The sequence below is a fragment of the Novosphingobium sp. genome, assembly GCF_031424035.1.
In the GTDB taxonomy this organism is placed as follows: Bacteria; Pseudomonadota; Alphaproteobacteria; order Sphingomonadales; family Sphingomonadaceae; genus Novosphingobium.
The window spans coordinates 1-203,668 of record NZ_JANPGP010000027.1 but is presented as its reverse complement, the minus strand read 5'-3'; the positions used below and the strand labels follow the sequence as shown (position 1 = coordinate 203,668).

196 protein-coding genes, 1 tRNA gene and 2 rRNA genes are annotated in these 203,668 nt (G+C 60.5%); 86 read left to right on the top strand and 113 right to left on the bottom strand.

The features are described 5' to 3' along the window. Positions 1–410: 410 nt before the first annotated feature. From RMO89_RS04280 to RMO89_RS04270, 3 genes are read right to left on the bottom strand one after another with little or no spacing between them, the layout of a single operon-like run. Positions 411–1,568 carry an acyl-CoA dehydrogenase family protein gene (locus tag RMO89_RS04280; RefSeq protein WP_264415401.1) on the bottom strand — a complete coding sequence of 386 codons (1,158 nt, stop codon included), beginning with the start codon at positions 1,566–1,568 and terminating at the stop codon, positions 411–413. Between the two features lie 15 nt (positions 1,569–1,583). After that, positions 1,584–3,731, bottom strand: coding sequence for a 3-hydroxyacyl-CoA dehydrogenase NAD-binding domain-containing protein (locus tag RMO89_RS04275; RefSeq protein ID WP_310531405.1), 2,148 nt, complete (start codon positions 3,729–3,731; stop codon positions 1,584–1,586). 4 nt (positions 3,732–3,735) lie between these two features. Then, on the bottom strand, positions 3,736–4,941 hold the full coding sequence (locus RMO89_RS04270) for an acetyl-CoA C-acetyltransferase (protein ID WP_310531403.1): 1,206 nt from the start codon (positions 4,939–4,941) through the stop codon (positions 3,736–3,738). 151 nt (positions 4,942–5,092) lie between these two features. On the opposite strand from RMO89_RS04270, the gene RMO89_RS04265 reads away from it, so the two are divergent. Next, positions 5,093–6,088: an NADP-dependent oxidoreductase gene (locus tag RMO89_RS04265; protein ID WP_310531401.1), complete on the top strand. Its 996-nt coding sequence runs from the start codon at positions 5,093–5,095 to the stop codon at positions 6,086–6,088. Between the two features lie 15 nt (positions 6,089–6,103). On the opposite strand, the gene RMO89_RS04260 is transcribed toward RMO89_RS04265, so the two are convergent. The 5 genes from RMO89_RS04260 to RMO89_RS04240 form a co-directional block, all read right to left on the bottom strand. Further along, positions 6,104–7,192: a CaiB/BaiF CoA-transferase family protein gene (locus RMO89_RS04260; RefSeq protein ID WP_310531399.1), complete on the bottom strand. Its 1,089-nt coding sequence runs from the start codon at positions 7,190–7,192 to the stop codon at positions 6,104–6,106. A gap of 152 nt (positions 7,193–7,344) precedes the next feature. Then, positions 7,345–9,900: a TonB-dependent receptor domain-containing protein gene (locus RMO89_RS04255; RefSeq protein WP_310531396.1), complete on the bottom strand. Its 2,556-nt coding sequence runs from the start codon at positions 9,898–9,900 to the stop codon at positions 7,345–7,347. A 224-nt stretch (positions 9,901–10,124) separates the two neighbouring features. After that, positions 10,125–12,221 (bottom strand): FAD-dependent oxidoreductase, encoded by a 2,097-nt coding sequence (locus RMO89_RS04250; RefSeq protein ID WP_310531395.1) that lies wholly within the window; start codon positions 12,219–12,221, stop codon positions 10,125–10,127. Continuing rightward, positions 12,118–12,402 (bottom strand): DUF1330 domain-containing protein, encoded by a 285-nt coding sequence (locus tag RMO89_RS04245; RefSeq protein WP_264415395.1) that lies wholly within the window; start codon positions 12,400–12,402, stop codon positions 12,118–12,120. The genes RMO89_RS04250 and RMO89_RS04245 overlap by 104 nt, the downstream gene beginning before the upstream one ends. A gap of 77 nt (positions 12,403–12,479) precedes the next feature. Further along, the gene (locus tag RMO89_RS04240) at positions 12,480–13,124 is read right to left on the bottom strand and encodes a TetR/AcrR family transcriptional regulator (protein ID WP_264415394.1); all 645 of its coding nucleotides are present in this window, start codon (positions 13,122–13,124) and stop codon (positions 12,480–12,482) included. 147 nt (positions 13,125–13,271) lie between these two features. Between RMO89_RS04240 and RMO89_RS04235 the strand changes: the two genes are divergently transcribed. Together RMO89_RS04235 and RMO89_RS04230 are read left to right on the top strand one after the other, a co-directional pair. Beyond that, positions 13,272–14,210, top strand: coding sequence for an alpha/beta hydrolase (locus tag RMO89_RS04235; protein ID WP_310531391.1), 939 nt, complete (start codon positions 13,272–13,274; stop codon positions 14,208–14,210). Then, on the top strand, positions 14,207–15,088 hold the full coding sequence (locus RMO89_RS04230) for a MaoC/PaaZ C-terminal domain-containing protein (protein ID WP_310531389.1): 882 nt from the start codon (positions 14,207–14,209) through the stop codon (positions 15,086–15,088). The genes RMO89_RS04235 and RMO89_RS04230 overlap by 4 nt, the downstream gene beginning before the upstream one ends. On the opposite strand, the gene RMO89_RS04225 is transcribed toward RMO89_RS04230, so the two are convergent. Together RMO89_RS04225 and RMO89_RS04220 are read right to left on the bottom strand one after the other, a co-directional pair. Further along, entirely contained in the window at positions 15,073–16,203 is a 1,131-nt protein-coding gene (locus tag RMO89_RS04225) for a phosphotransferase family protein (protein ID WP_310531388.1), read from the bottom strand. The two genes, RMO89_RS04230 and RMO89_RS04225, sit on opposite strands and share 16 nt — an antisense overlap. A gap of 2 nt (positions 16,204–16,205) precedes the next feature. Further along, the gene (locus RMO89_RS04220; RefSeq protein WP_310531386.1) at positions 16,206–17,339 is read right to left on the bottom strand and encodes a TIGR03857 family LLM class F420-dependent oxidoreductase; all 1,134 of its coding nucleotides are present in this window, start codon (positions 17,337–17,339) and stop codon (positions 16,206–16,208) included. 72 nt (positions 17,340–17,411) lie between these two features. Between RMO89_RS04220 and RMO89_RS04215 the strand changes: the two genes are divergently transcribed. Beyond that, positions 17,412–17,858 carry a nuclear transport factor 2 family protein gene (locus RMO89_RS04215; protein ID WP_310531384.1) on the top strand — a complete coding sequence of 149 codons (447 nt, stop codon included), beginning with the start codon at positions 17,412–17,414 and terminating at the stop codon, positions 17,856–17,858. 4 nt (positions 17,859–17,862) lie between these two features. Here RMO89_RS04215 and RMO89_RS04210 read toward each other — a convergent pair whose 3' ends face one another. Both RMO89_RS04210 and RMO89_RS04205 read right to left on the bottom strand, forming a co-directional pair. Further along, positions 17,863–19,077, bottom strand: a complete 1,215-nt coding sequence (locus RMO89_RS04210; RefSeq protein WP_264415388.1) for a cytochrome P450 — start codon at positions 19,075–19,077, stop codon at positions 17,863–17,865. A gap of 12 nt (positions 19,078–19,089) precedes the next feature. Then, positions 19,090–20,286, bottom strand: a complete 1,197-nt coding sequence (locus RMO89_RS04205) for a hypothetical protein (RefSeq protein ID WP_310531381.1) — start codon at positions 20,284–20,286, stop codon at positions 19,090–19,092. Between the two features lie 115 nt (positions 20,287–20,401). Here RMO89_RS04205 and RMO89_RS04200 point away from each other — a divergent pair, with 115 nt between their 5' ends. Next, complete coding sequence (locus tag RMO89_RS04200) at positions 20,402–21,277, top strand: alpha/beta fold hydrolase (RefSeq protein ID WP_310531379.1); 876 nt, start codon at positions 20,402–20,404, stop codon at positions 21,275–21,277. Here the strand turns inward: RMO89_RS04200 and RMO89_RS04195 are convergent. Together RMO89_RS04195 and RMO89_RS04190 are read right to left on the bottom strand one after the other, a co-directional pair. After that, on the bottom strand, positions 21,272–22,603 hold the full coding sequence (locus tag RMO89_RS04195) for an MFS transporter (protein WP_264415385.1): 1,332 nt from the start codon (positions 22,601–22,603) through the stop codon (positions 21,272–21,274). The genes RMO89_RS04200 and RMO89_RS04195 overlap by 6 nt on opposite strands. Before the next feature lie 20 nt (positions 22,604–22,623). After that, complete coding sequence (locus tag RMO89_RS04190; protein WP_264415384.1) at positions 22,624–23,385, bottom strand: hypothetical protein; 762 nt, start codon at positions 23,383–23,385, stop codon at positions 22,624–22,626. Between the two features lie 125 nt (positions 23,386–23,510). Here RMO89_RS04190 and RMO89_RS04185 point away from each other — a divergent pair, with 125 nt between their 5' ends. Beyond that, on the top strand, positions 23,511–24,326 hold the full coding sequence (locus tag RMO89_RS04185) for an SDR family oxidoreductase (RefSeq protein ID WP_310531376.1): 816 nt from the start codon (positions 23,511–23,513) through the stop codon (positions 24,324–24,326). On the opposite strand, the gene RMO89_RS04180 is transcribed toward RMO89_RS04185, so the two are convergent. The 12 genes from RMO89_RS04180 to RMO89_RS04125 are packed head-to-tail and all read right to left on the bottom strand — an operon-like array spanning position 24,323 to position 33,876. Continuing rightward, the gene (locus RMO89_RS04180) at positions 24,323–24,865 is read right to left on the bottom strand and encodes a VOC family protein (RefSeq protein WP_310531375.1); all 543 of its coding nucleotides are present in this window, start codon (positions 24,863–24,865) and stop codon (positions 24,323–24,325) included. The two genes, RMO89_RS04185 and RMO89_RS04180, sit on opposite strands and share 4 nt — an antisense overlap. Next, a complete protein-coding gene (locus RMO89_RS04175; RefSeq protein ID WP_310531374.1) occupies positions 24,855–26,108 on the bottom strand; it encodes a hypothetical protein in 1,254 nt (417 codons plus the stop codon). The genes RMO89_RS04180 and RMO89_RS04175 overlap by 11 nt, the downstream gene beginning before the upstream one ends. Next, positions 26,105–26,881 (bottom strand): SDR family oxidoreductase, encoded by a 777-nt coding sequence (locus tag RMO89_RS04170; protein ID WP_310531373.1) that lies wholly within the window; start codon positions 26,879–26,881, stop codon positions 26,105–26,107. The genes RMO89_RS04175 and RMO89_RS04170 overlap by 4 nt, the downstream gene beginning before the upstream one ends. Continuing rightward, complete coding sequence (locus RMO89_RS04165; RefSeq protein WP_310531371.1) at positions 26,878–28,047, bottom strand: sulfotransferase; 1,170 nt, start codon at positions 28,045–28,047, stop codon at positions 26,878–26,880. The genes RMO89_RS04170 and RMO89_RS04165 overlap by 4 nt, the downstream gene beginning before the upstream one ends. Before the next feature lie 13 nt (positions 28,048–28,060). Further along, positions 28,061–28,864 (bottom strand): SDR family oxidoreductase, encoded by an 804-nt coding sequence (locus tag RMO89_RS04160; RefSeq protein ID WP_310531370.1) that lies wholly within the window; start codon positions 28,862–28,864, stop codon positions 28,061–28,063. Between the two features lie 5 nt (positions 28,865–28,869). Continuing rightward, positions 28,870–29,709 carry an SDR family NAD(P)-dependent oxidoreductase gene (locus tag RMO89_RS04155; RefSeq protein ID WP_310531368.1) on the bottom strand — a complete coding sequence of 280 codons (840 nt, stop codon included), beginning with the start codon at positions 29,707–29,709 and terminating at the stop codon, positions 28,870–28,872. 2 nt (positions 29,710–29,711) lie between these two features. Continuing rightward, a complete protein-coding gene (locus RMO89_RS04150) occupies positions 29,712–30,098 on the bottom strand; it encodes a hypothetical protein (RefSeq protein WP_310531367.1) in 387 nt (128 codons plus the stop codon). 24 nt (positions 30,099–30,122) lie between these two features. Then, positions 30,123–30,992, bottom strand: coding sequence for an NAD(P)-binding domain-containing protein (locus RMO89_RS04145; RefSeq protein ID WP_310531366.1), 870 nt, complete (start codon positions 30,990–30,992; stop codon positions 30,123–30,125). Between the two features lie 26 nt (positions 30,993–31,018). Further along, complete coding sequence (locus RMO89_RS04140; RefSeq protein ID WP_310531365.1) at positions 31,019–31,771, bottom strand: tyrosine-protein phosphatase; 753 nt, start codon at positions 31,769–31,771, stop codon at positions 31,019–31,021. Between the two features lie 4 nt (positions 31,772–31,775). Beyond that, entirely contained in the window at positions 31,776–32,282 is a 507-nt protein-coding gene (locus tag RMO89_RS04135; RefSeq protein WP_264415373.1) for a VOC family protein, read from the bottom strand. Between the two features lie 2 nt (positions 32,283–32,284). Then, positions 32,285–33,058 (bottom strand): hypothetical protein, encoded by a 774-nt coding sequence (locus RMO89_RS04130; RefSeq protein WP_310531364.1) that lies wholly within the window; start codon positions 33,056–33,058, stop codon positions 32,285–32,287. Positions 33,059–33,090: 32 nt separating this feature from the next. Further along, entirely contained in the window at positions 33,091–33,876 is a 786-nt protein-coding gene (locus tag RMO89_RS04125) for an SDR family oxidoreductase (protein ID WP_310531363.1), read from the bottom strand. 140 nt (positions 33,877–34,016) lie between these two features. Between RMO89_RS04125 and RMO89_RS04120 the strand changes: the two genes are divergently transcribed. Genes RMO89_RS04120 through RMO89_RS04090 form a run of 7 tightly spaced genes read left to right on the top strand, consistent with a single transcriptional unit; the run spans position 34,017 to position 40,082 of the window. Continuing rightward, the gene (locus RMO89_RS04120) at positions 34,017–35,288 is read left to right on the top strand and encodes a sulfotransferase (protein ID WP_264415370.1); all 1,272 of its coding nucleotides are present in this window, start codon (positions 34,017–34,019) and stop codon (positions 35,286–35,288) included. Between the two features lie 19 nt (positions 35,289–35,307). Then, the gene (locus RMO89_RS04115; protein ID WP_264415369.1) at positions 35,308–35,625 is read left to right on the top strand and encodes a 2Fe-2S iron-sulfur cluster-binding protein; all 318 of its coding nucleotides are present in this window, start codon (positions 35,308–35,310) and stop codon (positions 35,623–35,625) included. A 2-nt stretch (positions 35,626–35,627) separates the two neighbouring features. Then, on the top strand, positions 35,628–36,005 hold the full coding sequence (locus RMO89_RS04110; RefSeq protein ID WP_264415368.1) for a limonene-1,2-epoxide hydrolase family protein: 378 nt from the start codon (positions 35,628–35,630) through the stop codon (positions 36,003–36,005). Beyond that, the gene (locus RMO89_RS04105; RefSeq protein WP_310531362.1) at positions 36,005–37,030 is read left to right on the top strand and encodes an LLM class flavin-dependent oxidoreductase; all 1,026 of its coding nucleotides are present in this window, start codon (positions 36,005–36,007) and stop codon (positions 37,028–37,030) included. Before RMO89_RS04110 ends, RMO89_RS04105 begins: the two co-directional genes overlap by 1 nt. Next, complete coding sequence (locus RMO89_RS04100; RefSeq protein WP_310531361.1) at positions 37,023–37,940, top strand: Rieske (2Fe-2S) protein; 918 nt, start codon at positions 37,023–37,025, stop codon at positions 37,938–37,940. Before RMO89_RS04105 ends, RMO89_RS04100 begins: the two co-directional genes overlap by 8 nt. 19 nt (positions 37,941–37,959) lie before the next feature. Continuing rightward, positions 37,960–39,024 carry an oxygenase gene (locus tag RMO89_RS04095; RefSeq protein WP_310531360.1) on the top strand — a complete coding sequence of 355 codons (1,065 nt, stop codon included), beginning with the start codon at positions 37,960–37,962 and terminating at the stop codon, positions 39,022–39,024. Beyond that, positions 39,021–40,082 (top strand): LLM class flavin-dependent oxidoreductase, encoded by a 1,062-nt coding sequence (locus tag RMO89_RS04090; protein ID WP_310531359.1) that lies wholly within the window; start codon positions 39,021–39,023, stop codon positions 40,080–40,082. The genes RMO89_RS04095 and RMO89_RS04090 overlap by 4 nt, the downstream gene beginning before the upstream one ends. A gap of 42 nt (positions 40,083–40,124) precedes the next feature. On the opposite strand, the gene RMO89_RS04085 is transcribed toward RMO89_RS04090, so the two are convergent. The 3 genes from RMO89_RS04085 to RMO89_RS04075 are packed head-to-tail and all read right to left on the bottom strand — an operon-like array spanning position 40,125 to position 42,643. Beyond that, complete coding sequence (locus RMO89_RS04085) at positions 40,125–41,771, bottom strand: FAD-dependent oxidoreductase (RefSeq protein ID WP_310531358.1); 1,647 nt, start codon at positions 41,769–41,771, stop codon at positions 40,125–40,127. Positions 41,772–41,775: 4 nt separating this feature from the next. After that, on the bottom strand, positions 41,776–42,204 hold the full coding sequence (locus RMO89_RS04080) for a limonene-1,2-epoxide hydrolase family protein (protein WP_310531357.1): 429 nt from the start codon (positions 42,202–42,204) through the stop codon (positions 41,776–41,778). 4 nt (positions 42,205–42,208) lie between these two features. Continuing rightward, a complete protein-coding gene (locus tag RMO89_RS04075) occupies positions 42,209–42,643 on the bottom strand; it encodes a nuclear transport factor 2 family protein (RefSeq protein WP_310531356.1) in 435 nt (144 codons plus the stop codon). 79 nt (positions 42,644–42,722) lie between these two features. Between RMO89_RS04075 and RMO89_RS04070 the strand changes: the two genes are divergently transcribed. From RMO89_RS04070 to RMO89_RS04060, 3 genes are all read left to right on the top strand, one after another. Next, positions 42,723–44,006, top strand: coding sequence for an MFS transporter (locus RMO89_RS04070; RefSeq protein WP_310531355.1), 1,284 nt, complete (start codon positions 42,723–42,725; stop codon positions 44,004–44,006). A 101-nt stretch (positions 44,007–44,107) separates the two neighbouring features. Further along, a complete protein-coding gene (locus RMO89_RS04065; protein WP_310531354.1) occupies positions 44,108–45,160 on the top strand; it encodes an oxidoreductase family protein in 1,053 nt (350 codons plus the stop codon). A gap of 2 nt (positions 45,161–45,162) precedes the next feature. Next, entirely contained in the window at positions 45,163–45,978 is an 816-nt protein-coding gene (locus tag RMO89_RS04060; RefSeq protein ID WP_264415357.1) for an SDR family NAD(P)-dependent oxidoreductase, read from the top strand. Between the two features lie 43 nt (positions 45,979–46,021). Here RMO89_RS04060 and RMO89_RS04055 read toward each other — a convergent pair whose 3' ends face one another. The 5 genes from RMO89_RS04055 to RMO89_RS04035 form a co-directional block, all read right to left on the bottom strand. Further along, positions 46,022–46,942 (bottom strand): TIGR03619 family F420-dependent LLM class oxidoreductase, encoded by a 921-nt coding sequence (locus tag RMO89_RS04055; RefSeq protein WP_310531353.1) that lies wholly within the window; start codon positions 46,940–46,942, stop codon positions 46,022–46,024. Then, the gene (gene cofC / locus RMO89_RS04050; RefSeq protein WP_310531352.1) at positions 46,939–47,589 is read right to left on the bottom strand and encodes a 2-phospho-L-lactate guanylyltransferase; all 651 of its coding nucleotides are present in this window, start codon (positions 47,587–47,589) and stop codon (positions 46,939–46,941) included. Before cofC ends, RMO89_RS04055 begins: the two co-directional genes overlap by 4 nt. A gap of 12 nt (positions 47,590–47,601) precedes the next feature. Continuing rightward, positions 47,602–49,920: a 5-amino-6-(D-ribitylamino)uracil--L-tyrosine 4-hydroxyphenyl transferase CofH gene (gene cofH, locus RMO89_RS04045; protein WP_310531351.1), complete on the bottom strand. Its 2,319-nt coding sequence runs from the start codon at positions 49,918–49,920 to the stop codon at positions 47,602–47,604. Positions 49,921–49,940: 20 nt separating this feature from the next. Further along, on the bottom strand, positions 49,941–50,870 hold the full coding sequence (locus RMO89_RS04040) for a 3-keto-5-aminohexanoate cleavage protein (RefSeq protein ID WP_310531350.1): 930 nt from the start codon (positions 50,868–50,870) through the stop codon (positions 49,941–49,943). A gap of 82 nt (positions 50,871–50,952) precedes the next feature. Further along, on the bottom strand, positions 50,953–53,607 hold the full coding sequence (locus RMO89_RS04035; protein ID WP_310531349.1) for a LuxR C-terminal-related transcriptional regulator: 2,655 nt from the start codon (positions 53,605–53,607) through the stop codon (positions 50,953–50,955). On the opposite strand from RMO89_RS04035, the gene RMO89_RS04030 reads away from it, so the two are divergent. The 18 genes from RMO89_RS04030 (at position 53,522) to RMO89_RS03945 (ending at position 68,588) form a co-directional block, all read left to right on the top strand. Further along, the gene (locus RMO89_RS04030; protein WP_310531348.1) at positions 53,522–54,991 is read left to right on the top strand and encodes an acyl-CoA dehydrogenase family protein; all 1,470 of its coding nucleotides are present in this window, start codon (positions 53,522–53,524) and stop codon (positions 54,989–54,991) included. The genes RMO89_RS04035 and RMO89_RS04030 overlap by 86 nt on opposite strands. A 19-nt stretch (positions 54,992–55,010) precedes the next feature. Next, a complete protein-coding gene (locus tag RMO89_RS04025) occupies positions 55,011–56,012 on the top strand; it encodes an alcohol dehydrogenase catalytic domain-containing protein (RefSeq protein WP_264415349.1) in 1,002 nt (333 codons plus the stop codon). Next, positions 56,009–56,788, top strand: a complete 780-nt coding sequence (locus RMO89_RS04020) for an SDR family oxidoreductase (RefSeq protein ID WP_264415348.1) — start codon at positions 56,009–56,011, stop codon at positions 56,786–56,788. The genes RMO89_RS04025 and RMO89_RS04020 overlap by 4 nt, the downstream gene beginning before the upstream one ends. A gap of 117 nt (positions 56,789–56,905) precedes the next feature. Beyond that, a complete protein-coding gene (locus RMO89_RS04015) occupies positions 56,906–58,564 on the top strand; it encodes a class I adenylate-forming enzyme family protein (protein ID WP_310531346.1) in 1,659 nt (552 codons plus the stop codon). A gap of 9 nt (positions 58,565–58,573) precedes the next feature. Further along, positions 58,574–59,347, top strand: a complete 774-nt coding sequence (locus RMO89_RS04010) for an SDR family oxidoreductase (protein WP_310531345.1) — start codon at positions 58,574–58,576, stop codon at positions 59,345–59,347. Further along, positions 59,319–60,209, top strand: coding sequence for a fumarylacetoacetate hydrolase family protein (locus tag RMO89_RS04005; RefSeq protein WP_310531344.1), 891 nt, complete (start codon positions 59,319–59,321; stop codon positions 60,207–60,209). The genes RMO89_RS04010 and RMO89_RS04005 overlap by 29 nt, the downstream gene beginning before the upstream one ends. A 49-nt stretch (positions 60,210–60,258) precedes the next feature. Further along, on the top strand, positions 60,259–61,194 hold the full coding sequence (locus RMO89_RS04000; protein ID WP_310531342.1) for a VOC family protein: 936 nt from the start codon (positions 60,259–60,261) through the stop codon (positions 61,192–61,194). 3 nt (positions 61,195–61,197) lie between these two features. Beyond that, positions 61,198–61,923 (top strand): alpha/beta hydrolase, encoded by a 726-nt coding sequence (locus RMO89_RS03995; protein ID WP_310531341.1) that lies wholly within the window; start codon positions 61,198–61,200, stop codon positions 61,921–61,923. After that, positions 61,923–62,687 carry an SDR family oxidoreductase gene (locus tag RMO89_RS03990; protein WP_310531340.1) on the top strand — a complete coding sequence of 255 codons (765 nt, stop codon included), beginning with the start codon at positions 61,923–61,925 and terminating at the stop codon, positions 62,685–62,687. The genes RMO89_RS03995 and RMO89_RS03990 overlap by 1 nt, the downstream gene beginning before the upstream one ends. Next, complete coding sequence (locus RMO89_RS03985; protein WP_264415341.1) at positions 62,684–63,235, top strand: NADPH-dependent FMN reductase; 552 nt, start codon at positions 62,684–62,686, stop codon at positions 63,233–63,235. The genes RMO89_RS03990 and RMO89_RS03985 overlap by 4 nt, the downstream gene beginning before the upstream one ends. Positions 63,236–63,316: 81 nt before the next feature. Beyond that, complete coding sequence (locus RMO89_RS03980; RefSeq protein WP_310531338.1) at positions 63,317–64,480, top strand: acyl-CoA dehydrogenase family protein; 1,164 nt, start codon at positions 63,317–63,319, stop codon at positions 64,478–64,480. A 13-nt stretch (positions 64,481–64,493) separates the two neighbouring features. Continuing rightward, a complete protein-coding gene (locus RMO89_RS03975) occupies positions 64,494–64,946 on the top strand; it encodes a hypothetical protein (RefSeq protein WP_310531336.1) in 453 nt (150 codons plus the stop codon). Then, positions 64,943–65,332: a MaoC family dehydratase gene (locus tag RMO89_RS03970; protein ID WP_310531335.1), complete on the top strand. Its 390-nt coding sequence runs from the start codon at positions 64,943–64,945 to the stop codon at positions 65,330–65,332. The genes RMO89_RS03975 and RMO89_RS03970 overlap by 4 nt, the downstream gene beginning before the upstream one ends. Before the next feature lie 46 nt (positions 65,333–65,378). Beyond that, positions 65,379–65,900 (top strand): VOC family protein, encoded by a 522-nt coding sequence (locus tag RMO89_RS03965; protein WP_310531334.1) that lies wholly within the window; start codon positions 65,379–65,381, stop codon positions 65,898–65,900. Position 65,901: 1 nt separating this feature from the next. Then, complete coding sequence (locus RMO89_RS03960; protein ID WP_310531333.1) at positions 65,902–66,780, top strand: alpha/beta hydrolase; 879 nt, start codon at positions 65,902–65,904, stop codon at positions 66,778–66,780. Then, positions 66,777–67,529, top strand: coding sequence for an SDR family oxidoreductase (locus RMO89_RS03955; protein ID WP_310531332.1), 753 nt, complete (start codon positions 66,777–66,779; stop codon positions 67,527–67,529). Before RMO89_RS03960 ends, RMO89_RS03955 begins: the two co-directional genes overlap by 4 nt. Next, the gene (locus RMO89_RS03950; RefSeq protein WP_264415335.1) at positions 67,526–67,951 is read left to right on the top strand and encodes a limonene-1,2-epoxide hydrolase family protein; all 426 of its coding nucleotides are present in this window, start codon (positions 67,526–67,528) and stop codon (positions 67,949–67,951) included. The genes RMO89_RS03955 and RMO89_RS03950 overlap by 4 nt, the downstream gene beginning before the upstream one ends. Positions 67,952–67,955: 4 nt before the next feature. Then, a complete protein-coding gene (locus RMO89_RS03945; protein WP_264415334.1) occupies positions 67,956–68,588 on the top strand; it encodes a glutathione S-transferase family protein in 633 nt (210 codons plus the stop codon). A 96-nt stretch (positions 68,589–68,684) separates the two neighbouring features. Here RMO89_RS03945 and RMO89_RS03940 read toward each other — a convergent pair whose 3' ends face one another. Further along, positions 68,685–69,215, bottom strand: coding sequence for an ester cyclase (locus RMO89_RS03940; protein ID WP_264415333.1), 531 nt, complete (start codon positions 69,213–69,215; stop codon positions 68,685–68,687). A 185-nt stretch (positions 69,216–69,400) separates the two neighbouring features. On the opposite strand from RMO89_RS03940, the gene RMO89_RS03935 reads away from it, so the two are divergent. The 4 genes from RMO89_RS03935 to RMO89_RS03920 are packed head-to-tail and all read left to right on the top strand — an operon-like array spanning position 69,401 to position 73,831. Further along, positions 69,401–69,856 carry a nuclear transport factor 2 family protein gene (locus tag RMO89_RS03935; RefSeq protein WP_264415332.1) on the top strand — a complete coding sequence of 152 codons (456 nt, stop codon included), beginning with the start codon at positions 69,401–69,403 and terminating at the stop codon, positions 69,854–69,856. Then, positions 69,853–72,216, top strand: coding sequence for a membrane-bound PQQ-dependent dehydrogenase, glucose/quinate/shikimate family (locus RMO89_RS03930; RefSeq protein ID WP_310531330.1), 2,364 nt, complete (start codon positions 69,853–69,855; stop codon positions 72,214–72,216). Before RMO89_RS03935 ends, RMO89_RS03930 begins: the two co-directional genes overlap by 4 nt. Continuing rightward, complete coding sequence (locus RMO89_RS03925) at positions 72,213–73,055, top strand: SDR family NAD(P)-dependent oxidoreductase (RefSeq protein WP_264415330.1); 843 nt, start codon at positions 72,213–72,215, stop codon at positions 73,053–73,055. Before RMO89_RS03930 ends, RMO89_RS03925 begins: the two co-directional genes overlap by 4 nt. Beyond that, positions 73,052–73,831 carry a hypothetical protein gene (locus tag RMO89_RS03920; protein WP_264415329.1) on the top strand — a complete coding sequence of 260 codons (780 nt, stop codon included), beginning with the start codon at positions 73,052–73,054 and terminating at the stop codon, positions 73,829–73,831. The genes RMO89_RS03925 and RMO89_RS03920 overlap by 4 nt, the downstream gene beginning before the upstream one ends. On the opposite strand, the gene RMO89_RS03915 is transcribed toward RMO89_RS03920, so the two are convergent. Further along, a complete protein-coding gene (locus tag RMO89_RS03915) occupies positions 73,828–75,051 on the bottom strand; it encodes a cytochrome P450 (RefSeq protein WP_310531326.1) in 1,224 nt (407 codons plus the stop codon). The genes RMO89_RS03920 and RMO89_RS03915 overlap by 4 nt on opposite strands. Positions 75,052–75,155: 104 nt before the next feature. Here RMO89_RS03915 and RMO89_RS03910 point away from each other — a divergent pair, with 104 nt between their 5' ends. Next, positions 75,156–75,545, top strand: a complete 390-nt coding sequence (locus RMO89_RS03910) for a helix-turn-helix domain-containing protein (RefSeq protein WP_264415327.1) — start codon at positions 75,156–75,158, stop codon at positions 75,543–75,545. An 11-nt stretch (positions 75,546–75,556) separates the two neighbouring features. On the opposite strand, the gene RMO89_RS03905 is transcribed toward RMO89_RS03910, so the two are convergent. Next, positions 75,557–76,720, bottom strand: coding sequence for a hypothetical protein (locus RMO89_RS03905; protein WP_310531325.1), 1,164 nt, complete (start codon positions 76,718–76,720; stop codon positions 75,557–75,559). Then, positions 76,717–77,850: a sulfotransferase gene (locus RMO89_RS03900; protein WP_310531324.1), complete on the bottom strand. Its 1,134-nt coding sequence runs from the start codon at positions 77,848–77,850 to the stop codon at positions 76,717–76,719. The genes RMO89_RS03905 and RMO89_RS03900 overlap by 4 nt, the downstream gene beginning before the upstream one ends. Positions 77,851–77,948: 98 nt before the next feature. Here RMO89_RS03900 and RMO89_RS03895 point away from each other — a divergent pair, with 98 nt between their 5' ends. From RMO89_RS03895 to RMO89_RS03885, 3 genes are read left to right on the top strand one after another with little or no spacing between them, the layout of a single operon-like run. Then, entirely contained in the window at positions 77,949–78,722 is a 774-nt protein-coding gene (locus RMO89_RS03895; protein ID WP_264415324.1) for an SDR family NAD(P)-dependent oxidoreductase, read from the top strand. Positions 78,723–78,731: 9 nt separating this feature from the next. Next, on the top strand, positions 78,732–80,333 hold the full coding sequence (locus RMO89_RS03890) for a GMC family oxidoreductase N-terminal domain-containing protein (RefSeq protein WP_310531322.1): 1,602 nt from the start codon (positions 78,732–78,734) through the stop codon (positions 80,331–80,333). Continuing rightward, positions 80,330–81,817, top strand: a complete 1,488-nt coding sequence (locus RMO89_RS03885) for an aldehyde dehydrogenase family protein (protein ID WP_310531321.1) — start codon at positions 80,330–80,332, stop codon at positions 81,815–81,817. Before RMO89_RS03890 ends, RMO89_RS03885 begins: the two co-directional genes overlap by 4 nt. Before the next feature lie 6 nt (positions 81,818–81,823). On the opposite strand, the gene RMO89_RS03880 is transcribed toward RMO89_RS03885, so the two are convergent. Beyond that, on the bottom strand, positions 81,824–82,834 hold the full coding sequence (locus RMO89_RS03880; protein WP_310531320.1) for an LLM class flavin-dependent oxidoreductase: 1,011 nt from the start codon (positions 82,832–82,834) through the stop codon (positions 81,824–81,826). Between the two features lie 145 nt (positions 82,835–82,979). Here RMO89_RS03880 and RMO89_RS03875 point away from each other — a divergent pair, with 145 nt between their 5' ends. Further along, positions 82,980–83,408 carry a nuclear transport factor 2 family protein gene (locus RMO89_RS03875; RefSeq protein ID WP_264415320.1) on the top strand — a complete coding sequence of 143 codons (429 nt, stop codon included), beginning with the start codon at positions 82,980–82,982 and terminating at the stop codon, positions 83,406–83,408. Beyond that, positions 83,401–84,144 (top strand): SDR family oxidoreductase, encoded by a 744-nt coding sequence (locus tag RMO89_RS03870; RefSeq protein ID WP_310531319.1) that lies wholly within the window; start codon positions 83,401–83,403, stop codon positions 84,142–84,144. Before RMO89_RS03875 ends, RMO89_RS03870 begins: the two co-directional genes overlap by 8 nt. Here RMO89_RS03870 and RMO89_RS03865 read toward each other — a convergent pair whose 3' ends face one another. After that, a complete protein-coding gene (locus RMO89_RS03865; RefSeq protein ID WP_310531318.1) occupies positions 84,145–85,290 on the bottom strand; it encodes a 12-oxophytodienoate reductase in 1,146 nt (381 codons plus the stop codon). Between the two features lie 198 nt (positions 85,291–85,488). On the opposite strand from RMO89_RS03865, the gene RMO89_RS03860 reads away from it, so the two are divergent. Then, positions 85,489–85,899 (top strand): globin, encoded by a 411-nt coding sequence (locus RMO89_RS03860; protein WP_310531317.1) that lies wholly within the window; start codon positions 85,489–85,491, stop codon positions 85,897–85,899. A 2-nt stretch (positions 85,900–85,901) separates the two neighbouring features. Here the strand turns inward: RMO89_RS03860 and RMO89_RS03855 are convergent, their stop codons facing one another. Further along, positions 85,902–86,114 (bottom strand): ferredoxin, encoded by a 213-nt coding sequence (locus RMO89_RS03855; protein WP_310531316.1) that lies wholly within the window; start codon positions 86,112–86,114, stop codon positions 85,902–85,904. A 111-nt stretch (positions 86,115–86,225) separates the two neighbouring features. Between RMO89_RS03855 and RMO89_RS03850 the strand changes: the two genes are divergently transcribed. The 6 genes from RMO89_RS03850 to RMO89_RS03825 are packed head-to-tail and all read left to right on the top strand — an operon-like array spanning position 86,226 to position 92,065. Beyond that, positions 86,226–87,614 carry an aromatic ring-hydroxylating dioxygenase subunit alpha gene (locus RMO89_RS03850; RefSeq protein WP_264415315.1) on the top strand — a complete coding sequence of 463 codons (1,389 nt, stop codon included), beginning with the start codon at positions 86,226–86,228 and terminating at the stop codon, positions 87,612–87,614. A gap of 19 nt (positions 87,615–87,633) precedes the next feature. Further along, positions 87,634–88,215, top strand: a complete 582-nt coding sequence (locus RMO89_RS03845; protein ID WP_310531315.1) for a 3-phenylpropionate/cinnamic acid dioxygenase subunit beta — start codon at positions 87,634–87,636, stop codon at positions 88,213–88,215. A gap of 5 nt (positions 88,216–88,220) precedes the next feature. Beyond that, positions 88,221–89,387, top strand: a complete 1,167-nt coding sequence (locus RMO89_RS03840) for an FAD-dependent oxidoreductase (protein ID WP_310531314.1) — start codon at positions 88,221–88,223, stop codon at positions 89,385–89,387. After that, positions 89,384–90,199 carry an SDR family oxidoreductase gene (locus RMO89_RS03835; RefSeq protein WP_264415312.1) on the top strand — a complete coding sequence of 272 codons (816 nt, stop codon included), beginning with the start codon at positions 89,384–89,386 and terminating at the stop codon, positions 90,197–90,199. Before RMO89_RS03840 ends, RMO89_RS03835 begins: the two co-directional genes overlap by 4 nt. Then, positions 90,196–90,816 (top strand): helix-turn-helix domain-containing protein, encoded by a 621-nt coding sequence (locus RMO89_RS03830; protein ID WP_310531312.1) that lies wholly within the window; start codon positions 90,196–90,198, stop codon positions 90,814–90,816. Before RMO89_RS03835 ends, RMO89_RS03830 begins: the two co-directional genes overlap by 4 nt. A gap of 19 nt (positions 90,817–90,835) precedes the next feature. Then, positions 90,836–92,065: an acyl-CoA dehydrogenase family protein gene (locus RMO89_RS03825; protein WP_264415310.1), complete on the top strand. Its 1,230-nt coding sequence runs from the start codon at positions 90,836–90,838 to the stop codon at positions 92,063–92,065. On the opposite strand, the gene RMO89_RS03820 is transcribed toward RMO89_RS03825, so the two are convergent. The 3 genes from RMO89_RS03820 to RMO89_RS03810 are packed head-to-tail and all read right to left on the bottom strand — an operon-like array spanning position 92,059 to position 94,669. Further along, positions 92,059–92,865, bottom strand: a complete 807-nt coding sequence (locus RMO89_RS03820) for a dienelactone hydrolase family protein (RefSeq protein ID WP_310531311.1) — start codon at positions 92,863–92,865, stop codon at positions 92,059–92,061. The two genes, RMO89_RS03825 and RMO89_RS03820, sit on opposite strands and share 7 nt — an antisense overlap. Positions 92,866–92,882: 17 nt before the next feature. Beyond that, positions 92,883–93,458, bottom strand: a complete 576-nt coding sequence (locus RMO89_RS03815; protein WP_264415308.1) for a malonic semialdehyde reductase — start codon at positions 93,456–93,458, stop codon at positions 92,883–92,885. Continuing rightward, positions 93,452–94,669, bottom strand: coding sequence for a cytochrome P450 (locus tag RMO89_RS03810; RefSeq protein WP_264415307.1), 1,218 nt, complete (start codon positions 94,667–94,669; stop codon positions 93,452–93,454). Before RMO89_RS03810 ends, RMO89_RS03815 begins: the two co-directional genes overlap by 7 nt. A 219-nt stretch (positions 94,670–94,888) precedes the next feature. Here RMO89_RS03810 and RMO89_RS03805 point away from each other — a divergent pair, with 219 nt between their 5' ends. The 15 genes from RMO89_RS03805 (at position 94,889) to RMO89_RS03735 (ending at position 112,351) form a co-directional block, all read left to right on the top strand. Beyond that, on the top strand, positions 94,889–96,124 hold the full coding sequence (locus tag RMO89_RS03805) for an acyl-CoA dehydrogenase family protein (protein WP_310531310.1): 1,236 nt from the start codon (positions 94,889–94,891) through the stop codon (positions 96,122–96,124). Between the two features lie 39 nt (positions 96,125–96,163). Further along, on the top strand, positions 96,164–97,543 hold the full coding sequence (locus RMO89_RS03800; RefSeq protein ID WP_310531308.1) for a Rieske 2Fe-2S domain-containing protein: 1,380 nt from the start codon (positions 96,164–96,166) through the stop codon (positions 97,541–97,543). A gap of 35 nt (positions 97,544–97,578) precedes the next feature. Continuing rightward, positions 97,579–98,145: a 3-phenylpropionate/cinnamic acid dioxygenase subunit beta gene (locus RMO89_RS03795; RefSeq protein WP_310531307.1), complete on the top strand. Its 567-nt coding sequence runs from the start codon at positions 97,579–97,581 to the stop codon at positions 98,143–98,145. Between the two features lie 29 nt (positions 98,146–98,174). Then, positions 98,175–99,395 carry a cytochrome P450 gene (locus RMO89_RS03790; protein ID WP_310531305.1) on the top strand — a complete coding sequence of 407 codons (1,221 nt, stop codon included), beginning with the start codon at positions 98,175–98,177 and terminating at the stop codon, positions 99,393–99,395. Between the two features lie 117 nt (positions 99,396–99,512). Beyond that, positions 99,513–100,799 carry a cytochrome P450 gene (locus RMO89_RS03785; protein WP_310531304.1) on the top strand — a complete coding sequence of 429 codons (1,287 nt, stop codon included), beginning with the start codon at positions 99,513–99,515 and terminating at the stop codon, positions 100,797–100,799. Positions 100,800–100,913: 114 nt separating this feature from the next. After that, entirely contained in the window at positions 100,914–102,332 is a 1,419-nt protein-coding gene (locus tag RMO89_RS03780; RefSeq protein ID WP_310531303.1) for a phosphotransferase, read from the top strand. A gap of 378 nt (positions 102,333–102,710) precedes the next feature. Continuing rightward, positions 102,711–102,920 carry a transcriptional regulator domain-containing protein gene (locus RMO89_RS03775; RefSeq protein ID WP_264415299.1) on the top strand — a complete coding sequence of 70 codons (210 nt, stop codon included), beginning with the start codon at positions 102,711–102,713 and terminating at the stop codon, positions 102,918–102,920. A gap of 79 nt (positions 102,921–102,999) precedes the next feature. Continuing rightward, positions 103,000–103,497 (top strand): DUF2285 domain-containing protein, encoded by a 498-nt coding sequence (locus RMO89_RS03770; RefSeq protein ID WP_310531302.1) that lies wholly within the window; start codon positions 103,000–103,002, stop codon positions 103,495–103,497. A gap of 299 nt (positions 103,498–103,796) precedes the next feature. Beyond that, positions 103,797–104,549: a LuxR family transcriptional regulator gene (locus RMO89_RS03765; protein ID WP_310531301.1), complete on the top strand. Its 753-nt coding sequence runs from the start codon at positions 103,797–103,799 to the stop codon at positions 104,547–104,549. A gap of 196 nt (positions 104,550–104,745) precedes the next feature. Then, positions 104,746–105,366, top strand: coding sequence for an acyl-homoserine-lactone synthase (locus RMO89_RS03760; protein WP_310531299.1), 621 nt, complete (start codon positions 104,746–104,748; stop codon positions 105,364–105,366). After that, positions 105,363–106,223: a phytanoyl-CoA dioxygenase family protein gene (locus tag RMO89_RS03755; RefSeq protein ID WP_310531298.1), complete on the top strand. Its 861-nt coding sequence runs from the start codon at positions 105,363–105,365 to the stop codon at positions 106,221–106,223. Before RMO89_RS03760 ends, RMO89_RS03755 begins: the two co-directional genes overlap by 4 nt. Beyond that, positions 106,220–106,828: a GntR family transcriptional regulator gene (locus RMO89_RS03750; protein WP_310531297.1), complete on the top strand. Its 609-nt coding sequence runs from the start codon at positions 106,220–106,222 to the stop codon at positions 106,826–106,828. Before RMO89_RS03755 ends, RMO89_RS03750 begins: the two co-directional genes overlap by 4 nt. Before the next feature lie 364 nt (positions 106,829–107,192). Next, complete coding sequence (locus RMO89_RS03745) at positions 107,193–107,675, top strand: sigma-70 family RNA polymerase sigma factor (protein ID WP_310531296.1); 483 nt, start codon at positions 107,193–107,195, stop codon at positions 107,673–107,675. A gap of 171 nt (positions 107,676–107,846) precedes the next feature. Continuing rightward, the gene (locus tag RMO89_RS03740; RefSeq protein ID WP_310531295.1) at positions 107,847–110,210 is read left to right on the top strand and encodes a TonB-dependent receptor; all 2,364 of its coding nucleotides are present in this window, start codon (positions 107,847–107,849) and stop codon (positions 110,208–110,210) included. Beyond that, positions 110,210–112,351, top strand: coding sequence for an Atxe2 family lasso peptide isopeptidase (locus tag RMO89_RS03735; RefSeq protein WP_310531294.1), 2,142 nt, complete (start codon positions 110,210–110,212; stop codon positions 112,349–112,351). Before RMO89_RS03740 ends, RMO89_RS03735 begins: the two co-directional genes overlap by 1 nt. Here the strand turns inward: RMO89_RS03735 and RMO89_RS03730 are convergent. The 6 genes from RMO89_RS03730 to RMO89_RS03710 all read right to left on the bottom strand — a co-directional run bounded on the left by RMO89_RS03730 (position 112,337) and on the right by RMO89_RS03710 (position 117,904). After that, on the bottom strand, positions 112,337–113,905 hold the full coding sequence (locus RMO89_RS03730; RefSeq protein WP_310531293.1) for an asparagine synthase C-terminal domain-containing protein: 1,569 nt from the start codon (positions 113,903–113,905) through the stop codon (positions 112,337–112,339). The genes RMO89_RS03735 and RMO89_RS03730 overlap by 15 nt on opposite strands. 182 nt (positions 113,906–114,087) lie before the next feature. Continuing rightward, complete coding sequence (locus RMO89_RS03725) at positions 114,088–114,693, bottom strand: lasso peptide biosynthesis B2 protein (RefSeq protein ID WP_310531292.1); 606 nt, start codon at positions 114,691–114,693, stop codon at positions 114,088–114,090. A 58-nt stretch (positions 114,694–114,751) separates the two neighbouring features. Further along, entirely contained in the window at positions 114,752–114,889 is a 138-nt protein-coding gene (locus RMO89_RS03720; RefSeq protein ID WP_310531291.1) for a benenodin family lasso peptide, read from the bottom strand. Positions 114,890–115,348: 459 nt separating this feature from the next. Then, positions 115,349–115,606, bottom strand: coding sequence for an FAD-binding protein (locus tag RMO89_RS20460; RefSeq protein WP_409035509.1), 258 nt, complete (start codon positions 115,604–115,606; stop codon positions 115,349–115,351). Between the two features lie 100 nt (positions 115,607–115,706). Continuing rightward, a complete protein-coding gene (locus RMO89_RS03715; RefSeq protein WP_310531290.1) occupies positions 115,707–116,798 on the bottom strand; it encodes an acyl-CoA dehydrogenase family protein in 1,092 nt (363 codons plus the stop codon). After that, positions 116,798–117,904 (bottom strand): acyl-CoA dehydrogenase family protein, encoded by a 1,107-nt coding sequence (locus RMO89_RS03710; protein WP_310531416.1) that lies wholly within the window; start codon positions 117,902–117,904, stop codon positions 116,798–116,800. The genes RMO89_RS03715 and RMO89_RS03710 overlap by 1 nt, the downstream gene beginning before the upstream one ends. Here RMO89_RS03710 and RMO89_RS03705 point away from each other — a divergent pair. Together RMO89_RS03705 and RMO89_RS03700 are read left to right on the top strand one after the other, a co-directional pair. After that, positions 117,809–118,138, top strand: coding sequence for a hypothetical protein (locus tag RMO89_RS03705; protein WP_310531417.1), 330 nt, complete (start codon positions 117,809–117,811; stop codon positions 118,136–118,138). The genes RMO89_RS03710 and RMO89_RS03705 overlap by 96 nt on opposite strands. 117 nt (positions 118,139–118,255) lie before the next feature. Continuing rightward, the gene (locus tag RMO89_RS03700) at positions 118,256–119,143 is read left to right on the top strand and encodes an enoyl-CoA hydratase (RefSeq protein WP_310531289.1); all 888 of its coding nucleotides are present in this window, start codon (positions 118,256–118,258) and stop codon (positions 119,141–119,143) included. A 22-nt stretch (positions 119,144–119,165) separates the two neighbouring features. Here RMO89_RS03700 and RMO89_RS03695 read toward each other — a convergent pair whose 3' ends face one another. The 15 genes from RMO89_RS03695 to RMO89_RS03625 all read right to left on the bottom strand — a co-directional run bounded on the left by RMO89_RS03695 (position 119,166) and on the right by RMO89_RS03625 (position 132,991). Then, positions 119,166–119,810, bottom strand: a complete 645-nt coding sequence (locus RMO89_RS03695) for a 3-oxoacid CoA-transferase subunit B (RefSeq protein WP_310531288.1) — start codon at positions 119,808–119,810, stop codon at positions 119,166–119,168. Then, complete coding sequence (locus RMO89_RS03690) at positions 119,807–120,451, bottom strand: CoA transferase subunit A (RefSeq protein ID WP_409035510.1); 645 nt, start codon at positions 120,449–120,451, stop codon at positions 119,807–119,809. Before RMO89_RS03690 ends, RMO89_RS03695 begins: the two co-directional genes overlap by 4 nt. 167 nt (positions 120,452–120,618) lie before the next feature. Beyond that, positions 120,619–121,284: a TetR/AcrR family transcriptional regulator gene (locus RMO89_RS03685; protein WP_310531286.1), complete on the bottom strand. Its 666-nt coding sequence runs from the start codon at positions 121,282–121,284 to the stop codon at positions 120,619–120,621. Between the two features lie 92 nt (positions 121,285–121,376). Then, positions 121,377–122,444: a phosphotransferase gene (locus tag RMO89_RS03680; RefSeq protein ID WP_310531284.1), complete on the bottom strand. Its 1,068-nt coding sequence runs from the start codon at positions 122,442–122,444 to the stop codon at positions 121,377–121,379. Continuing rightward, positions 122,441–123,616 carry an acyl-CoA dehydrogenase family protein gene (locus tag RMO89_RS03675; RefSeq protein WP_310531283.1) on the bottom strand — a complete coding sequence of 392 codons (1,176 nt, stop codon included), beginning with the start codon at positions 123,614–123,616 and terminating at the stop codon, positions 122,441–122,443. The genes RMO89_RS03680 and RMO89_RS03675 overlap by 4 nt, the downstream gene beginning before the upstream one ends. 100 nt (positions 123,617–123,716) lie before the next feature. Further along, complete coding sequence (locus tag RMO89_RS03670; RefSeq protein WP_310531282.1) at positions 123,717–124,466, bottom strand: glucose 1-dehydrogenase; 750 nt, start codon at positions 124,464–124,466, stop codon at positions 123,717–123,719. Between the two features lie 38 nt (positions 124,467–124,504). After that, the gene (locus RMO89_RS03665; protein ID WP_310531281.1) at positions 124,505–125,026 is read right to left on the bottom strand and encodes a nuclear transport factor 2 family protein; all 522 of its coding nucleotides are present in this window, start codon (positions 125,024–125,026) and stop codon (positions 124,505–124,507) included. A gap of 14 nt (positions 125,027–125,040) precedes the next feature. After that, complete coding sequence (locus RMO89_RS03660; protein WP_310531280.1) at positions 125,041–125,802, bottom strand: glucose 1-dehydrogenase; 762 nt, start codon at positions 125,800–125,802, stop codon at positions 125,041–125,043. 28 nt (positions 125,803–125,830) lie between these two features. Beyond that, entirely contained in the window at positions 125,831–127,813 is a 1,983-nt protein-coding gene (locus RMO89_RS03655; protein WP_310531279.1) for an FAD-dependent oxidoreductase, read from the bottom strand. A gap of 64 nt (positions 127,814–127,877) precedes the next feature. Next, positions 127,878–128,195 carry a 2Fe-2S iron-sulfur cluster-binding protein gene (locus RMO89_RS03650; RefSeq protein ID WP_310531278.1) on the bottom strand — a complete coding sequence of 106 codons (318 nt, stop codon included), beginning with the start codon at positions 128,193–128,195 and terminating at the stop codon, positions 127,878–127,880. A gap of 14 nt (positions 128,196–128,209) precedes the next feature. After that, positions 128,210–128,977, bottom strand: coding sequence for an SDR family NAD(P)-dependent oxidoreductase (locus RMO89_RS03645; RefSeq protein ID WP_310531415.1), 768 nt, complete (start codon positions 128,975–128,977; stop codon positions 128,210–128,212). A gap of 12 nt (positions 128,978–128,989) precedes the next feature. Beyond that, a complete protein-coding gene (locus RMO89_RS03640) occupies positions 128,990–130,252 on the bottom strand; it encodes a cytochrome P450 (protein ID WP_310531277.1) in 1,263 nt (420 codons plus the stop codon). A 10-nt stretch (positions 130,253–130,262) separates the two neighbouring features. Next, positions 130,263–131,639 (bottom strand): aromatic ring-hydroxylating dioxygenase subunit alpha, encoded by a 1,377-nt coding sequence (locus RMO89_RS03635; RefSeq protein WP_310531276.1) that lies wholly within the window; start codon positions 131,637–131,639, stop codon positions 130,263–130,265. A 17-nt stretch (positions 131,640–131,656) separates the two neighbouring features. Continuing rightward, the gene (locus RMO89_RS03630; RefSeq protein WP_310531275.1) at positions 131,657–132,211 is read right to left on the bottom strand and encodes a carboxymuconolactone decarboxylase family protein; all 555 of its coding nucleotides are present in this window, start codon (positions 132,209–132,211) and stop codon (positions 131,657–131,659) included. Positions 132,212–132,238: 27 nt separating this feature from the next. Continuing rightward, positions 132,239–132,991 carry an SDR family NAD(P)-dependent oxidoreductase gene (locus RMO89_RS03625; RefSeq protein ID WP_310531274.1) on the bottom strand — a complete coding sequence of 251 codons (753 nt, stop codon included), beginning with the start codon at positions 132,989–132,991 and terminating at the stop codon, positions 132,239–132,241. Between the two features lie 136 nt (positions 132,992–133,127). On the opposite strand from RMO89_RS03625, the gene RMO89_RS03620 reads away from it, so the two are divergent. Next, the gene (locus tag RMO89_RS03620; protein WP_310531273.1) at positions 133,128–133,826 is read left to right on the top strand and encodes a TetR family transcriptional regulator; all 699 of its coding nucleotides are present in this window, start codon (positions 133,128–133,130) and stop codon (positions 133,824–133,826) included. Between the two features lie 57 nt (positions 133,827–133,883). Here RMO89_RS03620 and RMO89_RS03615 read toward each other — a convergent pair whose 3' ends face one another. Then, a complete protein-coding gene (locus RMO89_RS03615; protein ID WP_310531272.1) occupies positions 133,884–136,271 on the bottom strand; it encodes a TonB-dependent receptor in 2,388 nt (795 codons plus the stop codon). Positions 136,272–136,458: 187 nt separating this feature from the next. On the opposite strand from RMO89_RS03615, the gene RMO89_RS03610 reads away from it, so the two are divergent. Beyond that, complete coding sequence (locus RMO89_RS03610) at positions 136,459–137,454, top strand: SDR family oxidoreductase (protein ID WP_310531271.1); 996 nt, start codon at positions 136,459–136,461, stop codon at positions 137,452–137,454. A gap of 20 nt (positions 137,455–137,474) precedes the next feature. Next, on the top strand, positions 137,475–138,203 hold the full coding sequence (locus RMO89_RS03605; RefSeq protein WP_310531270.1) for a ThuA domain-containing protein: 729 nt from the start codon (positions 137,475–137,477) through the stop codon (positions 138,201–138,203). Between the two features lie 3 nt (positions 138,204–138,206). Here RMO89_RS03605 and RMO89_RS03600 read toward each other — a convergent pair whose 3' ends face one another. From RMO89_RS03600 to RMO89_RS03585, 4 genes are read right to left on the bottom strand one after another with little or no spacing between them, the layout of a single operon-like run. Then, positions 138,207–139,538 carry an MFS transporter gene (locus RMO89_RS03600; RefSeq protein ID WP_310531269.1) on the bottom strand — a complete coding sequence of 444 codons (1,332 nt, stop codon included), beginning with the start codon at positions 139,536–139,538 and terminating at the stop codon, positions 138,207–138,209. Continuing rightward, a complete protein-coding gene (locus RMO89_RS03595) occupies positions 139,531–140,640 on the bottom strand; it encodes an acetoin dehydrogenase dihydrolipoyllysine-residue acetyltransferase subunit (RefSeq protein WP_310531267.1) in 1,110 nt (369 codons plus the stop codon). Before RMO89_RS03595 ends, RMO89_RS03600 begins: the two co-directional genes overlap by 8 nt. Next, on the bottom strand, positions 140,637–141,644 hold the full coding sequence (locus RMO89_RS03590; RefSeq protein ID WP_310531266.1) for an alpha-ketoacid dehydrogenase subunit beta: 1,008 nt from the start codon (positions 141,642–141,644) through the stop codon (positions 140,637–140,639). The genes RMO89_RS03595 and RMO89_RS03590 overlap by 4 nt, the downstream gene beginning before the upstream one ends. A gap of 16 nt (positions 141,645–141,660) precedes the next feature. Further along, complete coding sequence (locus RMO89_RS03585) at positions 141,661–142,629, bottom strand: thiamine pyrophosphate-dependent dehydrogenase E1 component subunit alpha (RefSeq protein ID WP_310531265.1); 969 nt, start codon at positions 142,627–142,629, stop codon at positions 141,661–141,663. A 276-nt stretch (positions 142,630–142,905) separates the two neighbouring features. Between RMO89_RS03585 and RMO89_RS03580 the strand changes: the two genes are divergently transcribed. Beyond that, positions 142,906–144,498 carry an AMP-binding protein gene (locus RMO89_RS03580; protein WP_310531263.1) on the top strand — a complete coding sequence of 531 codons (1,593 nt, stop codon included), beginning with the start codon at positions 142,906–142,908 and terminating at the stop codon, positions 144,496–144,498. Positions 144,499–144,511: 13 nt separating this feature from the next. On the opposite strand, the gene RMO89_RS03575 is transcribed toward RMO89_RS03580, so the two are convergent. Genes RMO89_RS03575 through RMO89_RS03565 form a run of 3 tightly spaced genes read right to left on the bottom strand, consistent with a single transcriptional unit; the run spans position 144,512 to position 147,118 of the window. Beyond that, positions 144,512–145,543, bottom strand: coding sequence for an NADP-dependent oxidoreductase (locus RMO89_RS03575; protein ID WP_310531262.1), 1,032 nt, complete (start codon positions 145,541–145,543; stop codon positions 144,512–144,514). Between the two features lie 37 nt (positions 145,544–145,580). Then, positions 145,581–146,363: a glucose 1-dehydrogenase gene (locus RMO89_RS03570; protein WP_310531261.1), complete on the bottom strand. Its 783-nt coding sequence runs from the start codon at positions 146,361–146,363 to the stop codon at positions 145,581–145,583. Continuing rightward, positions 146,363–147,118, bottom strand: a complete 756-nt coding sequence (locus tag RMO89_RS03565; RefSeq protein WP_310531259.1) for a glucose 1-dehydrogenase — start codon at positions 147,116–147,118, stop codon at positions 146,363–146,365. The genes RMO89_RS03570 and RMO89_RS03565 overlap by 1 nt, the downstream gene beginning before the upstream one ends. Positions 147,119–147,207: 89 nt before the next feature. Here RMO89_RS03565 and RMO89_RS03560 point away from each other — a divergent pair, with 89 nt between their 5' ends. Both RMO89_RS03560 and RMO89_RS03555 read left to right on the top strand, forming a co-directional pair. Further along, complete coding sequence (locus RMO89_RS03560; protein WP_310531258.1) at positions 147,208–148,623, top strand: aldehyde dehydrogenase family protein; 1,416 nt, start codon at positions 147,208–147,210, stop codon at positions 148,621–148,623. Positions 148,624–149,271: 648 nt separating this feature from the next. Beyond that, positions 149,272–150,204 carry a HEPN domain-containing protein gene (locus RMO89_RS03555; RefSeq protein WP_310531257.1) on the top strand — a complete coding sequence of 311 codons (933 nt, stop codon included), beginning with the start codon at positions 149,272–149,274 and terminating at the stop codon, positions 150,202–150,204. A 38-nt stretch (positions 150,205–150,242) separates the two neighbouring features. On the opposite strand, the gene RMO89_RS03550 is transcribed toward RMO89_RS03555, so the two are convergent. From RMO89_RS03550 to RMO89_RS03475, 16 genes are all read right to left on the bottom strand, one after another. After that, a complete protein-coding gene (locus RMO89_RS03550) occupies positions 150,243–150,467 on the bottom strand; it encodes a DUF2274 domain-containing protein (RefSeq protein WP_310531256.1) in 225 nt (74 codons plus the stop codon). Next, entirely contained in the window at positions 150,464–151,660 is a 1,197-nt protein-coding gene (locus RMO89_RS03545) for a TrbI/VirB10 family protein (protein WP_310531255.1), read from the bottom strand. The genes RMO89_RS03550 and RMO89_RS03545 overlap by 4 nt, the downstream gene beginning before the upstream one ends. Next, a complete protein-coding gene (trbG, locus tag RMO89_RS03540; protein ID WP_409035508.1) occupies positions 151,657–152,679 on the bottom strand; it encodes a P-type conjugative transfer protein TrbG in 1,023 nt (340 codons plus the stop codon). Before trbG ends, RMO89_RS03545 begins: the two co-directional genes overlap by 4 nt. Next, positions 152,676–153,359, bottom strand: a complete 684-nt coding sequence (trbF, locus tag RMO89_RS03535; protein ID WP_310531254.1) for a conjugal transfer protein TrbF — start codon at positions 153,357–153,359, stop codon at positions 152,676–152,678. Before trbF ends, trbG begins: the two co-directional genes overlap by 4 nt. 5 nt (positions 153,360–153,364) lie before the next feature. After that, complete coding sequence (trbL, locus tag RMO89_RS03530) at positions 153,365–154,681, bottom strand: P-type conjugative transfer protein TrbL (RefSeq protein WP_310531253.1); 1,317 nt, start codon at positions 154,679–154,681, stop codon at positions 153,365–153,367. A 1-nt stretch (position 154,682) separates the two neighbouring features. Continuing rightward, positions 154,683–155,012, bottom strand: a complete 330-nt coding sequence (gene trbK-alt / locus RMO89_RS03525) for a putative entry exclusion protein TrbK-alt (protein WP_310531252.1) — start codon at positions 155,010–155,012, stop codon at positions 154,683–154,685. Positions 155,013–155,016: 4 nt separating this feature from the next. Further along, positions 155,017–155,790: a P-type conjugative transfer protein TrbJ gene (trbJ, locus tag RMO89_RS03520; RefSeq protein WP_310531251.1), complete on the bottom strand. Its 774-nt coding sequence runs from the start codon at positions 155,788–155,790 to the stop codon at positions 155,017–155,019. A gap of 5 nt (positions 155,791–155,795) precedes the next feature. Then, positions 155,796–158,267, bottom strand: coding sequence for a conjugal transfer protein TrbE (gene trbE, locus RMO89_RS03515; protein ID WP_310531250.1), 2,472 nt, complete (start codon positions 158,265–158,267; stop codon positions 155,796–155,798). A 4-nt stretch (positions 158,268–158,271) separates the two neighbouring features. Further along, positions 158,272–158,547, bottom strand: a complete 276-nt coding sequence (locus RMO89_RS03510) for a VirB3 family type IV secretion system protein (RefSeq protein WP_310531248.1) — start codon at positions 158,545–158,547, stop codon at positions 158,272–158,274. A gap of 11 nt (positions 158,548–158,558) precedes the next feature. Then, complete coding sequence (locus tag RMO89_RS03505; RefSeq protein WP_310531247.1) at positions 158,559–158,891, bottom strand: TrbC/VirB2 family protein; 333 nt, start codon at positions 158,889–158,891, stop codon at positions 158,559–158,561. Further along, the gene (gene trbB / locus RMO89_RS03500; RefSeq protein ID WP_310531245.1) at positions 158,888–159,871 is read right to left on the bottom strand and encodes a P-type conjugative transfer ATPase TrbB; all 984 of its coding nucleotides are present in this window, start codon (positions 159,869–159,871) and stop codon (positions 158,888–158,890) included. Before trbB ends, RMO89_RS03505 begins: the two co-directional genes overlap by 4 nt. Positions 159,872–160,274: 403 nt before the next feature. Further along, positions 160,275–162,305, bottom strand: coding sequence for a hypothetical protein (locus RMO89_RS03495; protein WP_310531244.1), 2,031 nt, complete (start codon positions 162,303–162,305; stop codon positions 160,275–160,277). Then, positions 162,302–163,210: a TRAFAC clade GTPase domain-containing protein gene (locus RMO89_RS03490; RefSeq protein ID WP_310531243.1), complete on the bottom strand. Its 909-nt coding sequence runs from the start codon at positions 163,208–163,210 to the stop codon at positions 162,302–162,304. Before RMO89_RS03490 ends, RMO89_RS03495 begins: the two co-directional genes overlap by 4 nt. After that, positions 163,203–164,219, bottom strand: a complete 1,017-nt coding sequence (locus RMO89_RS03485; RefSeq protein WP_310531241.1) for a TRAFAC clade GTPase domain-containing protein — start codon at positions 164,217–164,219, stop codon at positions 163,203–163,205. The genes RMO89_RS03490 and RMO89_RS03485 overlap by 8 nt, the downstream gene beginning before the upstream one ends. 6 nt (positions 164,220–164,225) lie before the next feature. Next, positions 164,226–165,287, bottom strand: coding sequence for a GTPase-associated system all-helical protein GASH (locus tag RMO89_RS03480; RefSeq protein ID WP_310531240.1), 1,062 nt, complete (start codon positions 165,285–165,287; stop codon positions 164,226–164,228). A 22-nt stretch (positions 165,288–165,309) separates the two neighbouring features. Next, positions 165,310–166,617 carry a metallophosphoesterase gene (locus tag RMO89_RS03475; protein WP_310531239.1) on the bottom strand — a complete coding sequence of 436 codons (1,308 nt, stop codon included), beginning with the start codon at positions 166,615–166,617 and terminating at the stop codon, positions 165,310–165,312. 440 nt (positions 166,618–167,057) lie between these two features. Between RMO89_RS03475 and RMO89_RS03470 the strand changes: the two genes are divergently transcribed. Continuing rightward, the gene (locus RMO89_RS03470; protein ID WP_310531238.1) at positions 167,058–167,279 is read left to right on the top strand and encodes a hypothetical protein; all 222 of its coding nucleotides are present in this window, start codon (positions 167,058–167,060) and stop codon (positions 167,277–167,279) included. Between the two features lie 20 nt (positions 167,280–167,299). On the opposite strand, the gene RMO89_RS03465 is transcribed toward RMO89_RS03470, so the two are convergent. Next, complete coding sequence (locus RMO89_RS03465) at positions 167,300–167,680, bottom strand: ribbon-helix-helix protein, CopG family (RefSeq protein WP_310531237.1); 381 nt, start codon at positions 167,678–167,680, stop codon at positions 167,300–167,302. Further along, a complete protein-coding gene (locus RMO89_RS03460) occupies positions 167,677–169,662 on the bottom strand; it encodes a conjugal transfer protein TraG (RefSeq protein WP_310531236.1) in 1,986 nt (661 codons plus the stop codon). Before RMO89_RS03460 ends, RMO89_RS03465 begins: the two co-directional genes overlap by 4 nt. Positions 169,663–169,876: 214 nt before the next feature. Here RMO89_RS03460 and RMO89_RS03455 point away from each other — a divergent pair, with 214 nt between their 5' ends. Continuing rightward, entirely contained in the window at positions 169,877–170,074 is a 198-nt protein-coding gene (locus RMO89_RS03455; protein ID WP_310531234.1) for a hypothetical protein, read from the top strand. 241 nt (positions 170,075–170,315) lie between these two features. On the opposite strand, the gene RMO89_RS03450 is transcribed toward RMO89_RS03455, so the two are convergent. From RMO89_RS03450 to RMO89_RS03420, 7 genes are all read right to left on the bottom strand, one after another. Then, a complete protein-coding gene (locus RMO89_RS03450) occupies positions 170,316–172,055 on the bottom strand; it encodes a DUF3363 domain-containing protein (protein WP_310531411.1) in 1,740 nt (579 codons plus the stop codon). A gap of 247 nt (positions 172,056–172,302) precedes the next feature. Then, on the bottom strand, positions 172,303–173,004 hold the full coding sequence (locus tag RMO89_RS03445) for a lytic transglycosylase domain-containing protein (RefSeq protein WP_310531233.1): 702 nt from the start codon (positions 173,002–173,004) through the stop codon (positions 172,303–172,305). 3 nt (positions 173,005–173,007) lie between these two features. Further along, positions 173,008–173,337 (bottom strand): DUF736 domain-containing protein, encoded by a 330-nt coding sequence (locus RMO89_RS03440; protein ID WP_310531232.1) that lies wholly within the window; start codon positions 173,335–173,337, stop codon positions 173,008–173,010. 4 nt (positions 173,338–173,341) lie between these two features. After that, a complete protein-coding gene (locus tag RMO89_RS03435; RefSeq protein WP_310531229.1) occupies positions 173,342–173,920 on the bottom strand; it encodes a S26 family signal peptidase in 579 nt (192 codons plus the stop codon). Beyond that, positions 173,917–174,606 (bottom strand): DUF2840 domain-containing protein, encoded by a 690-nt coding sequence (locus RMO89_RS03430; protein WP_310531228.1) that lies wholly within the window; start codon positions 174,604–174,606, stop codon positions 173,917–173,919. The genes RMO89_RS03435 and RMO89_RS03430 overlap by 4 nt, the downstream gene beginning before the upstream one ends. Then, positions 174,603–175,481, bottom strand: a complete 879-nt coding sequence (locus RMO89_RS03425) for a replication initiator protein A (RefSeq protein WP_310531227.1) — start codon at positions 175,479–175,481, stop codon at positions 174,603–174,605. The genes RMO89_RS03430 and RMO89_RS03425 overlap by 4 nt, the downstream gene beginning before the upstream one ends. Before the next feature lie 8 nt (positions 175,482–175,489). After that, positions 175,490–175,762, bottom strand: a complete 273-nt coding sequence (locus RMO89_RS03420; protein ID WP_310531226.1) for a helix-turn-helix domain-containing protein — start codon at positions 175,760–175,762, stop codon at positions 175,490–175,492. Positions 175,763–176,027: 265 nt separating this feature from the next. Between RMO89_RS03420 and RMO89_RS03415 the strand changes: the two genes are divergently transcribed. The 4 genes from RMO89_RS03415 (at position 176,028) to RMO89_RS03400 (ending at position 181,258) form a co-directional block, all read left to right on the top strand. After that, positions 176,028–176,303, top strand: coding sequence for an HU family DNA-binding protein (locus RMO89_RS03415; RefSeq protein WP_310531225.1), 276 nt, complete (start codon positions 176,028–176,030; stop codon positions 176,301–176,303). Between the two features lie 298 nt (positions 176,304–176,601). Further along, positions 176,602–177,126 (top strand): hypothetical protein, encoded by a 525-nt coding sequence (locus RMO89_RS03410; protein ID WP_310531223.1) that lies wholly within the window; start codon positions 176,602–176,604, stop codon positions 177,124–177,126. Further along, positions 177,126–178,112, top strand: a complete 987-nt coding sequence (locus RMO89_RS03405) for a CsgG/HfaB family protein (protein WP_310531222.1) — start codon at positions 177,126–177,128, stop codon at positions 178,110–178,112. The genes RMO89_RS03410 and RMO89_RS03405 overlap by 1 nt, the downstream gene beginning before the upstream one ends. A 62-nt stretch (positions 178,113–178,174) precedes the next feature. Then, positions 178,175–181,258, top strand: a complete 3,084-nt coding sequence (locus RMO89_RS03400; RefSeq protein ID WP_310531221.1) for a hypothetical protein — start codon at positions 178,175–178,177, stop codon at positions 181,256–181,258. Between the two features lie 68 nt (positions 181,259–181,326). On the opposite strand, the gene RMO89_RS03395 is transcribed toward RMO89_RS03400, so the two are convergent. The 4 genes from RMO89_RS03395 to hcp all read right to left on the bottom strand — a co-directional run bounded on the left by RMO89_RS03395 (position 181,327) and on the right by hcp (position 185,332). Beyond that, positions 181,327–181,647 carry a DUF736 domain-containing protein gene (locus RMO89_RS03395; RefSeq protein ID WP_310531220.1) on the bottom strand — a complete coding sequence of 107 codons (321 nt, stop codon included), beginning with the start codon at positions 181,645–181,647 and terminating at the stop codon, positions 181,327–181,329. 653 nt (positions 181,648–182,300) lie between these two features. After that, entirely contained in the window at positions 182,301–182,747 is a 447-nt protein-coding gene (locus tag RMO89_RS03390; protein ID WP_310531219.1) for a hypothetical protein, read from the bottom strand. A 102-nt stretch (positions 182,748–182,849) separates the two neighbouring features. After that, entirely contained in the window at positions 182,850–183,014 is a 165-nt protein-coding gene (locus tag RMO89_RS03385; protein ID WP_310531218.1) for a hypothetical protein, read from the bottom strand. 677 nt (positions 183,015–183,691) lie between these two features. Next, complete coding sequence (gene hcp / locus RMO89_RS03375) at positions 183,692–185,332, bottom strand: hydroxylamine reductase (RefSeq protein ID WP_310531215.1); 1,641 nt, start codon at positions 185,330–185,332, stop codon at positions 183,692–183,694. Between the two features lie 137 nt (positions 185,333–185,469). On the opposite strand from hcp, the gene RMO89_RS03370 reads away from it, so the two are divergent. After that, entirely contained in the window at positions 185,470–185,874 is a 405-nt protein-coding gene (locus RMO89_RS03370; RefSeq protein ID WP_310531214.1) for an Rrf2 family transcriptional regulator, read from the top strand. Between the two features lie 179 nt (positions 185,875–186,053). Here RMO89_RS03370 and RMO89_RS03365 read toward each other — a convergent pair whose 3' ends face one another. The 6 genes from RMO89_RS03365 to RMO89_RS03340 all read right to left on the bottom strand — a co-directional run bounded on the left by RMO89_RS03365 (position 186,054) and on the right by RMO89_RS03340 (position 196,423). Continuing rightward, a complete protein-coding gene (locus tag RMO89_RS03365) occupies positions 186,054–186,971 on the bottom strand; it encodes a DUF2493 domain-containing protein (protein WP_310531213.1) in 918 nt (305 codons plus the stop codon). A 309-nt stretch (positions 186,972–187,280) separates the two neighbouring features. Next, positions 187,281–188,333 (bottom strand): toprim domain-containing protein, encoded by a 1,053-nt coding sequence (locus RMO89_RS03360; RefSeq protein WP_409035507.1) that lies wholly within the window; start codon positions 188,331–188,333, stop codon positions 187,281–187,283. Between the two features lies 1 nt (position 188,334). Next, entirely contained in the window at positions 188,335–192,678 is a 4,344-nt protein-coding gene (locus tag RMO89_RS03355; protein WP_310531211.1) for a strawberry notch family protein, read from the bottom strand. Positions 192,679–192,719: 41 nt separating this feature from the next. Next, the gene (locus tag RMO89_RS03350; RefSeq protein ID WP_310531210.1) at positions 192,720–192,935 is read right to left on the bottom strand and encodes a DUF6117 family protein; all 216 of its coding nucleotides are present in this window, start codon (positions 192,933–192,935) and stop codon (positions 192,720–192,722) included. A 65-nt stretch (positions 192,936–193,000) separates the two neighbouring features. Beyond that, on the bottom strand, positions 193,001–195,091 hold the full coding sequence (locus tag RMO89_RS03345) for a ParB/RepB/Spo0J family partition protein (RefSeq protein WP_310531209.1): 2,091 nt from the start codon (positions 195,089–195,091) through the stop codon (positions 193,001–193,003). Between the two features lie 126 nt (positions 195,092–195,217). After that, entirely contained in the window at positions 195,218–196,423 is a 1,206-nt protein-coding gene (locus RMO89_RS03340; protein ID WP_310531208.1) for a DUF932 domain-containing protein, read from the bottom strand. A 613-nt stretch (positions 196,424–197,036) separates the two neighbouring features. Here RMO89_RS03340 and RMO89_RS03335 point away from each other — a divergent pair. From RMO89_RS03335 to bioB, 4 genes are read left to right on the top strand one after another with little or no spacing between them, the layout of a single operon-like run. After that, positions 197,037–197,288 (top strand): helix-turn-helix domain-containing protein, encoded by a 252-nt coding sequence (locus tag RMO89_RS03335; protein WP_310531207.1) that lies wholly within the window; start codon positions 197,037–197,039, stop codon positions 197,286–197,288. After that, positions 197,288–198,616: a type II toxin-antitoxin system HipA family toxin gene (locus tag RMO89_RS03330; protein ID WP_310531206.1), complete on the top strand. Its 1,329-nt coding sequence runs from the start codon at positions 197,288–197,290 to the stop codon at positions 198,614–198,616. The genes RMO89_RS03335 and RMO89_RS03330 overlap by 1 nt, the downstream gene beginning before the upstream one ends. 40 nt (positions 198,617–198,656) lie before the next feature. Next, positions 198,657–199,112, top strand: coding sequence for a DMT family transporter (locus RMO89_RS03325; protein WP_310531205.1), 456 nt, complete (start codon positions 198,657–198,659; stop codon positions 199,110–199,112). Beyond that, the gene (bioB, locus tag RMO89_RS03320; protein WP_310531204.1) at positions 199,109–200,146 is read left to right on the top strand and encodes a biotin synthase BioB; all 1,038 of its coding nucleotides are present in this window, start codon (positions 199,109–199,111) and stop codon (positions 200,144–200,146) included. The genes RMO89_RS03325 and bioB overlap by 4 nt, the downstream gene beginning before the upstream one ends. 302 nt (positions 200,147–200,448) lie before the next feature. On the opposite strand, the gene RMO89_RS03315 is transcribed toward bioB, so the two are convergent. Beyond that, positions 200,449–200,784, bottom strand: coding sequence for a helix-turn-helix transcriptional regulator (locus RMO89_RS03315; protein ID WP_310531203.1), 336 nt, complete (start codon positions 200,782–200,784; stop codon positions 200,449–200,451). Positions 200,785–201,206: 422 nt separating this feature from the next. Here RMO89_RS03315 and RMO89_RS03310 point away from each other — a divergent pair, with 422 nt between their 5' ends. Next, on the top strand, positions 201,207–202,859 hold the full coding sequence (locus tag RMO89_RS03310) for a recombinase family protein (protein ID WP_310531409.1): 1,653 nt from the start codon (positions 201,207–201,209) through the stop codon (positions 202,857–202,859). Here the strand turns inward: RMO89_RS03310 and RMO89_RS03305 are convergent. The 4 genes from RMO89_RS03305 to RMO89_RS03290 all read right to left on the bottom strand — a co-directional run. Further along, a tRNA-Met gene (locus RMO89_RS03305) sits at positions 202,816–202,892 on the bottom strand. The genes RMO89_RS03310 and RMO89_RS03305 overlap by 44 nt on opposite strands. Before the next feature lie 136 nt (positions 202,893–203,028). After that, positions 203,029–203,143, bottom strand: a 5S ribosomal RNA gene (rrf, locus tag RMO89_RS03300). Further along, on the bottom strand, positions 203,136–203,279 hold the full coding sequence (locus RMO89_RS03295; RefSeq protein WP_310531202.1) for a hypothetical protein: 144 nt from the start codon (positions 203,277–203,279) through the stop codon (positions 203,136–203,138). Before RMO89_RS03295 ends, rrf begins: the two co-directional genes overlap by 8 nt. Further along, positions 203,279–203,668 (bottom strand): 23S ribosomal RNA (locus RMO89_RS03290); the annotation flags it as partial. The genes RMO89_RS03290 and RMO89_RS03295, both read right to left, overlap by 1 nt.

The window sequence follows — 203,668 nt, the reverse complement described above, 5'->3', positions numbered from 1 at the left end:
CCCTGCAAGTTTCACATTTGTGGAAAATGCAGGGTAAAACCGCAAAATGCAAGGGTTACCCTGCAAATCGTCAAATTGGTTTGATTGCAGGGTAAACCCATCCAAAACCAGCATTCAAGAATTTTCTGCCACTCTGGATTGAGCAGTCCGTCGCACGCGAGCTCATTGCGCATGCGGGTCATAGGCAAGCCATGACGACCAGATTTTCCGGACGACGACGCGGGCAAGAATGCCGGCGGCCGAAAGCAAAACCCTACTTATTTCTTCTCCAGCCCCGGTCTCCGGCTCGAAATCTGCCAATTTCTGGGCAGTCCCCTTCCCAAGGTCCGGAATGTGAGCAACCGACCTGATCATCAACCACCTCCGTATGAGCCAGCACACGAGTTAGTCGATTCCGCGCCTCGTCCAGCTCAATTCATCTTGCGTTCGTCCAACCCCAGCCCTCGCCCGATAATTTCCAGCATGATCTCGCTGGTGCCTGCGAAAATCCGACTGATGCGCGCATCGGTGTACATCCGGCTGATGCGGTACTCCTCCATATAACCCGCACCGCCGTGGAACTGGACGCACTGGTCCATGACCCGGGCTTCAAGCTCACTGGACAGCAACTTAGCCGCCGACGCATCCTCTGCTGACAATTCTCCTGCGTTGAGCAGCAGCACGCACTGATCGACATAGGTCTGCGCCATGTCCAGTTCGGCGCGCATCTGGGCCATCTTGAAGCGGGTGTTCTGGAAGGCGCCGATGGGTTTTCCGAAGGCTCGGCGTTCCTTGACGTATTGCAGCGTCAGATCGAAAGCAGTCTGCGCCGTGGCGGTGAAGCCGATGGCCGCGACCAGGCGTTCCTGCGCGAGCATCCGCGCGAGATACTTGAACCCCTGACCGGCCTCGCCAAGCAGGTTCGATTCAGGCACCCTCACATCGTTGAAGAACAGTTCGGCGGTATCCTGGCTCTTGAGGCCCATCTTCTCCAGCTTGCGGCCACGTTCGAAGCCTTCCATGCCGCGTTCGATCAGGAACAGGCTGATGCCATGCGGCCGGTCGGGATCGGTGCGGGCGGCCACGACAATCAGGTCGCCGAGAATGCCGTTGGAGATATAAGTCTTGGCGCCGTTCAGCACCCAGTGATCGCCCTTTTTGACTGCCCGGGTCTTCATGCCCGCAAGATCACTTCCGGTGGACGGCTCGGTCATCGCGACAGCCAGAATCGTCTCTCCCGAGACAATCCCAGGCATGAAGCGCGCCTTCTGTTCCTCATTGCCCAGCTTGGAAATGTAGGGCGCAACCAGATCGTTGTGCAGATTGATGTAGAACCCGATGTCGCCGTGGCGCATGTTTTCTTCGATGATTATCTGGTTGAAGCGGAAATCGCTGATCCCCGCGCCGCCAAACCGTTCCTCGGCATCGACGCAGAGCAGGCCCTGCGCCCCGGCCTTCAGGTAGGTTTCGCGATCAACCATGCCCGCTTCGCGCCAGCGATCCGCGTGCGGCGCGACTTCTGCCTGCATGAAGCGACGGACCGAATCGCGGAACTGTTCGTGCTCTGATTCGAAGATCACACGGCGCATGTTGAAATTGCCTCCTCAGACTGCAGTGGCGGGATAGAAGCCTTCGCCCTTGGCCGCCTTGGCACGCAGCCAGGCCGAAGGGAGGAATCGCTCGCCATACAGTTGGGCCAGGCGATCACACTCGGCAACGAAAGCGGCAATGCCCACTGTGTCGATGTAGCTCAGCGTCCCACCGGTCCACGCCGGGAAGCCCCAGCCATAGACTGCCCCCAGATCGCCGTCCTCAGCCGTTTCGATAACGCCTTCTTCTAAGCAGCGGGCGGTTTCGATGGCCTGCGCGCAAAGCAGGCGGGCCTTGAGTTCGGCTTGATCGGGCTGCGTTGCGGTGACCGGGAATTCCTCGGCCAGCCCCGTCCACAGGTGCTTGGGCGCACCTTCCGGATAGGCGTAAAATCCGCCGCCAGCCTTGCGGCTGCCGCGGCCCAGCGCGATCATGCGCTTCAGAACGGCCATGCCCTTTTCGATCGTATAGGTATTGCCCGCTTCACCAGCGGCATCCTCAAGGATCTTGACCGGCAATTCCATCGTCACTTCGTCGAGCAGCGCCAGTGGGCCGACCGGGAAACCAGCTGCCTTGGCCGCGTTTTCGATACGGGCAGGCTCAATGCCTTCCTCAAGCATTGCGACGCCTTCGAAGATCATCATGCGGAACACACGGCTGGTATAGAAACCGCGGCTGTCATTGACGACAATCGGCGTCTTGCGCACCTGCGCCACGAAATCGAGCGCCTTGGCCAGCGTTTCTGGCGCTGTCTGCTTGCCCATGATCACTTCAACCAGCCCCATGCGGTCAACCGGCGAGAAGAAGTGCGTGCCGATGAACTGCCCCGGACGGGCCGAAGCCGAAGCCAATTGGCCAATCGGAAGGGTTGACGTGTTGCTGGCGAAGATCGCGTCAGCAGGGATTATCGCTTCGGCCTTGCGCGTAGTTTCGGCCTTGATGCCCAGATCCTCGAACACCGCTTCGATCACCATCTGGCAACCTTCGAGCTTCGCGAAATCATCCGTCGGGGTGATGCGAGCCAGAATGGCGTCGGCCTTGTCCTGCGTCATCGTGCCTTTCGCCACCAACTTGCCAAACACCTTGGCGGAATAACCTTTTCCTTTTTCGGCAGTGGCGACATCACGGTCGATCAGCACGACGTCGATCCCGGCCTGCGCCGATACCAACGCGATCCCGGCGCCCATCATGCCTGCGCCAAGCACACCGACCTTGGTGAAGGTGGTCTTGGGCACCCCAACGGGGCGACGCGCGCCCTTTTCGGCGGCCTGCTTCGAGATGAAGGTGGTGCGGATGATGTTGCGGGCCACCGGATCGGTCAGCAGCTTGGCGAAGTATTTGCTTTCCACCGACAGCGCCTTGTCCATCGGCAATTGGATGCCTTCGAACACCGCTGACAGAATCCCACCGGGCGCCGGCAGGTTATAGCCCGCCTTGTCGACCACTTGTGCCACGCCAACCGAGAATCCCATCGCCACTTCCGGGATGATCATCATGCGCTGTTCGGGTGCGGCATAGCCCTTTACATCCCACTTGCGCACCGGGCTTGGCCCGGTCGCCAGCCATGCCCTGGCAGCGGCAATGACATCTCCGGCGGGGGCCAGCGCATCGACCACCTTGGCCTTGAGCGCATCGGCAGGTGCCAGCGAACGCCCGGTCAGCAGCAAGTCCAGAGCAGCCTGGACGCCGATCATCCGCGCAAGGCGCTGGGTGCCGCCCGAGCCCGGCAGCAGGCCGACATTGACTTCGGGCAGACCAACCACCGCCTTGGGATCGTCTGCCAGCACGCGGTAATGGCACGCCAGCGCCAGTTCAAAACCGCCACCCAGCGCCAGACCGTTCATCGCACACACCACGGGCTTGCCCATGGTCTCCAGCGCGCGGTGCATCGCTGTGGCTTTCTGGCTGAATTCATAGGCCTGCTTGACCGTCAGATTGCCATAAGCGCTGACCATCGCCTTCAGATCGGCACCCGCCATGAAGGCTTTCTTGCCGGACGTGATGATCACGCCAGTCACCGCATCATTGGCGCGCAACTGAGCGATAGCCTCGTTCATTTCGCCCAGCCAGTCGTCGGAGACGACGTTCATGCTTTCGTCGGCATTGTTCAGGGTGAGGATGGCGACGCCGTCAGCGCCGGTTTCAAGTGCAATATGTCGCATCGTATCAGACCCGTTCAATGATGGCAGCAGTGCCCATGCCGTTGCCGACGCACAGCAAGGTCATGGCAGTATTGAGGTCGCGGCGCTCCAGCTCGTCGAGCACGGTGCCCAGGATCATTGCGCCGGTTGCCCCCAGCGGATGGCCCATGGCAATCGCACCGCCGTTGACGTTGATCCTGTCGTGTTCGATTTCCATGTGGCTCATGAAGCGCAGGACAACACTGGCGAATGCCTCGTTCAATTCCCAAAGGTCGATCTGGTCGGCGGTCATTCCCGCGTTCCTCAGTGCCTTTTGCGCGACGGCCACCGGAGCGGTGAGCATGATCGTCTGTTCAGACCCGATCGACGCCCAGGAGCGCATCCGCGCGCGCGGCTTCAGCCCGGTTGCCTTGCCGAACTCGGCATTGCCCAGCAGGACGACGCCCGAACCATCAACGATGCCGCTGGAATTGCCGCCGGTGTGGACATGGTTGATTTCCTCCACTTGCGGATAGCGTTCGCGCACCACGCGGCCAAAACCCATCGCGGCCATCCCGGCAAAGGCCGGCTTGAGCGCACCGAGCGATTCCACCGTAGTGGAAGGGCGGCGGAATTCATCATTGTCGAGCACGATCTCGCCCATGACGTCACGCACAGGTACGATTGAGCGCGAAAACCGGCCTTCGTCCCAAGCGACCGCAGCGCGGCGCTGGCTTTCGGCCGCATAGCTATCGACGTCGGTACGACTATAGCCTTCGAGCGTGGCGATGAGATCGGCGCCGATCCCCTGCGGCGTGTAATAATTGTGCAGCGCCACGCTGGGATCGGCGGCCCAGGCGCCGCTGTCATACCCCATGATCGTACGACTCATCGAATCGACGCCGCCGCCGATACCCGCCATGGCCATGCCCGAGGCCACTTGGCCGGCAACGTTGTTCACGGCTTCAAGCCCCGATCCGCAGAACCGGTGGACCTGTTGACCGCCCACTGTATCGGCATATCCGGCATTGAGCACCGCGCCGCGAGCCAGAACCCCGCCCTGTTCGCCAACTGGCTGGGCACAGCCAATCACCACATCGTCCAACAGGGCCGTATCAAGGTCATTGCGATCCCGCACCGCTTCCAGCAACTGGGTGACCAGCTGGATTGCGGGGATTTCGTGCAACGAACCATCGGGCCGGCCGCGTCCCCGCGGGGTGCGGACATGGTCGTAGATGAAAACATCGCGCATTTTCGGGCTTCTCCTGGATTCCGGGCGAGCCAGAGAAAGTCTGGCATTTACGCCTTCCCTTTCTGGCCCAGCCTGCTTTTCACACCTACCCTGCGATAGGACGGCGCGGAATGGCCATGGCTTTACTAGGCGCAACACTCAGGAGCTTCCCGTGAACCGTCAGGTAATCCTGGTTTCGAGGCCGACAGGCATCGCACAAGCCCAAAATTTCCAGGTAGTGGACAGGCCGCTCAACCCGCTTGCCCCGGGCGAAATCCGCATTGCCAACCGGTTTCTGTCGGTGGAGCCGGCCATGCGCGGGTGGATTGCCGATGCAAACAATTATGCCGAGCCGGTTGCAATTGGCGCGGTCATGAAATCACTCGCCGTGGGGCAAATCGTCGAAAGCACCGATGCCGGCTGGCCCGTCGGACAGATTGTCACCGGGTGGTTCGGCTGGCAGACCTTCGCCACGGTCACCGCGAAGGCCATAGTCCGCAGGATCGATCAGACAGACTTGCCCGCGTCGCTGGCGCTGGGAGTGCTCGGCATCAATGGCGTCACTGCCTTGCTTGGCCTGACACTGGCAGGCGAACCGAAGCGGGGCGATACTGTCGTGGTTTCCACCGCAGCCGGATCAGTCGGCTCAGCCGTCGGCCAGATCGCCCGCATACTGGGGTGCACAACGGTCGGAATTTCTGGCGGCCCGGTCAAAGCGGCGCAATGCCGGGATCTGTTCGGTTATGACCATGCACTGGACTATAAGGCTGATGGCCTGGGCGAGGCGCTGGATGCTGCCTGTCCGAATGGCGTGAATGTCTACTTCGACAACACTGCTGGCATGATCAGCGACACGGTCTATCCACGTCTGGCCCAAGGGGCGCGCGTTGTGGTTTGTGGTACCGCCGCCATCGCACAATGGGATCCTTGGCCCAGCGGACCGCGTGTGGAGCGCCATCTCCTGGTCAAGTCTGCCAGAATGCAGGGCTTCGTCGTGCTGAACCATTTCGACCTGTGGGACAGCGCCATAGAAACCCTTACGGCTTGGGTCCGCGAGGGGAAATTGCACTATGCCGAAGACGTGACCGATGGGCTGGAATCCTGCCTTGACGCTTTGGCCGGGCTCTACCGCGGGGAAAATCTGGGCAAGCGGATCATCAGGCTCTGACAGGCGAGCGCGAAATCAGCCTTGCTGCCAAGCTGTGAGAACATCAGGCGCGGTCAAGCTTGAACTGTCATTGATCTGGCCGGGGGTTCCAGAGAACCTGGGCGCTGGCACGGACTGCATGACACCGGCGTGGGTGACAAAGACCTGCCGTGATACATTTGCCGGATGCTCCATGGCTTCGCACATGGACAGGACTGGCGACACACAGGCGTCGGTCCCGGCAAAGACGGCTTCCCATTCGTCCCGAGGTCGCGACAGGAAGATTTCGGTAAACTGAGCAATCATTGCGGGCCACTGCGTCTGATCGTTCTGGTCATAGCTATCAGCGGGAATTTCGAGCCCAGCCAGCAGCTGCGCAAAGAACTGCGGCTCAAGCGCGCCGACAGCAACATGGCCTCCGTCCTTGCAGGTATAGCAGCGATAGAATGGTGCGGAACCATCCAGCAGATTGGCGGCTGGCCGGTCCTGCCAAAGGCCCGTGGCGATGAACGCATGGAACAAGCTTAGCAAGTTCGCCACGCCATCGACCATCGCCACATCGACCACCTGGCCCTTGCCCGTCGTCTTGGCTGAAAGGATGGCCGAAACCATCCCCAGTGCCAGAAACATGGTGCCGCCAGCATAATCCCCAACCAGATTGAGCGGAACAGTGGGCGGCTGTCCTGCCTGGGCAATCGCGTGCAATGCGCCGGTCATCGCGATGTAATTGATGTCGTGTCCGGCAGTCAGCCGCAACGGTCCTTGCTGCCCCCAGCCTGTCGCCCTGCCATAGACCAGACGGGGATTGCGGGCGAGGCACTTGTCAGGACCAAGGCCCAGCCGTTCCATCACTCCGGGCCGTGCCCCTTCGATGATTCCGTCAGCCCGCTCGACAAGGTCAAGCAGGAGGGCCCGGTCAGCCTCGGATTTCAGGTTGAGCGAAACATTCGTGCGGCCACGCAGCAAGACGGCATCACCCACATCGCTCCAGGCCTGCTGCCCTCCGGGCCGGCAGATTCGCACAATCTCTGCGCCAAGGCCCGATAGGATCATACCGCACAGTGGCACCGGACCAATCGCATCCATTTCGATGAGACGAATTCCGGATAAGGGGCCTGTCGGCATGGATAGTCTCCAGATCAATTCATGAGCGTTTTGCACGACCAGAACGGCTTGCAAGCAATACCATTCAACCCGCGAGTCCTATGCCAAAAAAGAATGGCCGCCCCAGATCCGGAGCGGCCATCCCTTTGCCTTCAAGTCTGACGTCTAGCTTATCAGAACTTGTAACCAAGCGTTGCGCCGAAGGTGCGCGGGGCACCCTGGAACTGCACCGTGGCACCAAGCCCGGTGTAGTTATTGAACACGTTGGTGAACCATGCCTTGTTGGCCAGGTTACGGCCCCAGATCGCAAGCTCAATCTTCGGGTTTTCGAGATTGAACGTAATGCGGCCGTTAAGCAGGCCATAGCCCTTGATGATCGAGGCCCGGTTGGCAATTGCCACTGCATCAATGTTGGCCTGTGTGCCGCCCTGTGCGATGGATTTGGTAGTAAACGAGTCCATGGCCTTTTCGGTCGTGTAGGCATAATCGATGTGGAAGGACATCTCGCCAAACGATGTCGGCACCTTCTGTGTGGCGCCAAAATTCAACGTCCACTTCGGTGCCTGCGTAACCGGTTCGCCCGAACGATCGACCAGGATCGGTGCCGCAGCAGTACCCTGATTTTCGAAGCGGCTGCCGGCAACATATTTGGCATCAAGATAGGCTGCGCTGCCCGTCAGTTCCATTCCCGTCCAGGGAATGGCCGTCACTTCGATTTCACCGCCACTGGCGCGCACCTTGCCCGCATTGGTGACAAACTGCGTGAGGCTCGTGCCGACCAGCGCGTTGACGATGCGCTGGACGTTGCCCTGCCATGATGTGAAGACCGAAAGGTTGGTACGCAGGCGGCGATCAAGGAAATCGCCCTTCAGGCCGACTTCGATATCGCGCACGGTTTCAGGCTGGAACTGCTGAGTGAACGGCGCGGGGACAGTTCGCGAGTTGAAACCGCCCGACATCGATGCACCGCTGGTCTTTGCATAGAGGAACAGCTGATCGTTGACACGGTAGTCAATGCCAAAGGTCCATGCAGGGTACTTGAAGCTGGCACTGTTTGCCGCTGTGCAAGGTGCGGCAGCAGCCGTGAGCCCGGTGTTTGCGCCAACCGTGCACTTCTCAAGATTGTCAGGCAGTGACCAGTCGTTGGTGCTGTGCCGATCAATGCTGCGCTTGTCCCAGGTGTAGCGCAATCCGCCGGTGATCCGAATGGCATCAGTGAGATGGTAGTTAAGCTGCGCAAAGGCACCGAATGAGCTGGATTTGAAGTCACTCAGCGTACGCGCCCGGGCAAGTCCGCCGAAGACCCATGAGCGAGACTGCTCGTCACCGGTTTCGACGAAGTAGTAAACCCCGGTCTGCCAATCCAGGTTGCCGCTCTTGCCGGAAAGCTGAAGCTCCTGGCTGAACTGTTCCTGATTGTATGTGCTGACGAAGGCTGAACGCGCGTCAACCAAGCCAGGGACATAAGGGCCGAAAGCAGCTGGAATGACCAAGGCGTAGTTAGCAGTGAAGGCACCCGTGCAGGCAGCAACCAGCGACGGGACATTGGCAAGGCATCCCTGGGCAAAGGCGATAGGCGGGCTACCGGCTACCGCTGTCGAAGGAACACCCTGCAGATCGAGGCTGTCCTCGGTAAACGAGGTCCGATAGGCGGTGATCGACTTGAGGTTAGCCCCGCCCAGATCCCATTCGAATGTAGCCGCAGTGGACTTCACCCGGTTCGTATTATGCAGTTGGTCGATCAGCGGATCGCCAGTGCGCGGCGCAGAGAAAGTATCTGTCCACTTGGAGTTGGCGGCCGTGAACGCTGGCAACTGTGCCGCGGTGACAAAGGAAGCGAATTCGGAGTTGATATAGGCCCCATTGCTGGCCTGCGTAAGGACTGCAGGATTGATGGCAGCAACCGCAGTGGCGTTGCCGTTGTCCTTGTAGTCAACATATTCGCCAGTGATGGTCAGCTTGATCGGCAGCGCAGCAGGTTCCCACTTCAAGGTTGCGCGGGCGACATATTCACCATTCACGCTGCCTTGGGGATAGCCAGCGATGGGATTGCGGAAATACCCCGAATGCTCGCTATAGCGACCGGCAAATCGCACGGCCAGCTCTTCACCCAACGGAACATTGAGTATGCCTTCAACCATGCGCTGGTCATAGTTGCCGGCCCCGACCTTGAGACTGCCCTCAAGGATATTCTTGGGCTGATTGGACGTCAGGTTCAGCGCGCCACCAGTCGTGTTGCGACCAAACAACGTGCCCTGAGGGCCGCGTAGGACTTCAGCACTTGCAGCATCAAGGAAACCGAGGTTGCCGACCATCGGGCGAGCAACATAGACACCATCGACATAGATGCCGACAGAGGAATCCGACAGCGAGTTCGGGCTGTTCTGCGCCTGGCCGCGAATGGCAAGGTAGACGATGGACGCCGGGCCGGTACCGCCAGTGCTGATGGTAAGGCTAGGCGCGGTACGAGCCAGATCGGTCACTTCAAAGACCTGCTTGCTTTCAAGCGCCTCGGCATTGAGCGCGGTCACCGACACCGGGACTGACTGCAGGTTTTCCGAAGACTTGCGGGCCGTAACCACAATGTCTGCGATACCGCTCTGGTCGTCCTCGGCCTGACCGGCCTGAGGGGTTGGCGTGGCCTGGGCAAAGGCAGGTGCGCTCGCCAGCAGTCCGATCGAAAGCACGGTGGTGGCAAGCAGATTGCTGCGACTACGAAGAATGTCCATTCAGTTCCCTCCCGAGTAAGTCCTGCCAAGCAAAATTGGCTTTGCCTTGGCTGATCCGGCGCAGCTTGTTCCCGCGCTTCTGCGCATGGCTTCACTGCTGGATCGGTAGCTGGTCCTGACTATGCCCCTTCACACCTATCTATCGGCAGGGCCTGTTTTTTGATGTGAATAATTTTTCTAGTGGATTTAGTTATTGATATTATTATCTTTTTATCAATTCATTGTCACAAGATCAGACCTATCCGCCTACCATCCTTGATTGCCTCATCAGTCGCAAAGGTGCTCCACCGTGCCTCTCTTGCATCACCTATCAAATGCACTTCGAGGCCGTTGCAGGGACTGGATGCCATGAGCGCATGATACAGCGATTCATTCGGCGGCTTAGACGTTACGACGATTGTGTTGTCGACATTCTCAAGCACGGTCACGGCACCTGTATAAGCATGGACCAGCGTCACATCCGCCGGATCAATTGCCGTTATCACCGTTTGCGGGATGAAAGTCACTTTGGGCAACAAGCGCTTACTGATCACTTTGTTTATCCCGATTTCGGTCACGGACATGGCAAGACCGCTATCGGCTGTAACGAAAATTACTTCCTTGCCCTGGTCGGCCAACAGTTCGGCAATACCCGGCCCAACCTCGTAGGACGTGTTGTCATAGACGACCACGCGCTGGCCAGTGCGGGCATTGCCCAACAGCAGATCTTCCGGAGTCAGGACATGGGCAAGGTCTGTGCCGGGCACCGGGGCAAGCTGGCTCTTGCTCACGCCGTTGCGGGCATAGTTTGCACCGGTGGCGATCACGACAGCTTCTGCCTCCAGCTCTGCGATCAGTTCGGGCGTGGCTTCGGTGTCGAGCCGGATCTTCACCGCGTGTTTGCCCAACTGTAATTGCAGCCAGCGGATAATATCGCTGCGATCTTCAAGGCCGGGCAGTTTCGCCTGCAAAGTCACATGGCCGCCCAGAACACCAGACCTCTCCAGCAAGGTAACGCTATGGCCGCGCTGCGCCGCAACGAGCGCCGCTTGCATTCCGGCAGGGCCGCCGCCGGCGATCAATACCCGTTTTATACGCCCAGCTGGCGCCAGCGGCGGCAGATGCTCGCTGCCAATTTCCGGATTGACTGTGCAGCCCACCGGATGACCGATGCAAGAACGCAAAAAGCAGCCTTCCAGATCGCCTATGCAGGCGCGAATTTCGCTGTTTTGGCCGTTGCGTGATTTGTTTGGCCATTCAGGATCCGCAATGACCGAACGGGCAACAAAGATCATGTCGACCTTGCCATCGTCGATAAGTTTGTCACCATGGGCGGCGTCAAGAATGCGGCCACCGCTGACAACCGGGATATTGACCACTTTCTTCACCTCGGCGGCGGCATAGACATGGGTGCCCTGCTCGCCGAGATAGGACGATGGATAATGGAAGTGCGTCATCTGCGGCTTCTGACCGCGGGCGGTGATACGCAGCCAATCAACCTTGCCGCTGTCCGACAGCAGTTTGCAGATCGCCAGCCCTTCGCTCAACCCCTCTCCGCCGAGGGTCGTGTCATCGGCATTGACGGCAAGGCCCAGCACGAATTCCGGTTTGCAGCGCGCACGGATGCCTTCGATGATTTCCATCACCATGCGCATCCGGTTATCCAGATTGCCGCCGTATTCGTCTGTCCGGTGGTTGTAGAGCGACGAGGTAAAACTCTGCAGCCCTGCACCGCCACCGATGGGAAATTCGAAGCCATCCGCTCCGGCCTCCTCGGCATGGCAGGCCGCCACGACATGCGCTTCCACCAGGGCCTGGATCTCGGCCACAGTCATCGAGCGCGGCTGACTATCGCTGAGCACAGTATGCGGGGCCATGCCCGACGCCTGGCCGGTGGCAGGATCGGCCTGCATCCAAACGCCCTGGACGACAATCTTGCTGTCATGGCCGTGCACGGCATCAACGATGCGCCGGATCGCCGGGATATGATCGCGATTATAGGCTTCAATGAACCATCCCGGCGGCACTTGCGGCGCGGGAACCACCTGACAGCTGGCGATGACCATGAAACCGCAACCGCCTTTGGCGCGTGCCTCGAAATAGCCAACCTGCGCATCGGTGCCGATGCCAAGCCCGACCATGCCATGCGGTGACATGAAAACGCGGTTGCGAAGTTCCAGCGCGCCAATCTTGAACGGGCTGAACAGGTGCTTGAAGGTAGCCATGTTCGCGCGCGCCTTATGACTGGAACGTGATGACGAAGTGGGTGTCTGCCGATGCCTGCCGTATCGGGATGACTTCCTGATAGCCTTCGCTGTCATACCATTTGCGGGCGGCATCATTGTCGGCAAACTTCATGATGATGATCGAGGTCCCGGGGAACCTTCCCTCCAGCACTTCGGGTTGCTCGGCCAGCCCGACTTCCACAGCGACACCATCGATCAGGCGAAAGCCCGCCATCGCGTAGTCCTGATAGCGTTCCAGATCATGCTTGCTGACCACGCCAACAATATAGGATGCCATTTCCGCCTCTCCTTTGATGCCTTTTTGGCTTGGCGAATATGTTGGGCATCGACGGCGGAACGGGAAGGCGGTTCTTTTTAACGCGGTAAAGCGCGCCGCATGATCGCCTGCAAGGCGAAGCTGCTGACATGATCACGCCACAGCGCAATGCCATCGTCGCGCGAAAAATCGATGCCGGTGCTTTGCGCCATGGCCCAGCTCTGGGTGAACGGGGCGGAAGCCAGAGCAAAGATCGACCAGTAGAACAGTCGGGCATCGATGTCGGGGCGAAACAGGCCTTCGGCAACGCCGCGCTCCAGCATGGGTGCCACTCTTTCGGCCACAAAGACGCGCACCGATGGCATGTATTTTGAATGACGCGAGATGTGCTCGCCCTTGTGCAGGCCCTGATCAACCGTCATGCCGGCGATATAGGGCCGCTCGACATAGGCATCGATGACCCGGCCTATCAGGCTGCAAACGGCGTCTCCCGGCGGCAAGGTATCGTAGTCCGGGCTGTCGAGCATGGCGAGCACCTCATCCGAAACGCGGTCCAGCACCACGCTGTAGAGCTCCTCCTTGGTCTTGAAATAGTGATATACCAGCTGCTTGGTCACGCCCGCCGCCTTGGCAATGCTATCCAGCCGCGCCCCGTCAAAACCATGTTCGGCAAAGGCGTCCCGCGCCGTCGCCAGGATGCGATCCAACGTGACCGCGGAGGAATGGCGCGGCTTGTCAGCCATGATCAGGGTATTCCACCTTACGCATCGTTCCTATCCTGCCGCCAAGAATTCACTGCGACAAGCCAGGCGATATTCGACCTGTCTCAAGACAGGAGGGTGCACACGCAGAGCACTTCATGGGACGGACGCCTGCCTCGGGAGAATGCAATGAGTACGGTTTCAACGCGCCATCTTGTCGATCCGGAACTGTTGCCACTGTTAGACAGCTTTCCGGCGATGAACCTTTCGCCTGAAGCCTTGCCCGCTATCCGCGCCGGTATTACCGGAATGCTCACTTCGCAGCCTCTGCCCGACCTCCAGGTCGAGAAGCGCGAGATTTTCATTCCCTCGGGCGAGGGTGACCGATCCATCCGTTGCCTGTTGATCCAGCCGCTCGCCTTGCCTGCCAAGGCCCCGGTTATCCTTCATTTTCACGGCGGCGGCCACGTTCTGGGGACGCCCGAGATGAACCTGCCGCAACTGATGCGCTGGGCCGCAAGACTCGATTGTCTGGTCCTGTCGGTTGATTATCGCCTCGCCCCCGAAACACCATTCCCCGGCCCTATGGATGATGCATATGCCGCCCTGCGCTGGCTGAACGAAATGGCGGATGAACTGGGCATCGACCGCGCTCGCGTCGCTGTCAGCGGTGAAAGCGCCGGCGGTGCCATGGCCGCTTCGCTGTGCCATATGGCGCGTGATCGCGGTGAATATGCCATTGCCTTTCAGCACCTGGAAATGCCACGGCTCGATGACCGGCTGCCCGATCCGCCCAATCCGTTCACTGGCGAATTCATCTGGCGCGCTGAAAACAGCGAATTCTGCCGGGCGGCTTATCTGGCCGGTTCAACATCACCCTATGCCTCGGCCGCTCGGGCCGATGACCTGACCGGATTGCCGCCCGCCTATATCATGGTCGGCGCGCTCGACCTGTTTGTCGACGAATGTCTGGCTTACACCGCGCGATTGATCCGAGCAGGGGTTCCGGCGGAACTCATCGTCTATCCCGGCTGCTTCCACGGCTTCCGCATTGCGGGCGAAGCCGCCGCTACCAAGCGCGCCGATAATGACTCGCTGCGCGCCCTGAGCAAGGCTTTCGCCCGATGACTACGCCGCTCGATATCGAAAGACTGCGCGCCTACCCCATTCCGCAGGCGCGTGACGATTATGACCCGCGCGATGTAATCCTCTATGCCTTGGGTGTCGGTGCTGGTTTGAGCGACGAAGTTGATGATACCGCTTTCCTTTATGAGCGGCAGATACAGGTGCTGCCCACTATGGGAGTCGTGCTCGGCTCACCGGGGTTCTGGGGAATGGACCCGGCCAGCGGGATCGATTGGGCCAATGTCATGCACGGCGAGGAGAGGCTGCGCCTGTTCCAGCCGCTTGATCCTTCGGGAACGCTAATCGGTGAGACCCAGGTCACCGATCTGGCCGATAAAGGCGCAGGAAAACCGGCGCTGGTCCGTTCGGTAAAAGAGCTGCGCACCCCGGGCGGAACGTTAATGGCTGAAGCCGTGGAAACGTGGATCGTGCGCGGTGCCGGCGGCTTTGGCGGCCCCCGCGATCTGCCTGGCGAATCTTTGCCTGCCGTGCCTGATCGCGCGCCGGATTATCGGATCGACTTGCCGACATCGGCCAATCAGGCCGCAATCTACCGCCTTTCAGGCGATCGCAATCCGCTGCACATCGATCCGGAATTCGTCCGTTCTGCCGGTTTTGAACGTCCGATCCTGCACGGTCTTTCGACGATGGGGGTAACGGCCCGCGCATTGATCCATGCCTGCTGCGGCGGCAAGCCAGCGATGCTGCGCGAAATTGGCGTGCGCTTCACCAACCCGGTCTTTCCCGGAGACACAATCCGCACGGCCATCTGGCAGCAAGGATCGACCCTGCAATTCCGCGCTTATGCAGCCGAGCGCGATGTGCTTGTGATCGACAACGGGCTGGCGCTGATCAGTCCGGATGGTCAATCATCCTTCTGATCTACTGGGGTCATGTTGCTCATGAAGGCATAGAAATCCGGGCCCAGTTCCGGCAAGTCCATGCCCAGCCGCTCGGCCAGGTAAAGCGTCATGAAATTGGAGTTGAGCGATTTGTTGTCTGGCGGGATGTTACCGACGCCGACCTGCCGGTCGAACGCACCAACAACCACCAGCGCCATGCGCAGGGCAACGACAACGTCATAGTATTCCAGATGTTGCGCCTTGCGCCCGACCGCTGCCTCCCAGATCGCGATGCTCTCATCACGCGTGGGCAGTCCATCCAGACGCGCAACGCCGAAGCGCCTGCTGAACAGGTCATCGAAGTAGAGCCACCAGGCAAGATCAAGCTCGGATGGCCCCATCGCCGCCAGTTCCCAATCAATCAGCCCGCTGACACTGCCATCGGGGCGGAACATGACGTTGGACGGGGTGCTATCGCCCCACAGTACGTTGACCGGCGTACCCTTGGGTTCATGTTCACGGATATAGGCGATCGCTGCATCAACGGTGGGCATAAGCCGGCCCTTGCGGCAACCGTGATACCAGGCCTCGATATGGCCGAGGTACTGGTCCAGCCCCGGCTGGCCCCAATCGGCGCGGGCAAGGAAGGCAAAGCCATCGGATTGCCAGTCAATCCGGCTCAACTGGGCAAAAGCCTCGATCGCATTCTTCCACGTCGCACCGCGCTGAGCGGGTGTCATGTCGGCGATCCATCCGGTGGAGTTGTAGTTGGGGTTCTGGGTAGCCGATTGACCATCGACCCGGCCCATGATGAGGAACGGGTTACCCAGCACCGCCGGATCAAGCTCCATACCGATCCAGTCCGGCACGGGAGCCAGCTTCAGCCGGTCCAGAGCCGCCATCATCCGGCCTTGCAGTTCCAGACTGGAACCCAGAACGACTTCCAGATCGGTGGGCTGACGGCGCACCACCAGCGTGCGTGTCTGCGCGCCGGTGGCATCGTCATAATCGACATCGACAAAAAAGATTTCCGCAGAAAAGCCTGATCCCAGGGACACTTCCAGTGGCCGCAACCGGACGTTGCTCCAGCCACCGACATTTGCTTCCAGCCAATCGCGCAGCCGGTCCTGCACCTCATCCGCGGTCAGTGCCATGATCAGAGCCCCTTTGCCGCCAGTGCGCGCTTCAGTTCAGTGGTCAGCGGCCCCATATCCTTCGGCCCGGCGCCATGGAGCAGGATTTCATCCGCGCCCGCATCCAGATAGGTCATCAACTGATCAGCGCATCGCGCCGCAGTGCCGACTGCCGCACCTTCGTCAATCCAATTTTGCGGCAGCAGCTGTCCCACATCCACCAGTTCCTGCCGAGTATAGGCCTGATCGGCGGGCTTGCCATTCAGGCCGGCGATCTTCGGATGGGCACGGATCTGATCGAGCACGCCCTTATCCCATTCATTGATTTCGACGATCAGGTCACCAAAGCCGGGCAATTCGAAATAGGTGATGGCACGCCCTCGCACCACGGCATCCTCTTCGTCCTTCGGCAGATCAGGTGCGACAATAATGTTGTGGTAGATGCGAACTGACATCGGATCGCGGCCCGCCTTTTCGGCTGCATCGCGAACGATCCTTGCGCTATTCTTGACGCCAGTTGGCGAGACAAAGGGATGCAGCAGCACACCATCACAGTGCTGTCCGGCAAATTCCAGGCTTTTCGGGCCGATCGCGGTAAATATGATCGGTGGTTTGGGGCCCTTGTGCATATCGGTCAGCTTGAGCGATGGAAATTTTCCCAGCAGGCCATCGTAACTGACATCCTCACCATCCCAGAGGCGGCGAAAAATGCTGATATAATCGGCCAGCCGCTCCATCGTTATGGCGGGCGCGCCCATCATCTTCATGTAGGCGGGGACGGCCCGGGCGAACATCACGCCAAAGCGATTGTCGCTCATCGCCTGCATCATGTTGGCAATGCTGGCCGTAACCAGCGGGTGACGCATGGTTGCGTAAAACGTCCCATTGATTCGGATACGAGACGTTGCCTCGCTGACGGCACCAGCCAGAACCGCCGGCTCCTTGAGGGCGAACCGTTCGGAGATCCAGACCGCTCCAAGTCCGATGCGCTCAGCCTCCAATGCCTCATCAATGCCGCGGCGCGGATCATCAACCCGGCCTGGCAGGATATAGGTGCCGAACTTGTCAAACAGGGCCTGTGCGCCTGGCTCTTGCATCATCTCAGTCATCCTTGCGCGTTGATCGCGATTGTCGGACATAATCCAAGTGCCCGGCAAACAATCAACCTGCCCGAAGGCAGGGTGCCAAAGGATGAACCCTAAGGCAGACAACGGGCAAAGGAGATCGCCATGGACGCCCTGGACAGCCTGCTCGCCATAGAGGCCATTCGCGCAGTCAAGGCGCGCTACTGCCGTTTGCTGGACACCAAGGATTGGGCAGGATTTGCCGCATTATTTACCGACGATGCGGTGATGGATGTGAGCCAGGACACAGGCAACCCGCCAATCACCGGAACGGCGGCGATCATCGCTCAGGTTCGGTTTGCCGTCGATCACGCTGCAACCAGCCATCAGGTCCATACCCCTGAAATCACGCTTGACGGCACCGACGCTGCAAAGGGTGTTTGGGCCATGCAGGATCGTGTCGCCTGGAAGGACGGAAAGTCTCCCATTCCCGGCGTGGCTTCGATCACCGGCTATGGCCAGTACCATGAAACCTATCGGCGCGAGGGCGGCGAATGGAAGATCGCCGCCCTGCGCCTGTCACGCTTTCACGTGGATATGCATCCGGCTTGACAGGTCAGTCCCACTGCAATTCAAGCTGCGGCACGAAGGTGATGTTGCCGACGAAATAGCCCACCTCGAAACCGTCTTTGAGGCGGAACTGCGGAATAGCCTTGAGGAATTCCTCAAGCGCCGTCTGCAGTTCCAGCCGGGCCAGATGCATTCCCAGGCACTTGTGGATACCTCCCCCAAGGGCAACATGGGCCGCCTTGCGGTCAAAGCGCACTTCGGATGGATTATCGTGCAGTGCAGGATCCTGATTGACCACCGGTGTTGCCACTGAAACGTAATCGCCGGGCATGATCTTCTGCCCATGCAATTCGATTTCGCGGGCGGCGATACGGAAAGCCGTGACGGGGCCATAGACCCGCAGAAACTCTTCGACAGCGAGAATGATACGTTCCGGATGGTCACGCAATTCCTGCTGCTGCGCCGGATGCCGAGCGAGATGGGCAAAGATGTTTCCAAGCAGCGAAGTCACCGTATCCAGCCCGCCGAGAAACAGGTTGAAGCAGTGGCCCAGCACTTCCTCATCGTTCCATTTGCGGCCGTCCTCTGCCTCGAACTCGAAGATCTTTGACATATAGTCATCGCGCGGCGCCTTGCGGCGTTCAGCAATCTCCGTTTTGAGATAACCGACTGCATTGCGCACCGCGCTGCTACGCACCTCCCAGTCGTTGGAATGGAGCATGTCCTTTTCCCAGACGAGAAACTCAGCCATGCGATCCTGAGGCAGGCCCAACAGATCGAGCACGATATAGATCGGGTAGCGTTCCGAAAATTCGTTGACGAAATCGCAGTCCTTGCGGGTCCTGAACTTGTCGATCAAATCACCAGCGCGGCGGCGCAGGTCATCCTTCATTGCCGCCATTTTCTGGGGCGAGAAGTTGGGATTCAAGGCCTTGCGATAGAACGCATGCATCGGCGGATCGACTTCGGTGGGCACCACCAGCCAGTTTTCACCAATGGACTGTGACCACTGGCCCATGCCATTCTTGGTGTAATTATCGGCATCGCGCAGCATGGCCATGGTATCGTCATAACCGGTCAGCAGCCAGCCTGGCTTGTCACCGGGGAAGATGTTGGTGACATATGTGATCGGCCCCAAGGTGCGGTGCATTTCAGGGATCAGGGTTTCCTGCGGGCATTCCTTCACGATCTCGCGGGCGAAATAGGGGAGCCGCATCGCCTTCTCGGCAGGGACGTGGGGCGGGAGGGTTTCGGTGGTCATGATTTGCTCCAGTTACCAGATGATACGCATCTGGGCGGCAAGGCGGCGATTGCGCAATGCAATGGCGCGCTCAGCCAGGGTTACGCGCTTTATATCGGCAGGCAGGTGCTGATCGACATCCGCCAGTTTGACTTTCTTCATCGATGGCATTGGCTTTTCGCTCGCTTCAAACCACCGCCCCTGGACCGCACCAGAAGAGTATCCTGAAGTGTCGAGCCAGTTGTGAACACCCGGATCGCGGGCTGAGATGACGGTGCGGAATACGCCATCGCTATCCACCACACCCTGCTTGTCGTTGAGGCTGGCTTGATTGTTGTACCAGTCTGTCGTCTCATAAAGCGCGTTGGTCAGAATGATTGACCAATAGCGGTACTTGGCCGGAACCTTGACCTCGGTGATCAGAGCCTCATCGTCGGCCAGATCATAAGCGCCTTCATAATAGAACTGCCCGGCAAGTCCCGACATCTGGGAGACATCGAAAATCTTCAAGGTGTTGAGATGCCCCTGCTCTCGCAATTCCTCGACATGGGTCGGAAAAGCCAGCGCACAGACGCCGACGATTCCAGGAATTTCGCCAAAGGCATGGTGCAGGGTTTCGGTGGAAGGACGTCCCTTGGCAACATCCACATCCAGCCGGGCAATTCCGAAGCGCGGCTCACGCTCAACGGCCCAATCGCAGCTGACCACGCGGACCATGAATTTTTCGCAGAGGGGGTCAAGCTGTCGCCAGTCACCAGTATATCCGGCCGGTCGCACGGGCGAGATCACCAGCTCGAAATGGCAGTTTGCGTCCAGTACCAAACTGTCGAAATCGATCTGACCCAGCAGCGGATGGTGCTGGCCGGTGCGCAATGTATCCGGCCCCATCTGTGCCAGGATCACCATGCGCACAGTGCCGCGATCTCCCTTGATAACATAGGAGCCGCCCTTTTCGATCAGGCAGGCCTTGTAGATTGTATCGGCATTGGGCTGGAAAATGTTCTGCCCGATGTTCAGTTCGGGTACGAACATCGGATGCCGCCGGTCACCGACAAGGGCATCGTTGGTTGCCCGCGTTACGCCTGACAACAGCAGTCGCATCGATTCTGCCATGATCTGGGGATTGCTGCGCAGCCGTTCCGGCACGCGGCGGCGCATGGCTTCACCCAGCGGGCGCAGGCCATCAATCAGTTTTTCCCATTCAAGGCCATCGCCAGCCATATCCGGCATCCTCTTTCCTTCTGGGTTGTTCTTGCTGATCCCTGCCCCGCGCAACCTGCCGGGCGACAGGTGGACAGCGAGCACTCCTGTCCAAGCTGCCAACCGCAATAGGGACCGCCGCCCAATGAAATCCACAGACATAATGCTCGACGTCACCTCGGTTACCGGCCTTGCGAGGGAGACTCTGATCGCCTCGACACTGCACCTGCCAGACGACATGGACGATCGGCCTTCAAACCTGATCTTCGCTGTCCATGGTGGCGGCTACACCCGGGGCTACTGGCATCCACCATTTGCCGATGAAAGCTATAGCTTTGCCCACTGGTTCACCGATCAGGGCAAAGCAGTTCTGGCGATCGACATGTTGGGCATGGGAGAGAGCACCCGTCCGGAACCGGAAAGCGACCTGAGCGGCGCCATGATCGCTGCGGCCCACGCCGAAGCTCTGCGACAGATTGTCAGCCAATGGGGGCGCCCGGTCGACGTGACCGGCGTAGGCCATTCGATGGGCGGGATGATGATCATTGCACAAGCCGCAGCGCACCGGCAAATGAACCGGGTGGCCGTACTGGGTTGGGCCAACGAACCGATGATCCTGGGCGATACGGATGTAGCCAGTTTGCTGGATGGTCTGAGTTCCAGCGGCTACATTGCCACCCCGCGTGAACCGATGAGGCGGCTGTTCTATGCCGATGACGTTTCCTTGGCGCTGATCGAAGCCGACGAGGCGCACGGATCAACCACACCTGTCACCCTGGGTAGAGAAGCGCTGACGCCGGGGATCGTGCACGCGGCGGCAGCGCTTATCGCAGTGCCCGTACTTGTGGTGCAAAGCGCGGTCGACACCAGCCCTGCACCCGAGAAAGAGCCCGCCTATTTCAGCGGTTCACCTTCGGTTGAATTGCAGATCGTAGAAGCGGCCGCGCATTGTCAGAACTTCGCCGGAACGCGAACTGCTCACTGGGCGCGGCTTAACGACTGGATTGAAAGCAGATCATAGATCGCGCTGACTTTCGATTGCCGCAATCTCGCCCGCGATGGACTTGGCCGCTATCCAATAGCAGGCGATAGCCAACAACAGAAACAGACCCAGCAAGAGAAGTGCCTGCTGCAGCCCGGTGCCCGAAGCGGCTTGGCACAGTGCAGTCGGACCCTGTTCTCGTGCAGCAAGGCACGCCTCGGCATAGCCCGATCCGAAAGCGCGCCTGGCCAACCAGTCGCTCATCCAGCCTAGAAAGGCCGACCCCAGTCCCAGTCCGAACACCGTCTGGCCAAACGCGTGGATCGCGGCCGCAGTCGCCCTCATGCGCGGTTCGACCAGTCGCTGCGTCACGGTCATGATGGTCGGCAAAAAGGCGTAAAGACTGAAGGTGGCAGCAAAAAGCAAAGCGGCCATGATCCGCCAGTCATCCTGATAAATGGCGGCCAGATAGAGCGGCAGGGCCAGCGCCGAACTCGCGATCGGAAGCAGGCCATAGCGGCGGTGATGGTGCGCAGCCAGACGGTCCGCCAGTACACCGCCGACCACACCGCCCAGCGCGGTCGCCATGCTGAAGGTCAGCGCAAAGGTCAGCGCCGCCGACTTGAGATCGAATCCGAAGCGCCGGATAAGCAGCGGGATGAGGAACAGGTTCAGACCAAAACCCACGAGCGCCACCATGCCGCTGCCCACCGTGAAGCCGACAAACGAAGGTGAACGTCCGACAAGGCGCAAAACCTCACGCAGAGGCGGCGCGGCTGCGTCGGCATGGCGGCGCGCCGGTTCGCGAATGGTCAGCCATAACAGCAAGGCAAGCAGCACTCCTGGCCCGCCCATGACGAGGAAGGCCATTCGCCAGCCGTGGGTCTGCGCGATCCAGCCCCCGACAAGCGCGCCAACGGCCCCGCCTACCGACACCCCGACAGCGATCAGCGAAAAAACCGTTGCCCGCTTGTCGGCATCGAAACGGTCAGCAATCATCGATACGACCGGCGGCGTGAAACCCGCCTCGCCAATGCCGACCCCCATCCGGGCCAGCAGCAAATGTGCGTAACTGGTCGCTGCGCCCGACAACATGGTCATGACTGACCAGAGAGTCGTCGCCACCGCGACAATGCCAACCCGGCTCACCCGCTCGGCCAGTCGGGCAATCGGGATACCGATGCCGCCATAGAACAGGGCAAAAGCCACCCCGCCCATCACGCCCAGTTGCAGGTCGCTAAGCCCAAATTCTCGGCGGATCGGTTCTCCGACCACGGAGATGATCATCCGGTCGATGAAATTGGCCATGTAGATCGTGCCAAGCAGCACGATGAACCACCAGTCGCGGCCGGAAAATCGTTTCATTCGGACTTCCCCCTCGGCGGCTATGGTCTCCGCCTTTCCGACATCTGCGCTATCACATGGATGGCAACCATGCACAGAGCCATCGTTGCCGCACCTGCTGCCCAGACCGTCGGTGTGGACCAGCCTGAATTGAGGGCCAGCGATACCGGCGCGGTGGTCGATCCCAGGGTCGAAGCGTAGGTGAAGCTGGGCAGCAACATCAGCCAGAGGCGCTTGGCTCCGGGCAAATGCGGCACGAACAGCGCCAGCGCCGCCCCCAGCACAAATCCGCCCGTTGCATCGCAGAACGAAAACCACAGCGGCGAGCCGAAGATGTGAAACGGCTGATTGCCATAGAAGGCACTGAGTTCGAGCCACTCGCAGATCGAAACGGCTAACCAGTCAACGAAGACCGTTGCGACGAACAGCTGCCAGATACGCGATGCCGACGCCCCGCTTTCGATCACTCGCCAGACCAGATAGGCCGAACTGCCGAAGAACCAGGCATAGCCCAGCGGCACGAACCACGGGATTGTGCGTTCATAGCCCCGGAAGAAGGCCAGATTGTTCTCGTCCGGATACCAGTAGAGCAGCGTATTGTCATAGATCGGCTCGATCATCACGGCCGAGAGCGCCGTGCCGGCGAAGATCAGCGGCATGATCCAGCCCCGCCGCTGGCGTTCACCGCCCACAGCCCACCACAGCAAAATCGCTGCCAGAATCACGCAAGTACCGATCAGGAAGATCGACCCAGCCGGCTCGGGCGCAGGCATGACCGGCATCGGGACGATGGTACTTGGCATGACGGCGTCCTCTGTCCAGTGATGGTGCAGCGTCTAGCCAAGGCTCATCGGAGCTGACCTTTCCTTTGGCAGGTCACGCCGAAAGGCCCATGTGGCGGACAGAACAGGAATAAAGGGATTGAGGCATGACTGGCAGACTTGACGGAAAGATCGCATTGGTGACCGGCGCAGGTGGCGGCATTGGTGCGGCATCGGCCCGGCGTCTGGCTGCGGACGGAGCGACAGTTGTGCTCGCCGATATCGACGCAGCGGCAGCCAAAGCTGCCGCCGCTAATATCTCCAGCGCGGTCGCAATGGCGGTCGACCTGACCGACGAAGCTTCGGTTAAGGCCCTGGCGGACGCTGTGGTCGCTCAGTTCGGCCGGATCGACGTGCTGCACAACAATGCAGCGATCCAGAACGATGCCCAGCGTCAGAAAGACCTCGATGTGGTCAACCTCGATGTTGCTGCATGGGACATGGCCATGGCGGTCAACGTGCGCGGCGCGATGCTGATGAGCAAGCACGTCATTCCACACATGATCGCAGCAGGCGGCGGCTCGATCATCCACAGCGCTTCGGGCTTTGGCGTACAGGGCGAATCGACCCTGACCGCCTATGGGTCTTCAAAGGCAGCGCTGATCCAGCTCAACCGGATGATTGCTACCCAGTATGGCAAACAGAACGTGCGCTCAAACTGCATGGTCATCGGCTTCGTGCTGACACCACTGGCGGTGGAATCGACGCCCGACGTGATCAAGGATATCCTGCTCTCGCATCACCTAACGCCGCAACTCGGCCAGCCCGAAGACATCGCCAATCTGGTGGCCTTCCTTGCCAGCGATGAAAGCAGCTTCATTACCGGAGCGGCGATCCCAATCGACGGCGGCGTTACCGCCCACCAGCCCAGTTATGCCGATTTCCAGAAGCTTTTCGCCCAGATGGGCAGTGCCAAGCTTTAGGCCGCGTATTCCGCCAGCCGCGACATCGGACGGACGGGGTCGGATACCCGGTCCCAGGTGGCATGGGCCTTTGCCATCAGGGCCAGCGAACCAAGCATTGCCTCTGACAATTCCATGAGCTCGACATAGGCGCCGTTCAGCGCCCGCGTATCGAACAGGCAAAATCGCTCACCCGATGGCATTTGTCCGGCATAGGCCACTTGGTGCCCTGCCGCACTGAGCCGCGCATGGTCGGCATCGTATTCGCCACGTGGCATGATGTGGTGCAAGCCTTCGCCGTGCTGTTCCAGAAAATCGCGGAACGGCGACGCACCGTCATTGGTCTGCTCAAGCAGTTCGATCAGCACGCCTCCGGAAAACCCGAAGCCCACCCGCATCGCAACCTCGGTCGGGACGCCGTAATAGAGCTGACCGGGTAGCACGGGCACATCGAACACGAAGAACGGCCCTGCCCCCAGATCGCGGGTCCAGTGCAGCAGCGCCGCGTCAAGGTCGCGGGTGACATGGCACAGCTCGATGATCGAACCTTCAGGCTGCATCGCTCCACCCTTTCGCGCTCGTCCGTTGGGCAAAGGCTTTTGCCCGCTCCGCCATCTGCGTGCGCCGCCCATCCAGATCGATACGCAGGATTTCAGGCGGGATCGCATCCAGTTTCACCAGGCGAACCTCGCGAATCATGCGATCCAGCGGCGGATCTGCGGGCACACCTTGCCAGCGCGTCAGCATCCAGCCTTCGTGCAGGCCGCAAGTGTCAATCCAGTTGGCGACACCGGGATCGGCCAGTGAAACAGCATAGGTCACTGTGCCATCTGCGTTCGGGGTCACTTGCGACCGGTTGATGCTGGCCAGACGGTGCATCGGATCAGGGGCAATGGTCCATGGATCGGTGATCTGGAAGCCGGTGTAATAGCTGTCCACCGGATCAAGTGTGACCAGCACCGCTTCGTCATCGCCAATGGCAAAGCGGCCCCCGGCCAGATAGCCCCAGTTGCCATCGCGGCCGTTGGGCCCGACCAACCGGTTCGGTTCTGGATACCCCAGAAAGTCGTCCTTGAACCCGCGCCAGAAGCTTACCCACGCTGGCATGTCAGCCACGACGCTCGCGGCAATCTGCTCCTCGGTCCGGGGGTGCCAATCAGCAGGCGGATCAAGGCGGCGCACAGTCACTTCGGCGGGCAGTTGATTCCAGTCTGCCTGACTGTCTCGCGTATAAATCTGGATCCGGCCCGGCTCGCTTTGCAAATGCAGCGGACCGCCAGCATCCGGCCCCACGGTCACCGTTATCCTGCCATCACAATCACAATGCGGCAGAAGTTGCTGCAAAGTCAGGGCACCGATATTGCGGCCAAGGCCAGCGTGGTGCTCGGGCTCAATCTCTATCACCACGCTGAACTGCGGCGGGTCGGCAGAAAAGCGAATGTCTATGGCATAGTGCCCCGCGCCATCGATCGGGATTTCCCGGTTGAAATTGTCGGGATTGTCCACCGCAACAGCCGCTCCGCCATAGCTGTGCCCGAACCAGTGGCGTGGCGGGTTGGAGACGTTCCAGACCACTTTGGGAGCGGCAGTGTCGCCATTGGCTTCGCGCATGGCGAGCGCCAGGACCCATTGGTCGAGTGCATGGTCAAGGCTGAGCGCGCCATCCGGAAGGGCTGCCGCCGGATCGTTGCGCATTTCGCGCCGGGCCGCCTCGCGCGCGGCGCGAACGTCAGCCCGCTCGATCAACCGCAGAGCAAGCTCTTCCGCAGTCTCCTGATCTGCTGTGTAAAGCGGATTGGTCACGAGATGGTGCCTACCCGCCCGCCCTCAGTAAAAACTGTGCTGCCGGTGGTATAGCTGGATGCATCGCTGGCAAGCAGGATCGCGGCTCCCACCGCTTCGTCGGCTGCGCCGAAGCGCTTGATCGCGTTGCGTTCGGCGAGCCCCAGCCCCTTGTGGATTTCCGCCTCCTGCCCATCAGGGCTCATCGATCCGACACACAGACAGTTGATCCGCGTGTGAGGCGCTTGGCTCTTTGCCAGTTCGCGTACCAGAAACAGCAGTGCAGCCTTGCTCACTCCATAAGCGACCGCGGGCGGGATCGGCGTGAATCCGCCGCAACTTTGTACCGAGATAATCGAGCCCTTGCCATGTGCCTTCATGTCCGCCTCGGTCAGTTCGGTCAGCCGCCAGGTTGCCATGACATTGACGTCCATCGCGGTTTTCCAGACCTCATCGCTGTTCGCCCACAGCCCGCCATCGTGGGCATAGACCACGCCGGCAGCGGCATTGTTGAACACGATATGGATCGGCCCGAAGGCTTCACGCGCCTTGGCCACCAGACGTTCGAGGTCGGATTTCTCACTTGCATCGGCTGCAACGGCGAGCGCGCGTCCACCCGGCAGCGCATTGATCTCGGCAGCGATCCGATCCAGCCGTTCCTGCGAACGGGCGGAGATTACGACATTGGCCCCCAGTTCCGCATAGGCCTTGGCGACATGCTCGCCCACGCCGGGGCCAACGCCGGTGAGGATTGCTGTGCGGCCATCCAGGCGAAAACGATCGAGCACGCTCATGCTGGTTTCCCCAGAAGATCACCGAAGCGGTCGTAATAGTCCGTCATGCGCGTGCGCACTTCGGCATTGTCGATGCTGTATTGTTCAGGCGAATGCTGGTGTTTGCCCATACGTTTCGCGGCAGGATTATCCGCCAGAAAGCGAGTGATCCGGGCGGCGTGCGCATCGGAAAACGGCAGATCGAACTTGCGATATATCCGCTGCACTGCGCCCATCGGATCGGTGACGACATCCTTGTGGGCCAGATCGATTATCCGTGCTTCGATCGCCGGGTCTGCCCGTGCGGCCAGCGCCCGGTTCATCGCCGCGATCCAGGTTTCCACGACTTCGCGGCCGATTGCCGCCTTGTCCTTGTCGCCGCCGAACGCTGCAAGAAACCCGGCAATAAAGCTGGAAAGCGACGAGAATGTCAGCGCCGGATCGCGGTGGGTCCACACCAGCATTGCGCCCGGATAAGCCTCGATCAGCGCGGGCAGATCGAACAGGTGTTGCGGTGATTTCAGCGTCCAGCGCCCCTTTGGCCCCTTCCACTGGAAGTTCTGGAGCAAGCGTTTGTGCGATACGTACTGGCCGGCCACCCGGTTCTCACGCAGCCATTCGGCAAAGTCGGGCACGCCAAGTTCCGCCGCAAAGTTGGTGCTGCCAAAGTGATACTGCATGCCGTGGTTGCACTCGCCTGGCTGCGTGCAGTCAAAGCGCTGTATATCAAGCAATTGCGGGGCATGTTTCAGCCAGTTGTCATACATCGCCGTGACCTGAGCAATCCGCGGATCGCTGGCGAAGGTTGCGACTTCCGGTGGCGGCCAGGGAACGTACCATTCCCACTCACGCGGAGCGCGCGCAGCGGGATCAAGGCACAGCAGATCATAGCTTATCGTCGTGCCGGTGCGTGGCAAGCCGATGACGATCAGCGGATCGCCCACGTCCTGCTCGGCGATTTCCGGGTGCATACGGTCATCTTCGACAAAGCGCAGGCGCGTTGCCAACTGGCCAACGATATTGTGCGTGGCCATGTGCCGAAGCTGATCATTCGGCGCCATTGCCTCAACTGCCGCAACCAACCGCTCGAAGCCCTCGCGCCAACCGGTATCCGGGCCGAAATCGGCGAGACCGGTCTGTTCGCGTGCTGCTCGCTCCAGGTCAGGAACTTTCAGAGGGACGCTCATGGTATCGGCGCGCTCATGAAAGGTGCTGCTCCATCAGTTGCAGCAGATCGGCATAGTGCGGCTGGTGTGACAATCCGCCGCCAGAAATCGATATATTTTCACCGGTTATATAGCGACTTTCATCTGATGCCAGAAATGCGACCAGTGCGGCAATATCATCCGGCGTGCCGAATTCTGGCGTCAGAATGTGACGCTTGATGATTTCCTTGAGGCCGGGAACCGTCGCGTCCAGCGCTTCGGTCAGGACCACGCCGGGGGCGACCGAATTGCAACGGATGTTTTGCCTGCCGTGCTGGGTGGCGACATATTTGGTCAGCGTGATGATACCGCCCTTCGACGCGCCATAGGCTATCCGCGCAAGGTCGCCCGCCGTACCGCTGTTCGATGCGGTGTTGATGATCGAACCGCCGCCGCCCCTGATCATGTGCGGAATCGCATATTTGCAGCCGAGCAGATAGCCGCGCAGATTGATGTCGATGATCTCGTCCCAGATTTCGATGGGGATGGTCACGGCATCGGTATCAAGCGGATGCTTGGCCGGATCGGTCATCGCCGCATTGTTGTGCAGGATGTCGAGCCGCCCGAAATGGCTGACGGTCTTTTCGACCATGGCTTCAACCGAAGCAGGATCAGATGCATCGAACTGTACGGCCAGGGCCGCATCGCCCAGTGGCCCGGCAACGGCGTTTGCCAAATTGGCGAACACATCGGCAACCGCAACATTCGCCCCCTCGGCCACGAAGCGGCGAACCACTGCCGAACCGATACCCCCGCCGCCGCCGGTGACGATTGCTACCTTGCCTGTCAGTCGGCCCATTTCGCTCACCCTCCAGTAAACATCTTGTTGAATTCAACGAAGCCGACGAGCCGCGCCTTGCGATCTGCCTGCACCTGCGGCTGCTTCTCCTGCCCGGGCCCGTCTGGCACGATCTGCAGCGGCTCACCTGCCAGCAGTCCGGCGAGCGCATTGTGAGTCACGTCCGCCGGGTCATAGACGTCCGAAACGTCGAAGCCTTCGGGCACCATGCGCAACAAAGTGGGCGTGCGCATGATCGGCGCGGCAATGCCGATCACGTCGATCCCGCGCTCATGGTATTCAGCCCACAGCGATTCCGCGAAGTTGATCTCGAAGGCTTTGGTCGCGGAATAGAGCACCAGATTGGGCTGACCGCCCAGCCCGGCACCCGATGCCATGACAATGATCCCGCCGCGCCCTTGTCCATTTTGGCCTCGCGCCAGCATGCCTTTACCAAAGCCGTTGGCCGCATCGATCAGCGTCGAGATATTCATCCGCACCAGCCGGTGCGCGGCATCGGTGCTGTCTTCGAAGAAGCTGGCGAAACCGTCAGCCCCGGCGTTGGAGATATAAAGCCCGACATCTAGGTCAGCCGCCGCTTCTACGATCCGCAGTCCTGCCCCGTCCTCGGTCAGGTCTTGCGCCACCGCGCGATAGGCGATGCCGTATTCGGCCTTCAGCGCTTCGCCCAGAAGGTCCAGCGCGCCCTGGCGGCGCGAGACGAGGACCAGATTGATCCCCATCTCGGCCAATTCGCGCGCATAACATTCGCCCGTGCCTTCGGAGGCTCCCGCGATCACGGCCCACGGACCATATTTGTCGCGGAAGGCAGCCTTGTCGAGCGGCAGGCGGGCGAGTGGGCGCATGGTCAGGCGTCCTTCTTCGTCGCTGCGAACCGCGCCTTGGCCGCCTCGATCCCGCGGAACAGTGCGGTGCAATTGCCAGCCCCTGCATAAAACAGCAGGAACAGCGGAATCTGCTCAAGCTGTTCGTCAGTGAATTCGCCGTTGATCAGCGCGCCAGCCATCTGGATTTCAACCAGATCCTGCCGCCCGAGCATCGCCGTTGCACCCAGCACCATCAGGCGCTTTTCGCGGATGGTGAACGCCTCATTCCCCCACAAGTTGGCAAACTGGTTGCCGACAATTTCCTGATTGAACGGCGAATCCTTGAACGGTGTGACCATGGCTGATGTGCCCGGACCATAGACTGCGTCAAATACTTCGAGGCCCTTGGCCCAGTTTTCATCATTCATAGCTCTTCTCCCGAATTTGAAGGTTCAATCGGCGATCGGCTGGCCAAGGGGGTATTCCAGACCGGAGGTCGACAAGGCGTTCTCTACGATCAGTTCGACCATTGGCAGCCGGGCACCAAACCGCGCGGCCTCGGCAATGGCGACTTCAAGGTCCTTGAGCATCAGCATCTGGAAGTATTCACGCACCTTGGTCTCGGCTGGATCGTTTGCCGGATCAGGTCGCTTCACCATTGACAGGGCGCCTTCCAGTCCACCGCCGGAATTGGGATCGCCCGCCAGCGCCATGGTCAGCTGGTCCAGATCGACACCATAGTTGCGCGCGATCACCGCGCCTTCATACCCTGCGCGCATGCAACCGAAATACGTGGTGTTGCGTGCGATCTTGGCAGCCATGCCTGCGCCCGGCCCACCCATATGGATAACCTGCTGGGCAAAGCCATCGAAGATCGGCTTGGCCGCAGCCAGATCAGCGTCAGAGCCGCCCGCCAAGCAGATCAGACCGTTCTGCGCGGACTTCGGCCCGTTGGTGACACCGCAATCGATCAGGGTGACCCCGGCCGCGTCGCACAGAGCTCGCGCTGCTTCCAGATCGGCCATGGCTACTGTCGAGAGCAGGATCACCGTCTGGCCCGGCTTGCCAGCCGCAAGCACGCCGTCCGGACCGTCGAGCACCGCGATTGTCTGCGCGCCGTTCAGTACGGCGATCAAGACACAATCAGACGCAGCGGCAAGTTCGCGGGGCGTGGCCGACATCGGCGGTGCACCCGGAACATTGGCGGCAGCCTCTGCCCGAACGTCATAGATCGCCGCCAATTGCCCAGAACGCTGCAAGCACTGAGCGACGCCGCCGCCGATGCCGCCAAGTCCAATAACTCCGCCAGTATTCATGTCCATCTTCCTCTGATTGGGGCCGGAGCCGTTCAATTTGCCAGCACCATGCGCAGGCCTTGTTGCATTGTGCCGTCCAGACCGGCGGCCTCGAAATATCCCGGCACATCGGACCAGCGCTGCTTGATCTCGTCCCAAACGGCCTCAAGATAGTCAGCTCGCACGCCGATCAGCGCCTCGATCTGTCCCGCACTGGGCATGAAGCCGAAGCTGGCCATCATGCCCGGCTCGACTTCACCATCGCGTACCAGGTTCGCGCCGAAAATCGCCGATCGCATATAATCCTCGACGATGATTTCGCGGGACACCCCCGCAATTTCCAGCAGCAGGGCAATCGCTACGCCAGTGCGGTCCTTGCCCGCGGTGCAGTTGAGCAACATGGGCACTTCGCCATCGAGCAATGCCCCGGCAATCGCTGGCCAATGAGGCATCAGTGCGCTGACAACCTCACGATAGGTTTCCGCCATGGTTGAAATGGCAATTTCAGGCTCCGGGCCTTTGATCAGACGCTCCCGGCCTTCGTGACCAAAAACGCGCAGATCGGCGTTTACGTCCAGCCCCAGCCATCGGCAATCTGACCCGTGCCAGTCATGTGGCGCTTCCTCACGCTCGCGAGCTGAACGCAAATCGACAATGGCGCGAAAGCCCATGCCTTGCAGCACTGCGAGCTGATCGCTGCTGAAGTTGCGCGGCCCTTCGCTGCGGAAAAGTACGCCTTCACGCATCCGGCCTGTTCCCGCTGGAAGGCCGCCAAGATCACGAAAGTTGAGGCTGGTTACCGGCATGAATTCACCGCGCCGGATAGACGGGTATGGCCGAAGCCAATTGCGCGTAGAAATCATCGTCGAACCATACATGTTCGACATAGTGGCCAAGCGTGCCTCGTTCATCAGTGTAGGCATAGCGCATCAGATCGGCAAAGCCGCCGGTCCATGCCACGGGATGCGCTTGGGCATCGAGTGAGGCCATATGCGCTTCATAGTCGGTCAGCTTGCCGGTGATGCGCATGGCTACGTGATGGAAACACATCGCGAATCTGCCGTCAGCCGGAAGCGGTTCCGAGTGAAGCGGCGCAGAACCATGCAGCGGCTCGATCAACTCGATCTCGGTGCCGCCGACATTGGCCAGAGCGATCTTCAACTGAAACGGGTGCGAGGATTCGAGTCCCGGCATGTCGTTGGTAAAGACATGGAAGGCGGGGACATCGAATGTATCGCGCCAGACCGCCAGCGCCCGATCAAGATCGTTCGTCACATAGGCAATCTGGCTGTGCCGGGCGTTGGGGCGGGGGAACATCGTCAGGGCACCAACACGCTCGGCCCGCCCCACATCAGCCGCGCCAGGATGGGCGGCAACGTAACGACGAGAAAGCAGGTTACTTGAAACATCACGATGAACGCACCGAGCCGCTTCGCCTCATGGCCCCAGCCCGAACCGCTGGCGGCGATGCCCAGCTTCCGTTCGTGCCACCACAGGCCGTTCTCATCCTTGTTCGCCAGCAAGATGACGATCCACGTCGCCCAGAGTGCAAGGACAACAGGCCAGATAAGCGACATTCCCATGCCATTGGCGGCCGTCCACTGCGGGCCGATAACGGCATTGTACGACCACCAGCTTTGAGCGACGGCATTGCCTTCAGCCCAAAGCTCATAGGCTGAATAGAGCGGAAACACCGCGATGAAGGCCCACCAGTTGAGCGATACGGCGGGAAACTTGCGCGACAGCCACAGGGTCAGCATCAGCAGCGGGGTTATCGACAGCGAGAACCACCACCCCCAGCTGAGTGGAATGAACAGCGGTTTGATCGGCGTGGTATAGGCCATTCCCCCCCAGAACGGCAGACGGGCAAACACCGGATTCCACGACAGGTAGGCACCCCAGTCTCCAAAAAACTCCTGCCAGAAGCTCGATGACGCGGCGAGCAACAGGAGCATCATGACTGGCAAACGCTTGGTCCGGATCGCCCAGATTGCGCAAAGCACAAAGATCAGCGGCCAGAGATAGAAGCTGCCCGTCTCCAGCATCCAGGTGTTAACCGGCGGCGGCATTTCGGTTATGCTAGTCGGTTCCATCGCTGATCCCTCAAAAATTCGTCTGACACACTTCAGTTGTTCGCGATCTTGCCGCCATCGACGATCAGCGTATCACCCGTGTGATATCGCGACAGATCGCTGGCGAGGTAAACCACCGCGCCCCACAGATCGTCGGGCTGGCCCGCCCGACCTATCGGCGCTTTTGCCGCCACCATCCCGGCGATCATCTCGCCCATGGCGGGATCGGCCATGGTCATTTCGGTAATGATGAAACCCGGCGCAATCACATTACAGCGGATGCCGTGCGGACCAAGTTCGGCAGCGATACCCTTTGCGAGCGAGTTCAGCGCGCCTTTTGCCGCTCCGTAATGCGTCATCGTCGGCACGCCCTGAAAGATCGAACCGCTTCCGCACAGGATCATCGAACCGCCGGGATCGCCGGCCTGCGCGCGCTCGACCATGTGCCTGGCGACTTCGCGCAAGGTGAATACGACACCGTGCTGGTTGACGTCGATCAGCGCGTGATAGGTTCCAGCATCCATCTCGATAAACGGCTTCTGGCTCGCGATACCGGCATTGGCGACGACCGTATCGATCCTGCCCATCACCGCCAGCGCCTCTGCGACACCTGCGATAATCGACGATTCGTCCGAAACATCCACCGATTGCGCATGGACCTTCACGCCCAACGCACGCAGCTTGTCTGCCGCGCGTTCATTTGCGTCCGGGCGGCGGCCCCAGATCACCAGATCACTGCCGGCCCGCGCCAGACCCTCGGCAAAACCGAAGCCAAGTCCGGAATTCGCCCCGGTCACCAACGAGACCTTGCCGGTCAGATCGAAGAGATTCTGGGCCATGTTATCGTGCGCATCCTCAAGCCGATTTGTGTTCTGATGCGCTGGCTAACCCTGCACCCGATTAAGCCCGCATATCTTTTGGTAGGGCAAGGTTCGTTTTTCTGCCCGTTTAGGTTGCGCCGCGACAAGGAGAGTTTGGCATGGCGGCAAGCGGAGCGAAGGGTGAGGTGTTCGACATCACCGACATGCGCAATCCGGTGCTCACCGAATTGCAGCAGGCTGCCCTTGCCGGCGCCGCTCAAGCCAACTTCGATTTCTCGGCGGAGGCAATTCTTGGCGCAGCGCAGGCCCAGACCGGCCTCAGCGATTTCGGTGCCATGGATTTTGTCGAACGGCTGGAACTGTGGTGCCAATGCGTCAAGGAAGACAGCTTCCTCAGCCCGATTTCCCATGCCGCGCTATGGACGATGTTCCTGCGCTATGCCTCTGATCGCCTGCGGGTAGAGGATATCTGCAAACGCCATCCTGAAATCCTCGACATAGTCATTGATCGCCCGATCATTGTTGCCGGGCCGCCGCGTTCGGGAACGACCCATCTGCTCGGCCTGCTTTCCGCTGACCAGCGCCTGCGCTCGATGCCATGGTGGGAAGCCACTGCACCTGTCCCGACGGAAGCCGACGCGCCGCAAGCAGATGATGCCAATCCGCGCTGGACTCGCGCTGCTGCGGGTTGGGAACAGCAGGACGCGATGATGCCGCTGTTCAAATTCATGCACGAATTCTCGCCTGATCACATCAGCGAGGATATCGAACTGCAAGCGCTCGATTTTTCGTCATACCTGCTTGAATGGCTGGCACTGGTCCCGAAGTGGCGCGACTATTACCTCAACCACGACCAGAGCGGCACCTATGCCTACCTCAAAAAGGGTCTGCAGGTGCTGACTTTCCTGAAGGGGCCCAATCGCTGGGTGATCAAGTGCCCGCAGCACATGGAACAGTTACCGGTTCTGCGCGCCACCTTCCCCGATGCGACCTATGTGATCACCCACAGGGATCCTGTCGCCTCGATCCGCTCGACGCTTTCGATGTGGCTCTATGCCTCGCGCATTCTGCGTACGAAGAGCGATCCTGAGGAGCCCAAGGCCTATTGGATCGATCGCTATCGCATTCTGCTGGAGCGCTGCGTGCGCGATCATCATGTGTTGCCAGCGGATCAGACGGTGGACGTCTATTTTCATCAGTGGATCAAAAACCCTGACGCCATTTTGAGCGAGATCTACGCCAAGGCGGGGATCACGCTCGATGCCGAAACCCTCGCAACCCTGCACAAGTACCATGCGGACCATGACCCCAGCGTCAAAGGCCGCGTGGTGTTTGATCTGGAGCGGGACTTCGGCATTACGGCCGATGATATTAGGGAAAATTTCGAATTTTATTTCAATCACTTCCCGGTCGAACGTGAAGTGAGATAGCGCCCTCAGGAGATTAAATGTGACGACAATCAATGTGATCAATCGTGACGGCAGTTCAAAGGTTGTCGCAGCACAGCCCGGCCAGTCGCTGATGGAGGCGATCCGCGATGCCGGCGTTGATGAACTGCTGGCACTCTGCGGCGGCTGCTGTTCTTGCGCGACCTGCCACGTTGTCATCGACGACGCGGCGATGGGCTGGTTGACCAAGATGAGCGATGACGAGAACGACCTGCTGGACAGCTCCGATCATCGCACGGCCAACAGCCGCCTTTCATGTCAGGTGGCAATTACCCAGGAAATGGACGGAATGACCGTGACCATCGCCAAGGAAGACTGACGATGAGCAGCGCCCTTTCCGAGGTTCTGTCATTTTTCGACGAATGGAAGCCCACACTGGCTGACATGCTCGTGTCGATGGAGCGGCGGTTTACGGATCAGACCGTCTGGGAAAACGTGGGCCTGTCTCGGACGGTAGGCTTTGCCGAGGCAAAGGCCTTCATGGATGGCTTTGCACAGATGAAGCCAATCGAAAGCGGCGAGGTGATCGTTCACCACGCTGCGGAAGTCGGCAACATCGTGCTGACCGAGCGGACTGACAATTTCTACGACAAGGACGGAATTCTCATTGTTTCGATCACGCTGATGGGCGTGTTCGAGATGGACGGGCCCAAAATCATAGCCTGGCGCGATTATTTCGATACCGCGAAGGGCTTCTGATGATGGCCGCTGCCAAGCCTGTATGGGCCGAACTGCCTGTGCTGCCCGCCAACGAATTGGTCCCTTTGGTCCAAGGCTGGGAAGCGGCCGAAGTCGAGGGCGTCTGGGCACCGCAGATTTTTGGCGCGCCGTTCACCACGCTAGCCGCAGCAGCGGCGGTAACCAGCCGGATCAAGCTGGGCACCGGCATCGCCCTCGCCTTCACGCGCAGCCCGCTGGAAACTGCCTGTAGCGCAATTGATCTTGACCATATCAGCGATGGCCGCGCCGTGCTCGGCCTTGGCTCCAGCGCCGAAAGTCAGATCGAAGGAAGCTTCGGCATGAGCTATGGCAAGCCGCTGGCGCATATGCGCGAAGTGGTGGGACAAGTTCGTGAGGTTATCGCGCGCGGCCACACCGGTGAACTGACGCGGCTTGAGGGCGAATATTGCACGCTCGACCTTGCGCACTTCCGCCTGGTCCGCCCCGCCCGTCGCAGTGCCATCCCCGTCTATCTTCCTGCGGTATTCGAAAAGGCCTGCGAACAGGCCGGCGCCATTGCCGATGGGCTGCTCGGTCATCCACTGTGGACCACTCGCTGGCTGAAAGACCGCGTGGATCAATCGCTGAAGGCCGGTCTCGACAAGACCGGGCGCAGCCGGAGCGACATCGACGTCAACCTGATGATCTTCACCGTGATCAATCCCGATCGCGCCGAGGCCATCGCCGATGCGCGTGCCAATATCGCCTTTTACACCCAGTCACCGCAATATCTGCGCTACTTCACCGAAATCGGTTTCGGCAGCCAGGCACTGGCGATTCAGTCAGCCTTCGCGGCGCAGGATTATGACGCCATGGCGAAGGCCTGTCCGGATGACATGGTCAGCGCCATTACCATTCTCGGTTCGATCGACGAGGTGCGCGCACAAGTGGCCGAGCGCGCCGCCCATGCCGATTCCATTACTCCGGTCGTGCCGCAATTTGGTATCGAACCGGGCAAGGCGGCACTTTACCGCCAAAGAATAGCGGAGCTGTTTTATGGCTGAAGCATGGTGGGCTGTTGCCCGATCCGAGGAAGTAACCTCGGCCAAACCGATCAATGTCGATATCGGTGAACAGCCGATAGTCCTGTGGCGCGATCACCAGGGTGTGGCGCATGCCCTTGAAGACCGCTGCCCGCATCGCCGCGCCCCGCTTTCACTGGGCTGCGTGCTGGGCAATGGCATGATCCAGTGCGGCTATCACGGCTGGACCTATGAAGGGAAAACCGGCCATCTCAAGGACATCCCGAACCTGAAGAGCGAGGCAAAATTCCCCGCGCTCTACCGGGCCATACCCTTTGGTGTTGCCGAAAGCGGCGGTTTTGTTCGGGTTTGCCTCGATGCCAAGGCCCCCGCGCCAGAACCGGCTACAGCTACGATGCCCTTGGCTGGCACCGCCAATGTTGCACTTGACCACGAGCATTACATCGCCGCCTTGTTCGACGATCCCTCGCTCGTCCTGTCCATCCGGGGTGTGCGCTTCACACCTTACTTGCTCGCCGAACTGGCCGAGCAGAATGGCAAGCTTGTGCTTGAACGCTCGTGCCAGTGGGCAGGCCTGCACTGGCCTTCGCCCTTCAGCTCGGATTTCCCGATTACGCTGCGCATCTCGGCCGATCCCGTGACGGGGGAATGCGATCTCCTGTTGCGGGACGATGGGTTCAATCCGCTCCTGTCGGCCACTCTTGCCCCGGTTCCTGCCGCAAGAGGGGTTACGCAGATGCGCTGGCGCGCAAAGCTTGAAAACACCAGACCCGGAATCTCGGCAAAACTGATGGGAGTCGGCGCGCCATTTGCCGTCCACAGCACCATCGATGGCGCCGCCTTGCGGGTCCTGAAGCCTTCGGCTTCGATCCACGCCGTCACGCTGCGCAATGAAATTAATGCTCGATCTGCGCAGGTCAGCGCAGCCTGACAAATCGGAGAAGACGATCATGCTCGACGTCAAGGATACTGCAATCACGGACGACTTTGTCGATCCGATCACCGCAGACCCGCGTGAATTTGCTGCCAAGGTCAACGCCTGGGTGCCGCATGATATCGTGCTGAAGGATGCCTGGTTTCCACTTGCCCACAGCTCGGCCGTCACGAAAAAGCCGGTGCGCCGGGCGGTCTATTCGCATCCCTATTTCCTGTGGCGCGATCACGGCGTGGCCGTGGCGGCGGAATTTCACCCCTCAGACACCGAGCGGACGGCAAAGAGCAGCTATTCCGACAGCGAAGGCCGCTATCCGGTCATTGAGGAGTACGGCTATGTGTGGGGCTGGTTCGGCAACCCCGCCAATGCCGCGCCAGAACATGTCCCCAGCCTGCCTTATCTGCCAGAGGACGGCGGCCTGCCGTTGCACATGGTAGGTACCGTGCGTTTTGATTGCACCGCGCCGCTCAGCCTGGAGAATCTGATCGATCTGACTCATGCCGATTTCCTCCACGCCGACGTTGTAGGCGATGAGAAGATGGACAAGGAAACCGTCGAGGTGTTCCACGACAGTGAGACCATCACCATGGTCCGCACCTGCGTGAACAAGTCTGTCGCGCCGATCATGAAGATTTTCGGCGGGGTCAAATCTGACGTGCAGCAGGTAAGGCAGGTCATCCGCATTTACCTGCGCAGTCATGCCGCAATCGCCTATGGCAGGTTCAGCCCCGGCGACAACGTCCAGCTTTTCCATCCTTGCGTTCCGGAAACCCGCGACCGGACCCGGCTGGACTATGTGATCAATACGAGCAACGTGAAAAAATCCAATCTGTTCCGCTACCTGATGCCCAAGGCTAGCTACAAGGTTTCACGGCAGGACAGCTATATGACCAGCCCGCAAAGCCCGCGCTACATGCAGCCTGAAAAGCGCAAGGACTTGCATTCACCGCTCGATGAAGCCGGACAGAAGTACCGCGTTCTGATGCTGGCACTGGCCGAACGGCAGGCGCGCGGCGACTTTGCCTACCGCGATAATGTCAGCGCTGATTGCAGCGAAATCATAGGATATGACGGCAAATGAGCACATTGACGAACGCAGTCGGCGGTGAACGACGCTGGTGGGGGGTCATGCCCATTCTGCCTGCCCCCGTGATGGGCGGGATCGCAAAGCAGATGGAAGCCGTGGGCTTTGAAGGCTGTTTCTCGCTCCAGATCTATGGCCCGCCGTTCGTGCCCATGGCGGCCGTTGCCGCCATGACCGATACGCTGAAGGTCTCTACCGGCATTGCCGTGGCGGGAACCCGCAGTCCGGTCGAAACCGCCTTTGCGGCGATGGAACTCGATACGATCAGTCAGGGCCGTTTCGTGCTGGGTCTGGGCACATCGCTGCATAGCGCGATCTGCGGCATTTATGGCGAACCCAAGCGCAAGCTGCTGTCGCACTTGCGCGAGGTGGTCAAAGTCGTGCGGTACGTCAACGCCAATGCCCACAAGGGCATGGAACCGATCCACGGCGAATACTTCAACGCCGAATGGACAGAGATGATGCTCACCGCACCGCCCGTGCGCGAGGAAATTCCCATCTGGATCGCCGCGCTGAAGGACAAGCTGACCAGCCTTGCGCTGGAAATCAGCGATGGCCTGATGGTCCATGCCTTGTGGACGGTGGATTACACTGTGCAGAAGCAGGCCTTCATCGAGGCCGAGCTTGCCCGCTTTGGCCGCCAGCGCAGCGACGTGGAAATCAACGCCTGGCCGTGGATCGCAATCAACGATGACAAGCAGCAGGCGATCAATGACAGCCGCGCTACGGTTGCCGGTTATGCCGGCTACAAGGAGTATGAAACCTTCTTCGATGCCGTCGGGTTTGGCGACATGGCGCGTGACTGTCAGTTGGCTGCAGAGGACCACGGCGACCCATCGGGCGTGATCGACAAGGTCAGCGACGAGATGGTCGAAGCCTTCGTCAAATGCGGTCCGATTGATGAAGTTCTGGAAAAGATCGAGCCGTTCTGGGGCGTGGTCGATTCGCTCTGCCCAATGACGCCCTATCGCAACCTGACGATGGATCAGCTGACCAGCTACAACGGCGGCCTTTATGCCATGGTGGCAGAGGCCAAGCGGCGGCAGGCTGGCTGAAATTGACTGCGGGGGCTGCCCATGGCGGGCAGCCCCTGCTCATCATGCGACGATAGACTTGCCCGCGAGAAATCCTGTCACCATCGCAGGGCCGACATTGCAGCCATGGGCAGGCGACTTGCCCTGCCAGATCGAATTCGCATCCAGACCAGCCGCCCACAGGCCGCCAACAGGCGCACCGTTGTGGCCGATGACACGGCATTGGTCATCGATGCGCAGGCCGACCGTGGTGGACCCATCGCCGGGGAAGATCTCGACCGCATAGTAAGGGCCTTCGCCCAGGGCACCGAAGCAGGCGTTCGGTTTGTGCTTGGCATCACCAATCTCGATATCAATGCGGGTTTCGCCTTTGCCAAACTGGGTGTCCCTGCCGCTCGCCGCATCAAAGGAAACCTTGGCAGCGGTCGCTTCCAAACCGCGCGGATCCACCCCGATCTGCGCCGCCAGTTCGGCAAGTGTCGCGCCGGTTTTCATATAGCCGCAAGCGACCATCTCCTTGATCTTGCCGCCGCCGGGAAGGACCAGCCCCATCCCGTATTTCTTCACGAACCTGGCATTGGCAATGATGTGGGCGGGTACAGATTCCGTGGCGTGCATTGCCTCGACGAAGTGCACGCTAGCCTCGTTCCCGAAGCGCTCGCCACGTTTGTTGACCGCGATGCAACCGGGCTTGGACATGTCCATAAGATGCGCGAACCGCTCAACATAGCCGTCTTTGCGCGTTCGCTTCGAGGCGACTGTCCAGACCGCATTGACATGGTTTTCTGCCCCCATGGCCGCGCCCGCTGCAGTGGCAGCGTTGATGCCGTCACCGGTATTGTCATACGGCAGTATCGAGACGTGTTGCTCAGCAAACGGGATATAGGCCTTGCGCATTTCGGCATTGGCGGAGAACCCGCCAGAGGCCAGCACGACACCCTTGGTCGCAGCAATTTCTTTGACGACACCGTCGATTCTGGCCCGCACACCCGTGACCTGGCCGTCAGTGACTGTCAGGCCTTCTACTGGTGCGCTTTCAAACAGATCAACCCCCGCCGCGAGCGCCGAATGCAGCAGCCGGCCCGCCAGTGCAGTCCCCATGGTCAGGCGCGAGCCGCGGCCCAGCTTCTTCTTGTCGAGCGCAAAGCGGACCGCGATCTTGGCCATGTGCCACAGCGCGCCGGGAGCGGGCAGTCGCTCAAGATAGGGAAGATCGAACAGGTCGATCATCATGCCGCCCGGCGCGTTGAATTCCTCGCGCGGTTTGGCAAGACGATTGAAGTTCTCGCCGAGCTGTTTTCCGTCAAATTCGGCAGGAGCGAGCAGGCGGCCATGATCAGCCGCGCCTGGGACTTCGGGATACCAGTCGCTCGATGGCGGCGAGAGCAGGAAGTGGACGGTACTGTTAGCCTCAAGCCACTCAACCATGGCTGGTCCAGTATCGATGTAGGCATCAATCAGTGCCTTCTCAGCCCGGTTGCCAACGACCGCCATGGCATAGCCGCGCGCTGCATCGGCTGAATCCTGCACGCCTGCTGCCTGAGCCTGCGGACTGCCGGGAATCCAGACGCCACCGCCTGAAATGGCGGTCGTCCCGCCGAGATGCTCCGCCTTTTCCAGCACGGCCACCTTCAGCCCGGCCTTGGCAGCAACCAAAGCCGCAGTCAGTCCGGCAGCACCGGAACCCATGATTACAACGTCGTAATTCATCGCGTCACTCTCCTGCGCACATGATGGCGCGCATTGTCTTGTCGTCGATGCCAAGCTGACCGGCGCAATCGAGCGCGTCCCAATATTCGCGCCACCATATGATCTTGCCGATGGCATCCAGATCGAACACGCCCACGACATGGGTGGTTGTGCGCTGGCCGTTGGCGAGCTGGCGGACGGTATCGACCCTTTCGGTGAACACGGTATTCCCGGAAACTGCCACGTTCAGCGTGTTGCAGGCGCATTCGTCGTAGAGCTGGTACTGCCGCGCAAGCTCCTCGACGATGGCGTCGGCACCTTTGCGCACCGGGGCAATGGGCATGATCGGCTGATAGCGCGCGTCATCAGCCAGCATCGAGCGAAGTGCTGGCGCATCAAGCTTTTCGGTATGAAACAGCGCCAGAAAATCGCGCACGATCTGTTCAGCATTCATCGCCTCACCCCTCCATCGGACCAAAGAAGGCCGCCACTTTACCGGTGTCAAAATATTCACGGCCATGCACGATCTGCCCGGCGCGTATTTCGAAAAGGTCATGGTACTCATTGGCATAGACCCGGTCTCCGAAGTGGAATTCGGAGCGAATTTCAGCGGCCACCATGTCACCTTCAGCTACCATGCCGATAATTTCGACCTTGCGTGGATCTGCTGCCAACAACATGCCGCGAACGTCATCGGTGTAGGATTTGCGCGACACTTCACCGCGCCCGACGACCCACCAAGTGCAGTCAGGCGCCTGCAACTCCTCGATTGTATCGATGTCGCCGGCCGCCACGGCGCCCAGAAAGCGGCGCACGATTGCCTTGTTGGTTTCAGCGCTGTCCATCACTCGCCCTTCGCTATCGTCAAGCGAGGTCTGGCACAGGCCGCTCACCCCGCGCCTTTCCTTGGGCAGGTTGCTCCCCCTTCCCCTCTGCAATGCTGACCTTCGAAAAAACCCAAGGGAGAGATGCGTGGAACACCGGTCCACCGTCACAGGCTATAGCTGGTACGTGCTCGCTATCCTGACGCTGGCGCAGACCTGCCACGGCATGGACCGCGCCGTGATCGGATTGGTTCTCAAACCGATCGGTGACGAGTTCAGCCTCACTGGCCAGCAGCTCGGATTGCTTGCCGGTCTCGCCTATGGCTTGCCCTTTGCTCTCGCTGCGATCCCGTTTGGCTATGCAGTGGACCGGACCAACCGCAAGATTCTGCTCAGCTGCGCACTTACCGCTTGGAGCGGTGCAACCGCAGCTTGCGCGGCCGCCACCGGATACTGGACCCTGTTGCTGGGCCGTGCGAGCGTCGGCGTGGCCGAAGCAGGCGGATCGCCCACCGGCATGTCGATCCTTTCCGATTACTTCGGCTCAGACAGGCGCGCCACCGCGATTGGCATCTGGTATTTGAGTGCAGGTATCGGCTTTGCCATCGCCTTCTTCGCTGGAGGCATGATCGTCGAGGCCTATGGCTGGCGCTGGACTTTCGTGCTGGCCGGTATCCCCGGTATCCTGCTCGCCCCCTTATTGTTGATGACCTTGCGGGAGCCGAAGCGCGGTCAGATGGACAAGGCCGAGCCAGAACTCAACACCGGCCTGTGGTTGCGATTGAAAGAGCTTATGGCCCGCCCCGGCATCGCTTATGGGGTGGCAGCCATCACTTGCATCGCCATCGGCATTTACGGCATGAGCACCTGGTTGGCGACCTTCCTGGTCGAAAGCCGTGGCATGCCGCTGGCGCAGGCAGGCACAACCGTCGCAATAGCCTATGGTTTGCTGGGTTCGATCGGCGGGCTGGGTGCGGGCTGGGGGGTCGACCGGATCAATGCCCGGCGAGGTGGCTTCGATCCCGCCCGGACGGCACTTATCGCTTCAGCCATTCCCATTCTTACCGCGATGAGCGGCGTGGCCGCTGTCAGCCTGTCCAACGGCCCACTGGCAACGGCCTGCATCATGGCAGCAGGGCTATTCAGTTCGTCCTATAATGGCCCGGTCAACGCGATGATCGTGACTCAGGCTGGCCCGAACCTGCGCGGACTTGCGATCTCCACCGTCCAGACCAGCGCCAACCTGATCGGAGTCGGCTTTGGCACCTGGCTTATCGGCAGGATCAGTGACGAAGTCGGCGGCAGCGCTGGCCTCGCCTGGGGCATTGGCGCAGCGATGGTTTTCTGTGTGCTGGGCGGACTTCTGCTGATGCTCGCATCTCTACAGATCAAGGCTGGCAATAGTCACGAATTAGCTGTTTCAAGGAGTTGAATATGGATCCTCAGGCTCTTCCGCAATACAAAAACCCAGTGGTTGATCCCAACTGTGTGCCGCGTCCTTATCCAGCGAGAACCGATCACCTGCCGACATCGATGGACGATGTGGACGCTGAATGGCTCAGCCGGATGATGGGCTACAAATATCCCGGCGTGGTTGCCAGCAATATGGAAACGGTGGAACTGCTCAACAGCCACACCACCAAATGGCGGGTAAAGGTGGACTGGAACGCAGCGGGCATCGCTGCCGGCCTGCCCTCAAACCTGTGCATGAAGGCCAACTGGTCAGGCTCGTTCGACAATGTCGATATTCATGCGCTCGAGGCCCGGTTCTATCACTTCATGGTTCAAGAAATGAAAGTGCCGACCGCCAAGTGCTATTACGCCGATTGGGACGATGATGGCGGCGCCCACGGCTTCATCGTGCTGGAGGATCTTGTCCAGAGAGGTGGCCGCTTTGGCCACTCCACAAACGCCAATGGCGTCGACATGATCATTGAGAATCTTGAAGGTCTGGCCAAGCTGCATGGCAGCCTGTGGGGCAGCGACAAGATCAGCCTGGTCAATGCGCCGTGGCTCCAGACGCAGATGGATACGCCGGTCGATAGCGATCAGGTGCGGATCATGTGGCAGTGGATCGCGCTCAATCTGGAAGAGCCGGGCTTCTGCGCCATCGCGCCGAAGCATTACCTTGCCGATCCGCGCAAGGTGGAGCGCGCCTTTGACCGGCTAGGCGAAATCGAGCGTTCGCGCACGACCCCGCACTGCATCGTGCTAGGCGACTGCCACCAGGGCAATACCTATATCCTGCCCAGCGGCGAACGCCTTTGGCTCGATTGGCAACTGGTGCGCCGCGGGCGTCCATGGCGCGATCTGACCTATTTCGTGATCGGGGCATTGAGCATTGAAGAGCGCCGGTATCACCACAAGGACATGGTCAGGCAATACCGCGAATACCTGATCGCCACCGGCGCTCAGGGCGTTCCCAGCTTTGAGGACGCCTGGGAAGAAACCCGGTTGTGGGTGATGTACGGCATTCAGGCCTGGGTCGCCAATCTCGATGCCTGGGGTCAGAACGGTATCCCGATGAACGAGCGCTTTTTCGTGGCAGCCGAAGATTACGGCACCTGGCAACTTCTTGGAGAGTGACGATGGGATTGGTTGAAGGCAAAGTTGCAATCGTCACAGGCGCGGGCGCCAACATCGGCGAAGCCTGCGCAAAGATGCTCGCGGCGCAAGGCGCCAGCGTGGTGGTAGCAGACATCAATCTGGCCGGAGCGGAGCGCGTCGCGGACGAAATTGCCGCTGCGGGTGGCACCGCAATGGCGCACATGGTCGATCTGGGTGACGAAGCCAGCATTGCCGCCATGGTGGCCGCAGTTGTCGAGCGCTATGGTCGGATCGACGTACTGCACAACAATGCCGCCAACACAGGCGCGGGGCAGATGATGAAGGATGGCTCGCTCACCGCGATGGAGGCCGAAGTGTGGGACGCAGCTTTCGACATCAACACGCGCGGCACCATGCTGATGACAAAGCATGTCGCCCCGCACATGATTGCGAGTGGCGGCGGATCGATCATCAACACCAGTTCGGGCGTATCGATCCTCGGCGATGTGCTCAACCCGGCGTACAGTTCGTCCAAGGCAGCGATCAATGCACTCACCCGCAATACAGCGGCTCAGTTCGGCCGCGCCAACATCCGCTGCAACGCGATTCTGCCAGGCCTGGTGCTCAGTCCTGTGGCGCGTGCCCAGATGACAGAGGCGCAACTCGGCATGATCCAGCGCCACGTCCTGCTGCCGCGTGAAAGCGTAGCCGATGACATTGCCGGTGCTGTGCTGTGGCTGGCATCGGACCTTGGCTCGTTCATCACCGGCCAGATCATTTCGGTAGACGGCGGCATTTGCCACCACCAGCCGCACTACGCCGACATGCTCGACATGATGGCGGCGATGCAGGGGTAACACGATTGGCCCGGTCCTGCTTGCCGCAGAGCCGGGCCATTTCCTAAACCACCGGCATGATCTCTTCCGACACCCACTGCTGGCGATCAAGCCAAGCCTGCTCGCCGGTAATCCCCGGCGGAAGTGGCACGATGGTTTCAGTAATGCCCAGTTCCTTCAACCAGCCAATCTGATCGAGGATCTTCTGTTTGTCCGCCGTGCCTGGCGCGCGCGGATCGTCAAGAATCTCGTGATGCGCGCCTACATTGAGCATTTCCAGCGCGAAGAAGAAATCGAGACGGCGGCCATCGTATTCAGGCTGCGATTTGATGAAATCGATGCAGTCCGGGAAGGTTTCGGGCGGGGTGCGAAATGGCGACCAACCGTTACCGAACTTCGCCACCCGTTGCTGCACGGCCTGTGCATCGCCGCCGAACCATATCGGCACACCGGGTTTCTGCACCGGCTTGGGAGCGAAACCGCAATTGCGGAAATTGACGAATTCCCCTTCGAATTCGGGATCGTCCTTGGTCCACAACTCGATCATGGCGGCAACATATTCATCGGCCATGCGTCCGCGCTTGGCGAACGGCACGCCCAGCATATCGAACTCTTCCTTAAGCCAGCCAACGCCGAACAGCGCCTCCGCCCGGCCGCCCGACAGCCAGTCAAGCGTGGACCAACCTTTGGCCTGCACGATGGGGTTCTGCAGCGGCAGGATCGAGACTGACGAAGACAACCGCAGGTTTCTGGTTTGACCACCGATGTAACCCAGCGCGACCACGGTATGGAAATACCAGTCACCCGACAGCGCAACATGCTCCTTCGGGATGATGAAGTGCTCACCCAGCATGCACTTGTTGAAACCGAAAGCATCAGCGGCAGCCATCAACTTGCCGATGTCTGCGCCATTCAACGCCCCTTCCCATGGCTGAACCATGGCGGCGACTTTCATGCTGTTGGGCACGCCCACGTTGAGCTTCATGGTCTGCTCTCCTGATCGAACTTCATGGCTGCCTTGTGAAGGGCAGGCGCAGCTGCCAAACCTTCCCGATGGCAGGCCTGCTCCACTCGAAAGCCGCGGCTTTCCGCAAAACTCAGGTCATCTGGCGTATCGAGATCTGCCACCAGTCCCACGCGTTCCAGCACTGGCATGTCTGGGCATTGCGACGTATGCAAATGGCGGCTCATTGCACCGAAACGGAAATCGAAAGCCCCTCCGCTGGCAAGCGCCAGCGCATTAGTGCCATTGCCTGCACGGTCGGTCGCCATGGCCGATCCATTCGCTCTGGCGCTTGCGAGCAGGATGCTGACATCGGCAGCACAGACCAGCGGAAGATCGGCATGAATGACCATTGCCGGCGAACCACCCAGACCGATATGCCAGCGCTTCAACTCAGCATTCAGGCCCCGCCCCTCATCCTTGATCCAATCTCCATACCAGCCTCCGGGCCGCGCCGGTGAGAGGATGGCTATGCTGAGGACGTCCGGGCAATTGCGAAGAACGGCAACAACATGGCCTGCCAGCTGGCGCATCAGTGCCATGCGGCCACTCGTGTCCAGCACACCACTCAGTCGTGATTTGCTTCCCGTGCCCTGCTTTATCGGGACAATAGCCTGCCACTGGCGCAAGAAATCGCCGCCTCAGTCCGCGCTGGCCATCTGATTCAGGGGCCGACCATAGACTGTGCTCCGCTCCCTCAGGGGCCGGCCAATGCCTCGGGCCAACGCCTTCATCTGCGGCACGTCGAACAGTTGCCCGTTCATACCCCCGGCGGCCCGGGTGATAGATTCGTCCATCAGCACACCGCCAAGGTCGTTTGCTCCTGATTGGAGCATAACCGCGGCGCCGTCCGGCCCCAGTTTTACCCAGCTAGCCTGAATGTTGGGGATCGCTCCGTCCAGCGCGATACGGGCGACGGCGTGCATCAGCACAGCTTCGCGCCAGCTCGGGCCCGAGCGAGTCTGCCCCTTTCGCCAGTTCGGCGCTTCCATGTGGACGAACGGCAACGGAACGAACTCGGTGAAGCCGCCGGTTTCCTGCTGGAGCCGGCGCAGCCGTAGCAAGTGAATGGCCCAGTGATCGTAAGTCTCGACATGCCCGAACATGATCGTCGCTGTGGATTTTAGCCCAACCTTATGGGCAGCGCGCATCACTGACAGCCAATCATCGGTCATTATCTTGTCGGGACAAATAATCTGACGAATATCATCTGACAGGATTTCTGCCGCTGTCCCCGGCAAGGTCGCCAAGCCTGCCTGCTTCAGGCCGGCAAGATAGTCCACATAGCTAAGCCCCAGCGTCGTTGCACCGTGATGCACCTCGAGCGGCGAAAAGGCATGGACATGCATTTCCGGCACGGCGGCCTTCACGGCTGCGACAATGCCGCGGTAAGTGTTGCCATCATAGCTGGGATGGATGCCGCCTTGCAGGCACACTTCCGTAGCCCCGCGATCGCGGGCTTCGATCACCCGGCGGGCAATTTCGGCGTGATCGATATTGTAGGCCGGTCCGCGCTCGCTTTTGGTGCTGCCCTTGGAAAAGGCGCAGAAACCGCAGCGATAGAGGCAGATGTTGGTATAGTTGATATTGCGATTGATCACATGAGTGACAGCATCACCCACCCGATCCGCCCGCAATTCGTCAGCCACGCGGCACACGGCATCGAAATCGCGGCCTTCAGCCGTAAACAGTCGCGCGACTTGCCGCTGGGTCAGCTCCTCACCTTGCGAGACAAGGCCCAGCGTGACGGCAATCTGGGGATCGCGCCCTGTCACCAGTGACGGAAGCAGTTCCGGCACAGGTGCGCCAGTACCGGGATACCAGTCTACCTCTCGCGGCAGCCCGCGTGCATCAACCGCACGGCGGATGCGCGTGTGGAGCGCCGGGTCAGCCCAGCAGTCCACATTGCGCGCAAAAGCCGGACCGATAGCCAGTCGCTGGCGCAGATGCCGACCCGCAGCTTCAGTCTCGGTTTCAAGCTTCACCAGATGCGGCCAGGGCGCTTCCGGATTGACGTGATCGGGCGTCACCGGAGACACTCCGCCCCAATCATTGACCCCGGCTCGAACCAGTTGCCTCAATTCACCCGGCTGAAGATTGGGCGGGGCCTGAATTGTCATTTCCGGACCGAGGATCAGTCGGGCTGCAGCAATCGTCCAAAGGTGGTCACGCAAGGAGGGATCGCCTGAATTGCGCATCAACGTATCCGGCTTGGCCCGGAAATTCTGGATGATCACTTCCTGAATATGGCCGTATCGCGCATGCAGGTCGCGGATGGCCAATAGCGCCTCTACCCGTTCTGCACGCGTCTCACCGATGCCGATCAGCAGCCCGGTGGTGAAAGGGACCTTAGCCTCACCGGCAAGCCGGATCGATTCCAGTCGCGCCTGTGGATCTTTGTCGGGTGAGCCATGGTGGGGCATGCCTTTTTCGCACAATCGCTTCGATGTGCTTTCCAACATCAAGCCCATCGACGCCGCAAGTGGTCGCAGCGCTGAATAGTCTGCTGCGTCCATCAATCCCGGGTTGAGGTGGGGCAGCAAGCTCGTCTCATCCAGCACCAGCCTTGCCGCCGCTGCCACATAGTCCAGCGTGCTGGCATAACCGCGTTCGGCAAGCCAGTTTCGAGCAGTGGCATACCGGGCTTCCGGACGATCCCCCAAAGTGAACAGAGCTTCGCGGCAGCCCGCCAATTCACCTGCACGGGCAATTGCCAGCACCTCGTCGAGTTCAAGATAGGGCGATGCCAGCTCTGACGGGCGCCGGGCGAAGGTGCAGTAATGGCAGACGTCACGGCACAATTGGGTGAGCGGGATGAACACCTTGCGCGAATAGGTCACCACCGCGCCGTGCCCGGCAAGTGTCAGCGCCTCAGCATCGGACATCAGCGCTTCGAGCGGACGAGTTTCCAGCCGGTCTAGCCAGTCCTTCGCGTCTTCGGGTTCCCACCAGACTTTCATGTTCCGCACCGCCGGCCAGATCAGATCGCTGTACGATCCGCGCCCTTGAGCGACAGTATTTCGCGGGCTTCGTCAGGCGTGGCTACGGAAAGCCCCATGCCTTCGATGATCTTGCGCGCGGTCAGCACCTGCTGCGCGTTGGTTTCAGCCAATTTGCCAGGCCCGGCCCAGAGCGAATCCTCCAGCCCGACGCGAACATTGCCGCCCATCGAAGCGGCCATGGCGACGATGCTCATCTGTTTGGCACCTGCGCCCAGCACCGACCATTCGTATTGATCACCGAAAAGCCGGTCCGCGGTACGCTTCATGTGCATCACGTCATCCGGATGGCTGCCGATGCCGCCCAGAATGCCGAAACAGGTCTGAACAAACAGCGGTGCCTTCACCAGTCCGCGATCGAGGAAGTGCGCCAGATTATAGAGGTGACTGGTATCGTAGCATTCAAATTCGAACCGCGTACCCAGCGGGGTGAGCAATGCCAGCAAACCCTCGATGTCCTTGTAGGTATTCTTGAACACCAGATCGCGCGATGCTTCGAGCAGCTGCGGCTCCCAATCGTGCTTCCAGTCCTTGTAGCGGTTGAGCATCGGGAACAGGCCAAAGCCCATCGTGCCCATATTGAGGCTGGCAACCTCGGGCTGGAACCGGGTTGCGGGCCGCAACCGCTCTTCCAGCGTCATCGATGGGTGGCCGCCCGTGGTCAGGTTGATCACTGCGTCAGAGCGTTGCTTGATAACCTTGAGGAAGGGCTCGAACAAATCAGGGTTCTGGTCCGGCCGGCCATCAACCGGATTGCGCGCGTGCAAATGAATTATCGCGGCGCCCGCCTCTGCCGCACCAATCGCAGCCTCTGCAATTTCGTCGGCCGTAACCGGGAGATGCGGCGACATGCTGGGCGTATGAATGGCGCCGGTTACCGCGCAGCTGATGATTACCTTGCCCTTGGCCAATTTCCGCTCCCGTAAGTTCCGATGAACCAGAAGCCCCTTTTAGGCCGTCACCTACGAGATCAGCCTTTCGCAAGATAGGCGGTCAGGACAAAATCCCGTACTGCCGCGCGCGGATCACGGCTTGCGGCCGGCGGCGGACACCGAGCTTATCGTAGATCTGCTGCATGTACCATTTGACCGTGCCTTCGGTCAGGCCAAGCCGGTCACCGATCTCACGATTGCGCAAACCGCCGCTGACGAGCGTCAGAATCTCAACCTCGCGAAGCGAAAGGCCGCTGGCCAGACCGTAATCATCCTCTACCTCGTCCATTTGCGCCGTCCCCTTGAGCACGGAGACAAGTTTGGCGGCAAATTTATCGACGGGCGTATCCAGTGTCGGGCCGCTGCCATAAGCCTCGACCAAAAGCGCGCCGATAGCCTCCCCTTCATCAATGAAGGGACGAATCCAGCCGCCGGGTTCGGCCAATTCAACTGCGGACCGTACCGATCTCCTTGCCTCCGACCGATTGCCCGACAGGACCGCAATTTCCGCCAACAACAACTCAAAGGTTACAGCCGAACGCACTGCACCGCGTTTGCGGACAAATTCCAGCCATCGTTTGGCGATCTTGCGTGACCGGACGAGCCTGAAGCGATGCATTTCCAATCGCAACCAGGCTGTGGCCATCCATTCGTTAAGCCGGGTTGGGTTGAGCGTCGGCACAGGCTCGCCTTCAAACTGCAGATCGCTCGACCAGAAAAGCTGCTCTGCCTGCTCCAGTTGCCCCAGCTTTACGAGCATGCGGATCTGTTCGGAAATCACCAAAGCCCGCAGCCGGTCCAGTCCGCATTCGATGGCAACCAGATGCGCCTCTTCCAGCCCCGATAGCGCCGAGGCATAGTCACCTTCGGCAGCCGCCAAACGTGCCCGTACAAGATAACCGGACGCCAGCTGGTCAACGAAACCCCATTGCCGGATCGATGGAAGATAGCCCTCGACCAGTCGGGCGGCCTGTTGCAGTTCGCCGCATTCGTAGTGGATTTCGGCAAGCGGCAAGGCCGGCAAGGCGGCAAGGCCCGAAACCTGCCCTTCCATATCCATGGCAAGAGCATGGGCTTCCGTCAGAAACTGGCGAGCCATCTGCGTCTTGCCCTGTGCAACCAATGTCGGCGCAACCGAGGATTTCAGCGCAATCGAGGCAAAATCGGACCCCGGACGACCCAGCGCCTTTCTGAGCTCCGCTTCCAGCCGCAACATGTCATGAAAATGATAAAGCTCGCGGCGCGCCGACAGAAGCTGTGCCAGCAAGGTGCAGCTCAGATAGGGGTGGTCATCGCCTAGATCATCCAGCAAGATTTCAGACTGACGCTCGACCAACACCATGTTGTCACGCGCCGCTTCCAGCATGATCCGGCGATGACGGACGCGCAGGCCCATCTGCTCCGCCGCATGACAATCCATCGTCCCGTCAGTGACCTTTGCAGCTACGGCCACTTCAGCGGCTTCGATCAGGCGCTCCGACGATTTGAACGCGAGCCGGCGGCTGCGCCGCCATGACATTGCCAGCATCAGGGAGGGCCTGCTTTGCAACAGTTCCCAGGGCAGGTCGTTGGCCAGATCGTCGAGCCGGTTCAGCATGCCGCCGTAGATCATCGGGTCCGCCAGCAGTTCGAACTGGTCAGCCAGAAATTCCTTGTCACCGCTCTGCACGGCATGATCGAGAGCAAGTTGAAGCTCGCCATTCTCGGCGAAATAGCGACTGGCCCGGCGGTGCAGTTCAGTTGCCCGTTCCGGTGCCCGCATCATCAGGCGACCAAACACCATGTCGCGGAATAATTTGTAATAGCGATAGCGGCTGAGCTCTCGATCCAGTTCGTTCAGAAATAGGCCGCGCTCGAACACCTTTTCCAGCATGATCCGCGCGTCTTCGGTGTTGATCACGGCGGCGCAGGCTGACGGCGTCAGTTCGCCCAGAATCGAGGTGCCGACAATGAAGTCACGGATGTCCTGCGGCAGTCCCTCCATCACTTCTTCGTGAAAATAGCTGGCAAATTCGTGCCGGATTCCCGTGGCTCCGCCCTCGGGCGGATAGCCTTCTGCCATGTCGCGCTGCCAGGCACCCGCGGCGAGGACCAGACCGGCCGCCCAGCCCTGCGTATCCACAACGATCCGCTGCATTTCCTCTGATGGAATTGGAAATTTGACCTGCTGCTGAATCAAGCGCGCGGATTCTTCGGAATCAAAACACAGGTGGCGAACCCGCACTTCCAGCAGGTAACCCAGCGAACGCAGGCGAGCCAGATTGATGCTGCACTCGCCTCTTGTAGCAATCACGGTGGTCAAGGCATCGCGGGCGCTGGCAATAAGCTGCTCGATGAAGTCGCGGATATCCGGGCTTAGCAATTGCCCGTCATCAATGAACAGCATGGGCTTCGGGCCGGAAACATCCGACAGACTGGCAAGCCATGCCCGTGCATCCTGCTCAATCGAATCGTCGGCCGCCGGCAGATCAGCGGCAATCAGCGCCTGACGTAACGCCACCTTGAACGAGTCCAGCGAATCGATGCCCGCCCGGGCAGCGATCCACAAAACCGGGTGGCCCCGCTCGTGCAGCGTCTCGGCCCAGCGCAACATGGCTGTGGTTTTGCCAAAGCCTGCCGGACTGCTGACCGTGACCACGCGCGATGCGCAGACGTCATCGACCAGCCGTTCGATTGTCTCGCGGGTGACGTACTTGTGCGCTGCACGCGGCGGCACGATAGTTGTCGAAACAACGCCCATATCAGTCAAACTCTACCCAAGGACCGGGCGGACTGATTGTCCACCATCTGATCTGCGCTTCGTATTCAACAGGAATCTCGCAAGCGCAAGCGCCTTCTCCTACCCAGAGATAGGTGGCCAGAGCGAACAGGCATTCAAAGACAGGCTTGGATCAAGGTCACTGATCAAGTGCCCGACGATGGGAGTGATGCCGCGAATGGACTTCGAACTGCCTGAAGAACACCGCGCTTTCCGCGATATGGTGCGCCGCTGGGTGGATAATGAATGTCCGAAGGATTGGGCCCGCAAACTTGAAGCGGACGAACACAACTATCCGCACGCCTTGTGGGAAAAGTTTAGTGAAGCAGGCTTCCACGGCATTGGCATTGATGAAGAATATGGTGGCCAGGGCGGCGATGTCGTCATGCAAATGCTACTCGCCCGGGAATTGGCGCGGTCGCTTGGCGGCCTGTCGTGGATCTGGGGCATCACATCGTTCGCGGGATCTAAATCGATCGGCCTTTACGGAACGCCCGAGCAAAAGGCGAAGTACCTTCCCAAAATCGCGGCCGGTGAGCTCAAGGCCGCGATCTCCTTCACCGAACCTGCTGGCGGAACCGACGTACTCGGCAGCCTGACCACAACGGCCGATAAGGTTGATGGTGGCTGGGTGATCAATGGCGAAAAGATCTGGTCATCATCCGCGCACGTAGCCGACTATCTGCTCGTCCTTGCCCGCACGGATCGCAATGTCGAGAAGAAGCATCAGGGACTTACCTTGTTCTGGGTACCCGCCAGAAGTGACGGCGTAAAAATCACCAACCTGCCCAAGCTGGGCATGCGCTCGATGGGCAGTTCAAGCGTAGTCTATGACAACGTCTTCGTCGCCGATGAGAACGTCCTCGCAGAGCCAGATCGCGCTTGGTACACCTTGCTACCGACGCTGAACAACGAACGGATCATGGTCGGCGCGTTTTGCCTGGGCGTGATCGACGGCGTTCTGGAAGATGCGCTCGCCTACATGATGCAGCGCAAGGCCTTCGGCAAGTTCATCGGCCAGTTCCAGATATTGCAGCACTATGTGGCCGATATTGCCACGATGCAGCGCACCACCGAATTGCTGCTGCACTCGTGCGCCGACAAGCAGGCGCGCGGCGAGAATGTTGGCACCGACGCCAATATGCTCAAGCTGTTTGCCTCAGAAAACGCCAACAAGGCAGCCGACATGGGCATCCAGATCCTTGGCGGCATGGGCTATTCGGCGGAAACCGACATGCAACGATACTGGCGTGATTCCCGTCTGTGGCGGATCGGCCCAATCACCAATGAAATGGTCAGGAACGGCATTGCCGAATCTCTCGGCCTTCCCCGTTCGTTCTGAGTTCAAGGAAACCAATCCCATGAAAGCCCTGTTGCTCGAGACCACTGAAGGCCCTGAAGCCGTCCGCGTTGCCGAAGTCGAAACGCCCGAGCCCAAGGCGGGCGAAGTCCGCGTTGCGATCAAGGCTGCCTCGATGAACCACCGCGAGATGTGGATCGCGCGGGGACTTTATCCAGGCATGTCCCTGCCCTCGACAATGGGCTGCGACGGTGCTGGCATTGTCGATATGATCGGCGAAGGCGTCACTGGCATTTCGCTGGGTGACGAGGTGGTGATTTACCCAGGGCGCGATTGGGGTTCGAACCGCCATGCGCCGCAAACTGAATTTGGCTTGCTGGGCATGCCGCATCCAGGAACCATCGCCGAATATGTCTGTGTTCCAGAAGGCAATATCGCACCCAAACCCAAGGGGATGAGCTGGGAGGAAGCCGCTGCAACTGTGCTCACCGGGCTCACCGCCTGGCGCGCGCTGATGTTCAAGGGCCAGCTCCAGCCGGGCGATACGCTGCTGATCAGCGGCGTTGGTGGCGGCGTGGCGACCTTTGGGCTGGCATTTGCCGTAGCGCTGGGCGCAAAGGTCTTTGTCACCGGCGAAAGCCAGGATGTGCTGGATCGCGCCATGGAAATGGGTGCGCTGGGTGGGTTGCTCTTTACCGATCCCGAATGGCGCAAGCAGGTCGGCAAGCTCACGGGCGGCATCGATGTCGTGCTCGATGGCGCTCCTGCACCGAGTTATGCCAATTATGTCCGCGCGATCAATCCCGGCGCTCGCATCGTGATTTATGGATCCACCGCGGGCGACAAGTTCGAAGTGACTGCCACCGGCATCTTCCTCAAGAGCGCCAGTATCGTCGGCAGCCAGGTTGGCGATCCGCAGGACTTCCGCGACATGCTGGCCTTCATCGACAAGCATCAGATCAAGCCGGTCATCGAAAAGGCATTCCCGCTTGCCGAAGCCCGCGAGGCACTCCTCTACCTCGAAAAGCAGCACAAATTCGGCAAGGTGGTGATCACGGTATGAGCGGCCTCTTCGATTTGACCGGCAAGACTGCGCTGGTCACCGGCGGCGCACAAGGACTTGGCAGGATGATTGCCGAGGGCCTGTTGCGCGCCGGCGCGACCGTGGCAATCACATCGCGCAAGGCCGATATCTGCGAGGCAGCAGCAGCCGAAATGGCCGCTCTCGGCACTTGCATTGCCCTGCCTTGCGATCTGTCCTCTCCCGAGGCAGCGGTCGAACTTGCGGCCCGGGTGCGCGACGCCTTTGGCGGCAAACTGCATGTGATCGTCAACAACGCCGGCAAGACCTGGGGCGGCCCGCTGGACAGCTTTCCCGACAAGGCCTGGCCCGGCGTCATGATGGTCAACGTGCAGGCCCCCTTCACCCTGATCCGCGAGCTTCTGCCGGAACTGGAAGCCGCAGCTTCGCCGGAAGATCCCGCCCGGGTCATCAATATCGGCTCGGTAGCAGGTAAGGTCACCGAGCGTCTGAATGCCTATTCCTATTCGGCGAGCAAAGCGGCGATTCACATGCTGAGCCGCGATCTCGCGGGTGATCTTGCCCAGCGCAATATCAACGTCAACGTTGTCATGCCGGGCTTTTTTCCGACCAAGATGACCGCGCATTTGCGTGACGACGAGGCGGCTGACCCAACTGTTCTGGCCCATATTCCGATGCATCGCATGGGCCGTGCCGACGAGATCGCCGGCGTGATTGTGTTCCTGGCATCGCGTGCAGGCGGCTATGTCACCGGCGCCGAAATTCCCGTCGATGGCGGCGTGGTCGGGTGCGGCTGATATCTCCGTGCATGTCCGACCTATCCTAGGAAAGGCCCAGCAAGGCCGCGACCACGCCAGTCTGGCAAGGCTGGCGGATAATGCAGCCCGCCAATGGAGAATTCTGCCTTGTCAGGGATGAGCGAAGATCCTGCCCGGATACGCATCAGTGTCAGTCCGCTGGGCGACATGCTGTTGAAGTCATGGGACCAATATCCGAACAAGGAAGCCATCGTGTTTCCGTCCGGACGGCGGACCTATGACGATATTACCCGGTCCGTCCTTCGCCGCGCGTGCGGACTTATCGGGCTGGGAATCAAGCCAGGCGACCACATCGGCATCTTGTTGCCATCGGGCACCGAATTCATCGAAACGCTGTTTGCTGTCTCGATGGTTGGCGGCATTTCGGTATTGATGAATGCGCGCTACCGGGCCCCTGAAATTGCCTATGTTGTCGAAAATGCCGATCTGGTTGCGGTCATTACCAACAGCGAATCCGATGATTTTGTCGATTTTGCAACGCGGCTGACCGAGGCCTTTCCGGCAATCGCTGACTGCACAGACCCGATGGCTCTGTCGCTTATCGCGGCGCCAAAGCTGCGCCGGCTTATCCTCCATGGCGGCAAGCAGGCCGCAGGCTTCATCGGACAGGCTGATTTTGAAGCCGCCGCGCTATCCACTGACGAAATGCTGGTGCACGAGGCACGCCTTTCGGTCCGGCTGCGCGATACCTGCATGATTCTCTACACATCAGGCACATCGGCAAACCCCAAGGGCTGCCTGCTGAGTAACGAAGCAATTTGCCGCGAAGCGAGCAATCTGGCGCGCAATCGCTGGGCATTCACCGCTGATGAGCGCGTGTGGTCGCCAATGCCGCTTTTCCATATCGCTGCAATGCTGGCGATGCTCGGCGCGATCGAGGTGGGCGGGACATTCATTGGCCAGCCGCATTTCGATCCGGGCGAAAGCCTGCGCCAAATCGAGGCCGAAAAGGCCACGATGGTGTTTTTGCCATTTGTCACTTTTCATCAGGCAATGATCGCCCATCCCGCCTGGGACAGCACGAATATGAGCTCGGTCCGGTTGATGAACAGCTGCTTCAGCCAGATGCCCAAATCCGTTGGCGATGCCTATCGCGCCAAGATGCCTGGCGCTTTGCAAGTTGGCACATTCGGCATGTCGGAGGCGAGCGGCATTGTCTCCACTGGCGGATACGACATGGATCCGGAATTGGGGTTCGAGGCTCTGGGCTACCCGCTCAAGGGCATTTCCGTGCGAATTGTGTCTCTCGACACCGGTGAAGATGTACCGGTTGGCCAGCGCGGCGAAGTCTGGATCCGGGGCTATAACATGCTCGACGGTTATCATCGTGACCCCGAAAAAACGGCAGAAGCTATCGATTCTTCTGGCTGGTATCACAGCGGCGACATTGGTTCGGTTGATGCAAACGGCCACTTGCGGTTCCACGGCCGCTTCAAGGATATGCTCAAGGTTGGCGGTGAAAATGTCGCCGCAGCCGAAGTTGAAGCGCTGTTCGATGCGCACGATGCCGTTGAGCTCACGCAAGTCATCGGAATTCCCGACGCTCGACTGGAGGAAGTTCCGGCAGCCTACGTCAAACTCAGGAACGGATCGGTCTCTGCCGAAGAGCTGATCGCCTATGCCAAAGAACGCATCGCCTCGTTCAAGGTGCCGCGCCACGTGCGTTTCATCGAAGAATGGCCCATGTCCGCTTCCAAGATACAGAAATTCAAGCTTCGCCAGCAATTGATGGCAGAGCTTGGGTTGAAAGACTGAGGAGCCAGGATGCGGGTTATTATCACAGGAGCAGCAAGCGGCATTGGCCGGGCAGTAGCAGAGCTTCTGGCTGCTCAAGGCAGCGGCCATCAGATGCTGCTGACCGACCGCGACGTCGATGGTCTGGCCACTGTAGGGGGAGCGATCGGCGCTGCTGCGGGCACCTGCGTAGTGGACCTCTCCAGCCCGGATTGCGGCGACTTGATCGTCGCGGCGGCAATTGCCCACATGGGCGGGGTCGATGCGGTAGTCAGCAATGCCGGAATTATTGCCGGAGCGCCTCTGGTCGAACAGACGGTCGACTTGTTCGATCGAATCTACGCGATCAATACACGCGCGACCTGGCTGCTGGCCAAAGCAGCTCACCCCCATCTGGCGGCCAACCGCGGTGCCTTTGTTGCAACCGCATCAATGTCTGCCACGCAGCCCACGCCGGGCCTTGGTTTCTATTCCTCGAGCAAGGCCGCCTTGTTGATGCTGGTGCGCCAGTTGTCTCTCGAATGGGGGCCAGATGGCATCCGCTGCAATACGGTGTCGCCGGGGCCGACCTATACCCCGATGACGCAGGCCGGATATGCCGATGCGGATCGCCGCGCGGCCCGCGAAGCCATGATTCCACTGCGAAAGTTGGGCATGGCCGAAGATGTGGCAAATGCCATTCTGTTTCTGATTGGCCCTGGGGCCAGCCACATCACCGGCATCGACATTCTCGTCGATGGCGGGATGAGCAATAATCTCATGCCCGCAACCGGTGGTGGAACCGGGCAGCAGGCCAGCAAATAAGCCATTATTCACGGAGAGTAACATGCGTCTCGCACGAGTAACCAAAGACGGCAATATCGGCTTGGCCGCCCTTGCAAGTGGCAAGGTTACCATTGCCTATGGTGATGATATTGCCGATCTCGACGCGCATATCGCGGCGGGAACGCTTGCCCAAGCCGGCGCGAAAGCCGGGGCGGGAGAGGCAGTGGATGAAGCCAGCCTCACCTTTCTGTCGCCTCTGGTCCGGCCTTCCAAGATCATCTGCCTGGGACTGAATTACCGCGACCACGCCGAAGAAGCCGGTCTTGGCATCCCCGAATTCCCGGTCCTGTTCGCCCGATTCCCGTCCAGCCTGATCGGCCATGGCGCACCGATCATCCTGCCCAAAGTGTCGAGCCAACTCGATTGGGAAGCCGAACTGGTCGCAGTGCTGTCCAAGGGCGGAAAGAACATCGCCGAAGCCGACGCGCTGGATCACGTTGCTGGCTATTCTGCATTCAACGACGGCTCCATTCGCGATTATCAGATGCGCACGCCGCAATGGACAGCCGGCAAAAACTTCGACGATACCGGTGCCTTCGGACCATGGCTGGTGACGCCGGACGAATTGCCAGCCGGTGCGGCAGGGCTCAAGATCGAATGCCGCGTGAACGGACAGGTCATGCAGAACTCGAACACTGACAAGCTGATCTTCAATGTTGCCCGGACAATTTCGCTACTCTCCACATTCATGACTTTGGAAGCCGGCGACGTGCTGGTCATGGGTACCCCTGGCGGTATCGGCCTTGCCCGCAACCCGCCGATTTTCATGAAGGCAGGTGACGTCTGCGAAGTGGAAATCGAAGGCATCGGCGTGCTCAGAAACCCGATTGTTGCCGAATAACAAAGGGATGACCTTTCCAGGCGGAGAGGCAGGCATACAGGAGAGAGTGATGAAGCGCCCGAACGTTTTGGCTGTCCATTCGATCGACCACTTCGCGCTTGAAGTGCCCGATCTGGAGGAAGCGCGCCATTTTTATGACGCCTTCGGTCTTGACGTGCGTGACGAATCTGGCGGGCTGGCACTCTACGCCGCAGGCCAACCGCATTGCTGGGGCCGCCTTTACAAAGCCACTGCAAAGCGCCTGCATTATATCTGCTTTGGCATCTATGCCGAAGATGAAGCTGCATTCACCGCACACCTAGACGTTCTGGGCGTAAAGCGGATTGGCGCACCGCCAGGTGCGAACGCAGACGGTATCTGGTTCAAAGGTTTTGATGGCCTCCCACTCAATATCCGAGTCGCGGAAAAAGTCACGGCTACCGACAAGAGCAGCTTCGTGACCCATTCGGTTGCCGCCGGGGAAAGCGGTGCGGTGTTCAATTCCTCTGCCCCGAAAACCCATCCCCGCCGCCTGTCACACTTTGCGATATACACTTCGGATGTTATCGCCGCGACAGCCTGGTACGAGCAGACCCTTGGCCTGCGCCTGTCGGACGGAAGTGGTCCGGTCGTCGCGTTCCTGCACGGGGCGCATGGCAGTGATCATCACCTGCTGGCACTGGTCGGTTCCACTCACCGTGGCCTTCATCACATGAGCTGGGATGTTGGCTCGGTTCAGGAGATTGGCTTGGGTTCGGCGCAGATGATGCGCGCTGGTTACACCAGAGGCTGGGGCGTCGGCCGCCATGTGCTGGGTGCCAACTATTTCTATTACGCCAGCGACCCGTGGGGTAGCCACTCCGAATATTCGGCGGACATCGATTTCATCCCGGCAGACTTTGACTGGCCGGCCAACGCGAACCACGATCCGGGCGACAGCTTCTATCTTTGGGGTCCAAACCTCCCTGAAGGGTTTATCGACAACACTGAGCCCACCGGAGCCTGAATGATGACGACATTTGTCCTGATGCACGGCGGCGGAATGGGTGGCTGGACCTGGAAGTTCTGCCGCGAGATCCTCGAAGCCAAAGGCCACAAGGTCTTTACGCCGACCTTCACCGGCTTTGGCGAGCGGGAGCATCTGATCAGCCGCAGTGCCGGAAATGACGTTCATGTGCTCGATGTGGTCAATGTCCTCAAGTATGAGGATCTGACCGATGTCGTGCTGGTCGCACACTCCTATGCCGGAACCGTGGCACCCGGCGTGCTGGCGCAGGTCGGGGACCGGGTGTCCCGCGTGATCTTCCTCGATGCAATCATCACTCATGCCGGGGAGCGCATTGCCTCGCTGATGGGATTTGCCAGTGAGGCAGAAGCTGCCGGACTCGATGCCATGCTGGAGGCGGGTGAAGGCCCGGTTGGTTCCGGCGTCCATCTGCAACAGCGTGAAATGGCCAAGCAGCATCCGCACATGATGGACCGCGAACGCGAGACGTGGCTCCTCGATCATCTGTCTGATCAGCCGATGCGTGCAACCAGCTGTGCGATTGCAGTGGGCGCAGAAGCGATCACTCATCCCGCAGACTATGTCGCGGCGCAGCACACCATCATGGGTGCCATGCATGACCGCGCCCGCGCGCTCGGCTGGCCGGTGCATGAACATCCCGGTGACCACGCCTTCAACGTTGGCGATCCCGAAGGCGTCTGCGCCATCATCCTGAAGATTGCCGGCTGATGGACATTTCAGGACTGTTCTCGATCAATGGGCGTGTCGCTCTGGTCACCGGGGGAAGCGCGGGCATTGGCCGGATGATCGCCACCGGGCTCGCAGCGGCCGGTGCGCGGGTCTATATCTGCGCCCGTAACGCCGAAAAGGTCGCGAGCGCCGCCGCAGACATTCCCGGCGACGTCATCGGTCTTGCCGGCGACGTATCGACCGTCGAAGGCATTGCCAAACTGGTGGCTGAAATTTCCAGGCGCGAACCGGCCCTGCACATTCTGATCAACAACGCCGGAACCCTGTCTGATGCGCCGATCGATGCCTTTAGCGAGGACCAATGGGACTCTGTCCTGAACCTAAACCTGAAGACGCCATTCTTCCTGCTGCAAAAGCTGCTGCCGCTGCTGCGCGCTGGTGGCAGCGCAGAGCGTCCGTCATCGGTCATCAACATCGGTTCGGTTGGAGCGCTCAAGATCGGCCCACGCGAGGTTTACAGCTATCAGGCCTCCAAAGGTGCAATCCACTGGCTGACCAGGTCTCTGGCCAAAAAGCTGGCGGCAGAAAACATTACCGTGAACGCGATTGCACCTGGTTTCTTTGAAAGCGACATGACCGTCATTACCGATGACGCGATGCGCAAGATGGTGGAATCCGCCGTCCCGCGGGGCCGCACTGGTACGCCTGAAGATGTGGCCGGAGCGGCAATCTATCTTGCCTCGAGAGCAGGAACCTACGTCACGGGATCGGTCCTTGCCGTTGAAGGTGGGCTCTCGATATGAGCCAGGCCCATTTCGTCGCCATCGGCGGAACAACCCGGTCTGGCAGCTCGACCGAACGCGCGCTGGCTGCCGCTTTGGGATTTGCCGAAGCCCGCGGTGCAAAGATCACGCTGCTCGGCGCCGAGGCCATTGCATTGCCACACTATGCCCCGGAAAAGCCGGATCGTAGCGACGAAGCGCGCCATCTGGTGGCAACAATCCGAAGCGCTGACGCAATCATCATCGGTTCGCCGGGTTACCATGGGGCCATATCTGGCCTGGTCAAAAATGCGCTGGATTACGTTGAAGATACGAGCCGGGATAATCGCTGCTACCTTAGCGGAATTCCGGTTGGCTGCCTTGCAACCGCGGCAGGATGGCAAGCCGCAGTGGCGACCATGACCCAGTTGCGCACAATCGTTCATGCGTTGCGCGGATGGCCAACCCCGATCGGCGTAGCGATCAACAGCATTCCTGGACCTGATGGCGGCGATCCAGTCGCCGCCGAGGCTGTTCAAAGCCAACTCAGCTTGATGATCAATCAGCAATTCGAATTCCTGCGCGCTTAACGCACCACCCTGTCTAGCGATAGGTGATCAGATCCAAGGTCGCTCTGAAAAGAGTCGGGAATTCTGGGAAAGTTGTGAAGCATGGATTTTGACCTCACCGAAGAACAGGCTGCGTTTCGCGACATCGTGCGCCGTTGGGTGAACGCCGAGCTTCCCAAGGACCTTATGCGAAAGCTTGAAGCCGACGAGGAAAATTACCCCTTTCCGATCTGGGAAAAGCTGAAGGAGCAAGGTTTCTTCGGCATCGGAATTCCGGAAGAATACGGCGGCCTTGGCGGCGATGTGATCATGCAGATGATTTTTGCCCGGGAAATGGCGCGCACTGCGGGTGGCCTCCTGTGGGTCTGGGGCCTTACCTCGTTCGGCGGAGCCAAGCTGCTTACCGTGGCGGGAACCGAGGAACAGCGACAGAAGTGGCTTCCACAGATGGCTGCTGGCAACCTGCGTGTTTCCCTGTCGATGACCGAACCCGGCGGTGGAACCGATGTGCTTGGCGCGATGCAGACTTTTGCCGACAAAGTCGATGGTGGCTGGCTCATCAATGGCGCCAAGATGTGGACCACGGGTGCCAAGGCTGCCGATAAGTTGTTGCTCTTGGCACGTTCCGATCGCCAAGCAGAGAAGAAACATCACGGCCTCACTGCATTTTTCGTCGATGCGAAAGCGCCCGGGATCACCTCCACCCTTCTGCCCAAACTTGGCATGCGTGGGATGGGAAGCTGCTCTGTTATTTATGACAACGTATTCGTCCCTGATAGCGACGTGCTGGGCGAACCACATCAGGCATGGAAAGCTATGCTGCCCAGCTTGAACAACGAACGCATCATGGTTGGCGCGCAGTGTCTGGGTTCGATCGACGGCATCCTCGAGGACGCGTTGGATTACATGAAACAGCGTCAAGCATTTGGCAGACCCATCGGGCAGTTCCAGATCCTTCAGCATTATGCGGCTGATATCGCAACGTCACAGAAGCTGGTCGAGTTGCTGCTTTACAATGTGGCATGGATGCAGGCCAAGGGACTGCCTTGCGGCAATGAGGCGAACATGCTCAAAATGGTCGCAACCGAACGCGCGGTCGAAGCTGCGGACCTGGGCATCCAGATTATGGGTGGGATGGGCTATTCCACCGAGACCGACATGCAGCGCTATTGGCGCGATCTTCGCATCCTGCGCATGACGCCGATCTCGAATGAAATGGTGCGCAACACCATTGCCGAAAATCTCGGCCTGCCGCGCTCGTTCTGAAAAGGCCATTTCGATGGAGGAACTTCCACCCGCCCCCGCTGTTGCCGGCACCTCGCTGGATGGCACTAAGCTGCTCACGATCACAGCGGAAGAAAACGCCGCGCTGTGTCGTTCGACCGGGGTGGAGCCAACCGCAGATGGCTCTGCGCACCCGATCTATTATTACATCGCCACACAGGTCGCGATGGGCAAGACCGTGGCGGGCATTTGCGAAACCTGTGAGTTCGATGTCGAGGATGGCCCGATGATGGGGTCATCCGGCGTGCGCTTTTCTGCGCCGCTGATGGTCGGCGAAAGCTACAAGGTAACCGGCGAAATTCTAAGTCTGGTGCGGAAATTGAGCCGCAAGTTGGGGGTGATGGACGTGCTGACCTATCGCTTGCGCCTGCACCCGGCAGCGGGCGGGGATGCCGTGCTGGAAACCGACAACGTCTGGGTTCTCCCGCGCAAGGAGTTGGCTGCATGAGCTATTCAGTCGGCGATGCCCTCCCCCCTTTCGTCATTCCCGCCGCCAGTCCCGATGCCATGAAGCAGTGGGCCGTCTTCCTCGCTGATCCCAATCCGATCCATCTCGATGTAGCGGTGGTGAAGGCCAAGGGCTTGGGCGACAAGCGGATCAATCAAGGCCCGATGAACGTCGCCTTCATGATGAACATGCTGCTGGCAGCCTTTCCCGGGTGCCGCATCGAAGCCATGGATTCGCGTTTCCTCGACAACGTTTATGAAGGCGATCACCTGACCGCCTCTGGAACGGTGACGGCGGTTGATGGCAACCGGGTGTCTTGCGAATTCACTCTCGATGTTTTGGGTCGCGGAACGGTCAACAGCGGCACCGCCACTCTTGTTATCTAACTTTAGGAGACTTCTGATGCCAAGCGGACCTTTTGCCCATGTATGCATGGTTATTCGCGACCTCGATAAAGCCGTCGAAGACTGGACAAAAATCCTGCGTGTCCTTGATCCGGAATCGCTGGAAAAACGCATCGTCCGTTATGACGAGTTTTCAAGTGGTGAAGATGTTGGGATGAGGTGGGCCACCTTCGTCAATGAAAACTCGACAGAAATCCAGTTGATTCAGCCGGGCCCAGGCACACCTATGGGGCGTCGACTTGAAAAGGTAGGTGAACATGTCCACCATCTGTGCTTCACCACCGACGACGTTCCCGCTGCTATGGCGAAGCTCAAGGCCGAAGGCATCAGCCTGCCTGGCGACGGCGAAACCTACAACGATCCCGACATGACCTGGCAGAAGTGGTCTTGGGTCGGCGCGCAGTCGACACATGGCTGCCTGATCGAAGTTGCCTCTCCCTATGAGAGCCGCAACGACGGCAATTGGCACCCCGCGCCGAACAAGTTTGCTTACAAGGGGCCCGGCGAGCATCCCAGCCACGCTGAAACCGTGCCGATCACGGCCGGCTGATTTGTCCGGGACGTTCGTCCGCTACGCCTATTCAAGCGGCACTACCGTCCGCTATCGGGGGGATGGACTGGAGCTGGTCGGTGAAGCCTTTGGCGATCCGGCAGCTCCGCCTATCCTCTTTTTCCATGGCGGCGGTCAAAGCCGCAGCGCCTGGCGCGGTTCGGCGCGGATTGTCGGTGACGCCGGTTACTACGGCGTGACATTCGATCTGCGCGGCCATGGCGACAGCGAATGGGCGACGGATGGCGATTATCTGCTCGATGCCTATGGCCGCGATGTGGAGGCCTTGCTTCAGCAGTTTGACCGCCAAGTGACGCTCGTTGGAGCTTCACGCGGGGGGCAGGCCTCGTTGGTCGGCGGCTCGCGTCATCCTGATCGGGTCAGGATGGTCATGCTGGCCGATGTCGCCCCCTTGATGCGGGACGATGGTGTCGATGGCATCCGCGCCTTCTTTGCTGAGGGCGAGGCTGGATTCGGCACCCTGGATCAAGCCGCAGATTCGCTCGCCCGACATCTTGGCCAACCGCGCATGGGTGACTCATCGCGCCTCACCCGGTCGATGCGGCAGGATGCGTCCGAGCGCTGGCACTGGCGCTGGGACCCGGCGACCGGGCATGCCGAATTCCTTCACCCCCCAAGCGAAGGCGAAGCCATCTTGGCCGCTGCGGCCCGGATCACCTCTCCTGTGGTGCTGGTGCGTGCCGAGCTGAGCCACCTGCTCACTGACCAGGGCGTGGCCCACTTCCGCGAATTAACCCCGCAGTTGCAAGTGGTCACCGCCATGGGTGTCGGCCATATGTTCACCGCAGACCGCAATGATGGCTTTGCCGCCGAATTGCTGGACTGGCTGGCAAAGGTTCCGGAGAGGATAGAGGCATGACCAAGGGAGCGGCCTTCGTGGTCGGCGCAACTGGCGGGCTCGGCCGGGCCAGCGTCCTTGCCTTGTCGCGCGATTGGGACGGCGTGGCCATTGGCTATCACTCCGGTGCCGAAAAAGCCGCGCAGCTGGCAACTGAACTGTCTCCGGGATGCGAAGGCTGGCCGGTTCATTGCGACTTGACTGACAGCACATCCGTTGCCGCAGCGATTGCCGGCGCCAAGGCCCGGTTCGGCCGGATCGGCACTGTGGTTTTCGCCTCTGGCGTTGCCATCGAACAACCGCACGTCAGCAGAATTGAAGAGGCGCAATGGCGTGAAGTGATCGAAACGGAAGTGATCGGCCTGACCCGTGTCGTGGCGGCGGCGCTCCCCGTCTTTCGCGAACAAGGCGGCGGAAATTTCGTCATTGTCGTATCGGTCGCCAACTATGCTTTCCCGCCTGGCGACGCGCTGTCATCGGTTCCCAAGGCGGCCATGGAATCGCTTGGCCGCGCCATCGCCAAGGAAGAGGGGCGCCATGGCATTCGCGCGAACATGGTCGCCCCCGGCATTATCGATGCCGGCCTCGGCTCGTCATTTCTGCGCACCATGTACACCCCCGAAATCTGGGAAGCTCAGCGCAAAAGGATTGCACTTCAGTCATTTGGCTCAGGCGAGGACATTGGCGAGGTGGTTGCCTTCCTGGCCTCGGACCGGGCGCGCTACATTACCGGGCAAACGGTGATCGTCGATGGAGGATTCAGTCTGTGAGTGAAGCAAATCATGCCCGCGTGCTGGCATTTCTTGATGCCTTCCATGTCGCAGGGACACCTGACTTTACCGGTCTTGCCAGCCACTTTTCTGCCGATGGCTATTATCAGCCACTGGTTCCGGCAACAGCGCGGATCACCGGCCGCACCGCCATCGCGGCCGCGCTCGAGAAGCAATACCAGACCTATTACGAATGCGTCTGCGAGATCCACGCCTCGGCCGCGATGGGGCGCTTCGTGTTCACCGAAAGAACCGATCACGTCACACTCCATGCCGCAGACCGCAAGGTGGGATCGCGGGTCTGCGCGGTTTTCGAGTTCAACGAGACGGGTGAAATTTGCGGTTGGCGTGAATACTGGGACACTGGTGACGTGATGAAGCAAATGGGGATTTCCGCCGAAGACCTTGCGGCGGCGATGTAGGACGATGCTTACTCTCCACCACCTCAACAATTCGCGTTCGCAAAAGATCGTCTGGCTGCTCGAGGAGCTTGAGCTGGATTACGAGCTGGTCAAATATCAACGAGACGCGGTCACGCTGATGGGGCCGCCTGCGCTCAAGGCGCTGCACCCGCTGGGCAAAGCGCCAGTGCTTGATGATAGCGGACATTTGCTCAGCGAATCCGGCGCCATCACGCAATATCTGCTTTCGCGGTACGGTGGCGGCCGGCTTGCGCCCGATCCTGCAGGGCCGGATCATTTGCGCTTTCTGGAGTGCCTGTATTTTGCGGTTTCAGCAGGCATGAATCCGATCATGATCAAGGTCTATGCCAGCGCATTCAAGCTGACTGGCAGCGCGATGGATCTGGCTGCCTCCAACGAGCTTGAATGTGCTTTGACTTATATCGAGACCCTGCTGGGTGATGGTGACTGGCTGATGGGCGACCTTTTCACCGCAGCGGACATCCAGATGAGCTTCATCCCGGAACTGGCCTGCGCGGTCGGCGCTGCTGGGGATCACCCAGCGATCAAAGCATGGCAACGCCGGCTTTACGCGCGGCCAGGCTTCCACCGGGCCATCGCGCACGGCGGAGCCTATGCCTATGCGGAGCCTGTCTGACGAACAGGAATTGCATGCTGCCGCTGGCGCAAAAGCAGACGAGAAAAAGGGGAAGCCTGCTGGCCTCCCCTTCCCCCTCTCCAGAGCTGGAAATTCTTACTTGTAAGGATCGACCGGCTGCGGTGCCTGGATAACTTCCAGATCGATCAGCATCGAAAGCACGTCCGAGATCGAATAGATGTGGACGATCTTGTCGCCTTCGAACTTGATCCAGCTGAACCACAGTACGTCGAGCTGGTTGCCGGTCGGCTCCACGCCCATGTAAGGGCCGCCGGTGTGCTTGCCGTGGTGATGGCACAGCACGCAGATTTCGTCGTCGCCATTGCCCCAGGCTTTCAGCGTCCGATAGAGGCTGGGCGGGAACGTGGTGTAAAGCGCCTTGGGCGAGGTGGACCATTCCGCAAACGTGCCCAGATCGGGGCGGTTCGGGTTATCATAGGTCATCTTTTCAGTGTTCATGTAGCGATCGAAACCGCCCCAATCACCAGCGTTGAGCGCCACATGCAGGTCCATCCACTGGTTGACCATGAATGCTTGACGTTCGGTAAGGCCACCGGTGATTTCGGCGCGCTTGGCGGGCGAAAGGGTGAAATCTTCGAGCGTAAAAGGCGGAAGGCGTCCGGCCATAGGGTATCTCCATAGTTAGGCCGACGATTAGCGGCATGGGCTTGATCGATCACCGGCAAGTGACCGCGTTCAAATGTGCTTTTCCGGTCTGCTGGCGTCAGTGCAACCTACCATTGGGAAGGCCTTTGAATTTGTCTGGCTGATAGCACCGGTTCAAACAATGACAGCTGCGGAGAGGCAGAAATATGGCACTTTCACTTGGCGAAATGTCTGACCGGTTCGAGATTCAGGACCTTCTCGTCGGCTACTGCTATGCCGTCGATGACAAGGATTTCGACGCGCTGGACCAGTATTTCACCGCGGATGCGGTGATTGATTACAGCGAAATGGTCGGAGTCAAAGGGTCACTGGCCGAAATCAAGGCCTTCCTGCGCGCCAGCCTCGGCCCGATTCCCATGGCCCAGCACGCGGTAATGACGACCCAGTACAAGTTTGACGGCGATACCGCCGAAACCCGTACCGTCTGCCACAACCCGATGGTCGTCCCGGGCGATGACGGCGAACCTCAGGCCATTTTCTTCGGCCTCTGGTACATCCACAAATTCCGCAGGACGGAGCAAGGCTGGCGGATTTCCAGCCTCTACGAAAAGAAATGCTACAATCACAATCTGCCTGACCATGTGAAGGCAATGACGGTATGAAAATCCTCAACCGGCTGCTGGCGCTGATGCTGCTTCTTCTGGCGGGCAGCTTGTTCTGGATTGGCGGTCAGTTGCTGGTGGCAGGCGGATCGCCCTATTATGTGCTGGCTGCAACGCTGCTGGCGGGCACGGCATGGCTGCTGTGGAAGCAGGCAGCCAAAGCGCTTCAGGTTTTTGCCGCTCTGTGGGCAGGCACGCTGCTCTGGGCGCTTTGGGAATCCGGCCTGAATGGTTGGGCACTGGCGGGCCGGCTGGGTCTGCTGACTGTCATCGGCCTGTGGCTGCTGACTCCATGGGTGCGACATTCACTTGGCATAGCGAAATCCAGCCCGGTTTCCCGCGCCTTGCTTGGGCTGGCGCTGGGCGGCCTGATCGGCGGCACAGCATGGATATTCTGGAATGACCGGATAACTGGCGGCACTGACCTGTCAACGACAAGCGGCGGACCGGTCGATCCTGCGGCCAAGGACTGGATCAGTTACGGCAACGTGCCTGGCGGCAATCGCTATTCCCCGTTGGCGCAGATCACTCCCGCCAATGTCGGTGCGTTGACCGAGGCGTGGACCTTCTCCCTTGGCAAGGAGCCCAATGGCGAAGCCGCGCCGTTTGAAGCCACGCCGCTGAAAATTGGCGACAAGCTGTTCTTCTGCTCCGGCTATAACGACATCATCGCGCTTGATGCCGAGACGGGCCGGCAAGCTTGGCGCTATGCCGCCCAAGCAAATACCGAAGGCATTTTTGGCCAGACTTGCCGCGGCGTGACTTATTTCAAGGTCCCCGACGCGCCAGCCGACAAACCCTGTGCGGCCATGGTCTATACGGCCACCATCGACAGCCGTCTTATCGCCGTGGACGCAGAGTCCGGGAAAGCCTGCGCAACCTTTGGCCAGGCTGGCGCAGTCGATCTGCTGAAAGGCATGAGCGCGGCACCGCAGGGCTATTATCATCTTACTTCCCCGCCTGCCCTGATCGCGGGAAAACTGGTGCTGGGCGGCTGGGTAACCGATGGGCAGACGACCGGCGAGCCTTCGGGGGTCATCCGCGCCTATGATGCCGTCAGCGGAAAGCTGGCATGGGCATGGGACATTGGCAGGCCCGATCGCTCGGGTGAGCCTGCACTGGGGGAAACCTATACGCCCGGCACGCCGAACAGTTGGAGCCTGATGAGCGCTGACCCCGCACTGGGGCTCGTCTATGTTCCAATGGGCAATGCCACACCTGACTATTATGGCGGACACCGCACGGCGGAAATGGACAAGTACTCCAGCGCAGTCGTCGCACTCGATGTTACGACCGGCAAACCGCGCTGGCACTTCCAGACGACTCATCACGATCTGTGGGACTACGATGTTGCCTCGCAGCCGGTGCTGGTCGATCTTGCCGATGGCCGCCCAGCCCTGCTTCAGCCCACCAAACGCGGCGAACTGTTCATGCTGGACCGCCGCACGGGCACGCCGATTGCCGAAGTGACGGAGCAGAAGGTGCCCGTCAGCAACGCCGTGGGTGAGCGTTCCTCTCCTACCCAACCGTTTTCCACCGGCATGCCCAGCTTCCGGGGCACGATACCCAGCGAAAGGACCATGTGGGGCGTGGCGATGATCGATCAGGCATGGTGCCGCCTGCGGTTCAAGCAGGCACGGTTTGATGGGCCGATGACTCCGGTAGAGGCTGACAAGGCGACCATTACATGGCCCGGCTCGCTTGGCGGACACAACTGGGGCAGCATTGCGGTTGATCCGGTCAAGCGGATCGCCCTGGTCAATTCGTCGCACGTCGTCACCTACAGCCGCCTGATCCCGCGCCAGGCCGCCAATGACATGGGGCTGAAGCCCGTCGCCAAGCCGAGTTTCGAGAACGTGGCTGGCCCGGTGGCGCAGGCAGGCACGCCTTATGCAGTGTCGGTCGCGCCGTTCCTTTCGCCCTTGGTCGCGCCTTGCACGGAGCCGCCCTATGGCATGATCAGCGCGGTGGATCTGAATACGCGCAAGCTGCTGTGGCAAAAGCCGTTCGGCACCATGCGTGACAGCGGCCCCCTGCTTCTCAGCACTGGCCTGCCGATCCCGATGGGCGTGCCCAATATCGGCGGCTCAGTCGTGACGGCATCAGGCCTCGCATTCATCGGTGCGACACAGGAACACATGTTCCGGGCCTACGATCTGCGCACCGGACGCGAGCTGTGGAAGGGGCGGTTGCCCGCCGGCGGCAATGCCAATCCAATGACGTACTGGTCCGACAAGTCGGGCAGACAATTCGTCGTCATCGCGGCAGGCGGCCATGGCGGCATCCTCTCGGGCTATAGCGACAAGCTGATCGCCTATGCGCTGCCGCGCAGCACCAAACAGCAAGGAAAATCGCAATGAGTACTGTTGTTGTCGTTACCGGGGCAACCCGCGGACTGGGGCGCGGCATCGCCCGCGGACTGGCTTCAAAAGGTGCAACCGTTTGCGTCACCGGGCGCAATGAATCGGAACTTGCGGCCGTATCGGAAGAAATCGAAGCGGCGGGAGGCAAGGCTCTGGCGATTGCTTGCGACCACACCGATGACACCCAGATAGCCGCACTGTTTGCGCAAGTGGAACGGGACCTCGGCGGACTTGATATCCTGGTGAATAACGCTGCCGCAGTCTATCCCGAACTCCTGATTGCTCCGGGAGGTTTCTGGGCAAAGCCGCTCAAGCTGGTCGATATGATCGATGTGGGTTTGCGGTCAAATTATGTCGCGGCATGGCACGCGGCGCCCTTGATGATCGCTGCCGGCAAGGGCCTGATTGCCAGCATATCGTTCTATGGTTCGGTGTCCTATTTCCACGGCGCTGCCTATGGCGCGGCCAAGGCGGGCACGGACAAGATGATGGCCGACATGGCGGTAGACCTCGCCCCGCACGGAGTTGCCGCGATCTCGCTCTGGCCTGGGTTCATCCTGACCGACGCGGTGCGCGCGATGCCGCCGGAACACATTCCCGATGATCTGCGCGCGATGCTGCCGCACTGGGAAACGCCGGAATTCACCGGACTGGTCATCGATGCACTCTATCGCGATCCGGACCTGATGTCGCTCAGCGGGAACGCGTTGATCGGCGCGGAACTGGGTGAACGCTATGGCGTGAGCGATACTGACGGCAAGCAGCCGATTTCATACCGCGCCAGCATGGGCGCACCTGCGAAACCCTTCACTCCGGCCGGGGGGCAACCTGCATGATCGAAGCCGTTCTCGTTGTTCTCACCAAGGCTCGCCCCGGCCGCGAGGCTGATCTCGATGACTGGTATACCAACATCCATGTCCGCGATGCGCTTCGGTTTCGCGGGTCGATCACGGCTCAGCGGTTCAGGCGCAGCGACGCTCAACCGATGCACCTTCCCGCCAGTTTCGACTGGCAGTGCCTTGCACTCTACGATGTGTTCGATGCCGAACGGTTCTCGCGCGAGCATTGGGACAACGCATTGACCACCCGGATGATGGTGACTGACGCCATCGATGACACCGTGCTGGAAGACTATCACTACTACCCCCTCGCCTTCCGCGACAACGATCCCGGCACGCCGCATTCTGGCGGTGTCGTACTGGAACAGATCAATGCCGCGCCGGGTCAGGACGCCGCATTCCGCGAATGGTATGTGGGCGATTATCTGCCGCAAGCTGCACGGCGAGCGGGCGTGAAATCGGCAGGGCTGGCAATGTTCCGCCCTTATGGCCAGATGATCCCGACAACGCCCGGACACGCTTATGTCGGCATCTACAAGGTGAATGACGCGGCTTCGTGGCAAGCGTGGCAGGAAAGCCCGGTTCTGGCCGAGGCCACCTGTGTCGATCAGGCAAGCCTGCGCGTAACCCATTGGGACTGGCTGACCGGCCAGTTGACCAAGGATGCCGTGCAGAACCCCACATCTGCCGGCCTTGCCGCCGAAGAGGCCGCGCGCATGCGGATGGGTGATCGGGTTTTGACTTCAGGAACCGACAAACTCGGCGCCGCTTAACCCGCTTGCCAAACCAGCGGCAAAGTGACTGGCTGGATCATCCCGAGATGGTATTCGATCTCGTGACCGGGCTTGATGCCGAACGTCGGGATCCGGCCCAAGAACTCCTCGATTGCAATGCGCATTTCTCGGCGCGCGAGGTGCATGCCAACACACATGTGCGGACCAAAGCCGAATGAAACGTGGCGAGGATTGCGATCGAACCGGATCTGCCCGGGCTCGGGAAACTCGGCAGGATCGCGGCCAGCCAGCGTGGTTGACACGGCGACCTTGTCGCCCGGCATCATCCTGACGCCGCCGAATTCGGTTTCCTTGGTGCAGGTGCGGAAGGTCGTGACGGCGGCATAGGCGCGCATCATCTCGTCGATGGCGTGCGGGATCCGGCCTGGGTTTTCCTTGAGATACTGCTGGTCCTGCGAATTGCGGGCCAGATGTACAAACTGGTTTCCCATGTTGGTTGAAACCGTGTCCAGTCCGCCAATGAACAGGTTGAAGGCAAAGCCCACCAGTTCATCATCATTGAGCTTGCGCCCGTCGATTTGCACACCAAGCGCATAGCTGATGATGTCACCGCGCGGGTTCTTGCGGCGATCCTCTATTTGTTCGCGCAGGAAGCCGACGACGTTGCGCGTTGCATCAGCGATCTTCCACATGTCCATTTCGTGGAGCAGGCCGTATTCCCATTCGAGGAACTGCTTGGTGTTGCTGAGCGGGAAATCCATCAGTTCAAGGAAGACCTTGATCGGGAATTCAAAGGCAAAATCGGCCATGAATTCGCAAGCGCCCTTATCGCGAAAAGCTTCGATATATTCGACCGCATAGGTGCGGATACGCCCTTCTAGCTTGGTCATGGCGGAAGGCGTGAACAGCGGATTGATGAAGGCGCGATACTTGGCGTGCTCGGGCGGATCGATTTCCACCGGCAGGTTGGTCCAGGTATCGCCGACCAGCTTGGAAAAGGGCGAAAAATCCTTGCTAGAGAAGGTTTCGGTATCGAAATAAATCTTCCGCAGATCTTCCACCCGGCGAACGATCCACGCCGGTGTCCCTCCCGGATAGGCGTGCGGCGCATAGAAGATGTCGGGTCCTTCATGAACTGCCGTTGCCCAGTTGGAGAACGGATCATCGCGCGTCGTCATTCCGAAGACATAGGGGAACGGACGGACCAGCGCTGGCGGCACGTGTTCAGGAATGGTCGGTTCCGGAAACTGAATCTGCATTGCGATTCTCCTTGAAATTCTGTGCCGTTACCGAGGGGACAGGACACCTGTTCCAGTGTGCCTGCACAGATCCCGGCTTTCATCTTGTTCAAATATTGGCTAACATGATTTTCAACAAGCAGGATGAATTTTGGTTGGTTAGTATGCTAAAGATGACTATTGTAAAAAACCGCGAAGTTAAAGCCGATGAATACGCCGATTTGCGCAAGGCTTTGACGATGATTGCGGGCAAGTGGAAGCTGGAGATCCTCTGGCTGCTTTATCACCGCACGCATCGCTTTGGTGAGCTGCTGCGGACAATTCCGGGCGTGACCCAACATATGCTGACCCGGCAATTGCGCGAGCTGGAAGCCGATGGACTGGTGACACGCAAGGTCTTTGCCGAAGTTCCCCCGCGCGTCGAATACAGCATGACCGAGGCGACCAAGGCGCTCGAGCCAACCATCAAATCGCTGATGGAGTGGTGGCAGAAATTCGGCAAATCGGCGCCCTGACACAAGGCCCGCTACCAACGCCGCCGCAATTGCACTCCGCGCCGCCGCGCGCGCAGTTGTGCTTCGCGTATGTCTTGCGCCACCTCGGGTGTATCGACAGGAAGAGCCTTTCGCAGGTCAGCCAGATCGACCAGCCGCAGGCTGGGCTGCGGCCCGCTGCTCGCTTCGGTCCAGCGCAGCATGATGGCACCTTCGCAGTTGCCGCCGGGATCAAGCCAGTTGGGCACCCCGGGATCATCCAGCGCAATAACCGCACGGAACCGTCCATCGCTGTCGATCCGTGCCTGTCCGCCGTTCAGACTGGACTGGCGGTTCATCCAGTCGACGCTGTTCCACAGCATGTCGGATAATTGCACGTTCCAGTAACGCACCTGATCTGGCAGTTCGGTTTCCAGCAGCAGAACCTTGCCAGGCTCCAGCCGGAACAGCCCCTGATAATAATGCTGGCCCGGCACACCTCCCTGCCCTGCCCAGTTATCATGCTCCAGACGGTTCCATAGTTCCTTGCCACGCTGCCCGGCAATGAAGCCCAGCGCCATGCCTGACAGGCGTTTTGGATAGGCCGCAAGAGCAGAGAGCCGCTCGGCGATTTCGGAAGCGGAACGGCGGCGCGGATGATGGGCCTTGTCGGTTCGCTCGATAGCAATCCGCGCTTCCCGGCTCGCGCCCCAGTCATAGCTTGCCTGCCGCAAGGACAGCGAACAGGCGGACGGATCGAGGTGGTGCCAGTCGCCAAGCCAGTCCGCCGGCCTATCGGCACTGAGCAGCAACGAAAAGCGCCCTTGATGGTCCAGCGAAAGCGTGTCGAAATCCAGCAGGCCAAGCGACGATCCGGGCCTGTCCATCACTCCCAGTCCGCCTGCGGCTATGTCCATCAGCAGGAACAGCCCGTCGCCGCGCTCACCAGTAAGTAGATAGCTGCCGGTGCCATCGATCGTGGCCGTGCCGTAGATGAAATCGGGATTGGTGCCGACGCAGTTGAGATGGGTGTTTACGGCAGGGACGAAATCGGGGAAATCGGCGTCGGCAAAGGCAGTGAACCAGCCTGAGGCCAGGGTCATCCAGAACAGGCGCTCGGCTTCGGCTGCGGCTTGCAGGTCTTCAGGGTCTGCCAGCAGACGCAGCAGTTCCGACGTAGCGCCGAGCGCAGCGATCCGTTCATCCCAGCCGCTCATATGAAGTCGCCGTAAGTCTCTATATAATCGCTGTAAACATCCTCAACCTGCTCGCGAGTCAGGCCATAGTCGGCCAGCTCGTATTTATGCTGGCCGTGTTTATCCGAAGGATTGGCTGCCCACCAGTTGCTGACGGCAGCGTGGGTCTGGTCGCTGAAATCCATGTCCGCATGAACATAAACCTGCCGCACCGCTGCCAGCGGATCGGCCACGATGTCCTTGAAGCGCAGATCAAGCACCTGAACTTGTGGGTTGGCTTTGCGCCAAGCCATCGAAGCGACCTGGCCGTCATGCCACAGATGCAGCAATTCCTGCCCTAAGGCTGCTCGATCAATAGCCTCGAAACTGACACAGCGGATCACTTCGATCAGGCGTGAAATCGATGCCATTACCGTCACTGGGTCGCGGTGCGGCTGGACGAGGACTGCGTCGGGATAGGCGGCAAGCAGCTCTGGCAGATGATAGGCGTGTTCCTGAACCTTGAGCACCCACCGCTTGCGCGCATTCTTCCACGAAAGATGTTGCAGCCACATCTTGTGGACCTGATAACCGAAACGCGTGTCAGCTTGCCGGTACCATTCGTAATAGCCGGGCAGGCTGAACAGCATCGTCGGGTTGATCCCCTGAAATGCGGTTTCCAGGATCATGCCGCATTCCTGAGGGATACGCGCGCCGATCGGATGGGCCTTCAGCACATCCGCCCAGGCCCCGGTGAAGTTCGCAGCGACATAGGCATCGAAACCATCGGCGCGTGGATCGGTGGCAAAGGTCGCAGCTTCGGGCGGCGGCGATGGCGCGGCCACTTCCCATTGTAGCGGCGTGCGGACTTGCGGATCGGCTCCGATCAGGGCGTGAAGGATTGATGTGCCGCAGCGAGGCAGGCCAAGGATGAAGACCGGGCGCTCGATCTTGACGTCAGCGATCGCGGGATAGGTTGCGCGGTCAGCAACAACCGCCGCCAGACGCGACAGGTTATCGCGAAATTGAGCCAGCGCGCGTGCACGCCCTTCAGCCGTCAGACCTGATTCCAGTTCCAATGCGGCGAGGGCAGCGGCGAGGCCGGGGCGCGTACCTTGTGCGATTTCACCGACAAGGCCGGCCTCGGCGAGCATTTGTTCTGCTGAGTTCATGCGCCAAGGCTACGACCGCTAATTACCACCTCACCCGTCTTGAGATAGGGGCGCAAGACAGGCGACATGGCAAATTCGATCCCTCTGGAGAAGCAGCCATGCACCTCGATCTGAATGCGCTCTACAACCTGCGCGGCAAGACAGTCATCGTTACCGGCGCCGCTCAGGGCATGGGCGAAGCCATGGCTCGCGCTTTCGCCGGCGCGGGGGCAAAGGTTATGCTGGCCGATATCAGCGGCGATCAGGCGGCATCGGTGGCAAGAGACATTGGCGGCGATGCCGTGGCCATGGCGACAGACATGGCGAGCGAGGCCAGCATTGTTGCTCTGGTCAAGGCAACCCGGCAGCAGTTTGGCCAGATCGACATTCTGGTCAACAATGCGGGCGTCCAGCACCGGCGGATGCTGGAGGACACCGATCTGGCCTATTGGGACCAGACTTTGGACATCAATTTGCGCGGGGTCATGCTGGCAATGCGCGAAGCCGTGGCGGTGATGCGTGCAGATGGCACCAAGGGGGCGATCGTCAACATCGCTTCGAACAGTGCATTTCATCCGATGGCACCCAGTCTGATGGCCTATGCCGCGAGCAAGGCCGGCGTTGTTTCGTTGACCCGTTCGGCGGCAATGGAAGTGGCTCCGGATGGCATTCGCGTGAATGCGGTCTGCCCCGGGAATACGACCACGCCGGGGCAAGGCACGGCCAGTGGCCCGGGTTTCCCTCCCGAAGTGATCGCCAAGTTCATGCCCCCGCTCGGCCGCGCCGGCAGACCTGAAGAAATCGCTGCCGCCGTGCTGTTCCTGGCATCTGACGCAGCAAGTTACATCACTGGCCAGACGCTGATCGCCGATGGCGGACACCTGATCGGATAGGGATGCCGCGTGCCTGAAATCTATGACTACATCGTCGTTGGCGCAGGTTCTTCGGGCTGCGTGCTGGCGAACCGACTTTCGGAAAACCCGGCCCATCGCGTGCTTCTTCTGGAGTCTGGCCCGGATGACAAAAGCCCGCTGATCCGGATGCCACGCGGCGTCGGCAAGCTGCTCGATCCGGCAAATCCCCATGTCTTTGCCTATCCGGTAACGCCTGCAGGCAATCAGCCGCAGGAGCTATGGCTGAAGGGACGCACCGTTGGCGGATCCAGTTCGATCAACGGCATGGTCTATATGCGCGGTGCCCCTCAGGACTATGACGATTGGGCTAAAGCGGGGTGTACCGGTTGGGGCTGGGACCGGATTGGTGCACAATTCCTGAAGCTGGAAGATCATGTGCTCGGCGCCGATGAATGGCGCGGCACCGGCGGACCGCTCAAGATTTCGCGCTATCCCAAGGGAAACCCGCTGTGCCAGGCAATCCTTGATGCCGCAGGCGAATTGGGCGTGCCTGAAGTTGAAGACGTCAACCACACCCAAGTCGTCGCCCATCAGGGCATGGGATACCAGCCGGTCACCACGTTCAAGGGCAAGCGCTTTTCCGCCGCCCGCGCCTTCCTCGATCCAGTGCGCGGCCGCCCCAATCTGGATGTGCTGACAGGGGTTCGCGCCGAGAAGGTCCTGTTCGATGGCAAGCGGGCCAACGGCGTGCAACTGGCGGATCGCACTGTCCTTTGCCGCGGCGAAATCATCCTGAGTGCCGGGGCGGTTGAATCTCCGAAACTGCTCGAACTCTCCGGCATCGGGGATGGCGAGCGCCTGAAAGCGCTAGGGATCGAACCGGTGTTCCACAGCCGGCTGGTCGGCGAGAACCTGCGCGAACACCGCTATATGGCGATGGACTGGCGGGTGACCGGAAACAGCTCAAACCAGAAGCTGCAGGGAATGGGACTGATCGCATCCGTGCTGCGCTATTTCCTGGCGTCCAGCGGCCCAATGACCGATGCAGCGCACGAAGTGGGCGGCTTCATCAAGACCCGGCCCGGGCTTGACCGACCTGATGCCCAGATCGGTTCGATGCTGGTCACCATGGGCGTCAATGAAACCGGGCAAGTCTATCTCGACAAATTCCCCGGGATGCGTGTGCTCGGCTATTTCACCCGGCCCGAAAGCCGCGGCTGGACGCACATCACCTCTCCCGATGCAGCAAAGATGCCAGACATCAACGCCAACCATTTCGCCGAGGAGGTCGACCGGCAGACGGCTCTGGACCTGTTCAAATGGCTGCGCCGTCTGGGTGAGCAGCCAGCGCTGTCCACATGGATCGTCGAGGAAGTCGGCGCCGGCGCGGAAATGCTCAGCGATGAAGCGATCCTCGGCAACCTGCTCAAGCTGGGCGGCACCAGTTTTCACATCGCCGGCACTGCGGCGATGGGTGCGGACGCGGCCAGCGTGCTCGATCCGCAATTGCGCGTGCGCGGGGTTGAAGGCCTGCGCGTGTGTGACACCTCCATCATGCCGACGCTTGTATCCGGCAACACCAACGCCCCCGCCATGGCCATCGCCATGAATGCGGCGGACATGATCCTTGCGAAAGACCCAACCCGATGACCGTTCCCTTTGCCAATATCACTCACCTGTTCATCGATGGCTGCCGGGTTGCCCCCGAAGCCGGCAGCGAAGCGGTTATCAATCCGGCGACTGGCGCAGTAATCGGCCATGCGCCGTTGGCCAGCGCAGCGCAGGTTGAAGCGGCCATCGCTGCGGCCCGCGAGGCCTTTGACCATGGCCCCTGGCCCACCATGTCCATGAATGAGCGCGCCGATGTGATGCAGCGCATGGTCGATGCCTTGCGGGCGCGGCAAGCCGATATTGCCGCCCTGATCGTCGCTGAAGTGGGCTGCGCGCAGCACATTACCCACGGGATGCAGGTCGCCAATCCGATCAACCATCTGGTCGCCGCGATCAAATCCGCTCGCCGGGACGAAGACGAGCGGCTGCCCATCGACATCACGCCCAACATGTTCATGCCGGGCGGTCCGCAGTCGATCGGCGGCACGACGGTTGTGCGTGAGCCGTTTGGCGTGGTCAGTGCGATCACCGGTTATAACTTCCCCTTCCTGCTCAACCTCGCCAAGATTGCTCCCGCGCTGCTGGCGGGATGCACGATGGTGCTCAAGCCATCGCAGTTCACGCCATATTCGGCGCTCCTGTTCGGTGAGATCTGCGAAGAAATCGGCTTGCCCAAAGGCGTGCTCAATGTGGTCACAGGCGGGATCGCCGAGGGCCAGCTGCTGTGCACTGACGAGCGCGTGGACATGGTCACCTTCACTGGATCAGAGGGCGTTGGCGCCGCGATCATGGCGCAGGCCGCGCCAACACTGAAAAAGGTCCACCTCGAACTGGGTGGCAAGTCGGCAATGATCGTGCGCCAAGATGCCGACGTGCAGCGCGCGGCGGCGATGGCAGTCGGTTTTCTCTCGGTCAATGCCGGGCAAGGCTGCGCCATACCGACCCGCTTGCTGGTGCATAATTCGATCCGCCCCGCCTTTGCCGCGGTTGCCAAGGCAGTTGCCGCGCAGATCAAGGTGGGTGATGCGTCAGACCCAACCGTCACCATGGGCCCGCTGATCCGCGAGAGCCAGCGCACTAAAGTTGAGCATTACATCGCCAGCGGCAAAGCGGCAGGCGCAACCCTGCTCTGCGGCGGCGGGCGGCCCGCCGGTCTGGAAGACGGCTTCTTCACCGAAATGACGCTGTTCGACGATGTCACCAACGACATGGCCATCGCGCAAGATGAAATATTCGGCCCTGTCGGCTGCATCATCGGGTTTGATACTGATGAGGAGGCAATCGCCATCGCCAATGACTCCCGCTACGGCCTCAATGGTGCGATCGAAACTGCCGATGCTGCTACCGGTTATGCCATGGCCATGCGCATCCGGGCGGGCAGCGTCTCGCTCAACGGCGGCACGGGCACGATGAGCTATGCGCCAATTGGCGGCTACAAGCGCTCGGGCGTGGGGCGCGAATATGGTCCGAACTGGCTGCGTGAATACCAGCACGAAAAGTCGGTGTTCTACCCGATCGGGTAAGCCGCCTTACAAACTTTGTGCGGCCCCAAGCACGCCGCCGGCAAAGCACTCCATGGCAGCCTCGCGCTGGGCAGGATCACCGATCCCCCACGCGAGGTCCACCACCCCGGCCCCGCAATCGCGGATCTCTTCCATCTTGCCTTTGAGCGTTTCCGGCCCGCCGACAAAATAGGGTTCCAGGACCAGCGGCACGACCGGAGGGCCGCCCATTGTCTTTTGCTGGATCTGCGCCTGCTCGGCCATTTTCTGGCCGAAGAAAGTGCCCATATCGTCCATCGCCTTGGCATCGCTTTCCGCAGCATAGGCGATGCCGCGATAGATGACGTGTTCCGGTCCCGGCTGCCAACCTGCTTTGGCCGCCTCGGCATGGTAGAGCTTGACCCATTCCCGCACCGTCTCGGGCGGAGCGAAAGAAAAGGCGATGCCCATGCGGCGCGCGGCGGCAAAGCGCACCGATTCATCGCTGTTGCCCGATCCAAATATCGGCGGATGTGGCGTCTGCACCGTTTTGGGCCAGACCGCGACGGTGCTGAACTGATACTGCGCGCCTTGCCACGCAAATGCCTCATCCGAAGTCCAGGCCTTGACGATCAGGTCGATGCCTTCCTGCGTCATATCGCGCGTGGCTGATGCTTCTGTATCGTAGGTCTGGTGTTCGTTCGGCGTGCCGCGCAGGAACAGCACGATCAGACGCCCGCCGCTGAGCATATCGACCATGGCCAGTTCCTCGGCCAGGCGGACGGGGTTTGACAAGGGCACCAGCGGCCCGAGCAGGGCAATCTTCGCGCGGCTCGTCACCTGCGCAAGGGCACCTGCCATCACGCATGGGTTAGGCGTCATGATGTAGGGCGCATAGTGATGTTCTGACAGGCTGACCCAGTCAAAGCCCAGCAGGTCCGCCTTTCGCGCCATGGTCAGGCTGTGAGCAAACGACGCCTGCGCGACCTGCCGCTTGCAATAGGCAGGCTCGGCTGGCCAGATCTCCAGACCGGGTGCTGGTCCATCGTAACCCGTCATGCAAAGACTTGATACCAGCATACCGCCACCTTCTCCCAGATCCTTGAGCTAAAGTGGAATGGCCGCAAAACCCCTATCCAAAGACGGGCCAAGTCCGCCCTGCTCGACCTAGTCTTTCATAAACAACGGTGATGAGGTGGCGGGGATGAATCAGGCGGTTCGTGTCGGAACAGGTCTCAGCGCGCAGGATGAGCGTGCGATTTCCGCCATACTCATTGCTTATGCCACGGGTATTGATCAGCGCGATTGGCTGCTGTTCCATTCGCTGTTCACATTTGATTGCGAGATTGACTACGGCGGCTTCGGCAAGTGGCACGGGGCAACCGCCATCACCGAATATATGAAGCAGGCCCACGCCAATGTCGGCCCAACCCTTCACCGGATCAGCAACATCGAAATTCACAGCGCCAATGACGGGGTCCTCACCCGGTCCTATGTCGATGCGCTGCTCACCCCGCTGAACGAAGGTGGCCCAACGCATCGGGGCATCGGCTATTACGATGATCAATTTGCCCGCACCGGCAGCGGCTGGCAAATCGCCAGGCGTCAATTTCATGCCGTGTTGCTTGAATGAAAGTATCTCGATGACCAGTCTTGCCGGTAAAAATGCCATCGTCACCGGGGCATCCTCGGGCATCGGTGCCGCGACCGCCCGCAGACTGGCCTTGGCCGGAGCAAACGTCATGCTGGTTGCGCGCCGACATGACCGCCTGGAGGAACTTGCCACCGAACTGGGACCAGTGGCGACGCCGCTGGCATTGGACCTTGGCGAGACCGATGCAGCGCAGGCACTGTTCGATGCAGCGACAGCGCAATTTGGCAGGACCGACATACTGATCAACAATGCCGGCGTTCTGCGCACCAGCCACGTCGATTCCTTCGATCTGTCTGAGCTGGAGCCCATGATCGCCATCAATTACACCGCTGTCGTTCGCACCAGCCTGCTCTTCGCCCGTCAGATGAAGGCGGGCGGCAGCGGGCAGATCGTCAACCTCTCCAGCATCGGCGCAAGCCTGACTGCGGCCGGGACCGGCGTCTATGGCGGACTCAAGGCTGCGCTGGAACGCTTCACCGACGTGCTGCGGATCGAACTGGCTGGCAGCGGCGTGCGGGTTGGCCTGATTGCCCCCGGGACAACGACGACAGAAATTTTTGCCGACATGAAAAACAAGGGGCACCCCGGCTGGGATGAATTCATTCCGCCGATGGTGCCCGACGATATTGCCAAGGCCATACTGTTCATGTGCGAGCAGACCGGGAACGCCAATGCCGCACGGATGCACATTTACGCCACTTCGGAGGGCTTCTGATCAGTCCAGTCTGCCATAGGCGGACATGTCGAACGGCTTGAAGGCTTCTTCGCGGCGGACCTTGCCAATCCAGTCCGCGTCCATCAGCGCCGCGCGGCCAATGGCCACCAGATCGAATTCGCCGGCGCCAAAACGACGGGCAACCTCGCCCAGATTGTCGATCGGCGCGGTCGGCTCCATGAATGAGCTTTGCAGGTCCTTGTCGAAGCCGATGCCGCCCACCGTCATCACCGGTTTGCCCGTCAATTTGCGAACCCAGCCGGAAAGCCCCATGTCGGATCCGTCAAAAGCCGGCGCGTCGAAGTTCCGCGTCGAAACATCGAAGATATCGACACCGGCATCGGCAAGTGCGCTGGTAATCATCGACAGTTCTTCAGGCGTTTCTGCCAGCCTGGCACCATAGTCCTGCAGCTTCCATTGCGAGAAACGGAAGATGATCGGCTTGTCAGCGGGAATGGCGCGGCGAACGGCCCGGATCACATCGCGCGCCAGCCGGGTGCGTCGCAGTCGGTCTCCGCCCCACTGATCGCTGCGCTGGTTGGTTTCCCCCCACAGGAAACTGTCGAGCAGATAGCCGTGTGCCCCATGCAGGGCGATCGCATCGAAGCCCAGTTCATGGGCCTGAGCGGCGGATCGCGCGAAACCCGCGATGATGTCGGCAATTTCGGCATCGCTTGCCGGTATGCCAGGAACCTTCACCGCTTCCAGATAGTCTGGCGGAACCATTGTCTTGTCGAGCGGACCCCAGATGCCGGACGGACTGATCGAAGGTGCACCGGGGTGCGGGCCGGTTCCGGCAAGGCGGATCGGCCCCATGTGCCAAAGTTGCGGGGCGATCTTGCCGCCCGCCGCGTGGACCGCATCGACAATCGACTTCCAGCTGGCCAGCGCCGCATCGCCATACAGCACGGGCAGCGCCGGGCCGCCGGTCGTGCCATCGCCCAGCGCGCCCGGATGATCCGGACCGACACCCTCGGTGATCACCAGCCCCATGTGAGCCCGGCGCGCATAGTAATCGGCAGCGCCCGGCACAGGCACCCCGTCCGGACTGAAATTGCGCGTCATGGGCGACATGACAAAGCGGTTCGCCGTGGTCAGCGAACCACAGGTAAACGGGGTAAACAGCGGCTCAAGCTCTTGGCGCATCGTGTCCTCACGCAATCAGGATCCGCCACTTCGGCGCGATTGCTCAAAGGTTGACCTTCCGGTGGACAGGGCATGGCGACTTGCCCGCAGTCAAAAGAACCTTCGCAGCCTCTTGATCTCGATCAAGCTTTCTCCGTCGCACCTGGAGGATTGTATCCGGCACAATGGGAAGGGAATGTTATGCCGGAATTGCAGGCAGTGATCGAAACTGATCAACTGGGAGGACTGCTCGAACAGTCACTCTATGCCGTGGCCGAAGCAGGCGAAGATATTACGCCGCATTTCTTTGCGCGCTTTTTCGCCCGCCATCCCGATCAGCAAGCGATGTTCTTTCAGCCAACCGTATCTTGCGGGGCGATGGTGGGTGAAATCCTCGAAAGCCTGATTGCCCTCGCCGCACGGGAAAGCTGGGTCGATACCTCGATCCACAATCTGGTCATCGCCCATCGCTGCTACGGCAATTTCCCGCTGCCGCTCTACGCAGAATTGCTCGACCTGTTTGTCGAGACTCTGGCTGACCTGGCGGGCGAGCGCTGGTCAGCGGATTATGAGGCAGCGTGGCGGCAAGTTACGGCAGACCTTTACCGGCTGATCGCTCACGCACACTAAGATCAGGCTGGGACGACCTTGATCGCGGCTTGCGGGCAGGCATCCGCCCCTTCGCGGGCCAGATCTTCCATGCCTTCCGGCACGATCTCGTCATCGACATAGACGATGCCGTTCTCATCCAGCTTGTAGACGTCGGGGCAGATGTCCGCACAAACGCCATAGCCGCAGCAAGCCGGCTTGTTGATCACGACCTTGAGCTTGCCCTCTCCAGACATCGAAAACTCCTCTCATCCATTCGTTGCCGCGCAACTTACACCTTGAACATATTTCATTCAATATGTATAACGCGAATCAACAAGAAAAAACTGCCTGAGGAGAAGATCACCATGCTGCAGCAAGCAAGCCTGGTCCTGCGTGACGGAACCACCCTCGACGATCTGATTATGCGAGACACCAACGAGGTGTCGCTGCGCGTGATGACCGACGAAGAGCTGTACAGTCATGAAATGGAGCGGATCTTCGCCAAGACGTGGCTTTTGCTGGGGCATGAGAGCGAAATACCCAAGTCCGGCGACTTCATCGTCCGCGACATGGCTGAAGACAACGTCATCATCGCGCGGGATCGCGACGGCAACGTCAACGTCTCGCTGAACGTCTGCCCGCATCGCGGCATGCGCGTCTGCCTGGGTGAGGCTGGCAACAAGCCGATCCATCAGTGCATCTATCACGGCTGGGCCTTCAAGCCGAATGGCGACTTCATCGGCGCCCCTGTCGAGCGCGAGAAGATGCACGGCAACAATGTCGACAAGGCGACGCTGGGCCTGAAGAAGGCCCGCGTTCACCTCTATGGCGGGCTGATTTTCGCCACCTGGAACATCGACGGCCCCTCATTCGACGACTATCTGGGCGATATCAAATATTACATGGACCAGCTGTTCTGCCGGACAGACAACGGTCTGGAACTGCTTGGGCCGCCGCAGCGCTTTGTCCTGCCGTGCAACTGGAAGGTGCCGGGCGAACAGTCGGGCTCCGACGGGTTCCACACGCTCACCCTGCACCGCAGCCTTATGGAAGGCGGCGTCATGGGCGGCACGGCGGAGTCGATCTATGATCAGGCGCCCGGCATGTACGGCGTCGATGTGTCCTGCGAACAGGGCCACTCGCTGCGCTGTCTTGAGGCTGAAAAGACCTTCAAGATGTTTGCCGACGTGCCATTCGAGGGCAAGTCGGTGGAGGAACGGCTCAACCTGCTGACGCCTCCGGGCATTACCAAGGAGATGATCCCGCAGCTGTTCAGGAACCTGTCCGCCGATCAGGTGGAACAACTGGCGACCATTCCGCCTCAAGTCGGCGGCATGTTCCCCAACATCCTGATCGCCTTCATCTTTGCGCCGCGCACCGATGGCGGATCTTCAGGCGCACTGGCGCTGCACACCTACGTTCCCAGAGGGCCGAACCAGGTGGAGTTCGTCAACTTCATCTTCGCCGAGAAAGACGCGCCGGAGCAAATGAAGCGCGACATGCTGCAGAACTCGATCCAGCAGACCGGTACCTCGGGAACCATCGAGCAGGACGATGCCGATGTCTGGCCGGTAATTATGCGCAACGCACGCGGCGGCGTTAGCAAGCACATGACGCTGAAATATCAGGCGCTGCATGGCCATGAGCGCCCAGAAGGCTGGAAGGGCGGCGGGCTGCTCTATCCCGGCTTCACTAAGGACGACACCCAGTGGAACTGGTGGATGGCCTATCACAAGCTGATGAGCGAAGTCTGAAACTGGGGAGGAATAAGACATGACCTGGGTTACCAAATCAACTGCCGCCCCCGATTCCACGACAATCCTGCGCGGGCTTTCATCGCGCAAGCGCGTGCCGCTCGGCTCGGAAGTGTACAACCGCCTGCTGGAAACATTGTACGACGAAGCCGCCGCGCTGGACGAGCGCCGCTTCGATGACTGGGTAGCGATGCTGGCAAAGGACCTGGTCTATCAGGCCCCGATCCGCATGACCCGCACCGGGGTGAACAGGGACCGCGACGTGATGCGGACCATGTTCCACTTCGACGAAGATTACTCTTCGATCCTGATGCGTACCGGCCGCTTGCAAAAAAGTGCCTGGGCCGAAGATCCGCCATCACGCTGCCGCCGTTTCATCACCAATGTCCGCGTTGGTGAGCGCGAGACTGCAGGCGAATACGAAGTCGTCAGCTACCTCTATCTCGAGCGCAGCCGCGGCGACAATCCGCACAACGAGCAGCTGACTGCCGAACGCCGCGACGTGTGGCGCGCCGTCGATGGTACCTATGTCCTTGTCCAGCGCGAGATCATTGTCGATCAATCGGTGCTGGGCATGTCGAACCTCGCGGTCTTCCTTTAAGCCCGATGACTGTCCCGCCCCCTCCCTCAATTGTCGTGGTTGGCAGCGGGCTGGCCGGGTTCGGGGTGCTGCGCGAGCTGCGCAAGCTGTCTCCTGAGGCAAAGCTGACACTGGTGACGATGGAAGACGGGCATTTCTATTCGAAGCCCGCGCTATCAACGGCGCTGTCCAAGGGAAAGACGGCCGATACCCTCATTACTTCGAACGCCGAAAAAATGGCCGCCCAGCTCAAGCTGGATGCCCGAACCGGTCGGCAGGCAGAGGCAATTGACCGGGCCGGAAAGGCCTTGCTGACCACTGGCGGACCTGTGCCCTATGATGCGCTGGTGCTGGCAACAGGAGCTCTGCCCTTCCGTCCGCCAATCGAAGGCGAGGCCGCCCACCGCGCCATCGCAGTCAACCAGCTCGATCACTACGACCGGTTCCGCAAGGAACTGCCAGACGGCGCGCGCGTCCTCATCATGGGCTCCGGCCTGGTCGGCACTGAATTTGCCAATGACCTGATCACCACGGGGTACAAGCCGGTGGTGGTGGACATGCTCCCCCTGCCGCTGGCCCAGCTGGTGCCGGCGCAGGTAGGTGAGAAAGTGCGTGATGCCCTGACGGCTGAAGGTGTGGAATGGCACCTTGGCCGCAAGATCACCGCGATAGGCTATCAGGGCGATGTGCCCGGCTATGTCGCAACATTGGACGATGGTACATCCATCGAAGCTGATCTCGTCCTCTCGGCCGTTGGCCTTCGCCCAAATGTGGCCTTGGCAGCAGAGGCCGGTCTCGACATCGGCCTCGGCATCAAGGTCAACGAATTCGGCCAGACCAGCGATCCCCATATCTTTGCCATCGGTGATTGTGCCGAATACCAGCATGGCCTTTCTGCCTATGTCACGCCGATCATGGCGGCGGCTCGCGGCATTGCGCCATCGGCGCTTGGGACACCAACAGAAATCCGGTTTCCGCCGCTGTCAGTGCAGGTGAAAACCACACTGCTGCCGATCAACCTGCTGCCCCCGCCGCGCAGTGCCGACGGAGAATGGCGCTGTCTTGAAGACGATGCACTGGGATCAAAGCACCTCTTCGTCGATACAGGCGGGATCGTGCGCGGTTATGTGCTGACACATGACAAGTGCGAAGAGCGCATGGAAATGGACGCAAAAGTGGGAGAGACTGCATGAGCCGCTTGCTCGAAGGTAAGGTCGCGATTGTCACCGGCGGGGCCAAGGGGCTTGGCCACGGAATTTCGCGCGCGCTGGCCAAGGAAGGCGCATCGCTGATGATCAGCGGGCGCGATGGCGCGGCGACTGCCGCCGTTGCTGCGGAAATCGAGCGCAAATTTGGCACGAAGGCCATCGGTATTGCCGCGGATTCAGGCGTCAAGGAAGACGTTCTGGGGATGGTGCAGCAAACGGTCGATACGTTTGGCGGCATCGACATCTTGGTCAACAATGCGTCCCTGCTGTCCGCTGGTGTCCTACTGGAACACAAGACCGACGAGATGCTGCGCCGCACGATGGATATCGGCATCTGGGGCAACTGGTGGGCGATGCAGGCGGCCTTCCCCCACATGAAGGCGCGGGGCGGCGGCTCTGTGATCAACTTCAGTTCGATCGATGCCCAGACGGGAGCCTGGCTGCACAGCGATTACAACATCAACAAGCTGGGCATCGTTGGCCTGACGCGCAGTGCCGCAGTGGAATGGGGCCGGTTCAACATCCGCGTCAATGCTATCGCACCGACTGGTCTTGGCCAGGTTTTTGCCAAGCTGGTCGATGAAGTGCCAGGCTTTATGGAAACGGTCGTTGCGTCAAACCCGTTGAAACGTGCCGGCGACCCGGAAAAGGATATCGGCCCGGTGGTCGTGTTCCTCGCCTCGGAAATGTCGCGCTTTGTGACTGGCGAGATGATCAACGTCGATGGCGGGCAGAACCTGCCCGGCTACGTCAGCATTCCCCACAATCTGGATGAACTGGAAAAGGGCACCGCATGAAACTGGCAGCCGCCCCGATCGAAGAAGAGCCCGCGCTCGAAGTTGAGCTTTCGCCCAGCGTGATCCGCATCCTGAGCGGGGCCCTGGATGCAATAGCGGCGCGCGGCGTGAAGCGGCTGTCGATGAGCGACATCATCGATGCCAGCGGTGTTTCGCGCGGCACGCTCTATCGCTATTTCTCCAACAAGGATCAGGTGCTGTCCGCGGTCGCGGAATTCGTCTGCACCGGCTTTGAAAGCGGCATTCGCGAAGCTGGCAAGGGCATCGAAGACCCGATCCTGCGACTCAAGGCAGTGATGCAGTTTTACGCCCGCTACACCGAGGAAAATTCACCCGGCCGGGTGTTTGAAGTGGAGCCTGCGTTTCACCTCGCCTTTTTTCGCAGCCGCTTTTCCCGATACAAGCAGGCCGTCCTCGACGCGCTTGAACCCACGTTCGACTATCTCGACACGCAGTTGGGCGAACCCATGAACCGGGACGGCTTCGTCGAAGGGCTGGTGCGCAACCAGCTCAGCACCTTGCTGATTCCCGCCAGCGATCAATGGAAACAGCTTTGGAATGATACAGCCGACAACATCCAGAAATGGGCGTTGGCGATCGCCGCATCACGCAATTGAGCAGGAAAGGAACACCACAATGGCCACTGCAGCACAGCTCGACCCGAAAGATTTCAACGCCTTTGCCGACCGCGCAACGGCTGACGCCATGGTTGCCAAGGCGAAGGAACTGCGACCTCTGCTGATGGCAGAAGCCGCAACAGGCGAGGCGCAGCGCTCGCCCACCAAGGCCGTTGAGCAGGCGTTGAACGAAAACGGCATTCTCGGCGCCCTTCTGCCCCGGCGGCTTGGCGGCATCGGTCTGTCGTTCACCGATTTCTGCCGGATGCAGATCGAGATTGCCAAGGGGGATCCCGCAATCAGTTGGGTCGTTCAGATCATCAATGGCACCAGCTGGGTGACGAGCCTTGCTCCTGACAGCGTGCAGGATGCCGTTTTTGCCAATGGCCCGGCAGCCGTCTGCGGCGCCTACAATCCGCCGGGCAAGGCCCGCAAGGTTGATGGCGGTTGGATCATCAACGGTGCCTGGCCTTATACCTCGGGATCGCGCCAATCGACCTGGGCGCAGCAGGGCGTCGTGCTGGAGGGCTATGAAGGCCCCGTCGTTCCAGGCATTTCGATGTGCTACATTCCCTTCAGCGACCTGACGATCAAGGACAGCTGGTATGTAACCGGCATGCAGGGCACCGGTTCGGACACCAGCGTGGCCAAGGACGTGTTCATTCCTGAAGGCCAGATGGTGCTGATGGACGAACGCGCTGGTCAGATTGACCGCACCAAGCGCCATTTTGGTGCCCCTTCGGATCTTCTGCCAGTCGTTCCCGTGGTTCGCACCACAGGCATTGCCCAGCTCATCGGTGCAACAGAGGCCATGCTGGAAATCGTCCGTGACGAGGCTGGCAAAAAGCCTGTCCTGACCACGATCATTGGACCGCGCACCAATTCGGGCGCCTATATGCGCGATCTGGGCGAAGCTGCGGCCATGATCGACACGGCCAAGCTGATCCTGTTCCATCTGGTCGGCGAATTTGACCGCGTCGGCTTGACTGACAGCGAGCTGACGCTGGACGACAAGGCTCGTCACCGTGCCCAGTGCGCGCAGATGATTAAGCTGGTGCATTCGGCTTCGGAATCACTGATGTTCCTAGCGGGATCGTCGGCATTCTCTCTCGACAAGCCGATCAGCCGCTATTGGAAGGACGTTTCGATGGGCCTGCGCCACATCCAGAACATCCCCACCATCGGCTATGAAATCTATGGCCGCAACATCGCGGGCGGCGATATGATTTCGCCGCCGGGTGCCTATTGATCGGCGACCAGGCGCGCGCGGAAGAACGAAAGTATTTCGTCGCGCGCCTGAACCGTTGGCTGCCCTGCCTCGTCAATCAAGTGCAGGGTGACCACGCTGTGCGGTGTCTTGAGCGGAGCGTCGGGATTGGCGGCTGAATCTGGCAGAACCTTGCCAATGAACCGGTCGCCCAAAGCCTCGCTGTAGGCAGCGAACCGCTCGGCGCGGCAGAAGCTGTCGCCGTCAAAGCGATAGGCAAGCACGGTCAGGTCTTCGGCTTCCATCCGTGCTTTGACGGCCGCCAGTTCGACAGGATCGATGGCGAGCCCGGCGGGATTGTGCATTGGCATTGAGGGCTGTGACATGACCGGCGCGACAACTGACTTTTCAAGCATCATCGACAGCGCGAAATTTCCCGTGAAGCACATTCCGATCGCGCCCACGCCCTTGCCGCCGCATTCCTTGTGCGCCTCTGCCGCCAATGCACGAAGCCACTGGGTTACTGGGCTGGAAGCATTGCTCGAAAAGGCCCGGAATTCCTTGCTGATGCAGGCACGCGCAAGCGTCAACATCGCCTTGCCGTTGCCCGGCAGGACGCCATCTTCACCGAACAGCGACGGCATGAAGACTGTCAGTCCGGCATCACGCACCCAGCGGGCAAACCGTGCGACATAAGGGCTGATTCCGGGGATTTCCGACATGACGATCACGGCCGGACCAGTCCCCGCAACATAGACGCGCCGGGTCTTGCCCAGCAGGGTCACCTGACGCTTTTCGAAATCGTCCAGTGCGTCCCTGAAGTTCGGATCGATATCAGTCATCAGAGCCCCCCTTCAGATCATACGATCCGACACGCATCCTCAAAATCGAGCCGCGGGTTGCGCGGGAACAGGCTGTCTTCGCGGCCATAGCCCAGCGCGCAGATGAAATTGGCCTGCCAGCGCCCATCGGGGAAGAACGCGGCATTCAGCCTATCCGCATCAAAGCCCGACATCGGCCCGCAATCGAGGCCGAGCGCCCGGGCCGCGATGATCATGTAGGCCCCCTGAAGCGGCACATTGCGCGCCAGCATGTCAGCAATCAGGGCATCCTTGCCGGCGAAGACAGACTGGTAGTCGCGCGAAGGAAACAGCTTGGGCATTTCATCGTAGAAACGGCTGTCGCCTGCAACGATGACCGTGACCGGCGCTGAGGCCACCTTGGCCACATTACCGGCACTCACACATTCTCCCAGCAAAGCCTTCGCGCCTGCCGAGGTAACGAAGACAAACCGCGCCGGGCAGGTATTGGCAGCCGTAGGTCCCCATTTCACGTGATCGTAGAGTTCGCGAAGCAGATCAGGCGCAACGGGCCGATCCTCATAGGAATTGTACGTTCTAGCGTCATCAAACAGCTGGCCGATCTCCATCACCATACCAATGGCAGCTTGTCAGGCTGGAGGATCCCGCCGGTGTGGGTCTTCACGACATAGCCGTCCTGGATGCGGAAAGGCGGAATTGCCTTGAGAAACTCCTCGAGCGCGATCCGCATCTCGCGCCGTGCCAGATGCATGCCGACGCACAGGTGAGGACCGAAACCGAAACTGAGATAGCGCGATTTGCGGCCCAGTTTCACCACGTCCGGATCGTCATAGGCATCAGGATCATGGCCGGCCAGACACGTGGCGAGCGCCACCTTGTCTCCCGGCTGGAATGTGACACCGGCGATCGTCACTTCCTGCTTGCAGGTGCGGAAGGTGGTGACCGCCGGGTAGGCCCTCATCATTTCCTCGATGGCATCAAGGATCATGTCAGGATTGGCCCGCAGAACCGCCTGATCTTCGGGATGGGTTGCAAGGTGGCGGAACTGCCAGGCCATGTTGGTGGAAACGGTATCCATGCCGCCGATGAAAAGGTTAAAGGTAAAGCCCACCAGTTCATCGTCAGTAAGCGGGCGCCCTTCGATCTCGGCGGTAACGCCGTAGCTGATCAGATCACTGCCAGGATTGGCCTTCCGCTCGGCAATCTGCTCGCGCAGGTAAGTCACCACATTGCGCGTACTCGCAGCAATCTTGCCGAGGTCATTGGTGTGCAGCAGGTCCATTTCCCATTCAAGGAATGTGGCGACCATGCTTTGCGGCAACCCCATCAGTTCCAGGAACACCTTGATCGGGAACTCAAAGGCGAAATCATGGACGAATTCGCATGATCCCTTGGCCTTGATCGCCGCGCAGTATTCCTGCGCATAGAGCCGGATCCTGGCGTCCAGCTTGTTGATTTCCTTGGGCGTGAACAGCGGGTTGACGAACTTGCGATAAAGCCCGTGCATCGGTGGATCGGTCTCGGCCGGAAGCGAACTCCAGCTTTCACCCACCAACATGGCAAAGGGTGCGAAGTCCTTGTTCGAAAAATTGTCGGTGTCGAAATAGATCTTTTCGAGATCTTCGACCCGCCGGACAATCCAGGCGGGAGTACCGCCGGGATAGGCATCGAGCGAATAGAATATCGGCGGCATGGTGCGATGAATGTGCGGAATGGTCGTCAGAAACGGGTTTTCGTCAACCAGACCGCCCATCTTGATCGGATAGTCCAGCACCAGCTCTTTGGGGACATGTGCCGGAGCTTCAGTCACTTGTGCGCCCAGCATCCAATTTCTCCCTGTGACCAGTATCAGCTGGCCATTGCTATCGCCGGGAATTGGCTCGACACCCTGCTGAAGGATAGGTTGTCGGGCAAAAAGCACCGTTCCGGCAAATTTGATCTGGATCAATTCCGAACACTCCGAATTCTGCTTGATAATACACATTAGACAATAAGTGTATCACATGTTGATTCGTGATGTGCAGACCGGAGAGGATCACAGACAATGGCAACGCAGCTGAAGACGGCTGAGGCGATACAGCCTTCCGGATATAATCTCGAAGCGGAAAAAGAGATGGTCGGCCGTGCGCGCGAATTGCAGCCGCTGATCCGCCAGCACGCCTCGCACGGCGATGACCATGGCGTCCTCCATCCCGATGTCTTCGCCGCACTGACCGACGCCGGTTTCTGGGCCATGGCAGCACCGCGTCGCTGGGGCGGCCTGGGTACGAGTGCCCGCGCGATGTCGCTGGTGGGCTATGAATTGGCCAAGGCCGATCCCTCGGTCGGATGGGTCTATACCGTTCTGCACGGCACCACATGGGTCGCCAGTCTTGGGCCGGATGCCTTGCAGGAAGCTATCTTTGGATCAAGCAGCGACCATCCGGTAATCTGCGGTATAGCCAACCCGCCCGGGACCATGGTCGAGGTTGATGGCGGCTATATCGTCAATGGCCGCTGGCCCTATGCCTCCGGCTCGGCCCATGCCAGCTGGGCGCAGCTCGGCGTGGCGACAGTCGACAAGGATGGCCACCACGGCGGCGGCTTCGCCTATCTGCGCCGCGAACAGTACACCATCGACAACACCTGGCACATGATGGGGATGAAGGGCACCGGCTCCAACACCATTGTCGCCAAGGACGCATTCATCCCGAAAGAGCAGTTCTACAACGTCGCCGAACTTGGCATCGGCGGACACACACCCGGCAAACGTCACGTTGGCGAGCCTTCGGATTACTGGCCATTCATGCCCTTCCTGCGTGCCACCGCCCATGCCGTTGTCGCCGGGGCTGCATCGGCAATCATGGAACACGTGATGGAAGCCTCGCACAGGCGGCCGATCATCTACACTTCCTATGCCCGTCAGTCCGAAGCGGTGATGATGCAGGGCGAACTGGGCAAGGCCGCTGCCAAGATATCCGCCGCCGAAGCCCTGACCTTCAAGAACTGCGATCTGATCGACAATGCAGGCTTGGCACATCAACGCCTGACACCGCAGCAACGTGCACTGAGCAAGGGGGAAGGATCGCTTTCCGTTAGCCTGCTGAACGAGGCCATCGAGGAGCTGATGTTCCTCGCCGGATCAAGCGCATATGCCGATTCCAGCCCGATCCAGCGGCTGTACCGCGATGCATCCTTCGCCATGCGGCACGTCGCGAACCTGCCTTACGTGGGCTACGAAATTCTCGGCAAATCGCTGCTCGGCGTCGAACCCAATATCGCCCTGCCCGATTTTATCTGACCCCACAAAAAACCGGAATCCCCAGAGAGGAGACAGGCCATGCGTCTTAATTCCCGCCACGAATACGCCAACGAAGCCATCTCGCAGTTCATTGATGTCGAGAACCGCGAAGTTTCCGTTGCTGCGCTGAACGACCCCGATCTTTACGAGCTGGAACTGGAGCGGATCTTCGCGAAAGCCTGGTTGATGATCGGCCACGAAACCGAAATCCCCAATGTGGGCGATTATGTCGTCCGCCTGATGGGTGAGGATCAGGTGATCGTTGCTCGCGCGGCGGATGGACAAGTGCATGTCTCGCTCAACGTCTGCCCGCACCGGGCCATGCACGTCTGTCTGTCCGACAGTGGCAATGCCCGTGTCCACAAATGCATTTATCACGGCTGGGCCTTCCGCCCCGACGGCAGCTTCATTGGCGCCCCGATCGAGCGCGAGCAGATGCATGGCAACATCAAGACCAAGGAACAGCTCGGCCTGAAGAAGGCGCGAGTGCAGCTTTATGGCGGCCTCGTCTTTGCCACCTGGAACCACGATGGTCCGTCGCTGGATGAGTGGTTCGGCGACATGAAGTTCTACTACGACATGCTGTTCTGCCGCACAGACAATGGGCTGGAAGTGCTTGGACCCCCGCAGCGCCTGACGATCGATGCCAACTGGAAGACAGCGGGCGAACAATCCGCGTGCGACGGCTTCCACACACTCACCCTGCATGGCTCCGTGATCGATATCGGCGCAATGGGCGGCGAGGCGGATACCGAGCATGAAAGCGCGCCCGCCATGTATGGCATCAACCTTTCGGGCAACGGCCATTCGTTGCGCTGCATCGCCGCCGATACCAGTTGGGCGCTGGCGCATGGCAAGGGCGATCTAACTCCTGAAGAACGTCTGGAAGCCTTCCCGCCTCCCGGCATAACGCCTGAACTTCTGCCCGAACTGAAGCGGAACATGAGCGCGGAGCAACTGCACGTACTGGCCAAGGCCCCCCCAGTGGTGGGCGGCATGTTCCCCAACATGAACATCCTTTTCATCTACAGCCCACTGCGCGACGGCACGTTGGGATCAGCGCTGGTGCTCCATTCCATTATGCCCAAAGGCCCGCACCATTTCGAATGGACGACCTATTACTTCGCCGAAAAGGGCACGCCAGAGCACATCAAGGTGATGATGCGCGCCGCAGCCACACTCGGCACCGGCACTTCAGGCATCATCGAGCAGGATGACAGCGACACCTGGCCACACATGACCGAGAGCGCCAAGGGCGTGATCGGCCGCACCGAGACGCTGAAATATCAAGCCATCCTTGGCGAGAACCGCCCTGCTGACTGGCCCGACAAGGCCAAGGTCTATGAAGGGTTCGGCAAGGACGATGCGCAGTGGGAGTGGTGGCTGGCCTATCACAAGCTGATGACCGCGGACGCCTGAGCAATTCCATCCCCAATCGAAGAAGGACCACTATCATGTCCGTCACCGTCGCAACCGTAACCTACACCCGCGAAGATGAGCGCCGCGGCGAAGTTCCCTATGGATCCGCCGTTTACAATTCCATCATGGGCTTCCTCATCCGCGAGGCTCGCCTGCTCGATCACCGCGACATCAAGGCCTGGGGCGATCTGCTCGCTGAAGATCTCGAATACAAGGCACCGGTGCGTATCACGCGACGGGTGCAGAAGTTCAGTGAAGAATTCGGCACCATGGGCCATTTCGATGATGACTATACCTCGATGATGCTGCGCATCACCCGCCTCACAACGACAACCAACGCCTGGTCGGAAGATCCGGCCAGCCGCGTGCGGCGCTTCATCTCCAATGTCACTGTGTGGGAAACCGATGCGCCCGACGAATACGAAGTATCGAGCTACCTCTTCCTCACCCGAAATCGTGCAGAAGCCAAGGATTACAAAAAATTGAGCGCCGAGAGGAACGACCGTCTGCGTATGACGAAGGATGGCTTCAAGCTGGCCCGCCGTTCGATCCTGCTCGATCAAGTGGTGCTGGGAATGCCCAACTTCGCCATTTTCCTGTGATCGCATAAATTTGGTGAGAGGAAGCTTCAATGTCGCTTGAGCTCATGATTGACCGTTCGATCCCCACCCATGTTCCCGAAAGCATGATCCGCGACTGGCCGTTCCAGTTCGGCACGACGCACACCGGCAACCCCTATGTTGATCTGGTTGACCCGGTCCACGCCAGCTACCCGGACGTCTTCTACACACGCGATGCCTATCCGGGCGCGCAGCCGGCCTGGGTGGTCCGCCGGTTTGAGGATGTGTCCGCGATCTACAAGGATAATGTGAACTTCATCAACATGGGTTTCGCCCCCTTTGCCATGCTCACCGGCGAGGATTGGCACCTGGTCCCCGCGGAAATGGATCCACCTGACCATGGCCGCTACCGTGCGATGATCTTCCCACTGTTCACGCCCAAGGCCGTGCGGGGCCTAGAGGACAAGGTCGCCGCTTACGCCAGCCACTATATCAACCAGTTCAAGGATCGCGGCTCGTGCGAATTCATGGGCGAATTTGCCTTTGAATTCCCGATCAAGGTGATCCTTGACCTGATCGGTCTGCCGCAGGACATGGTTAGCCAGTTCATGGCATGGGAAACCGATCTGCTGCACGGCCATGATCTGGAAACGATCGCCGCCGCTACGAAGAACGTTGTCGCCTACCTGCGCAGCGAGATCGGGGACCGTAAGCGCAAACCACGCGAAGATCTGCTCACGTTCGGCGTCAATGCCGAAGTCGATGGCGTGAAGATGAGCGATAACGAAGTCCTGGGTTTTGCCTTCAACCTGTTCATTGGCGGCCTCGATACCGTTTCCACCAACCTTGGGCTGCAATTCTGGCATCTGGCAACTCATGCCGGAGATCAGGCAAAGCTGCGCTCCAATCCTGACCTGATTGGCGATGCCATCGAGGAAATGCTGCGCGGCTATGCTGCGGTCTCTACCTTCCGCACCGTGGCCAACAAGGTCGCGATCAAGGGCGCGACAATGATGCCGGGCGACAAGGTCATCATGTCCACCACGCTTGCCGGGCGCGATCCCGCAGCATGGGACGGTCCGGCAGAAATCCGCCTTGATCGCAAACCGCAGCATGTCAGCTTCGCGACAGGCCCGCACTTGTGCCTTGGCCTGCATCTCGCACGGCGCGAGCTCAACGTCGCCATCAGCCAGTTCCTCAAGGAAATCCCGCAGTTCCGTCTGGCCCCCGGAAAGGAGGTGGAATTCCATCTTGGCATGATCCAGCCTCTGGAATTGCCACTTGTCTGGTAACCTTGGCCTGGGCTGGCCGCTTTACGAGGGTAAAACGAACATGCCTTCAGACAGGTTCGCGACAAGTCTAGGCTGCACATCTGAGATGACCGACATAAATGGGACGGAGCCCGAAGCATGAACAGCACCACAGTTGATCCGCTGGACCAGATGGTTGCCGACTATTCACTGGTGACCAACGGATACTCCGGCACGGCCCCCGCCAACATTTATCCGATGCTTGCGGAAAAGCGTGGAAAATGCCCGGTAATGCACGGCGATCTGCTGCTGCAGAACCAGATCCCCTCGATGGCTGATTACATGATGACCGGCCGCCCCACGGTCACGCTGTTTCGCTACAAGGACATCCATTCGGTCCTCATGAACCCCAAGGACTGGCTCAGCTACATCGTCGGCGACGGTTTTGGTGCAGCGGTGGACAATATGCTGCTGACGGCGATGGACGGTGAATCGCACGACAAGTTCCGCGCAACGCTGGCCAAGCCATTCATGCGAACCGAAATCCGCAAGCTCGTCGATACCCTGATCCGTCCAGTGGTGATGGATGAATTCGTCAACAAGCTTCGACCCAATGGTAAGGCCGATCTGGTCCGCGAACTCGCCTTGCCCTTCCCGATCCGCGCGATCTACGCCTATTTCGGCTTCCCGCACGATGCCGACCTGCTCGCCAATCTGGCAAGCTGGGCGATCCAGGTCGTCGCTGCACCGCAGGCCGATCCTGAACTTGCTGCAATCACCGTGCCGCAATCGATGGTCGCCGGACAATCGATGTATGACACCGTCATGCCGATCGTGCAGGCCTATCGCGCGCGAGGCGAAATGCGCGCCGACATCCTCGGCCACATGATGCAGGTGGAGCATGAAGGGCGTAAGTTCACCGACGATGAAATCACCCTGTTCATCCGCATGCTGCTGCTGGCAGCGGGCGAAACCACTACGCGCAGCTTTGCCAATCTGATGGTGCAACTGCTCGAAAATCCTGATGTGCTGGAAGAAGTTCGCGCCGACCGCACGTTGATCCCCAAGGCCATCAGCGAAACCATGCGCCGCGATCCCACCGCTGGGGCTGTTGCCCGCATTGCCGCGCGCGACATGGAAGTTGGCGGCGTAGCCATTCCCAAGGGCACCGCCGTGCTGCTGTCGATCGCTTCCGCCAACCGCGATCCCGACGCCTATGAGGACCCAGACCGCTTGTGGCTGAAACGACCAATGCGCCCATTGCTAAGCTTCGGCTTTGGCCCGCATATGTGCATGGGCATGCACATGGCCCTGGCCGAGATGGAGGTGGCGCTGGACGCCATGCTCGATCTGCCGAACCTGCGCTTCGATCCTGCCTATCCGCATCCGGAAATTCGCGGCCTGAACATGCGCGGTCCCGATGCGATCCACGTTCTGTGGGACTGATGCGCCGACTATCCGGAAGGTAGGTGCTGCCCACTGCGACGACACGGCAAAGCTCAGGCAATGACCGCCGCCTTGCAGCGCGTGAGCGGCCGATAGCCAGACTGGGAGACTGCCGTGTTCAAGCCTCAGGGAACCACCCCGCGCGATCAGGATACGCATGATGCCGATGTCGCGCAGCTGACTGCCTATCTTGAATCGGAACTGGGCGCCTCGCAGATCGAACTGCACAAGGAACGGCGCTGGCGACCGGTTTGGCGAGCAACGATGATGCAGAACGGCCAACCGGTCGAAATGCTGCTCAAAGGTGAGCGAACATGGCTGACCCACCCTTATCCGCTGGATTACGAAAGGGACATGCAGCGCACCCTGCATGAAAATGGCGTGCCCATCCCGGCGATCCTTGGCTATTGCCCTGAGCCTGCGGCCATCGCGATGGAATGGGTCCGCGGCGGACGCGATCCGGGGCTGATCCAGCAAGCCATCGAACAGGGCTCGGAAATGACTGAGGACCGCTGGCAGGCCTCGCTCAGTTACATGGAAATCCTGGCCCGGATGCATGCCATCCCGCCCGAACGGTTCGTCGCCGCCGGTGCCCTGATGCCGGCAGATGACAAGGCGATTGCGCTCGGAAATTTTGAGTTGTTCCACGCGATGACCGGGATGAACGGTATCAGCGATCCCTTCATCCACTTCTTTGCCGGCTGGCTGCGGCGCAACTATCCGCAAGGCCGCTCACGCGTGTCGTTCCTCACCGGCGATTGCGGCCAGTTCCTCTCGGACGGGCCGGAGGTCACCTGCATCCTCGATGTGGAGATTGGCCATCTCGGAGATCCGATGCGGGATCTGGCCTGTTATCGCGGGCGTCACCCCATCGAGAACATGGGCGATGTGCCAGCCCTCTTCCGCCATTACGAACAGGCATCGGGCAAGCCACTCGATTACGATGCCATCGCCTTCCACACCGTCGCCTTTTTGTGCGAGGCCTATTACGGCCCCTTCTTCGGCTTGCATGATATGGGCCGCGGCGGTGACTGGGTGGAGAGCATGGTCCAAATCGCCGTTATCGGCCGCCGCGCCGTGGAAGCGCTTGCCGAGATCATCGGCCTGGAACTGGACGACATCGATTTGCCAGCGCCCGAAACGACCCCGCTAGAAGACCTCGCCCTGGGCAAATTGATCGCCGAACTGGGCCGCCTGCCAGCAACCGATGCCCTGCCGGATTGGCAACGCAATGTGCTGGCTTCCATTCCGCACTATCTGAAGAATCGCGGCCACTACCGCCAGTGGTGCGAAGCGGCGGACATCGCTGAAACGGCAGCCCTGACGGGCACCAATCCCGCCAATGTGATGGAAGCCGATTCCGACCTCATCCACTTCATCACCGCCGTCGGTATCGAACAGGATGCAGCCCTCACCCGCCTGTTTCACCGGCGATTCTTGCGCCAATGCCTGATTATAGCAGGGGCCGATCCCGCTCCAGACCATATCGCCCTGGCCAAAATGGAACCGATCCTCGACCGCAAGCTGGATTAGGGCTGGACCATGGATCTGGGCGTCACTGGCACGGTTAGGACCGGTGACGGGCCGTACACATGGCATCGTCTGCTGAATCGACGAAGATCTGAGGCGCAATGGCCCAAAGTTGTCATCATCCTACGAGGTGAGGGCCGGCGCGATAAGGCGTAATCAAGCCGATATCGGAACGTCACTATTCCGGTTGTGCGATCAGATTTCAGGACGCCCACGGGGCAAGAATACCGGCGGCCGAAAGCAAAACCCTACTTGTTCCTTTTCAAGCCACAGTCTCAGGCTCGAAATCTGCCAATATCTGGGCAGTCCCCTCCCCAAGGTCCGGAATGTGAGCAACCGACCTGATCCTCAACAACCTCCGCATGTGCCGGAGGGAAGCAAGTGTCGTCGGGGTCTGAAGCAAAGCAAAGGCTACCGGTGCTGGATTTCACCGGCTTCGCGCAGGAGTTCCTGCGACGGAACCAGGAATACCGGGCGCAATATGCCAGGATCTCTGAAGCGATAACGAGCGACACACTGTCCATGGAAGCAAAGGAGATGGCCCGATCCTGGGGCCTGATGTTTCCCTTGCCAGCCAGACACACCGGCTGATTTGGCCCCCGCGGCTTGGTGCACGGAATTGTCGCCTGCAACGATCATCCTTGAGCAGGCATCTCCTGGAGCTGCGGCATTGAAGCTTGACCAGATCATAGCTGGCCGCGCGGCGCTGCTGGATCAGACAATCGACGGGCTGCGCCACCTCGTGCTCGCTACGCCGCAAGGTCCTTTGCGGCTGTGCCTCGACAATTCCCCACCGGATGCCGGATTGAACTGCGTCATTCAAACCGATGACCTGATCGCTGTCCGCATCGCTGCGCTGCAATGGCTTCACCATTCATTACAGGACTCGCCTTCATATCCCGGTCCCAACTGCCTGTTCCCGACGCCATTTCAGCGCAGCAGACTGAAGCTCATGCTCAGAATTCTCGATTACCTCGCGGACAATGCCGGCTATCCCAATCCGATCCGGGAAGTCAGCCAATTGATCGTTTATCCCCGCACAAAGTTTGCTAGCGCCGCCGAGTGGAAGACGTCCTCAGAAAGACGGCGGACGCAGCGTCTCATCAATGAAGCAAAATCGCTGGTGAATGGCGGCTATCGCGCCTTGCTCAAGGGTGAGTGTCGGTAACGAAAATGTTGAAATTAAGTCGAAATATACCATATCTCCGGAAATGTGCCTATTGGAAACACCGTCGTTTAACAGTATGGAAAACTTGAATTGTGCCAGGAGGCTAAGCCAATTCAATACGCCATGCCGCCCTGACCATTCGCGTTAAGCCAAATTGCCTGGAGCTGGCCCGAATTGGACCTTGCTGCGAGAATGGAAAATGCCCGGAAGCACGGATGGAAGCCGCTGATTTCGGAACAGACTGGACGATCATAAAGGTGAGATGTTGGGCAACTCACCGATGATCGCGTGGTCAATCAATGAGCTTCGCTGTTACCGAGGATATTGCGTCAGAACTTTTAGAAGTTGAATCGGAGATTGCGCTCAACGCAACCCTGGCTCGCGCCTCGCGCCGGCTGGGCTTCGATCACTATGCGTTGAGCCTGGATTCACGTTCAGGCAAAACGCAATCACCCGGCGTTCTACTTCACGACTATCCCGACGAATGGGCGAAGGTCTACGTGGCTTTTGACCTTGCCGGACAGGATCCGGTTCGCCGAGCCTGCGACAAGTCGTTTACCGGCTTTGAATGGGGTCTTATCGACAGGCTCATCCCGATGACACGCGGCGATCGGCAGATGCTCGCTGTTGGTGAGGAATGCGGGATCGGCGATGGGTACACTGTACCTCGGCACTTGCCCGGCGAAGCACGGGGCACCTGCTCCTTTGTCGTGCGGTCCAAGGAATGTTTGCCGAAGCCAAGGCTTTATGATGCGGAAATTGTCGGGGCGCTCGCGCTGACATCCGCGTGGCGGCTCTCGGGTGCCATGCGGGAAGCAAGCAACGCAGTGCTGAGCGACCGGCAACGAGAATGCCTGCTCTGGGCCGCGCGGGGAAAAACCGCTGTAGAATCTGCCATTATCCTCGGGATCAGCGCGGAAACCGTCGTTCAGCACCTGAAGGTCGCGCGAGAGCGCTACGACGTTCACTGCCGTCAGTCGCTGATCTTGTGTGCATTGTACGATGGCCTGATCGGCTTTGACGACATCTTCAGGTGGAGAGGAAGAGCCTGATCCGCCAATCTCGCACCCCTTCTTGCCATTCGGCTTCTGAGGCGAATGGCAGCCGGTCGGTGCCTTCCTCCGTAACCACGTGGCCACCGAAAAACACCCATCGCTCGCCAGCCATACCTACCCAGTTCTTGGTATGTCGCCCTCGGCCCTGCCCTGCTGAATAGCTCACCATGTCAAACTTGGCGGGGTAGCCAGCATGCATTCCGATCTCATTCCAGTTATTGCGTCTCAGGAAAATCCGGCGCTTCGGGCCATGTTCGAGGCGCGCAAGCGCGTGTTTGTCGACCTCCTCAAGTGGGATGTGCCGGTACTCGCCGATCGATATGAGATCGACCAGTTTGATACTGACGAGGCGGAATATCTCGTGCTCGTCGACGATCTCGCTGCACACCGCGCTTCAACCCGGCTGCTGCGGACCGAGGGCCCCCATATCCTGGCTGATCTCTACCCGTTCCTGTGTGAGGGGCCTGTGCCGCATGGGCCGACAACGCGGGAAATCACCCGTTTCTGTATTGAACCCACACTTGCCACAAGGGACCGGCGCCAGGCACGCAACCAGCTCGTCACCGCGCTGGTCGAGCATGCACTGCGCTCGGGTATCACTGATTACACCGGCGTTGCCGGGCTTTCCTGGTTCAAGCAGATCGAGGCCTTTGGCTGGGACTGCAGGGCGCTGGGGCAGCCGAGGCAGGTAGGCGGCGATCTTCTGGTTGGCCTGCATATCAGGATCGATGCAAGGACACCGGAAGATCTTTCCCGCACCGGTATCAACAGTCTCCTGACCTGCCGGCTTCCCGCAAAAGGAGGCCTGCAATGACCGGTGCAGCCAGCTATACAACGGAACTGCTTGATCGGGGCTTCTGCGTCATCCCGGATCTTCTACCTCCACAGGATCTGGCCCGGCTCGATGCCGACCTCGATCCGGTGTTCAGGCAAACCCCAATGGGCCAGGGATACTTCTACGGGTTCAGCACGAAGCGGATAGGCAGCTTGCTGCGCCGCTCGCCCATCGCTGCAAAGCTCGTCCTCCATCCGACCATCCTTGCAATCGTGGAGGATGTGCTTGGCGCGGCATGCGAGCGCGTGCAGCTCAACGTTGCCCAGGCGATCGAGATCCATCCGGGCGAGATCGAGCAGTTTCCGCACTGTGACCATGACATGTGGGCGGGCGTAAAAGGGCATCACGAATACCTGGTCAATGTCATGTGGCCGATCTCCGATTTTACCGCGCTGAATGGCGCAACGCGGATCTATCCCGGTACGCATCGCGGTCAGCTTGAATCATTGGAAGACCTGCCCGAACCGATAGTCACCGAATGCGAAGCCGGGTCAGCCATCTGTTTCCTGGGCTCGACCGTTCACGGCGCCGGCGCCAATCTGTCGCCCAATGTGCGCCGCGGCGTCGTGATTGGCTACAGTCTCGGCTGGCTCAAGCCTTATGAGAACCCGTGGCTGGCCTATCCTCCTGAGGTCGCCAGGCAATTCTCCCCGGAACTGGCAAGTCTGGTCGGCTATTCGCTCCATCGACCAAATCTCGGCAATTACGAGGGGCAATGCCCGTCGATCCTGCTCGCAGGCGATGTGCCTGAGTTTCCTCGCGCCACCGATGCCTTGCGTCCCGACCAGGAAGCTGCGGTCGCTGCCTTTGCGCAAGGATCTCAGGATCGGTCATGAGCCCTTCCCACGTCGTCGAGCCAACCTACCGCAAGCTCAAGCAAAGATTGCTCGAAGGGGTATGGCCGCTTGGGCATCGCCTCGAGGCCGCCCGCCTCGCCGATGAGCTCGGTGTCAGCATGACGCCCGTAAGGGACTGCCTTAACAGGCTTGTCGGCGAGCGACTGGTTGAGTTGCGCCCGGGAGAAGGGTTCCGGGTTGCTTATCTCAATGAGGGAGTGCTGCGCGACCTCTTCGAATTCAACGCCGCGCTCCTGGTCTTTGCTATTCATGTTTCCGGCCCCGGTCGGCAGCCCGGCCCGAGCGAAACGTCCAGTGAAAAGCACGCCGAACATGTTGCCGCGCTTTTCGACACCATTGCCAAGGTCGCGGGCAATGCCGTCCTCAGGGAGACGGTCGCCGCGCTCAATGACCGCCTGCACGCGGCACGATGCCTTGACCCGGGCTTCTTTGGTGATTGTGATATTGAGATCCAGCAGATCGCGGCCGATTTCCAGGAGGGTTCTGACAAGGACGCCTTGCGGCACAGGCTAATCGCGTACCACGAAAGGCGCAAACAGGCAGCCTCGCAGTATATTCGAACGCTGGGACAGGCAGCAGATTGAGCCAATTTGGCGCTAACAACGCACTTTCACCAAGCCGGTCCCTTGCGAAGATTCCAACTCACTGGCAGAATAATATTGCGCGGCAGACAAACTGGCAAAGACCCGCGTGGATAATTCCGCCAGGCATCAAGCACGCCCGTCCATCAAGCGGACAGGCGGCCGTTCCGGTGAAGGACTTCATGTTCTGACGGCGGCATAGCACTGGAAGTCGAGCCTCTTCGCGGTCCAGCGGAGCGGATATGGCTGTGCCTGTGCAGGTCCTTGCTTGGCAACTCTTCCCGAACTGGCGAACCCGCTCGCAACCGGGTCACCAAGGGCACCTACGCCCAATCGACCCGAAAACCCCAACTCTGCTGCGAGCCGGTTGCTCGAGGTCATCTATCACCAGGAACGCGCCGGCCTGATCCGCTACCTGCGCCGCAGCGCCGGCCGCGATGCTGCACCTGACCTTGCCCAGGAGGTCTTCCTGCGTGCAGCGGCCAGCAATCAGTTGCATCAGCTCATCAATCCGGCTGGCTACCTCTATAGCATTGCCCGCAACATGTTGATTGATCGGTCCCGCAGGATGCGATGCCGGTATGAGCCCCTGTCCCTGATCGAGGCGCACGATGCTCCAGTCGCGGCCGAGCAGGAATATGGAATCGAGGCCGACGATCTCCAGGCGGCCTATGAAATGGCCCTGACCAGCCTGCCCATTCGCACACGCCAGATCTTCATCATGAACCGCAGTGAAGAAAAGACTTACCACGAGATCCGGCGCGAGCTCGGCATCTCGATTGCCACGGTTGAATACCACATGATGAAGGCGCTCGCGTGCATCAGGCACGCCATCGATGCTTCGCGGTGAACCCGCTGGATTGGAGCCGTGTGGTTCGAGAAACCTGCTCAAATCCTGCATTTCCATCAGATCTGAAAAATAATCTCTTTTGAAACTAAGGTACCCGCCAAATCGTGCGTCAATTCCCTGCAGAGGCCAAGCCCGATGAGGCCTGGCCCCCAATCGAACAGGGAGCTCACCATGTCGCTACGCCTTCGAACCGTACCCGCCCTTCTTGCCGGAGCCGCAATCGCATTTTCATCGCAGCCGGGTGCTGCCCGCGAAAGCACCGGCACTTCTGCGCCTGTCCCATCGCCGGACCAGGACACAACGAGCGAAGAAAGATCCCGCGAAGAGGCAGACATCGTAGTGACCGGCTCGCGCATTCGCGGAGCACCAATTGCCAGCGAGGTCACGACACTGTCGCGTGATACGATCGTTTCGGCGGGCCAGGTCGATCTTGGCGAAGCCATGAGGTCCCTTCCGCAGAACTTTGGCGGCGGGCAGAACCCGGGGATCGGCACAGGCGCGGGTCTCGTCAACAGCAACGTCAATTCGGCGTCGAGCGTCAACTTGCGCGGACTTGGTCCCGATGCCAGCCTGACGCTGCTCAACGGACACCGGCTGCCCTATGACGGGGCGTTCGGCGGGGTCGACATCTCGGCCATTCCGCTGGCTGCACTCGACCGCATCGAAGTCCTGCCCGATGGTGCCTCGGCGCTCTACGGGTCGGACGCGGTCGCGGGGGTGGTCAACGTCATGCTGCGGCGTGACTACCAGGGCGTGACAACTTCGGCGCGGCTGGGGGCAAGCACCGACGGCGGCAACTTCCAGCAACAGGCCGATCTGGTTGCCGGCAGCAAATGGTCAGGCGGCGGCTTCATGGTCGCATACGATTTTGCCCACAATTCCGCGATTGCTGCCGGACAGCGCAGCTATGCGGCTTCGCTCGATCCGGCCAATTCGCTCTATCCTGCGCAGCGCCGCCATGCGGCGATCCTCAGCGCGCACCAGGATCTGGGCGGCGGCATCACCGCCAGCGTCGATGCCCTGTTCTCGAGGCGGGATTCGGAGACGGTCGGCGGCACGGCTGCAGCGCGCTACCTGTTCCAGCCCCACGTCGAATCGATGACCCTGGCGCCATCGCTCGAGGTCCCCCTGTCTGGTGACTGGTCGATCAAGGTCCAGGGAGCGCTTGGCCGCGACCGCACGCATTATGCCACGACGTTTACGCCGGCAGGTGGCAGTGCCAGCGTGACCAGCGGCTGCTTCTGCAATCGCTCCACCTCGGCCGAGATCGGCGCTGAAGGCCCGCTGTTTGCGCTCGCGGGCGGTGATGCCCGGGTGGCCTTCGGGGCAGGCTACCGCAGCAATGGCATGGCCTATACCCGGTTCGTCAATGGGGCGGCCAGCGGCTCCTTCGATGTCAGCCGGCGAAGCCACTTTGCCTATGGCGAGATCAATCTGCCGTTCGTTGCGCTTGAGAACGATCTGCGCGGGATCGATCGGCTGAACCTGTCGGCAGCGCTGCGCTATGAGGACTATCCCGGCATGGCGCAGCTCGCGACGCCGCGCCTGGGGCTGGTCTATGCGCCGACCTCCGGTCTGACATTGCGCGGAACCTGGTCGCGCTCGTTCAAGGCACCGACGCTCTATCAGCAGTACGTCGGGTACCAGACCTACCTTCTGCCTGCGGCTGCCTTTGGCGTGACGCCGGCGAGCGGCACGGTGATGTACGCGAGCGGCGGCAATCCCGACCTCAAGCCTGAACGCGCGCGAAGCTGGACGGCAGGCTTCGACCTGCATCCCGCATCGCTTCCCGGACTGAAATTGAGCGCGACCTGGTTCGATATCCGCTACCGGGACCGGGTGCTGCAGCCGATCGCCGGCTCGATCGCGGCAGCATTCCGTGATCCGGGCTATGCCAGCCTGCTCGACTTCTCACCCTCCGTCACGGAACTGACTGGCCTGATCGCCGGCGCGCAACTCGGGCTGCAGAACTTCACCGGGGGCGCCTATAATCCGGCGGCAGTCGTGGCGCTGGTCGACAACCGGAACATCAATGTCGCGGCACAGGCGATCCACGGGATCGATGTCCAGCTCGGTTGGAACAGGGAGCTTGGCGAGGGCCGCAAGCTTTCCTTCGACCTGGCGGGGACCTGGCTCGAAAGCGATCAGCAACTCACCAGCAGCCTGCCCGAAGTCCAGCTGGCCGGAACTGTGTTCAATCCGCCCAAGGTCCGCATGCGGGGCAGTGCGACCTACCAGACCGAACGGCTGCAGGTCTCAGGCTCGCTCAACTATATCGGCGCGCTGGCAGATCGGCGGTTTGCTACCGCCCGCAGATTGAATCCAAGCGCCACGATTGATCTGTCGGCGCGGTACAAAGTCTTGAAGGGCAGCGGCGAAGAGCCAGCATTCGCTGTCTCGCTCAGTGTGACCAACCTGTTCAATGCCAAGCCCAAGGTCATCCAGACGACGGGACCGACCGACACCCCCTATGATTCCACCAATTTCTCGTCAGTCGGTCGCTTTATTGCGGTCGGCATCTCGAGGCACTGGTAATGGGCCTCGCCCTCGCTGTCGTTCTGTCTCAGGCGACCCTGCCCGTCGTGGTTCAACCAATCGCGGGCGCAGATCCATGCGCGCGGTTCGATGTGAAACCGGAACCGGGCGGCCTTCGCCCGGTCAGCAGCCGAGATCTTGCCGAGCTGACCGACATCGGTCGTTCGGATCCCAACGAGGCCCCCAGTCCCTTCGGGGTCTCACCTGATGGCAAGGAGATCGCCTTCCTGGTGCGGCGCGGCAATCCCGATGCCAACGCGTTTTGCCAACGGCTGTTGGTGAAGCCGCTCCGCGGCCCGGGAGCCCCGCGCGAGGTCGACCGGGGCGGCGAGTTCATTCGTGACACCTTTGTCCTGCGCAATTTCACAGCCGTCGAAGCCGGCTATGCCAAGGTGATCACCCCGCGCTGGTCGCCGGACGGGACGCGCATTGCCTATCTCAAACGCCAGTCCGGCAAGACGCAGGTCTGGCTGGTGAATTCGAAGAACACGGCAGGCGCACACCAGGTGACCAGCCTGCCCGACGATGTCGTGGACTTTGCCTGGACGCAGGACGGAAACGGCCTCATCGCCGTCTCCCGGCCAGCGCTGCGCCGGCAGGCCGAAGCCTTCGCGAAAGAAGCGCGCGGCGGTTACCTCTTTGACGAGCGCTTTTCTCCGCAATACGCGGCGAAGCCCTTACCAACCGCGCCTATCCCCCTCGAATATGTCCATTGGAACCTTGCCGACGGGGCCTCGCGCGCAGCAAGTTCGGACGAAATTGCCCGGCTCGTTCCGACAAGGCCCGCAGGCCTGCCAGCAAAGGCTCGCGGATTTGCCGCCAGTCCTTCCGGGACGCTCGCCTGGAGTGAGGCCAAGTATCCCGATCAACTATTAAGCCCTTCTAAGCTGGTCATAGCCGATGCCATTGGACGCCGGTGGATCTGCTCAGAAAAGCGCTGCGAGGGCGTGTCCCGGCTTTGGTGGTCGCAGGACGGGCAGACACTCTACGCCTTGCAGCGCACAGGCTGGGCGAAAAGCCAGACCGCCCTTCTTGCCTGGCGGGTCGGAAAACGCGCACCGCGCCAGGTCATGGTGACCGATGACGCGCTGATCGGCTGCGCCAAACCGGAGCGCGAGATCCTTTGCGCGCGCGAAGGCGCGGTACAGCCTCGCCGTCTCGTAGCAATCGACCCGGAGACTGGCCGCGAACGGCTGATCCATGATCCCAATCCGGGGTTCAGCCTGCTTGCGCTCGGCACGGCGAAGCGCCTCCGCTTCCGCAATGTCTACGGGGTCGAAAGCTACGCTGACCTCGTTCTTCCTCCCGGCCATCGCCAAGGCGAGCGCCATGCAATGGTGGTCGTGCAATATATCAGCGACGGTTTCCTGCGCGGCGGAACCGACGACGAATTTCCGATCCAGGCGCTTGCCGGCAAGGGCTTTGCCGTCCTGAGCTTTTCGCGGCCCGACTTCGTGCCCGCGGCCCTTGAGGCACCGAGCGAACTTGCGATGCGCAAAGCGAACCGCAAGGACTGGATCGATCGCCGCTCAGTGCAATCGTCGCTTGAGACTGCGGTAAACCTGGCAATCGCGACCGGCTCGGTCGATCCTGATCGCATGGGCATCAGCGGGTTCAGCGACGGAACCTCGACCGTCCAGTGGGCCCTGATCAACAGTTCGCTGTTCAAGGTCGCCGCGCTTGGAGCGTGCTGTGAAGACTTGCAGGCCTACCCCTTGCTCGGGGGGCCGGCTTTCGAGCAATTCGGGCGCGAGATGGGTTACCGCTTCTTCGAGACTGGCGCGGAGGAATTCTGGAAGCCGATGTCGCTGGTGCTGAATGCAGACCGGATCGATACGCCGATCCTGATCCAGACCGGTGACAGCGAATATACCATCGGGCTAGATGTCGTCGCAGCATGGCGCCTGCGGAAGAATCCCATCGAGCTCTATGTCCTCGATCATGAAGGCCATTTCAAATGGCAGCCGGCGCACCGGCTCGCCATCTATGAGCGGGCAACAGAATGGTTCCAGTTCTGGCTCATGGGGCGCATGAACTGTGCAGGTGACAGGCTTGCACAATACCAGCGTTGGAAGGCGATGAAGGGAGCGCCCCCTGCCGAGACGTTGACCTGCGAGACGGGCACCTCACCTGGTCCATGACCGGGCCCATGCTTCGGCTTCCGCAAGATCGAGCAATCGGTAGATGATGGAATCACCTGACTCCACACCGACGGCGAGGGCCGCCTCAGTTGCCTCCCGGTCGACAAGGCCATGGCTGGCAAGAAGTCCGCCCAGCAACATGTCACGGATCTGGGATCGCCGGTCGTCAAACAATTTGCGGATGAAGCTGTCCGGTCCCGATTTGGATGTCCGCCATACGACGTCTTGCGGCAGGTCCTGCGCAAAGGCAGCACGGGCCACCGCACGATTGATACCGCCCTTGCACCAGAGCCATGTAGGATAGGACAGGCAGAGCTCGACAAGCGGCTGGCTCATCAACGGCGAGAAGCGGCGCGGCACGCTTGCAGGCGCAAGGCCGTGCAAGTGGTTCTGGCAGCGCATGATCAGGGCAAGGTGGTCGCGCTTACCAAGGTGGCGGCCAACCTCCGCGTCAAACCATGGGGTCAGTGGCACGACCTCCGAGCCAGGCAGGCTCCCGCCTGCCAGCACGCGCTCATCCGGCGCCCAGAGGCCAGTCGGCGGTGGCCGCAGCGCTCGCCGCATGACAGCGCGCGCCATTGATCCCGTGTCGCATCCGGTCAACCGGCACATGTCGAGGAATGTGCCAAGCGTCGCGCGGCCGGGCCCGCGGCAACGCAGGCTGTCCACCACTGCCGCTGAGGAATGCAGGAAGCAGAAGAGGTTGTCGCCGCCATTGCCATCGAAAATGACCTGGGCACCGAGTTCGTTGCCCGCAAGCCCGAGCGCACGATCAAGCGCCTGCAGGAAGGTCTTGCGCTGGGGACGCGGCAAGCCATGAGAGGCAGGATGATCGAGGTCGACCAGGCCAGCATCATAGATGCTGGCGACAGCAGGGACATGCAGATGCTCGGCCAGTCGATGCACAAATCTCCGCTCGTCCCCGCTGGGATCGGCTGTCGACAGGGTGATGCAGCCGAAGGCTTGCCCAGCCCTCGCCAGCGCGGCGCAAATCAAGGATGAATCGACACCGCCCGAAGCGGCAACAGCCGTGTTCCCGAAGAAACCTGCCCATGCACCGATGACCGCCGTAGCAAGCTCACGCAATTCCTCTGCCGCGTCATTGAACGCCATGCCTTCTCGTGACGGCATAAACATATCGGGGCACCAGATCGTCCTGACCACTGCTTGCTCGTGCCCGAGCGAAACCAGAACTCCCGGTTCGAGTTCGCGCACCTTCGCGAGGCAGGTCGATCTCTGGCGCAGCTCTGGCCATCGCAAATAGGCATGCAGATCGGCCCAGGATACCGCTGGTACAGCCAAACCCGCCGCAGCCAGCAGGGTAAGATCAGAAGTCACAATGATGTGGTTGCTCGTTTCCAGCCGGAACACCTGCAAGAGCCCCGAAGGGTCGGGGAACACGAACAGACCGCCGGAATGAGGATCAGGCAGGATTGCCAGGTAAGCCCCCCAGCACTCGCGCACCAGCCACTCGGCGAGGCGCAAAGGAGATCCATTAACGGGGGCATGATCGGGCAACGCCCTCAGTGGCGCGGCCGTGCTGCGATCGAACATGGCACCTGCAATCCAGACGCCTGCATCGAGATCGAAAGCCTCCGAACAATCACCAAGCCAGATACGAGGTCCCTCGCCGCACACGTCCATGATTTGTGAAACAGGGTGGATGCACGCTGCCAGATCAGGCCCGCTTCCCGGCTTCATCCGGCGCGGAACTGCAAGCAGGAACCGATGTGAGGTCATACGACGAGGATGGGCGAGTAGCGTTGCACCTCTTCCAGGCTGTCATTCAGCACTGCTCCGCCGTCCTGCACCCAGCAATGGGCAGCAAACGGCGCGAGCTTGACGCCCAGGACGACGTGGACGCGGCACTGCCTGGCGGCAAGGCAAAGCGCCAGCGCAATTGACCGCGGCAGGCAGCGATCAGCGGTCGAGCGCAGCAATCTTGCTTGCTCGAAAGCCCGGACGACGCGTGCTCCCTTGCTCCCCAGTTCGAAGTAGTCCCGATCAGCCACGACATGTCGTACTTCATTGATCACTGAGTGAAATGAGCGGGATTCCAGCCGCCGTTCGATCCGCCGCTGCATCCAGATGGCCCGGGCGATTTCTCCCAGCCGGAATGGACCGTGATCGATGTCCGGAGAGACTGTCGCCGGTAAGGTCCAGGTCGCAGGACGAGGAAGGCACATCGGCTGTACTGGAAAGTCCAAATCCCGCCTCGCCTGAGCCGCGACGAACTCCCGGTTGCACGCATCCGGGAGCCGGAAATAGCGATCCTGCGCGATGTCGAGGAACACTGCCGTCCCATCGATTATGGTCCATGCCAGTTCATCGAGATTGAACATCGTCCGGCCCGGATTGGCGAGAGAGAACGCGCGCCCGAGGACGCGCGTTCTCCTTCGGTCAGTCTTCGATGGCACCGACAACGTAGCGCAGCAGACCGCCGCTCACGTCGATGTCGAAGATCGCCTGCCCCTTGGTCTCGACCGAGGCCTGGCCCAGGTCGATCAGGGTTTCGTCATGGAGTTCACGTTCCTTCATGGTTCAGTTCCTTCACACTTCGAAGCGACTCAATCAGTCGCAGTCCAAAGGTGGCGCGCTGAGCTCGGACCGACCATTTTATAATTATATTATAATCAGACATGCCATAGGAGGCGTAAAATGACCGGGAGTTGGAAGGCACGTGTTGGGACGCGCACCGGTGCCTTTAGCTTGTTGCCTGGACATGCGCACTGGATCCCGGTCATGCGTCCGCGAGCAGACGCAACGCAATAACTGCCGATTCGACGCGGTTCGGGAAAGCCTGCCAGGTTCGATTTTACACTTCTATCTTCGATTGGTTGCTATTGTCTGTGCCTTCACAAAGGGGCGACGTGCTCGATAAAGTTTTCCAAGGTGAATATTCGGATGTCCTCAAGAGCGTAGTTCATCAAATCGAGACACAAGCTTTTTAGCGTCAATTGACCAGGTGCTGGATCGAAGACGGGAAAGAAGCCTTGCCTACGCAGATTCAACTACTCTGAGCTTAAGTGCCGTTAATGCCGCGAGATAGCCGAGAACAATTTCGGACCTTAAGTTGATGCCTCCCGCATGATAGTGGCCACCCATCATGCTTGCCGTCTCGGTGTGGGCGGCAAAGAGCGACGTTATTGGTTGCCCATAGTCGTTCAGGACGCGCGCGTGCGGACCGGTGGCCAGTCCGGCAAGCTGCCGAAGTTGCCCGGAACGACCACGACCGCGTGGCCTCAGCTGCCTCACGCATGCTGCTAGGAAAGCCAATCCGAACTAAGGTCGCGGTTTAGGCGTCCGCTAGATTTGAAATCTGTCGGCGCTGAACAAGCTATGATGCTTGCACATCCTAAAGTGCTGCCAAAATTGAAAGCCGCTCCGCATGATGATAGCTGTCACCAAACATCGAACGAATGGTGGCAAGCCGTTTGAAGTAGTGGCCGACAATCAGTTCATCCGTCACGCCGATCCCGCCATGCAGTTGCACCGCACCTTCGCTAACCAATTGGGCGGCGGCGTTGACGCGAAGTTTGGCCGCCGAGGTGAGCAGTTCGGTGCCGCTGTGGTTGCCATCATATGCAGATATCGCGGCACGAACGATGGCACGTGCTTCCTGTTCAATGACATGCATGTCAACGAGGCGGTGCTGCAGAGCCTGGAACTTGCCGATGGGCATGCCGAATTGCTTGCGCGTCTTCACATATTCCAATGTCGTCTGGTTCAACGCAGTCATGACCCCCAGCGCCTCGCAGCAGATGGCGATAGTTCCAAGGCACACAATTCGGCTAAGCGACGCAGCAACGTCTGCCATTTGCAGACGCTTGGCAGTTACGCCGTCTAGTTGCAGATCCGCTGCCCGGCGCCCATCGAGAAGGGCAAATGGCGTTCGGCTAAATCCTTGTGCATTCGCTTCCACAAGGAACAGCGCCAATCCATCAGGGGTTGCGGCAGTGACCAACAATCGCTGAGCTACGTCTCCGCCAAGAACGAACAATTTTTCTCCGCTCAGTCGCCAATCGGCACCATCGAGCTTCGCCATCACTACTGATGATCCATCCAAGTGAGCCAACGCGAAGACTGTCTCGCCAGATGCGATCCGTGGAAGCATGTCCGATTTGGCGGCAGGATCAGCACATTGACCGAGCAAGCTTCCTGACAGGATCACGCTGGCAAGGTAAGGTTCCAGCATCAATCCGCGGCCAGCAGCCTCCATGATGATTGCTACACCAATCGCGCCTCCGCCGAAGCCGCTGTGTTCGGGATCCAGCGGCAGGGCGTGCCAGCCGAGCAGCGCCATTTCATGCCAGTCATCACGGGAAAAGCCGACAGCGCTAGCGGACAGCTCCCGCCAGCGATCTAGCGTCAGCCTCTCATCGGCAAACCGCTGGACGGTATCTGCGAAGCTGGCGAGGATGCCATCATCGATTGCGCTGGCTTCCATCAAAGTTCCAGTACGACTTTGGCTAGGATGTTGCGCTGAATCTCGCTGCTTCCGCCATAAATCGTGGCTGCGCGATCATGCAGGTGTCCGTCGATCGCTCCTGCACCGCCCAGCGGCAATCGATCGGCGGGCAGGCTGCTTCCCGGAATATGGTGCGCCAATCCTCCAGCGCCCAGTGCATCGACTTGTGCCGAAGTTATCGACTGAATCAACTCAGACCCAAGGACTTTGAGTACCGATGCCAGCGCACCCGGATCCCTCCCGGATTGCGCCTGTGCCAGCAGGTCATAGCTGAGGCTTTCGACCCCGAGAATTCTGGCTTCAAGACCCGCACACCGCCGCTTCCAGCCAAGATCGGCCGCAAGAACACGTCCGTCGCGCAAGGGCGTTTGCAGGAAATGCTGCAATTGGACCATGAGGCGCTGTGCCCTGCCAACTTCGGCGGCAAGCAGCCTTTCATTTCCCAGCAGGAACTTGGCGTAGGTCCATCCGCCACCTTCTTCGCCGATCAGGTTCTCAGTGGGTACACGGACATCTTCGAGAAAAATCTCGTTGATGTGGTGCTCGCCGTCAATCGTGCCGATCGGGCGCACGGATACGCCGGGGCTGGCCATGTCAATCAGCAGGAACGAGATACCCCGCTGCGGTGCGACGGACGAATCGGTTCGCACCAGGGCAAACATCCAGTTCGCCCAGTGCGCCATTGTGGTCCAGGTTTTCTGGCCATTGACGACATAGTGCGCGCCGTCACGGACAGCGGTTGTCCTGACTGCGGCAAGGTCAGATCCGGCGCCTGGTTCCGAATAGCCCTGGGCCCACCAGGTTTCGGCGCGGGCTATAGGGCCAAGCCAACGTGCTTTCTGGGCCGCGTTGCCGAAGGTATAAATGACCGGTGCGACATAAGTGATGCCGAAGGGCACAAGCCAGGGAGATCCCGCACGGTATAGTTCATTCTCGAAAACCCAGCGCTGCAACCGCGTCCAGCCGCGACCGCCCCATTCTTCGGGCCAGTGAGCCACCAGCAAACCGCCTTCGGCCAGAATGCCGTGCCAGCGCAGGTGATCCTCGCGCGAGAGATGCTCCCCAAGCAGAACCTTGCTGCGGATATCCTCTGGCAGGCGTGTCTTGCAGAAACTTCGCACTTCCTCTTTCAGCAAGGCAAGCGCTGGGTCGGCGCGGCATTGCAGATCAAGCAGGATATCGCGGAAGTCGGTTTGCATAGCTTAAGTCATCCGCTCCCGGCTCCAAGAGTGTGCGCAAGCTGGAGTCTGCCTGTCGTCATTCAAAATATGATTAGCGAATCAGAAGTCAATACGCAATTGGATTCCGAAGGTTTGTGATCGCCCCCGCCGCAAGCCAGGCGCGAACATTAATTGACTGACGAATCATAATTCAGTTATAGACGGTCTAGCATCCCGGCTGACGAGGTGCATCGATATTCCGCGGAAAGACAGTCCATGACCGAAGCTCTCGCCACCGTTCTTTATACGACGCCAAAACCAGGCATCGCACGCATCGTGCTGAACCGTCCTGGTCAGGGTAACGCGCAGAACACCCAGATGACTTATGACCTCAATTCCGCGCTGATGCGGGCGGCGCATGATGACAGCGTCAAGGTCATCATCATCGGCAGCGACAGCAAGCACTTCTCAACGGGCCATGACCTCAAGGATCACGATCACGATGCCGTGGTCGCGGCAAATCCGCCCATGGGCGTGTATGGCGATGTCGATACCGGCACGGTTGCCGGCTACTACGCATGGGAACGCGAGGTCTATCTCGATGCGTGCCGTCGTTGGCGGTCGATTCCGAAACCCGTGATCGCCGAAGTGCGCGGGGCCTGTTTCGGTGGCGGCCTGATGCTGGCCTGGGTGTCCGACATCATTATCGCGTCTGCCGATGCGTTCTTTTCTGACCCGGTGATCAACATCGGCGCCAACGGCGTCGAATTCTTCGCTCACACCTGGGAACTGGGTGCGCGCAAGGCCAAGGAAATGCTGTTCACCGCCGATAGCTGGACAGCTGCCGAAGCGAAGGAAAGCGGCATGGTCAATCACGTGGTCGCGCGTGAAGAGCTTGAGGATTTCACCATGGCCATGGCGGAAAAGATTGCCGCCAAACCTGCGTTCGCGCTCAAGATGGCGAAAGAATCGGTCAATGCATCGATCGATTCCCAAGGCCAGACCGACGCCATCGACAAGGCATTTCTATTCCACCAGTTGTGCCACGCGCACAACCGGGTCGAATTCGGCGGCGTTCTTGATCCGCGCGGACTGCCGGCAACCGTGCTGAAGGCTGGCAATCTGAGCAAATTGGTGATTGGCAACTACAAGCCTGAAGACTGAAACCGGCCTGTCGGCCAGCGGATCAGTCTTCCAGATAGTCTGCCTCCGTCTTGGCCCGGATTTCTTCGCGGCTCACCCCTTCAGCCACCTCAATGAGGCGGAAGGGCGAGCCTTGGCGATCGGCGCGTGAGAATACGGCCAGGTCCGTAATGATCATGTCGACAACGTTGCGGCCAGTCAGTGGCAGGGTGCAGGACTTTCGAAACTTCGCCTGACCATCGCGGGCAACATGCTCCATCAAGACAACGATGCGCCGGCAGCCCGCCACCAGATCCATCGCACCGCCCATGCCCTTGACCATTTTTCCAGGGATCATCCAGTTGGCGATGTCGCCGGATTCAGCCACTTCCATGGCGCCCAGGATTGAAAGGTCCATGTGCCCGCCACGGATCATGGCAAAGCTTTCTGCCGATGAGACAAAGGCCGTGCGCCCAATGGCGGTAACCGTCTGCTTGCCGGCATTGATCAAATCAGGATCAACCTGCGATTCCAGCGGAAATGGCCCGATGCCGATCATGCCGTTTTCGCTCTGGAAAGTGACATCGAGCCCTGGCGGCACAAGATTGGCTACCAGGGTGGGGATTCCGATGCCGAGGTTCACGTAAAAACCGTCGCACAATTCGCGTGCAGCCCGTGCCGCCATCTGATCGCGGTTCCAGCCCTTCATGCCACCTCCATCCGCACCGTGCGTTGCTCTATGCGCTTTTCAAACTGGCCAAGGACAATGCGGTCGACATAGACCCCGCAGGTTTGGATCATGTGCGGATCAAGCTCTCCTTCATCGACGATTTCCTCCACCTCGGCCACGCAGACACGCCCGCAGGTGGCCACCATCGGATTGAAATTCTGCGCGGTGTGCCGATAGGTCAGATTGCCTGATCGATCGGCTTTCCACGCCTTCACGATTGACAGATCGGCAGTCAGTCCGGTCTCGAGGACAAACGTTTCGCCCCTGAAGTCCTTGTGCTCCTTGCCCTCGGAAACCAGAGTTCCCACTCCGGTGCGAGTATAGAAGCCGGCAATCCCGGCTCCTCCGGCGCGGATCCGTTCCGCCAATGTCCCTTGCGGGTTGAATTCGATTTCAAGCTCGCCCGCCAGAAACTGGCGCTCGAATTCCTTGTTTTCGCCAACATAGGAAGAGATCATCTTCTTCACCTGGCGCGATTGCAGGAGCAGCCCAAGCCCGAAGTCATCCACGCCGGCGTTGTTGGATATGATGGTCAAATCCTTGACCCCCGACTGCTTGATCGCGGCAATCAGGTTTTCAGGAATGCCGCATAGGCCAAATCCTCCTGCGGCAATCGTCATGCCATCGCGCAGTATGCCGGCAAGGGCGATCGAGGAACTGGCAAATATCTTGTCCACATCAGGCCCCTTGTGATCAATGAATCATCAATCACTATTTCCTCGAACGATGTTGGTCAATGACCTCTCGCAGGGCACTGGTCGAAATTCGGATGCGGTGAATTGCCTCTTCAGCGTGAGGCCATGTAGCCATTTATGCCGTCGGCCACGAATTTGAGATAGGCCTCAAGTTTGCCGGGCGGTAGCGGCTTGATCACGTGGTTGGTCACGCCATAGCGCATCAGCAGATAGGTGCGAGCCCCGATCAGCATGGTTGCCAGCGTTTCGTATTCATCATCCGATCCGAGGTCGTTCGGCCGGCTGCGACGCAGCGAGCGGGCATAGCCATGGGCCAGATCGTCATGATAGGCGTGGAAAGCTTCCGGCGCGAAGAGCTCCGCCTCGGACAACACGCGATAGATGTAGGGATGCTTTGTCAGGTAGGCGAAGTTGGCTTCAAGGCCGCGTTGCTCAAGTTCGCTGATATCGCGGACGTCGACGATGGCATCGGCAATCATCTTCAGCATCTCTGCGCCCAATGTCGGCAGGACCTGATTGAACATGTCCTTCTGCGAAGAGAAATGGAGATAGAATGCACCGTGCGAAATCTTTGCCTTGGCGGTTACGCGCGCGATCGAGCAGCCAGCATAGCCGTATTTGCCGATAATCTTGCCGGCCGCTTCCAGAATTTCCAGCCGTGTGGCTTCGCTCTTCTGGGCGCGGCGTGTTGAAACTGGGCGCTTGCGCGGAAGGCCACCATTGAGAGTCGGGCTTGTCTGGGTCAAAATGAATACCACGCGTCAATGGGTTGAACGGCGATGCCGCATTTCCGGAAGAAACTTGCTAGCGTTGCATGGGACTGTTGGGTAGTCGAAAAAGCAACGCCGCCCTACTTGCATGCCTCCATGCTTTGCCGCGCCATTTTCGCCAGAATTGGGAAACTTTGCGCGCGTTCGCGTGCATTAGCACTCGCCGCAGTGCCGCGGACAACCCTGCCTTTTATGCCATGAAAAATTGCCGCGAGCCGAAACAGGTTGAACGCGAGGTAGAATTCGAAATCCGGCATTCCTGAGCGTCCCGAACGATCACAGTACGCAGCCACGTAGTCGGCTTCAGACGGGATATTGAGCGCCGCAGTGTCCGCGCCGTGCAGTCCCGCAACAATAGCCGGCGGCATCCTGTACATCATGGCATGATAGGCAAAATCGGCGAGAGGGTGGCCAAGTGTGGAAAGCTCCCAATCCAGTACGGCAAGAACCCGCGGCTCGCTGGGGTGAAAGATCATGTTGTCGCAACGAAAATCGCCATGCACGATAGCCGCTTCGTCGCCAGCCGGAATGTTCTCAGGCAGCCATGCAACCAGCGCATCCATGTCAGGATCGCGTCCGGCGTCCGTGTCGTCAAGGTACTGGCGAGACCAGCGTCCGATCTGACGGGCGAAATAATTGCCTGGCTTGCCATAGTCGCCCAGCCCGATCGCCACCGGGTCGAAGGCATGCAACTGCGCCATGGTCGCATTCATCGCATCGAAATAGGCAGGCCGCTCTGCGCGCAACACGTCAGGAAAGGTGGCGTCCCAGAAAATCCGGCCCTCGACCATTTCCATGACATAGAACCAGGTACCGATAATCGCATCGTCCGTGCAAAGCCCGTGGACATGCGCCACGGGAAACCCGGCCTTGCCAAGCGCCGACAGGACCTTGGCCTCGCGGTCTATCGCGTGGGCGCCGGGAAGCAGTAGGCCCGGAGGCTTGCGCCGCAAGACGTAGGCCCGGCCTGGCGTCGTCAGTTTATAGGTCGGATTTGACTGCCCCCCTTTGAACTGCGTGACCGACAATGGCCCGGAAAAGTCCGGCACGTTATCTGCCAGCCAACGCGCCAAGGCTGCTTCATCGAAGGCAAAACCTTCGCGTACCGCCGATGTACCAAGATTGGCGCCGTGATCCTGCGTGCTCATGCCTTGGCAGCTTTCCAGTCCCGCTTAATCTTCTTGGCGAGACTCCACTTGTGGACTTCGGTCGGGCCGTCATATATCCGAAAAGCACGCACTTCGCGGAAGATCTGTTCGACAACGGTCTTGTCGGTCACTCCGGTGCCGCCCATCACCTGCACGCAGCGATCCGCAATTCGCATCAGCGCTTCCGAGACGGCAACCTTGGCCATCGAGCTCTCCACTGTGCCCAGTGACCCTGTGTCCAGCACCGAAGCGCACCAGTCGATCATCAATTCAGCCTGCTTCAGGTCGATGAGGTTTTCTGCCAGCATGAAGCCGACGCCCTCGTGCTCGATCAGCACCTTGCCAAACGCCTGCCGACGATTTGCATAGTCGGTGGCGATTTCCTGAGCTCGCACACACGCTCCGTACCAGCGCATGCAGTGAGACAGGCGGGCCGGAGACAACCTTACCTGCGCGTAGGAGAATCCTTCGCCCGCGTTGCCAAGCATCTGGTCAGCCGGAACGCGCAAATTGTCGATCGTGATGGTTGCGTGACCACCCGGCATCGATGTGTCGATGGTGTTTGGAACGTGATCAATCCGGATGGCCGGATCTGGCAGATCGACCAAAAACATGCACGCGCCTTCGTCCGCACGTGCCATGACGATGCCAACGGCGGCGCCCTGAGCTCCAGTAATAAACGCCTTGCGCCCGTTTACCACCCAATCGTTGCCATCCTTGCGGCAGGTCGTCTGCATCATCGAAGGGTCGGAGCCCGCCCCGCCTTCTTCGGCGGGTTCGGTCATGAAGAAGGCAGACCGGGCGCGCCCCTCGATCATGGGTACCAGGAACCGCGCCTTGATCTCCGCGCTGCCCACCTTGCCCAGCAGATACATGTTGCCCTCATCAGGAGCCATGGTGTTGCAGGCCAGCGGACCAAGCGGCGATAAGCCGGACTTTTGCAAGACGACAGCTGTTTCCCGCTGCGTCAGGTGATTTCCGTCCGGCAGGATATGAGGGGTCAAGACGCCAGCTGCGCGTGCCTTATCGCGCAGTTCAACTACCATTTCGTCCAGTGGCCCTCCGTGGTGATCGCGGCGTTGATCCTTTTCGTATGGAATGACCACATCGCGAACGAAGGCTTCGACGCGCGCAGCAATCTCTGCGGTGCGGGCTGCTCCTGCCCCGCTCAACGCCGGTACTCTGCAACAAAAGTGCGGACCGAAACAATGTTTTGGCTGGCAGATATTTTCATCATCACTTCCTTCTCGAATTTCATGGTCATGGTGTGGGTCAGGCGGCTGTCCAGCCACCATCCACCGGAAGGGCGATTCCCGTCACAAAGCTGGCTTGCGGCGAAGCAAGCCACATGATGGCTTCGGCAACTTCATGAGCCTGCCCCAGCCGCCCAATCGGATGCAGCGCCGTCAGCCCATCAAGGAATCCTGGCTGCCCTGCTCGCGACTGGATCAGCGGCGTATCGATCACACCGGGGCAAACGGCATTCACCCGGATGCCTTGCGCGGAGTATTCCAGAGCGGCCGACTTGGTGAGGCCGATCACGGCGTGCTTCGTGGCGACGTAGTCGCTCGAATTTGCCTTTCCGATCAGGCCCAATGCAGAGGCATTGTTGATGATCACTCCCCCACCGGAGCGCATCATTGCCGTGATTTCATGGCGCATGCATTGCCAGACGCCTTTGAGGTTTACTCCGACGACCCGGTCAAAAGCCTCTTCCGCAATTTCCGCCAGCGGCACTCCGCTGCCACCGACCCCGGCATTGTTTACGGCCACGTCGAGGCGGCCATGGGTACTGACCAAGGCGTCAATCATCGCGCCGACAGCAGTTCCATCCCGGACGTCCAACGCAAAGGGAGCGGCCGTGCCTCCGCGCTCCGCGATGTCTGCTGCAATGCCTTGCGCCGCCCCTGCCGAAACATCGCACACTGCAACCACCGCACCGGCAGCGCCAAACGCTTGCGCCAAAACCGCGCCAATTCCCGACCCGGCCCCTGTCACGAGCACGACCTTGTCCTTGAACATGGGCATTCCCTTCGTTTTTGGGTGGAGTGGTGTCACGGTCAGATCTCCTGACCAAGCGAACGCAGCCGATAGACGGGATCGAGCCGGTCGCGCCGCCCGGGACTGCGAATGTTCCACTCCTCATCGGAATAGATCGGCCGGCGCTCTTCCATGTGATGCAGATCGCGCACAACCAGGCGATGCGCGATACGCCATTCTCCCAGCCGGCGTTCAAACCGGTCGAGGTAACGGGTTTGCACACTTTCCCTGTGAGTGCCGGTATCCCGCACGGCATCGGAATAGGATTCCACAAAGGCGACATCACCATCCAGTTCGATCAACACATTGCTGATCATGTGCTGGCAGTTGCCTGATCCACTCTCAAGCAGCATGCCGTTTATGAAAACGGCAAAATCCTTGCCCAGCCCCTTCCAGAAACCATGATCGTCGATGCCATCGTCGTGATAGACCGAGGCAAGCAACGCGACATCACCGCGATCAACGCCGCGGCAATAGCGATAGAGCACTTCAGTTATCGCCTGCTTGTCGAGCAGCTCCTGCAATTGTCGGTTATCAACCACGCGCCGGCTCCCGGTTACATCGTCAATCCGCCATCGACCGCCAGATCGATCCCGGTCACGAAACTGGCTTCGTCAGATGCCAGGAACAGCACGGCATTGGCGATTTCTTGCGGCCGGCCAATCCGCCCCATCGGATGGGCATCGATGGTTGTCTTCATCTGATCGCTCACCGCGCCGCCTCGAGCGGCAAGCACGCGTTCCTGCATCGGCGTCATTACCGAGCCGGGGCGCACGACGTTGCAGCGGATATTGTAGCCGGATCGGGCCAGATACAGTGCAGACGACCGGGTCAATTGCGCCATGCCCGCCTTGGACGATGAATAGGCTGCCATTTCCACATGCGCCTTTACCGACACTGCCGAGGTAATGTTGACGATCGAAGCCCACTCCGCCTGTTTCAGGATCGGCAAGGACAAGTGCATGCCCAGATAGGCGCTATCGAGATTGATGCGCAAAGTCCGCTGCCAATGATCGAACTGGGCATGTTCGATGTCCCCTTTTTCAGCAATCCCGGCGTTGTTCACCAGCGTGTCAAACCCGCCAAAGGCTTCGACGGCCTTGGCAATCACCTCATGCCATGATGCTTCCGACGAAACATCGTGAGCCAGAAACAGCGCGCCCTCACCAAGCTCTTGCGCAGATTCTGCTCCCTTTTCCGCCTGAATGTCGGTCAGAATAACGCGAGCGCCTTCCTCGATGAAACGGGTCGCGATCGCCTTGCCGATTCCATCAGCAGCGCCGGTAACGAGCGCCGTTTTTCCTGCCATGCGTCCCATCGAACCTGTCTCCCGCTTTGTCGTCTTGTTACGCAACGCGCCGCGCTGCCAGATGCCCTTCGCGGATCGCATGGCCCAGATACCGGGGCGAATTGGCATCGCCCACGATCTCGGCGCTGATGCCGCGTTCGCGCAGTGAATTGTAAAGATCCCGGTTCGGGTGATTGACCGAAACCATAACGATCAAATCCGCCGCAATTTCCTCTGCGCCATCCCAGTCGGCAGGCATGAAGACCGGCCCGATGACAACGCCCTGCGGCGTGACCCGTATGGCCCGGCTGCGCGTCCGATAGGAAAAGTGCCCACTCGCAGTCAGGCGCTGGAGAGCAGGCTCGGCCATCAATGCCGGCTCCATCAGATATCCCGCCGCCGTGTGGCGTGCGACGAGCGTTACCGCGACACCTTGGGAAACCAGATATTCTGCTGCGGCCAGACCTTCGAAATGACCGGCATCATCCACCACGACAGCTGTCTTCGCGGCAACTGCCCCGGGTTGCAGAAACAGGTCATTGCTGGACAGGACGCGGCGATCATCAATGCCCTGCAAAGGTTCGCCAGGGTTGCTGATCGCCATACCATCGACGCGCGGCAGGGAGCCGGTGGCAATGATCACCTGATCGGGCGCTTCTGCCGCTATATCGTCTTCGTCGACAAATGTGTTCATCCGCACATCGACCCCAAGGCGGAAGATTTCCTCTTCCAGCCAGATGGTGACGTCGGCGATCCCGCCCCGGTTTGGCGCCTTCGCCGCCAGCCAGACCGCTCCGCCAAGTTTGCGGTCGGCCTCGAAAAGGGTCACGTTGTGTCCGCGCAAAGCGGCCACGCGCGCGGCCTCCATCCCGGCGGGGCCACCGCCGATGACAAGCACCTTGCGCGGCTCGGCAACTGGCTTGATCGCGCATTCAGCCAGTTGATCCTCAAAGCCGACGGCAGGGTTGACTGCGCAACCCATTAGCCCGGTTGATTTGAGCCCGCCGACACAGCCCTGGTTGCAGCCGATGCAGGGACGAACCTGCTCCGGATGTCCGGCCAGCGATTTGCGCACCAGTTCGGGATCGGCAATTGTGGCGCGGGTCATCGCGATCATGTCGGCATCGCCGCTGCGGATGACCTGGTCTGCCTCTTCCAGCGTTCGGAAGCGACCGATGACGATGGTTGGCGAGGCAACATGGCGCGAGATCTGCGTGGACAGCGGCAATTCGTAACCGGCCGGTTCATGCATTCCGCCAATCATCTTGGGATAGGTCTGCTTGTTGCCCATCGAGATATCGACAAAATCAACGAGGCCTCGCTGTTCGAGCATCTGGACGAGCCGCAAATAATCATGCGCGGTCACGCCGCCGGGCGTTGCGTCATCGCCAACCCGGATACCGACTACGAAGGACCTAGATACCGATGCGCGGATCGCTGCCATCACCTCCAGGGTGAACCGGGCGCGGTTTTCAAAACTGCCGCCGTAATCGTCGTCGCGGCGATTGGCGTTCAGCGACAGGAACTGTGCTGGCAAATAGCCATGGGCGCCATGAATCTCGAGGCCATCTGCCCCCCATTCCTCGCAGAGTCGCGCGGCATTGGCATAGGCTTCGACAATCTCGTCGATCATCGCCTTGTTCATGGCAATCGGCGCAACGCCGAACTGCAGCGCCGGAACATCGGATGCCGACCATGGAGGGCTGCCATCGAGGGGCAAGGCATTGTGCCCGGCATGCCAAAGCTGCTGCATCAGGCGCATGCCGTGTGGCTTCACGGTATCGACCAGACGCCGGTAACCATCGCCAAATCCTGGCAACCAAATGTTCAGCGTTCCCGGCGTGCTTGGATGCACAGAGAGGATTTCGACGAAAGTCAGGCCAACGCCGCCCTTTGCCCGGGCAACATGGTAGGCGATCAGGTCATCCGAAACCTGCCCAGTCCCCCGATCGAGTCCAGTTGCGTGGGCCGAGCGCACAACCCGGTTGCGAATTTCCAGGCCGTTCAAGCAGATCGGCGTATTGACGTGCGTGAGCGCCATCAATTTCTCCCTAAGGACCCTGCAGGACTGGAAACGATCGCCTGCATTGCCCGTTTGCTTGTTCTCAATCCGCTGGCGGAAGCTCAACGCGCGCGCCATCCTGCAAGAACTCGGACAGGACCTGGCAAGAAAGCCTTGAGGTTGATCGGCGATGTTCAGCGCTATCCAGAAGCTCGTTTTCGTCTTCTGAAACAGACGGGGCGCCCTTCAATGAGGCCGGGTCGATATAGACATGGCAGGTAGCACATGAGCAGCAGCCGCCGCAGATTGCTGGGAAATTCTCAACCCCGCCGTCACGGATGATCTCCATGATGCTGACACCGGCTTCAGTGGAGAAGACCTGCTCTAGGCCATCGTGCGCAACTACCGTAAATGTGGTCATAGTTTCCTCAAATCTCATGTGATCGAAAGACCGCCATCGACGTAGATCGATTGACCGGTGACATAGGCCGACGCGTCTGAGGCAAGAAAAATCAGCGTCCCGGCCAGATCCTCTGCCTCGCCCCAGCGGCCTATGGGCACACGCTCAAGCAGGCGGGCATAGGCATCGGCCTGGGTCACTTCCATGGCCTCGCGATTGAGGTCGGTCTTGATCGCCGAAGGGGCCAGGCAGTTGACGGTAATACCGTGCGGGCCCAGTTCGACAGCCAAGGCCCGCCCAAGATGCTCAAGCCCGGCCTTCGAAGCGCAATAGGAAGACCGATTGGCCACCGCGCGGTTGGCGATCAGCGAGCTGATGCTGACGATCCGGCCATAACCGGCGGCAATCATCGGTACCGCAAACGCGCGCGTTACGCGCTGGATACCGGTCAGGTTGGTTGCAATAACGCGGTCCCAATCGGCATCGCTGGTCTCCATGAAGGCACCATGCGTGACGATGCCGGCATTGTTGACCAGTATATCTACACGACCAAACGCGCTGAGAACCTGCTGCGCTGCCAAGTCGACAGAGGCACTATCAGTCACTTCTGCAACAAAGGACACGGCCTGGCATCCGCTCGCAGCGATCACATCTGCAGCCACCGTTTGAAGAGCGCCTTCGTCCCTGCCGAGCAAGGCGACCGAGGCACCGGCTTCGGCCAGGACACTGGCCGCAAAAGCGCCCAGCCCACGGCTACCTCCAGTCACAACGGCAACCTTGCCGGCTAACGAAAAGCGATCCATCGCACCCATGAATCAGGTGCCAGGAACCGGATCGAATCCCAGATGCAACGCCTTGAGCACCCGCAGATATGCGCTGGGGATGTGGGTGAAGTCATTCTTGCCCGGCGAAAAACGCAGGTTAGGCAAGCGGCCCAACAGGTGACACAGCGAAACTGCCATTTCCTCACGCGCCAGCATATTGCCGATGCAGACATGTGCGCCCCAGCCAAAGGCCAGATGCGGCGTCAACTTGGCATCCTCCATGCGCAGGCGCTCAGGACATTCGAAGACCTTGGGATCGCGATTGCCCGCCGCGCCGCGAATTTGCACGAGCGAACCTTCGGGAATGGCCACACCGCCAATTTCAGCATCGGCCATCGCCCGGCGCAGATTGCCCTGCACCGGCGTTTCAAGACGCAAGACCTCCTCGACGAACCGGCGCCGGGTGTTTTCATCCGTCGTGACACCTTCGATAAGCTCAGGATTGGACAGCAGCATCCAGACAGCCGAGGTGATCCCGCTGGTCGTGCTTTCGCTGCCGGCAACGATCAGCTGCTGAACCGTCGAGATGAGCTCTTCGTGATTGAGCGGCCGCTCGCCTTCGATCCGCGCGTTTAGCAGATCGTCGAGCATGTCATTTTCCGCCGGTCCTGCCGCGCGGCGGCGTTCGATCAGATCCGAAAAATAGGTCTGGAAATTGAGCAATTGGCGCGACGATTCGATGATTTGCTCATCCGTACCCATCAGGCCGCGCAGACCGACCACGGCATCCGCCCATGCCTTGACCTGCAAAAAGTCGCCACGCGGCACGCCCAATTGGTCAGAGATGAAGAACGTCGGCAATTTGACGGAGTACTGGGACACCAGTTCGACCGAACCGTCCTTGATGAACGTATCGATAAGGTCGTCCGCGATCCGTTCGATCACCGGGCGCATTCGCGATACGCGGGGGCCGGAGAAAGCCATTTGGACCAGACTGCGATAACGGCGGTGGGCTGGCGGGTCGGAAGTAACCAGGAGAGGCACTTGCGGAATGCCAGAGTTCAGGAGGTCCATCGCTTCCTGCGGCATCCCTCCGGGGCGCAGGTTCCACTGGTTCAGCTGAGCCTTTTCGTTTGAGAACGTCGCGGTATCAAGGGCCACCTTCTGGATCAGCGCATAATCGGAAACGATAAACGCATTGATGCCTGGATCGAAATATACTGGCGAGTTTTCATGCATCCATTTGTAAAAATCGAACGGGCATTCATTAATGCCTTTGTCCGCAAAAGAACGAACAGCTTGATCAGTCATCATCCCATCCACTTCATTTGTTTATGTAAGCATCAATTGTTTGATGATATTTCCGAATTCGGATCTCTTGATAGTTTCCGAGCGTCACGGACTTCTTTCCGCTCGCCTTGAGCCCTGCAAGCACAAGATGCGCATTGCTGACGTCCTGATCGAAGACCCAGCCCAGCTTCCCCAGCTCCTTGGCCTCGGTCCAGCTCTGGTCGATCGACAAGCTGGTGACCGGGGCAGGCGCTGGCTTTGGCTGGCGGGGGTCGCAATTCGACAGAAAAATCACCTCCATCACGTGGCTTTCGTGATCGTCACCATTGGGCCTGAAGCGGTAGACGATCGGTGCACCGAAAGCGGTCCAGACAACCGTATTGGGGAAGATGTGGTAATGGATCGTATCGACCATTTCGGCATCAGTGAGATGCTCGGTCTCGATGCCGATTTCCCGCAGCGAATCCCTGCGAACCTGCGCGAGGATGGCGCGGGTTGTCTGCCCCTCCGGCACGACGATACGATCCTGGCCGTTGGACTTGTCGGTGATCGCAGTGACGATATCCATTATTTCCTGCTGCGAATACCGCCCTTCGACATGGGGACTGCTCACGCTGTGGAGTGAATGCATCCGGGTCAGATGGGGGTTTTCGTCCCAGGTGTTGTACTGCGCATTGGCATCAGAAATGTAGGGCAGGCCTTCGGGATGGGTTGCGAGCAGGTGATAGGATTCGATGAACTGCTCCAGACCGATCTTCCAATTGCCCGGGACTATCTTCCGGACGTGCGCCGACTTGTAGCGGGCGGACAGCGGATAGCGTTCAAAAGCTGCGTCCAGACCATCAAGATAGTCTTCCAGCGACGGTGCGTCATGATCCATGGTAATGAAAACCATGCCATGGCGGCTGGCCACTTTCGCCTCGGGCATGTTCTTGCCCGCGTCGCCCAGATGAGCGAAATCCCATTCGCAGGGAATTCCAGTCACCCGTCCTGAAATGCCATGGACCCAGCCGTGGAACGGGCAGCGGAAATTCGCCGCATTGCCCTGACCGCTGGCCAACTGGGTCGCTCGGTGCAGGCAGCTGTTATACAGCGCCTTGATCGAGCCGTCGGCCTGTCTGACCACGATGAAGTTCTGGTTGCCGATCTCGTAGGTCAGGTAATCCCCGGTGTTTGGGATATCGTCCTCGAAACAAGCGACCTGCCAGACCTTGTTCCACATGCCCGCAAATTCGCGATCATGGAATTCGCGGCTGATCCAGCGCTCGACAGGCAGATCCAGCGAGCCGAGGTAGCGATAGGGATTGTCGCGGAGATAGGCCGGGACTTCGCGTTGCTCGAGGTCAAGATAGTCCTGGACGCTGCGGGTCGGGGCGCGGGCCTTTCCACGCTCTGCGGTTTCGCCAGTCATGAGAAATCCTCCGGCTATCAGATCTGTTCGGTCGGTATCGGTTCGAACCCGTCTTCGAGTTCAATGCGGAACGATTGCATGAACATCGCGACCATCATGAACTCGCCGACGAGGTAGATCAGGTCGATGAAATGGGCCGCGGAATAGGTTTGGGCGAGCACGCTCCAGACCGGATCGGCGATCTCGCCCGATGCGCACAGATCATCGACCGCGCTGATCAAGGCGGCCTCGTGCGCTGACCAGTCCGCAGCCTTGATCGGAAAGGCCAGCGCTCTGGCATCGCCCACCGTCATCAGGCCTTCAGCAACCGTGAAACGGTAATGTGCACCCCATTCGTATTGGCACTGGCGATTTGCCGCGAGACGCAGAATCGCGATCTCGCGCTCACGCTGTGACAGCAGGTTGTCGAAAAGGATGTGGTTCCCGAAACCGATCCACTCCCGCAAGGTTTGCGGATTGTGAGCCATGGTCTTGTGGAATTTCATAGCCGGCTGCCAGCGCTCCAGCGCTGTGTGAACTTCTTGCGCCCAGTCTTTCGGCTCAAGCGGTGGAAAGCGAGGCGTCTTGGTCATCTACCTGGTCCTTCTTCTCGTCGGACGTTAGAAATCGACGGCGCGTGTGCGCCCGCCATCGACAGTCAAGGTAATGCCAGAGATGTAGCTGGCGGCGTCGCTCGCCAGGAAAACCACTGAATTGGCAACGTCCGCCGGTGCACCAAAGCGGCCGAGCGGTATGGAGGCCTCGATCTTGTCGAAGAACTCGCCATTGGCCGACTTGATGTTTTCCCAGGCCCCGCCATCGAAATAGGTCGGCCCGGGAGCGACCGTGTTCACGCGGATCCCGTTCTTGCCCTCAATGTCCGAAAGGTGTTTGGCATAATTCATCATGCCCGCCTTGAACGCCGCATAGGCATTGGCGCCGTTCCATACTTCGAATGCGGCGGTCGTGCTGATCATGATGATTGAGCCGCCCCCGGCCTCGCGCATGTGTGGCAGCACGGCCTCGCAACCACGCACCGTGCCCATGACATCGGCAGCAAAGGCCGCTTCCCATTTATCGGGGCCGTTGCCGACGCTGACATTCGCGATGAAAATGTCGATTCCACCAAGATCGGCGATTGCCGACTGCATCCAGTCGGTCAGTGATTTTTCAGAGGAGACATCGGCCGAGCCGCCGATGATCTTGCCGCCCATGCCGGAGAGTTCAGCGACTGCCGTATCGACTGCGCACTGATCACGAGCGCAAATGGCGACATCGACGCCTTCGACCAGAAGGTGTTCCGCAATGGCCCGTCCGATCCCGCGCGATGCCCCGGTCACGATGGCCCGCTTGCCCTTCAAGTTCAATTCCATGGCCTGTCCCAGTCCCTACTGTTATGCTCTGATGCTAAGCTTCAGAAAATGATTATGCAATCAGTTTTTTACAGTGATGTATAATGATTGTCATGTGGTAGTTTTGATGGATGAGGCAACCAATGTTTGGGCTTAAATGACTGATATTAGATCAAATTGGTCGAAAAGAACGCAAGACAGGGTGCAAAAGCGAAATGGCCCTACAGCCATCGCTGCAGGTGAATCTCGCAAGAGCGGCGTGACTCGGGAGCGAATTCTAGAGGCGGCTATCGCCTGTCTTGTCGAGGAAGGTTTCCATCAGCTAAGCGTTGCCAAGGTGGCCGCTCGCGCTGACCTGACACGCGCGGCAACGGTCTATCATTTCGCCGGCCGCGACGAGCTGCTGAAAGCCGTCGCCACCTATCTTCTAGACAAGCGCGCACGCCTTTATTGGGAGGCGGTGCGCAATGTGCCGGAAGGCCCTTCCCAGATCAGCCAGTTCATCGACATCTATTGGGACCAGGTGGAAAGTGATCTGTTTTGCGCCTTTGTCGAACTTCTGATGGCGGCGCGAACGGACAAGGCACTGGGCAAGATGCTGATGCCTTTGCTCGATCAATACGAACTGGACCGCGCACACTACAGCCGCATGGTCTTCACCCATGAAATGCGAGAAAATGCCGGCGAAGCGTTCGAAACCATCCGCGACGTCGCCCGCTTCCTGATTGAAGGCATGGGCTTTGCCGCAATGACAAGCCGGATCCAGCCGGGCCGCATCGCTCAAGTGAAGTGTTTCATGACCGAGCAGATGGAAAAAGCCTATCATCGCTCGCGCGAAGATTCAGGTTCCGCCTGAACGCAAAAATACCCGACACCACTGGGATGCCGGGCATTTCCGCTATTTTACCTGTGCTTAGAAGTGGCGCGTAACCTGCAGGCTCACTTCGCGCGGACGACCAATGTTGCCATTGACCATACCGCGCTGACCAAGCGGCTTGTCATTGCCGACCACGCCGTAGATCTTGTTGCCAACATTCTTGCCGATCAGCGCGAAATCCCAGTCATCGCTGAACAGGCGCATGCTGAGATCAACCAGCGTGAAGGCCTTTTGCCAGGCGAACGGGCTGTTGTTGGTGGCAATGTAATAACCCGAAGTGGTGCGGACTTCGCCATTCAGACCAAATTTCCAGGTATCCGAAATCGGCTTTTCATAAGAGATGCCAGCCTGCGTCGTCCAATCGGGCGCGCGCGACAAGCGCTGGCCGGTCAGGCTCTGCACCCTGGCGACGCAGCCTTCGGCCACAGTCTGGCCGACAAAACATTGCGAACCTGGGAAGCTCTTGTAGCGAGCGCTGTTGTAGGCTGCCGACGTCCTCAGCGTGAGTTCGTCGGTAATCTTCAGGCTCATGGTGGCTTCAACCCCCTTAACGCGAGCAGAGCCCGCATTCTGGGTGAAGTAGGACGAAGTCGAGCCGTCGTAGGCAGTCAACTGCAGGCCTTCATAGAGGTAGGAGTAGGCGCCAAATTCAGCAGTCAGGCGCCGGTCAAGCGCTTGCAGCTTCACGCCAGCTTCAAACCCGTGCACCTCTTCCTGCCCAAAGCGCTGGTTCACCAGATTGGCATTGCCCGGGTAGCGCGTGGGTGAGGAGAAGCCGCCCGATTTAAAGCCGGTCTTGTAAGCCGCAAAGATCATAACGCCATCTTGCGGCTTCCACGACAGGGTTACGTCCGGCGAGACATTCTCTTCAGTGAATTCGCCAATCAGACGGGTTCCGACAGGCAGGAACACGAAACTGGCGGGCATGTTCGCATTGAGGAACACGTTGCCCATGTTGCCGGTCTTGCGTTCATGCGTGTAGCGCGCGCCGCCCGACAGTTCGACCTGCGGGGTCAACTTCCAGATCAACTGGCCGAATGCCGAAACGGTCTTTCCGGTGAACGAGCTGTCCGATGCCGTCGATTCAGTGCGTCCAGTCGAAGGATCAATGCCGAAATAGCCGATCGTGCCTACCTGGGTATAAGTGCGCTTGTCATCGCCGTAGTAAACGCCGGCCGTAAAGTTCAGCGGCGATTCAAAGTCCGACTGCAGGCGGAACTCCTGCGCGATCGAGCGCTGTCCATCATCGTTCTTGCCGCTGGCCATGGCCATCGAGGTGTAGTCAAACGCACCCCAGCCCCGTTCCTGGTACTTGTAGTATCCAGTCACCGACGTCAGCTTGATTGCGTCGGTCAGTGCCAAATTCATCGTCAACGAGCCAAGGTAGGAATTGACGTTAACATAAGGCACGCCGCCATTCGAAGCGGCATAGCGCGATGCGATCGCCGCTGGCACGGTGCCGACGGAAGACGTCGCCGTAACGCCGCACACGCCATAAGGATCGGTAATATGGCGGAATGTGGGATCGCCGAAATCCTGGGTTGTCGGCTTGGTGAAGGTACCGCAATTGAACATCACCGTGCCCTGAGCGTACCCGTCATCCTTGTGGTTGGTGTACAGGAATTTCAGGGTTGCATCGAAGTTCGAGCCCGGATCGTAAACGGCCGTGAAGCGCAGCGCCGTCTCACGTGTACCCGGCAGTTCGCGCACGGGCGCGCCCGGAAGCGTCAATCCTGCCTGGACCAAGCGATAGGGCAAGTAAGTCGGGTCAGTAATGGGGCCGGATACGTTGGTAATGAAACCACCGCGCATGTCGCTATGCCGCGCCGCAATACGCACTCGCAACGCATCACTCAACGGGATCGAGATAGCACCTTCAATTGCATATTCCTGTGCTTCGAATTCATAGCCAGCGCGGACATAGCCCTCAAGGCTTGAACCCGGGTTCGCCGAATTCAGCGTGATCACACCGGCCGGCGAATTCTTGCCGAAGAAGAGCGCTTGCGGGCCCTTGAGGACTTCCACGGTCCTCAGGTCAAACAGTGCCTGCGTAACAACACGGCCACGGCTGATCGGCATGCCATCGATGTTGACGGTCACTTCCTGTTCGATGGCAGCGTCCACAGCGGACGAGCCGACACCGCGAATGTTCAGAATTGCGCCATTGCCAAAGCCGACGCGATCAATTTTCACCTGGGGCACCTGGCCGGCCAGCGCAGAAAGATCAGCGGTCGAATAACGATCCAGTGCTTCGGGACCCATGGCGGTCACGGACGCCGGTACGTCAAGTGCGCGCTCGTCGCGGCGTCGTGCTGTAACAATGATGCTGCCATCGGTCGTATCGGCTTCATTCGCGGCAGCTTGATCATTGTTGTCCGCAGCCAGCGTGGGTGCTGCCGGCAGCAGCACCGCAGCGGCAACCATCAGGCCAAGGACAGATCCGGAGCCCAGAAACGTTGAAGACCGACTTCCGTTCCGAACGACAGCTTTCTGATGTTGACGTAGATTCATCCCACTCTCCTCTGATCAATTTTTTGATTTATGATCCATCAGTCATAGTTTATTGCATCAAGCCACGTCAAGCGTCATTGTGGGATTGATACTGCGGCATATGGAGCTCGGGATTTGCGCCTCGCTTGGAACAAAATCTTCTTTATTATATATCTTTTTCAATAATTTAAATCCTTCCATGCAAGTCACTTTGCGGCAGCCCTGCAAGGGTCAATGGAAAAAAATGAATTTCGATTCATGGGTCATCAATCAGTTCTGGCGTGCGGTAGTTCAGAATCAGGAAGCAAACCTGCCATCGCAATTGTATGGCAATCGATGTGGGAGAACGAATGACATGGGCAGGCTTGAAAGCAAGATCGCAATCGTCACAGGCGGAGCCGAAGGGCTGGGAAGATCAATCGTTGAACGCTTCGTTGCTGAAGGTGCGCACGTCGTCTTTACGGATATCAATGTCGATGCAGGCCAGGCTACAGCGAGGGACATTGGCGATGCGGCCGTTTTCATAAGTCATGATGTCCGGCTTGAAGCTGACTGGCAAAATGTCATTGCAATGACTTGCCAGCGGTTCGGCCATTTCGACACGCTCATCAACAATGCCGCAATCAGTGTGAAGGGCGATATCGAGCACGCCGATTTGGGCCATTGGCAGCAAATGTTGCAGACCAATTGCGACAGTGTGTTCCTGGGATGCAACCTGTCACTTCCCATCCTGAAGGAGCAGCAGGCGAGTTCGATTGTCAATATCAGTTCGGCCCTGGCAGGAATGGCGCACGTCGAAATGCCGGCCTATTCTGCCGCAAAAGCCGGCATGGAGCAGATGACGCGGTCCATGGCCCTGTACTGCGCGCGCAATGGCTATCCGATCCGTTGCAACATTGTGCGTCCCGGCTCGATCATGACGCCGATGCAGAAAAGGGTTCTTGCTGCGCGAGGCGGCAATGCGGCCGACCAGATGGCGAAAACTATTGCAGCCCATCCTTTGGGCCGTATTGCCGAACCGGAAGAGGTGGCCAATGCAGTGCTGTTTCTTGCTTCCAATGAGGCCAGTTTCATCACCGGCGCAACGCTGGCGGTAGATGGAGGGTTGGGGCTTTGAAAAACACAAAAGCGTGCAAGGTGCACCTGATCGCAGCGGGCCGGTTCCACGACATCGACTATGCCCGGCTGCAATTGCTGCAACTGCTGGCAGAAACCGCTCATGTTCGCACCACTACAGCGAGCGGCTTTGATGATCTGGCCTCACTTTCCAGCGCCGACCTGCTGATTACCTATACCTGCGACATTGTTCCCAATGAAGCTGAAACCGAAGCCATGCGCGCCTTTCTGGAACGTGGCGGGCGTTGGCTGGCTCTGCATGGCAGCAATGCCGTACTCGAATTTCTGGGCGACGGGCGGATCGGTGCGAAACCGGGGGCGGACAGCTATATGGACCTGATCGGCAGCCGCTTCCTGGCGCACCCGCCAATCGGTGCGTTCACTGTGGAGGTCACCGAACCGGACCATCCGCTAACCCGGGGCATCGCTCCGTTTGAAGTGATCGACGAGCTTTACCTGTTTGAACATCGATCGGAATTTCAGACCCTGCTGCACACGCGTTTTACCGGCAGCTGCGCACCCTTTGCTCACGCCGATTGGGACACCGATACCGCACCGGTCATGTACCACCGGGCGGTTGGCACAGGCGGCATCGTCTACCTTTCGCTGGGTCATTGCCGCGGACACTACGATCCTTCGCCTGACGGCGCATTCTTCATCCATCCCACACTGGGAGCCTGGGCCTATCCGGTGTTTCGGGAACTGCTCCGCCGGTCAATCACTTGGGGCATCGCTGACAAAATGGACTGACTCTCAGCCTTGCGAAAGCTCTGCGCGGAAGCGACGGTAAGGGCCAGCCGCCCACAGCAGCAGGCCGATCGCCAGCGGGGCAGCTATCGCATTGAGGGTCGCGAGCGAATAGCGGACATCCGACGGCTCGGTAAACACGTGATCGGTGAATAATCCCACCAGGATCGGACCTAGGCCCAGCCCGACCAGATTGATGATTGTCAGATAGACCGCCGAAGTTTGCCCGCGCATCTGGTTTGGTGTCACCAACTGAATCGCCGCACCGGCAAGCGGATAGGGAATGGTCCCGAAAAACAGCGCCACGGCCATCATGGCCAGCGCAATATACGGATCGGGCATCAGCGGTCCGAGCGTGCCAAAGATCGCGAAGCCGATGAAGCCGTAAGCTGACAGGCGAAGCGGCGCATCCAGAACACCGCGTGCAGTCATGCGGTCACAGAACCAGCCGCCAAAATAGACGCCGCCCATGCCGAAGACCATGTAGATTGCCCCGTACCACAGGCCAATCTGCGCCGGGCTCCAACCGAACACGCGGATGAACATTGCCGGAGTCCATGTAACGCCGGCATAGCCGGGCAAAGTGACCATCGCAAAACCGGCAAACATCGGCAGCAGAAAACGTCTGCGTCCCCACAGCGCCTTGCACACCTGCCCAAGGGGAATCGCCTTGGCCGCGCCCACCACACCTCGCCGCGCTGGCTCTTTCAGCAAGAAGTGCAAAGGGATGAGCAGGAGCAGGCCGGGTGCGCCGACGATCATGAATGCAACTTGCCAGGGCTTGTGATCGCCAAGGCCCCACCAATCCAATCCGCCCGGGGCAGACAACCAGCCGATGACGGCACCACCCAGAACGAATGCCAGCCCCATGCCCAGATAGGCGCTTGTCGTGAATGCGCCCAATGCCCGGCCAAGCTTGGTTGGCGGGAAATAGTCGCTCAGCATCGAATAGGCGGCCGGGGTCAGGCTCGCCTCGCCAATTCCGACGCCCGTGCGCGCCAGAAAGATCTGCCAGTAGTGGCGCGACAGTCCCGAGGCGATGGAGAACAGGCTGAATATGCCCAGCCCCGCCATGATGATCCGGCGGCGGCTGTAAGAGTCGGCCAAGCGGCCAACCGGAAAGGCAAAGAGGGTATAGAACAATCCGAAGGCCAGTCCCTGCAGCATGGCAAAGCCGGTGTCAGACAAACCGAAGTCCGCCTTCATTGGTTCTACCAACAGGCCGATGACCACACGATCAAGGTAAGACGCGACGCCCGCAAGAGACAGCAGGAAAACGGCGATCCATCCCAGCCGTGCGCTGGGCCATGGCGCCGTTTCACCCGAGGGCTCAGTCATGCGCGCGCACAAAGGCTGAAATCGCGGCGTTGACGGCGTCGGCCGCTTCGAGCTGCGGCATATGACCTGCTCCGGTGATCAACACCGCACCCGAAGGCCGGGCGGCTTCGTCCGGCGTCGCAACGACCTGATCGCTATCGCCGTAAATGGCCAGAACTGGCACAGCTGCGGCCTGCCTTCGAGCTTCTGCCTCTGCGACGCTTGCCGCCGAAAGGGCATTCACCAGCAGACCGCGAAGGGCAGCGTCGACACCGTCGATCCGCTTGTAGGCCAGAAGATCATCGAGCATTTCGCGCGAAACCAGTTCAGCGTTGGTAAACAGCAGTTCAACCACGCCCTTCAGTTCCTTGCGCTTTTCCGCATCGGTAAAGCCTTCAACATAGGCCGAATTCAAGGTGCCGCCAAAACCGACGCCGCAAATCCCGGTTATCGAATGCACGCGTTCGGGCTCCACCGCAGCGAGCGCAAGGGCTACGCCTGCGCCCATCGAGTGGCCCACGACATGTGCCTTCTCGAGGCCTTGCAGTCCCATCCAGGCAGCAATGCTTTGGGCCAGTTCATCGAGCGATGCATCGCCCAATTGCTTGTACGATTCGCCATGCCCGGGCAGGTCAACCGCATAGACATCGCGGCCTTCGGCAAGTGCAGCCTGGTTCATCATCCAGTTCAGATAATCGCCGCCAAATCCATGCAGCAGTACGACTGGTGTGGCATCGCCGCCGGCCACTTTCAGATACCGGATATTGCCGCCTGGAACAGCCGCCACTTCTGGCACAGGGCCAGAAACCTGATCGACGGCTTCGGTGGCAAACCGATCCTGATATTCCGCAACAAAGGCGTCAATCACGGCATCGTCCTCATCGCCATCGGCAATGACTGCGAGCAGGGCACCGACCGGATTCAGATCACCCTCTTGCGCCACGATTCGGCGCAGCACACCGGCAGCCGGAGCCTCGAACACATTGGCGATCTTCGAGCTCTCGATCTCGGCAATCTCATCGCCCTGAGCTACGATAGCCCCTTCTTTGACCAGCCATGTGGAGAGCGTGCCCTCTTCCATGGCCAGACCCCACTTCGGGACTGCAACGGGATAGAGTGTCATTTCCGGGCAACTTTCCTGATGGCTTCGGCGATGCGATCAACGGAAGGCATGTACATGTCTTCAAGCGTCGGCGAAAACGGGGGTGGAGTGTGCGGGCAAGTCACCGTGATAATCGGCGCCTTGAGGTCTCCGAAACCGTGCTCGGCCACCTGCGCAGCTATGTCGGCCGCCAGCGAACAGCGCGGCGGACTTTCGTCAACAACAACCAGCCTGCCAGTCTTTTCGACACTTTCGAGAATGGAATCGAGATCGAGTGGGCTGGTCGTGCGCGGATCGATAACCTCCACCGAAAGACCGTCCTTGCGCAGCAGGTCGGCCGCCTGATTGGCACGGTCGACCATCAGCGAAAGCGCCACGACAGTCACATCCTTGCCCTCTCGGGTAATCGCGGCTTCGCCGAACGGGATGGTATAGGCTTCATCAGGCACTTCGCCGACCATATCGTACATGGCCTTGTGCTCAAGGAAGATGACCGGATCGTTGTCCCGAATGGCCTGGATGAGCAGTCCCTTGGCATCATAGGGTGTGCTGGGCATGACAACCTTGAGCCCTGGAACCATCGTGAACATCGGATGCAAGGTTTGGCTATGCTGGCCCGCAGCGCGAAAACCGCCTCCGATCATCGCCCGGATGACCAGCGGCGTGACTGCCTTGCCGCCGAACATATAGCGGAACTTCGCTGCCTGGTTGAAGATCTGATCGAAACACACGCCGAGGAAATCGACGAACATCAGGTCCACCACCGGACGCAGGCCGGACAAGGCCGCACCGGCTGCCATGCCGACAAAGCCGGCCTCGCTGATCGGAGTATCGATCACCCGGCTGCGGCCGAACTGGCCGACCAGACCCTTGGTCACGCCCAGTACGCCACCATAGGCATCATCCTCGCCCTCGCAGCCTGCCCCGCCAGCAACATCCTCGCCCAACAGGATGACGGTTTCGTCACGGGCCATTTCGTGGCGCAGGGCTTCGTTGATTGCCTGCCGCATGGATTTTTGAGACATCGCTCTGACCCTTGTATCAGTACTTCACGTAAACATCTTTTTCGAGGTCGGCTGCCGTCGGGAAGCTGGCCTCGCTTGCGGTCCGCACACAGTCATCGATGAGCGCCGCGACTTCGCTGTCGACCTCGTCGAGCTGCTCCGCGGTCAGCAAAGCTGCGCCGACGACCTTTGCGCGGAAGATTTTCAGCGGATCGTCATCGCGAATGGTGCGCTCGCGTTCTTCGGCGGTGCGATAGAGCATGGCGTCGCCGGCAAAGTGCCCGCCAAACCGCTTGCAGGTAACTTCGACGGTATAGGGCCCTTTGCCGGCCCGCGCATGTTCCACCGCCTCGGCCACAGCTTCATTCACGGCGAAGAAATCGCGCCCGTCAACGCGCACGGCGGGCATGCCAAAGGCGGCTGCGCGCCCGGCAATATCCTTGGAGCCGACCGCATAATCATGCCCAGTGCCTTCGCCAAAGCCGTTGTTCTCGAAAATGAAGATGACCGGCAATTGCAAGACAACGGCAAGGTTCATCGATTCAAAAACCGTGCCCTGGTTTGAGCCGCCATCCCCCGTAAACGACACCGCGACCGAGCCATCGCCCTTGGTCTTGGCGGCCAGTGCTGCCCCAACGGCCAATGGCGGCGCGCCGCCGACAATGGCGTTTGCACCGATCATGCCCTTGTCGAAATCTGCAATATGCATCGAGCCGCCTTTGCCGGTGCAAACACCATCCCGGCGGCCATAAATCTCATGCATCATGCCGCGCACATCGACACCCTTGGCGATGCAATGGCCATGGCCGCGATGGGTGCTGCCAATCCTGTCGGCATCGGACAGGTTCATGCAGACACCGACTGCTGAAGCCTCCTGGCCGGAATAGAGATGGACGAAGCCGGGAATGTTGCCCGCCTCGAATTCCGTGAACACGCGCTCTTCGAAGGCCCTGATGGTCCGCATCAAGCGGTAGGCCTTGACCAGCTGGCTTCGCTCCAGTTGCAACAGATCCTCCCTCTCATTCGGCACAAAGGCCGGCAGCGGGCCGCGCCACGCCGATTTGGTCCGGGATAACGCAATGCATGGCCATGCACCAGTCTTTTTTTGACTTGTGAATCATAGATCATATCATTAGCGTGCGGCGTTGCGGAAAAGCAGGAAAACTGGCACTTTCTGACCAGGTGCTGCCGACCGGAAGCGAATGGTTGCGATATGGCGGGGATGCCCGCTCGTCGCTCTGATCACGCGCTTTGAGAGGCTCATAAAGAGAGATTCGCGGAAATGATCTGGAAGCTCCGGCAAGTGGAAGAGGCGGCAGTCTATCGCGCAAATGGCGTCTGGCTCGACCGGACCCTCGCCGACGATGCGCGCGACTGGGCAGAACGCGATAGCTTGCGAGATATATTTATTGGCGGGGACCGGCCCATAACCTGCGCCGATGTGCTCAGCGACGCCGAGAACTTGAGCGCGGCGTTGCAGGAACTTGGCATACAGCAAGGCGATTGCATCAGCCTGATGGTGCCGAACTGGCCGGAGGCCGGAGTCGTCAACCTTGCGGCGGCGCTGATGGGTTTTGTCATCAACCCCATCGTACCCATTTACCGCGATGCCGAGACCCGGTTCATCCTGCGTGATTGCCGAAGCCGGGCCATGATCATTCCAACCAGCTTTCGCGGCTTCGACTATGCCGCAATGCTGCAGCGCATTGCCGCCGACTTGCCCGAATTGCGGCATATCATTACCATGCGGGGCACTAGCGAAGGCACTATCGCTTACGAAGACCTGCTGGAATCCGGCAAGCGCCGTCCCACGAGTTGTCCGAATGTCGATCCTGACGGGTTGAAGATGGTGATGTACACCTCTGGCACAACGGGTGCGCCCAAGGCCGTCCTGCACAGCCACAACACCCTGGCCCGTGCCGTCCATGCCAGCGCCGCGCATTGGGCCATCGGCAGCGATGATGTCGTGCTGATGCCCTCACCCGTGACTCATGTCAGCGGCTACAGCAACGGGCTGGAGCGACCGTTCCAGTCAGGTACACAAACGGTTCTGATGGAGAGCTGGAACGCCGATCAGGCGGTTACCTTGATCGACCGGTATAATTGCAGCATGACTGTTGCCGCCACCCCATTCCTGCAGGAATTGGTGGATGCGGCTGAGCGCAATGAATCGCGGTTGCCATCGTTCCGGGTGTTTGCTTGTGGCGGGGCCGCCGTCCCTCCCGAATTGATCGAAAAAGCCAATCGCAGCTTTGCCCACGCTTGCGCCTTCCGGGTCTATGGCAGTTCGGAAGCACCTTTCGTCACCTTGGGGGCCACGCCAACAGACCCACCGGAAATGGCCCGCGATACCGATGGCCGCGTCGTCGATTATCAGGTCAGGCTGATCGGTGAGGATGGCAAGGACACCGCCGAGGGAGAGATAATCGTCAAGGGGCCTGCCCTGTTTCTCGGCTATGGCGATCCTGAACAGACAGCGGAGAGCTTCACCGACGACGGCTATTTCACAACCGGTGACATCGGGCGGTTTGATGAAAACGGCGGCCTCGTCATTACCGGTCGCAAGAAGGATCTCATCATCCGTGGCGGCGAGAACATCAGCCCGAAGGAAATCGAGGATGCGCTGCACCGCCACCCGGAAATTATCGAGGCAGCCGTCGTCTCTGCCCCGCACCCCCGGCTTGGCGAGGGTGTGTTCGCCTTCCTGATCCTGCGCGAAGGCTGCTCGGCCAGCGTTGATGAACTTGGAACCTTCCTCACCGGACAAGGGCTGGCCCGCCAGAAATGTCCGGAACGCATTGCCGTGGTCGATGATTTCCCGCGTACGGCCTCCGGAAAAGTCCGCAAGGACCAACTCAGGGCACTGATCAGCTGAAGTCGTGACGGTATCAGAGCCGCAGCATCATCTTGCCAAGGTTGCGCCCGTCGAAAAGCTTCAGGAAGCCGGGTACAGCCTGTTCGATACCTTCTTCGATCTGTTCGCGGAAGTGAATCTGTCCCTCCCGCTCCCACCGGGCCAAGTCCGCCAGCGCTTCGGGAAAGCGATCAGCATAGGTCAGCACGGTAAAGCCCTCGATCCTTGCCGATTTGGCAATCAGCTTGAACAGGTTGGTCAACGGCGGCGGCGGAGCGGTCAGGTTGTACTGTGAAATCAGCCCGCACAGCGGAACGCGTCCTCCGGGGTTCAGGCAATCCAGCGCGGCGTCCAGCTGAATGCCGCCGACATTGTCAAAGAACACATCGATCCCATCCGGTGCTGCCGCCTTGATTGCCCGAGTGAGGTCGGCGCACGACAAGCCGCGATAATCGATCGCCGCATCGAGCCCGAACTCATGGGTCAGCAGCGCGCACTTTTCGGCCCCGCCCGCTATGCCGATGACTTTGCATCCCTGTATCTTGGCGATCTGCGCAGCGATGGAGCCGACAGCTCCTGCCGCTGCTGATACCAGCACGGTCTCGCCTGCCACGGGCCTGCCAATGTCCAGCATGCCGAAATAGGCGGTAAGGCCAGTCGCCCCCAACAGGCTGAGGTGATGGCTGGGACTTGACGTTGCCGCCGGATCGACCAGCCGCGTCAACGGTCCTGGCCGGCACAAGCTGAACTCCGCAACGGTATGAAAGCCAACAATGTAACTGCCGACTGGAACCCACGGCACGCGAGACGCGACCACTTCTCCAAGCGTCGTGGTTGTCAGTGGGGCGCCCAACTCGATCAAGGCAACATAGCTGTCGACTTGCGAGAGGCGCTGGCGCAACCCTGGATCAAGCGACACATAGGTATTGCGAACAAGGAACTCGCCGTCAGCCGATTCGGGGATCGGTTTCTCGATCACCGCAAAGTCGTCTGAGACGGGCGCTCCTTCAGGGCGGCGATGCAAGACGACTTCACGATAAGTCGTCCGCGCACTGGAAGATGGCATTGATATTCTCCGCTAGTCAGGTGGGCAGTCCCGGCGCTTAGTTGAGCGCCAATCCGCCATCGATATTGAGCGTTTGCCCGGTGACATAAGCACTGGCGTCCGAGGCAAAGAAGACAGCAGCCGCAACGTGATCGTCCGGGACCGACAAACGGCCAAGGGGAACAGACTTGGCCATCGACGTGTCGATATCGCCCCCGGGCACCGTCGCAGCATCGCTGTAGAGCTGCTTCACCCTATCCCACATCGGCGTGACCACTCCGCCCGGAGCCAAGGCGTTTACCCGCACGCCATGCGGGGCAAAGCCAAGCGCTGCCGACTGCGTCAAACTAATGACCGCCATCTTGCTCGCGGAATAGACAACGCTGCTGGGATTGCCGCGCCGCCCCGATGACGAGGCAATGTTGATGATCGAACCGCTGCCCCGAGCAACCATGCCGACCCCCACCGCTTGGGTGACGAACAGCAGTCCTTTGACGTTGACGGCAAAAATGCGGTCGAAATCTGCGGCGGTTATCTTCAACCAGGGCTGGAGGCCGTAAAGGCCAGCCGAATTGACAAGGACATCGATCTTGCCTGCTCGTTCGATTACCAGATCGACCATCGCCGCAATCGAGTCCTCCTTGGTTACATCAAGTTCGACCCCGAAAGCCTCACCACCCAAGTCCGCAGCAGCTTGCTGCGCATCAGCGCCACTGACATCGGCGAGACAGACCACAGCGCCTTCAGCAGCATAGCGCCCCGCGATGGCCTGCCCGATGCCGCCCGCGCCGCCGGTAATAACGGCAACCTTTCCCGCAAGTGCACCCATATCGTTTCCCATCACAAAGTGCTGCACAAGTGACCGCCATCGGCGGCAATGACCGAGCCGGTCATATAGGATGAAGCATCCGATGCCAGCAGCAGCAGCGGGCCAATCAACTCCTCAGGCGAGCCCAGCCGGCGTTGGGGAACCCGGCTTATCAGGGCCTTGCCGGCATCCGTTTCCAGAAACGAGCGGTTGAGATCGGTATCGATATAGCCGGGCGCCAGCGCGTTGACCCGGATCCGGAAGCGGGCAAGTTCAAGGGCCATCGACTTGGTCAGCTGGATCAATCCGGCCTTGGAGGTCGCATAACCGGCAACCTGTCCTGCCTGACGTTCTCCAAGGATCGAGGCGATATTGATGATCGAGCCGCCGCGGCCATCATCGCGCATGCGCCGTGCAACCGCCGTCGAGACAAGAAATGCCCCTTTAAGATTGGTATCGATCACGTGGTCCCAATCGTCCTCGGTCTGGTCAAGAACGGGCTTCGCCAAAGTCACGCCCGAATTGTTGACCAGCACGTCAATCTGTCCTGCCTCTGCGATTGCCCGTTCGACCGAGGCTTTGTCGGTCACGTCCATCTCGACGATGCGAACGTCGCCGCCGCGCTCGGCGATCGCTTTTGCCACGTCGGCAAGCTTGTCACGCCGCCGCGCCGCCAGAATGACCTGCGCCTTTGCCTCGGCCAGCGATCGCGCGAAGAAGGCCCCAAGCCCACTCGAAGCACCTGTAATCAGGATGGATTTGCCTGTGAGGTCCGCAGAAAACGTCATATCCATCCTTGGTGACTTATGATTCACTATTCATTATTGGTGATTTGTGTCCTATATGCAAGGCGTCAAAACCAAACCGGGAGATCATCATGCGTGACTGTCTGCAGTTCTATATCGACGGCAAGTGGGTTGACCCGATTGTCCCGAAAACGGCAGACGTCATCAACCCTGCCACCGAGGTCGTTGCCGGGCGCATCTCGCTCGGTTCGGTTGCCGACATTGATCTGGCCGTTGCAGCAGCACGCAAGGCATTTCCCACTTGGTCACTATCATCGCGCGAACAGAGGCTGGATCTCCTGCTGGCGATCCAGTCCGAATATACCCGCCGCCATGGTGAGCTGGGGGATGCCATTACCGAGGAAATGGGAGCGCCCAAGTCGCTGGCCCATGGCTTCCACGTCGGGCTTGGTGCCGGGCACTTGCAAACTGCGATCGAATTGCTGCGCGAATTCCAGTTCGACGAACAGCGCGGCTCAACGATGATTTCCCGCGAGCCGATCGGCGTCTGCGGCATGATCACGCCTTGGAACTGGCCGATGAACCAGACCTGCGTGAAGATATTTCCCGCGCTTGCCGTCGGCTGCACGATGATCCTCAAGCCGCCTCAGCTCGCTCCGTTCTCCGTGCAGATTCTTGCCGAGATCCTGCATTCGGCCGGGGTTCCGGCCGGTGTCTTCAACATGGTTCAGGGCAGTGGCAGCGTGCTCGGCACCGCACTCACCACCCATCCCGACGTTGACATGATCTCGTTCACCGGCTCAGAATCCGTTGGCGTCCAGATTACGAAAGACGCCGCCGAAACAGTGAAGCGTGTCGGTCTCGAGCTTGGCGGGAAGAGCGCCTATATCGTGCTCGATGACGCCAGCATGGCCGAAAAGGTAGGTGCCGCGACCGCCGCCATGATGGGCAATTCCGGTCAGACCTGCAGCGCTGGCTCGCGTTTGCTGGTGCCCTCAGCACGACTGGAAGAGGCAATCGCAGTCGCCTCCGCCGCAGCCAGTACCGTGACCGTCGGTAATCCGACGGGCAACGTAGCGATGGGGCCGGTAGTCTCCAAAGGCCAGTACGACATCATCCAGCAGTATATCGAGACGGGCATGTCCGAAGGTGCAAGGCTGATTGCCGGCGGTCCCGGTCGGCCCGAAGGCCTGGACAAGGGATGGTTCGTGCGCCCCACCGTTTTCCTGACAACAAACGATAGCGTAATTGCGCGGGAAGAGATTTTCGGTCCAGTACTGGTCATCATCGCCTACGATGACCTCGATCATGCTGTCGAAATCGCCAACGACAGCAACTTTGGCCTCGCAGGGTACGTTGATGGTCTTGACGTCGAAACCTGCCGGTCAGTAGGCCGCAGGCTTCGCGCTGGCTGGATCGGCATCAATGGCGGTTTCGACTTCCACGCCGCCTTTGGCGGCTACAAGCGAAGCGGAAACGGCCGCGAATGGGGCGAATTCGGCTTCCATGAATATCTCGAGATCAAGAGCTTGGTCGGATACGCCTAGGCCACTCGCGAACTTTTGACGGTACCGACGTACATTCAATTTCAGCTTCGATGCCAACTACTCGTTGGCCCACTCAATGCGAGAGTTAGAAACGCCGAAGCAAAGGGCTCCCTGACAATCGTGAGCAGTGCGAAGCTGGACGCGAAGCCCATTTATTCATGGCGAAAACACCGATTGGCTCGGCTTTTCCTGGTTGGTGCAAAGGGAGCTCGGCGCCATATCCGGACAACGGACTGCACAAATCGGAGCTAGCGGAGCGGGTTCAGCATCAGCGTACGCATTGGCCCGTTTAGGTGCCAGCGAGATGCGCCTGTAGGACCCTGTACCCGGTCGCGCGGCAGAACTGGCAGTCCGCCTTGCATAACCACTAGATTACTGGACTTTTTCGTTCCTAAATTTGAGGACAGAAGGTGACGTCGGGGAAGCCCAACTTCAGCGATGATTTCAACCGAGATGCGGAGCACAGATCACCTCCATCATTTAGAGACGGTTTAGTGCCATGTTTGCTTCGACATTTGTTGCTATCGGGTGCGGGTGACCGTTCGCTGAGTAAGTGTTAACCTCAAAGGTCCATTCCTGAGGAAATTGCAACAGTAACTCCCCAGAGAGGGCTGGGCATATCAGGTCTTTGCCTGCTAGGTTTGCAGCATGCGCACCGACCTCGACCACCTGCCAGCCAACAAGCAGCGCGAGCTTGAGCGTGTGGTGCAGATTCTGTTCGAGGAATTCGAAGACAGCTTCGCGCTCGCCAAGCACGAATGGAAGAAGGCCGGGCGGATACTCAAGGTGATCCTTTACGGCTCCTACGCGCGCGGTGGATGGATCGACGAGCCGCATACCGCCAAGGGCTACAAGTCCGACTTCGACTTGCTGATCATCGTCAGCGACAAGCGGCTGACCGACCGGGTCAAGTATTGGGCCAAGCTCGATGACCGGCTGATGCGCGAATACGGCATCACCGGAACGCTGAGCACGCCAGTCAATTTCATTGTCCATACCTTGCAGGAAGTGAACGACGGCCTCGCGCACGGCCGTTACTTCTTCATGGACGTCGCCAAGGACGGAGTGGCGCTCTATCAGAGCGACGACATCGAACTCCACACGCCCAAGCCCAAGACACCGAAGCAGGCGCTCGCCATGGCACAGGAGTATTTCGACGAGTGGTTTCCCAGCGCAATGCAGCGCTTCGAGCTTTCGAGGCTCGGGATTGAGCGAGGGTTCTGCAAACCCGCAGCGTTTGATCTGCACCAGACTGCTGAGTTCCTTTACCACTGCGTTCTGCTGGTTGTGACCTTCTACACGCCTCACGTTCACAATCTTGGCTTCCTGCGAACACAGGCCGAGCGTCTCGATGCCCGCCTAACCTATGTCTGGCCAGCCGATACCCGCAAACACCGAGCATTGTTCGAGAAGCTCAAGGAAGCATACGTCAAGGCGCGCTATTCCAAGCACTACCGTATCAGCGAGGAAGAACTTACTTGGCTCAGCGAACAGGTCGAGGAACTCGGCCGTGTCGTGCACGAAATCTGCACGGAAAGGCTGGCGCTCCTCGGAAAGCAGCTAGACAAACCAAAGCTCTAATCATTTCGAATTCGAGTTCGACTTTCACCACCTTCAGATCAGACCTTTGTCCCTCTACGTATCCGCGCAAACTCCCGATCAGTAGCCATGAACCGCTCGATCATCGGCGGGATCAACCGCTCCGGTGCTGGCGCGCCCTTAGCATCACCGCCATTCAGGACGGCGGCATAGGCACCCAGTTCGCGGTGCAGCTTTGCCGAAATCTCGACGGTAATGCGAACTGGTTTTTCGTCGGCCAGATCGGCCAGCTTCAGCCGCGTCACTGCCCTTCTCCCAGCACCAGATCACGTGTCACGAGGACACGAACCGGCGCGCCGGGCCGGATGGTGAGCGTGGGTCTCACGTTAAGTTCACGGCTCACGATCTGCTCGCCGGCGCGATTGACGCTGTCCTGCGTTCCGCGCCTGATTGCACGGGTCAGTTCGCCATCACTCCCGGACCCAATCTCAGAACCGATGCCCAGCAGCGTCGATACCAGGGCTGCCTTGAGCATTCCTCCCCAGTGATAATCGGTCCCATCCTGCAGGCCGGCAAAGCCGCGCGGGTCAACGCCCGGCTGGCGCTCAAGCACGATCGAGCGCCCATCAGGCAGGATAAGCCGGTTCCAGGCGAGCAGGACCCTGCTTTGCCCAAACGAGACATCGGCATCGTATTCGCCAATCAGCCGCGAGCCCTGCGGTATCAGCAGTATCCGCCCGGTCGGACTGTCATAGACGTTCTGTGTGACTTGCGCAGTCACCAGTCCGGGCAAGTCCGAGCGAATGCCGGTGATCAGCGCTGCAGGTATGACCGAACCAGCTTGCAGGATCGCAGGCGACGCGAGCCCACTCAACCGCTCGGCAGACACGGTCCGGCGGTCACTGACGCGTTCGAGAAAGGCCTGCTTCCTGCCAGCTTCGCTCTGGGAAGCGGCGGCGGGGACAGCGGGACCTTCTGTGGTCGCCACATTCCCGATCATGCCCGCGCTGCTGCTCCCGGCTGTCCCGCCACCAAAGAACAGACGGCTCGCACGCGCAGATTCTCGCTCCTGCTCGGCGCGCTGGCGTGCCGCATTGGCGGCGCTCACTGCGGGATTGGCTGCAACCTGAGGGTTGCCAACCGGGGGCAAGGCGGCAACGTCGCCGCGCCGTTGTGCATCGAGAATTGGCTTGCCGAGATCGCCGGGCAGCGGCGGTCCGAGCTTCGGCACTGACCCATAGTCCTTCGGCGCGCCGGCAAGGTTGTCCGCTACGGCTACACCATCGGTGTTGTAGAGTTCATCCGCCGCTTTGCGCCCCTGCGGTTGCAATGCGTAGATGAGAGCGCCCCCGACGACAGCGAACCCGCAGGCCGAAGCCATGCCGATGGCCTTGCGAGACAGGCGCATGACGCGCGGCGGATCTCCGCGCAGCTTCACCGCGGCTTCGGCGTCCATCACCGGCTCGCCTCCTGCCGGGGCCAGATCCTGATCAGTCATGCCCGCCCCCGCCTGTTTGAGGTGATACGGACGGACTTCTGACCCTTGCGCCCGCCAATCCGCAGCTCAGCCTTGGTGAACAGCCGGTCGACGATCATGTAGCGACCCGAGACCCGGTAGTTGACGAGCTCGGCATCACCGCCAGTTCCGATCACGAACAACGGCGGAAGCTCGCCTTGTGCGGCGCCTTCGGGAAACTCGATGAACACGCGAATGCCGTCATCGAAGGCGCGCAACGGACGCCACTCAGCCTTGTCACCATCGATTGCGTAGCGGAAATTGAGCCGCGAGAGGTCCATGCCTGCCGCGACCGGTGCCATGCGCTCCGCCGCCGCACGGGTCTGGCGCAAGGCGATCAGCGCATCCTGCGGATAGGTCCAGGAAACCGAGGCCATGTAGACCGACGGACTGGCGCGCAGTTCAACATGGTAGGTGCGCCTGTCGGTATTGATCACGAGGTTGGTCGTAATGTCCGGCCGTACTGGCTTTACAAGGATATGGACCCGCGCATTGGCTCCTACTCCGCTCACCGTGTCGCCAATCATCCAGCGCACCGTATCGCCGGAAGCCACTGGTCCTGTGCCGACAAGTTGCTCTCCTTCCTGCAAGGCAATGTCGGTCACCTGCCCGGGCTTGGCGTAGATCTGGTAAAGCGCGCCTTCGGTATAGGGAAAGACCTGGATCGCGTTGATGAACCCGGTGCGTGCGGGCTGGACCCGCGCGGCCTCCATCGCCGCTCCCACCCTGTCCCGAAGAGTGGGGCGACTCTGGGACGGGCGGGAGCGACCCGCGGCGTGGGGAGGGACGCGCCGCGGAACAGATTGGATTTGTGTTGCTGGTTTACGCACCGCCGGGGCGGCAACAGTAGTCCCAGAAGAATGGTGCGCCTGCGATGACTCGCTTGAAATCGCAGGCGCTGCAGGCTGGTCCATGGCCTGCGTAGGGGAAGTAAGAACTGTGCTCGCCGCAAGCATCGTAATGATGGCGCAGCGTCGTGCCCTGAGGAGATTGCTGATCATGATCCGAGTTCCTTCGACCAGTTGATGGCATTGACGAAGATGCCGAGCGGGTTCTTGCGCAGGGCATCGGGAGTGCGTGGGGGCTGGACGACGGTCGTCAGGATCGCGGTCCAGCGGCTCGTCTCGGCAAGGCTGCCATCGCGGTAGCGGCGTTCGGCCCAGGCGACGCGGAAGCTCGTAGGGGACGCGCGGATGACACTGGTGACGTCCACCCCGACCTGCTCCTTGCCGATACGCGCAAACGGGTCGTTGGTGCGGGCGTAGTCATTGAGCGCAAGCGCACCCTTGTCGGTGGCGAAATCGTAGGCGCGCAGCCAGTTCTGCCGGACCACGATCGGGTCTTCGGGAATGGCGCGGACCTGTTCGATAAACCGGGCAAGGTGGAACGCAATCTGCGGATCGCTCGGGCTGTAACCCGCTTCGGCAGGTGCAATCGCCTGCGCCTCGCCGAGTTTGTCGACCTGCACCACCCATGGAACGATAGAGCCGCGCGCACCCTGCCAGATGATCCCTGCGGCCAGGCAGCTCGAAAGCCCAAGCGCGCCGAAGAAGGCGAGCCGCCAATTGCGCGCCTGCAGGCGGGCGGAGCCGATACGGTCGTCCCAGACCTGCGCGGCGCGCTGGTAGGGCGTCTCGGGCTCAGGTGTCTTGCCGTAGCGGATCGAGGGTCGTCGAAACATGGCTATCAGTCCTTTTCCGAAGTGTCGATGGAAGCGCCGCCGCCGTGGCTGTCGCCGGCCTTGAGCGTGTGGGCAGCAAGTGTGGCGCTGTGGGCCAGCGTCTGCCGGTCCTTCATCGCCTTGGCCCAGGCAGGTTGGCCTTGGTCGCCATCGGCGGGCGGCGAAGGCGGCGTATTGGGTCCGGGTGTGATCGTGCCGCCGGTGTTGGTGATCGCGGCGCGGCTGCCGTCGCGGAACGATTGGCGCATGGAATCGCCTGCATTTCGCAGCGGGGAGGTTGCAGCGCCAACTGCGGCATCGCCCACAGCAGCCATGCCCGAACCGACGGCAGCGGCTCCGGATTTACCGGCCGAGCCAAGCGCATAGGCCATGGTCGCCCCGCCGGCCGCGCGCGAGGTGCCGTGCGCCACGTTGGACGCGGCACTGGCGACGGCGCCGCCTGCCATGCGGGCACCGGCAACCGTGCCGACTGCCGCGCCCCCTGCAAGCAGTGCCGTTCCAGCAGCAGCGCCGGCGCCAAGCTGCGGTCCACCCGAGACGATGCCATTGGCAATGCCAGGGCCGAAAATGCCAAGCCCGAGCAGGGCCAAGCTCGCGAGCACGATGGACAAGGCATCCTCGATCGTCGGTTCACCCGAAATCGCGCTGGTGAACTCGGTAAAGATGGTCGACCCGATCCCGACGATCACCGCGAGCACCAACACCTTGATGCCCGAAGATATGACATTGCCGAGCACACGTTCGGCCATGAAGGCGGTTTTGCCGAACAGCCCGAATGGGATCAGAACGAAGCCGCAGAGCGTAGTCAGCTTGAACTCGATCAGGGTGATGAACAGCTGGATCGCCAGGATGAAGAAGGCGATGATGACGATTGCCCAGGCGACCAGCAGGATGACGATCTGGAGGAAATTCTCGAAGAAGCCGACGAAGCCCATCAGGTCCGAGATTGCATCCAGCAGCGGACGGGCGGCATCGAGACCAACCTGCGCCACCCTGCCGGGCTGCAGCAGCTCAGCCGCCGTGAACCCGGTGCCGCTCGCCTTCAGACCAAGCCCCGCAAAGCTCTCAAAGACGATGCTGGCAAGGTTATTCCAGTTGCCGATTATGTAAGCAAAAATGCCGACGAACAACGTCTTCTTGACGAGGCGGGCGATCACATCGTCCTGCTCGCCCCAGGTCCAGAACAAGGCCGCAAGGGTCACGTCGATGACGATCAGCGTTGTCGCGATGAACGCGACCTCGCCCTGGAGCAGGCCAAAGCCGCTGTCGATGTAGCGCGAGAAGATGTCGAGGAAACGGTCGACGACGCCGGTGCCACCCATGTCACCCGCCCTTTGCTGGTTGTGGATCGGCGGGCGCCGCGGTCGGAGCACCGTCCTCTGCCACAGGATCGACAGGCCTGGGCTTGTCACCGAGGAAGCGGCGCCGCTTTTCCGCCCAGGCGGCAAGGCAGGCGGGAACCTCCAGCGCCTGTTCACCCATCGCCGCACAATCACGCAACATCGCATCCAGCGGATCGCCTTCGTCATCGGTGACGTATTCGATCTCGGGTACCGTGCGGACGGGCCCTTGGCGCAGTTGAAGCGCGGTCATGGTGAGCGCAATGGCCACAAAGGCCCCTGCCCCGATCCGCGCGAAGAGCTTGGTGTCCACCGCCTCAGTTCCGAAACATCTGGACAGACGTGCCGATGTAGCCGCGTCCCGGCGTCAGGAACCGGCGCAGTTGCTCACGCGCCTGGGCCTTGGCCGCAGCACTGCTTGCGGCATCGAGCGTCTGCGCCCGACCCAGCGCAGTGACGCTGGCAATCAGGTCAGCAAGCTGCTGCGCCTGGACCGCGAGCAGCTGGTTGCCGGCTTGTGCCGCTTGCAGTGCGCCGGTGGCTGACTGGCTCGCGGTAACAAGATCGTTCACCGCGCTGCGCGTGCCCTCAATGTTGGCCACTGCGCCAGCCTGGACCTTGAGTGCGTCCTCGAATGCGGCGACACTGTTCTGCCAGCGGCCTTCCGCGCCCTCCACCATCGCGCGCTGCGGCGCGGTCAGGTCGATCGACTTGTACTGGCGCGCGAACTCGCTCTGGATCTGCTGGACATTGTACGCCATCCGCTGCGCCTGCCCGAGCAGTGCTTGCGTCTGCTTGATCTGCTGCTGGAGCGGCGCCAGCACAGTGACCGGCAAGCTCGCAAGGTTGCGCGCTTCGTTGATCAGCGAGGTCGCCTGGTTCTGCAATGAACGGATCTGGTTGTTGATCTGTTCGAGCGTGCGCGCCGCAGTGAGCACGTTCTGCGCGTAATTCGAGGGATCGTAGACGATGCCGCCGAACTGGGCATAGGCAGGTGCAGGCACCAACGCCGTGGCAGTCAGCGACAAGATTGCGGCTCCGGCTGCCAGTGCATGGCGAAGCCCCGTGCTTTTCTTATGACTCGATTTCATGGGCACTACTCCTTGGGTTGGCCCGAGGGGACCCGGGGGTTTCGGGCTGGGGGAACGGATTGCGGTGCAGGCAGCATGTCGGCGGCCCAGGCGAGGCGGCGATGGCGTAGCCATTGGCGCGCAAAGTCATCAGCCCCGTGCGCCTGCGTCAGTTCGCCGATCGTCAGCTGATCGGTCTTCGACGAAGTGGCGGTGAACGCGAGCGCGACTTCGCCCAGGCCCAGTTCGAACAACCGGTTGCCGCGTGCGGACTGGCAGTAATAGTCGCGCTTGGGAGTCGCCCGGGCGAGGATCTCGATCTGGCGATCGTTGAGCCCGAAGCGTCGGTAGATCGCCAGAATCTGCGGCTCGGCCGCCCGCTCATTGGGCAGAAATATGCGGGTCGGGCAGCTTTCGATGATGGCCGGCGCAATTGCGCTCGACTCGACGTCGGCCAGGCTCTGGGTTGCAAAGACCACGCTCGCGTTCTTCTTGCGCAGCGTCTTCAGCCATTCGCGCAGCTGCGCGGCAAACGCCGGGCTGTCGAGCACCAGCCAGCCCTCGTCGATGATGATCATCGTCGGCGAGCCGTCGAGCCGTCCTTCAATGCGGTGGAACAGGTAGGACAGCACCGCCGGGGCAGCCGCTGATCCGGTCAGGCCTTCGGTTTCAAAAGCCTGGAAGGTGGCTTCGCCCAGATGCTCGACCTCGGCATCGAGCAGCCGTCCGAACGGCCCGCCGATGCAGTAAGGGGCCAAGGCCTGCTTGAGGGACTGCGATTGCAGCAATACGGCCAGTCCGGTCAGCGTGCGTTCTGCAACCGGTGCGGTGCTGAGCGACGTAAGGGCAGACCAGAGATGCTCCTTGGTGACCGGATCGACGGTGACACCTTCAGAAGCGAGAATGGCCTGTAGCCACTCGGCCGCCCAATTGCGCTCGGCAGCTTCATTGATGCGCGCCAGCGGCTGCAACTGCACAGCGCCGTCACTCTCATCGGCAAGGCTGGTGCCAAGATCCTGCCAGTCGCCGCCGCAGGCGAGCGCGGCCGCGCGGATCGAGCCGCCAAAATCAAACGCGAAGACCTGCGCACGTTCATAGCGCCGGAACTGCAGCGCCATCAGCGCGAGCAGCACCGATTTGCCGGCACCTGTTGGCCCAACGATCAGGGTGTGGCCAACGTCGCCGACATGAAGCGAGAACCGAAACGGGGTGGAGCCTTCTGTCCGTGCATAGAACAGCGGCGGCGCGCGGAAGTGCTCGTCCCATTCAGGCCCGGCCCACACGGCGGATAGGGGGATCATGTGCGCCAAGTTGAAGGTTGAGATCGGCGGTTGCCGGACGCTGGCGTAGACATGACCGGGAAGTGATCCGAGCCAGGCTTCGATCGCATTCATGCCCTCGATCACGCACGTGAAGTCGCGCCCCTGGATGACCTTCTCGACCAGCCGCAGCTTTTCCGCTGCCAGCGCGGGATCCTCGTCCCAGACGGTAACGGTAGCGGTGACATAGGCCTGACCAACATGGTCAGCGCCCAATTCCTGGAGCGCGGCGTCGGCATCGGCGGCCTTGTTCGAAGCGTCGCTGTCGACGAGGACCGAGGCCTCGTTTGTCATGACCTCCTTGAGGATCGCGCCGACCGACTTGCGCTTGGCGAACCACTGCCGCCGGATTTTGGCCGTAAGCCTGGTCGCATCAGTCTTGTCGAGCATGATCGCGCGGGTCGACCAGCGGTAGGAAAAGGCGAGCCGGTTGAGCTCGTCGAGCAGCCCCGGGAATGTCGCGCTCGGGAAGCCGATCACCGTCAGGGTCCGCAGATGCGTCTTGCCGAGCCGCGGCTCGAGCCCGCCCGTGAGCGGTTCGTCGGCCAGCAGCGCATCCAGATGCATGGGGGTTTCGGGAACGCGAACCCGGTGGCTGCGGGTCGAAATGCAGCTGTGCAGATAGGTCAGCGTTTCGCTGTCATCGAGCCAGGCGACCTCGGGAACGAAGCCTTCGACCAGCCGTAGCAACCGGTCAGTGCGATCGACGAACAGTTCGAGTAGCTCTTGCGGATTGACGCCTGTCTCGGCCTTGCCCTCGTAGAGCCAGCTTTCAGCGCGGGCCGCATCTTCGGCCGGTGGCATCCACAGCAGCGTCAAAAAATAGCCGCTCTCGAAATGCGCGCCTTCCTCGGCAAACTGGGCGGCGCGTTCACGCTCGATCAGAGCGGATGCCGGGTCGGGAAAATCGCTCGATGGATAATCCTGCGCCGGGCGGCGCACCGCCTCGACGAAGATCGCCCAGCCAGAGCCGAGCCGGCGCAGCGCGCTGTTGAGCCGCGCAGTCGTCGCGATCAGTTCTGCCGGCGTGGCGCTATCGAGATCGGGACCGCGAAAGCGCGACGAGCGCTGAAAGCTGCCGTCCTTGTTGAGGACCACGCCGGGTCCGACGAGCGCCGCCCATGGCAGGAAGTCGGCGAGGCGGTCGGCCTTGTTCCGGTATTCACGAAGCGAGAGCATCGGTTCAGACCCTCAGATAGCTGGGAAAGCGCAGGTGCCGCCGCGCGACATCGACAAATTGTGGATCGCGCCGCGCCGCCCAGACCGACGCCATGTGGCCGAGAGCGAAGATCACGAGGCCCGCGATCCAGAGGCGCAGGCCAAGGCCGATGGCCCCTGCCAGCGTTGCGTTCGCAATCGCGAGGCCGCGTGGCGCGCCGCCGAGCAGGATGTGCTCGGTCAGCGCCCGGTGGACAGGTACTGCGTAGCCCGGCACTGCTTCGGGAGCCTGCGCGTCCATCAGACCTCCCATCACACCAAGGCTCCGCCGCCGAACGAGAAGAACGACAGGAAGAAGGACGAGGCGGCAAAGGCGATCGACAGGCCGAAGACGATCTGGATAAGCCGGCGGAAACCGCCGGACGTGTCGCCGAAGGCAAGCGCCAAGCCGGTCGAGATAATGATGATGACCGCGACAATCTTGGCGACCGGGCCCTGGATGGATTCAAGGATCGACTGGAGCGGCGCTTCCCACGGCATCGACGATCCTGCAGCATGTGCCGGGGTGGCGGCTGCGAGCATCGCGCAGCCACCAAGCACGACAGATGTCATCCGGGTGCGGACACGGGAAAGAGTACGGATCATGAAAGGCCTCCTTGAGCTTCGGGGGTGATGGGAAGAATTCGGTAGTCACCGCGCTCATCGAGACCGGCGACCTGGGCGAGTTCGGCGAGCCGACGTCTGGTGCCATCGCGGACCAGCACAGCGACGACATCAATTGTCTCGGCGATCAGGGCGCGCGGAACAGTGACAACGCATTCCTGGATCAGCTGCTCCATTCGCCGCAGCGTGCCGAGTGCCGATCCGGCATGGATCGTGCCGACACCGCCGGGGTGGCCGGTGCCCCAAGCCTTCAGCAGGTCGAGCGCTTCGGGCCCTCGCACTTCGCCTATCGGGATACGGTCAGGCCGCAGGCGCAGTGCGGAGCGGACCAGGTCAGACAAGGTAGCGACGCCGTCCTTGGTTCGCAGCGACACAAGATTGGGCGCGGCACATTGCAGCTCGCGGGTGTCCTCGATCAGGACCACACGGTCATCGGTCTTGGCGACTTCAGCGAGCAGCGCATTCGTGAGCGTCGTTTTGCCGGTCGAGGTGCCGCCTGCGACAAGGATGTTCCTTCTGGCGGCTACCGCCCGGGCCAGCGCATTGGCCTGCCACTGCGCCATGATGCCAGTCGCTACGTACTGACCGAGCGTGAACACCGCGATAGCGGGCTTGCGGATGGCAAAGCTGGGAGCTGCCACCACCGGTGGCAACAAACCTTCGAAGCGCTCTCCCGTCTCGGGCAATTCGGCAGAGACCCGGGGTGCCCGCACATGAACCTCAGCCCCGACATGGTGCGCCACGAGGCGGATGATCCGCTCGCCATCGGCAGCGGACATCCCGCTCCCTGTATCGGCGATCCCTGCTCCAAGCCTATCAATCCAGAGCCGCCCGTCGGGATTGAGCATGACCTCAATAATCGAGGAGTCCTCAAGCCAGGCTGCAATCTCCGGGCCGAGCGCGGTGCGCAACATGCGTGCGCCGCGCGAGGTAGCCTGTGGCTGGAGGGGGATGACGCTCATGAATTGCCTCGTGTGAGCGGGGCAACCGACCATCGGCTGCGCACGCGAGGCAGATCAAAAGGGCATCAGATTAGGTGAAGGCAACAATCAAATAGGCGCGGCGTAGCGTGGCGAAAAGTGAGAAAGCAGCGGCGATGCTCATTGCTGATATATCACCTGTGTTCGACTGACCGGAACGGCAGCTTCTGGCGGTGGTACCGGGATAGCGGCCATTCGGTGGTTCCTAGCCAACGGGGGCTGCCTACCCAAAACCGGTCTTTCATAGAAAGAAAGTTGACCGGCGGCTCTTACCGGTAGTGGACATCGTAGCGGTTTGCAGTGCTTCTTGCCGAGCGATCGGAGATATCTGCTCAATCTATTAGGCATCAATATCGATTAGATTGATTGTCGTGCCATTTGTCCGCTATTTGAGCTTGCGGTCAATGAACATTGCACGATCCGCCCGCCATGATTCACCGCCACGTAATGCGTTGCGGACCTTTTCCAGGTAGCGGCGGCCGCGGGAGCTGTCGGCTGCCAGATCCACAAGAAGCCCCCAGAGCCTGCCGTCGTTGACGACCGCACCGAATTCAAGCGGTGGGAGATCCCGATCGATGAAGCTGTCAACAACGGCGTGTCGGAGCTTCTCGCACTGGTCCCAATCCCTCCAAATTGATCCATGCGGCAGCCTGGGCTTGGCTACGCGCCTTGCCTCCTCGGTGAGACGAGAGGAGGCCATGGCCTCATGGAGACGCTGAATGGATAGGAAGAAGAGCCTGCCCTCGGATCGGGAACGCCATCCTCTGGCCCGAGTGAAGAGGTACGCGGCGAGAAGATCCTCGCCTTGCACATCGTCTGATGTCCTGGAGCGTTCGACTGCGGTGACCCACGGATCGGTGCCGACGCTGTTTGGCACCGCATCGGGATCGAGCACCTCTGCCAGCGCGAAGAGAAGAGGCCTGTGCCACACGGCACCGGCGGCCATGCCTTTGGCCAGATCGTCGGTCTGCCGCGCGATGGCGCGTACCCACCCCATGCCGGAACGGATTCCGGTGACGTCCAGCCTGGACAGGGCAGCCACGACCGGCGCGATGCCGAAGTGCGCGACCACGGCCGCAGAGCAGTCGTCACGACCTGCATCCATGAGCGCGCCGACGATACGAGCGGCCTGATCCGGCTCTGCATTCAGAGAGGTGATCAGCCGCTGCGCATCTACCGACGCGATCTGCCAGAACGATGTTTGCTCAAGGACGTCTTGGCGGAGAGGCAGCAAGGTCGCGGCGGCCCCGGGAACCGTCTTGACAAGGTCCACTAACTCGCCGGGACTAGCTGCCAAGAATGCAGCTTCGATCGCCTCGAGAAGGGGATCGTCAACGCTGATACTCTCGGCGAGCAGCTCCGGTTTCCACCGCACTAAAGCTCTGCCGACGGTGATCGGATCAATCCCGAGCAGGTCATGGTCGGTGCGCACCTGCCCCAATGCAAAATCGAAAAGCCGCTGGTCATCCAGGCCCGGTCGAGAGAAGACCACGCGCGCAGCTGCGGCTCGTCCCATCCGGCCCTGACCCGGTCCGAGGCCCTCAAGCTTGGCAACGGCGTCGGTCAGCTTAGATGGACCGGCCTTCGGCTCCAATGCGGCGTACAGGTCTACCAGCGTGACCATTGCTACCCGGCCATTGGTCATATCCGAGCCCACGTCGCGAAGGAACTGACGCAGGCCAGATTGCTTCGGCAGCTCCAGATCATCGAGAAGCGTGTCAACCCACTCGCTGTGGTCGACCGTCGAAGCGATCACCCCGCTTGGGATCCGCGAACGGCTCGATCTTCCGGCGTCCATGAGCTGGAGGTCGAATATGTCGGCCGACGTGGACCGGTCCTCTGCCGAGAATGTGCAGAAGCGGAAGGCGCGGCGCAGGCGGGGCCATTGCTGCATCCATATCGCCAAAACGAGCTCGTCGTCTGCTGGACCGTCGCGTTCTGCGACGATCCTCTCTTTCGGCTTTCCGTAAAGCGCGCTTGCCCAAAGTCCGGCCCGCCTCAGGTCAGCCGGCGGTACCGGCGGCGGCGTCCTCGTGGTCTCGAACTCGAGGCGGACGGCGAACTCGGATAAATCCGCTCCGGAGGGGCGACGGAAGCGATTGAGCAGGTCGTCCGCCGAGCCGAGACGCGCGAGATCCGCGAAGTCGATCAGCAGCGAATGGGTCCACACGCAGCCTGGCCGGCTCATCTCGGGGGCCGGCCAAGTCTTGGCAAGGACGTACTTGCCCGACCCCGCGAGCGGATACCCAGTTAGGTAGCCGTCCGGTGGGATCCGGCTGCCGCTGCCGGAGGCGTCGCTCAGCACAAGCATCGTGCGCGCGTCGGGCTGAGGCAGCTTGAGGGACCCGTCGACAAGACGGTGGCCATCACTGTAGCCGTGAAGCGTCTGGTCGACCTTGATGCGAACAGTGCTCAATACATGAGCCATTGCAGAGGCTCAGTTAGGTCGTTCGATGCCTTCTCACCGAAAACGAGGCGGATGCGATCCGCCGGTATGCCAACCTCGCGTAGTCGATCCGCGTCGCGGCCCTTTCCGGCCTTTTGAGGGCCCCTCCCTTCGACCGGCTCGGAATTTGCGTCGTTGCCGTCATACTCGCCGCCCTGAGCGCTGACACCGTACACCCGGCTCGTCCAGCCGTCGCGGCCTGCTTCAAGATATTGTGCGAGCAAGGGAAGCTTCTCTTTCAAGAAGGCGTCCGGCGCGAGCTTCTCGCCTTCGACCTTGTCCCACGCGCTGATCATGACGACGATCTTCCGGCGTGCGGCTCCAACGGGGGCGTGCGAGATCAGTTGTAGCAGATCCACCAGCTGCACCTGGGTCGGTGCAAGGCTCGGATTCCATCCCTTGGGAAGAGTTTCGGCCTTCTGTCTGCCCGTTGCCTTGCGCTGCGCGGCGCGCTCCGCAACCCAAGCGGGCGCCTTCACCTTGTTGCCGTTCACGAAAAGTAGGATGTTCCCGTCGGCGAGGCTCTCGCCCAGAACTCGTCCGAGTTCGCGATCCTCCCACATTGCGCGGAAGTCCTCGCCGGGAGCATCCGGCATCGTGATCTGGACCACGCCCCCTTCGGCATCCTTAAGGTTCATCTTCACGGCACTGAGGCCGGTTAGACGAGTGCGGGCCTGTTCGGTTGCCTTGCGCCAGACAGCGACGATTTTTCGAAGGTAGCTGTGATCGTTCTCGCCGATCGTGTCGAAGGTGAGCACCTTGGTTACGCGCCGCTCGCCCACGAGCTCCCAGAGGGCAGCGAGGAAGGTCGTCTTGCCAGAGCCGGGCAACCCGATGACCGAGATGGAGACGTGGTCCGTCTTTGCGTCAGCCAAGATCTTCCTCCCCGGGCGTGAGGCCGTCGAAGACGCGACCGCTACTATACCGGCGACGGACGCCTTGCGGTTCGACGCTTGGCTTCAGCCAGAAGTCCAGCATCTCCGCCAATCCGGACCCACGCACGACGTTGGTGTCCTTGGGCGAGGCCGATGTGACGAAAAAATTGAAATCGCCGAAGTGGTCGGCAAAGGCGTCCTTGATGCCGTCGGCAATGGAGCGGAAGTCCTGCTCGACGCGGTCCTTCCGGGGTGATGCCTGCACTGCGTCGCCCTTGGTCAGGATAATCGCGAGACTAGGCTTGCGAGCAAATGCGCCGTTCTCGACCATGCCTTGGATGATAAGCGGTATGGCGCCCATCACGTCCGCTCGATCGCTGGGAGACGATAGTCGCCGACCATCCACGAGTACGGTGATTACGTCCGCGCGCCGGAGTTCGAACATGGCAGTCGCGTTCGCGGCTAGGTCGGAGACCTCTTCGTACTCTTCACCCGACCGGTCTGCGATCAGCAGCGATTGGAGCGCGCCTTCGCGAAGCACGTCGATGTGGTAGAACCTGACCTCACCCCGCTTGGTCCGTTCCGAATGCGGCTCGTCCCGCTCCGATGCGACCCTCGCGTCGTGACAGATGATCTCGAAACCGTGCAGCGTCGAGGACCCCGCGAACGAGACCCCGGAGATCGGGCCCAGCTGAAAGAGGTCGAACAGGCCGGCGATGACGCTCGTCTTGCCCGAATCGTGGACCCCGATCATGCCGATTACGCGGGCTGGCAGCGTCGCGAGCACGCGATCGGCGCGCCCGCTCTCAAGCGGAAGCGCGTCGGGAAGATGCACGCCGTCAAAAGTGTCAACCGGGATCCGGCCGTCGTCATTCTGCTCCTCGTCAAGTTCCTCCGGCTCCTTGCCGTAGTGGGGACACTTGGCGAGGTCGTCGTGGCCTTCGATGCACTCTCCGCCTTGGGCGATTCGGCATTCACGGTTCGCGCAGATCACCTCTGTCTCGGCCATTGCGGATCAGCGCAGCCAGAGGATTTCGCGGTAGAAAAGTTCCGCGAGTGTAATTGGAGACAGGACCGCACCGGAATCGATGCCCGTTATCGCGCTCCAGCCGGCGGTCCACCCAACTCCCGCGCCGGTCTCTTGGCGCTTTGCAAGCGCGAAGTGGATAGGCGTGGTTGCGGGTGACGACGAACGGCCCTTGAGAACCACCGCCGTCCAGTCGTCTGACACCGCGTTCACCGCATCGACGATGCTTAGCTTGCCTGTTGATTTGACGCCCGCCCGCGAGAACAGCGCTGGCACCGAGTTAGGTCCAGGATAAATCGTGGTCAGCGAAGCCAGATCCCGCGCGAACACTAACGGCTTCTGATTTGCCGGAACGTCGGCGAAAGCCTTGTTCGGCAGCCGGGCCCTCTGCCCGAACACCCAGGAAAGCATATCCAGTTCCTCGTCCGCCTTCTTTCCAGCATCGACGAGAAGCGCTGTGGACTTGTTGAATTTGGCGACGAGATCGGCGAGCGCCTGGTCCACGGCGCTAGCGATCTGATCGAAAACGCCCTGAAAGGTCGTGGGAGAATTCGGCTGAACCTCGGAGAAGTCCAGCTCATATTCGAACTTGGGAGCTTCGACTTCGACCTTGCTGAGGTCGGGGCGCCGTCGCCGGTTGGCTGCAAGGAGGGAGAGTGCGTTCTCGGCTGCCGTCACGAGGTCGATAGGCAACTGAGCCTTGCGTGCCCCTCCGCATGCGGTGGTGGTTACGACCATCGCCGCCGTCGATCTCGTCGCAAAGTAATGCATCAGTGCAGCAGCCGATAGGATCTGATCCTGCCGCTTGCCCAGCTCGATCGACGGGTCGGCTGCCGAGAACGCCTCGTGGAAGGCGCCCAGCGCATTGGCGAGATCTTCCTGCTGATGACCGCCTGCCGGTGGCTTGGTGTCGAAGGCGAGGCGCGCGAGCATCTCCTCACGCGCCTTCGTGTAGATCCCGGTGAATGCCTCAACCCCGGCCCAGCGCAGAGCCCGCTGCGCGCCGTCGGTCGAGATCTCGGAGAACAGTTTTGGAAATTCAGCGTGCATCTTAAGGTCGACTCCCGTCTTCTTATTCGCGTCCGGCGACCAGCTGTTCCAGCCGGTCGAGGAGATTACGCTCAGCGGCGCGGATCAGGGCGATGCCGTAGCGTTGCGGCTCTGGCAAGTTGATCTCCTCGTCGCTGATCAGTTCGAGTTCAAGGGCGATCTCCCGACGATCGCTCGCGTCAAGATCCCAGAAGCGGTCGACGAGATGCCGCGTCCCCATGTCGCCCATCGAAGCCTCCGCATCTGTGTCTGGGGCCACGGTCGTTGCCTCCATCATAATGGTCTCGGTCACATCAACTTCTATGACCCTGCCAACCGGCATGCCGACAGGCTCCTCCAACTCAGTGGGGAAAGCGATCGAGTGGCAGAAGACGTCCTCGTCATCGTCGTTCTTGATCGGCTGGAAGCCTTCGGGCCATGCTTGGTACTGGAACAAGTGGCTCCTCACGTCGATCCGTCGAGTGAGTCCTTCGCCTGCGACCTCGAGCTCGATTATGTTGTAGCCGGGTTCGAACTGCTTTTCAGTGTGCGACGGGTTCACGGAGCCGGCACCCCAGCGGACGGTGGTCTTGCCCTCAAGTATGCGTTGACGGTGCTTGTGGCCGAACACCTGAAACATTGCCCTGGCGTTGAGCATGTCATCGACGTCGTCACCGTCGAGCAGCCAGTCGGTGGGATGGTGGCATATCGTCAGGTTCACGACGTTTGGCGCCGGATCGATCGTCTGGAGGGGGCTGATGTACAGCGAGCCGCGGACGTCATTCTTGCCATCGCGCCCGGACAGGAGGGTGGAGGTCAAGCCATGGATACGAATCATGACTCCGGGACCGAGTTCGCGTTCCTGCTTCCAGTAAAGATGGCCTGGGTAGACTTGACAGTTCATATTCTTGGCAAATTCGTTGTAGGCCGCGTGACCTTTGAAAAGCGCCTGACCAGTATCATTGTGTCCTAGCTGCTTTTGAAGCATCCACAGCCTGTCATCCTCGTTAGGCGCGCGAAAGATCATGGCATGCGCGTTCATTGTTGGCGCGTCCTCGCACGACCTCCGGTCCACGTCGTGGTTCCCTGGGACAACCCAGATGCTGCCGCTATCGCACTGACACTTCTTCGCGAGTTCAAGTAGCCACTGCCGTGCGACGTCGTACTCTCGCGGATCGCCTTTGAACGCGATGTCGCCGCCCACCATGATCGCGTCAATCGGACCAATGGCCGTCACCCGCTTAACGAGATCGCGCTCCAGACGCGTACGGTACGGGCGGTCTCGATCGTGATCGGGATCGAGGCATTGCGGTGCATTGAAGTGGATGTCCGAAAGGTGGAGTATACGCATTGCTCTATTCTCGAGACCCCGCAGGCTATTGACTTAGGACCCTGTCGTTTAGGGGGCGCCGCCAGAATAAATCTTGCATGCTATCATATGACCGAAAGTGTCGTTTTGCCAGCTATGGAAAGACCGCTTCCACAGCTAGTGCAGGTTGGCGAGCTGTACCCAAATGGCTGCTCTGTCGTAACGATCGCGTAACCAGCAGCAAATCCCGATTTGCATCATTCGAGACAGCTTTTGAAAAGAGATGACGTATTAACTTTGGCATGAGAACAACGGCTTTTCCGAAAGTAGGTCTCTCACCGCCCGGTGAACGAAGGGCAGCTTTTGAGATGACTCTGTGAAGCGCTGAACGGCAGCAGTCAGGCTGAAGCTGTCGCTCAGTGTAATCGTCACACTCATGAATCCGACTATCGTTGACTGAGTGGGTTCGATAAGACTCTGACATGGTCGAAACCGCACAACACAGGGTGAAGGCGCTAATAGAGCGCCTCGCACCAGATCCGATTTGCAGTCACTGCATTGTTGAGCGCCTCGGACTGGATGAAATCGAGACCTCGGAGCGCTTCGCAAACGAATTGGTCGGCGTCAAAGGGTTCGAGCGCCAAATCGGTTCCTGCGCTATTTGTGGCGAGAGCAAGAAAGCCATTCGCTTCAGGAATCAGTGAGCGAAATTGCTCGCGTAGCGCTATCCGCTCATCCGCTCAGTGCCCTCCATACGTCGCGCCAGTGCTTGAACAAAGGCTTCGAAGCGTTCCTTTCCTTGTGATTGTGCAGCGGCTCCACGAGAATCTGGAAGTGGCGGATTGGCCGTAAGCCAGAACCGCACAAAAAGCCCGAGCGCCTCGTTCCCAAGCTCGACATTCTGATCCAGTAGCTCCAGGCGGCGGAACACCCGGTCAATCCGGCGGCTTAGCGCGGCTTCCATGCGCTCGGAATCATCGGGCGACAAGAATGACACAAGCGCAGCTTCGACGACCTCAGCCTGTGAAACTCGCCTTCTAATCGCCAATTCCGCCAGCTGGCCCGCGACCTCCCGTGACAGCCGGAACGTGTGTTTCGATTTCACAGCTCAATCCCGTCACCTGGATCGAGCGCTGCTTGGCGGGAGTTCGCGACCATTCGGGCGCGCAGCCGCTCAGACCGCGCCGCATCTTCGTCTGTCTCATCTCCGCTGCCGAAATCGAACTCGCCGATCGGGGCTTTCGGCGCGGGAGCGATTTCAACATGCAGGGGTAACCCCGGCTCTCTGCGAATGCCGCCGTTCGCCTCATCCCCGGCAACCGTAGCACCGCTGGCGGTCGATCGGACGGGTGTCGCGATCGGCAGCTGACTCCAATCGTCCGGCGGCAGAGCGCCCGCATGGCCAAATGCAGGATTTGGCGTTTTTCGGATGCGGCCTTGCAGGCGGGGATCGGAATAGTATCGCGCCTTCTTTGCCCGTACGGGCGGAGCTCCCGACAACATCACGATCTCGTCAGTCTCGGGCAGTTGCAAAATCTCACCCTGAGTCAGCAGCGGCCTTGAGGTTTCTGAGCGAGAGATCATGAGATGGCCCAGCCATGGCGAGAGTCGGTGGCCGGCGTAGTTCTTCATCGAGCGCTGTTCGGTCGCGGTGCCGAGCGATTCCGATACGCGCTTGGCAGTGCGCTCGTCGTTGGTCGCGAAGGCTACGCGGACATGACAGTTGTCCAGAATCGAATTGTTCGCGCCGTAAGCTCGCTCGATCTGGTTTAGTGACTGGGCGATCAGGAAGGCCTTGAGCCCATAGCCCGCCATGAACGCCAGCGCACTTTCGAAGAAGTCGAGGCGGCCTAATGCAGGAAACTCATCGAGCATCAGCAGCAACCGATGCCGGTCCCTGCCCTCCCCTAGTTCCTCGGTCAGCCGCCGGCCGATCTGGTTAAGGATCAGACGGATCAGCGGCTTGGTGCGACTGATGTCGGATGGCGGCACCACAAGGTAAAGCGTGACCGGGCTTTTGCCATCGACCAGATCAGCAATCCGCCATTCGGAGTGCCTGGTGACCTGGGCAATCACGGGGTCACGGTAGAGGCCCAGAAACGACATCGCGGTCGAGAGCACGCCTGAGCGTTCGTTCTCGGACTTGTTGAGCAGTTCGCGAGCGGCACTGGCGACCACCGGGTGCGGGCCCGCATCGCCCAGATGCGGTGTCGCCATCATTGCCTTCAGGGTGGTTTCGATGTTTCGGCCCGGGTCGGAAAGGAAAGCGGCAACACCAGCGAGCGTCTTGTCCGCTTCGGCATAGAGGACGTGGAGGATTGCTCCGACCAGCAAGGCGTGACTGGTTTTCTCCCAGTGATTGCGCTTCTCCAGACTGCCTTCTGGATCGACCAGGACATCGGCGACATTCTGGACATCGCGCACCTCCCAGATACCCCGGCGCACCTCGAGCAAAGGATTGTAGGCGGCAGATTTGAGATTGGTCGGGTCGAACAGCAGGACGCGGCTGAAGCTTGAGCGAAAACCAGCGGTCAGCCCCCAGTTTTCACCCTTGATATCATGGACGATTGCCGAGCCCGGCCACGTGAGCAGTGTAGGGATGACAAGGCCAACGCCCTTGCCTGATCGGGTCGGCGCGAAGCACAGCACGTGTTCGGGACCATCATGGCGCAGGTAATTGTTGTGGAATTTGCCCAGCACCACGCCCTTCTCGGCGAATAGCCCCGCCTTGGTAATGTCCCTGCGGGTGGCCCAATGTGCCGAACCATAGGTGTTGGAACTCCGGCTTTCCCTGCCGCGCCAGACTGACATGGCAATGGCTACCACGATCGCAGCGAACCCGCCCGAGGTGGCGATCAACCCGGCCTGGTCGAAGATATTCGGCGCGTAAGCATCGTAAGAGAACCACCACCAGAACAGATCATAGGGCCGATAGACCCGGTGGCCGAGCAGGGAGAACCACGGCGTTCCGAGTTCACTTTGAAAGCCGAGCGCAGAGGCCGTCCATTGCGTAGCGGTCCAGACACCGGCGAGGATGATAAGGGCTACTGCCAACACCTGGCCCCAAAGGATCTTCGCGGCGGACATGGCAATGCTCCTTCCGGTGTCGGAAGGCAACTCTGCGACGCCCACATGACGGGGCAAGCTTCAACAACCTGCAGTCGCGGCCTGGCGAACGATCGGATGGGATGGCGAAATTCGCAAGGATGCAGTGCTGCAACGCGCCATGGCTTGAAGAACATATACAGAACGAATATCGCTGTACTCCTGCCGATTCGGCATCAGCACAGGAACCAAGAACATGTGGCACGATGTGGCGCTGCGCGACGCCGCGCGCGCGATCTATGAGAGCGTCTACCTGGGCGATGATTGGACCACTGTCCCGTTCGATGAAGCCGAACGGTTTGGGACAATCCATTACCGCAATGCCGTTGATGCTGCGCAGCGGGCGCAAGCCTGTCTGAATGGCGATGCCACGCTGCAGTTCGTGTTGATCTGACAGCTGTTAAAATCCGGATCACCGACGCAGAACTTGCCCGTTGCATAGCGATCGGGCTTGCCGTCACGGGTAAGCATCGACGGAGCAAAAATGCCGAAGTGACGTCACAATACACTCCGCTGTTACCTGACGATTTTGGCGTAACGCGCGGCGCTGAGATGTTCGCGGAGCAACACGCCGACCGCAAACTCGGCACAGCGATTTCAACTGGCCGATCGAGATCGAACGGGAGGGCTGAAGGTTAGATCCCGATCCCCCGCGATCGGCCCAGCGTCCAATCGATACCGCCGCCTGCCTTGAGGGTGCCGGTCACATGCTGGCCGAGATGTTTGTCGAGCTGCGGCCGCCAGGGCACGAGTTCAAATCCCATTCCGTCATCGATCATGGCAAACCGGCCCGAGGCCAGTTGCAGGCGTTGCCTGTAAGTGCCCGATACGGTTTCGCCTTCCGCGCTTGGCCGGTGCTGCATACCCGTGCGCGCGGTGATGGCGGCGCTGGCATCTGCCAATTCCCGCGAGCGTAGTGTGTTCAAGACGTCCCTTGCCATGACGATGCGCCCGGAGCTGCGCGAAGCCAGCCCCTCGGTCACCAGGTGCTCGGCCCGGGCGAGTTTGGCTCGTTCAATCTCCGCCCCGAACCCGCCTCCGGACTGGACCGGCTCAGAAGATATCAGCTGCCGATCGAGCCAAGTGCTCCCGCGCGCGGTGACCTGCTGGGCAAGCGTCAGGTCCGACTGGACCAGGAGGGAGTGGCCTTGCCTTCCCCGCCGGTCGGTCCAGGACCGCAAGTTCACGATTGCGCCAGGTGCGGCATCGCCTGTCTGCTCAAGATCGGCGAAGCGGAGATGGTGGACGCGCCCGTCTGCGCCATCGACTACCGCATAGGCCGCGCCGGTCAGCTCGTCATGCAGGCCGCGTTCCACCAGGCGGCCGATAATGGGTTCGCTGGCAGCGCCGTCATGCATCGCGAACCGCCCGGTGTCCGCTTGATAGCCGCGGTGGGTCATGGCCCGATGCATGGTCTTGATCACGTCGCCGCGAACACCGATTTGTCGCAGTGTGGGCTCAAGGTCTGACTTGAGTGTCCAGCAACCGGGCGCAATGCCTGTCGCCAATCCCAGACGCTCGAGCTTGCCCGCCCGTCCAATCAGGTGGCGTTCCATTGGTGGGTGCGGAATTCGTGAATCTGGCCGGAGGTCAATGACGCCGCCGAGTGCATCGGCCATGCGCTGCAGCCGCCGGTCAAGGCTGGTCCAGCGGTCGGCTTCGACCTCACGCGCCAAGGCTCGGTCGATCTCGCGTTCGCTGCGCGGTCCCAGTTCCATGGTGACCCGCTCCTCGGCGCGGCCACGCATGCCCTCCCGGATATAGTCCTTGTCGATTACCAGATCGCGGCCGTCGTCGGCGCGCCCACGCATCAGGATATGGATGTGCGGATTGTCGGTGTTCCAGTGGTCGACCGCGACCCAATCGAGCCGGGTGCCGAGATCTGCTTCCATATCGGCCACCAGTTCGCGGGTGAAGGCCCGGACATCGGCGAGCTCGCCCGCATCTTCTGGTGACACGATGAAACGGAAGTGATGGCGGTCATGGGCGCAGCGCTCCGCGAAAGCCTTACCATCGAGTGGACCCTCCGCGTTTCCGAAGAGCTCGGCATCTTTTCCGTCCCGGGTAACGCCCTCGCGCCCCAGATACGTGATGTGCCGCGAAAGCGGTGCAGCTGAAAAGCGGGTGCCGACGTGCCGGACCACCCGTGCCTTGACTAGCACGCGGCGCTGGCCAGGCTGACCCCGGATTCGCAGCGCGGCGCTTCGTCCGCGGGCATTGTGTCCAGTTCCGCGGCGAGCTTGTCCGGGAATGCCGACGCGCCCGGCCTTGTTGGACAGGGCGCGGACTTGCGCGGCAAGAGACTTAGGCTTGGCCGTGCGGCTGCCCCGATCCCTGACCCGTCCCGGTCTGACCTTGAAGTCGTCGTCGCTCACGGAACCTGGGGGCGGCGAGAAGGCGACGGCGCGGAAAATGGCAGAAAAGCGACGATTTGGGGAAAGTCTGCCAGCAGGGCAGACAGGTGGCTGGCGCTGAAAGCCCAGCAATTCCAATAGCCTCCACCCCACCCGGCGGCGCTGCTTTTATCTTGCCATCCTCCTGAGCCTTCCCCTCTTGCAGCCGACCTTCCGCACAATCCTGCGCCAGACTGCGCCATCACGCGCCAGAAGGGCAAAAGATCGATCATTGCGAGCGGCTCCCCGAAACGGGCGCGAAGAGGCCGTTCAAGGGGACAGACGAAGCGGGAATGGAGGTCGGCGGCGCGGCGGCGGCGAAGCTGCCGGATGCGTTCGCCACTGCAGCTCCGCGCACGGCGAAAAGCTGGCCCTGTGTCCAGGATGGGCGAACTGGTTGCATTTGCGATGCGCTGGCAACGACCGTTGCCGCGCTGCCTGCCTGCAACATCGGTGCAATCTTGGCGACATAGGCGCGGGTTTCAGCGGGAAGCTGACGGCCTTTGTCCCGCCAGTCTTCATACCGGCCCGGCCCCGCGTTGTACGCAGCCAGGAAGCCTGGCGCGCCGTAGCTGTCATACATTTGACGAAGGTATGACGTCCCCGCCATGATGTTATCGCGTGGGTCGAACGGGTCAGGCCCTAGCCCGAACCGGGTGCGCTGGCGCGCCCAGGTTCCGGGCATGAGCTGCATCAGGCCCATCGCTCCTGCGGACGAGACCGCGCCGATCCGGCCTGCACTTTCAGTGCGCATCACTGCGTAGATCCAATGCTCGGGCAGGCCGAAGCGCTGCGCAGCCTCGGCGACGTGCGAAGCAATGTCGACGACGCGTTGATGCGCCTGTTCGGCAGCGTCCTGCGCAGACGCAGGCAAAGCGCCGCACAGGGCGAGCGCAGCACAAGCGATGCGGAGCGAGCAGTTCCAGCGCATGTCTCAGTCGCCCTTTTCGCGGCGCGATGGGCGCGACCAGACCAGAACGTGTCCATTGGCATCGCCCTTGAACAGGTAAGCCCGCAGCGGCGACGCGAACGACGGATCGTCGATGAGAATGCTGACATAATCACCTGCCTTCTCTCCTACATGCTTCCAGCCTGCGCCAACTTCGCGCGCCACATCGCCATCGCCGGCGATGATGCGGAAGTCCGGTGCGTTCTCGCCGCCCGGCGAATCTGCCGGAACGAGGGCGAGATGGATGTCGAGCGTCAGCGTGTGCAGGTGTCCGGCAAAGCCACCATCTGCAGCAACAAACGTTCCAATGCGCATGGGTTCAGTCTCCTTGGGTTTTGATTGGGGAAGTGTCGGAGCCGCGCGGATCGGCGAACCACTGATGGTCGCCATTGCCCCCTTCATCGGTCCAGATCGGCACCGCGCGGCCGATCACATCGGCATCACGCAGCACGCCGAAATAGCGGCCGTCGAAGCTGCCGGGTGCTGCCGGGTTCATCACGAAGAGCTCCCCGGTGCCCAGCACACGGCAGCCCGCCCAGACCGGAAGCGAGCGGCCGAGACTGTCGCGTGCAAGCACCGCGCCGACGTATTGGCCGTCGATGGTGATGCCATTTGCAATGCGGCAGACCCGCTGGCCCTGGACAGCTGCGATGCGTTTCAACAGCGGAACGCCCGCCGGAAGATAGCGCCGCTCGGCGAGCAGGTGCCGCAGGTCTGGCGGAGGCAGAAGCGCAACGCGTTCGCCGACGTGCAGGCTTGCCCTGCCGCGGATGGCATAAAGCCCGGTCGGAACGGAGGCTGTCGTATTCCACACTGCGTAACGCGAGATCGGAACGGTCAGCGTCGCGATTGTCGCGGCCACCACAACGCCAGCCAGGATGGAGAACCGCCGCGTCATGAGAGCAGCGCCTTGCGCTGGAGCCATGCACGATGGCGGACGGGACTGTAGTCGCGCGGCACTTCGCGCCCGGCAAGCCGGTTGTGGATATGCCGCCAATGATCAGGCGCAACATCGCACGGGTCGATGCCCGACGCCTCAATTGCATCGATCAGGCGGAAGACCTGCGCAACCTTTGGCCAGCCATGAACGCTGAGCAGCAGGTCGCCGCCGGGATCGACTTGCGGCACAGGGATGCAAGGTTCAGTCACATTGACGGCACGGACGATGTCGAGTGTCGAACGGATGGTGCCATAATCATTGGACGCCCAGCGCACCAGGCCGAACACCTGGCCTGCCGCATAGCTCTCGATGCGCTGCCGGCGATTAATGATGCGCGCTACAACTGGCCTGCCAAATTTGAGCCAGTCCTGGTGGCTGTTCTCGCGCCAGATGAGCGTGACATGGGTCAGCCCGGGGTCATCGCTGACCCTCGTTTCGGCAGGCCGGCGCGGCGGCGGACCGCCGTCTGTCCACAGGCGATCTGACGTTAGCAAGAATCCGAAGGATTCTTTGTTAGCTAAGTTAAGGGCGCGATTTCCCGTTAAATTAAATGGACTTAAGTGGCATTTCGGTTCCTGATAGTCCGAACTTCCGGTTCCTGATAGTCCGAGCGGCGCGGTTCCTGATAGTCCGAGTCCAATCATGACATATCCACAGCAGGCAGGCCGACGCGCCGCATTGCTGCGTCGAAGGAATCCACGGGGAGCGCGGCGAAGCTCAGCCGCTCGCGGCCAAGCGCATGTTCGATGGTGAGCTGGTATCCGGGCAGCGCCTGGCGCCGCACGATGTCGCGAAGCTCGAACGCGAAGCGCTTGGGCGGTGAAAGCGCGCCGGACTTCATGTGGAGGTGCTGGAAGTCGAAGCTCCAGCCCCCGTGCTGCTTGCCGCCGTGCTTGCGCACCAGGCGGTAGAGCCAGCGCTCGAGCCCGCCGGTCAGCGCGAAATAGGCGGGGTCGATCGTCAGCACGAGCGCCTGGTCGATGACGCCTTCGTAGAACCAGTCCGGCACGATCATCTCGATCCCCAGCGCCCGGCCGGAACCGTCGAGGCGCTCCTTCCACTCGTTGATCCACGAGAAGCGGTGCCGCCGCCGGCTTGCGAGCTGGCGGATCGAGGTTGCAATCGTCGTCGACTGCAGCCGGTCAAGCCCGGCCTTCAGCCGCTCGTAACTCGCTTTGCCAGTGCCGCGCCGCGTGAAGGCCAGGATCTCATGAGGCGTGGCGGCGATCAGCCGCGAGGTCGGGCGGCCCATGTCGCGCGCTTCGACGATCTGGCTTGCAGCCCAGATAAGGACGTCGGCGTCCCAGATGGTCGCCATGCCATGCTCGGCGGTCGCCTCGACGAGGATCGAAACCTCGCCCATCCGGAAGTCGATCGGGCGCACCCGCTTCGACTTGGCAAGGCTGAAGAACGGCCAGGCCATCAGGTCCTGGGCGTCGCGGGCGGCGATATTGCATCCCGCGCCCACGAACAGGTCAAGCTGCGTGAGGCGCGCTGGGAAGGAGGGCAAGCGGCGCATGTCTGCCCTCAGCGCCGCACCGGCGGGGTATAGCCGTCGAGCCGCTTGGCGGGGTGGACGATGCCCTGGCCCGGATCGCTGGTCGAACGGCGCAGGCCCTGTTCGGCCCAGGCATCGAGGTCGGTGAGCGAGTAGACGATCCGCCCACCCAGTTTTCGGTAGACGGGGCCGGTACCGAAGCAGCGGTGCTTCTCAAGCGTGCGGGCGGAGAGGCCCAGATGCACGGCAGCATCGGGCGTCCGCAAGAAACGGGCGGTGACTGGGGTCGGTCTGGCATCCATGGCGTGTGCTCCATCGCGGCTGCGCACCTGCCGGAATGGACAGGCGGCGTGCGGCAGGTTTCGCGCAAGTTTGTCGGCGACAGGGAGCGGCTGAATTGCGGACATGAAAATGTCGCACCCCATGCGGTGTGCGTTCCGGCCATCCCCCCATTTTGGCCGGATGGTGGGAGGTTCAGACTGCTGTGGACGAAGCGCGAATGGCGGCTGACCGGAGATCAGGACATGGCTATGTCCGGCCCTCCACAAGAGTCAGGAACCCAATCACATGAACACCAATGACATTGCCGACTGTGTTGCCGAAGCCGCTGGCCTGTCGAAGGCTGATGCGCGCAAGGCCGTCGACGGCGTCTTCGCCGCGATCACCGACGCAGCTGCCAAGGGCGACGAAGTATCGATCAACGGTTTCGGCAAGTTCAAGGTCAAGGATAGCCCGGAACGCGAAGGCCGCAATCCTGCAACCGGCGCGGCGATGACCATTGCCGCTTCGAAGAAGCTTGGCTTTACGGTTGCCAAGGCCGTCAAGGACCGCCTGAACGGCTGATAGCCGCCTGAATGCCTGCCTTCTGCCGCCAACCGGCGGCAGAAGGCAGGCTCTTTGGGGCAGATTCTACCTGGCTCAATGGAATTGAATATCGCAGGATAGCCCGGTCCGAAACCGATCCCGTTTCCAGCAACGGGCCCTGATCTGGAAATCGGTCTCCGCCGATTTTGCGCCATGATCTGTCAAGGTACGCCGCAGTTTCCTGGGCGCAAAGGCCTGTTGCCGCTCCCCAATCGGTGTGTCTCTTATCCGTCCCCTGAAAGCCCGGCGCGTCGCCGGCTCAAGGGGACAAGCCTCGATGAACACGAAGATCCTGACTGCCGCCGCCGCAGTCCTTCTTTCCGCCGCGCCGGCCCAGGCCAACAATCTCGGCGAGAACGGAGCCTGGCAGTTCCGCACCGGTGCCGATCTTGCCAATGCGGCCGCGGCGCTCGAAGTCATGGAGCGCAAGCGCGCAGGCGGCTACTCAGCGCCCTCCTTCACGACCAATGTAGCCCGCCAGTTCAACTGCGGTGTCAGCGCAAGCGCGCTGGGCAATTCGGGAAGCCAAACGGCCCTTGCCAATTCTCCGACAGTGGCAGGGGCAAACGCTACCTCCCAGGCCAATGCCAGCGACACCGCTGTCGATGGTGAGGACGCCGGGCGAAGCAGCACGGCTCAGAGCAATTCCGGCGCGGTGACGTCAGGCGTCAATGGCGGCACCCATACCGCGATCACTGGCAGCAGCGCGCCCCAGGCCCTCAATTCATCGCAGTCCAACGGCGGGACGCAGTCGGCCGGGGTAACGGGCTCGACTGCGTGCACCTTCGGAGTGCTCAACTGATGCGGGCCGTCATGGCCGCGCAGCCAGCAGGCAGCCGCAAGCACAAAGCAATCCTTCAGGCCCTGCCGCTGCTCTGTCTCGCCGTCTCAGGTTGTTCGCTTCCGGGTGGTATCCGCCTTGCAACCGGCGAAGCGAAGATCCTCGTTGGTCCGCCGGTTCGCGACAACCGCACACCGATGGACCCTGCTCTCGCATGTCTCGCCGAGCGAGCCTCGGGCAGTCACGCGCGGGTGCCCGTCATCGCCGTCGGCGACGTGCGCGACTTCACCGGCAAGTTTTCCGTCGGCGAAGGCAATGCCGTCACGCAAGGCGGCGCGCTCATGGTCGCCTCCGCGCTCGGCAAGCTTGGCGGTGCGGTTCGGATCGCAGAGCGCTTCGATCCCGCCATCGGCGAGCGGGAGCTGGGCTATTCCGACCGCCGCCAACTGGGTGACGGGCGGCAGCATGTTCTCGGCGGGGCCGGCGCGCAAGCGCCGGTGCCGTGGCTACCCTATTACGGCGGCAGCATCACGGCGTCCGACTTCTTCATTGTCGGCGGCATTACCGAGGTCAATTACGACATCCGCTCGGGCGGCGTCGAAGCCCGGGTCAACTCTGCGGGGCCAAAGCATCGGACCTATACCCAGTCTGTCGCCGTCGACCTGAGGCTGGTCGACACCCGCTCGCTGCTTGTCGTGCGCACGATCAGCCTGACCAAGCAGTTTACCGGCTACGAGTCCGGGTTTGGCGTCTTCCGCTTCTTCGGCTCGGACCTTTTCGACATCGGGCTTGGCGCAAAAGGCCAGGAGCCGCTGCAGCTCGGCATTCGCACGGCGCTCGAGGAGGGTGTCCTGCGCCTCGCCGGAACCGCGATCGGGATCGATCCGGGCGAATGCCTGAGCAAGGCCGGGTGGATTTCTGAAGTGCTGTCAACCTCAAGTCCACTGGAGGTTCGCAAGGTCTCCGATCCACAGATTGCCAAGCGTCGCAAACCATCCGGCGAGTGACGTGACCCGATAAATTCGTGTGCCCCCCAACCTCCCCAAAAAAACCCAAGGAGTTCTGAATCATGTACCAATCCCATATCTTCACGCTGCGTAGCCGCTACCTGCTGGGGTCCGCGCTTGCGGCCTGCGTCATGGCAAGTGCTGTTCCGGCAAGCGCACAGAACATAGCTCCCTCGCTCTTGGCCAATGGAAACATCGTGTCGTCTTCCGACCAGAAGCAGGCCGGTGTCTCGATGACATCAAGCGTGAATGATCCGAACGCTGACGTCCTCGGTGACGTGAACCTTGCCACCATCAATCTGAGCGCAAGTGCGCTGCGCGCCCTGGCCAGCGCGAATACGGCCGCGTCGAACCTGCAGTCGGAGCCTGGCGTGACTGCCGGCACCATATCGACGACGCTTGCGAGCGGCCCATCGGGAACACTCGGTTCAGCAAACGTTCTTGCTGCTACCCGTCAATCTGCCACGGACACGCTGGTCTGGAGCCGGGAAACCGCGATGCAGCCCCACGCTGAGCTTGGGGTGATTGCCAGCAGTGTGACCTCAAGCAAGATCACGGTGTCCGATGGCATCGAGGAAGCACTGGCTGTCGGAAACGAAGCAGGCACTGCCATCACGCTTGAATCCGCAAACCTGTTCGGCGCTGGAATCGTCACCGATCAGCAGGTCAGTGGCAGCAGCGTCGTTCGTTCCGAACGGCTGGGAGAGACGCGAATTGGCGCGCGCAGCCTTACCGGCAGCGATCTGGCGATTACGGGAAGTGTCCAGCGCGCCGTAGCCTACGCCAACACCTCGGCGAATGACCTCGATGCGGTTGCAGGGACGGTCCATCCGGAACCTGGCAACGCACCATCGCGCATCAATGGAGCCGGAAGCGGTGCAGAGGTGAACGCGACCTTTGCCGTGCTTTCGGATCAGCGGCTTGCGGGATCTCTCGGGGCCAAAAGCTACGGCGGGTACAACCTCGAGGTGAGCGAAAACTCCGAAGGTTCGGCGCTCACGATCGGGAGCAATCGCAACCTGTCGGTTGCTGGGGGCAATCGCTCCGCCAATGGGCTTGAACTCTCACTCACTGGTCTTGCTGCAACGCCCTATGCGCAGGGCGCAATTGCCAATGTCACCAACGTCCAGTCTTCGACCGGTCTTGTTGACGCCCTGACCGACGGCGCACCGCGCGTCTCGGTAGCGGGTACTGCGAAGAACGTAGCAATTGCGGTCCGCGGCAACACCATGCTCGCTTCGGCGACGGCCAACCTGGCCGAAGGCAACTATCTCACCTTAACGGGCGGCGAGATGGTGCCGAGCATTCTTCTGCCGGGCGGCGGCGGAAACTCAGGTGGCTGGCCGCCGTTGCCGCCCGTCGGCACGGCGCTCGCCGATGCTGGAGGCGCCATGTCGGTGACTGCACCGTTCAGCATCCAGAATTCCCAGCTCAGCGCGACCAATGTTACTGCGCAGACCCATGGGGCCTTGGTCGACATTTCCGCAGCGGGCAGGCTTTCGGGTTCGCGCCTCGAAGGGACGAACAACCTGATCGTTGCCGGCGCGACTGGAAACGAGGAGGCCAATGGCCTGAAACTTCTAGGCACCACGATCGCTACGCCTGCGGACGTCAACAGCCTGCAGCGCGGCAGCGGAACAGTCTTTGCCGGGACCGACAGTGCGATCGGTGCGCCTGGCGTTTCCCTCCTCGCCGCAGCCGGCGCGTCCGAAACGGCGTTTCGTGTCTCGGGGAATGCGGTCGCCGTCGATGCGGCACAGAACCGTGTGAGCAACACGCTTGAGGCGGAAGCTGCGGTGCTGAAAAATTCGAGCGGGCACAGCCGCTCTGAAGCCGGGGCGATTTCAGGCGGAACCGGCGCTGCGGCCGACTTCGCGCTTGCCAATAGCCAGCATGCTTTGGGTACCAACGAAGAACCCGGCCGCATCACGGCTTTTGGTGAAGCGAAATATGCGATTTATTCGGGCGGCCCGATCGACCGATCCTCGCTCGAGATCACCGGCAACAGTTCCTCGGTGTCGGCGCTTGGCAATGGCGCGTCGAACCGCGTTGCACTCAGCGGTGCGCGCATTGGCGTGGCGAGCGCAGCTGCCCCGGGTTCTGCGCTATCGAATGTCCAGGCGGGCAATGTCGATGCCTGGGCTTCTTCGCATGTCGTGCTTGCCATTCCGGCCAATGCGACGGGATCCACTGCCGCAGTCACGCAGAACACCAACCTCGCCACTGGCGGCGTCAATGCCGCCGAAAATGTCGTCGCCATTGAAGCGGCGAGCATCGGCAAGCTGAGCGGCACGGCCATGTTTGGCGTTGACGCCGTCATGGCCGGCAAGGTGTCAGGCGACCATGTTCTTGCCAGCCAGCAGCTTGCCGGCGGCATTGTCGTGGTCGATGCCGTCACTGAAACCCGCCTCGGCGGAAACGGGAGCGAGGGCAATTCGTCTCTGACGGTTGCAGGAAACCTCACGCAGGCATCGGCCAAGGCCAACGACGTGCTCAACACGTTGTCATTGGCAAGCGCGGCAGGAACCGAAGCCTCGGCAGGCCTGCAGAACAACCAGCAAAGCAGTGCATCGACCACTGCCCGGGCGACCGGCATTTTCGCAGGCGCCGGTGTGAGCGGGCCGGGCGCGCAGGCGAGGATCGCGGGTAACCCCATTCTCGCCGAGGCACGCGGCAACACCGCGAGCAATCTGTTGTCCCTCGATGCGGCCCCGCTCAATGCTCCGAATGGGCCTATGGCGCAGGTTGCTCTCAATCTGGCAAGCGGACAAGCAGTGCTGGGCAACCGCCAGGCTAACTCTGGTGCGGTCACAACGTCGGCCACTAGCACGAACTACCTTCCCGCCCTCTACGGGCATCAGGCGAGCAGCGCAGCCAATGGCGGAGGCCACCGCCTCGAAGCAGCCGCCTATGGCAACAGCGCGGTAAACTCGGCCCTGCCGCTCAATGCAGGCGGCTTGATGCCGGCGACGCTGGTTTCGAATTCGCAGGTCAACTCGGGTTCGATTTCGGCCTATGCCGCCAATACCGGCATCGCAGCGGCGACAATGACAACGAGTTCGGTTCGCTTGAACATCACAGGACACGCTGCGACCGCACAGGCCATCGGCAACTCCGCGATCAACACGATCGGCAGGTCCAACTGACCAGACCTTCTGTCAGTAACAAAAGAGAAGCCCCGCCCGGCAGTGCCGGGCGGGGCTGGCTCATCCGGTCATTCGCCGTTCGTGCGGCGGGCACGTGACCAGATCAGGTTGTAGCTCTTACCGTCTTCGTCGTCGAAGAGGTTGGCAAAGATCGGGGCAGTGAAGCTGGGATCATCGAGCTTGACCGAGAGGTATTCGCGGCCATCGCTCGAGGTCTTGGTCCAGGCGGCGCCGATTTCCGCGCGGCCGACGAAGACCCGGTGCGACGGTGCGTTTTCGTTGTCGCTGTTTTCAGGAACGATGCGGACGTTCTTCTGCTGCACCGACATGGTGACGATCTCGCCCTTGTATTCGTTGCCGGTCTTGGTGAAAGTTCCGATATTGGCCATGATGCATTCCTTCAAGTTGGTCGAACCCGCGCCCATCGCGGCCTCGATGGCTGGTTGAAGGCAGGGGCTTGCGCCCGCTGCATCCGCAGGACCGAAACGGAGTGGAGGACGACGGCCAGGCGACTTTCTTGTCTCGCGAGGAATGGGCGAGGTCGGGGCCCCCATGCGGCTTGGCCAGCATGGGGTGAACACGCCCAGGGGAAGAAAGTCGGCGCAGACGGCGTTGCAGCAAGGGATCAAGCGGCGAAGCCATCCCCTGACAACCAGAGCCATTGAAGAGGCGGCAAAGGGCCCGGGTCACACTTGACCGGGTGTCATGGCATTTCCCGGACTTACCAGACCAGGCTCCGACCAGGAGAGTAATGTCATACGGTGCGCTTGCAGGTCGTCATCGCATCTCCAGATATCGGCAATGGTAATGCGCTTCGCTCGGATCTGATCTTGAACCGCGCTTTTGGCCCCGCATGGCCCGCCTTCAAATGGCTGTGAATTCCTGATCGCGCTCGGCCCCAGCCACCGCCCCAGACCCGCCACACCCGAAACGAGAATGGCGGAGCCTGCCACCAGATAACAACGCCTGCCCCGTAACGGCTGGACTAACCGTGCCAGCCCTGCCCGGTAATTGCCGGGCGGGGTCCCACAAAATAACGAAGCTACAAGCGAGCGCGGCTCCACTGTGTCCAGGATGCCGCAGCAACAAATGCAGCGCCGATACATGAGACGATGATCTGCCATACACTTGTCGGCATGGTCGCCACCGCGATGCCGTGGACGGCGTGATACCCCGCAAAGGCTGCCGGTGCAGCAAAGGCGATACCGATTGCTGCCCGGGCCGTGTCGGACCTGGCGAACGCCAGCGCCAGTTGCGCGACTGCGAGCAGAACGATCGCGGCAATGGCGGCGGCGGCGAGCGCAGCGACAATGCCGCTGCCACCTCGGTAGGCGGTGGAACCGGCGAGAAAGGCCACGAACAGCGGCAAGACAAAGATCGAAAGGCGGAAAAGAAGCGCGCAGCACAGGAATACTGCGACGATTATCAGGGCAAAGCCGATCAGCATGGCGTCCTCCTCGAAACCAAGGATAAGGGACGCGCTCTCCACCACCACCGCAGCGCAATGTGCAGGAACTCTATAGCAAAAATGCGCCATGGCTGGAATCCCTGATGGGCATCCAGCCAATCGGCGCCGCGCGATTTGTCGCGGTCAGGGGTTGAACGGGTCATATTCGTGGATCACGCTGTCGGCATCGCCATCGAATTCGGACGTGGGAACGGCGGCGTAGCCGTTGCCGGCGTGGAACAGGGTGACGCAGACCATCAATGTGCGGGCGAGGCTCCAGGCGTGACGCTGTGCTAGGTCGAGTGACATGTTCGAGCTCCTGTCTCGGAGCAGGGACCATCCCCGCTCGACAGGCCCCGGACAGACGGCACAAAGCCGCAATCACCACGAAGGCAGAAGGCCGCAGTGGCCGCACGCGGCACGCGTAGCGGACCCTTCACGGGTTGATTGAAGGAGGATTTGAGGCGGCCAACGGATTGGCCTTTGAGAGCAAGGTGGTTTGATCCCGCTCAGGCACGTAAGCTAACCAACGACTTCGCAGCTAACCTCTATCGCAACGCACATTTTGTCGCAGTCCGCCAACATTTCGGTCGTTCACGGACCTGAATCCATTCGTTAGAAGCTGCCAAACATTCGCGGCAATCTGCCAGCTCCCTGCGGATGCAAGGAACTGGCAGGTAGTCAAATTTAGTTCCGCTCGGACAGCGTCAACACATCGTCGATATCGGTACCGAAATAGCAGACCGTGTTCTCATTGCTGGTATGGCTGAGCAATATAGGCACGGCCCGCAGGTTCGCTAGCGACTCCGGTGAATTTGAATAGCAACCTTTGCATGAAAAAATGAAAATTCGCGCCCGGCGACTTTGATCAGGTTGGCAATGGACTTCAAAAAAAGCTGGCCCCGCCACACGCAATGAGGGTTGCGTATAACGGGGGCCAGGCCGCCTTGCGCAACATGGGGCATGCGCAAGAGGATTGAGAATCGTCAGGCGGCTTCGAGCATCCTGGCGAGATCGTCATGCGCATTGCCGGTCGGGCGGATGTCGAAATTCTCGACCAGCACTCCGAGCACTTCGGGTGTCAGGAACTGGGGCAGCGTCGGGCCGAGGTGGATCTTGCGAATGCCGAGGTGCAGCATGCTGAGCAACACCGCTGTTGCCTTTTGCTCGAACCAGCTGATCGCATAGTGCAGCGGCAAGTCGTTGACCCCGCAGCCAAGCGCTCCGGCAACTGCCGTGGCGATCTGGATCGCCGAATAGGCATCGTTGCACTGGCCGACATCGAGCACGCGCGGAATGCCATTGATGTCTCCCATGTCCTCGCGGTTGAAGCGGAACTTGCCGCAGCCCAACGTCAGCACCAGGCTGTCCTTCGGCGTGGCCAAGGCGAGATCGTGGAAGTAGTTCCGCCCCGGCCTGGCGCCGTCGCAGCCGCCGATCAGGAACATGTTCTTGACTTCGCCCTTGCCGATCATGCCGAGCAGCGTATCGGCCACGCCCATCACGGTGTTGCGCGCAAAGCCTGCGGGGATGGTTTCCTCGGGCGCATCAGCGGCAAAGCCCGGCTGGGCCAGCGCGCAATCGATCGCCGGTGAGAAATCATGATTGGCGATGTGGGGAATATGCTCCCAACCCACCGGTCCGGCAGTAAACAGGCGGTCGGCATAGCCCTTGATCTCGGGGTTGATCAGGCAGTTGGAGGTCATCACGATAGCGCCGGGAAAAGCGTCGAAGTCGCTCTGTTGGTCTTGCCATGCGCCGCCATAATTGCCGATCAGGTGCGGGTAGGCCCTGAGCGTGGGATAGGTGCATCCGGGCAGCAGTTCGCCGTGGGTATAGACGTTCACGCCCTTGCCGGCGGACTGCTTGAGAATCGTCTCGAGATCGCCAAGATCGTGGCCCGAAACGAGTAGGCATTTTCCGGCCTTCGGCGTCATGCGCACATGGGTGACCTCGGGATGGCCGAAGCGCCCGGTGTTGGCGGCATCGAGCAGTTCCATCACCTTGAGGTTGAGCGCTCCAACGGCCAGCGATTCTGCGACCAGCGCGCCAATGTCGGTGGGGTCGGAGGCCAGGAAGGCGGAGATGCGGTGGAATTCGGCGCTGACCTCGGCTTCCTCGGTGCCGAGCACCCGGGCGTGCTCGCTGTAGGCAGCCGTGCCCTTGAGGCCATAGAGCACAAGGTTGCGCAGGCCGACGACCGACGGACCGTCACGGTCCATAAAGCGCTGGATGGCAGCGAAGGGCGCGGCGGCGGAGAGCTCCGAGGCATTGGTGCCGGGGTTCCAGGTGGCGGGCTCGGGCAGGTCGGAGAGGTCCGCACTGGCGCTTTCAGCCAAGGCCTTGGCCTTGGCGCGCATGGCGAGTGCCTCGGCAATTAGCGCGGTGAAGCGGGTCGGATCGAAATTGACGTTGGTCAGCGTCGTAAACCAGGCATAGGGCGTGAAGGCATCGACTGCGGCATCGCGCGTGCCAGCCTTGGCGGCACGGCTGGCATAGGCTGAAACGCCCAACATGACGCGCAGCAACACATCCTGCATATCGGCGACGTCAGCCGTCTTGCCACAGGATCCGACCTTGACGGCGCAGCCGCCCTTGTTCGATTGTTCGCACTGGACGCAATACATGGATTTTCCTTGCCAAAGATGAATGGTAAATTCCAGTTATCGCGCGGCGACAAAGATGAATTTGATTTGCATCAAATAGCGAAAATGCCTCCTGCCGCATGGCTGCGGTTCCACCAGCAAAGAGGGAATAAGGATCCATGTTGCAGTTGACCCGACGTGCTGACTACGCGCTGCGCATGCTCATCCATCTTGCCGGGATTGCAGGCGGTCGCGCCAAGATAGGGCAAATCGCCGAGGCGCAAGCGATCTCGCGCACGCATTTGATGAAAATCGCAAATGACCTGACCCATGCTGGATTCACCGAAGCCGTGCGTGGCCGGGGGGGCGGGATCAGACTAGGCCGCGATCCGCAGGACATAAACCTGGGGGACGTGATCAATGTCATGGAGGCGCCGGGCCCTCTCGTCGACTGCATGTCTTGCATCCTTGTCCGAGGCTGCGGCTTGCCCGCAGTGCTGGACAGTGCATCAAGGGCGTTCCGCGCGGAGCTTGCGAAGCATTCACTTGCCGACATTATTGGCCCGCGAGGCGCTCGCGCTTAGGCGACTCTGCCCCACTCAAAACCTATGAATAATGCGATCCATTACCCCCCACGACCCACCCGCAGAGCCGGTTCGTGCATGAGGCGCGAAGCGGCCATTGTAGCAGGCGTTTGAAGGTAAGGCAGCTAACCGCAATTTTACATCCGATTCCGGTCTGTCGCATAGGTCCAATATGCCAGTCATTCGATTGGCCAAACGTAAATCCCCATCTTGCGCGCCTTGTCGACCAGATTGGCATTGATGCCATTGCCAGGGCAGGCGACTACCGCCTTGGGCAGCACCTCGAGCATCTGGTCGTTGCGACGGAATGGTGCTGCCTTCTTAAACCGCTCCCAGTCAGGCCGGAACGGAACGTGGGTGATTTTGCGCGCGCGTGCCCAGAGCGAGGCGATATGTTCTCCGCCGGTCGAGTTTCCGCCGTGGAACAGGACCATGTCGGGATACTTGGCGAGAACCTTGTCGAGCGCGGCCCAGATGCGGTTGTGATCCTCATAGGCAGGACCGGACGTGAACGCGATGCGCGTGCCGGCGGGCAGCATAGGCTCAGTTTCCGAACGGCGCTTGGCGGCAAGGAAGTCGCGGCTGTCAATCATGGCGGCGGTCAGGGTGCGATGGTTGACCAGTGATCCCGTGCGCGGTGTCCAGGCTTTGCGGAAATGCGCCTCGAACTGGTCGGCGGCGGCTTCGCGCATGAACTCCATGGCATTGCGGCGCTCGATAAGGCCAATGCCTTCACAAACGAGCCGCTCGAGCTCAACCGACTTGACCTCGGAGCCATCCTGCTCGCGCTGCCCGCGCTTCTGGGCGTCTTCATTGTCATCTAGCTCACGCTGGATGCGAAATTCGGCGCGGTGGAACAGGTTGGCGAGCGACCAGCACAAGTCTTCGAGATCGGGCTCGAGCCTTGTGTCGATCATCGTTGCAATGAGGGCGTCGAACATATCGGCGACTGCGCCCGAAGCGATGCGCTCTTCGGGGAGTGGCCGGGTGTCGGCTTCATCCGAATAGGGTCGATAGCCGTAGAGAGCGATTTCATCAAGGAGATGGGCGGTGGGCGAGCTTTCGTGTTCGGGTTCAGAGTCGGGCATGATGGTCATGGCGCGTATCCTTGGGGGCCTTTGAACCGGGCACCCTGCCCGGCCTTCATGGGCGTCCCTCTGACCGGCTGCCGGGAGGGCGCACCCTTGTGGCTGAAGCGCAGCGGAGGATGGCGGTCCTGGGCTATTTTGGTTCGCGATGGAAAGGCGCTCCTGCGCCGCCGGAAAATAGCCGCATGACCGCCATTGCGGCCTCCTGGCAGCCGGTCTCCCGGACGCCTCCCCGGAAGGCAGGGCTAGCCCGGAGCTCCGCCCCTGAATGATACTCGCCGTGTCAGCCCGATCCGCCGCCCCCGTATCGGCTCGTCCTCATTGGGCGGAAAAGCGCGTTCGATCCTGCTCATGCAATTGAAGGCGGACCTGTTCACCCAGCCCCAATGCACCATGCTGGCGGAGATCGTCGTTGAAATCGGCGAAGTCAGGCATGAGCGAGACAAGTTCGATCCCTGCCGCCTTTGCCCGGTTGGTCAGGATGCCAAACGCCGCGTCGCCCGCCGCATCCCGATCGCGCGCGACATAGAGGCGCTTTAGACTCGGCGGGAACAGAATGGCAGCGAGATGAGCCGACGAAGTTGCGGCCGCCATCGGCATAGTTGGGAGGACTTCGCGCAACGACAGCATGGTCTCGATGCCCTCGCCCGCGATCAGGATGTCATCCGCCTGACCTAACCGGACTGCGTTGCCGAGAATGTTGCCCATGGCCCGGCGCGGCGATGCGACATTGGCTTTCTTGGCGCCCGTTGGATCGAGCCAGGTACGATGCGTGCCGGTCTGCACACCGTCGTCATCAGACACCGCTGCGATCATGGCCGGAAAGGCTCCAGGAGTTCCGGGAGCATCATCCTCATTGGCCCTATAGTAGCAGCGCGGATGAAAGCGCAGGGCTGGCAGGTCGAACGCCCGATTGATGCCGCGTGAGCGAAGGTAACTTGCGGCAAGCGAACCCGTGAGTGGTTTTGATGCGGAGAACAGTCGTTTGGCAGCACTGGTAGACCCTGCCGGTGCTGGTTTGGCGAAGGTTGTGGAAGTGCTGGTGCCGTCCGCGGCCGATGGCGGCAGGCTGAGGAAGCGTTCGGCCTCATTGATGGTTTCGGCCAGCCGCACATGCCGCTGATTGAGCCGGATGAGATCGACGAGATCGCCGTGTTCGCCGGTGGCGGCATCGACCCAGTTGCCGATCGCGCCGCGTCCAGTTTCGAACAGGCGGACATAGAGGCTGCGGCCCGGCGCCCCGGCCACATCTCCAACCATCCAGTAGCGTCCCTCTCGCCGACCGGATGGCAAATAGTGACGGCAAACGGCCTGCACGTTTTGTGTAAGCCGCTCCGACAGTTCCGCCGCGCGATTGGATAGTCTGCCCATGTCAGGCAGCCTTCCGGTCGGCGATGCGCGTCAAAGGGTGCCGTTCAAACAGCCGCTCGATCACCACCGAACCGAGCACGACATCGTCAGGGACGAACAGGCGTAGTTTCCAGCTGATGATCTCGGAGAACATCCCCATGGCCTTCAGCCGGTCGACTGCCGCCTGCCCAAACCCGGTGAGCTCGATCCGGTTCACTTGCATCAGGCGAGATCGGCGCAGTTGCAGTCCATCGGCAAGGTCGAGGACAGCATGTCCTTCGCGAAGCAGGGCAAGTGCTTGCGGTGGCGACAACACCGGCGCGTCCGTTTTGGCAGTCGCGCTCGCGGCCCAGGCCGGAGAGACCCTGCGCCCGACAATGCGGGTGCCGTCGTCGGTCTGGAGCCGGTAAACGCGGGTGGATTCTTCGGGAAGCTGCTTCCAGATCGGCAGCAGCAGGCCGGTGACGATGTGCAGTTCGCTTTGTGTGAACTCATCAACCTGCGCCAGTTCGGCTCGCCAGACCTGCGCAAAAATCCGCTCGTCCACTTGCTCCCAGCTGGTCTCAGCGAGATGGTTCAGCGCGAAGTTCAGCCGCTCCATTGGCCGGATCAGCCGGATGCGCCGTTCGACCTCGCCGTTGTCGAGCATGACGCTGCGAGCAGGAAGCTGGACCGCTGCGCGCTTCGAGCGGGCGTTGACCAGCAGCCGCGCTCCCGGTTCTGAAGTCAAGCCAAGTGCTTTCTCCACTGTCACCGGCTGGTTTCGCTCGCGCATGGCCACGGTGAGCAACCGGGTTTCGGCACCTGTTGCCGGGTGAACGTAGATCGTCTCGCTGCCCGTGACGGTAAAGCTGTCAGCGGTCAGCGTTTCGAGGCCCAGATCGTAGCTGCCCGCCGCGATCGCACTTTCGACCTTGGCGCCGAGCAGCTGCTCGAACACCGTGAACAGTATGTTCTGCATCGCGATGGTCAGTGCCAGCAGGCGGTTGAGGAAGGTCGTGATCGGCGGCAATTCGTCTTTCAGGCAGCCGCTGGCGTCGGTCAGCGAAAGCCCGGTCATGCTCTCGAAAGTGCCAAGCGAGCAATGTTCGACCTTCTCCGCATAGATCAGCACATAGAGCTGGCGCAGCGCATCGCGGGCATAGGGGCTTTCGAGATTGTCCTCCGGGCGGAACAAGCCTTGTCCCCCGGTCTGTCGCTGCCCGCGGGTGATTGCGCCGAGCGTGTCTAGCCGCCGGGCGATGGTCGAGAGGAAACGCTTCTCGGCCTGGACATTGGTGGCAACCGGCCGGAACAGCGGCGGCTGTGCCTGGTTGGTGCGGTTGGTCCGGCCCAGCCCCTGGATCGCGGTGTCTGCCTTCCAGCCCGCTTCGAGCAGGTAATGGTGCCGCAGCCGCTGGTTCCGGCTCCCGAGATCCGCATGGTAGCTGCGCCCGGTGCCGCCGGCGTCGGAAAAGACGAGTATCTGCTTGCGATCTTCCATGAACGCCTGCGCTTCGGCGAGGTTTGCATGGGCAGGCCGGTTCTCGACCGCGAGCCGGTCGCCATTCGCATCGACCTTGCGGACGATCCGACGCGAGCGGCCGGTGACCTCGGCCACCATGTCGGTTCCGAACCGCTGGACGATCTGGTCGAGCGCGCCTTGGACCGGTTCCATTGAGGCGAGCTGTTCGATCAGCCGATCGCGTCGTTCGATGGCGTCGCGGCACTGCACGACATTGCCGTTGTCATCATAGGCAGGCCGGGAGGCCAGATTGCCATCGCCGTCAGTGAAGCTCTCATGGAGTTGGGTCGGGAAGCTGTGAGCCAAGTAATCCAGAACATATTCACGCGGCGTGATATCCACCTGAACGTCGCTCCATTCGCCCGGATCGATGTCGGCAAGGCGGCGCGACAGCAGCGCTTCTCCGGTCGAAACGATCTGCACCACGGATGCATGACCATCGGCAAGGCCTTGGTCGATCGCAGCCATCAGCGTCGGCGTCTTCATCGCCGTGATCAGGTGATTGAAGAAGCGCTGCTTGGCACTTTCAAAAGCTGAACGTGCCGCCGACTTGGCTTGGCGGTTAAGCGTGCCCTCGCTGCTGGTGACGTTCGCGGCTTCCAGCGCAGCGTCGAGGTTGTTGTGTATGACGTGAAAGGCCCCGGCATAGGCGTCGTAGATGCGGATCTGGTCCGGTGTCAGCTGATGCTCGATCAGCTCATATTCGACGCCTTCATAGGAGAGTGAACGGGCGGCATAGAGGCCGAGCGCCTTCAGGTCGCGTGCCAGCACTTCCATAGCAGCGACCCCGCCCGCTTCGATAGCTGCGACGAAATCGGTGCGCTTGTCGAACGGGAAGTCCGCCCCGCCCCAAAGGCCAAGGCGCTGGGCATAGGCGAGGTTCTCAACCGTGGTTGCCCCGGTCGCGGAGACATAGAGGATGCGGGCGTCAGGGAGCGCATGTTGCAGCCGCAGCCCGGCCCGCCCCTGCTGCGAGGGTGCGGAATCGCCCCGGTCTGATTTGCCGCCGCCGGCATTCTGCATGGCATGGCTCTCGTCAAAGACAATGACCCCGTCGAAGTCGGTTCCCAGCCAATCGACGATCTGCTGCACGCGGGAATCCCGGTTTTCGCGCGCGTCGGAGCGTAGCGTGGCATAGGTTGTAAAAAGGATGCCCTGCTCGAGCCGGATCGGCGTGCCCTGGCGAAAGCGGGCGAGCGGAGTGACGAGCAGAGGCTCCTGACCCAAGGCCTTCCAGTCCCGCTGGGCATCTTCGAGCAGCTTGTCGGACTTCGAAATCCAGACCGCGCGCCTGCGGCCCTTGAGCCAATTGTCGAGCAAGATGCCTGCAACTTGGCGCCCCTTGCCCGCGCCCGTGCCGTCACCGAGGAACCAGCCCTTACGGAACCGGACCGCCTTGTCGCAGCCATCAGGCGCAGCTTCGACCTTGTCCCAGGTCGCGTCTACAGACCAGTTGCCAACAAGGTGATTGGCATGAGCATCGCCCGCATAGATCACCGATTCGAGCTGGGCATCGGACAGCCGCCCCTGTTCGATCAGACCCGCAGGCAGATGCGGGCGGTAGCTCGGCCGCGGCGGCGCGACCGAGGACATCGCCGCCGACTGCACCAATCGGGTGGGATGCGGCTGGGCACCGGCGATGCGGATAGATTGCAGCGTGTACGGCTCATAGAGCGTGTCGGAGAACTTGCCGTCGCTCGGCGATTGCCAGTCAATCAGCTCGTAATCGAGCAGAATCCCGGATGGCTCCGGTGCTGGAGTTCGAACCAAGCGCGGCTTCGGCCCTGCCGTTCCGGCGGCTGACGCTTTACGGGGCGCGCTCAGCGATTGGATTGCTGCCGTGATTGGTTGGCGCGGCGGCAACTCGCCGATCAACCAGCGCAGCAAGGTCGCAAGATCGGGAGCCATGCCCGGCGATGCCGGGAACTGCGCGGGATCATCCGCAGGCACCTTGTCGATGACAGTCAACCGAGTCTCGATTGAGGTACCGTGCGGTGCAAACAGGCTGCCAGCGATCGGCGCGGTGAACACCACGCGCGCCTTGTCCTGCAGCCGGACAAAACCATCGCGCCATGCCTTGTGATCGGGCGCGCAGTTCGCACCGGTGATCGCGACGAGCCGGCCGCCACTGCCAAGCCGCGCCACCGCCGATGACAGATGGCGGAAACCTGCGTCGGCCACACGGGCCTCGACATGGAGTGCAGCCGAGAATGGCGGGTTCATGACGATGCAACTCGGCACCAGACCTGCGCCGAGCCGGTCATGGATCTGTGCGCCATCGTGCATCGACACAGACTGGCAATCGAACAGTCTGCCAAGCAGCGCCGCCCGCACCTCGGCGACTTCGTTCAGGACCAGCCTGCAGTCGGCCATCTCGGCCTGGATTGCCAGCAACCCCGTGCCTGCCGAGGGTTCGAGCACCAGCTCGTCCGGGCTGAAATCCGCCGCAAATCCAGCCGCCCATGCGAGCCCCAGCGGCGTCGAGAATTGCTGAAAGCTGAGCATCTCCTCGCTGCGCCGGGTCTGGGTCGGTGCGAGCCGGGCAATGCGTTCGACGAGCCTCAGCCTTTCGAATGGGTCGGCGGTCTTGGCATGAATGGCCGGGCCATAGCGGCGCATGAACAGCACTTGCGCGATCTCGACCGCTTCGTAGGCAGCCCTCCAGTCCCAGGCGCCGCTCGCATCACTGGCGCCAAAAGCGGATTGCATCGCGGTCCGGATAGTGGACGCGTCGATCCTGCGACCGGCAACGAGATGGCCGAGTAGATCCCGGGCGGCTTCGATAATGAGACGAGCAGTCTGCTCAGGGCAAGCTGCGGAAAGCAGGCGCGCGTCGGCGCCCGCCAAAAGCGGGTTTGTCATGTCTTGATCCTTCGGATGGGAGGGTGCGAGGCGTCCGCAGCTCAAGCCGGCGGAATGTAGGCCTCGTAGGGATTGCCAGGCGCGAGGTGGCCGAATGGCGTCATCACATAGTCGCCAGCGTCGCGGGCAACGGCGCAAAGGACATAGCGGATCTCACCGCTCTCGACTTCGGTGCATTCCATCAGCGCAAGATCGCCGGCCTTCGCCGCCTTCATCAGCGTATCGAAATTGGCGCGGGCATAGTCAGGGATTGCCATGAACGGGCTCCTTCAAATGTCGGGAAAGAGGCGCGGGACGACTTGAATCGCCCCGCGCGGCCGGTTCATTCGGCAGCGACCGCGTAGGCCTCGTCGACCTCCGCTTGTTCGGGATCGCTGTCGCCTGTGAGGAAATCAGGCAGGTCTGCCATATCTTCGGCGTCCGTTTCGCTGACCGGCAGCCGCAGCGGTTCAGGCAGCCAGCCGGTGCCTTCGAGCAGGCGTTCGGCCTCGCGCGCCATGTCGCCTTTCTTCAGATGCTCGATCAGAACGGCGGTGGCCTCGCCCTTGGCTTCACGCACGGCCTCAATGATCCGGGGCTTGGTCACGCGGCCAAGGTAATTGTCCACTGTCGGCGTCCAGCCGGCTTCGGCCATGTCGAGTCCGACCACGACTGCGAGTGCATCGGCAGCGGTAATCCGCTGCGCGATGCCGTGCGCCGAGATCTGGCCACCATAACCCTTGACCGGTTCGAACAGCGCATTGACCCCGAGTGAGACGCAGTGCGCGAGAAGTGCCATTTGCTCTTCGTGCGCCAGTTCGACCAGAGCCTGCCACAGAGCAGCCGGCTCGACAGGCAAGCGCTCCGACCACTGATCGTGACGTTCCTGGATCGCCAGGCTCCAGGGGGTCTCTCTTAAGTTCGGGGCGACATTGCCAAGCCAGGCCTGGGTCACACCGATCTGAACGCAGCCATGATCCCCGTGGGTGCGGAACACCGACAGGCACAGCGCGTGGAGCAGCGCGATGAAGGCCGATTGCGGGTCGCCCGCGAGCGCATCACGCAGCGCCACCGTGCGCACCGCCGTCAGTTCGGAGACGAGCCGGTCGGGAAGCGGCCGGATGGTATCGTCATCGTCGTCTGGCACGTGCCCATCCTGCACCTGCCCGCCGACCGAAACCGCAGGTCTTAACATGCCTTTGCTGGCATCCGGACTGGATGGCAAGTCGTCGGCATCTTGCACGGGTTCGTCTTCGGGCCGGACATAGCCGCGGTCGATACGCGGCCGCCCGTCGTGTGAGAGCGAGACGAACACCCCTGCTTGTGCCTGCTCCTGGGGATCAAAGACCGTAGGGCGGCAGTTCAATGCGGTCAGTTCCGCGTCGATTTCGCTCAAGCGGGCATCGACCTCATCGGGAATATCCGAGCCATCCGTGTATTCTTCGCCAATCCGATCATACTCGTCGACCAGGGCACCGCGCCGCGCCAGTTCCTCATCGGTCAGCGGGACAGTTGTGCCAGTGATCCGGCGTTTGCCGCGCTCACAGCCGAACGGCAGGTCGATAGCGGCCTCGACCCATTTCCAACCTTCGGCGCCGACCTCCTGTGCAATTTCCGAGAGCTTCTGGCAGACCAGTTGCTCGACCAGAACTGTGTCCTGTAGCCAGCCATCCTCCTGTGTTGAGAACAGGTCGCGCATCACATAGCCGCCAGCTTCGGTGTAGGCTTCGAGACCAATGAACCGGACGCGCCGGTCATTGGAGGCAATGGCATCCTCGGTCAGCAGGCGGCGGATGTGGTAGGCTGGAGCGTGGCTTGCCTCGCCGACCTGCTCCCAGACCTGTTCCTGCCGTGCATGGTTATCGGTCACCGAAAATGCCATGAGCTGTTCGAGCGACATGCCGTCCTCGCCGTAGACCTCGAGCAGGCTGGGTGCGACAGAGGCAAGCCGTAGCCGCTGCCGTACGGTTGAGACCGAGACGAAGAAGCGCGCCGCGATGTCCTCTTCGGACAGTCCGGCCTCGATCAGCGCGCTGAAAGCGCGGAACTGGTCGAGTGGATGCAGGGCGACGCGCATGACGTTCTCGGCGAGTGAATCCTCCTCGGCGATGCCGGCTTCACGAACCACGCAAGGGACCGGCTGATCCTTGGCCATCCGCTTGGTCTTCACCAGCAGTTCGAGTGCGCGAAAGCGGCGGCCGCCAGCGGGCACTTCGAACATGCCGGTTTCCTTGCCATTGGCGTCAAGCTCGGCGCGGACGTTGATGCTTTGGAGCAGGGTCCGATGGTAGATGTCCTCGGCCAGATCCTCGATCGAGAGGCCCGCCTTCACGCGCCGGACGTTCTTCTGGCTCAGCACCAGCTGGGAAAAGGGAATGTCGCGCGAGGAACTGAGCACGAGCTTGGGCATTGTCCCGGATGACTTCTTGTTCATGGGGTTTCTCCATGACGGGCGCCGAGAGCCTCTCTCTCGGCACAGACCCGTCACGAAGCGAAGCGCCGCCCTCTCACTCTGGAGAAGGCAGCGCCGCGCGGGAGAAACTTGCCGATCCGGCCAAGATCAATGGACCCGGTCGAGCAGCTTCTTTGCCTTGCCCTCCATAGCGAGGCGGTCATCCTGGTGGGCTTTACCCCGCGCCAAGGCAGTGATGCCCTGCACGAAATCGAAGACCGATTCCGGCGGGCGCCCCTCCTCGGCCAGCACCGTTTCGATGATCTTGCCGGTCTCAGCCCTGGAGAAGCCGCGGTTCCGCAGGAAGTCGCTGCGATCCTCGTCGGTTCGGGCAACGATGCGCTCCCGCGCAGCCTTGATGCCGTTCATGAATGGCTGGGGCGACGAGTTCGCGAAGCCCTCCAGGGCCGGCGCTGCTTCGTGGGCGAAACGGTTCGCGGCATATTTGCTGTGGCGGATGCTGATTTCCTCGAAGTGCTCGACGCCCCACAGGTTCCGGTTCTGGCACACCGCGCGCAGGTAAAAGCTCGCCATGCCCAGCGTCTTTGCCCCGACTTCGGAGTTCCAGCTGTAAAAGCCGCGGAAGTAGAGATCGGGCGATCCGTCGGGCAGACGCCCGGCTTCGATCGGATTGAGATCGTCGACCAGAAACAGGAACACGTCGCGGTCCGACGCATAGAGTGTGGTCGTGTCGCGGGTGATATCGACGCGAGGGTTATAGACGCCGGTCGACCAGTCGAGCACGCCGGGCACCTTCCACCGTGTGTCGCCGGCGCCATTGCCTGCGATCTTCTGCACGGCTTCGACGAGTTCATGGTCATAGATCCGGCCATAGTCGGGACCGGTCACGGCGCGCAGATCCAGACGGCCCCCGGAAACGGGATCATCGGTCTCGAGCGTCTTGATCTGCTCGGCGCGGTGTGAGGTCAGTCCGTATTGCAGGTTGATCGCCGCCAAGGGTGCCGGAAGCTGACGCAGATAGGCCGCCGGTGCCCCGACCTGGCTTGCCAGCTGGCCGAAGCTCCAATGGGTCGGGGTGACCGGCGCATCGGCGCCGGGCAGGATAAGCGCGAGGCGCTCGGGATCGCCCCGGCTCGCCTCGACATGGATGAGTGCGCTCTCGACAACGCGGGTCCGGCTGCGCTCGAAACGGCCGCGCACAGACCTAGCCAGATCGCCGAGCGAGAGAAAGCGCTGATCGTCGGGCCGGGAAAACCACTCTGACGAAACCCGGCCGACGCGGGTCCCGCGGGAGACATCGACCTTGTAGCCGCCGCTGGCATCGCGGCTGGAACCTGAAACCTGCATATTCATGGGAAGACCTCCATGACGGGCAGCCGGAGCCTCTCTCCAGACTTCATTCCGTCACGGCGGAGCCGCCATCCTCTTACTCTAACCTGCGCATGCTGATCGTTGCGCGAGCGACCAGCGAGATTGCACAAACAAGGAAAGCGCACCCTGAAAGGAGGCGGCAATTGCTCGCATTATTGGTGCAGGCAGAAAGGCGGGGCCTGTCGCCTTTCCACGCCTGCGCGTGTAACCATGGCCGCCGATTCAGAGTGCGTGCGGGGCATTCTCATCAAATGCTGCGCCCTCAGGAGCCGGTCCGAAGGCTCGGCGGGACAGAGCGCATCAACAGCCCCGCTCCGTTTTCCGGGGCGTTGCGGGGGTGTCCCCGCAGATGGGGTAGCCGGAGACAGCGAAGCGGGTCCGGCTCAGGGGAAGCCTTTTCCCTGACGCAAGTTCTGTCGCAGATTTGATCCTGTCTGCGCTGTGCACCGTTGGCCGCCTCATTGAGAAATCATCTCTATGCGATAAATCACATAAACATTCTTTATGTCTATTTTCGCATAAGCCTAATTTATGCTCTAAATCGCATATTGCAATTTTATGCGCTTTCTGGCATAACGCGGGGCAGGAGATTTTCATGGCACAAATTGCACGCTCCCCTCGGCAGGTGGGCAACATCATACAAAGAGCCCGAAAGCAACGGGGCCTGACCCAAACGGACCTTGCCAATCTGGCAGGGCTTCGTCAGGAATTGATCTCCAGGATCGAAACCGGTCAAGAGGGGACAAAGCTGTCCTCAATCTACGCCCTGTTCGCTGCACTTGATCTCGAGCTCGTTGTCGACAAGCGCTCGGGTCGAACGTCCAAAGAAATTGAAGACATATTCTGATGGGGCGCCGCAAGTCACATGCACCGCTCAAGGTCCTGATCAACAATCGACTGGTTGGCCGCCTGAACAAGGAAGCCACCGGCGCGGTCAACTTCCAATATGACGAACCGTGGCTGGAATGGCCGAATGCATTTGCGATCTCACTGTCCCTGCCGATGCGCGAAACCGCATACAGTGGAGAACCCGTCGTAGCCGTGTTCGACAATCTTTTGCCCGACAATCCAGCGGTACGAAAGCGCGTAGCAGAACGAATGGGCGCGCAAGGATCAGACTACTACAGTCTCCTGGAAGCAATTGGCCGGGATTGCGTCGGTGCCATGCAGTTCCTTCCCGAAGGACAGGACGAGGGCGGCGAACCCTATGTCTCGGGAGTAACGATTAGCGATGAGGAAATAGAAAGGACGCTTGCCGCCCTTGAAGTTGCCCCCCTTGGCGTCGACAAAGAGCAAGAGTTCCGCATTTCCATTGCCGGCGCCCAGGCGAAAACCGCGCTGCTATGGCACAACGGGCAATGGATGCGCCCCAGTGGCAGCACGCCGACCACCCACCTGCTCAAACCGCAGCTGGGTGAAATTCCGACAGCCTTCGGACCGATCAACATGGCAGACAGTGTCGACAACGAACACTACTGCCTGAAGCTGATGGAGGCCTTCGGCCTTGATGTGGCGAAAACAGAAATCGTGACATTCGGACAGCGCAGAGTCCTCGTGGTCGAGCGATTTGACCGGCGATGGCGGAACGCCGGGCAGATTCTGCGTTTGCCCCAGGAGGATTGCTGCCAAGCCCTCGGGCTGCCCTCTGCGCAAAAATACCAGAGCCACCACGGACCAAGTGCAGTTGATATCCTGACCTTGCTGCAGAGATCCGACGAGCCGCTCAAGGACCAGGCTGCATTCTTCAAAAGCCAGATCCTGTTCTGGCTTGTGGGGGCAACTGATGGCCATGCGAAAAACTTCAGTGTCTTCCTCAAACCGGAAGGACGATATGGGCTGACGCCGTTCTACGATGTGCTTTCTGCGCAATTGGTCTTCGACAAAAGGCAGATACCTCATAACAAATACAAACTGGCGATGTCCGCAGGGAAAAATCGTCACTACCGCATCATCGAGATCGTCGGGCGGCATTTCGTTGAAACGGCCAAAGAAGCAGGACTGGGATCGACCATCATTCGTAACGCCATCGAAGAAATCATCGAGACAGCAGCGAAAGCACCAGATCTGGCCCTGGCAAGAATGCCAGACGATTTTGAAACAGGGATCCACGAAAGCATTATAACCGCAATGCCTGCACGGTTACGCTTGCTGGCTTCAGGCCTGGAATATCTTTGATCGCAGGTGAGGCCGACCCCCGGAACAGGAGGCTTTCGACATGAGCATACAGAATTCGTCCTGGACGATTGCCCTCATCATGTTTCTTTCGGGTATCGGTATTCCGATCCTCGCCACGTGGAATGGCGCGCTGGGCAACCAGCTGGGGAGCCCGGCTGGTGCGACATTTGTCCTGTTCGGCGTGGGTTTCGTCATCAGCGGAATGATCGTCCTGGCAAGTGGAATACCGCCGGCATCGGCCTTCACATTCGACCGGCCGTACATCTATTTCGCTGCGGTCTTCATGCTCTTCTATGCATTGGCAGTAACCTGGGCCGGGCCCCGGATCGGCATCGGCAATGCCGTGTTTTTCGTCCTGCTGGGACAGATCGTCGCGGCAGCGGCTATCGACCACTTCGGCTTGTGGGGAGCCGTCAGATCGGCAATGGACCTGCGGCGCGCCACAGGGATCGCTGTAATGGCACTTGGCGTTTATCTCGCGAGGAAACAGGCATGACAGAACCCCGCACCGACTGGACGCGCGAGGAGATCGCGGCGCTGTTCGACCTGCCGTTCACCGAGTTGGTCTTCCGTGCCGCCGAGATCCATCGCCGGTCGTTCGATCCAGCTGAGGTCCAGCTGTCCACGCTGCTCTCGATCAAGACGGGCGGCTGCCCGGAAGATTGCGGTTATTGTTCACAGTCGGTTTCTGCGAACAGCGGCGTAAAGGCGACCAAGTTGCTGGGCGTTTCCGAAGTTCTGCAATCTGCGGCGCGAGCGAAGGACCATGGCTCGACCCGGTTCTGCATGGGTGCCGCCTGGCGCAACCCCAAGGACCGCGATTTGCCCGCCATCGTCGAGATGGTGAAGGGCGTGCGTGCCATGGGCCTTGAAACCTGCATGACACTCGGCATGCTTGAGCCGCACCAGGCCGATTTGCTCGCAGAGGCCGGGCTCGATTACTACAACCACAACATCGATACCTCGCCCGAACGCTACGGCGAGGTAATTACAACGCGGACAATGGGAGACCGGCTTGATACGCTGGGCGAAGTGCGCCGCGCGGGGATCAACGTCTGCTCGGGCGGCATCGTCGGCATGGGTGAGACGCGTGAGGACCGGGTGGGCTTCATCCACACCCTGGCCACGCTGCCACAGCATCCGCAATCGGTCCCGGTCAATGCGCTGGTGCCGGTCAAGGGCACGGTATTGGGCGACATGCTCGCCGATCCGCCGCTGGCGAAGATCGACGACATGGAATTCGTCCGCACGGTCGCTGTGGCGCGGATCACCATGCCGGAATCGATGGTGCGCCTCTCGGCCGGGCGCGAGTCGATGAGCGAGATGACGCAGGCGATGTGCTTCCTTGCGGGCGCAAATTCGATCTTCACCGGCGACAAACTGCTCACAGCGCCCAACGCCGGGGATGATAATGATGCAGCCATGTTCGCACGGCTAGGGCTGAAGGCGATGGCTTTGCAGCAGACCGAAGCAGATATTGCTGCGGAAAGGATGCCGAAGGGCTGCGTGAAGCTGGAAGCCTTTCAGTAAGGTGCCTGCCTGACAGATCCGCCAGGAGATGGCGTCTGTCTTCCAATATGGGCTATCGCATAGTCGTTACCGCAAGCCATGGGGCCCTCCAGGTGTCCGGGGCTGAGCGCCGATTGAGCCGAAGACGGCTTATTCTTGCGCGGGGTTCAAAGCTGCCGCGGATGCGCGACAGCTTTGGCTCAAGCGCAAACCTTGTTGGGCTCCGAAGCCATTCGACAGCATATTCGAACACTACGGTTTCCGACCCTCTCGCGAAACCGACGAAGTGATTGTTCCTTTCGAGGCTGGCGTGGACTTCGATATCAGCCATCGGCAATCTTGCCGGATGAGCGGCCGGTGCGGGTGCGCTTGGGTAGCTCTGCGCGGGCAAGCGATTGTCCGACAAGGTCCCTGCCGATGTCAGCGATGTCGCCGAGCTCGCCTAGCAGGCCAAGCGCGTGCAGGACTGCTGCGTAGATGCCAATACCGACAGCGGTGTCGCCTCGCTCGATCCGTTGAAGTGTCGAACGCGATGTAAAGGCACGCTCGGCAACCACAGCCATGGGCAAGCGGCGGCGGCGGCGGGCATCGTGAATGTCCGCGCCAAGTTTGCGCAGGACTCGCCTGACGGCGGCCGGGGGATGATGCGGTGTCGGCATTTGCTAACTTGGTAAGTCTTTAATTGGCATTTATGTAGCGTGAAGTTTACAAAATAGCAAAGTTGACGACGATCCGGCGCTCAAGTGAGACCGCTCAGTCCCGAAAGCGGCGGCCCGCCGTTCCTTTCCGATTGTCAGCCAAGGCTCGACAAGCAGGACTGATCGTTGATTCGCTCCATATTGGTGACAATTCTCACGACCATGAAGCCGGCTTCAAACCGATCGGGAAAGCCCACAATCCCTGCCCTCGACGCCATGGGCAGCCCAGAGCTCGTGCTTGCGCGCCAAGCCACGAATGCCGATCCCAGGCTCATCTCGCTCGTACAGCTCTTGGCACGGCAAGCGGCGCGAGATTATATTGCCGCCATGGAACGGGAGCACCGGTCAGGTCCTCCCTGAGCAGAGTATTCGGAGGCACACTGATGAAAGTCGCGCTTTACGCCCGCTATTCAAGCGACAACCAGCGCGATGCTTCGATCGCCGACCAATTGCGTATCTGCCGCGAGCATGCCGGCAAGCAAGGCTGGGTAATCGTCGAGGAATACTCCGACCATGCGATCTCGGGAGCATCCTTGTTGCGGCCTGGCATCCAGGCGCTCATGGCCGACGCACTCGCCGGGCGCTTCGACCTTGTCCTCTCGGAGGCAATGGACCGCCTGTCTCGCGATCAGGAAGACATTGCGGGCCTGTTCAAGCGAATGGGATACGCCGGGGTGAAGATCATCACCCTGTCTGAAGGCGAGGTATCACATCTTCATGTCGGCCTCAAAGGAACGATGAACGCGCTGTTCCTCAAGGATCTTGCCGACAAGACCCGAAGGGGTCTCAGGGGCCGTGTCGAAGCCGGAAAGTCGGGCGGCGGCAACAGCTATGGATATGACGTCGTCAAGCAGTTCGACGGCAATGGCGAACCGATCCGTGGGGATCGCGCAATCAACGAAGCAACCTCGGCCGTCGTACGCCGGATCTTCAGAGACTACGCTTCAGGCAAGTCCGCAAAGCGGATCGCCACCGAACTGAACCGGGACGGCATCCGGGCTCCCACAGGTGGTGAATGGGGTTTTTCAACGATCAACGGCAATCCAAAGCGCGGAACCGGTATCCTCAACAACGAGATGTATGTCGGGCGACTGGTGTGGAACCGGCAACGGTTCGTGAAGGACCCTGACACCGGCAAACGCCAGGCACGGCTCAACCCAGAATCCGAGTGGATTACGCAGGAGGTTCCGGAGCTGCGTATTGTTGAGGATGCGTTGTGGGAAGAGGTCAAGGCGCGCCAGCTTTCGATCAAAGCAGAACATTCGCGGGAAGAAGATTGTCCAACAAATCCGCTCAGCAAATACCACCGACCCAAATACCTTCTTTCCGGATTGACCAAGTGTGGTTGCTGCGGTGGCGGCTATTCAATGGTGTCGGGCGACCTTCTCGGTTGCTCTACAGCTCGCAACAAAGGTACCTGCGATAACCGCACGAACATCCGTCGCGATCGGCTCGAGGAGCGCGTCCTGAACGCGCTCCGGCATCATCTGATGGATCCAGCCCTGTTCGCCGAGTTCTGCGATGAGTTCACCAGGGAAATGAACCGGGCAAGGATGGAAGGGCGCGCGGCGATCACCGCTGCCGAAACTGAAATCAGGAAAATTGATCGGGACCTCGACAAGCTCGTCGATCTCATTCTCGATGGTGGCCAGGCGGACCGCCTCAACGAGAAGATGTTGATGCTTGAAAAGCGCCAGAAGGAACTGAAGAAATTTCTCGAGACTGCGAAGGAACCAGAACCGCTGCTACATCCGGAAATGGCAACTTTCTATCGCGAACGCGTCCGGGAGCTTTATGCCGCTCTCAAGTCCGAGCCGAAACAGCCGCAGACGGAAGTAACCGAGGTCCTGCGCAGCCTCATCAGCCAGGTTATTCTGACGCCGCAAGATGGCGAACTCCAGATCGATGTCCGTGGTGAACTCGCAGGAATCCTGAACTTATCGCTAAAACGCAAAAAGCCCGCCGAGGTGGCGGGCAATTCGCAAGTGTCGATGGTTGCGGGGGTAGGATTTGAACCTACGACCTTCAGGTTATGAGCCTGACGAGCTACCGGGCTGCTCCACCCCGCGTCACCAAGGGGCCAATTAGGGCCAATTTGTCGGAAAACAAGTCTCCGAAAACACAAAAAGGGCCTCTCGGCCCTTAAAGTGCGGACCTTAAAGGTCCTGACAAGTGAATGGGTTTTCCGTTTCCGCCGGCTGTAATGCCTGGCGACGACCTACTCTTCCGGGGCTTGAGCCACAGTACCATCGGCGCAGTCTGGTTTCACGGCCGAGTTCGAGATGGGATCGGGTGGGGCACAGACGCTATGGTCACCAAGCAATAAAGCAGGCGGAAACGGTTTTTAATCGATGCACTTCGTTCTGCTGTTCTTTTAGCAGTTTGAGGCGTCTCTGGCTGTGATTTCGTCCAACAATCGCTGGCAGCACAAGGCTGTCATTGATGGTGGGATTCATCAAGCATGATCAGAGTTATTAGGACTGGTTAGCTCCATACGTTACCGTACTTCCACATCCAGCCTATCAACGTGATGGTCTATCACGACTCGAAGATACCTTATCTTGAGGGAGGCTTCCCGCTTAGATGCTTTCAGCGGTTATCCCGTCCATGCATAGCTACCCTGCTGCGCTCCTGGCGGAACGACAGGTACACCAGAGGCATGTTCATCCCGGTCCTCTCGTACTAGGGACAACTCCTCTCAAACTTCGACGCCCACGGCAGATAGGGACCAAACTGTCTCGCGACGTTCTGAACCCAGCTCACGTACCACTTTAATTGGCGAACAGCCAAACCCTTGGGACCTGCTCCAGCCCCAGGATGTGATGAGCCGACATCGAGGTGCCAA

What these genes read in the sequence shown, in the direction of transcription:
- RMO89_RS03925 (WP_264415330.1), top strand. Translation starts at nt 72,213, where the DNA reads ATGAGTACTGTTGTTGTCGTTACCGGGGCAACCCGCGGACTGGGGCGC.
- RMO89_RS03980 (WP_310531338.1), top strand. Translation starts at nt 63,317, where the DNA reads ATGGATTTTGACCTCACCGAAGAACAGGCTGCGTTTCGCGACATCGTG.
- RMO89_RS03600 (WP_310531269.1), bottom strand. Translation starts at nt 139,538, where the DNA reads ATGACTGAGCCCTCGGGTGAAACGGCGCCATGGCCCAGCGCACGGCTG.
- RMO89_RS03840 (WP_310531314.1), top strand. Translation starts at nt 88,221, where the DNA reads ATGACTGTCCCGCCCCCTCCCTCAATTGTCGTGGTTGGCAGCGGGCTG.
- RMO89_RS04090 (WP_310531359.1), top strand. Translation starts at nt 39,021, where the DNA reads ATGAGCACATTGACGAACGCAGTCGGCGGTGAACGACGCTGGTGGGGG.
- RMO89_RS03455 (WP_310531234.1), top strand. Translation starts at nt 169,877, where the DNA reads ATGTGGCACGATGTGGCGCTGCGCGACGCCGCGCGCGCGATCTATGAG.
- RMO89_RS03545 (WP_310531255.1), bottom strand. Translation starts at nt 151,660, where the DNA reads ATGACTGATCAGGATCTGGCCCCGGCAGGAGGCGAGCCGGTGATGGAC.
- RMO89_RS03510 (WP_310531248.1), bottom strand. Translation starts at nt 158,547, where the DNA reads ATGGACGCGCAGGCTCCCGAAGCAGTGCCGGGCTACGCAGTACCTGTC.
- RMO89_RS03405 (WP_310531222.1), top strand. Translation starts at nt 177,126, where the DNA reads ATGCGGGCCGTCATGGCCGCGCAGCCAGCAGGCAGCCGCAAGCACAAA.
- RMO89_RS03790 (WP_310531305.1), top strand. Translation starts at nt 98,175, where the DNA reads ATGTCGCTTGAGCTCATGATTGACCGTTCGATCCCCACCCATGTTCCC.
- RMO89_RS03575 (WP_310531262.1), bottom strand. Translation starts at nt 145,543, where the DNA reads ATGCCATCTTCCAGTGCGCGGACGACTTATCGTGAAGTCGTCTTGCAT.
- RMO89_RS04270 (WP_310531403.1), bottom strand. Translation starts at nt 4,941, where the DNA reads ATGCGCGATGTTTTCATCTACGACCATGTCCGCACCCCGCGGGGACGC.
- RMO89_RS03480 (WP_310531240.1), bottom strand. Translation starts at nt 165,287, where the DNA reads ATGCACGCTGAATTTCCAAAACTGTTCTCCGAGATCTCGACCGACGGC.
- RMO89_RS03690 (WP_409035510.1), bottom strand. Translation starts at nt 120,451, where the DNA reads ATGACGATTGCCGCAGGAGGATTTGGCCTATGCGGCATTCCTGAAAAC.
- RMO89_RS03970 (WP_310531335.1), top strand. Translation starts at nt 64,943, where the DNA reads ATGAGCTATTCAGTCGGCGATGCCCTCCCCCCTTTCGTCATTCCCGCC.
- RMO89_RS03435 (WP_310531229.1), bottom strand. Translation starts at nt 173,920, where the DNA reads ATGACGCGGCGGTTCTCCATCCTGGCTGGCGTTGTGGTGGCCGCGACA.
- RMO89_RS03895 (WP_264415324.1), top strand. Translation starts at nt 77,949, where the DNA reads ATGCACCTCGATCTGAATGCGCTCTACAACCTGCGCGGCAAGACAGTC.
- RMO89_RS03945 (WP_264415334.1), top strand. Translation starts at nt 67,956, where the DNA reads ATGCTTACTCTCCACCACCTCAACAATTCGCGTTCGCAAAAGATCGTC.
- RMO89_RS04105 (WP_310531362.1), top strand. Translation starts at nt 36,005, where the DNA reads ATGATGGCCGCTGCCAAGCCTGTATGGGCCGAACTGCCTGTGCTGCCC.
- RMO89_RS03630 (WP_310531275.1), bottom strand. Translation starts at nt 132,211, where the DNA reads ATGACCAAGACGCCTCGCTTTCCACCGCTTGAGCCGAAAGACTGGGCG.
- RMO89_RS03755 (WP_310531298.1), top strand. Translation starts at nt 105,363, where the DNA reads ATGACCGGTGCAGCCAGCTATACAACGGAACTGCTTGATCGGGGCTTC.
- RMO89_RS03335 (WP_310531207.1), top strand. Translation starts at nt 197,037, where the DNA reads ATGGCACAAATTGCACGCTCCCCTCGGCAGGTGGGCAACATCATACAA.
- RMO89_RS04185 (WP_310531376.1), top strand. Translation starts at nt 23,511, where the DNA reads ATGACTGGCAGACTTGACGGAAAGATCGCATTGGTGACCGGCGCAGGT.
- RMO89_RS03360 (WP_409035507.1), bottom strand. Translation starts at nt 188,333, where the DNA reads ATGGGCAGACTATCCAATCGCGCGGCGGAACTGTCGGAGCGGCTTACA.
- RMO89_RS03345 (WP_310531209.1), bottom strand. Translation starts at nt 195,091, where the DNA reads ATGAACAAGAAGTCATCCGGGACAATGCCCAAGCTCGTGCTCAGTTCC.
- RMO89_RS03810 (WP_264415307.1), bottom strand. Translation starts at nt 94,669, where the DNA reads ATGCTGGGCGCACAAGTGACTGAAGCTCCGGCACATGTCCCCAAAGAG.
- RMO89_RS04245 (WP_264415395.1), bottom strand. Translation starts at nt 12,402, where the DNA reads ATGGCATCCTATATTGTTGGCGTGGTCAGCAAGCATGATCTGGAACGC.
- RMO89_RS03470 (WP_310531238.1), top strand. Translation starts at nt 167,058, where the DNA reads ATGGTCGAAACCGCACAACACAGGGTGAAGGCGCTAATAGAGCGCCTC.
- RMO89_RS04065 (WP_310531354.1), top strand. Translation starts at nt 44,108, where the DNA reads ATGGACGATGTGGACGCTGAATGGCTCAGCCGGATGATGGGCTACAAA.
- RMO89_RS04180 (WP_310531375.1), bottom strand. Translation starts at nt 24,865, where the DNA reads ATGCAGCCTGAAGGTTCGATCATCGAGCTGTGCCATGTCACCCGCGAC.
- RMO89_RS03725 (WP_310531292.1), bottom strand. Translation starts at nt 114,693, where the DNA reads ATGTTCAATCTCGATGAACTGGCATGGACCATAATCGATGGGACGGCA.
- trbB (WP_310531245.1), bottom strand. Translation starts at nt 159,871, where the DNA reads ATGAGCGTCATCCCCCTCCAGCCACAGGCTACCTCGCGCGGCGCACGC.
- RMO89_RS03865 (WP_310531318.1), bottom strand. Translation starts at nt 85,290, where the DNA reads ATGCGCCAAGAGCTTGAGCCGCTGTTTACCCCGTTTACCTGTGGTTCG.
- RMO89_RS03385 (WP_310531218.1), bottom strand. Translation starts at nt 183,014, where the DNA reads ATGTCACTCGACCTAGCACAGCGTCACGCCTGGAGCCTCGCCCGCACA.
- RMO89_RS04000 (WP_310531342.1), top strand. Translation starts at nt 60,259, where the DNA reads ATGAAGCGCCCGAACGTTTTGGCTGTCCATTCGATCGACCACTTCGCG.
- RMO89_RS03750 (WP_310531297.1), top strand. Translation starts at nt 106,220, where the DNA reads ATGAGCCCTTCCCACGTCGTCGAGCCAACCTACCGCAAGCTCAAGCAA.
- RMO89_RS04225 (WP_310531388.1), bottom strand. Translation starts at nt 16,203, where the DNA reads ATGGCACTGACCGCGGATGAGGTGCAGGACCGGCTGCGCGATTGGCTG.
- RMO89_RS03395 (WP_310531220.1), bottom strand. Translation starts at nt 181,647, where the DNA reads ATGGCCAATATCGGAACTTTCACCAAGACCGGCAACGAATACAAGGGC.
- RMO89_RS03400 (WP_310531221.1), top strand. Translation starts at nt 178,175, where the DNA reads ATGTACCAATCCCATATCTTCACGCTGCGTAGCCGCTACCTGCTGGGG.
- RMO89_RS03315 (WP_310531203.1), bottom strand. Translation starts at nt 200,784, where the DNA reads ATGCCGACACCGCATCATCCCCCGGCCGCCGTCAGGCGAGTCCTGCGC.
- RMO89_RS03785 (WP_310531304.1), top strand. Translation starts at nt 99,513, where the DNA reads ATGAACAGCACCACAGTTGATCCGCTGGACCAGATGGTTGCCGACTAT.
- RMO89_RS04280 (WP_264415401.1), bottom strand. Translation starts at nt 1,568, where the DNA reads ATGCGCCGTGTGATCTTCGAATCAGAGCACGAACAGTTCCGCGATTCG.
- RMO89_RS04140 (WP_310531365.1), bottom strand. Translation starts at nt 31,771, where the DNA reads ATGCCGGTAACCAGCCTCAACTTTCGTGATCTTGGCGGCCTTCCAGCG.
- RMO89_RS03565 (WP_310531259.1), bottom strand. Translation starts at nt 147,118, where the DNA reads ATGACGTTTTCTGCGGACCTCACAGGCAAATCCATCCTGATTACAGGT.
- RMO89_RS03420 (WP_310531226.1), bottom strand. Translation starts at nt 175,762, where the DNA reads ATGGATGCCAGACCGACCCCAGTCACCGCCCGTTTCTTGCGGACGCCC.
- RMO89_RS04085 (WP_310531358.1), bottom strand. Translation starts at nt 41,771, where the DNA reads ATGAATTACGACGTTGTAATCATGGGTTCCGGTGCTGCCGGACTGACT.
- RMO89_RS03795 (WP_310531307.1), top strand. Translation starts at nt 97,579, where the DNA reads ATGTCCGTCACCGTCGCAACCGTAACCTACACCCGCGAAGATGAGCGC.
- RMO89_RS03935 (WP_264415332.1), top strand. Translation starts at nt 69,401, where the DNA reads ATGGCACTTTCACTTGGCGAAATGTCTGACCGGTTCGAGATTCAGGAC.
- RMO89_RS04155 (WP_310531368.1), bottom strand. Translation starts at nt 29,709, where the DNA reads ATGCGCCCACTCGCCCGCCTGCCGCTCGACAAGGCTGCCTTCCGCGAC.
- RMO89_RS03695 (WP_310531288.1), bottom strand. Translation starts at nt 119,810, where the DNA reads ATGAAGGGCTGGAACCGCGATCAGATGGCGGCACGGGCTGCACGCGAA.
- RMO89_RS04080 (WP_310531357.1), bottom strand. Translation starts at nt 42,204, where the DNA reads ATGAATGCTGAACAGATCGTGCGCGATTTTCTGGCGCTGTTTCATACC.
- RMO89_RS03820 (WP_310531311.1), bottom strand. Translation starts at nt 92,865, where the DNA reads ATGACTGATATCGATCCGAACTTCAGGGACGCACTGGACGATTTCGAA.
- RMO89_RS03920 (WP_264415329.1), top strand. Translation starts at nt 73,052, where the DNA reads ATGATCGAAGCCGTTCTCGTTGTTCTCACCAAGGCTCGCCCCGGCCGC.
- RMO89_RS03875 (WP_264415320.1), top strand. Translation starts at nt 82,980, where the DNA reads ATGAATCAGGCGGTTCGTGTCGGAACAGGTCTCAGCGCGCAGGATGAG.
- RMO89_RS03610 (WP_310531271.1), top strand. Translation starts at nt 136,459, where the DNA reads ATGGAGCTCGGGATTTGCGCCTCGCTTGGAACAAAATCTTCTTTATTA.
- RMO89_RS03830 (WP_310531312.1), top strand. Translation starts at nt 90,196, where the DNA reads ATGAAACTGGCAGCCGCCCCGATCGAAGAAGAGCCCGCGCTCGAAGTT.
- RMO89_RS04135 (WP_264415373.1), bottom strand. Translation starts at nt 32,282, where the DNA reads ATGTTCCCCCGCCCCAACGCCCGGCACAGCCAGATTGCCTATGTGACG.
- RMO89_RS03555 (WP_310531257.1), top strand. Translation starts at nt 149,272, where the DNA reads ATGCGCACCGACCTCGACCACCTGCCAGCCAACAAGCAGCGCGAGCTT.
- hcp (WP_310531215.1), bottom strand. Translation starts at nt 185,332, where the DNA reads ATGTATTGCGTCCAGTGCGAACAATCGAACAAGGGCGGCTGCGCCGTC.
- RMO89_RS03640 (WP_310531277.1), bottom strand. Translation starts at nt 130,252, where the DNA reads ATGATGACTGATCAAGCTGTTCGTTCTTTTGCGGACAAAGGCATTAAT.
- RMO89_RS03715 (WP_310531290.1), bottom strand. Translation starts at nt 116,798, where the DNA reads ATGGAAGCCAGCGCAATCGATGATGGCATCCTCGCCAGCTTCGCAGAT.
- RMO89_RS04210 (WP_264415388.1), bottom strand. Translation starts at nt 19,077, where the DNA reads ATGACCACCGAAACCCTCCCGCCCCACGTCCCTGCCGAGAAGGCGATG.
- RMO89_RS03900 (WP_310531324.1), bottom strand. Translation starts at nt 77,850, where the DNA reads ATGAACTCAGCAGAACAAATGCTCGCCGAGGCCGGCCTTGTCGGTGAA.
- RMO89_RS03730 (WP_310531293.1), bottom strand. Translation starts at nt 113,905, where the DNA reads ATGTTCGATCGCAGCACGGCCGCGCCACTGAGGGCGTTGCCCGATCAT.
- RMO89_RS03965 (WP_310531334.1), top strand. Translation starts at nt 65,379, where the DNA reads ATGGTTATTCGCGACCTCGATAAAGCCGTCGAAGACTGGACAAAAATC.
- RMO89_RS03430 (WP_310531228.1), bottom strand. Translation starts at nt 174,606, where the DNA reads ATGATTGGACTCGGACTATCAGGAACCGCGCCGCTCGGACTATCAGGA.
- trbJ (WP_310531251.1), bottom strand. Translation starts at nt 155,790, where the DNA reads ATGAAATCGAGTCATAAGAAAAGCACGGGGCTTCGCCATGCACTGGCA.
- RMO89_RS03740 (WP_310531295.1), top strand. Translation starts at nt 107,847, where the DNA reads ATGTCGCTACGCCTTCGAACCGTACCCGCCCTTCTTGCCGGAGCCGCA.
- RMO89_RS03735 (WP_310531294.1), top strand. Translation starts at nt 110,210, where the DNA reads ATGGGCCTCGCCCTCGCTGTCGTTCTGTCTCAGGCGACCCTGCCCGTC.
- RMO89_RS03915 (WP_310531326.1), bottom strand. Translation starts at nt 75,051, where the DNA reads ATGCAGATTCAGTTTCCGGAACCGACCATTCCTGAACACGTGCCGCCA.
- RMO89_RS04190 (WP_264415384.1), bottom strand. Translation starts at nt 23,385, where the DNA reads ATGCCAAGTACCATCGTCCCGATGCCGGTCATGCCTGCGCCCGAGCCG.
- RMO89_RS04130 (WP_310531364.1), bottom strand. Translation starts at nt 33,058, where the DNA reads ATGGAACCGACTAGCATAACCGAAATGCCGCCGCCGGTTAACACCTGG.
- RMO89_RS04095 (WP_310531360.1), top strand. Translation starts at nt 37,960, where the DNA reads ATGCTCGACGTCAAGGATACTGCAATCACGGACGACTTTGTCGATCCG.
- RMO89_RS04235 (WP_310531391.1), top strand. Translation starts at nt 13,272, where the DNA reads ATGAGTACGGTTTCAACGCGCCATCTTGTCGATCCGGAACTGTTGCCA.
- RMO89_RS03410 (WP_310531223.1), top strand. Translation starts at nt 176,602, where the DNA reads ATGAACACGAAGATCCTGACTGCCGCCGCCGCAGTCCTTCTTTCCGCC.
- RMO89_RS03680 (WP_310531284.1), bottom strand. Translation starts at nt 122,444, where the DNA reads ATGAGCACGCAGGATCACGGCGCCAATCTTGGTACATCGGCGGTACGC.
- RMO89_RS04100 (WP_310531361.1), top strand. Translation starts at nt 37,023, where the DNA reads ATGGCTGAAGCATGGTGGGCTGTTGCCCGATCCGAGGAAGTAACCTCG.
- RMO89_RS03570 (WP_310531261.1), bottom strand. Translation starts at nt 146,363, where the DNA reads ATGGGAAACGATATGGGTGCACTTGCGGGAAAGGTTGCCGTTATTACC.
- RMO89_RS03580 (WP_310531263.1), top strand. Translation starts at nt 142,906, where the DNA reads ATGATCTGGAAGCTCCGGCAAGTGGAAGAGGCGGCAGTCTATCGCGCA.
- RMO89_RS04150 (WP_310531367.1), bottom strand. Translation starts at nt 30,098, where the DNA reads ATGAATGATGAAAACTGGGCCAAGGGCCTCGAAGTATTTGACGCAGTC.
- RMO89_RS03805 (WP_310531310.1), top strand. Translation starts at nt 94,889, where the DNA reads ATGGCAACGCAGCTGAAGACGGCTGAGGCGATACAGCCTTCCGGATAT.
- RMO89_RS03800 (WP_310531308.1), top strand. Translation starts at nt 96,164, where the DNA reads ATGCGTCTTAATTCCCGCCACGAATACGCCAACGAAGCCATCTCGCAG.
- RMO89_RS03425 (WP_310531227.1), bottom strand. Translation starts at nt 175,481, where the DNA reads ATGCGCCGCTTGCCCTCCTTCCCAGCGCGCCTCACGCAGCTTGACCTG.
- RMO89_RS03905 (WP_310531325.1), bottom strand. Translation starts at nt 76,720, where the DNA reads ATGAGCGGCTGGGATGAACGGATCGCTGCGCTCGGCGCTACGTCGGAA.
- RMO89_RS04015 (WP_310531346.1), top strand. Translation starts at nt 56,906, where the DNA reads ATGAGCGAAGATCCTGCCCGGATACGCATCAGTGTCAGTCCGCTGGGC.
- RMO89_RS03295 (WP_310531202.1), bottom strand. Translation starts at nt 203,279, where the DNA reads ATGAATCCCACCATCAATGACAGCCTTGTGCTGCCAGCGATTGTTGGA.
- RMO89_RS04255 (WP_310531396.1), bottom strand. Translation starts at nt 9,900, where the DNA reads ATGGACATTCTTCGTAGTCGCAGCAATCTGCTTGCCACCACCGTGCTT.
- RMO89_RS03995 (WP_310531341.1), top strand. Translation starts at nt 61,198, where the DNA reads ATGACGACATTTGTCCTGATGCACGGCGGCGGAATGGGTGGCTGGACC.
- trbF (WP_310531254.1), bottom strand. Translation starts at nt 153,359, where the DNA reads ATGTTTCGACGACCCTCGATCCGCTACGGCAAGACACCTGAGCCCGAG.
- RMO89_RS03485 (WP_310531241.1), bottom strand. Translation starts at nt 164,219, where the DNA reads ATGGCCGAGACAGAGGTGATCTGCGCGAACCGTGAATGCCGAATCGCC.
- RMO89_RS04200 (WP_310531379.1), top strand. Translation starts at nt 20,402, where the DNA reads ATGAAATCCACAGACATAATGCTCGACGTCACCTCGGTTACCGGCCTT.
- RMO89_RS04195 (WP_264415385.1), bottom strand. Translation starts at nt 22,603, where the DNA reads ATGAAACGATTTTCCGGCCGCGACTGGTGGTTCATCGTGCTGCTTGGC.
- RMO89_RS03340 (WP_310531208.1), bottom strand. Translation starts at nt 196,423, where the DNA reads ATGAATATGCAGGTTTCAGGTTCCAGCCGCGATGCCAGCGGCGGCTAC.
- RMO89_RS04055 (WP_310531353.1), bottom strand. Translation starts at nt 46,942, where the DNA reads ATGAAGCTCAACGTGGGCGTGCCCAACAGCATGAAAGTCGCCGCCATG.
- RMO89_RS03625 (WP_310531274.1), bottom strand. Translation starts at nt 132,991, where the DNA reads ATGGAATTGAACTTGAAGGGCAAGCGGGCCATCGTGACCGGGGCATCG.
- RMO89_RS03505 (WP_310531247.1), bottom strand. Translation starts at nt 158,891, where the DNA reads ATGATCCGTACTCTTTCCCGTGTCCGCACCCGGATGACATCTGTCGTG.
- RMO89_RS03845 (WP_310531315.1), top strand. Translation starts at nt 87,634, where the DNA reads ATGACCTGGGTTACCAAATCAACTGCCGCCCCCGATTCCACGACAATC.
- RMO89_RS03635 (WP_310531276.1), bottom strand. Translation starts at nt 131,639, where the DNA reads ATGACTGGCGAAACCGCAGAGCGTGGAAAGGCCCGCGCCCCGACCCGC.
- RMO89_RS03885 (WP_310531321.1), top strand. Translation starts at nt 80,330, where the DNA reads ATGACCGTTCCCTTTGCCAATATCACTCACCTGTTCATCGATGGCTGC.
- RMO89_RS04160 (WP_310531370.1), bottom strand. Translation starts at nt 28,864, where the DNA reads ATGGGCCGACTGACAGGCAAGGTAGCAATCGTCACCGGCGGCGGCGGG.
- RMO89_RS03620 (WP_310531273.1), top strand. Translation starts at nt 133,128, where the DNA reads ATGACTGATATTAGATCAAATTGGTCGAAAAGAACGCAAGACAGGGTG.
- RMO89_RS03325 (WP_310531205.1), top strand. Translation starts at nt 198,657, where the DNA reads ATGAGCATACAGAATTCGTCCTGGACGATTGCCCTCATCATGTTTCTT.
- bioB (WP_310531204.1), top strand. Translation starts at nt 199,109, where the DNA reads ATGACAGAACCCCGCACCGACTGGACGCGCGAGGAGATCGCGGCGCTG.
- trbG (WP_409035508.1), bottom strand. Translation starts at nt 152,679, where the DNA reads ATGATCAGCAATCTCCTCAGGGCACGACGCTGCGCCATCATTACGATG.
- RMO89_RS03355 (WP_310531211.1), bottom strand. Translation starts at nt 192,678, where the DNA reads ATGACAAACCCGCTTTTGGCGGGCGCCGACGCGCGCCTGCTTTCCGCA.
- RMO89_RS03590 (WP_310531266.1), bottom strand. Translation starts at nt 141,644, where the DNA reads ATGTCTCAAAAATCCATGCGGCAGGCAATCAACGAAGCCCTGCGCCAC.
- RMO89_RS03560 (WP_310531258.1), top strand. Translation starts at nt 147,208, where the DNA reads ATGCGTGACTGTCTGCAGTTCTATATCGACGGCAAGTGGGTTGACCCG.
- RMO89_RS04250 (WP_310531395.1), bottom strand. Translation starts at nt 12,221, where the DNA reads ATGATGCCGCCCGCAAATGGTATGACAGCGAAGGCTATCAGGAAGTCA.
- RMO89_RS03815 (WP_264415308.1), bottom strand. Translation starts at nt 93,458, where the DNA reads ATGGTGATGGAGATCGGCCAGCTGTTTGATGACGCTAGAACGTACAAT.
- RMO89_RS04110 (WP_264415368.1), top strand. Translation starts at nt 35,628, where the DNA reads ATGAGCAGCGCCCTTTCCGAGGTTCTGTCATTTTTCGACGAATGGAAG.
- RMO89_RS03765 (WP_310531301.1), top strand. Translation starts at nt 103,797, where the DNA reads ATGAGCTTCGCTGTTACCGAGGATATTGCGTCAGAACTTTTAGAAGTT.
- RMO89_RS03655 (WP_310531279.1), bottom strand. Translation starts at nt 127,813, where the DNA reads ATGGCGCTCACGCACGTCAATACGCCGATCTGCTTGAACGGCCTGGAA.
- RMO89_RS03365 (WP_310531213.1), bottom strand. Translation starts at nt 186,971, where the DNA reads ATGACCATCATGCCCGACTCTGAACCCGAACACGAAAGCTCGCCCACC.
- RMO89_RS03475 (WP_310531239.1), bottom strand. Translation starts at nt 166,617, where the DNA reads ATGCGTATACTCCACCTTTCGGACATCCACTTCAATGCACCGCAATGC.
- RMO89_RS04260 (WP_310531399.1), bottom strand. Translation starts at nt 7,192, where the DNA reads ATGCCGACAGGCCCCTTATCCGGAATTCGTCTCATCGAAATGGATGCG.
- RMO89_RS03855 (WP_310531316.1), bottom strand. Translation starts at nt 86,114, where the DNA reads ATGTCTGGAGAGGGCAAGCTCAAGGTCGTGATCAACAAGCCGGCTTGC.
- RMO89_RS03660 (WP_310531280.1), bottom strand. Translation starts at nt 125,802, where the DNA reads ATGGGACGCATGGCAGGAAAAACGGCGCTCGTTACCGGCGCTGCTGAT.
- RMO89_RS04230 (WP_310531389.1), top strand. Translation starts at nt 14,207, where the DNA reads ATGACTACGCCGCTCGATATCGAAAGACTGCGCGCCTACCCCATTCCG.
- RMO89_RS03670 (WP_310531282.1), bottom strand. Translation starts at nt 124,466, where the DNA reads ATGTTCAAGGACAAGGTCGTGCTCGTGACAGGGGCCGGGTCGGGAATT.
- RMO89_RS04170 (WP_310531373.1), bottom strand. Translation starts at nt 26,881, where the DNA reads ATGAGCGTGCTCGATCGTTTTCGCCTGGATGGCCGCACAGCAATCCTC.
- RMO89_RS04215 (WP_310531384.1), top strand. Translation starts at nt 17,412, where the DNA reads ATGGACGCCCTGGACAGCCTGCTCGCCATAGAGGCCATTCGCGCAGTC.
- RMO89_RS03330 (WP_310531206.1), top strand. Translation starts at nt 197,288, where the DNA reads ATGGGGCGCCGCAAGTCACATGCACCGCTCAAGGTCCTGATCAACAAT.
- RMO89_RS04165 (WP_310531371.1), bottom strand. Translation starts at nt 28,047, where the DNA reads ATGAGCGTCCCTCTGAAAGTTCCTGACCTGGAGCGAGCAGCACGCGAA.
- RMO89_RS03930 (WP_310531330.1), top strand. Translation starts at nt 69,853, where the DNA reads ATGAAAATCCTCAACCGGCTGCTGGCGCTGATGCTGCTTCTTCTGGCG.
- RMO89_RS03880 (WP_310531320.1), bottom strand. Translation starts at nt 82,834, where the DNA reads ATGACGGGTTACGATGGACCAGCACCCGGTCTGGAGATCTGGCCAGCC.
- cofH (WP_310531351.1), bottom strand. Translation starts at nt 49,920, where the DNA reads ATGAAAGTCTGGTGGGAACCCGAAGACGCGAAGGACTGGCTAGACCGG.
- trbE (WP_310531250.1), bottom strand. Translation starts at nt 158,267, where the DNA reads ATGCTCTCGCTTCGTGAATACCGGAACAAGGCCGACCGCCTCGCCGAC.
- trbL (WP_310531253.1), bottom strand. Translation starts at nt 154,681, where the DNA reads ATGGGTGGCACCGGCGTCGTCGACCGTTTCCTCGACATCTTCTCGCGC.
- RMO89_RS03615 (WP_310531272.1), bottom strand. Translation starts at nt 136,271, where the DNA reads ATGGTTGCCGCTGCGGTGCTGCTGCCGGCAGCACCCACGCTGGCTGCG.
- RMO89_RS04060 (WP_264415357.1), top strand. Translation starts at nt 45,163, where the DNA reads ATGGGATTGGTTGAAGGCAAAGTTGCAATCGTCACAGGCGCGGGCGCC.
- RMO89_RS03835 (WP_264415312.1), top strand. Translation starts at nt 89,384, where the DNA reads ATGAGCCGCTTGCTCGAAGGTAAGGTCGCGATTGTCACCGGCGGGGCC.
- RMO89_RS03825 (WP_264415310.1), top strand. Translation starts at nt 90,836, where the DNA reads ATGGCCACTGCAGCACAGCTCGACCCGAAAGATTTCAACGCCTTTGCC.
- RMO89_RS03940 (WP_264415333.1), bottom strand. Translation starts at nt 69,215, where the DNA reads ATGGCCGGACGCCTTCCGCCTTTTACGCTCGAAGATTTCACCCTTTCG.
- RMO89_RS04125 (WP_310531363.1), bottom strand. Translation starts at nt 33,876, where the DNA reads ATGGCCCAGAATCTCTTCGATCTGACCGGCAAGGTCTCGTTGGTGACC.
- RMO89_RS03310 (WP_310531409.1), top strand. Translation starts at nt 201,207, where the DNA reads ATGAAAGTCGCGCTTTACGCCCGCTATTCAAGCGACAACCAGCGCGAT.
- RMO89_RS03350 (WP_310531210.1), bottom strand. Translation starts at nt 192,935, where the DNA reads ATGGCAATCCCTGACTATGCCCGCGCCAATTTCGATACGCTGATGAAG.
- RMO89_RS03445 (WP_310531233.1), bottom strand. Translation starts at nt 173,004, where the DNA reads ATGCGCTGGAACTGCTCGCTCCGCATCGCTTGTGCTGCGCTCGCCCTG.
- RMO89_RS03760 (WP_310531299.1), top strand. Translation starts at nt 104,746, where the DNA reads ATGCATTCCGATCTCATTCCAGTTATTGCGTCTCAGGAAAATCCGGCG.
- RMO89_RS03460 (WP_310531236.1), bottom strand. Translation starts at nt 169,662, where the DNA reads ATGTCCGCCGCGAAGATCCTTTGGGGCCAGGTGTTGGCAGTAGCCCTT.
- RMO89_RS03975 (WP_310531336.1), top strand. Translation starts at nt 64,494, where the DNA reads ATGGAGGAACTTCCACCCGCCCCCGCTGTTGCCGGCACCTCGCTGGAT.
- RMO89_RS03720 (WP_310531291.1), bottom strand. Translation starts at nt 114,889, where the DNA reads ATGAAGGAACGTGAACTCCATGACGAAACCCTGATCGACCTGGGCCAG.
- RMO89_RS03990 (WP_310531340.1), top strand. Translation starts at nt 61,923, where the DNA reads ATGGACATTTCAGGACTGTTCTCGATCAATGGGCGTGTCGCTCTGGTC.
- RMO89_RS03595 (WP_310531267.1), bottom strand. Translation starts at nt 140,640, where the DNA reads ATGACACTCTATCCCGTTGCAGTCCCGAAGTGGGGTCTGGCCATGGAA.
- RMO89_RS03415 (WP_310531225.1), top strand. Translation starts at nt 176,028, where the DNA reads ATGAACACCAATGACATTGCCGACTGTGTTGCCGAAGCCGCTGGCCTG.
- RMO89_RS04025 (WP_264415349.1), top strand. Translation starts at nt 55,011, where the DNA reads ATGAAAGCCCTGTTGCTCGAGACCACTGAAGGCCCTGAAGCCGTCCGC.
- RMO89_RS03645 (WP_310531415.1), bottom strand. Translation starts at nt 128,977, where the DNA reads ATGGATCGCTTTTCGTTAGCCGGCAAGGTTGCCGTTGTGACTGGAGGT.
- RMO89_RS03910 (WP_264415327.1), top strand. Translation starts at nt 75,156, where the DNA reads ATGATTTTCAACAAGCAGGATGAATTTTGGTTGGTTAGTATGCTAAAG.
- RMO89_RS03985 (WP_264415341.1), top strand. Translation starts at nt 62,684, where the DNA reads ATGAGCCAGGCCCATTTCGTCGCCATCGGCGGAACAACCCGGTCTGGC.
- RMO89_RS03440 (WP_310531232.1), bottom strand. Translation starts at nt 173,337, where the DNA reads ATGCGCATTGGAACGTTTGTTGCTGCAGATGGTGGCTTTGCCGGACAC.
- RMO89_RS03850 (WP_264415315.1), top strand. Translation starts at nt 86,226, where the DNA reads ATGCTGCAGCAAGCAAGCCTGGTCCTGCGTGACGGAACCACCCTCGAC.
- RMO89_RS04205 (WP_310531381.1), bottom strand. Translation starts at nt 20,286, where the DNA reads ATGCCGGATATGGCTGGCGATGGCCTTGAATGGGAAAAACTGATTGAT.
- RMO89_RS04020 (WP_264415348.1), top strand. Translation starts at nt 56,009, where the DNA reads ATGAGCGGCCTCTTCGATTTGACCGGCAAGACTGCGCTGGTCACCGGC.
- RMO89_RS04275 (WP_310531405.1), bottom strand. Translation starts at nt 3,731, where the DNA reads ATGCGACATATTGCACTTGAAACCGGCGCTGACGGCGTCGCCATCCTC.
- RMO89_RS04240 (WP_264415394.1), bottom strand. Translation starts at nt 13,124, where the DNA reads ATGGCTGACAAGCCGCGCCATTCCTCCGCGGTCACGTTGGATCGCATC.
- RMO89_RS03700 (WP_310531289.1), top strand. Translation starts at nt 118,256, where the DNA reads ATGACCGAAGCTCTCGCCACCGTTCTTTATACGACGCCAAAACCAGGC.
- RMO89_RS03370 (WP_310531214.1), top strand. Translation starts at nt 185,470, where the DNA reads ATGTTGCAGTTGACCCGACGTGCTGACTACGCGCTGCGCATGCTCATC.
- RMO89_RS04010 (WP_310531345.1), top strand. Translation starts at nt 58,574, where the DNA reads ATGCGGGTTATTATCACAGGAGCAGCAAGCGGCATTGGCCGGGCAGTA.
- RMO89_RS03650 (WP_310531278.1), bottom strand. Translation starts at nt 128,195, where the DNA reads ATGACCACATTTACGGTAGTTGCGCACGATGGCCTAGAGCAGGTCTTC.
- RMO89_RS04120 (WP_264415370.1), top strand. Translation starts at nt 34,017, where the DNA reads ATGGCGGCAAGCGGAGCGAAGGGTGAGGTGTTCGACATCACCGACATG.
- RMO89_RS04145 (WP_310531366.1), bottom strand. Translation starts at nt 30,992, where the DNA reads ATGGACATGAATACTGGCGGAGTTATTGGACTTGGCGGCATCGGCGGC.
- RMO89_RS03955 (WP_310531332.1), top strand. Translation starts at nt 66,777, where the DNA reads ATGACCAAGGGAGCGGCCTTCGTGGTCGGCGCAACTGGCGGGCTCGGC.